We start from the raw sequence: 230,686 nt of genomic DNA, 5'->3' as shown, positions 1-230,686 counted from the left end.
GTCGGATCACCACCGCACCCGGCGTTCCGGTTGAAATGATGTCGCCTGGCAACAAGGTCATGACTTGGGAATGGAATGAAATCAGGAACTGCGGCTGAAACGTCATATTCGAAACCGTATTTTCACGGTGCACGCTGCCGTTGATGATGGTCGCCACCTTCAGTTCAAGGACATCGTCCACTTCATCCGGCGTAACCAGCTGAGGACCGAAGCTGAAAAATGTATCGAAGCTTTTGGCGCGCGTTAAATAACGCGGATTTTTCTGCAGGATGTCTTGCGCCGTCATGTCGATGATTGTCGTGTAGCCTGCTACCACATCCAGCGCGTCTTCTTCCGATACATTTTTGCATGTTTTGCCAATGATGATGCCCAATTCGGATTCGGCAGTGGTTCGTTCCGACTGCATAGGCACTTGAATGGTGTCGCCCGAACCGATGATCGCCGTATCAGGTTTCATAAAGCTTGCCGGTTCGGTGTCGGGTGACACTTCGTGCAAGTCAGCGGCATGTTCCAGATAATTCAAACCAATACCCCAAATTTTCCGCGGCTGCCGATACAGCGGCGCATAAGTGACCCGATCGAACGGAACAATCAGTTCCTTAAAGGCTTCCTCTTTTATCTTCTGCTGAAATTCATCCTGATACCAATGATTCAAGGCGTCCAATTGGGTTGATTTGATCAATTCTTACAGATCGGTTGCCCATCGCTGGTTGAAGATTTCATTCAATCGTTTAAGCGGGACCACTCCAGATTCAAGCACCAACGCTGCGTTTTCCTGATTTCCCTGTCTGATGGTCGCTAAACGCATCTGTCCATTCCCCCTTAGTTTTCACTGTTCCAAAATAATGATAACAGAAAATTCACTTATTTATCTATTGTATGAAAATTTGCTGCGCCTTCCTGTTTCTAACCGTAAAATAGACAGCTTCTTCCTTTTCTGGATGGTGTACAATGAACGTCCTTAATCGTATAATAGGGGCATGAAAGCGGTGAATATACTGAATTACGCAGCCGCTAATCGGACTCGGATGAGAAGGTGCAACGATGATGAATTGGGATGAACGCAGACAAATCGTAAAGGTCGCCAACCTCTATTATTTTGATGGCCAAACCCAAGCGCAAATCGCCAGCAAGATGGGCGTTTCCCGCCCGGTGATTTCAAAATTGCTGAACAAGGCACGGGAAATGGGCATTGTGGAAATTTACATTAAAGACGAAAACGCCCATACAGTGGAACTTGAACAGCAGCTGGAGAAAGCATATGGCCTGAAGGAAGTGCTGGTTGTGCCGGCAGCTCATTTGAGCACCGACATGATCAAGCATGCACTCGGAAAAGCAGCTTCTTCTTATGTATCCAAGAACGTCGATGGCCTCCATTCTTTGGGCATTTCATGGGGCAGCACCTTGTCCAAATTTGTTCAGGAATATCCGTATGAACAGCATCGGGATTTGCAGATTGTTCCGTTAGTTGGGGGAATGGGCCGGAAATTCGTGGACATCCATTCAAATTTGCTGGCGTATCAATTGGCTCAGAAAATGAACTCTTATTGCTCCTACCTGTATGCACCCGCCATGGTGGAATCCAGTGAACTGAAAGAGCGCCTCATCCAATCGGAAGACATCGCGATGGTGCTGGAAGAAGGACGCAATGTGGACATGGCGGTTGTCGGACTTGGCAACCCTTTTGAAGGTTCGACGATGGCCGATATGAACTATCTGACTCCACAGGATTTGGAGTCATTGAAACTGGCTGGAGCTGCAGGCGATATCGGTTCGCGCTTTTATGATGCGGAAGGCAACCAGATTCAGCATCCTTTGAACGACTTGGTCATCGGCCTGGATTTGGAGGAGTTCAAAAAAATCCCGCAAGTTGTCGGCATTGTGGAAGGCGCCCATAAAGTGGAAAGCATCAGAGCCGCATTGAAAGGCGGCTATCTGGACGTGCTCGTTATCGATGACGTAACGGCAGACTTGTTGCTCCGTCCTTCAGAATAACACGATAGCTTCTATCCAAAAAAAACCAGTTGTTGAGATGGCTCAACAACTGGTTTTTTTAGTAGTGCACACCTTTTCCAAGCCAGGAAGCGGCAGCTTCATAAAGAGCTTCCGTCACAGTCGGATGAGCATGGATCATGGTGGCCAGTTCGTCAACCGTTCCTTCAAGGCGCATAAAGGCGGAAGGTTCCGCAATCATTTCGGTCACATGGAATCCGACCATCGAGACTCCCAGGATCTCCCCGTAGGTGGTATCCGCAATCAATTTGGTGAACCCTTCTTTTTCATCTAATGTCAACGCCTTGCCGTTGCCGGCATGATCAATCTTCACCACTTTAAACGAAATGCCTTTTTGTTCCGCTTCTTCTTCGGTCATGCCGACGCTGGCGATTTCCGGACTGGTATAGACGCAGCGCGGCACCACATGATAATCGATTGTTTCTTCCTCACCTGCCGCATTGGCTGCCGCCACCAACCCTTCCGCACTCGCTACATGTGCCAGCTGCCAGTTGCCGACTAAATCACCAGCGGCATAGACATTCGGCAAGCTGGTGGCCATGTGCTCATCCACTTTCACGAACGGCCCGTTCATCTCCAACTTCAGGGAATCGAACGCCGACAGATTCGGAGACCTGCCGACCGACAGCAGAACCATACCGGTGTCCAGTACTCCCGACTGTCCTTTTTCACTTTCAACGTGAACTGTCTGGCCGTTCTCTCCCTGCTCCACTGCTGTCACTTTGGTCGCTGTCAGGATCGAAATCCCTTTCTTCTTCAATGATTTGGCCAATACTTTTGCAGCTTGCGGATCTTCGCTCGGAACAATGCGGCTGCCCATTTCAACGATGGTCACCGGTACGCCAAGAGCAGCAAAGATACAGGCAAATTCCACACCGATGATGCCGCCGCCCACGATGACCAGCGATTCCGGCAGCTCCGTAATGCCAAAAATCGTATCACTGGTTTGAAACCGCCCTTCTTCCAGACCCGGAATGGGCGGAACAATCGGCTTCGAACCGGTCGCTAAAATAAGTTTGTCGCCTTTGATCGTTTCCTCGCTGCCGTTTTGGTCCACCCGAACGATTCCATCCGGCTCCACTTCCCCATAACCGTTCAGCACATCGATTTTTCCCTGTTTCATCAAATGACCAATGCCGTTCCGTAATGTTTGGATAACCTGGTCCTTGCGCTCCATCATTTTGGACAACGTCACCTTTACAGGTCCCGTCTCAATGCCCCAGCTTTTGGCTTTCTCGATGCTGTCGATGACTTCGGCATGCCGCAGCAGAGTCTTGGAAGGAATACAGCCGCGGTTCAGGCAGGTCCCGCCAAGGTCCCGCGCTTCCACCAACGCCACAGTTTTGCCGAGCTTCGCGGCTCTGATGGCAGCCACATATCCGGACGGCCCGCCTCCGATGACCACCACTTCATAAGTCTTCAATAGGATCTACCCCTTATATGAGTAATTCAAATGGATGTTCGAGCAGTGACTTCAACTCCGTCAAAAAAGCCGCAGCCGGGGCACCATCGATGACGCGATGATCAAAGGACAACCCGACTCCCATCATCGGCCTCAACACAATCTGTCCTTCCACACCGACCGGTTTTTCATTGATTCGTCCAATTCCAAGAATCGCCGATTCCGGCTGGTTGATGACCGGGTTGAACGTATCAACCGCGTACATGCCGAGGTTGCTGATGGTGAAAGTGCCTCCTGACAGTTGATCCGGTTTCAGTTTGTTGCCTTTCGCTGCCTGTCCTGCTGTTTTGCACGCTATCGTTAATTCAGCCAGGCCTTTTTGGTCGGCATCTCTGATCACTGGAACCATCAAGCCATCTTCAAGCGCTACAGCCAGTCCAATATTGATGGATGCGTGATGGACGATTTCGTTGCCTTCCAATGAAATATTGATGTTCGGATGGCGCTTCAAGGCATGGGCAACCGCCTTCAAAATGATTTCTGTGTAACTGATGCGGTAACCGGTCTGCTTTTCAATCGGATCCAGCAATTGTTTGCGCAGCGCGACCGCTTCAGCCATGTCAATTTCACTGTTGAGTGTGACATGCGGTGCGGTCGTCTTGCTGTGGAGCATCCGGTCCGCTACGGCTTTCCGGATTCCGGACATTTTCACCCGCTTAGCCGGTGCAGCTTGAGAGGCAGTTGCCGGTTGTTTGGCTTTTTCTACATCTGCCCGATAAACCTTGCCTCGCGGACCGCTGCCTGTAACGTCCTGCAGGTCTACGCCTTGAGCGCTCGCTACTTTTTCAGCAAGCGGCGTAACACTGCGGGAAGCGGTGGCGGTGGCGGTGGCGGCAAATTTTTCAACATCTGCCTGGTGAATTCGCCCTTTCGGACCTGATCCTTCGATTTCTGTGAGTCGGACATCGTTGTCCCGGGCAATTCGTCTGGCAGCCGGCGTTGCCCGGACTTTTTCCGGCTGTTCAGAGGGTTGCCCCGGTGATTCTGCTTCTGCTTGCTGTTGTTCAGGCGGTTCTGTCGGTTCTACAGCGGCTGGTTTGCTGCTGACACCGGATTCTCCCGGCGGCGAATCGGGAACTTCCTCTCCCTCGTCCCCAATATAGCCGACGACATGGTTGATCGGTACTTCATCGTCTTCCTCAAAATAGCGTTTCAGCAGAATCCCTTCTTCGTAGGACTCGACTTCGATGTTGATCTTATCGGTCATGATCTCAAACAGCGGTTCCCCCACTTCGACCGGGTCCCCTTCTTCTTTGAACCATTGAAGCAATGTGCCGACCTGCATGGTACTGCTCAGCTTCGGCATGAAAATTTCTTTAGCCATCATTTCTCCTCCCTACAGGCGGTTTAGCGTTTCTTTGGCTGCTGCAACGATATCGTCCATTCCCGGAACCGCCGCTTTTTCCAGCTCTGGATTATAAGGGATCGGAACCGCTTTGCCGCCAAGCCGTTTGATGGGCGCATCCAAATAGTCGAAGGCTTCACTTTCCGCAATCAAGCTGGCGATTTCTCCTCCAAAACCGCCGCGCTTCACCGCTTCATGGACCACGACCAGGCGCCCGGTCTTTTTGACGGACTCGACGATGGTGTCGATATCAAGCGGCACCAATGTTCTTGGGTCGACCACTTCGGCAGAAATCCCTTCTTTTTCAAGCTCTTCCGCTGCTTCGAGCGCCCGATGGACCATGATGGCTGTAGCGACGATCGTTACATCCGTCCCTTCCCTTTTGATGTCGGCCTGCCCTAAAGGAATCGAATAGGCTTCTTCGGGAACTTCTGATTTCGTCCGGTAGCATAATTTATGTTCATAGAAGATGACCGGGTTGTCGTCATCAATCGCCGCCTTCAGCAATCCCTTGGCATCATAGGCCGTAGAAGGCTGGACCACTTTAAGCCCAGGAATATGCGCCATCCACGCTTCCAGGCTTTGTGAATGCTGAGCTGCGGCACCCGTTCCGGAACCGGCAGGCGTGCGGAGCACCATAGGCACTTTTCCTTTTCCGCCATACATATACCGGATCTTCGCTGCCTGGTTGACCATATTGTCCATGGCGATGGTGATGAAATCAGAAAACTGCAATTCCAGAATCGGCCGCATCCCCGTCAAAGCCGCTCCGACTGCAGTACCTGAGATGGCCGCTTCTGAAATGGGGGTGTTGCGGATCCGCTCCGGACCGAACTCTTCAATCATTCCGCGCGTCACACCGAAGGCCCCCCCGTAAACACCAATATCTTCCCCGAGCACAAAGACATCTTCGTTGTCACGCATTTCCTGGCTCATGGCTTCTCTTACCGCTTCTAAATATGTCAGCTCTCTCATGCCTCGATTCTCCTTTGCTCCGCCTTATGCGTAAATGTCTTCCAATAATGCATCCAACTCGGGTTCCGGACTGTTTTTCGCAAATTCAACGGATTCCTCAATTTCTTTTTTCGCTTCCGCTTTGATTCCATCCGCTTCCTGCTGCGTGAAAATCCCTTCTTCAATCAGCACTTCCGCCATCAGCTTGATCGGATCCCGCAACAGCCATTCCTTTTCTTCCTCACGCGTCCGGTACTTTTTGGCGTCGCTCTTCGAATGTCCCTTGGAACGGTAAGTCTTGGCTTCGATAATGGAAGGGCCTTCCCCGTTGCGCGCACGTTCCACTGCTTCACCGACTCCGTTCATGACATCGAATACATCGTTGCCATCGACCACTTTCCCCGGGATGCCGTAGCTTGCCGCCCGTGCGGCGATGTCTTCGATGTTGATCATCTCCCGTACCGGCCCCGACATGCCGTATTGATTGTTTTCACAAATAAAGACGACCGGCAATTTCCAGATGGACGCCAGATTGATTGCTTCATGGAAGCTGCCTTCATTCGATGCTCCGTCTCCAAAGAAGCACAACACGACATAACCTGCTTTCTTCATCTGTGAAGTCAGCGCCGCTCCAGCTGCAATCGCAAAGCCGCCGCCGACAATTCCGTTGGCCCCCAAATTGCCTTTGTCGACATCCGCGATATGCATCGATCCGCCTTTTCCTTTGCAGTAGCCGGTGGTCCGTCCGAACAGTTCGGCCATCATGCCATTGACCGTCGCTCCTTTGGCAATGCAATGGCCGTGTCCCCGGTGCGTGCTGGTGATTTTGTCCTGATCTTCGAGAACCGCTATGGAACCGACTGCTGAGGCTTCCTGTCCAACACTCAAATGAGTGGTTCCATGAATCATCCCTTTGGCAAAAAATTCGTCCACTTTTTCTTCAAAAAAACGGATCAACCACATCTGCTTGTACAAACCCGTCAGTTCCTCTGTCTTCACTTGAGGCGGCAATTTCAGTTTCTGCGTCATCTGTCTTCCTCCTTTTGCATGGCTGAACGGATGAGATCCGCTTTCTGCTCCCGTTAGCTGAAAGAACCAGCCCTCTCAACTGGCTATGGAGAAGTCTGGCCCTTGGACAGTTCCGGTATTCAACTCGGTTTCTTTTTCGGTTTGTATTGTTTGAGGATTTTCCGGGAAGCATTGACGTCTTTCAGCAGGCGGTAAGGTTTGCTGATCGTCCGCACCGGCAGCGACAAAAGCAGATGCCCCAGATCCTCCCGGTACTCACTTGTGATGCGTGTCGGTTTGGACGAAATCCGATCGTAGATTTCTTTGTAGAATTTCCGGTTGACGTCCACTTTGAGCTGTTTGGTTTTATTGCATTGCTCGCAGCGGATGCTTTTGATGTCATCGTTGATATAGGTGATTTCATGGTTCACTTCTTCCCTGCAATGGTTGCAGAATAAAGCCGCTTCCATGGTTTTGATTTCCATGCTGGACACCTTCCCATTCACTATGATTGGGTTGTTTGCTCGTGGCGCTTTTGTCCGTCTATGCTTGCAGCGGAACCTGTTTTTCCGTTTCCGCTTTAAATGTGTCGTCCTGCATGCGGCGCAGGCGCCAAATTGTTGAATCCACCGTTTGCTCGACATCATCATAGGTGATCACTTCACCTTTTTTGATGTCACGCTTCAAGCGGACATGCTTATCGACCAGCCCGAGCGGCAATGCTTTTTGCTGACGCGCTTCCCGGGCAGTAAGGATGTGGCCGTAGACGGTGAATCCACCGATGCTGTCCAGGAAATCACCGGCCGCAAGATCGGTTTTGGCTACGGTTACCGTCTCAGCTTGAAGTCCGTGCCACGGAGCGATGGTCGCTTCGTTATAAATATAGGCACGCGCGATGGAAATCGGCGTTTCCAAGCTGGTTAAGTGATACGGACGGTACAGTACATAATTTGGCCCTTCCCCCATACTCAGATACTTCAATTCATGGTTGACCTCTTCTTTTTCAGAAGCGATGATGGCGAATACACCAGGGGCGATGCCGTTGATGTATTCAACGATCCGCTTGTTGCCGACTTGTCCGCCTTCCGCTTTCAATTTGAAGATTTCCGGAAGGCCTTTTACATCGCTGACAAAGCCATGCATGCCCGGTTTGTCAGGCAGGAAACCGGTCGCATTGGCCACTGCTGTCATTTCCACCATGGTTTTGGTGCCATCCTGAAAAGAAGCGAGCATTTTTGGGCTGGCTCCTTTTCTGGCCGCTTCTTCCGCGGCAGTTTCGGGATTGGCAGCCAGATTCAGCGGATTGTTCTTGCCTTTCCCGAGCGCGATGACTTCGAACCCCAGCGCATCGGCAAAGTCGTACAGTTCCATAATCGCTCCCGGTTCGTCACCGGCAGATCCTGTATAAACCACACCGCTGGCATCCGCCATTTTTTTGAGGATAACCCCTACCGTAACGTCAGCTTCCACGTTCAGCATGACAATGTGTTTGCGGTTCAAGATGGCATCCCAGGCAATCTTCGCTCCGATATCCGGTATTCCGGTGGCGTCCACCACTACATCCACTTCCCGCAATGATGTCACCAGCTGTGCGTCCGTAGTCGCCACGACCTTGCCTTCCTTGACGGCCGCTTCCGCCTGCTGCGGATTATTGGTTTCCACCACTTGCTCACCCGGCACACCCGACTTCACGTAAGCGGATGTGACATTAGTGAGTTGAATATCTGCGGTGATGACGACACGCATGCCCGCCATCCCCTCTATTTGGGAAATCATTCCACGCCCCATTTGGCCAGCTCCCACCAGCCCTACCTTGATCATAATGCCGCTGCGCTCCAGTTCTTCGAGTTTCCTGTTTATTCCCAGCATGAATTAACCCCCTCTTATTCAGGCTTGATGATCCGGATGGCCGAACCGACTTTCAAGTTCGGCAACGCCTTCTTTTCCACGCACATCGTTCCGGGCAGGCTGGCTTCCGTTTCGCCATTGAAAGCGATCGTGCAATGGCCGATTTCATCCAACGTGTCATTGACTTTGCTTCCGACGAATAAAATTTCATAGCGCTGCCCATTGATTTCCAGCACATCACCTGCCATCACCTTGTCGAGCAGATCTGCCCGTTCATGGATCACGCCGATTGACCGCAAGGAATCCGGAACGGTGTCATTAAAAATGACCAACATGTTTTCTTCAATAAAAACATCCACTTCTTCACCGATTTCCGTTATTTTCGCTTCGTATTTTTTTGTCATCATATCCTCCACCTGACTGCCCCCTTATTTTTAGCTGTACAGACCGAAACTGAACAAGTAGGCAATGACAACCGCCAATGGCCCTGTTATGACACGTGACAATAAGACCGCCGGCACGCCGACTTCAATGGTTTCCGGTTCTGCTTCTCCAAGCGTTAGCCCCACTGGTACGAAATCCGCCCCCACTTGCGGGTTGATTGCAAACAATGCAGGCAGCGCCAATGCCGGCGGAATATTCCCGCGGCCGATTTCAACGCCGACCAGCACACCGACTACTTGTGCAATAACCGCTCCCGGACCCAATAAAGGCGATAGGATCGGCAAGGCACAAATCACCGAAAGGATCAGCAAGCCGCCAATATTTCCGGCTAATGGGGAGACGAAGTTGGCGATCAAGTCACCGATGCCCGTGTAGACGATGATCCCGATCAGCATACTGACGAAAGCCATGAACGGCAAAATGTTCTTCAGCACCTGATCGATGGTTTCACGCCCGGCCTGATAGAAAATCCCGACCACTTTACCAGCTCCACGGCCGATTTTTTCAATGATGTTCATTTTTGGGGGCTTCTGCTGATAGCCGGCGGCTTTTTGTTTCGCCTCTTCTTTGATTTCCTGTGCTGTTTTCGGGCTGGCCGCCGGACTTTCCACTTTTTCGACCGCATCCTCTACAGCATCCTGGTCTTCATATGGAGCCACGGCACTGATATTTTCCAGCTTCACTCCGGAAACGAAATTTTCTTCATTGATGAACTTCATCAGCGGACCGGACGGCGAAGTGGCATTGACATTGACCGTCAAAATATTCATCTTTGGATAAACTCCGCAACGGGCTGTACCGCCGCAATCGATGACAACACAGGCCATAGTTTCTTTATCATATGAACCTTTAAAACCATCCACGGCTTCGGCACCTGTCAGCTTGGCAATTTCCTCAGCAATCGGATGGATGCCGCCCCCTGTCACCGACACAATGTAGCGCTGCTGCTCATTTGGCCGAATGGTCAGCGGACCGCCCCAACCGCCTCTTCCTTTAGTTATTGTTACTGGCTTAAAATTCAACGGCGTTTGAATGCTGCTCATTTTCTTTGCCTCCCTTTTTTAAACCGCTCGGATGATCAGACTTCCATGCCTCTTGCTTTCATCATGCGGACCGTGATGATTTCCGTAACGATGCCCCGTATCAGGATGACGATGACCCCAACGAGAAAGAAGCGGATCGCTAATGGCCCCAACGAAAAGCCCAATTGTGTGATGCCTGCGGAAATGCCCAGGTACACGAATAACTCTGCCGGATTGGCATGCGGGAACAAGCCCGTGATCGGATGCACAAACGAAACGGCCGAATCATAAAATGCCGGTTTCTGTTTTTCCGGCAAGAATTTCCCGAACGTATAGGCCATCGGGTTGGTCAGGAAGAAAACCGCCAGGACAGGAAACAGTGTATAGCGCAATAGCATGTACTTCGTACTTTTGCGCGCCAGCCTGTTGATCCGCTCTTCCCCCACCAATCGGATAAATGCGTTGACGGCCGTAATCAGCACGATAAGCAATGGAATAATGCCCGTTACCAGGCCTACAAAGGTATTGCCGCCTTCTTGGAACATGCCGATAAATCCTTCTGCCAGCCTCACTAAAAAGTCCATTTGTTCTTCCTCCCTATACTGCTAGATTTGTGTTTTCGGTCATTTGGAATTCAATTTTATCAATGGCCATCCGAAAAGCTCGATCCTCAGGCTCCTCTCCCAGACTTGCCTTCAGCGCATCCAGCGGCAGGCCGATGTATTCCGGAAAAGGTTCAAATCGGCTGAAGACCGTCACCCCCCTCATCAACCGGCTTTCAACAACCGTTCCGGTGTCATCGATCACGACAATTGCGACTGCACCTATTCCCAGCTTCTGCTTTTGAATCCCTACCCCCAGATAGCCCGATGGCCTTCTGCTCAGCTCTCTGATCGTGCCGTGGTAGTTTTTCAGCTGCGCTTTAGCCATCCAAATTTGGAGCAGCCAGACTGCAGCAAACAAAACAATGAACCATCCCCACATATTCATCGCCCCTTTACATATGTTCAGTTCCGTGACATTTGCTATTACCACCTATTATAAGAGCAGATATCTGATAAATCAACATAAATAATAGAAAATTCAAATTATTTAACGCGTTTTTTATTATTGTCGAAATAATGATTTAAACTTATAAAAAATGGAATTAAATGATGACTTAAGCAGTGAAACGATTGATCTTATTAGGTTTCTCAGTATTTCTGGAAATAAAAAAGCTTTCCGGGCAGGCCGGAAAGCTTTTCGTTTGTTATTATTTTTTTAAGCGGCCAATGAACTCATGCAGCTTGTCCAACTTTTTCACATGGTCGTTGCAGGCTGCAGTATCCTGGCAAATGTAATTGCCCCGCTTGATAAATTGATCCTGCCCCGAACTTTTCGTCTTGGCGATGAACATGCCGACTTCGCTGTGGCGGTTGCAGATGGTGCAGATGCCCTGCTTGCCGCTGCGTGTAAAACTGCCTTGAATGCCGATCAACTGGTCGTCTTCTTCAGCGACCAAATACATCAGATTGGAACTTTCCGTCCAAGCCAGGTAAGAAGTTCTGTTGAAATTGATCGTTTCAAGCTTCGGCCCCTTGAACTTTTTCGCTTTTGGGAACAACTTCTTCAGTCCTGGAGCGCTGACTGTTTTAAAAGGAATGATGTAGGGCTGGAGTTTTTCCAGAAATGCTTCTGCCTCGCCAAGCTCCTTCACTTGCACCAATGGATTGAGGATTTTCTTCTGTTCCTCGGTCAATGACGGGAATAATTTATAGACCTTCTCATGCGCCAAGTGCCGCAGGACGTTGAGCACCTCTGCATCATTGACGCTGGCTTGCCCTGCCACCAGGATTTTTGCCTGGTCTTTGATGAAATTGTATTGGTCGTTCCGGATAAACGCTTTTGGATTTTCCGCCGTGCTGCCAGTGTTGTCGTTCGTTTCTTTTGTATGGATCATTTGAGCCCACTCCTTATGTTTTATTTACCGGATGTATAAGGAAGAAAGCCCGGCATAAAGAACGGCTGGGGATTGCGGGAGCGATTAAAATTTGCTTATCTCCCCATGCAAAGTATCGCCATTCCAAATACCAGGCTTTGCATGAGTGTTTCCTGACGCTGACAATTGAACCGCGATTGTCATCTGATACCACCTCCTTTGAAGATAGGGGTTTTGATTGTGTTTTTATCCCGCTTTAACGGTCAGTAAGACTTCCGATTTTACGGGAGATCTGCTGACCCTATAAGTCCGATTGGATCAACCAACAATCAGTGGGGGAATGGAAATCCCCACTGATTGAGTTTCTTTTTATCATACTTTATCCAGCGGCCATTTTCCATCCAAGGGATTGCATCCAGATACAGTGAAAATCATCACAAAAAACAACCGCTCCCTTGATGGGAACGGCTATGCTTCACTTCAATTGGATCTTCCGTAATCACAAACCACGTAAGCGACTGCTTTAGCGGCAACCAGCAAAGCGTCTTCGTCGATATCGAATTTCGGGTGATGGTTAAAAAAGACTTCTTCCCGGCCTTTCGGTTTGCAGCCGATATTGAAGAATAGGCCCGGCGTTTTCTCCAAGTAATAAGCGAAGTCTTCCGAACCCGAAAACACCGGATATTCGACGACTTCCTTGATATCAGGATCTGTCGCTTTTTTCAGTATGGCGACGACTTCTTCCGTTACGGCTTCATCATTGCGAAGCGGCGGATAATCGGCAGTGTAGACCAAATCGCACGCCACATCAAACTGCAGTTCAATGCCGCTGACGATGCGATGGATTTCCCGGTCGATCAGCTGCTGCGTCTTGTCGTTCATGTATCGGACGTCACCTTCGATTTCGATGCTGTCCTTGATGATGTTAAAGGACCCTTTGCCGTCAAAAGAACCGATGGTCACGACGCCCATTTCAAACGGGTTCAGGCGGCGGCTGACGACGGTCTGCACGGCAGTGATAAAATGGGCACCGGCGACAATCGGGTCATTGGCGTTTTGCGGAGACGATCCATGGCCGCCGCGTCCCTGGATCTTCAGTTTAAAATACGTTCTTCCCGCCATGGCATAGCCGCTTCGGTAGCCGATGGTGCCTGCGGGATGAGTCGGGAACAAATGGGTGCCAAAGACGGCATCCAGATCATCAAGCACTCCGGATTCCACGATGCTTTTCGCTCCGCCCGGCGGCGTTTCTTCCGCATGCTGGTGGATGATTTTGATGGTGCCGGCTAATTCTTCTTTCAATTGAATCAGGCAATCCGCCAGTACCAGCATATAGGCGGTATGGCCATCATGGCCGCAGGCGTGCATGACGCCTTCATTCTGTGATTTGAATGGAACATCCACTTCTTCCTGAATCGGCAGTGCATCAAAATCCGCACGCAAGCCAATGGTTTTGCCAGGCTTGCCGCCTTTGATAGTGACGATGATGCCATAGCCGTTTCCAACATGTGTCTGGACTTCAACGTCTTTTCCTTTATAGAAATCCGCAATAAACTGCGCGGTTTTTTCCTCTTTAAATGACAGCTCAGGATGCTGGTGAAGATGGCGGCGGATTTGGATCATTTCCTCCTTCCGGCTTTCCAGCTTCTTCAATAACTGCTCCTTGAGCTGGGATGAATGGGCTTGCTGTACCATTTTATCTTCCTCCTTGTTGATGTATTCAAGCGATTTCTTTGGTCTGTTTCAGTTTTTCCAGCAGCAGGCAGATAATCACCAGGCCGAAAATACAGCAGAAGGCTTTCAATGAAGTCGGTACCGGTCCCAGATTGACGGCCAACGCCAAAGCGATGCCGATCACTCCCCACAATGGCTTTTGCATAGCCAGTTGCGCAATAAGCCCTCCGAAAATCGCCGGCAAGACGAATACCAGCGAATCCACAACCGACTGCGGCAATAAAGTGACGACATATGAGCCGCCCAGTACGATGAACAGCAGCATGACGATGTTGACGATTGATGCAGCTGCCATGGCAAGTGTAGCGGTCAGTTCACCTTTTTTCGTACCTGGTTCTACGCCTACGGCTGATTGGGCGATAGAAGCTGCCGGCAAACACATATTGCCGATATTCCCTGTCAGAAAGGCTAAGTAGGTGCCGGAAATCCCTAAAATCGGGTAATAGCTGATCGGTTCAACAAACCATAAAACCCCTACGACTGCGGCATAGGCCAGAAAACCTGACAATATCGCCGACCAGCCCGGATGAAAACCCAGGCCATAGGATAAGTATAACGGCAATGCCAGGGAAAGGACGATAACTGCCCAAATGGTCAGCCTTCCCCAAAAATGGGAACGGTCATGGAATTTCTCGAAACTGATGGTCTTGACTCCTGCTGTCTCTCTAAGCCCTTCAAGTCCCTGTTCCAGTGTTTCATTTTGCACTTCCTTATTCAAGGTCATACGCCGTCTCCTCTTTTCTTTTTAGGATATGAAATAACCGACTGAAATTCCCACAAGGATAATCAAGCCGAGCGACCATTCCCTGAGCCAGTTCAGCTTGAATCTGGCAGCGCACCAAAGGATGAGCGGCATGACTGCAAATGCAGCAAGAAACACCATCGCTTCGTTCATCCCTTTGATTACTTGTGTCGTTCCCAGGTAACTGAAAGCGCCCAGTAAAGCAGCTGTTGAAATCACCTTTAACAGCGTCACGCTTTTCTGGCCATTGTCGGCAATTTTCGCTTGAGCTTTGCTGAGCGATTTAGTGAACAGCGCGGTTACCAAAAGCCAGCCGACTCCACCCAGGCACATGACCCATACTGCGTTGGTGAAGGCTTGATGGGTGAACTCTGCTGATCCGAGGTCAGATCCTGCTGCCTGTGCTCCCACTGTCGCCCCGATTGTTTCAACCGGCGCTGAACCGATGATGCCGATGCGCATCAAGGTGACCGGATTGCCGATCAGTGTCAGCAAGGAAATAGCGACGATCAAAATAGCGAAAGAAGGTCCAAGGGAACTGATGGCCCCTGTTCTGAGGGCTGTCTTAACTTCGAGCTTGTTCATCCCGACAGTTGAAGCTGTCCGTGAAGCCAACCTGATAAACGTGATGGCTTGAAAAATAACAATGCTGACCACCAATCCTGCAATAATCCAAAGCGGTAAACTGTTGGCTGTTTCCATAACTTTGCTCATCCGTACACCCTCTCTGCCGTTTAATTAGTCTGTAGACCACCGAAAAAACGAATTTGTCTAAATCTTCCGTATTCGGTTCATATGGTCCACTATATACATTCTATTTTGTATGGGCAATGGCAAAATTTGCGTGCTGTGCCAAGGGTTTCGGGAAAAATAGCTGGTGTTATCATAAAGAAAGGGGTTACAGAATTTCCGGTTTTTTTTATTGTCTCATTGGAAAAACGGGAAAAGGGACTTTCCCGGAGGAAAGTCCCTTTTCTTTTTAGGCTCTTCAATCTGCTGTAATCATGTCGACGATTTTAGCAACGTGAATCTCTACTGTATTCAATTGTGGAATATCCAGATCCTGCGGTTTAAAGATCATTGGAAGCTCAGTACAGCCAAGAATCAGCCCTTCAATGTCATGTTGTTCGATCATCCGCTCAGCAATAACCAGAAATTCCTTCTTCGTTTCCTCATTGACGATTCCCTGTTCCAGTTCCTTAACAATTTTTTCATGGATAAACTGTTGGTCTTCTTCATTCGGCACAAAAATCTCTTTTCCGTTCGCCATGAATGGTTCTTTGAAAAAATCATTTTCCATGGTGAATTTGGTTCCCAGCAAGCCAATCTTATGAATTTCCAGCTGATGGGCTGTCCGGTAGCTTTCTTCCACAATGCTGATCATCGGAATGTTCACTTTTTGCTGGACCTTATCGAAAACGATATGCGGTGTATTGGCTGAAATGACCGCGAAGTCCGCTCCAGCCCTTTCCAGGCTCAACACCGCGGCAGCCAAATATTCCGCCAGTTCTTCTTCCTGATTGTTTTGGAGCAGATCAAATATTTTGTACATGTTGATACTGTAAATCAATAATTCCGGCAGGCTTTCCTTGCTGCCTGTGTCTTCCTGGAATCTACTGATAATGGATTGGTAATAATCAACCGTCGACTCGGGTCCCGTACCACCAATCATGCCAAGTTTTTTCATGCCGCCCCTCCTGATTATTCTTTTTTTCTATCATGATGATGAATTTCATTTAAAGACATCCTTGCTTAAAATTTCCCTCTTCAGAAAAAGTAAAACGTCTATAAAAAAAGAGCTGCAGTCTGCAGCTCTCCTATCGTCCATTTTATTGAGCGGTGTATCCGCCATCGACCATTAATGTACTGCCTGTAACAAATTCATTTTCCACCAGGAAGACGATTGCATGGGCAATTTCATCCGGCTGACCCAGTCTGCCGACAGGATGTTTAGCAACCAACGCATCGTAAAAATCACCCAATGCTTCTTTGCTGACCATGCCTGACTCCACATAGCCCGGCGCCACGGCATTGACGCGGATGTTATGTTCAGCATATTGCAAAGCCAATGATTTGGTCATTAGGTTGACCGCGCCTTTCGTTGCGTTATAGGCAAAAGCACCGCCTTCTCCAACAGTTCCAAGAATCGAAGATGTGTTGATGATGACGCCGCCATCCCCATTTTCCAGCATGTTCTTGATGGCGTGCTTGGCACCGAAAAAGACCCCATCCTGGTTGATGGAAATTACTTTATGGTAATCCTCGTACGTCAGCTCATGCGTCACACCCAAGACGCCTACACCGGCATTGTTGACCATGATGTCAACTCTTCCGTAACGTTCGACTGTTGCAGCGACCAATTGTTCAACCGATTCCTCGCTGGCCACATCCACTTTGACGAAGACCACTTCAGCATCTCCTTGCTTCAGTTGCTGCTCAGCTTGCTTGCCGCCTTCCTCATTGAAATCCGCGATGACGACTTTTGCCCCTTTTTCAAGAAACGCTTTCGCTGTCGCCAACCCAATGCCGGATGCTCCACCTGTAACAATTGCCGTTTTCCCTGTCAATTCCATCTGTTTTGCCCCCTTGTGTTGAATAAAATGTTCACTCTTATTAAACCCCAGTGGTCTGAATATTACAACATCTATTAGGGTGCATCAGCAGAACCTCTGTCTTTACTTCATTGTCGCCGGGAAATAGCGGTCCTTCATTTTGGTCGAAAGGAATTCCAGAACAATGGCGAAAATCAATATCATATAAGTAATCATTCCCACTTCGCGTAAATCGAAATAGAAACCGGAAGCCATGAATAATTCAAATCCAATACCTCCTGCCCCTGCTGCCGCACCCATTGCCACTGCAACTGAAAAATTGATTTCGAACCGGAGAAAAGTCCAGGACAACAGATAGGTGAAGGTCGATGGCAAAACGGCGTGCACAACAATATGCCACCAATTTGCTCCTGTTGCACGCAACGCTTCAATGATGCCCTGATCCACTTCTTCAAATGCCTCTGAAAATGCTTTAACCAGGTAAGCGATGGAATGGAACAGCATGCCCAGCACCGCCGCTTCACTGCCTAACCCCGCTGCAATGGCGAAAATCAGCACCCAAAGAACAGTAGGAACTGCTCGGATGAAAGCCACGACGATTCGCACTGTCTTCGAAATCCAGGCTTTCGATAAATTTGATGCTGCCATCAGTGCCAGGAAAAAAGCGATTCCCGCTCCAAGGATTGTCGATAAAAATGCCAAGCCCAATGTAACCCCTACCTGGTAAAAGGCCTGTCCCCAGGTGAAATGGGAAAGGGCGGGTTCCAAGAACATCGTCTTCAGGTTATAGAAAGTTTCGGGAATCGCTTTAGCCAAATCAAGCCCGGTATAATCAAAGAACAGGAAAGCCAGAACTGTCAAAGCGACGAGCATGGTGACTGTCCATGTCATGACACGTTCCTGCCGGTTACCCATTTTGATAGCTATACGGCCATTGGCTTCGCGTTTTATGTAGCTGCTTGCTTCCATTAAATGATCACCTTCCTGATATGGTTCGACATCAGCTCGATGACAATAACCGCCAGTATGATGCTGAAGGTAACGAGAGCAACAGCATTGTAATTCATGGTTTTGTAATACAGATCAAAGGCATAACCGATGCCGGTGCCCGTTAAGATTCCGACTAACGTGGCACTCCGGATATTGGTTTCGATCATAAACAAAATCCAGCTGATCATCTGCGGCAGGCATTGCGGAACTACAGCCTTGAAGATGATCTGGAAGTATGTAGCCCCTGTTGCACGCAGCGCTTCAACAGAGCTTTGGCTTGCTTCGTCTATCGATTCGATAAACGCTCTTGTTAAAAATCCGACAGATCCCACGAATAAAGCCAGGTAACCCGTCATCGAATTCTGGCCGAATGACAACAAGAGAATCAATGCCCAAGCCACAACAGGGATATTTCTTGACGCCGAGGCGACAAATCTGGCCAATACACCGAAAACTTTACTGGTTCCCGTGGTTTTCGACCCCATCAGGCTTAAGAGAAAAGCAACGGCTGTCCCCGTTGTGGTTGCTGCAATTGACATGAGGATCGTTTCAAGCAATTTTTCCAAAATCGTCGGCAGGCGTTCCAATGACTCTTGGTTGATCAATAAATTCGAGAACATCCACGTGCCGGCTTTTGGCAAGGTGGCAAGGCCGTGGAAAATGTTGAATCCGGTGATGGCAGAAGAACTAAGCGTCATTCCGATAATCAACAGCACAAAAAAGAGGGTCTGCCATTTCCGGCTGGCTTTCATTTTTTTCTCATTCACTGTAATTGCTCCTTAAACCATGATCAATTCTCTGATTTCCGGGGTTGCTTGCGCCTCTGTGCCGTAAATCTGGTCGGTCTGGTTCCGATGCAGCCGGTAACTCGGTCCGTCGAAAACGATGCCGCCTTTGTTCAAACCGATAATTCGATCCGAGTAGTCTTTGGCAATGTCCACTTGGTGCAAGTTAACGATGCAGGTGATGCCAAGCTCTTGGGTGATGGATTTCAGGTGGTCCATAATCACTTTTGAAGCGTTGGGGTCAAGCGACGCAATCGGCTCATCACATAAAACGATTTTCGGCTCCTGAATCAACGAACGTGCAATGCCGACACGTTGCTGCTGCCCGCCGCTCAGCTGATCGCAGCGTTTATAGGCATGTTCTTCGATGCCCAGCTTTTTCAAAAGGAAAAAGGCATGCTCTTTTCCCTGTTCCGTATAGCGCCCCATGATCCCTTGAAATGTAGTTTTGTAGCCGAAGCGGCCATGCAGGACGTTTTCAATTACTGACAAACGAGGCACCAGATTGTAATGCTGAAAAATCATTCCGATGTTTGTACGCAACTTCCGTAATTCTTTTTTATTTAATCCACCAACATCCTGGCCATTGAAGATAATGTGACCTTCATCAATTTCCACCATCCGATTGATGCAGCGGAGAAGCGTTGATTTCCCGGCGCCGGAAGGTCCGATGATTGACAGAAATTCACCCGATTTCACTTCGAAATTCAATCCATCCAACACTTTCGAATTCGAATTATAAGACTTTCCGAGATCTTTGATTTGCAGTAAAGACACATTCGCCATCTCCTTTTCGCCAGACGGCACATTCCCTTTGGAAAGGAACGCGCCATCATCTGCGGGGATTATTTCGATAGTTCACGAATAGGCTCGAACCAAGCATCTTCGACTGGAGCAAAACGCTCATCTCCCGATTTGAAGAACAGTCCTGGCTCACCCGAATCTTCAGGAACAAAAATTTCTTTGTTATTCGCAATTTCATCCGAAGTGAATAATTCTACCAAAGCATCATAATCTTCCTGGCCAAGCACTTCCATATTGGCTACAAAGGGTGCATTCAGGACAGGCGTAACAGCCATCAATGCAAACTCGCTGCCTGCCACAGAATTAAACGGTTCAGCTGCATCGTCTTTGACTTTATAGACTGAACCTACTTTATTGGCTTCGCCTTCGGTGACTTCCACATAGTTATCAACGCAGGTATCACAGAATGCTGCTACTTCTGCGCTGTCATTCAGCAGATTGACAGCCGCACCTTGATGCGAGTTTCCGAATAATACTTGAGAGAATAATGGACCGCCTTCCATTAAGTCTTCTGCGACCAGATCCTCATAGCCGGATTGTTCAGCAAAGTGGCTGATAATGGTCGAAGAAGGAACGACAAACCCGGATGTGGAGCTATTGGAGACAAACGACATTTTTTTCTGTTCCAATGTATCAAGTGAGAATTCGCCGTCTTTTTTGAATTTTTCCTGATCGTCGACATTGACGGCCAACCAGCTGTGGTAAATGGCGTCATCGAGTGTTCCCGATTCGCCTGTCGGTACCACCAATGGCTCAATCGCATCGTTGCCGTTTTTTGCCTCAATATAGCCCTGCGCTCCCATAAATGCCATATCTGCATTGTTATTGACCAAAGTTTCAATCGCAATGGCGTAATCCGTCGTCAATTGGTGCTCGACTTCTTTGCCGGTGGCTTTTTCGATGGCTGCTCCAATCTCATCACGGGAAGATGTCATGTCCGATCCTGATTCATTTGGGTACCAAACCACTTTAATCACATCATCGACTTCTGTTTTTCCCGCTTCCGCGCTTCCATCCGAACAAGCACCCAATAATAAAGTTGCCCCCATTAACACTGCCAATGCTGAACTTTTCTTTGTCATGGTCGATTCTCCTTTTTGTCTAACTGGAATGAGCAGGAGACCCTGCTTTGTCAGTACCATTACAACACAATTCCGAGGCGAAATACTGAAATTTACAGGAACTTCACAGTCTCTTAACGCTGTTTACATCCTCCGGACTGACGATATCTCCCGGCTCTATCGTGATGCCGAAAGCTCCGTGATAGTCGCTGCCGCCGGTCATCACCAGCCCATATTGATGGGCCAGCTTTTCCACTTTCAGATAATCTTTTGCCGAATGGTCGAAATGGTTGCGTTCAATCCCGCCCAATCCCGCTCCAATCAATTCCGGTACCAGCTCATAGGAATCAAGTTGTCCAGGATGCGCCACAACAGCCAGGCCGCCGTCAGCGACAATGGCCCGTACCGCATCTTCAGCAGCCACGTACTCAATATCGCCTGCTGCGACACCATTCCCTTTGAATAAACTTCTATAAAGGAATTGATATTCTTCAGACGTATAAGGCGCATCCGTCAATTGGGCCATAATGTGCTGCTTATAGACAGTGGCTGACGGTTTAGCCGACTCGATCACCAATTTGGCATCAAGGTGGAATCCTGTTTTTTTAATTTGGGCCATCTGCCAAAGTGAATGGCGGTGGCGAAGTTCCAGCAGGTCTTTGCACAAGCGGGTAATCGCAGGTGCTTCCGTATTGAAATCATAGCCAAGGATGTGCACTTTCCGCTGTCGCTTGAAATCATAAGCTGAAATTTCAATTCCCGGTATCGCCTGGATGCCATAGGTTTCAGCAATTTCTTGCTGTTCCTGCCACCCCGCTACAGTGTCATGATCGACAAAGCTGATGGCCTTTAATCCCGCTTTTTTCGCTTTTTTGATGACACTCTCCACCGAGTCCGCTCCATCTGAATATCGGCTATGGACATGTAGGTCAGCTTTCAGCGCCAACACCCACTGTTTCGGCAACGGTCAACGTTCTCGTCTGCATGTCGTACACTTTATCGCAAAGCCCTTCCATAAACTCGATGTCATGAAAAATTCCGACAAGCGTTGTGCCTTCTGCCTTCAGTTTTTCAATAATTTCACGGACTTTCAGTTTGGACTGATGATCCAGACTCGCCGTCGGTTCATCAAGAAGCAACAGCCTCGGTTTTTTAACAGTCGCCATCGCAATATTCAGACGCAGTTTTTCGCCGCCTGAAAATGTATTCGGGTAACTGTCCCACAATTGCGGATCGATTTCAAAATGGGCCAGTGCTTTTTCTGCTTCTTTGGCAGCCACAATTTCCGTCGAACCCATCTCCAATAAAGCGTTGGTCACCAATTGGCGGCAGGTCGTCCGCGGCATCACATTTAAAAATTGGGACACATAACCGATTTCGTATTTCCGCAAATGCAGCATTTGGCGTTCTGTTATATGTGACAGATCCACGACTCCGAACGCCGCAGAATCGTAAAGAATCTTCCCATGATCGGGCAGATAGGTACGATAGATGCTTTTCAGGATCGTCGATTTTCCGCTGCCGCTTTTTCCGACGACACCAATAAATTCACCTGCCTCTAAAGAAAAACTGATGTCTTTTATGGCTGGCATGGTTTTGTTTAGATGGTGAATGGTAAACCGCTTCTCGAAGCCCGCTATTTCCAGCATCGTCATTGTATTAACCCCTTCCAATCATCTTACACCCAGTAAAACTACGCGGGCGCTTCCGCTTTTCTTTGTCCAGACTCCAGCACCCAGCTTTTTGGGTCATAAGCCACTCTGCCTGTGCGGCTGAATACACGCCGCTTCGCCAGATCGTCTTATGCCCGGCAAAGCTACACGGGTGCTTCCGCTTTTCTTATTTAACTCGATAGTTGGTTGTGGTGATCAGTGCTCCATTGACCATTGTCGCTGTCAGCATCGGATAGCCGTCATCCATGCGTTCAATTACCAGGAGATCGGCTCTTTTCCCGGGCTTGATGGAACCCAGTTCGTTATCCATTTTCACTGCTTTTGCCGGATTCAACGTGACCATCATGAACATCGCATGCAGGTCATTGCCGTATTTTTCATGCAGATCGAAGACGGCATGAAGCAAAGCAGGCGGGTAGTAATCGCTGCACAGAATGTCCATACAGCCGTGGCTGACGGCTTCTGCAGCTGATAGATTGCCGGAATGTGAGCCACCCAACATCACATTGGGAGCTCCCGCGATTGTAAAGATTCCCAGTTCTTTCGCTTTGATGGCGACTTCGAGCGTGATGGGAAATTCACTGATGGTGGTGCCGAAGCTTTTCACCACATCCAGTTTCTTTATATCGTCGTCATCATGTGAAGCGACAGCAATTCCGCGAGCCAAAGCAATATCCGCTACTTCTTTGATCTTTTCCGCAGCGAGGCATTCGGTGCTTTGCCGCTCTGCAATGAGGACATTGACGTCGTCATCCGAAATTTCCCGGTAGCCTTTCAACGTCTCGCGATAGACTTCCAAGTTACGGTATTGCCCTTGTCCGGGTGTATGGTCCATGAATGACAGCAAATGCACTTTGCCGTCTTCAATATTTTGGACCAATTGATCGACTTCATCGATGTTGTCAATTTCAAAACGAGCATGCAGCCGGTGGCGAATCAAGTGCAACCGGTTATGCGTCGCTTCGATGGCATCCACCATGCGCTGGATATTGTTCGGATTGCGCATCGGTTTATGGGAAAAAACATCTTCTTTGTAGAATGATAGCGAATGGAACATCGTCGTGATGCCATGGCTGATGAGGATTTTTTCCGCTTCACGCAAACTGATATCAAAATTCATCATGCTGGTCGGACGCGGAGAAGCGATGGTTTCAATATAATCGGAATGGATGTCGATAAATCCCGGAGAGATATAGCCACCGTTGGCATCGATCAGGACAGCGTCCGGATAATCCGCTACCTGTTCTTCCGGAATGAGCGACTGGATGATTTCCCCTTCCACTACGACTGCGAATCCCTCGGCTATTGACTGCTCGGTTATGATTTTGCCATTATGGATAATATACAAAGTATCGCTCCTCCTAGAGTAATGAGTACACAAGCTGTTGCGTGTACGCATGTTGTGGGTCTTCTAATACCTGGTCGGTCAAGCCCTGTTCGATGATTTCGCCATTCAGCATGACCACAGTCCGGTCAGCCAGCATACGGATCACCGCCAAATCGTGCGATACCACAATCATGCTGATGCCAAGCTCGCGCTGGATTTTTTTGATCAGGTCCAGGACATTTGCCTGCACCGACAAATCAAGGCCAGTCGTCACTTCGTCCAAAAACAGGATGGGCGGATTATTCGATAACGCCTTAGCTATTTGGACCCGCTGCTGCATGCCGCCTGAAAAATTGCGCGGCTCTTCTTTCATCCGATGCAATGGAATATGGACGTTTTCCAACAGCCTTTTGCTTGTTGTTTCCATGTCTCCAACATTCCGGTTGCCTGCTGCAATTAGCTTTTCTGCGATATTCCCCACCGAGGAAAAATTCATTTTCAAGCCGTGCACTGGATTTTGATACACCATTCCATACTCGTGGTTGCGGATTGAACGCTTTTGCTGGGAAGACAATTCAAAGACATTGTGTCCCGCCAAAGCCGGTGTCTGGATATACGCTTCACCTGACGCAACGTCAGTGTCGAAGTATAGGCATTGCATCAATGTGGATTTGCCGCTGCCGCTTTCTCCGACGATTCCCAGTATTTCACCGGGATATAAATCAAGCGACACATCACGGACTGCATTAACCGTTCCGCATACTGTACAGAAATTTTTCACCAATTGGTCAGAGCCCAATATCTCACACTGCGTGCAGCCGGGTCCGAATTGCTTGCGCAAGTTGCGTACTTTCAAAATCGGTTCTTCATGCATAGCTGCTCTCCACCTCGGCTTTCTCCTTGCTGTTCAATTGCTCCATGCAATAACTGGTATCGTTGCATTGATAGACGGTCTCCCCTGTTTCAGAGTCAACCAATTCATCCAAAAAGACATGGGCCGAACCGCACAATCGGCATTCCTTGCCTTCAAACGATTCGACAGCAAACGGATAGTCTTCAAAAGCCAACGATTCGACCTTTGTATAAGGTGGAACGGCATAGATTTTTTTCTCGCGTCCCGCCCCCAGCAGAATCAGCGCTTCTGAATGATGCATTCTTGGATTATCAAACCGCGGTATCGGGCTTGGTGCCATCACATAGCGCCCATTGACGTAGACCGGATGATCCGCAGCAGTCGCTGTTTTACCGTATTTGACGATCTGCTCGAACAGCATCAGCCAGGCACCGCTGTAATCGTCTTCTGCATGCATACGTTTGGTCATGTATTCACGCGCTTCAACAGGACGCAAAGGTTCGGGCATGGGAACTTGAAGGACCAGAATCTGATCTTTGGTCATAGGTGTTTCCGGAATGCGGTGGCGTGATTGGATCAAATCCGCCTCTTCGGTTTGATCCGTGAGCTGGACACCCGTTGTTTCCTGGACCAATTTTTTGATGCTGACCGCATTGACCGATTCATCGGCACCTTGGTCGATGACTTTCAGCACATCTGTTTTGCCGATCAATGAAAGGGTCAGCTGCAAGCCGCCTGTTCCCCAGCCGCGTGCAATCGGCATTTCCCGTGAAGCGAAGGGCACTTGGTAGCCTGGAATAGCGACGGCTTTTAGTGTAGCCCGCCGAATCTCTTTCTTGGATCCTTCATCAAAAAATGCAAAATGCTTTTTAGCTTTCAATTTCTGCCACTCCTTTCTTTACTTGGCGGATACTGTCCAGCTTCGACTGGAACGTAACGTAATGTGGGAGTTTCAAGTGGGAAATAAAACCGCTGGATTCCACTGAATCGATGTGCAATAAGACAAATTCTTCATCGTGGGTCGGAAATGTCGAATTCGGATGTTCCAAACATTGGTCCAGGATGCTCATGGCGATTGCTTTTGTTTCGTTTTGCCCGTAACAGACGCCATAACCGATTTCAAAATCCAGTGCATCTTCATTTTCATCATTCTTTTTGCTTACCGGTACAAAGGACTCCACTTCCGTCAGCCGGATTTCGCCGACATAAAACTGATCTTCAGGATCCTGATTCACCTCGTTCGGATGTCTGGTGTAAATCGGAACTTTGCCTACGCGGACTTCACCGACAGTGGGATGTACTTGTCCGTATCCTCTTAGCGATGCATAACCGAATGAAGTGACCGCACCTGTCTGTCCCCGTGTCAGCACCTGCAGCCGGGCGCTTCTTGTCGTTGGAAACTCAAGGCTTTGCTTGGTGACATCAGTCGGAGGTGCATCGTCCGGTTCATAGGCCTCAAACAAACCTTCCTTGCGCAGGTAATCGACAACTTTCGGAAAATAAACCACTTCTTTTGAGCTTTGAACAGCCGAAAGGCTCTTTTTGTATTCCTGAAGCCATGCATCGTTTGTTTCTGGGCTTTCTTCCAATAACCCAAAATCCAATAGCCGGTGTGTGTAATCATACGTGGCCCCCAATAATTGGCCCCCTGGAATGTCCTTGAAGCTTGCCGATATCCGCCGTTCAACCAGCATCGTTTCCGCTTCGACGGTCTCACTGTAATAATGCCGCGGCAACGTTGAACGGTGCGCGCGCATCAGAAAAACCGCCTCTTCCATGCTGCCTTCTCCCTGCTTGATGGCCAACGCCGCAAGTTCCGGAGAATACAGACTGCTTTCAGACATCACCTGATCCACCAGGCTGCCCATCGTCGCCAGAATCGTATCAAGCTCTAAAATTTCTTCGCCCTTCAACCGGTTGTAAGTCAGGCGCTTAATCGAAGCTTCAATTGCCTGAGTTCCGCCTTTAACAGGAACATACCCCATTTATTCCACCTCCATCGGAATTGCCATAACCGTTCTCGGCAGACAAGCGATCTGGGACGAGCAATCCGCAAAGATCAGATCGATGCCCATCGGATATTCCTTGATGCGGTTGTCTCTGGCTTGCCAGAATCGAGGCGATTGCCCCGCCGACAAACGAGCTTCTGTTTCGATTCCTGGCCCTGTCAGCAGCAATGAGCCTGTATTCGATAAAATCGGTGTTTCGATGATCCACGTTGAGGATTGCTGGGGATCGATCAAGCTGCCTATTTTGCATTGTGCCATGGCCTCTAAAACTTTCGACTCTTCATCTTCCTGCAGCACAATGATGAAATCCGCTTGCTGCAATGGAGCGTGACGGGCTGAAGTGTATTCTGAAATCTTCTCAATCAAATCCTGCCGGGTTTCCGATAAAACATGGAAAGTGACTTCCGCATCCAGCAGCGTCATTGCGCTTAACATCAACGCATTGGCGCATTCAAAATCCACATCCACATTTCCGCTCTCTTGGCCCATCGACGAGATGGTTCCTGGCCGTGACATACTATGTAGTAATTTCCGGTAAACTTGTTGCAAGTCATGAATTTGATCAATCGCCATATCATCTCTCCTGCTCAGTTAATTTTTTCTCAAACTTCCATCGTTTCAAAGCTGACTTTCGTTTCGAAAAGCTCTGCTTGCTGCTGTGCTTTGCCTCTAATGATTTGCTGTTCTTCTGCCAAAAGCAGAGATTCCCATTCAGATGCTTCCGGCAACTGGGCTTTATAAGCAGCGTCAATGACCGCCAAATCCCTGGCGCGCTGTCCATCCATACCTGCGAGCAGGCCGGTTCCGATTTTTCCTGAAACCTCCACTTTCGCTTCCGTTATCAGGACTTCTCCCATATAAAACAAGGAGTTTTTTGCTGACTCCCTCATTTTGACCATAATCATTCCTTGCTCGGGCGCAGTAACTTCACGGCATTCGTACTTCTCTGCAATGCTGTCTGCCAATTTGGTTGCCAAACGCCCATCTCCTTGAATGAGTATTTCTGTTCTTCTGCGTCTTTTCATAATCTCTGCCTCCTTGTCTGTGATTTCATCGTAACTTGTCGCCAAGTGGCTGTGTTTTAAGCTCTCGTAAAGCTTATGTAAATACCCTTCACAATGAGGGAAGAAAAGCGGAAGCACCTATGCAGATTTGCCGGAGTCTGGAAAATAAATGAAGAACTCGAAGTTACATTTTTTCCTAAACAAAAAACAGGCAAAGGATGCGTGCTCCTTTGCCTGTTTTAATCCATGGTGATGTCGTATTTAAATTTATCGCTGCGATACAGAATTTTGCTATGCTCCAGCACTTTTCCAGTTGCTTCATCGATGCAGTCGTTTTCCACCATCAAGAGCGGAACCATGCTTTTGCATTGCAAAAGCTGTTGTTCTGCCGAAGTTGGAAATGCAACGCTCAAGAAGGTTTTGCTGCCAGCAAATTCGGTATGCCCATGCCGCCTGTAATAAGCGAACATCGAACGGATACCGGGTCCTTCAGTTGCTATATCAGGAAACATTTTCTCACTCACATAGGAATTGTGTATAGCAATCGGCTGCCTATCGATAAAGCGGATTCTTGAAACTCTATAGACATCGTCAGCCGGGTCGCATTCCAGTAGACGGTAGATTCTTTCGTCATATCCGATTTTTTCACAGCCGGCAAGACGTGTTTCCAAATCATAGCCGGCCTGCTCCATTTTTTCCGTAAAGCTCACTTTTCCGGTTAGATGCAGTTGGATCTGAATAGACTCTTCCTTTAAGAAACGTCCCTTTCCTTGCTTTGAGAAAATATGGCCTCGTTCCTCCAGCTTTGTCAGCGCTGCACGTACCGTCATTCGCGGGACTCTGTACTGGTTTGCCAATTCGTTCTCCGATGGCAATTTTTCACCCGCCTTAAATTGCTTTGACGAAATTTTAACCATCAGTTCGTCCAGAATTTGTGTTTCTTTATCAACTGAAATATAAAGCCCCCCCTTTTTTCAGACCTTTATCTATTTCCACCGCCATTATACGCTATTTTCAATTTTTTTCGCTCCAGATTTTATCGTATTCTTTACAAGGCGGGCATCTCTAAAGCGCTTTCGCACACCAACGCGTTAATGCGATAAAATTTTTGTTGATTTATTTCAGAATATTCATTATAGCAGTAACATATTTCAAACAACTTAGACGGGAGCTGCAGCTATGAAAGAATTCATCAGTAAGTTATTGAACGGAATGAGCATCGGCATTGTCGTGGCTTTGATTCCAAACGCATTATTAGGAGAAATACTGAAATTACTGATTCCCCATTTCCCTCCCCTGCAGCATCTTTTTGACATTACGGTTTTCACCATGAGTTTATTGCCTGTCCTGATCGGCGTTATGGTGGGCATCACGTTTAAATTGACTCCAATCCAGACAGCCAGTGTCGGAATCGCTTCCATGGTCGGCAGCGGCGTCATTCAGAAGACCGCTGAAGGCGTCATGACGTTGAACGGCATCGGCATTGTCATCAATATCGGAATCACGGCGGCATTGACTGTTTTGTTTGTCCAATTTCTCGGAGATAAACTAAAGGCCTACGCCATTCTCCTGATGCCTACTTTGAGCATCCTCATTCCCGGAATGGTCGGTTACCTGCTGCTGCCGTTCATGAAACAATCAACGGGCATAATCGGAACAGCAGTTGCGCATATCACCTCACTGCAACCGGTAGTGATGGGGGCCTTGATCGCGATGATTTTCTGTATCATTATCCTGCTGCCGATTTCAACGGTCGGTGTCGCCACGGTCATTATGCTTTCGGGCATCGGGGCAGGCGCTGCGAATCTTGGAATCGTTGCAGCGGGTGTCGGACTGGCCATTTCCAGCTACAAAGCCAATTCCATGGGAACAGCGCTCGCGCATGTATTGGGATCTCCAAAGATTCAGATGAAAAACTTTCTGATGAAACCGCAGATTGCCATTCCCATGCTGATCACAGCAGCTGTCCTCGGTGCACTCGCAGGAATTCTGAACATACAAGGCACACCTTACAGTGCCGGTTTCGGATTGTCCGGCCTTGTTGGACCATTGAATTACATGAATCTTGCGGAAGGCGGCTGGAACGGCCGCAATATCACCGTCATGGTCAGCACCTTCCTGGTCTTGCCAATCCTTTTGAACATCGGTTTGCTGTTCGTCTTCTCACGCAAGCTGAAAATGATCAAAGCCTCCGATTACAAACTCGATTTCGAATAAAAATAAAGCCCAGCTGGAAACTATCCGGTTGGGCTTTTTGCAGATTCAATTAAATGATCTCGGAAGGCTGGTTTATCAACTCTACTTTCAGCCAGCCGCGCACACTGTTGATCAGCCAGATGGCATCACAAGTTTCCAAGTCTTTTTTACCGAGAATTTTCTCTTCGATCCGCTGCTGATCCAAGAGCTGCTGCCTGAACGTACCAGCCAGCAACCCGCAGGAAACCGGCGGTGTGAAAAAACGGCCATTCTTTTCCAGCACTAAGTTGCCGATCGTAAATTCCGTCAGCTGTTGCTTTTCATTCCATAACAGAACCGAAAATACGTCTTTGGGCAAACCTTCGCTTGCTTTGTTGTATACCTCGCGATGGGTGGTCTTATGGAACAGGAAAGGATTTTTGCTGTCCACTGCATAAAAGGCAAGTGCGCCTTTAACCGGCTGCCCAATGGCCGCAGTTTCCTGCGCTTCCAGCTCTAGTTTGCCTGCTTTATTTTGCAACAGCCGGACTTTGTAAATGCCTTGCGGGTTTTTTTCTGCGAGTTTCATCAATTCACTTTCAGCTTGTTGAATATTTCCCGGGAAATGAAAATAATTTGCAGAATCCTGCAGACGGGCCAAGTGGTAGTCGAGCAACGGGTACTTCCCATTCTCCAGTTTCAGCGATTCAAGCAGGCTGAAGACTGGCCGTTTAGCGGTCAGCACTTCCGCTTTTGTCTGCAATTCCTTGTATTCCCCTTCAGAAGTCGAGTCCCACGTGACTCCTCCGCCCACCCCATAACGGGCCATGCCTTTTTCCCGATCGATGACGACCGTCCGGATCGGCACGTTAAAAACAGCATCTTTACCAGGCGTAATGAAACCGATTGCGCCGCAATAGACTTCCCGCGGAGTTTGTTCCAATCCGGCGATGTACTTCATCGTACTGATTTTAGGTGCACCGGTAATTGAACCGCATGGAAATAAAGCCTGAAACCATTCCAAAACTGTCGTTTCTTTGTCCAACTGCGCTTCAATGGTCGAAGTCAGCTGATGGACTGTCGGATAGGTTTCCACCGTAAACAGCGGATCGGCTTTAACTGATCCCCGTTTGGCCAACCGGCTCATATCGTTGCGGAGCAAATCGACGATCATCAGGTTTTCGGCCTGCTCTTTCTTCGAAGCCAGCAAAGCCGCAACCTGTTCCTGGTCTTCCTTGGTCGTACGCCCTCTAGGCGCTGTGCCTTTCATCGGTTTGGCGGTCAGCTGGCCATTGCGGACTTTAAAGAACAGTTCCGGAGATGCAGAAAGCACCCGGAACCTGCCAAGATTCAGATAGGCACCGTAATCCGCTTGCTGATTTCTGGCTAACTGGCGGTAGAATGCCAAATCGTTTCCGTCAAATTCCGCTGACAGGCGTTCCGTGTAATTGACCTGATAGGTGTCTCCTTCTTCAATCGCCTGCTTGATCTGCTGAATGCCTTTTTGATAATGTTCCACAGAACTGGCCATTTTCCATTCCGAAACCTTATAAGGCTCCTGTTCTTCTGATAAAACAGGCGCTTTTTGGGGGGCATTGAAAATCCCGAACCATACGAGCGGCATTTCGCCTGCCGGCTGTGTCTGCATCTCTACATGAAAGGCAGGTGCTGCTTCATAGGACACATAACCGGCCGCATAAAATCCCTTGCTAACCGCTTGCTCCAGTTTTTCCAGGATTGCCGGCACTTCGGCAAGTACATGAGTTTCGAGAACTTCCAGAGGGTCGGTGAAAAAAAGTGGTTCCACCTCTCCATCTTCATTCCGGAACTCATACAATAGGTAAGGGTTTGGCATGTCCGTCACCTCCCTTATTGTCTTTTTTCCACTGCTTCGCCAATTCATAACTGTTTTCCAACATATGGAAGCCCTCCACCGTCAGGATCGATTCCGGGTGAAACTGTATGCCTTCTACCGGCAGCTTTCGATGACGGACAGCCATAATGGCTCCATCTTCAGAACGGCCTGTCACTTCCAGGCAGGCAGGCAACGCAGCTTCTTCCGCAACCAGTGAATGGTAGCGGGTCACGGTCGTTGGATTGGGAATGCCTGCGAAGATGCCTTTGCCCGAATGCACCAGCACAGAGACTTTTCCGTGCATAGGCTGGCGCCCTTTGACGATCCGCCCCCCGAAATGTTCAATGATGGTTTGATGCCCTAAGCAAACGCCCAGTACCGGAATCTTTCCACTCAATTCTGTCAGCACTTCCCGGCTTGCCCCTTGTTCAACTGGCCGGCCCGGACCCGGGGACAGCACAACCAGTTCCGGCATCAACTTTTCTATTTGCTTTGCAGTCAATTCGTCGTTTTGAAAAACAAGCACACTTTGATCCAGCTGCTCAAAATAATGGACCAGGTTATACGTGAATGAATCCTGGTTATCGATGATGATGATCATGGATGGCACCTCTTTACTCTACTCGTTACTTGCATGGGTCAGCTATTTTGATTATACGCTGTGCACGTGCATGAATGGAAATTTATCCATAGGGATGTCAACTTTCATCCCTTACGATTCCAAAAAAAAACCGCCTCAAGAGCGGTTTTTTTCACATTGGTTAAAGTAAATTTGCAGTATTTGTAGCTGCAATTGCCTGATTGATTTTTTCAGCGCTTTCTTTAAGGATCGGTAAAAATTCTTCGCGAAGCATTTCCTTTGAGGTTCTGCCAGCATGTGCGGAACAATTGATTGCTGCAATGACTTTTCCTGTCTCATTGCGCAAAGGAACTGCTATGGAACGAAGACCTTCTTCAAACTGCTGATCTACGCCTCCCCAGCCCCGCTCGCGCACTTCAGCCAGAACTTGACGCAATTGCTCTTTATCCGTAATCGTCTTGCTTGTATACTGTTCAAAATTAATGGCATCCATGTATTTCTCCAATTCATCTTCCTCCAAATAAGCCAAAAGCACATGCCCCATTGAAGTGGCATAGGCTGGAAGACGTGAACCGACATCCAGATTGATGGACATAATGCGTTTCGTCGAAACCCGAGCGACATACAGAACGTCGGTGCCGTCCAAAATGGAAATCGAACACGATTCCTCTGTCTTTGCAACGAATTCTCTCATGAAGGGATGAGCCAAACTCCATGTGTTATTCGATGATAGATAAGCATAGCCGAGTGACAAAGTCCGTGCTGTCAGTGAATATGCATTGTTTTCTGATTCCGCAAATCCCAAATGTTCCAAGGTCAACAGAATCCTGCGGGCCGTCGGGCGGCTTAAGCCAGTTTTCTTTGCAACACCACTCACAGTAAGCGATCGGTCTTGCTGTGAAAAAGCTTGAATTACCTGCAATCCCCGGTCCAATGACTGAATATAATCCCCACTATTTTTAAAATTGTCTGATTCTTTTATTGACAAAACCACTACCCCCTATGCTAAGATGACATTGTACGCATAACGACACATTGTACGTATATCGTACAATGTATTTCATTTAGTTGCAAGCATTTTATTTTTTACCGGTTGTGAAGGCGTTTACATTCTCGGCTTCACACTTAAAATACTATCCCATTATGAGGAGGAATTTAAGATGACAGAAAAAACAGTAGTAAACGAACGCGTGTTAGGAGCTTATGAAGGGTTCGTTAAGCATTTAAAAAACTTCCTGGATGAGCAGCAATTCAATCATGAAGAATACACGAAATTCGTTGAATGGGCCGATCGCTTAGGACGCAGCGGAGAGATTCCTTTGTTCCTTGATGTTTTTGTGGAAACCCATGTACTGGAATCTAAATACAAAGATTCTCCAGGAACTGAACCTTCTCTGCTTGGACCTTATTACGAAGAAGGAGCGCCTGTTCTTGAGGAATCACCGTTTGTGATGCCGCAGAGAGAAGACGAACCTGGCGACAAATTGACGTTCCGCGGAAATGTAAGCTCCATCAACGGACCTTTGGCAAAAACGAAAGTCGAATGGTGGCAGGATGATGCAGATGGCTTGTATTCAAACTATGATTCAACTGCGCCGGACTTCAATTTGCGCGGCCAGTTCCATACAGACGAGAACGGTGATTTTGAAGTGCATTCAATCGTACCAATCCCTTACCAGATCCCGACAAGCGGCCCAACTGGTGAATTCACTTTTGCAGCGGGCTACCACGCTTACCGTCCAGCCCATATCCACATCAAGTTCGAGCATGAAGGACACGAGACCTTGATCACGCAAGTATTTTTCGAAGGCGATGAATGGCTCGAGACAGATGTTGCCGGCGGCGTCCGTTCTTCTCTTTTAACGAAGCTTGAAGACCATGGCGATCATAAAGAGGCCTCATTGAACTTTGTTATGAGAACTGAATAAGCCAATTAAAAGCTGCCGGAATCTTTCTGGCAGCTGCTTCTTTTTAATACAGAAGCTTACAAATATAAACTGGAGTGGATTTAAGTGGAACTTTATAAAGTAGAGGTCAATGGAAACGAAATTCAAGTAGCCGATTATCCAGGGGAAAAAGGAACGATCATCGCGATACACGGATTAACGGGGACGCACAAGAATATGCATTATTATGCCGAACAGTTTAAAGGCGAATATCGTTTTATTTCGTTAGATCTCCGCGGACGCGGCAACAGCGCGGCAGCGGATTCCGACACCTCCATCTTCAAGCACGCTGATGATATTTTGGGCTTGATTGAAGAATTGAAGATCGTCAATCCGATCTTGCTCGGCTATTCGATGGGTGCTTTCATTTCAGCGATTGTCGCCAGCCGGCTCCAATCAGTCAAAGCGCTGATTTTGCTCGACGGGGCTGCAAAGGCATCCGAACACCAAAGAGGAATTGTCCAGCCTTCCCTTGGTAGAATCAGCCGCGAATTCACTTCTCAACAGCATTACACGGAAGAAATCCAAAAGATTTACGCGAATCTTGGAATTCAGTGGAATGACATATTGCAGGAGACAGCGGAATACGAAGTCGGCCCCGTGGATGGCCATTGGGAAAATAAAGCCACTGAGTCGCGCATCGTGATGGATTTCGACAGTTTTTATTCTTTTGATCCAGCAGAAATATGTCCGCAGATCGAGTGTCCTGTCCTGCTGGTATACGCAGAAGGAAAGATTGGCTCCATGCCGCCTCTATTTTACCTGGCAGATTACGAAGAAACGCAAAAACACACGAAGCGGATCGAGACCATCGTTTCAGGCGCCAACCATTACACTATGGTTTTTGAAAAACGCGAAGAGATTCTGCAGGCAGCCGACAGCTTCCTGAAAAAATTGTAGAACAGCATCCTGCAAAGGGGTGTGTATGGGGGGAAATCATCTATGAAATATTCATTGAAGACATTAAACAAAAGTATGTGGAAATCACACAAGCAAACGAAAGATCTGCTGACAATGGCAGAGCTGCGAAATTCAGGCGGTGCTGGGGTGGCAGCCGCCGAGTTTCCGGGGAATGAATCCATCGATAAGGGAAGCGAAAAAGTTCGCCGAAAGAAATCCTATAACCTGTCTCAAAAAATCGGTCTTTTCTTAGGACCCGCTTTATTTTTGCTGATTTTGTTCTTACTGCCTCTTCCCGGACTCAGCACAGAAGGCCGAGCAGTATTGGCCGTAACTGCCTGGATGGCAGTCTGGTGGATTCTTGAAGCGATGCCGCTTGGAATTACGTCTTTGATGCCGCTGGTGCTTCTTCCCTTGCTTCAGACAGTAGAAGCCGGCGTTGTCGCTTCCAGCTATGGCGATAACCTGATTTTCCTGTTCATCGGCGGATTCGCTCTCGCTTTGGCGCTGGAACGCTGGAACCTTCATGAACGAATCGCATTGTCCATCATCAGCGCAGTGGGCGCCAGCACGTCAGGCTTGGTACTCGGCTTTATGCTGGCAACCGGCTTCCTGTCGATGTGGGTTTCCAATATGGCTACGGTCATGCTGATGATTCCAATCGGCTTGGCCATTATCGCGAAAGTCGTCACGTTAATGAAAGAAGATGACGTCTACACGAAAGAAGAAGAAACAAAATTCACCAAGTCCATTATTTTTGCCATCGGTTTTGGCGGAACGATCGGCGGCAGTGCTACTTTGATTGGAACTCCTACAAACCTGGTTCTTGCCGGATTAGCGAGTGAACTGCTCGGTATTGAAATTTCTTTCGCACAGTTCTTTATTTTCGCCTTTCCACTCGTAACATTGTTGATGATCGTTTCGATTTTCTATATTACAAAAATCGCCTATCCGATGAAAGTTAAAAACATCAGAAACGGCAAACAATTTGTCGTTGAACGCAAGAAAGAGCTTGGCAAAATGGGCTACGAAGAAAAAATTGTCTTAGCCATTTTCAGCTTTACTGCTTTTATGTGGATGACAAGAACCTTTATCTGGAGCGACATTATTCCAGGTTTGAGCGACACCATGATTGCAATGGTTGCGGCCATTCTTCTTCACTTGATTCCCGCCTCAGGCGATTCGGGTGAACGGATTCTAAATGGAGATTCACTGAAAAATATGCCTTGGGGCGTTCTGCTGTTGGTCGGTGGCGGTCTTGCACTGGCATCCGGCTTTAATGGCACGGACCTGGCTTCTTGGATCGGCAGCCAATTGCTGTTGCTTGAAGGCACTTCCTACCTGCTGATTCTCGCTGTAACGACTTTGCTTGGCATCGCTATGACGCAAGTGACGCCCAATACGGCGACAGTAACGATTCTTGTACCGATTACTGCTGCACTTGCCCTGGCGATCGATGTCCATCCATTGCCATTGATGACCGCTGTTGCAATGGGTGCCGGTTTTGCGTTCATGCTTCCGATTGGTACTCCATCCAACGCCATCATCTTTGCGACCGGAAAAATTACGATGATTGACATGTTGAGAAAAGGCTCAGGACTGACGGTACTGGCTTTCATTCTGATTGTTGTATTTGTCTACTTCATCCTTCCTGTCGTATTCGGCATTAACCAGCACGAATATCCGGACAGTTTAAAATAAAAAACAGGAGTGAGAATATGAGTAAAGCGTTAGATTATTTCAAAGAAGTGTACGATGAGGTGCCTGGATGGGTCCAGAAGATGCACGATTACAGTCCAGCTGTCTTGGACACCTACACAGGAATACGCGGTGAAATTATGCAGAACGGTGCTTTGTCCCGTCAGGAAAAGGATGCACTGATCGCTAGTATGAACGCAGCCCGCTTGTATTCCCGAAGCATGCTGTTTCATACAAAAGGAGCCATCGACTTTGGATACACAACACCGGAGCTCGTTGAGTTTTTCCTGACTTCCTATTTATACAAAGGCGATGCCGCCTTGAAATTGGCACTTGAAGCGGTTTCCTATGCACTTGAATTGCAGGGGAAATCGGCTGTCCAGCCAGCACAAGCTCCGGAACTGGCGACTGATTCACTGAAGCTGATCATTGACTGGCTCGACGCCGAAGACACAACTTACCTGGAAGAAATTCTGGCACTCCTCCTCTCAGGGAATGCCGAGGATGTGCAAGCCCGAATTTTGCAAGATGGACTGCTGTCTTCCCGCTTAAAACATTTGAACATGGCAGGCAACTTCATCGTTGAACTGAACGGCAAAGGCGCTGGCCCTTGGATAGAGAAAGCGCGGATAGCCGGCGCATCGGAAGCGGACCTGGCGGATATCGGCTACATCTGTATTTTGACTGCCGGCATTCCCGCATGGTTCGAATTGAGTGACTCACTGAAAACAACCGAATAATCACCGAATGGAGGATTACAGATGTCAAAAATACAGCAAGATATTACGCAAGCTCTGGACTGCATCAAATCTGGAGACACGGTTTTAGTCGGAGGGTTCGGCTTAATCGGAGCTCCGCTTACCTTGATCGACGGCTTGACTGAACGTGATGTCAACGAATTGACCATCGTCAGCAATAACCTGGGGGAGTCAGGCAAAGGGTTGGGGATTCTGCTGAATCAAAATAAAATCAAAAAAGGGATCGGTTCTTATTTCACCAGCAACCGCGATGTCGGCGATAAATACCAGAACGGCGAAATTGAATTGGAGCTGCTTCCACAAGGCACACTTGCTGAATCACTCCGCGCAGGCGGCGCTGGCCTTGGTGGCTACTATACAACGACAGGTGTCGGCACAGATTTGGCGATTGGCAAAGAAGAACGCGAAATCGACGGCATCTCTTATATTCTCGAAAAAGCGATTCGTGCAGACGTTGCATTGATTCGCGCCCATAAAGCGGACACTCTGGGGAATTTGGTTTATTACAAAACGGCACGCAATTTCAACCCGTTAATGGCTACCGCAGCGAAAACCGTCATTGTGGAAGTCGATGAAATCGTTGAAGCGGGCGAATTGAACCCGGAAGAAGTGGTAACACCCTTTATCTATATCGATACAATCGTCAAAGCCCAACAAGTGCTGACGAAAGAAGGAGTGGTAACTGTATGACTGTCCAACTAAACAAATCAGAAATGCAGCATGCCATTGCCGAACGCGTGGCACAGGAATTGGAAGGGCCGTGCATCGTCAATCTGGGAATCGGAATTCCGACGTTGGTGGCGGAGTATATGACAGAGGACAATATTTACCTCCACACGGAAAACGGGTTGCTCGGAGTAACGGATGTAGACGATGAAGCAATCGATCCGAACCTGGTCAACGCCGGCAAAATGCCGGTCGGCGAAGCAGTTGGCGCATCCTTTTTTAACAGCTCGGATTCATTTGCCATGATTCGCGGCGGGCATGTGGATGTAGCCATTCTCGGTGCTCTTCAGACAGACGAAAACGGAGTGATCGCCAACTGGGCCGTACCTGGCAAGAACATCATGGGTGTCGGTGGTGCAATGGATTTACTGGTCGGTGCAAAAAAAGTATTTGTGACGATGAGCCATACATCCAAAGACGGCAGTTCCAAACTATTGAAAAAATGCACCTATCCAATTACGTCAACGCGCCAAGTTGACATGATTTTCACAGAACTCGCGGTATTCAAAGTAACAGACGGCCAATTAAAGTTAGTTGACCTGATGCCTGGCGTGACAATCGAAGAAGTCCGTGAAAAAACTGAAGCCGCTTTTACAGAGTAAAAAGAAAGAGGGTTTATACGCATGAAAATTCATTCGTTTGACGTTTATATAGTAGATCTTCCCACGATCCGTCCACATCAATTAGCTATGCATACCATTGTCTCGCAAACAATATTGCTTGGCTGTGTTACAGACAAAGATGGACGCGAAGGCTGGGCAGAAGTTGCGACAATCGGTGGAGCTTCCTATGGAGAATCTACTCCTGAAGCGATCAAAGCCAATATCGATGCTTACATCACACCACTGGTACTTGGGCAAAACCCCATCCATTTTAATAAAATCATGAACGACGTATCAAAACTGGTTCGCGGCAATTACTTTGCAAAAGCCTTGGTCGAAGGTGCCATTGTCGATTTGGCAGCCAAATCCAAAAACATTCCTGCTTTTGAATTGTTCGGCGGGCAAATTCATAAATCATTGCCCATTGCTTGGACGCTGGCAAGCGGAAATACGGAAACGGATATCGAAGAAGCCAAAGAGATGCTAGAGAAGAAACGGCACAACATCTTCAAGCTGAAAATCGGCAAAGGCGATCCATACCAAAACGTGGAGCATGTCCGGAAAATCAAGCAAGCACTTGGAGACCAGGTACGCTTGACTGTCGACGTCAATCAGGCGTGGGACGAGGATACATCGAATTACTGCATCGCTTCCCTGCAGGATGCCGGTGTTTCAATGGTAGAACAGCCACTGCAGGCATGGGACTTTGAAGGCATGTCCCGTTTGACTTCTAAATTCACAGTGCCGATCATGGCAGATGAAGCGGCAACCAGCATCCAGGACGTTTTCCGGATAGCCAAATACCGCGCCGGAAATTCCATCGCTTTGAAGCCTTGCAAGCATGGCGGATTGACGCAAACGAAAAAAGTAGCCGGCATTGCGGAAGCAGCTGGACTTGGCCTCTATGGCGGCACAATGATTGAATCAAGCCTCGGGACAGCCATGTGTGCCCAATTATATGCCACTCTTCCTGAAATGAAATTTGGAACCGAAATATTCGGCCCTTTGCTTTTTAAAGACAACCTTACGCTCAACGATATCCGCTTTGAAAACTTTGAAGTGATTGTTCCGGATGGTCCGGGTTTCGGAATGGAAATCGACAAAGAAAAAGTGAAGCATTACGCACGCAAGTTCCAATCAGAAACGGAGATGACGATTTGAAAAACGTAGTGATAGTAGATTCAGTCCGGACGGCAATCGGCAAGTTAGGCGGCGGCATCGGAAATGAGACAGTCGATTTTCTGGGTTCCCACGTCATTGAAGAATTGCTTCGCCGGACACAAGTCGAACCTTCCGCAGTTGAAGAAGTCATTTTGGGTCAGGCTAAGCAAAGTGCGGATGTTTCCAACTTGGCGAGAGTCTCCATGCTGCGCGCAGGCATCCCCATTGAAGTGCCTGGCTATACCATCCACCGCCAATGCGGATCGGGTGTACAGGCATTGAACTCAGCAACCCAGCAGATTCAAACCGGCCACAGCGACATCATCATCGCCGGAGGTGCCGAATCAATGAGCACTGCTCCTTATTATGTGAACAGTGTGCGATTCGGTACGAAATCCGGAGATGTCCTGTTGAAAGATCCTAATACGGCAAGCCAACCGGGTTCACAGCCCCGTGAAACTTACGGCGAACTGAACATGGGCATCACGGCAGAGAATGTTGCAGAAAAATACGGTATTTCCCGCCAGGAACAAGACGAATTCGCTTTGGAAAGTCAGCAAAAAGCAGCGAATGCCATTTCAAAAGGATATTTTGAAGCGCAAATTGCACCGTATCCGGTAAAAACGAGAAAAGGAACCATTGAGTTCAAAACGGATGAACATCCACGTGAAACTACGCTAGAGAAATTATCGCTCTTAAAGCCCGTCTTTAAAGAAGGCGGTACTGTTACCGCAGGAAATGCCAGCGGACGGAATGACGGAGCTGCAGCATTATTGGTCATGTCGGAAGATGAAGCTGCCAAGCGTGGCTATCAGCCAAAAGCTCGCGTTCTTGCCCAAGCCTCGGTCGGCTGTTCTCCTGAACTGATGGGAATGGGTCCCGTTCAAGCAAGTTTCAAGGCTTTGAAACAAGCGGGCTTAAAGGTGGAAGACATCGATATCGTCGAATTGAATGAAGCCTTTGCTTCCCAATCCGTTGCCTGTATCAATGAACTAGGACTGGACCGCAACAAGGTCAATCCAAATGGCGGTGCGATTGCGATGGGCCACCCTATCGGTGCAACAGGCGCGATTCTCTTAACGAAATTAACACATGAGCTGGAACGTACCGGAAAGAAATATGGTTTGGTCACGTTGTGTATCGCTGGAGGCATGGGCATTGCTACAATTATTGAGAACGTAAATGTATAAAATACGAAAAAAGGCAGAAATACCGAGAAGTCGGGTTTCTGCCTTTTTATAAACTGAATCGTTAGTTGATTTAATAGTTTAATCTGTATTTTAAACCCTGCACTTCATCAGGAATGGCATGGTTTCTTCACTTGGCTTGGGTCTCCTGCCATTCATCAGCCGTTCAACACGTTCGACCATTCTATGCCCGATCCCTTCTCCGCGATACGAAGGAATTACGGAAATGTGCTGAACCGTGAAACTTTCATCATCTTCTATATGAATGCCGATAGCGCCGATATAATCATCGCCGGCTTTCCAGAGAAAAAGTTGCCAGTCCGGACGTTCATTATATAGCTCCATGGTTTTTTTCAATTGTTTTACATCCCGCTCTCTAGGCATGAATGACAACAGGCCCATTGCGATTTTTTCGTGCGAGCGTTTATATCTGGTCAGCATTGGAATCTCCTTTCCTTCAGCAGCTGTTCAAACCAGCGTATTCTGTTCGATGGCATTAAAAGCGGCAGACAATCTTCCGGCGAAATCTTCTGGTGCTTCTTCTGACGCCAAATAAACACAAATGATATCCGGATTGACGTCCATCCGTTGTTGGTAATTGGTCGGCAAAGGAATCGGGTGCCAGTGAAGCGCATCCATAAAGGATGCCAGTTCACTCGGCAATAGAAATATTTCCGCTCGGTTCATGGCTTTTCCATTATCTTTTAAGTTTTTAAAAGAAATATCGTGATCCAACGTACAACTGAAATTTTTGCCGTGGGAGGATATGTCAATGGTTCTTTTTCTCTTGATTAAACATTCACCTGCTTGTAGTTCAACCTTCGAGTTCATGAGCATGCCCACTTGTTCAGCCAACTGCTCTAATTGTTCCATCCTTCTCATCCTTTCTTTTTTTTCCAGAACACTTCCGGAAAATGGATAAATAAGTTAGCTGGCATACAAAAACGCCGAAAAGAATCGTTGAATTCTTTTCGGCGTTGTTTACAGCCCTAATTGTCTGTTGCATCCAGCCAAATGGTTATTCGATTGTTTATCTATTTTTAAGCGATCAATTACGTACAAAATGGATTTTAACGAAAACTCAGTCGTTTTTCGTTCGTTTCCAACTTAACACCTTTTGGAGAAGTTGTAAAACCATTGAAGCGCATTCACCAAGCAGAAAACACAAAATCAAATTTTGTTCTTAGCCTTTATATACCTCTTTTTCAGAATTAAAAACTTAAAAAAAAAACCGCCTTTCGGCGATTTTTAAAAAAACTCATTTTCACTTTTGTAAGTACCTGACCCTCAATCTTCTTCGGAATCATCTTCCTCATCGTCGTCTTCATCGTTGGAGGAATCATTTTCAGAATCCGTATCATTTGAATTCGAATCCTCTTCATTCTGCATTTCCGAATCGCCATTATCTTCTTCGTTTGGTTCTTCATTTCCGCAGGCTGCAAGCATGCCTACAGATAAAAATAATGCAGCTCCAGTTTTCAGCCATTTTGCCTGTATCATCTCTATTCCTCCTCAGCACATCGTTTCGCCTTCCTTCTATACCCTTTGCTTTTCAGGAAAAACATCATTGAGAGTGCATCAGCTCGATCAGCTTTTCACAGCGTGCCTCATCACTTGGCTGCGGCATCAATTCCACTTTCAAAGTCGCCACCAATTTAGTTTGGGTATACAACATGTCCCGGAACCGGTCGACAGCGCCGCAGAATTCTGCGAAAAAGCTATCTCCGGTTCCGAAAACGGCTGTCCGAAGCTCTTTTCGACCCAACTTTTCGATGGCTTGATACAAGGAATGCATTTCTTCCGGAATTTCGCCGCTCCCCCACGTGTAGGTGCCGATCATTACTACGTCCAACCATTGTAATTGGGACAATGGAAATTCGTCAACTGGATACAGCTCAATAGTTATGCCTTGATTCTGTGCAGCTTCCTGCACCATTTCCGCCAATTGTTCTGTATTGCCGGTAACCGAGGAATAGACAATCGCCAGTCTGGGGTTAGAGTTCGTCAAAGCCATTGGACTGCGACACTTTTGTATAGGTCCGGGATTTCTGTTCGAAAAAGTCGGATTTCGTTTCGTTCATCATGTCGTCGCCAAAGACCTGGATCCATGGCATTGGATTGCTGCGTTCTTCGTATAGATTATCCAATCCAAGCTGGCGCAAGCGCTTGTTGGCCAAATATTCCACATAACCGGCAAACTCCTCAAGATCCAGCCCATCGATATCCGCCAGAATATAATGCGCCCATTCTTTTTCAAGCTGCACAGCCTGATCGATGGTCGTGTAGATGTATTGAATATTTTCATCCGTATTCAATTCCGGATTTTCCGTCAGCATGATCCGGATAAACTGGGCGATAAAATAGGCATGCTGCATTTCATCTCGCTGGATATAGCTGATCATGGTACTGGTCTTCAGCATCTTCTGCTGGCGCGCCAAATGATAGAAAAAAGCAAAGCCGGCATAGAAATAAATGCCTTCCAGGTTAATGGAATTGACGCTCAGCTTGAACAAGTTCTGCGGCGTCGGGTTTTGGCGGAACGCTTCATAGGCATCCAAAATCAGGTCATTCCGTTTTTGCACAACCGGATCGCTTTTCGCCTGATTGAAGCGCGCATTCTGTTCGCTCACCGAGACCAGCGAACTCAAAATATAGGAATACGACTCGGTATGGACCGCTTCCTGCTGGGAAATGACCGCAAAAATAGCTTTAAAGCTGGAGTCCGTGACGTAATCCATCGCCTGGCTCATTGTCGGGGTCTGCAGGCTGTCGAGCGATGCCAGTTGCGTATTGATGCGCAAAAAGACGTCCTTCTCCACTTCACTCAAGCTGTCCCATTGCTTGATGTCGTCCTGCATATTGATTTCCTGCGCTTTCCAGAAGTTGGCCAATAGCGCCTGATACAAGTCGTACATTTGGGGGTAAGCAATATCGTTCCAGTTCAACAAACCTGAAGACTGGCCGTTCAAGACGCCAGTCGATTTGTTCGGATGTTCCGGATTCAGTAATTTAATCTTTGTCAGCGGTTCATGTATGGTCATGAAAATCCTCCTTTAGCTTTGGCATGCTTCGCATTCTTCGATTTCCGCCTGTGATGTGCTGCGGACGTAATAAGTCGTTTTCAAGTGTTGCTTCCATGCTTCCAAATGAAGCTCCAGCAATTCTTTTGCTTTGATGGTATGCGGCACATAAAAATTGAAGCTGATGGACTGATCGATATGCCGCTGACGCGCCGCGTTTTGGCGGATGCTCCATTTCTGGTCCAGCACGTGGCGTGCACGGCGGTAATAATCGTACGTGTTGTGGTCCAGGTCAGGCGCTGTCACCTTAAATTTGAAGTTCTTCTTCTCTTCCGCATATTCAACGGCGTAAAGGGGATCGATGCCATCTGTCGAACCGCCGATTTTGGCGGTCGATGAGTTTGGTGCGACCGCCATCATCCAACCGTTGCGGACACCGGTCGATGCAACTTCCTGCTGCAGCTTGTTCCAGCGTTCACTGCTGTAGTTCCGGCGTTCAAAGTACTCGCCTGTATGCCATTCAGAGCCCTCAAATTTGCTGAACGCCCCTTTTTCTTCAGCCAGCTGCATTGAGGCGCGGATGGTCTGGTAGGCAATTTCCTCGTACAGCGTATCCCCAAACTCGACGGCTTTTTCCGTTTCCCAATGGATGCCTTCAAGTGCCAAGAGATGGTGCCAACCGAAAGTTCCTAATCCTCATTTCTATTCAATAAAGGTCGTAAGCCTTTATCCGTTCTCTTATGAACTGCTGCATGTCACCATGCAGATTAGACTATATCACGTTCCTTTTTTAAGGAACCCCTGCTTTTCCACTATCATAAACTTATAGTGTACTCTACTCCCTTATCTCCTATGAGGAGTGGTTTCGATAGTCGTTAGGCTTTTATACCTCAACTGTTTTATATAAATAATTTGGGAAATTATCGTTTTTTAGTCTAGCTCGGATAGTAGTACGCTTAATCTCGGTTAATTTTGCACATTCAGATATGCTTAGATAGCAAATTCCATCAACTAAGATTTCTTTTCTATGAGGCATATTTTTTTTCATACTTTCCACAGCCAACTTAGGCTTAGGAACTCCTTTATTACTTGAAACCCATCCGCTTATACTTTTTTCTTTATACAGCTGCCTTCTTATTTCTTTCCAGTTACTTACATGAGTTCTCCCGAAAAAAGAATTTTTTTCTCCTGTTTTTAAAGAAGCTTTTTCTGAGAGTAGCTTTTTAACTTCCTCAGAGTGGCTTCTCCCATAAAAATGGTTTCCACTTCCTGTCATTTTTTCTGATTTGAGTCTTCGCTCTGCTTCAGAAAATAGCCGACCTTTTGTTCCTGTACCACCTAAAGTTAAGTTATATCCGTGAGCAAAACTGTTATATTTCATGACATAATATGCCTCAAGAGTATAAAGTTCTTCTTGGGTGAACTTTTCATTTTCTTCTATTACAGTGAAAACAAAAGCTTCTTCTCCGTACTTATTAAAACTTTTTTGAAGGTGATCGTTTTTGTGTCTATTTTTTCTTAGTTCAGAAAAGTGACAAATTTTCCGCCTATTTAAATTTACAGTTTCTCCGATATAATACTTACCCGTTACGTTATTTAAAATCGAATAAATTCCCTTCATTATTTTGTCCTCCTTTCCTTTAGATTCAATTGAGATAATTTAGCACGGGATTGTCTCGTCTGAGAGTTTCCCCGTTTAACAGGGTTTTCTTAAAGGGTTACCCCCTTAAGCCACTGGATACTCAATGGCGCGATATTTTTTATTCGTGGCATCGGCCTGTCCGACGGAAATCGTATTTAGGTCGATGACGTTATCCAGCATGCGCACCTGAACCCGTATCACCCGCTCCAACACGTCCGCCTTGACCGCTCTCGGCAAGTTGATGGAAGACAAATTGCAGACAACGAAATCACCCGGTTTGCGGACCATGACAAGGTTGCCGTCTTCATCGGTATATTCTTTCATAATGGTAGTAGCTGACATATTTTGCATAATTTCTGTACACAAATTACTACAGTAAATCGACGTCAGCCCTCTGCCTCTTGTGTGCTTGTTCGGATTCTGGCGGTTCACTTCGTCCCGGTAGAACATATACGGTGTGCCGGTTTCCAACTGGGAAACCATGATGCGCGCCATGATCTCCATTGCACGGTAAGTTTTACGCGGCAATAGCGGATGGTCCACAGCTTCCTGGTATTTGTCGCTGAAGTATTTTTCATCGGCTTCGTCGTAAAAATCTTCAAGTCCAAGCGCATTGCCGTTTTCATCTGTCCAGCCCATCACTTGCTTAATCTGATGCGGACAGAACGTATGCCATTCGCCGATGCTGCGGCCGTTTTCGTCTTTTTCCTGCAGCCGCTCCATAAACAGGTCCGGAATCGACACGCCGGTGAAAATGTCGTGCGCTTTGCGGCGCTCGTCGCCGTTATTGGTTTTCAAGTCCAGGAATCCGTTCATGATGTCTTTGTGGAAGACATCCAAATAAATCGCCACTGCGCCTTGGCGCTGGCCGAGCTGATCGACACTGACCGCTGTATCGTTGACCAGACGGATCCACGGCACCACACCTGATGAATTGCCTTTGAATTTTTTGATGTCCGATCCTAAAGCACGAACTTTTCCGTAATAGATCCCGATGCCGCCGCCATCTTTGCTGAGGCGTGCGATATCCCAGTTGTTCAGATAGATGCCGTCCAGTGAATCATCGACAGTATCAATAAAACAGGAGGACAATTGTCCGAAACTTTTACCGGCATTCGATAAAGTCGGCGTGGCTACTGTCATATACAGCTGGCTCATTGCCCAGTAAGCTTCTTTCACCAACTCGAGGCGATGCTCTTTTGGTTCGTTTTGCATCAACGTCATCGCAATGACAAGAAAACGCTCCTGCGGAAGCTCAAATAATCTTCCTTCATAGTCTTTCGCTAAGTAGCGGTCAGCCAACAGGAACAAGCCGATGTAGTTGAACAAGAGATCCCGTTCAGGTTCGATTTCCTCACCCAATAAGATGATTTCCTCTTTCGAATAAGCCGCAAGAAGCTCTCCTGAATAAATGCCGATCCCTGTCAGCTTTTCAATAAGGCGATAGAAGTCGCCATATTTCTGGGAAGCGGAAAAGTTGCGGCTGTCTCCAGCTTTTTTGTATAAGTCGCCAGCATACAATTCTGCTGCGGTGTACGTCCAATCAGGCTCGTCCATCGTGATACGGTTCAGTGCATACAACAAGGACTGCTCTCCTTTTGCCTGCTCAGCTAAGTTCGCTGTCCGCTCCAATAGTTCTCGCGTATCTAGTCCATATACATCTGTTGCCCGCTGCAGCGCTCTTTCCACTGTCTTTATTTCTGTTTCTTCGATTTTCATGTTCATATCAACACAACTCCTTTGCGTATTCGTTCACTTTCATGCGGCGCTCTTTGCGATCTTGGGCGCTTTTAAATAGTTTTTCTTCGGCAGCCGTTTCCGGAACTACACCGCTCACCGGTGTCGGCTTGCCATCGCTGTCGACTGCCACCATTGTCAGAATGGCTGTAGTCGTCAAACTCCTTGTGCCTGTTTCGATTTGTTGGCATTCAGCTTTAACATACACTTCCATAGATGTTCTGCCTGTTGAGATCACCACTCCCTCCAAAATAAGGATATCCCCAACTTTTGCCGAAGATAGGAAATTCACCGTATCGATCGAAGCGGTCACAACTGCTTTTCCGCTATGCCTCATGGCTGTAATGGCGGCGATTTCATCTATGTACGCCAATACGGTGCCGCCGAATATGGTCCCCATGTGGTTGGTGTCCGGGGGTAGGACCAATCGTGTCTGAATGGTTCTGGCCACCCCTGCTGCTAATGGTTTTGTCATGAGTATCCATTCCTCCATCTCTGATATACAAGAAAAAACCCCATCCTCTCAGGGAGGATGGGGTTTAGATACGCAGAATATCGGATGGGAAGCAGAATACAGCTATCCCATGCATAATACCTTCGTTATCCCTCTCAGCTCCCGGAGAAGATCATAAACTCATAACGAAGGCAGGTCTCCTGGCTTGTGCGTCATCCTCTGCTATCTCCTTCCCGTCCGTTGGACAGTGGATTGCGATAGTTCGTCTGCACTTACAGTTGCGGGAACAGCTCCGGAATTTCACCGGATTCCCTATTAAGCCTTTTCAGGCACCTTCGTTATTGGTTCTACTATATATAGTGAATAATTTTAATCAATCACTAAATATTGTATTCATACACTATAAATCACTTTATTGCCTTTGACAAGAACTTCTTCATTCCTGCCGTTAAGTCAAAGTTTCAGTCAGTCGCCAAATAACGCTTCAAGGCTTGTTTCACCGTGCCCATCGTCGTCAATTGGCTAAAGTCCACACGCGCTTCAATCGCTTTTAATGCGAGTTCGGGACGGATTCCCGTGAAAATCAGTTTGATTCCGAGCAAGCGCATAATGTGGTCGATTCTATAAAGAAATTCTGCCACGACATTATCAATATTGTAGATGCCGGACACGTCAATAATAAGGCAATGCAGATTTTCTCCTTGAATTTTTTGCGGAATGATATCAAGAAGCAGATGGCTGCGATCCCCATCTACTGAACCTACGAGCGGCAAAACTGCCAAGCCACCAATAATCGGCACGATGGGAGTTGATATCTCATTTTTTAATTGCATTAGATCTCGTTCAGTTTTCTTCTGCGTCGTAATGTCGCGGATAGTGGACTGGATTGCGACCGTTTCTCCATATTGGACCGGGTAGCAATACAGTTCGACATCGGCTTGAGTTCCGTCAAAACGCTTAACAGTAGTCTCAACCAATTCTCCAATGGTGCGATCCTCCATGCCTGTACGGATGCGTTTCGCAATGAATTCTTTGTAATCATCCGTAAACACATCCACGATGTTTGCACCGATAAGCGTATCCTTATCGGCTTTGAAGAATTCCGATCCGGGCTGATTTATATATAAGACTTTCTGATTCGAATGAATAATGGTTGTTTCATCGGAATACTCCGTGATTTGTTGGTAAATTTCTTCTTTTTCTTTAATGCCCAAGGGTCTTTCAGGTACTGCATTTAGCATTTTCTTTCACTCCTTTTGACTAAGAAACTGCCAGTTCCTCTATTCTACACTTTTTCAGAAAAACTTTCAGTCGCGGCAAAAGCCTCAAGATTTCTGAATGATTCTTTTCTTTACAGTTCTATTTCAAATCTTGTAAAGGAAAAATATTATGTTATGATAATAAGCTGTGATTTCAACATATTTTTAGATGCCGTTTTTGGAAATACGCTACCTTAAGGTTAGAGTTATTGGAGATGCACGATGAAACAAGTAACAGGAAACGCTTTTCACTACGGCTGGGTCATTATCGCGATCGCGGCCTTGTCTCAATTTTTCTCTGGTCCCGGACAAACTTATTCGAATTCAATTTTTATCGATTATTATATAGAAGATTTTGGCTGGAGCCGTTCCACGGTTTCCGGTATCTACTCGGCTGCGACATTGACGGCAGGATTCCTGTTGTTTTTCGTCGGGCGCCTGATTGACCGAAACGGCTCACGTAAAATGGCCGTTGCCGTATCCGTCGCCCTTGCCGTCGCCTGCTTTTTCAACAGCTTCGTAACAAGTCTCGTCATGCTGTTTATCGGCTTCTTTTTTATTCGCTTGTTGGGCCAAGGCTCTATGGCACTTATATCAAGCTCACTCATTCCGCAATGGTTTGTCAAAAAACGGGGCCGCGCCATCAGCATTGCCGCAATCGGCGGCTTAGTCAGTTCTGCCGCTTTTCCCCTGCTGAACGTTTGGCTGATCGAGTCATTCGGCTGGCGCAGTTCATGGCTGATTTTAGGAATCATCATCATTGTTTGCTTTACGCCGCTTGCTCTTTTCCTCATTCAAAACTCTCCTGAAGAAATGGGCTTGCTGCCGGATAACGGCGCTGCGCTTAAGGCGGAGCCTGAAAAGAAACTCATAAAAGAAGTCAGTTGGTCAGTGAAAGAAGCTTCAAAAACCCGTGCTTTCTGGCTGTTGCTGCTATGTGCAGCCATCCCGGGCATCGTCAATACCGGTTTGACCTTCCACCTGGTCTCCATTTTCGCTGAAAAGTCCCTGTCTCTTGAAACTGCAGCCGGCATTTTAAGTTTAACGGCATTGATCGGCTTGCCAGTCACTTTCATCACTGGAATTCTGCTGGAAAAAGTAAAAGTCCAGTATATGCTGACACTGGTATTTGCAGGCGAGCTAGTGTCGTTATTTCTTCTGCAGAAAGCTGATTTTTTGGCGACTGCCATGGTCTTCGGATTGGTCTGGGGCGTCAGCATGGGAATCGAACGGATTGTCATGGCTGTTGTCTGGCCCAATTATTTCGGCCGTAAGCACATCGGCAGCATCAGCGGCATCTCGATGGCGATGGTCGTCACGGGATCTGCGCTCGGTCCGTTGCCGCTCGGCATCGCTTTCGATTTATTCGGCGGCTATACCGAAATCCTCTGGGCATTGATGATTTTCCCGATTTTCGGTATCGTGGCAGCTTTGCTGGCAGACCCGCCGAAAAAAGAAGCTTCCATCCAACAACCCGTTGCCAAAGAAATAGAAGGACCTGCAGAAAACCCATTACTCGCGGATTAAAGGGTTTTTTCAAAAAGGAATAAAGGGCAAAAAAAAGGTTGCCCATTTGGACAACCTTTACCTTGCTATTTATGCATCGACCCATTGAGAAGCTATTTCTTTCTCTGTTTTTGGTTCGTCGGCTTTTTTATTGGTTTTGCTGGTGTAAGGCTTAAAACTATTGGCTTTATTGGCTCCTGCTTTCCAGCGCGTCCATCCTTTTTTGCCGGTTCCCTGGCCTGTACCGCTTTTCGCTTTTGCTTTTGCTTTGCTCATTATAATCACTCCATTACTGCTACGATGATGTACAGCTTATCACATCAAGGCTCAGAGTGAAACAGAAATCTTCGTTTACGAACGGGCAAGCCCTTTTTTCAATAGCTCCAGTTCCAGTTCATAGTTTGCAATCGACTCTTCCACAGCCAAGTTTCTGGCGAAATGTTCGATCCAATTTCTGATAGTTACGGTCATAAGGATTTTCAGCAAATGGTACAATTCCTTATTCCCTGACACATTCAGCTTGTCCACATCAATAAGTCTGCTGATTGTGTTGAATTCCTCTTCAGACTCTTCTTCATTGACGATTTTGATGAATTTTGTTTCGACTTGTTCTGTCATATTCAATAGGACATTCCGTTTAAAGTCTAGAAGCTCATCTTCGTTCACAGTGGAAATATAAAACTCCCTGATCGTCTGGAATAAATCTCCGCTGTTTTTTTCCAGCGTCGCCTTAAAGAGCCGTTTGCGCCTGGCAGTATAGCGATTCAACAAGTAGAAGTACAAATCTTCTTTTCCTTCAAAATATTGATAGAAACTTCCACGGGAAATTCCGGCTGTTTTGACGATATTGGCTATGGAGGCTTCAGACAAAGAGGCATTCGAAAATTCCTGCTGTGCCGCTTCGATCAATAGCTGTTGTTTTTCTTTTGGCAAATTATAAAAGGTCAGTTTTGGCACTTTTCTCTTCCTCTCAATCGGTCTGTGCTATCAGGTCCACTTAGGATAAAGTTATTCGGCAAATGAAAACGTTCTTTATCAATCAAGATTTCAGAGAAATCTTCGTCAGCACTCACCTGATCCTTGAGCCTGTTCATCCGCAATTGGATCTTTTCCATTTTCCGGTCCAATTCGGTCGCAGAATCCGCTGCTTCCTTCAGTTCAAGGATAATGTCAGCGGGCACTTCTTTGTTGTATTTATAGTAGATTTTGTGTTCAAGGCTTGCCCAGAAATCCATGGCGATGGTACGAATCTGTACTTCCACGCAAATCTCTTCTACACGGTCCGACATAAAAATCGGCACCACCAGCAATAAATGCAAACTGCGGTAACCATTCGGCTTGGGATTCTGGATATAATCCTTCACTTCAAGAACCTTCAAATCATCCTGGTTCTGCAGCATGGCGCTTAATCGGTAGATATCAGCTTCAAATGAACAAGTGATTCGAACACCCGCAATGTCTCTAACATTTTCTTTAATATTCACTAAAGAAAGGCCGACTCCTTTTTTGCCGGCTTTTTTCATGATGCTTTCAGGAGATTTCAAACGGGAACTGACATTTTCGATCGGGTTATAGTCATGAATATAGTGGAATTCCTGTTGCAGTATACTGATTTTTGTATTGATTTCTTCCAGAGCGAATTTATAGCCCATCATAAATCGCATCATCTCTTTTTTTAAGCCCTTCATCTTCCGTAGATCATCGGTAAAACCGGCTTCCATCTCGTCGTCCCCTTTTTTCATAACGTTCACTTATTTATTGCTTATAATCTTCGAATGACACCGTGTCACATTTCGTAAAGCAAGCTTAACATGACACTGTGTCACATGTCCACTGGGAAGCGACGCGCTGTCACATCAAACCATAAAAAAAGAGCAAAACCTCTGTGTTTGAGGTTTCGCTCGCTCTCCTGCCCTTACTTGCCAAGTACTTTCTGAATGTCTTTTTCAAATGATTCGGGTTTATCTTTTGGAGAGAACCGTGAAACGATATTGCCATTTTGATCAATCAGGAATTTTGTGAAGTTCCACTTGATGGCGCTTGATAAAAATCCTTTTGTGTTAGTGGTCAAATAGTTGAACAGTGGATGTGCCTCTTTGCCGTTAACTTTGACCAGGTCGTGCATAGGGAAAGTAACGCCGTACGTCATGCGGCAAGCTTCCTGTGCTTCTGCTCCACTGCCTTTTTCCTGGCCGAATTGATCAGACGGGAAGCCCAGAACCACTAATCCCTGTTCCTTGTATTCTTCGTACATTTTTTCCAAACTGTCGAATTGATCTCTCAAACCGCATTTTGTCGCTGTGTTGACTATCAGCATGGCTTTGCCCTTGTATTCGCTTAAGTGGTATTCTTCCCCGTTCGGCTTTGGTACGGCAATATCGTAAATATTCATGCGGCATCTCTCCTTATTTATTCTTCTATTACAAATTCATGTTTTTAAAAGAAGCATTTAGCTCTTTCAAGTTTTTCATCAAGGTGATGGCGTTGACTCCCATAAAGTCACAGCTGATGAGTTTGTCGAGGACAGCCTGTTCGACTGCCGCCTGTTCGCTTTTGGCTTTTTCCGTCAATGAAATCGTAAAAGCACGTTTATCTGATTGGGATTGTTCTTTAACCAGTCGCCCCTGTTCGATCATACGATTGATGATCGGATTCAAAGTTCCGGTTCCAAGCCCCAGCCGTTCACCGATATTTTTAGTCAACAGTCCGTCTTCTTCCCACAAGACAAGAAGCACCAGATACTGTGGAAACGTCAGATTGAAAGGCTCCAGCGCTTTTGCATACATTTTTGAAAAATTGCTGGAGGCTTTATAGACTTCGAAGCACAATTGTTGTTCGAGTTTCGTTGGTTTTTCCATTTGCATCTCACCTATGCTAATTATTATAGAACGCTGATTTCCACATCCACAGATCCTTTGATTGCTTTGGAATATGGGCAATACTGATGCGCTTTCTCTACGTATTCGTGTTTCAATTCTTCATCGATGCCTGTGATATCGACGACAAGTTTCACCGCCAATTTAACGCCGCCGTTGTCTTTATCTCCAATCAAGGCAACAGTTGCTGTTACTTCACTCTTTTCAATTTCCACTTTACCAGCTTCCAGCACCAATTCCAATGCACTGTTGAAGCATGCGCTGTAACCTGCAGCAAATAGCTGTTCCGGATTTGTTGCCGTTGTTGCTGAACCTCCAAGAGCCTGTGGTTTTGCTACATCCAAATAAAAAATATTGTCCGGTGAATAAACCGCACCGTCTCTTCCGCCTGTATTGATCATTGTTGTTTCGAATAGTGTTTTCATTATGTGTTTTCCTCCGTCCATATATATCTTACACGATCTACTTTAAACTGAATCGTACGCGATGTAAATACATATGCTCACACGAAAAAAGACTTTATTCACCGTCCTGGCGAATAAAGTCTTTTGGGAAAGATCGATTCTAATAAATAAAAGGAATCAAGCGTGCACGCTTTTTCATCCATTGCTGATAATCCGGTCCGAACTTCTCAATCAGCAGCTGCTCTTCATAGTTTATTCGCTTCAGCAAAGCCCATACCATTGCCAGGCCACCAAGAACGGCAGCAATTGCACTGGTGAAAAACAAGGCCATTCCGAGAGTAATGAACAACAACCCGGTGTAAAGCGGGTGGCGAAGTTTTCGGTAAGGTCCGGTGCTGACGATTTCATCACCTTCACGAACGGTCACGTAACGTGTGAATTGTGATTTCAAATGGACGATTCCCCAAAACCGCAGGAAAACCCCTGAAGCCAGCAAAATAACTCCCACTGCTTGACTGATCCTAGCTATCGTCTCGAACGCCATCAATTCCTGCAAAACCGCCGCGATAAGAATGGTCGCGATCAAAACTGCAAAGATGGTGAAGAATGTCCGTTTTTCCAATGGGTCACCTTGGCCGATGCCGCGATTTCGGAAAATCAGAAATTCACTGAGCCAAAACAAGCTTATTGCTGTAAAAATCCATTCAATCATCGTCATAAAAGAGGCCTCAACTTCCTGTTCTTTTCCTTCCAATATATAGAACATTTCGAAACAATACAATTTCTACCCCTTGCCAAATAAACTTGGACGACTAGCGTGAAACCAGAAAAGAGCGCTTTGCCCACCTGGCAAAGCACTCCTTCACTACATTTTATCTATATCTTTTCTTTAAAAAGGTGAAAACTGTAGCTGCAGGGCGTCTTTACATCAAATTCCCCCGCTTAGCTTCCCATTTAATCTTCAATGGAAGAGATTTCGACCAGCATCGCAGTGAATGCGATAAAAACAACCATTAACGAGAGCACCATTGTGAACATTATCCTTCAACTCCTACCACGTTTTGAATCCTTCTGAACCTGGTGGTGCATGGTGGATCATCTGGCTAATTGGAATCGCATAGGCGATGACAATGAGTGCCAGTGCAAGCCCGATCCAAATCCACCAGTTTTCAAGCCATTTCGGGGTACGGGACATGTCGCTTTCCGCCAGCGGGAAATCTACGATGTCTTTCGGTTCCACCGCTTTAGGCGAAAGGAACATCGTCATGACGACGATATAAATCAGAATCATTGCCGAAACGAACAAGATGCTGCCGCCGATGGCCATCGTCACATGGTTGGTCAGAATTCCGTCAAACCATTCCAATGCAGCGGGGTGATCGTTGTAGCCGGAATAAGCGGTTCTTCTTGGCGCTCCGAGAAGGCCCAGCAGATGCTGCGCTGTTGACATCAGCAGCATGCCGAACGACCAAGTAATGATTTGGACAAGCCCAAGCACTTTCATGGATTTGGTGAATTTTCTGCCTGTTAAATATGGAATCAGCCAGAACGTCAAGCCCATGAACGTCATCGCTACCGGAGTGCCGACCGTGATGTGAAAATGCCCGACAATCCATAAGGTATTGTGGACCACTTCATTCAATTGGAAACTTGCGTTAATGATTCCCCCAGCTCCACCGGGGATAAAGAACGCCATGGCAATGAAAATAGAAGTGAAGCGGATATCTTTCCAAGGCAATTTTGTAAACCAGCCAAACAGGCCTTTCCCGCCATTTTTGCGTCCGGCAATTTCAAATGTCGCGAACATCGAGAATGCCGTCATCAAGGAAGGTACGATGACCATAAACGTCAAGACCACCTGCAGGAATTTCCAGAAGTTCGAAATCCCCGGTTCTGTCAGCTGGTGATGGAAACCGACAGGAATGGAAAACAGGATGAAAAGAACAAAAGACAGACGTGCCAATGAATCACTGAATACTTTTACACCCAGGATTTTCGGTACGATAACGTACCAGGCCATGTATGCCGGCAGCAGCCAGAAATACACCAATGGGTGGCCAAAAAACCAGAACAAGGTGCGGCTGAGTTCTACATCAATGGTATCGGTCCAGCCGAATGCCCAAGGGATGTATTGGAAAAGGACCGTTGCCACGACGCCCAGACATGCAATGATCCACATGATGATGGTCGTGATGGTCATGAAAGCGAAAAGTGGGCTCAACTGCCCTTTATTATTTTTCCGCCATACTCTGTAATGTCCGACCAACGCAAAACTGCTGATCCACGTACCGATAATCACCAAAGCAAGACCTACATAATAAAAGCCACTTGCCTTCAGCGGTGCATAAAAGGTGTACAGCACTGAAGCTTCTCCGGCCACGATCATCGCTGTTGCCATAACTGTTCCAAGCAAGGTCACCCAAAAGCCGATCCACGAAAACAAACGGACTTTCGGACCAAAACTTCCAAGGCTCTTGCTCATACCGGTAATAAAGAAGCCGAAAATAAAAAATGTCGTAAATACAAGTGCGAGTAAAACGCCGTGTGCGGTAAGAATTTGGTAATAGTCCAGCCAAGCCGGTAATTGAAGCGCGTCATTGCGGATAAAAACTTGCAGCAGCCCACATAAGGTGCCGATTAAAAAGGCGGTATACGCCACGCCGATATTCCATAAAGCAATTTTTCGATCTTGCACAGCAATCATTGTTCATACACCTCTATCTCTGTATACATCATATGGTGGCCCGTTCCACAGTATTCATTGCAAAGAATCAAATATGTGCCCGGTTCTTCAAACGTGTAGGATTTTGTCGTGATCCGGCCTGGAACGACCATCATATTGACTTTTGTATTATCGATCGTCAGACTGTGGACTACATCGGTACTGGTTACTTTAAAAATAATTTCTTTTCCAACCGGAACTTTCAATTCCGGTGCCTGATATCCGAATGCCATAGCCACAATCGTCGCCTGGTATGTATCGTCGTCCAATTGCGTGACTCCCGGATTATCAAAAGGTGCCGTTTCACTTACTTTTTTGGGATCGATTGTTTCCATTCCTCCTGCAGGGGTATGGTCCTGTGAAAATGCGCTTACCCCAACAACGCTTAAAAATACAATCAGCGATGCAATACCGAACACCAGCCAAATTTTTTCATATTTATGAAGATGCATTTTAGTCTTCTCCTCTCATTCCGCCTTAACGGGCTACATACAATAAATAAACGGCGACCCACATGACAATAATGATCAGCCCCACTACAAAAACACTGACTAATGTACCTTTCAGATTGGTCTCCGGCTCCCGGTTCTCTTGACCCATTTCCTCTCACCTCTTACGCGTTTTGTTCTTACTTTCAGCCTATTCTATCGGCTTCTCCAGCACTGTGATATTTCTCACACTCAAGGCCTTTTTTTAATGAAATGACAAATTTTAGACAAAAAAAGAACCTGCCCAATGGGCAAGTTCTCCTGTTAATCGATTTTGCATAAATAAATTGGACAGTCTTCACAATTGGTTTCTTCCTTTAAATGCTGAATGTCATGAAGCAGTATTTTTCCTTCACTCAATGTCAGAACGCCGCGTTTTTTCAACTCAGCCAGCATCCGGTTCACCACTTCCCGTGTCATTCCACAGAAATTAGCAAGATCCTGATTGGTCAATACGAGATCAATCAACACACCATTCTCTTTTTTCACTCCATAGCTATTGGAAAGCCTGATCAAGGTTGAATACAGTGCCCCTTTTTTGCCATGAAGCATTAAATCACGGAATTTCGTCTGGGTTTTCTGCTGATCGATTCCCATCCATTTCATAAAAGCGACAGACAATCGGGCGTTCGATAACAAGGCCTCTTCCAGATCATCAATTGAAATATGCAGGCATACTGCATCTTCGACCGCACGTGCGTCCAGCATGTATTTGGGCCTATCAGAAAAAAGGGTCACTTCTCCAACAAGCTGCCCTGGACCACAAATTTTCAACGTAAGTTCACGGCCGTTCGGCGTCACTTTTTCAATTTGGATTTTACCGGACCGGATGATGTAAACACCGCCGATGGCATCACCTTCACGAAACAAATAATTGTCTTTCTTTAATTCCTTAACTTGATGGCGTACAGACAATAACTCTTTCATATCCATCAATGCCTCTGCGTTCCCGGTACCCGTTTTCAAAGTGCAACCGCCTTCCCGTTATACAATCATTCCTATTAAAATGATTTTACCATGAATTTCTTTTTAAAAAGGTACAAATTCATCATTCCGACACTTGTTGCCAAAAGAATATATAAAATAAGAAGGAACTTTATTCTCCGGTAGAGAAGTTCCTAGTATAGAGATTGAGGAGGAATGCTAAATGACTTTAAAATATTCCAACATACTGGTAGCGGTAGACGGTTCCAAAGAATCAGAATTAGCTTTTAAAAAAGGGGCGGCCGCAGCGGTCCGCAACAATGCAACTTTGCACTTGGCACATATTATCGACAACCGGTCGTTCGGTTCAATTGAAGCCTATGACCGCACAATTGCTGATCGCACGATGAAAAATTCTGAGGAATTGCTCGCCAAGTACAAGCAAGAAGCAGAAGCAGCAGGTGTTGAAAATGTAAACGTCATTATTGAATACGGCGTCCCTAAAGTTGCCATCCCTAAAGAGTTGGCTCCTAAATTGAATGTCGATGTCATCATTTGTGGCGCTACTGGTCTGAACGCAGCTGAACGCTTTATCATGGGCAGTGTCTCCGAACGAATTGTCCGCACAGCAAAATGCGACGTATTGGTTGTCCGCAGAGACCAAGAAGACTTATTTACCGAAAACTAAACAGCAACCTTTCCCTAAAAAACAATAAGGGAAAGGTTTTTTTATGATCTTTTTTCCTACTTTACCTTCCGCTACTTTCTTCCTCCAGTAAATCTACTACCAAAAAAAGCAAATAATCACCAAAGTTTTATCGCCTTCAATTAATATTTCACCAAAATGTCATATTTATATTAAAAATCATTGTTTTAGCGCCCTTTATCAGACACTTTGTCATTTTAGCAGTCAAAATGATAAGAAACTGTAATAATAAAGACGTTTATGTGGTGTTACAATGGGTCTGCTGGATTTTTCATTTGGCAACCGCCAAGAAAAATCAATCGACTCATAATAATTTTTCACGATAATTATAAATAGCCACGGAAATCGAAAGGAGCACAAGAGTTTGAAACCATTAGCTAAATGTCTGATGATCGCATTATCGGCTTTACTGGCGCTAACCATGTTCTTACCAACTGCAAGCGCTGATAAACTAAGTGATTTAGAGAAAAAGCAACAAGAAATTCAACAGAAACAAAGTGAATTGAACTCCGGGATTCAACAGAAAACCAACGAAATCTCCCAAAACCAATCCACACTCGAAAAAATCATCGCAAAAATCCGCGAGTTAGATAACCAAATCATCGAAACACAAACCAAAATCGACGTTGCTCAAGCAGAAATCGATCAAACAAAAATCGAAATCGATGAATTGAGAAAGTCTATTGAAGAATTGGAAAGAAAAATTGCAGAACGTGAAGAGCTTTTGAAAGAACGCGCACGTGCTATTCAGTTGAGCGGAGGTTCAGTTGATTACATAGATGTACTTCTTGGAGCAAACAGCTTTGTAGATTTCATTGACCGTTTTTCAGCAGTCAACATCTTAATCGAAGCGGATCGCGAAATCATGCGTGAGCAAGCAGCCGATAAAAAACTTTTAGCTGAACAAAAAGCGGAAGTGGAAACGAAACTAGCTGAACAGGAAGCCAAAAAGGCCGAATTGGTCAACTTGAAAAATTCACTTGATGCACAGAAAAACGAACAGGCTCAGCTTGAGAAAGATTTGAAAGCAGAGCAGGCACGCTTAGCTAACGAAAAATCATCGCTGCAAGCAGAACATGCGAAAACGATGAACATCAATGCAGACCTCGAGAAGAAAATTGGCGCAGAACAAGCACGTCTTGCGGAAATTGCCAGAAAAGCAGAGCAGGAACGATTGGCTAAAGAAGCCGCAGCACGCAAAGCGGAAGCTCAACGCCAGGCAGCAGCGTCTGCATCAGCACCTGCTTCAACTGTTACACAAGCTTCGGTATCTTCAAAAGCCGGCAGCTCAACATTTATCCTTCCTTCAACAGGACGCTTCACTTCTGGATTCGGTGGCCGTGACATCGGTGCCGGAGCAGAATCACACCTTGGAATGGATATCGCGAACTCACCTGGAACACCAATTGTTGCCGCAGCGAGCGGTATGGTGTCCTACGCCGGCAATATGGGCGGATACGGAAACGTGGTCATCCTGACACATTCCATCAACGGCCAGACACACGCTACCGTTTATGGCCACATGAGCTCGATCAATGTATCTGTTGGACAATCAGTTGGACAAGGCCAGCAAGTGGGCGGCATGGGTAACACAGGCCGTTCTACAGGCACACACCTTCACTTTGAAATTCACGTAGGACCTTGGAATGGCGCACGTTCAAATGCGGTCAATCCTGCTCCTTACGTTCGATAACATGTTAAAAAACCGGCTTCTCTCAGGAGATGCCGGTTTTTTCTTTCTATTTTTCTCTATGTAGCAGTTTAATCGTTTTGGATGCTTCGATTGAATATTTTTCTTAATGATCGATTTGTATACTGCCGTTCTCCATAATTTGGATCGGTTGATAGCTATTTTTAAACTCAATTCCTATATATCCAGTAGAGTTCAAGTCCGATATCCCTTTTATATAGGCCTCTTCGTCTGTAATTAACCGATAGAAGAAACACAATCCATCACTGGTATCTGAAGACTCTTCAAATACAAATTTCTCTCCATACTTCTCTTCAAAGAATTTTATCGCTTCTTCGTGAGTAGTAAATAGCGGAAATTCGTTTTCTTCCTGCTTGCTGATTCTATGCATTTTTCTCCTCCTAAGATTCAAGTTTACTTTAACTGCATCTTTTTATTACGATAATTAAGATATAGATACAAAGAATTTATCATTCAATCAAGCATATGTATAGATGTAATCATACCGATTGGCAGTCGCCGCTCGCCGAACGCATCTTCATAGGTAATGGTCCACCGCTCTTGGTCCAGCTTTTGAATTATGCAACGGTGATAGTGGAAATGACGGTCCTGCCAGGATTGAATAAATACCATGCACTGCCGTTCGCAGGCTACTATCAGCATACCAATGATAGCCCTTTGTTCATCGGCGCTGAGCATCGGCTGCGGATCATTAATGGAATTCCATGCATGTTCCGATACGAAAAGGCCATCCCACCTTGTTTGTCTTCTTTCATTTTTTTTGCCGGTAATGCTTCTTTGCTCCATATCTTACACTCCCTTTAATAAGAACATTTGTTCTTATTATACCCATTTAAAAGAGGAATTGCTCTATTTTAGAGAAGTTTTTTTATTTTGAAGAAGAACTGCAAAAAAAGAGAAGAAGGTTTTCAGTTTCCTCTCTTTCAATACTTTTCAATATGTTAGTTTTGTTCTTCATTGATTTCTACCAACTCTTCCAGCGAATGGATTTCAGCCTCTGGAATCTCTGCGAATTCTTGCATTAAGCTTTGCTGATACTTGTTTTTTCGATAATATTTTTTCAGTAAGTTATTCGCAATCGAGAAGATCCACGTGGACAGTGTGGAATGGTTATTAAAAGACGCTATACTTTTACACGCTTCATAAAAGGTATCGTGGCAAAGGTCTTAAGCCGCCGCCTGTTTGCCTGTCTTCGCATAGAAAAACGCATAGATTTTTGGGTGAAGTTTTTCGTATTCTTCATTAAGCTTATTCATCACTGCCCTCGCTTTCTTGCTGTTCTTAGTATTAATACCTCAAGCATTTATTTCGTTACAAAATCCTTTAAAAAATTTTCTTTCCCTTATCATTCCATAGATTTTTCCCATCTTTAGTTCTATGAATATTTTTTTAATTAAAATCAAAACTAGTAAAGGATGGCCTTTAAGAAACAAAAAAAAGAACTTCAGTGCAGCACTGAAGTCCTCTGCATAAACAAAAAGAAGAGAGAATGTAGTCGATCCACATCTTCTCCCCTCTATCCATGTCTAATAGTTTTTATGCAAAATCCCTTTTATACTGGACAGTCAGACAGATACCGCCAGCTAAAAATGCCAACGAATATTTAAACAGGAAAAAGATTGTCCACATATACTCTTTCGGAAAGATGATGTCACATAAAATGATGGCCAACAGCATCCAGTAGCAGCTCTTTAAAGACAATTGATTTGTCCGTTCATCGCTTTCCCCCATCTTCTTATAAGACACATAAAGAAGAATCAGACTGCCCATGAGCAGTAAAAACCCAATCCCGATGAGAATATTCCAATTCCCAGTAGATTGTTCAGCCCAAGCCCTAAAAGGATCGAAAATAGCGTGATGGATATTCGCGAAAAAATCATTCGTTTTGACCATCTCCTTTTACATAAGTAAATACATCGTTTACATCAACCTTAAAAAAGTCGGCAATTCGGAAAGCTAACAGCAAGGTTGGAACATAATTCCCTTTTTCCATAACAAAGATGGTTTGTTTGGAAACTCCCACTTTTTCCGCTAATTCTTGCTGGGACATTCTGGCGAGCACCCGATATTCATAAACCTTATTGGATATCGAGTCCCCAAAATCTTTCTTCATGATCATCACCTCTTAGAAAATATAATAAATAAATTCTTTATAAAAGTAAAGTAAACTTATACTTAATAAAATAATATTTTTATTTCTTGCTATTATTACATAAGAATCCGTATATGGTTCTTCAATAAAAACACATGAAAACCCGGCATCTTTTTCAAGATGCCGGGTATTCTTCTTTCTATTCTTTTCCTCCGTACAATTGTTGAAGTTCTTCTTCTTTCATTGTAAAGCGGTGTTCTTCTGCAGGAAAAGCGCCGGTTTTTACTTCGTCGACGTACTGGGTCAGGCCGTCTTTCATCAAGTCCCCGGTTTCCGCGTAAGAATGCACGAATTTCGGCAAATGATGGGTTCCGTACTTCAGGACGTCGTGATAAACCAAGACTTGTCCGTCTGTTTCACTGCCGGCTCCAATGCCGATTACCGGTATCGTCAATGCTGCGGTGACTTTTTGCGCCAATTGGTAAGGAATGCATTCGAGAACGAGCATGCAGGCTCCTGCCGCTTCACATGCCCGTGCATCATCGATCAGCTTTTGCGCGGCGTCTGCTGTTTTCCCCTGTACTTTATAGCCGCCCAGCACACCCGCTGTCTGTGGAAGCAGACCAAGGTGCGCGACAACCGGAATGCCGGTGCGTGTCAGTAATTTCACTACCTCCACGACCTCATCTGCCCCTTCAAGCTTTACTGCTTCCGCTCCGGTTTCCTGGAAAATACGGACTGCGTTATCCAGTGTGCGTTCCAGGCTGCCATGAAATGAAGCGAAAGGCATATCCACCACCAAGAACGTATCGGGAGCACCGCGACGGGCTGCTTTGCCGTGATGGATCATGTCATCGACCGTCACTTTCACAGTGGAATCGTATCCCAGGACGACCATTCCAAGAGAATCGCCGACCAGAATCACATCCACGCCGGCCTGTTCAGCAAGTTTGGCTGACGGGTAATCATAAGCGGTGAGCATGGCGATTTTTTCGTTTTGTGCTTTCATTTTGATGAGTGAGGCTGTATTTTTCATTTTTTTCTCTCCTTTTGGGAGGAAAACCGAAATAAAGCCCATCCATTCCAAAACTGGACAGACGGGCAGAATAAGTATCAGTGGTTTTCTCCGTCCCTGTCGATGTAAGATCAAGGCAGAACTATGCAATTGTTGAGTGTCTTTATACGGGTGCAGTTCAACAATGATACCGCCCTTATTGCCACTATAGCAGAAGCTTGGATGTTGGGATATGGTTTATGTACGAAGTTGCGGCCAATTCCATACAAACGGATCTATTCCATAGCTGCCCTTACTTTTTCTTGAATCATGACAACCTGGGGCTCCATGTCCACTGAACCATAGGCAGAATCAATGCATTCATTCCAGAACGCCATGTGTTTTTTATCCACTTCGTGGCTGGAGTTCTCCAATTCGGTTCCGCCTTCTCCCTGCACCGAATACCAGTATAAATAAGTTTCACCGTCCCGTTCTTCTTTGAAGATGGTTTCGACGAACATCTTTTCATCATCAAGTGTCAGCAGCACATGGCCCATATGCTCATTCAAAAAAGCCATCCATTGTTCGACGGATTCCATTTTCCCTTGTTTGACTTTGAATCGCGAAAGCTCTGCGGTCAGTTTCATTTAGACGACGTCCTTTGCTGTTTTTTTGAAATAACCCAGAGTGGCGTTATCGTTTAGCTGATTAGTGACACCAGTTGGCCGGTAACCCAATTTTTCATAGAACCGGCAATTCCCTTCCTCCTCTAAAATTGTGGCCAGTTCCCAAGTTTCCGCTTCCGCATGCAGAAGTTCTGCCTGTTCCATCGCTTTCTGTGCAATGCCAAGCCCTTGATAAAGAGGGTCCACAAACAACGGGCTGACCCAAAACCGGCATTCTTCCTCCCATTTGATCCGGATTGCTCCGACCATGTATTCCTTCGCGACAATCTTGTAGTAAATTGAAACAGGATCATTGATTCTGCCGAGTACCTGTTCCAGTGTTTCGTTTACTGGATTGGTGTCATGATCCTGGTACTGCTCCAACAACGGCAGAAAAGCCGCTTTTTGCATGGCCAGAATAGCGGGAGCATCCAAGGCAGTCGCTTTTTCCAATCTTATTTTCATAGGGGCACCTCATTGGTTAAAAAAGAAAAAAGCTGCGGCGCTCTTTTTTGGAAAGAACGATAATGGTGTCCTTGACCCGCTAATACCTTGAATTCTGCTGCAGGCATACTTCTTTTGATGGCTTCATAAATGGCTTGATTTGAAGCAAGGAATTCATTGCTCAAGAAGGTTCCCATGCCGCCTTCATTTGTTCCGCAGTCCATGTACAGACTGCGGATCTCGGATAGATCTGCCGTCTTCAGCAATTCTTCCATTTTTTCCTGATTGGCATAAAATGCGCCAGACAATACAATCAGGTCTTGAAAAATCGCAGGGTAGCGGCAAGCAGCATATAAGCTAATCAGGCCACCCATTGATATTCCCGCTATTGCTGTGTGATTCTTATTCGTTCTGTATGTTCTATCGATATAAGTCTTCAGCTCTTCGACAATAAAGTCAATATAGGTTGCTCCATTTCCTCCAAAAGAAGGAGCTTCCACTTCTAAAAACCGTTTGCTGTATGCCCCGTTCTCCCACGGACAATACTCATTTTTTCGTTCATCACTGTTTTGGTCAATGGCTACCACAATGACATCCAACTCTTGTTCATCTAAATACTTTTCAAGCTCCAGCGATACTCCTCCAATGGCTCTATCGTCCTGAAAGACATTCTGGCCATCATGCATGTAAAGCACAGGGTACTTTTTATTGCTGGATGGATAGTTTTGTGGCAGATAGACCCGAATCACGCGGTCTTGTTTAAAAGCTTTCATCGTCATCGGAAAGATATCCAGCATTTCTATTCTCCTTTATGTTTCGTAGATCCCAAATACTCCACTGCCAACGCTTCTTCCCCGTCCGTATTCACCCGATAAGCTTTAGCAGCCGGTCTCGAACTAACAATCCGCTTGATGTCTTGTCCAATATAGTGGATGGCCGCTCCATCATCCGCCGCAATCCCTGCTTGCAGGATTCCTTGAGTGATGAACCGCCGGTATGCCGGCCTTCTATCGGCTTCTCCGTCATAATGCGGGCAATGGCTGCCTTTCAGAAAACCCAATGCCTGGAGCGGTTCGAGTGTATCTCCATAGGAGTCCGTAACACCTTCTTCGTACCAGCAGATCGAGCCGGCACTGAGGCCAGCTAAGACGATTCCCTGCTCCCAGGCTTTTCTTAACATTTTGTCCAATCCCCATTCTTTCCAGAGCACCAACAGGTTTTTGGTATTGCCGCCGCCTACATAAATGATGTCCTGGTCCAGTACATACTGTTCCAAATCCCGTGTCGGCGGTTTAAACAAAGACAGGTGGCTTGGCACGCAGTTCTGCTGGTTGAAAAAATCATAGAACTTTCCGATATAGCTGTCTGCATCTCCGCTCGCTGTCGGAATAAAGCAGATTTTTGGGCAGGGTTTATTGGCTTGCTTCAATATGTATCGGTCAAGTAATGGATTATCAGGTTCCATCGAGAACCCTCCACCGCCCATAGCAATAATTTGACGCATATTTCTCACCTTTCTTTGTTTCTTTTTCTCTTTATTCTTCGAATTGGAAGGTTTATCCTTCTATGCTATAGTAATAAGAAAAAAAATCAGCCATCGGGGGATTCTTATGCTTGTACAGGAAGTCGCGGTAGAAACCATCACAGCCAGTTTGATAGAAAGTCCTCATGTTCGAGCTGTTTTCCTAAAAGGCTCCATGGGCAGAAATGAACACGACGAACATTCAGATATTGATTTGTATTGCCTTGTCGAAAAAGAGCAGGAAGAAGCTTTCCTGGCTGAGCGCCTCGCGCATCTTCAAGCATACCGGCCGGTGCTTTTTCAGGATGACATTTTCATCATTGCTCCGCAGCTTATAGCGGTCTTTGATAATTTGCTGCACATCGACCTGTTTACGGTGACAGCGGAATCATTTACGGCAAAAGATTTCTTTAGAGTCGTTTATGACCCTGAAAACCTGCTGGAACAATTCACAGAATCGCAGAGTCTGGAAATCACTCCAGCCGAGTATAAAGATCATGTCATTGATGTCGCGTGGTTTTTATTTCAGTACCGAAAAGCGGGTGCCAGAGGAAACGGGGTGTGGGCAGTGAAGATGCTGTCGCATGTGCTGGAACATTTGGCGCGGGTCTTATTGTACCGATACGCCCCAGAACGGACGCAATTAGGCTTGAAAGCAGTGAGCCGTTCATTGCCGGCAGCTGTCTTTTCAGAAATCGAACAGATTTCCAGTAAGATGACCCCGGCAGATCATGCACAAGCCGCTTCGCAGATCCGACAGCTGTTGAGACAAGAATACCTTTGGATGGAAGAACAAGTAAAAGATAAAGAACAGATTATGCCACTGATGAAAAAAATGATCGAAATCGAGTGAACCTACGCGAAAAGCGCCTAATGCGGCGCTTCTCTTTTTATTATTCAGGATTTCTTGTTCACTTTTTCGCTTCAATCAGCAGCACCATGTAACCGATATCGTCTTTAAAATCCCAATCGGTAAAGGCCTCGGTTATTTTCCTGTTTAGCAGCTGCTCCAACGAGGAATTATAGATGAGTTTTGCTTCCAGTGGGCGCTTGGCCAATTTCAATTGTTCCGTGAAGTTATTCCTGATCAATTCCTTTTCAATCTCAATCAAAATTCCTTCTCTTCGGATCAATACCGTCCGCTCATTCAGCCAAACGACTTCTGTCTTATCCGGTTCTTTTTGAGCTTTCTTGCTGGCATCCGCCACTTCTTGATAAAAAGCTTTTTTGTCGATATCTTTCGGCCATTCCTGCGCTTTTTCTTCAGCTTCTCCATTCAACACCAGAATCAATAACCCGGTTTTATTTTCCAAATTCCAATCCGCATGAATTTCTTTGATTTCCAGTTCCGCTGACTTCAGCAAATCCAACTTAATTTGTTCTTTCAAATCCCTCATAAGCAAATCCCTGATTTCTTGTACTCTGACCGATTCTTTTTGGCTCATCAGTACTTTTTCAGTCGGAGCCAGGAATTCACGCAAATGAATGACAACGAACGGTTTACGGATCGCAACGAATACGGAGGCTGGGCCTTTCCCGAAATGCGTCCGGAATAACCCTGAAATATAACCACTTACTTCTGATTCAGTAGTCTTTTCTTTCTTCATAATGGCCTCTCTCCTTTCGGTGGGATGGAGCATATTGCAGATGCTTTTCCCCTATCCTCGACCATTAAACCCTCTACAGCCGTTCAAGAAAGCCTCCTTCAGGGCAGTACAAAAAAACTGAGCAGCAGGATCGCCACAATCCCCGCTTCCGACAATTGGCTGATCCACATATTATCATTTTTAGCGTATTTCCACTCCATGAATGCGCGGCTGATTAAACTGATGAAGAAAAAGAGAAAGAGGTAATACACCCAATTGATGGTTCCCATTAACTGATTTCCCAAAGTGAATGCCCCTACAAGGAAAGCAATCATCAAGCATGCTTCAATCAATGCATGAACCCGGTTCAAGGGCCAGTACAGCCATTTCTTGCGCTCTGCAATGTCCCAGCGTTTTCTTACATAACGCCTTACAAAAAAGTTGACGACAATATAACTCAGGCATAATAGGAGCGCTTCAACGATCAAGCTCTTTCCTCCTTCCTTGAAATTCTCTGTTCATCCTTCAGCTTTTTCTTCGCCCATCCATTCTGTCCTGAGAATGGAGAAAATAAAAGCATCATGGGATTGGTTGCGCTGATGCAAATAACCGCGCAATCGCCCTTCCCACGTAAAGCCTAGCTTTTCCAACAGCCGGTTTGATGACTTGTTTTCCGGAAAGGTCACAGCTCCGATCCGGTACAGGCCAAGTTCTGCAAAAGCGTAGCTTAATACGCCGCGAATCGCTTCTTGCGTGAACCCCTGGCGCCAATAATCCGGATGCAGTTCATAGCCGATTTCCGCTTTTTTGGAGCCCAGATACAAATTGTTCAAACCGATAGTTCCGATAAAATCGCCAGTCTCCTTCAGACGGATTGCCCAACGCATTCCTCTTTTTAAATTGAAACTGGTTTGGAAGGAACGGATCATTTCAACAGCCTCTTCGGAGTGGACCAGACTATCCATGCCGCAATAAATTGTTACTTCATCGCGCGACATGATATCAAAGAACCTTTCAGCGTCACGTTCCTCAATCCTGTTTAACAACAGCCTTTCCGTTTCCAATTGCGGGAAGTCCATTTTGTCCCTCCTTTTCAATTGCGTAGACACAGACGTTTTGTCCGGACAGGATAACTTCTTTCTCTATTGTCATGCCGATATGCTGTGCCACTTTGTGTGAAGCGGTGTTCCTTGGCTGAATCAAAGAAATGAGGCGTTTTTCTCCTAACTGATGCAGCCCATAGTCGCGCAAAGCCTCTGCCGCTTCTTTGGCGTAACCCTGGCCCCAAAATTCCTTAGCTACCCAATAGCCAACCTCCAATTCATCAATTCCTTCGATGGTCTGAGCCACCAGTCCGGCATGGCCGATTCGCTTGCCGTCTTCTTTCCGTACCAGCAGCATTAAGCCACTCTTCGGATTTTCTTTATAGGAACGATAAATCCAGTAGAGGAATTCGAGAGCTTCGCTTTTATTTCGCGTCTGCCCTTTGCCGATATAGCGGATCATTTCCGGATCGGCTAACAGCGACCATAAAAACTGGAAATCTTCATCTGTATAATTTCGGAACTGGAGCCTATCTGATTGAATGTGCATAGAACCACCCTTCTCTCACTTCTGTCTTTCAGAGATCCCGCGGATTGATGATGGCCAGCACTTGATGATCCTGCCATTCACCGTTTATCTGGACGTTCTGCAACGCAATTCCTTCCTTATGAAAACCAGCTTTTTCCAGAACCCGAATAGATGCATCATTTCCCGGCATGACACCCGCTTCAATGCGGTGCAGCGCCAGCTTCCGAAAAGCATAGCCTACAACCAGCTCTACCGCTTCCGTGGTATAGCCTTTATTATTATGTTTCTGATCGAGGGCATATCCGAGAACTGCACTTTGAAGCGGCCCCCGCATCACCTGCACGAGACTGATGGTTCCAACCAATCGATCTGTTTCATTTTCGAAGATTCCAAAGCTGTAAGCCTGGTCATCTTCTTTCTGCTCCGCATAAATTTCAATCAATTCCCGCTGAAGCGGAAGCGTATAAAAGTCAGGGTAACGGGTCATCGCGTACGCCTCGAAAAACCCCCTGTTTTCTATCTCAAGTTTTAGCTTTTCCGCTGCATCGGAGGAACGCAAAAACCTGACGTACACCTTTTTGCCTTTCACTGGATCACTCCTTTGCGTGACAAAGTTCCACGTGAAACAAGTTTGCGGCTTTAACGGTTGCCTTCCCGTGCGTCCGCTTTCAGCAAGCTAATGATTTCTTCATTCTGCTCCACCTGTTTTTCTGAATTGATGCGCATGATTCTGATCCATCTCAATGCGAATGCAGCAATAAAAGCGGGTACTAAAATAAAGATTGCGGCGATTATATCTCCCATTCTTCTCTCCTCCAATCCGTTTAGATATTGTAGACGTATTCCAAAAACTCAGGGAATAAACTTAACCCAAAAGTAACGAAAATAACGGCACCCGTAAGCGATTCCAATAAGGTGTACATATACTCATGCGGGTTTTCTGCATGCTTTTTCTGAAATGCTGCGCGGATTATCAGCTGGACTGCGCCGATGACAATCGAAATCGACAAAACATAAAGGCTGGCAGCGCCGTATTCGTAGACCAGCAACGGCACGGAAAACGCCGCAACCGCGGATAGCCCGTTAAATATCCTGTCCCACTTTTTCTGGCCCTCATACTCTTCATCTTTGGAAAAGAACGGTTTTCTCTCCACCCCGAAAATTCTTCGCAAGACTGAATTCACTAAGAAAGTACTGGCTCCGACTCCCATTATAAAAAGAATCACGCGCCATCCTATGCCTTCAAACAACACTTCAAGAACCTCCCCTTTGAGCCACAGCTCTGCCTGCTACTCTGCCCGAAAACAGGCATCCGCCAAGAAAAGTTCCTTCCAATGACCGGTAGCCGTGGACACCGCCACCGCCGAATCCCGCCACTTCTCCAGCGGCATACAGACCAGACACCGGCTCTCCGGCTTCATTCAACACACGAGCGGATAAGTCCGTCTGCAAGCCGCCCAAGGTTTTGCGGCTGACAATATTCAGGCGAACCGCAATAAGCGGCCCTTTTTTACGGTCCAGCAATTTATGAGGTGCCGCTACGCGGATCAGCCGGTCTCCCCGGTAGTTCCGTGCGCCGCGCATCGCTGTGATCTGCAAATCTTTGGAGAAGGGATTGTCGAGCTGGCGGTCACGCGCTTCGATCTGTTCTTTGATTCGTTCAAAATCCAATAGCTCTTCCCCAGTCAGGCTGTTCATTCCTTTGACCAGTTCCTCGAGTGTATCCGCTACAATAAAATCTTCCCCTTTGTCCATAAAGGCCTGCACCGGTGCCGTCGCTCCGGCACGGACACGCGATAATACCTGTGGAATGCTTTTGCCCGTCAAATCCGGATTTTGTTCCGAACCTGATAGCGCAAATTCCTTTTCGATGATTTTTTGCGTCAAAATGAACCAGGAATAGCCATAGCCGGTCTTCTGGATGGTCTCGAGTGTTCCAAGCGTATCGAACCCTGGAAAATTCGGTGAGGGAAAACGTTCCCCTGTGGCATCGAACCACATGGAAGATGGCCCCGGCAGAATCCGGATGCCGTGTTTGCTCCAGACCGGATTCCAATTCTTGATGCCTTCGGTATAATGCCACATCCGGTCCCGGTTGACGATGCGCCCGCCGGCTTTTTCCGTAATGGCGAGCATCCTGCCATCGACATGCTCGGGTACTCCAGACAACATGGCTTCCGGCGCCTTACCCATGCGGCTCGGCCAGTTTTTCCGGATCAAGTCATGGTTGCCTCCGATGCCGCCGCTTGTAACGACGACGGCCTTTGCTTCGCATCGGAAATTGGCGACTACTTGCCGCGAACTGACTTCTCCCCGCTGGGCATCGCTAGGCTCCAGCAGCGACCCCACTATACCGGTCACCACTCCATCTTTGGTGAGCAATTCATCCACTTGATGTCTCGGCCGATAATCAATCAGTCCGTTCTTCATATGTTCGCGTACCCGCCGTTCAAACGGCTCAACGATTCCCGGTCCTGTTCCCCAGACGATATGGAAGCGCGGCACCGAATTGCCGTGCCCTTCCGCCAAATAACCGCCGCGTTCAGCCCAGCCAACGACTGGAAAGAATCTGACGCCCATTCCGGCGAGCCAGCTCCGCTTTTCATTTGCTGCAAAATCCACATAAGCCTCCGCCCATTTCTTGCCCCAGTAATCTTCATCCTGCTCCCGGTCGAAACCGGCTGCCCCCAGCCAATCCTGCCAAGCCAATTCTTTTGAATCGTTGATGCCCATGCGCCGCTGTTCAGGCGAATCGATTAAAAACAGGCCGCCAAACGACCACCACGCCTGTCCGCCAAAAGACGCTTCCGGCTCCTGATCCAACAGCAATACTGTTTTGCCTGCGTCAGCGATTTCCGCTGCCGCCACAAGCCCCGCAAGGCCTGCCCCCACAATAATCGCATCAAATTCCATCCGTACATCCCCCTTGATGTTGAATGATTAAGCACTGTTGTTCCATCTTGAGGAGTAACTCCCCATAGTTTGAAGTTTGTCTTTATCGTATCATGCGGGTTTGGAAAATTATAGATATTTTTAGTTGTTTTCTGATTGTTTAATTTATTGCAGGAATATATTCTGCTGAGCGTGCGTATTTTATTTTAAACGTGCGTAAAGATTGCCAAGCATTCGCATTTTATGTTGAACGTGCATATAATTTGCTGAGCGTGCATAAGATTAGGCAAAAGCAATTTTCCGATTCTATTAGAATAAATAAAGAAAATATTTCCAACCAATCAACCTAAAAAACACCCGAAACCAGCTTTCTGGTCCCGGGTGTTGCGTCTCATTCCAAATGCTTCCGCTGGAAGTCTGAAATGCTTTCGTATTCTTCTGTCAGCAGGCGCGATAAACGGATATAAATCGGCAACAGTTCCCGATAGACACTCGCCGCCGCTTCATCCGGCTCATGCGTATGCGTCTGACCGATCATTTCGGAAACGATGCTGAAATCCTCGATTTCCCCTGTGGCGTACATGCCGAGAACAACAGCGCCGAGGCAGGAGCTCTCGAAGCTCTCCGGAATGACCACCGGCTTGCCGAACACGTCGGCAAGCAATTGGCGCCACATTTCCGAACGGGCAAAGCCGCCTGATGCCTGGATGCGCACCGGTTCCCCGGTAAGTTCTTCGACAGCCAGCAGCACTGTATACAAGTTAAAGACAATGCCTTCCAGCACAGAACGGATCATATGCTGTTTTTTGTGATGGATGCTGAGCCCGAAAAACGATCCGCGGGCATTCGAGTCCCATAATGGCGCCCGTTCCCCAGTCAAATACGGATGGAACAACAAGCCGTCTGCTCCAGGATTGACGCCCTCGGCAATTTTCGTCAGCACGTCATAGGAATCGATGCCGAGGCGTTTCGCCGTTTCCACTTCGGATGAAGCGAACTCATCCCGCAGCCAGCGCAGGACGATGCCGCCATTGTTGACAGGCCCGCCGACCACCCAGTGGTTTTCAGTCAATGCATAGCAGAAAGTCCGCCCTTTCGGATCCGTTTTCGGTTCCGAAGTCACGGTGCGGATAGCGCCGCTCGTGCCGATTGTGACGGCCAGTACACCTGGTTCAATGGCATCAACGCCAAGGTTCGCCAAGACGCCATCGCTTGCGCCGATGATAAACGGAATCTCTTCCGGAATTCCCATAAACAAGGCATGTTCCGGAGCGAGTCCTCTCAATTGGTGTGTTGTCGGAACCGGCCGCGATAATTGTGCAGGCGCAACACCAGCGACCGCCAACGCTTCTTCGTCCCAATCCAGTTCTTGGAGGTTGAAGAGCCCGGTTGCAGAAGCAATGGAATGGTCGATGACGTATTCGCCGAATAAGTGGTGGAATACAAATTCCTTGATGCCAATGAATTTCGCTGCCTGCGCATATACTTCCGGCTTGTCCTCTTTCAGCCAGACCAACTTTGAGAGCGGCGACATCGCATGGATCGGTGTCCCTGTACGCAAGTAGATTTCATGGCCGTTCAGCTGTTCTTTTATGTGCTTGGCATGCTTCGAGCTTCTTGTGTCAGCCCAGGTGATGCTTTGTGTCAGCAGATTTCCTGCTGCGTCCACCGCAATCAGGCTGTGCATCGCTGAACTGAATGACACCAGTTTCAGCTGTTGCGCATCAATGCCGCTTTGGCGGATGGTTTTGCGCACAGCGGTCAATACTGCACGAAAAATTTCTTCCGGATCTTGTTCCGCAATCAGTGGACTTGGCGTTTCCAGTGCATAAAAAACGGTGTCGGCTTCTAATACTGCGCCCGCTTTATTGAACAAAACGGCTTTTGTGGAAGTGGTACCGATGTCTACTCCCAAATAATATGACTGTTCAGGCATAAGAGCCCTCCTCATAGCAGAAAAAGAAAAAGGAATCTTTCCTTTTTCTCTTCAGGTTTAATTTAGATAAAAAAGCTTATGATTAACACTACCACGAACCCGGTGAGACCGATAATGGTTTCCATGACGGTCCAGGATTTCAAGGTATCCTTGACGTCCATGCCGAAGTAACGGTTAACGAGCCAGAAGCCTGAGTCATTGACGTGGGATAAGACCGTTGCGCCTGAAGCAATGGCAATAACGATCAAGCCCAACGCTGGTCCGGTCATTCCGACCATTTCAAGAAGCGGTGTGATCAAACCGGCCGCAGTCACCATGGCAACCGTTGCGGAACCTTGCGCTACACGTACAGCAGTCGCAATCAAAAATGCCAGAACGATTGGCGGCAAAGCCGAATCCCCCATCATTTCACCCAATACATCGCCGACTCCAGAGTCGATCAGCACTTGCTTGAAAACACCGCCTGCGCCTGTTACCAGAATGATGATCCCGGCAGGTTCAAGCGCTTTGGTCGCGATATCCTGCACTTCCTGACGCGAATAGCCGCGCTTTGTTCCGAGCAAATAGAACGTCAACATCGTCGCAATCGTCAATGCCACGAAAGGATGCCCGAGGAATGTCAGGATTTCACGCACCATATTCCCTTCATCCAGCAAAACACCGGATAAAGTATTCAATAGGATGAGAACCAGAGGAATCAAGATCAACGACGTGATCATACCAAAGCTCGGCAACTCTTTATCGTATTCTTTTTCTTCCAACTCCATGTAATCCGGAATCACAATATGAATCTTTTTGCCGATGAAACGCCCGAATACCGGTCCAGCTAAAATCATCGCCGGAATCCCCGCAAGCACCCCAAACAGAATGACCCATCCAAGTTCTGCCCCGACCAGTTCCGCAACCGCAATCGGTCCCGGAGTCGGCGGAATAAAACTGTGTGTAACGGCCAATCCTGCCAACAGCGGAATCCCGTAATGCAACAGCGACTTGCCCGTTTTTCTTGCCAAACCATAAACGATCGGCACCAAAATAATGAAACCGACATCGAAAAATACTGGAATCGCCACGATAAAGCCGGTGACGCCCAACGCCCATTGCGCTTTGTCTTCACCGAATTTGCTGATCATCGTAGCAGCTAAACGCTCCGCACCACCCGACACTTCCAGCATTTTACCGAACATGGCACCCAGGCCGACCACTACCGCAACAAAGCCGAGTGTGCCGCCCATGCCGTTTTGGATGGAATTAATCACTTCGCCAAGCGGCATGCCAGCGGCTATCCCCACCAGCAAACTGACGAGCAGCAAAGCCACAAAGGCATGCAATTTAGTTCGGATGACCAAAAATAATAATAAGAATATACCTGCAAGTGCGACCATGATCAACATTGAACCTGACAAATCTTCTCCCCCTTATTATGTAGCTCCAGCCTATTCAGCTGAATCAGAAATTTTTTCCTTCGCTTTTAGCCTGGCTGGCGTTCATCCCCCGGATGCGCCAGCGTATGTCTGCGCAAACTATTTTTGGCAATGACTAATTGCTGATTAAACCGGTATTATTTTTTCTCTACTGCATGGCCGCCGAATTCATTGCGCTGTGCTGCCACGACTTTCCCTGCAAAGGTATCCTCTTCCAATGAGCGGTAGCGCATCATGAGCGACAAAGTGATGACCGGTGCCGGAACATTCAAGTCAAGCGCCGTCTCTACAGTCCATTTGCCTTCACCTGAAGAATTCATGACGCCTTTGATGCTTTCCAGTTTGGCGTCTTTTGAAAATGCGTTTTTCGTCATTTCCATCAAATACGAACTGATGATGGATCCGTGGTTCCAAACGTCAGCCACTTTTTCGTAATCAAAGTCGAACGGGCTTTTGTTGAGGATGTCAAACCCTTCTGCAATCGACTGCATCATGCCGTATTCAATGCCGTTGTGGATCATTTTCAGGAAATGTCCGCTGCCCGCTTCGCCTGTATACAAATAGCCATCCGGTACAGAAATATCCTTCAATAGCGGTTCGATGGTTTTGAATTTTTCTGCATCGCCGCCGATCATTGCACAAATCCCGTGGCGAGCTCCTTCAGTTCCTCCGCTCGTTCCGCAGTCAAAAAAGAAGAGGCCGTGCTCTTTCAAAGTCGCCGCCCGTCGCACTGTGTCTTTGTAGTTCGAATTTCCGCCATCAATGATGGTATCTCCTTCTTCAAGCAAAGGCATTAATTGTCCGATAACCGATTCGGTGATTTCGCCAGCCGGCACCATCAGCCAAAGCGTACGGGGAGCTTTCAGCTCTTTCACCATTTTTTCAATAGAAGAAGCTTGTGTGAAACCGCTTTCTTCGATTGCTGCGTAGCTGTCGTAACCGATAACTTTATGGCCATGATCCGTTAAATTCAGTGCCAAGTTCAATCCCATTTTGCCCAACCCAATAATTCCAATTTCCATTGTGGAATCCTCCTTCAGAATAAAAGAATTTTTTTCCTTATTTCGTCCATTGTATCAAATATTTTTCCGTGCGCAACATGTTAAAGTATAATAGATGAAAATACTTCCCGAGAAACGAGGCGCGGATCATGAAAGAACAGCAATTTGCGCTGGCTGCCATACGCGGTAGTTACCGCCATTTCAGTGAAAAAGAAAAAAAAATCGCCGATTATGTTTTGAACGATCCAAAAAATATCATTCATTTGACCATTAACCAGATTGCCGATGAGCTGGGGCTGGCTGAATCAACCGTCTTCCGCTTCTGCCAACGAATTGGTTTTAAGGGCTTCCAGGCTTTTAAGATTTCGCTCGCCGCAGAGGTTGTGGCTCCTTTAAAAGACATTCATGAAAAAATTGAAGAAGGCGACAGCATCAGTACTGTCACTGAAAAAGTATTCCGCTCCAATATCAAAACGCTTGAGGACACTCTTCAGATTGTTGATGCAGAAGCGATGAATTCGGCAATTGAAAAATTGATGAACGCCCGGAAAATTGATTTTTACGGAAATGGCGGTTCAGCCATGGTGGCCATGGACGGATACCATAAATTCATCCGCTTGGGTCTTCATGTTTCCATGAATCTTGATTCTCATGTGCAGCTGATGGCCGCTTCCCAGCTCCAGTCGGACGATGTAGCCATTGTCATCTCCCATTCCGGCTCCACCACTGATGTTCTGGATGTTTTAAAGGTCCTGAAGGAAAAAGGCGTCACCATCATTTGCGTCACCAATTTCGCCAAATCTCCTTTGTCCAAAGAAGCGGATATCGCCCTTTACACCCTGTCGGAAGAAACCGATTTCCGTTCTGAAGCCTTGTCTTCCCGCATCGCGCAGTTAAGTTTGATTGATGCGCTCTATACCAATCTGATGATCGCCCGCGGCAATGAAGGCAAGAAATCCCTTCAGGATATGCGTGAAGCAATGTCGCGCAAGCGGTTATAGCCGTGAAAAAGCTCGTTCCTACTATAAAGGAACGAGCTTTCAGACTGTAGACAAAGTCTATTCAAAATGAATAACAGTGTATAACTCCAACCGGACTGGCCACTTCGCTTTCCGTGGACTCAGCTTCAGCCTCCTCGTCACTGGAAAAACCATTGCTCCTGCATCGCTGCGCTAGCTTCGTCGCAAAGGAGTCTTCGTGGCCAGCCCGGTTGGAAGTGCCCCGCTTCAAAAAAGAGAGCAAGCTGGCCAGTCATATAAAAAACAGCTTAGATGAAACGAATCATCACGTGACTGAAGGATCCGAAGCGCAAGGCGGCGACTCCTGCGGAAGAACGGAGTGATGAGACCCCACAGGAGCTTGCGACGAGGAGGCTCAGCGCTTCGTCCGCGGAAAGCGTCCGCCTGGAGCGCAGGATCCGGTATAACGATGACCGATTAACTATTTACTCTTGAAATAATAGAATCATTCTTTTGTCTACAAGCCCAAAGCAGCGGACAGTCCGCTCACCTCTCTGAAATCTACTACCTATTAATTTCAGTCGGATAGTCGAGCTTTGCTCTTCCTTTGTCCACTAATGCATAAACCACCAGCGCACTGATGCACAGCATGCCCATGGATCCGCAAATGATCACCAACCGTATGGAAAAAAGCTCTGCCGCTACTCCCGCAAGCACCGTCAGGACGATCAGAAAGACAGCCTCCAGCAAACCGTACACACTGATAACTCTGCCCATTACCGCAACAGGAATATTGTCCTGAATATACGTCTGAAATCCGGTATTGGCGAAAGCCAAGAAAAAGGCCAGAACCAGGAATCCGGACGCTGCTCCTTCAAAGCCAGTGGAAACAGCATAAATCAGATAGCCCACTGCAGTAAGTACAGCCCCGCTTGCCATCAGAAAAGCGGCAGAGAATTGGTCTGCTCCTATCCAAACGACGATTGAACCGGCAATGATGCCAAGCCCGGCCAAACTGACCAATAGACCATACTGCTGCTCGGATAATCCTAAAACGGTAATGGAAAAAGCCGCTTCCAGCGAATCCAGTGCTGCTGTCATCACCAGAAAACTGCTGAAAACAAAGTACACGGCCATAACATTCAAGTTCTGATGACTAAACTCCTTGACGATTTGCCAGTCCACAAGCAATAAACGAAAGGCAAAAAGTTCGCTGGCAGGGTGCCCTTTCTCCAGATTCGGCAACAGCAAAGTAAGCAGCGCTGAAATCAGCAAGGCGGCCGCATTGATGTAGAGGGCAAAGCTGGGTGTTCCAATCAGGAACAGCAGTCCTGCTACAGCGGGGCCAATCAGAAAAGCGCCTGAATCCATCAGGCTTCTGAAAGAATTGAACCTTTTTCGTTGTGAAGGATTTAGAAGCATGGTGATATAGGTCGTTGAAGCCGGCTGAAAAATTGAGCTTCCCATTCCGATCAGAAAAACCATCAAGTAAATTGCAGGCAGTGAAGTGAAAAAAGGCAATGCACCGATTAACACGGCCCGAAAAACATCAAGAGCCACGAGAATCCTTCTTTTGTTCATTCGATCGATCAACGTGCCACCCCATAAATTTGTCAGCAATGCCGCTGCCGGATGCATCAAGTAAAGGCCCGCTACGGCCAAGGCCGATCCTCCTGTCATCTTCAGCACCAGCAGGTTCATGGCGATTAGGTAGATCCATGCTCCAATATTCGCTATTCCAATGACCATCAGCATAATCACTGGCGCTCTCCAGTTTTTCATCCTTCATTCCCCGCTCCCCTTTTTATTTGGAAAATAAAAAATCCCACCTCCAAGACCATTGTCTTGGAGGCGAGAATCGGTTTCGCGGTGCCATTCCAGTTGTTTCGATATGTCACCATATCGAACTCATCAAGTACGGCAGGCTCGCCTGCTTATACTTCAGCTCTGTAACAGGAGCTCCTGTCACACCATCCCCTTAAAAGCGGTTCCGATGTGCTGCTCAGAGTTTTGCTTCGGCCATTTCTTCTTGTTCCTTTTCAGCTTCCGGAACTCTCTGGAAAGAAGGCGATGGCCTACTCTTCTCTTCAACGCATTTTGTTTTTTATATCCTAGCATTTTGCCCAAAGTCTGTAAATGTTTTTTGAACTGGCCATATCCGGTTTCAGCTTCTGTTCATGGGGTATTCATGGCTATTAAGAAGATTATTTTTGGTTTCACGGAAGTCCGAATACCATATGTTTCACAAGAACCGACCACTTATCTTTATGGAGGATGAGAATAATGAAAGCCTTACAAGACACCACCACTTTGCACAACGGAGTCAACATGCCCTGGTTCGGTCTGGGTGTATTCAAAGTCAGTGAAGGGTCGGAAGTCATCGATGCAGTCCGAATGGCGATCATCAATGGCTACCGCAGCATCGATACAGCTGCCGCTTATGGCAATGAAGAAGGCGTTGGCCAAGGCATCCGTGAAGGATTGGCGGATGCCGGCATCACCAGAGAAGAACTTTTTGTCACTTCAAAAGTGTGGAATTCAGACCTTGATTACTACTCGACACTAGCTGCCTATGAAACCAGCCTGAAAAAACTGGGCTTGGATTACCTGGATCTGTATTTAATCCATTGGCCTGTTGAAGGGAAATACAAAGAAGCGTGGCGCGCCCTCGAAACCTTGTATAAGGAAGACCGTGTTAAAGCGATCGGCGTCAGTAATTTTCATACCCATCATTTAGAGGAATTACTGAAAGATGCGGAAATCACCCCGATGGTTGATCAGGTGGAGTACCATCCTTTCCTGACGCAAGCGGAATTGCACGATTTCTGCAAAGCTCATGATATTCAACTGGAAGCCTGGTCCCCATTGATGCAGGGCAAACTGCTGGATCATCCTGTGCTCGTGGAGATTGCTGCGAAAACTGAAAAAACAGTCGCACAGGTGATTCTGCGCTGGGATCTGCAGAACGGTGTCGTGACCATTCCCAAATCCATCAAAGAAGCCCGAATCATTCAAAACTCACAGGTCTTTGATTTTGAACTGACAGACGAAGACATGGAACGGATTTCGGCATTGAATGAAAACAAGCGTGTCGGACCGGATCCGGACAACTTCAATTTTTAACCTCAAGCAGGCAGCCCTCCATCAAGGCTGCCTGCTTTTACTGCTGCTTCAATAAATCATAAAACAGATTGAAAAAGCCGCCTTGAACCTGCAACGATTTTATCGAAAGGCTAAGCAGGTGTTTTGACACTCCTCCTTTCTCTGTTATAAGTTAATGAAGTAAATTCCGATAGATTTTATAAGAATTATTATTTCTTGAAAAAGGAGAGAGAAAATGAAAACTTTCTGGAAACGGTATCTCGATGCCTCATTAATTTTAAAAATCACGATTGCACTCATTCTCGGCATCGCTGTCGGCCTTATTTTTGGAGAGCAGGCTGCTGTTTTGGCGCCTTTCGGTGACTTATTGCTGAATCTGTTGACCTTCCTGATTATTCCTTTGATTCTTTTTACCATGATGGTCGGAATCAACCAATCCTCGATTGGGGATCTCGGACGTATGGGCGGTAAAGTATTCATTTACTACACCCTCAGTTCCGCCTTCGCCATTATTGTCGGTTTGGCCGTCGCCAGCTTCTTTCAGCCCGGAACCGGCATGCAGCTGCAGGGCAATGAAACTTTCGATGTCCCGGAAAACCCAGGGATTGTCAGTGTTCTGTTGAACATCGTCCCTTCCAACATCTTCACCGCTTTTACGGAACTTAATCTGCTCGGCATCATTTTCACTGCTTTCGCTTTTGGCATCGCGTTGTCCTATATGCGCCAATCCAGTGAATTTGAAAGCCTCGGCGACCATTTGTATAAAACCGTCACTGCATTGAATGAACTGACCTTGCTGGTTTTAAAGGCAGTTCTCCAGTATGTGCCGATCGGAATTTTCGCCATTATGGCAGAGACTGTCGGAAATCAGGGCTTCGATACACTATTGTCCCTTGGCGAAATGGTGCTCGTCCTCTACGTTGCCTTGATCGTCCAGATTTTGTTGTATACCTTGGTTCTGGTACTGTTCAAAGTCAAACCGGGACAGTTTTTCAAGCAGGCGCGCACACCGATGCTGACTGCCTTTGTTACTCAAAGCAGTTCCGGAACGCTGCCGCTGACGTTGACTGCCGCTAAAAACCTAGGGCTGTCCAAGAGCTTGTACGGCTTCAGCCTGCCGCTCGGCGCAACCATCAATATGGACGGAGCCGCCATCCGCATTGCCGTTTCAGCCGTCTTCGCTGCAAACCTCGTCGGAGATCCATTAAGCCTGTCCGAAATGCTGATGGTGGTATTGGTCGGAACGTTAGCTTCCATCGGTACGGCTGGCGTTCCGGGTGCCGGAATTGTCATGATCGCGACGGTATTCGTCCAACTGGGATTGCCGATGGAAGCTGTGGCATTGCTGACCGCCATCGATGCATTGGTTGGAATGGGCTGTACAGCATTGAACGTAACCGGTGATTTGGTGGGAACCACTGTGATCGACCAAAACGAAAAGAAACGAAAAACTGCATGACTCTGAAAAAGGCTGCCCTTCCGGCAGCCTTTTTTGAGGTTCATGTATTCTTTCAACTTGTTCTGACAAACGCATTTCGCTATCCTGTTAAGTAACACACCAAAGGAGATGGCTTTATTGACGACAATTGGGTTGGTACGGCATGGCATCACGGATTGGAACATACAAGGCATCGCGCAAGGGTCAGCGGATATTCCGTTGAATGAAACCGGCAGACAGCAAGCCGAGGCGCTTGCAGAACGGCTGTCGAGAGAAGAGGATTGGGATCTGATCATCTCGAGTGATTTGTCCCGTGCCAAAGAGACAGCGGAAATCATCGGCAAAAAGCTTCATTTTCCGGTCAGCCATTTTGACACGCGGCTTCGTGAACGAAGCGGCGGCAAAATTGAAGGCACAACGGAAAAAGAACGTCTGGAAAAATGGGGAGCCGATTGGCGCGAACTTGATTTGGCAATGGAAAGCCGAGAAGAGGCAGCCGATCGCGGACTGGCATGCATTGAAGATATACTGGAAAATTTCAGCGGACAGCGTGTACTGATTGTCAGCCACGGAGCGTTGATCGGCTTGACGTTAAAAAAACTTATGCCGGAGAAGTTCCAGGAAACTTCCATGGACAATACGTCCATCACGATTTTAAAAAATGCCGAAAGCCAGTGGAATTGCTCATTATATAATTGCACCGTCCATTTGCAGAAAAGCGAAAGTTATTGATTACTGGCATAAGCTGCCGCTTCGTCTATATTCACTTTCCAGGAAACCACTGTCGTGCTGTCGCGGACGTGGTTTTTTTGAATTTTGGCTAGTAAGCCAGCGACGCCCGCTGCGGTATCGGTATCTTTGCACTCCTGCCAGATACTTTCGGGTTCAGCAAATATCCCCCCTGGGCACTCTACCAACCCGTCTGTCGTCAGCAAGATCTGGTTTTCGCCTTGCCGCAACTCCCTGGTTCCGCTGCTGTAGCATGGAGCTTCTTGCGCAAAGGTATTCACTTGGCCGACCCATTCATAGAAGTGGCGTTGATTTAGTTGGTATTGCCCAAAAGCGGCCAGTTCGGGATGAAAAAGGTATAACAGGCAATCGCCGACAGAAAACCAGTAGAGGTACTTCCCTTTCCTGACTACTATCAAACAAGCTGTTTCGCCTTGCACCTGCCGGCAATCTTCTTTAAAGCTATCCTCCTGAAACAACTGCAACAGAACGTTTTCAATACCTTTGAACAAGCTAACACTGACCTTACCCGACAGTAGAGAAGCGATTTGTTTTTTATGATTTTCAACTTGACTGATGACTAATTCGGCACTTTGGGCAGAATTATGCGCATCCAGAACCATCACGAACTCCCAGTCTTCTTTATCTTCCAACCAAATCAGACAGCCGTCTTCATTTTTAGACTGGCCGGCAGCCGAGTTTCCACCGAATCGGCCAAGTACCATATGTCCCAAAGGCAGTATGTCCATTTGGTCGATATATGTATGCTCACTGCCGATCCAACTGAACTGCTTTCTTTGTTTCACCATGTCATAACCCCATTCCTCAATATTCTTTCAATTATAATCAACATTAATCAAATTGAGTAGAGAAAGAAGATGGACACTGCCAGTACACACATCCATCTGGAGAATGTGATAAAATTTATATCAGTGAAAAACAAAATACAATCTGAAAAGGAGAGGTTCTTAATGTATGTAGTAACCAACCGCATTAAAATGAAAAAAGGATTTGCAGAAAAGATGGCTCCTAACTTCACTCGTCCAGGTGCTTTGCAGGAAATGGAAGGCTTCGTTAAAGTTGAAGCGACCATCACTCAGAACTTGGAAGAACACGATGAATTGAACGTCAATATGTATTGGGAGAACCTTGAGAGCTTTGAAGCTTGGAAATCAAGTGACGCTTTCAAACAATCCCATAAGCGTCCGGAAGAAAACTCCAATGAACCACCAAAAGAATCTCCAATGCTTGGCAGTGAATTGGTCATCGCTAAAGTGGCTTCTACTATCGAAGCTACACCGAAAAAGCAAGCATAAGAAATGAATTGCTTTAAACTTTAATGTAAAAACAGGCACTTTTCCCGTTATCGGGAAAGTGCCTGTTTTGATGTTCACTTTTAAAATGAGACAGTGTTCAATTGATCTTTTTTTATTCGACCGAGACGCCTTCGGCTTTTTCCCAGCCGTTCTTTTGTTGTCTGCCAACCAGCAGATGGTATAAAACCACGCTGGCAGCAAGCATGGCCGCTATCAATAAATACATTCCCCTAAATCCGACAAGCGGCGTGATGAACCCGAGTGCAAACGGTCCAAAACCGATGCCGATGTCCACAAAAATATAGAAAGTGGAGGTTGCCAGCCCCATTCGATGTGCGGGCGATAGCTTAATCGCCAAGGCTTGAGAACTGGACTGCAATGTACCGTATCCAAGACCAATAAATACGCCTGCAAGGAGCAGAATGATCCCGCTATGTGCTTGGCTCAATAGTACCATGCCAATGGCATAAGCGATGATTGCCGGATACATCACAATATTGACGCCTTTAACGTCAAATAAGCGGCCCGTAAACGGTCTGGACAGGATTACCACCACAGCGTAGACAATAAAAAATAGGCTTGCGGCTTCGACAAGATCTATTTCCTTGGCATAAAAAGTCAGATAGGAGAGTACACTTGAATAGCCCAAGGCCATGACAAAACTGATGATTGAAATCGGGACAGCTTTTGGTTCCAGAAAATTGGACAATTTAAGTCCTTTCATTTCTTTCATTTGTTCAGCGGTTAATACAAGCCGCGGAATATTCATGAACAATGCAGCAAGCAAAGTGACAAGCGCCAGCACACTACAAATAATGAAATTGGCTTCTGCCGAAATACGGTCCGTGATCAATAGACCGATAAACGGTCCGATTGCAGAGGCGATGATGATGCTGACGCCGTAATACCCTGTCCCTTCCCCACGTCTGGAATTGGGAATCAGGCTAGCGGCTATCGTGCCTGTAGCTGTAGAAGCCAGTGCAAAGGCGATGCCGTGGAAGAGGCGGATAAACAAGAGCAAGGCCAAACTGTTGATGAGGAAATACAGCAGCGTCAGTACTAGAAACGCAGCCAAGCCGATAAACAACAGTTTTTTTCTTCCTATCCGTTCAATAGCTGATCCTCCGAACAGCCGGCCCATCAATGCACCGACCACAAAAATACTGGAAGCCAAACCGGCCATACTGGTGGAGGCATTAAACTCCCCTTTTGCATAAACCGGAATGATGACTACCAATAAATAAAAACTTAAAAACAATAAGAAGTTCACGCCAAAAACAAGCAGAAAATCTTTTGTCCATAATGGCTCTTTTTTCTGTTCCATTTTTCTTACTCACCCATCTCCATATGATTTCTAGACAATTGTTGTCTATTATCGAAGTAAATTAGTTACCCAAGATAACTAATTATTATACAGGGTTATTAACAAAAGTACAGAAGCTTTCACTTTCTTTATGATTTAAAACGTTGTTTCAGCCCCTATCTTTTGATATGGTTACCCTTGATAACAAACGTCATCAACATTATAAAGAGGTGTTTTTCATTAAAGCTTTTCAAGAGTTTTTTCATCAATTTCTTTTGCTGTCCCGGCCCTTTGAACATCATTTGAATAACGAACTTGGCAAGCATGGGCTCTACCGGGCTCAATGGTCAATTTTGTATTATATAGCCAATAATGACTCTGCAACGTTAGTGGAGCTTGCGCATTACCAACGGATTGAAAAACCGACCGTGACGCGTACCGTAACCCGTTTGGAAGAGCAAGGTTACTTAGAGCATATCCCTGGCAAAGACAGACGTGAAAAACGGATGCAGCTCACCGCCCACGGCAAAAAAGTATATGCGGAAGTCCGTGTCACAATCGATCAATTTGAAAAAGAAATTCTGTCTCATATTCCCGAAGAAGATCAACTTGCCGGGATTGAGATGATGAAAACCATACGCATGAATTTAATCAGCAGGGAGAATTCCAAATGAATAAAAACAATCCTCCTTTATGGACAAAAGACTTTATCGTCACTGCTTTAGTGAATTTTTTCTTAGTTCTCATCTTCTATCTATTGATGGTCACAATCGCCGTCTATGCCGTTGAGGAATATGGGGCTTCGACAAGTGAAGCCGGCCTCGTCACCGGAATTTTCATTCTGGGTGCTTTAGCAGGAAGGCTGATTATCGGCCGTACGATCGACAAGATCGGCCGCAAGCAGACCTTGGTCATGGGCCTTGCGTTATTCACTTTGACTACGTTCTTCTATTTCCTGAATTTTGGACTTCCTTTCCTGATGCTCAACCGCTTCCTTCACGGAATGACGTTGGGGATGGCCAGCACGGCCGCCGGAACCATCGTTGCTCAGATCATTCCAATGAGACGCAAAGGCGAAGGCATCGGTTATTTCAGCCTCAGTTCGACTTTAGCCACAGCTTTTGGACCCTTCATCGGGTTAATGATGAGCCAGCACAGCAGCTACCAAATGATTTTCTCTTTATGTTTGGTGCTGGGTGTCGTCAGCCTGGCCGTATCTTTGTTTGTCTATGTACCGCCGGTTATTGCACCGCCTGTGACTGACGAAACGAAAGGGTTTAAGATTTCTGATTACATCGAACCGAAAGCTGTACCGATTGCACTCGTTTGTCTGGCCATCGCCCTTTGCTATTCCAGCGTTCTCTCCTTTATCAACTTCTTTGCGATGGAAGAAGATTTAGTGCAGGCAGCCAGTTACTTTTTCCTTGTTTATGCCATTGCGATCTTGGTTTCCCGACCATTTACCGGCCGGCTGATGGATCTGAAAGGCGCAAACTTCGTGATGTATCCCGCTTTCGCCATTTTTGCAGCTGGACTTTTCCTGTTGAGCATCACCAGCAGCAGTGCTGGCTTATTGGTTGCCGGTGCTTTGATTGGTTTGGGCTTCGGCAATATGCAATCGACGACGCAAGCAGTCGCGGTCAAGCTGACGCCGCCTCACCGCATGGGGCTTGCCACTTCGACTTTCTTTATCTCAATGGACGCCGGGCTCGGCTTCGGCCCGTACCTGCTGGGCTTTGTGATTCCGTTGATCGGTTACAGTTCGCTTTATGGCATTCTGGGCTTTGCGGTACTTGCAACTGCTGTCTTGTATTATTTGATGCACGGCAAAAAAGAACGCGCAGAAGCAGCGGCATTGGTTTAGAAATAAAAAATGGCCATCAATTCACCTAAGAATTGATGGCAATTTCTATATCTTATTTTACTGTTGCATACTGTTAATAATCCGGCTTATTTATCGGATCAGTTACTCCTCTTCTTCTTCAGCTTTCTCAGCAATCGCCTTGGTCTCATGCACAGTGCCATGAGGATGTTCCGGCGGTGCGTAAATGGAGTATATTTTTAATGGTTGATCGCCTTTGTTTGTGACGTTATGCCACTTTCCGGCTGGAATCATGATGGCGTAATCGTCTTCAGCATTTTCTTCAAAGGTCAGGTTGTCTTCGCTGTCCCCCATTTGGACAAAGCCTTTTCCAGCTTCAATCCGCAGAAATTGGTCGCCTTCATGGACTTCCAGGCCGATGTCATCCCCCACTTCAATGCTCATGACGGTAACCTGCAGGTTCTTGCCTGTCCATAGAGCAGTACGGAATGTGTCATTCTGCTTGGTCGCCTCTTCGATATTCACCACAAACGATTCTGCTCCATAATCTTTTAATTCCATAGCCTATTCCTCCTCCGAATTATCTTCACAGCCTTCTATACCTCAGTCTCAGCCGTCTCAAACTATCCGGAAAAGTTCTTTGCTATACCAATAACTGCTTGACCAATTCCTTATTGCGCTTTTTGAACACTTCATTATGGGAAGACACCATGGCGATTCTATTCGCATCCGGCTGGATGTAGTGCTTGGCTTTATTGACTGCGTTCGCTGCATCCTGGAATGTTCCGGCAATCAGGTTCAATTTGCCTTCGTGCTGCAGAATGTCACCCGCTGCAAACAAGCCTTCGACTGATGATTCGCTGCTCGGTGTACCAGCGATGTAATAATCATCAGCAATTTCAATATTCAACGGACTGTTGCCGAGCAGACTGATGTCGCGTTCGTAGCCGTGGTTAATGATCATCTCGTCAATCGGCAGCACTTGCTTTTCGTTCGTTTCCTGATGCGTCAATTCGACGAATTCAATGGCATCCCGGTCATCCGAAGCGATCAACCGCGTAATATTGGTGTGGAGGCAGCAGATGGCAGAGCCGTTCATCAGCTGCGTCACTTGCGCTTCATGTCCTGCAAGCTCAGGCTTGCGGTAGGTGACGTATACTTGCTTGGCGATCGGTTCCAATTCATTTGCCCAGTCGATAGCAGAGTTTCCGCCGCCTGAAATCAAGACCGTTTTGCCTTTGAATCGTTCCAGTGATTTGACGGTGTAATTCAGATTCGATACTTCAAAACGCTCCGCTCCTTCAATCTGCAATTTTTGCGGATTCAGGATGCCTCCACCGACAGCGACGATCACCGTTTTTGATAAATGCACTTCACCGGAAGAACCGATCAGTTCAAAGATGCCTTCTTCATTTTTTGCAATGGACTCAACTTTTTCATTCAATACGACTTCCGGGTGGAATGTCAGCCCTTGTGCAACCAATTGGTCAATGAGCTTAGCTCCTTGAATCGGCGGCTGTCCCCCAACGTCCCAAATCATTTTTTCCGGGTAGACATGGATTTTGCCGCCCAATTCCGGCTGAAACTCGATAATTTTCGTTTTCATTTCACGTAAACCACTATAAAAAGCCGAATACAATCCTGCTGGGCCCCCACCTATAATTGTTACATCAAAAAGCTCTTTTTCCCCCATCTATCTTCACTCCTGTCCATCCATATTTTTATTGACAATAAAAATAATTAGTCTTATAGTATTGATTGTACTGAAATTGAGAATCATTATCAATGAAAAAGAGTATAAATTTAGAAAAGGAGGTTTTTGGATGGTGCGTTTATTCACCGAGGAGCTGAATATCAGTTATGGGGACCGGCTGATTGTCAAAGATTTGACGGTCCAAATTCCGGACAAGAAAATTACGACAATCATCGGTTCCAACGGCTGCGGCAAATCGACGCTGTTAAAAGCGATTACTCGGGTGATCTCGCATCAATCCGGATCCGTGGTATTGGATGGCAGCAATATTGCTCAGGAAAATACGAAATCCCTGGCGAAGAAAATGGCCATCCTCCCACAAACGCCTGACAGTGCCGCCGGATTGACGGTTGGCGAACTGGTTTCTTATGGCCGCTTCCCTTACCAGAAAGGTTTTGGCCGTTTGTCCAAGAAGGATTACGAAATCATCAATTGGGCACTCGATGTCACCGGGACGCAATTCTTTAAATACCACCCCGTTGACGCATTATCCGGCGGACAGCGCCAGCGGGTCTGGATTGCGATGGCATTGGCACAGGAAACAGAAATGATTTTCCTGGATGAACCGACGACCTACCTGGATATGGCCCACCAGCTGGAAATTCTGGAACTGCTGCAGCAACTCAACCGTGAACAGGAACGGACCATCATTATGGTGCTCCATGACCTGAACCAGGCAGCGCGTTTTGCCGACCACATCATCGCGATGAAAGACGGCCAGATCGTCAAAGCGGGCAATTGCCACGAAGTCATTACACAACCTGTATTGAAAGAAGTTTTCCGGATCGATGCAGAAATCGGCTTGGATCCGCGTACACAAAAACCGATGTGCACAACCTATAACTTAATCAGAGGAGTCTAACCGACATGAAAAAATTATTCTTGCCTTTCTTCCTATTAACATTGCTGCTGATCCTGGGTGCCTGCAATTCTGAGTCAACCACTGAAGACGCAGACGCTGCAGAAGCTGACAAAGCACCTGAAACCATTACATACGAATCTGAAAACGGCCCTGTTGAAGTGCCTGCAGATCCACAGCGCGTCATCGTGCTGTCCACTTATGGCGGTGACGTCATGTCCTTGGATGTTCCTTTAGTGGGCGTCGATTCATGGTCTAAAAACAACCCGCGTTTCGAAGAACAACTGAAAAACGTGGAAGAAGTAGCTGACACAGACCTTGAAAAAATCATCGAATTGGAACCTGACTTGATTCTTGGCGGTTCGACCATCAACAATATCGACAAATTGAAAGAAATCGCACCAACTGTCACGTTCACTTACGGCAAATTGGGCTACTTGGACCAACACTTGGAAATCGGTAAAGTGTTGAACAAAGAAAAAGAAGCACAGGCATGGATTACAGATTTCCAGGAACGCTCACAGCAAGCGGGTGAAGACATCCGTGCGAAAATCGGTGAAGACGCAACCGTCTCTGTTATTGAGAACTTCGACAAGCAATTGTATGTATTCGGAGATAACTGGGGACGCGGAACTGAAATCCTTTACCAGGAAATGAAATTGAAAATGCCTGCAAAAGTGGAAGAAATGGCTTTAGCGGACGGTTATTATATGCTTTCCCAGGAAGTCTTGCCGGAATATATGGGTGACTATGTCATCTTCAGCAAAGACAGCACACAGGACAACTCATTCCAAGAAACCGACCTGTACAAAAACACACCCGCAGCTAAAAACGGCCAAATTTTTGAAGCCAATGCTAAAGAGTTCTACTTCAATGACCCGATTACATTGGAATACCAATTGGAATTCTTCATTGAAAACTTTTTAGGCGAGTAACCAGCTGCTTTACGTTAAATCTGGTTTGCAACTCCTTTAGAATTGGATTTAAAAGGAATAAACCTAACAAAAACTAAACTTCTATACCAAAGAAGAGGAATTCTGATTTTAGAATTCCTCTTTTATTCTCAGGAAAAGATGATGATGAATGAGCCCTAAAGTTTCCTTTCCCATTAAATTTATTTTAAGCCTGCTCCTGCTAGTGCTGACACTGGTCATTTCCTTGATTTTTGGAGCGGCGGATATCAGTCTGAAAGAAGTAGGGCTGGCGTTATTTTCAACCAGCTCCAGTGACGGCATTGGGGTCATTCGGGAGATCCGGCTACCGCGCGAAATTGCCGCCATCTTTGTCGGCGCTGCTCTTGCTGTATCTGGTGCGATGATGCAGGGCATGACCCGCAATCCGCTGGCTGACCCGGGTCTTCTCGGTTTGACTGCAGGTGCTAACGCGGCGTTAGCCTTCACGTTGGCATTCATTCCGGCTGCCAATTATTTCGGCATCATGGTTGCCTGCTTTATCGGAGCAGCAGCCGGTGCCGCTTTGGTGTTCGGTATCGGTGCCGCAAAAAAAGGCGGATTCTCGCCTTTCCGGATTGTTCTTGCCGGTGCGGCCATCTCAGCCTTCCTGACAGCGATTGCTGAAGGAATCGGCCTGTATTTCAATATTTCAAAAAACGTTTCCCAATGGACAGCCGGCGGATTGATCGGCACTTCTTGGGGCCAGCTGCAGGTAGTGGTTCCGTTTATCGCCGCCTCTTTGGTGATTGCGTTGCTGCTGTCTCGCCAGCTGACCATCCTCAGCTTAAGTGAAGAAGCCGCCATCGGCCTCGGCCAAAAAACAGCCCAAATCAAAGCAGTTCTTTTTGTCATCATTACGCTGTTGGCGGGGGCTGCCGTTGCACTTGCCGGCAATATGGCGTTTATCGGCTTAATGATTCCACATGTGGTCCGGGCAATCGTCGGAACTGACTACCGTTTTATCATCCCCATGTCAGCAGTGGCAGGAGCGATTTTCATGCTGCTGGCTGACCTGATTGGCCGGACGATCAATGCACCGTTTGAAACACCGGTAGCAGCGATTATTGCAATCATCGGTTTGCCGTTCTTCCTGATCATTGTCCGTAAAGGAGGCAAAGCATTCGCATGATGCACCCAAGCTTACGTAAAAAACAACGAATTTCGTATTATTCATTGCTGGCATTGATTTTAGTGACAGCAATTGCCAGCATGGGGCTTGGCTACTCCCCTATCTCCTATGATCGATTGGTGCCGGCTATTCTTGGCCAAGGCACATTTAAAGAAGAATTTATTCTGTTTTCCATCCGGCTTCCGCGCATTTTGATCACGCTTCTGGCCGGGATGGCACTGGCTTTGTCGGGTGCGATTTTGCAGAGCGTAACGCGAAATGACCTGGCAGACCCGGGAATCATCGGCATCAATTCCGGTGCCGGTGTCGCCATTGCGGTTTTCTTCTTGTTCATTCCGGTAGAGGCTGGATCTTTTGTCTATTTGATGCCAATCGTGGCATTTTGCGGAGCCCTTGCGACCGCTGCATTGATTTATGCCTTTTCTTACTCCCGCACCACCGGCTTGCAGCCGATCCGCCTTGTGCTTGTGGGAATCGGGTTTTCCATGGCCTTGTCGGGAATCATGATTGTCTTGATTTCTTCAGCGGAACCAGAAAAAGTCGATTTTATCGCCAATTGGCTGGCCGGCAATATTTGGGGAGCCGATTGGCCGTTTATTGTGGCCATCCTACCTTGGCTGCTGGTGCTCATTCCGTTCACTTTGTACAAAGCCAATCGGATGAACGTCCTCGGCCTCAGTGATCCTGTTGCTGTCGGCATCGGCGTATCCATTGAGAAAGAGCGGGTCGTCCTTTTGCTGGCGGCTGTCGCGCTGGCGGCGTCCGCTGTGTCAGTCACGGGCGGAATCGCCTTCATTGGCCTGATGGCTCCGCATATCGCCAAATCGATTGTCGGTCCACGCCATCAGCTGTTCTTGCCGCTTGCCATCCTGATCGGCGGCTGGCTGCTGCTGCTGGCGGATACCGTCGGCCGGAACCTGCTCGAGCCTTCCGGAATCCCAGCAGGCATCATGGCTGCATTGATCGGAGCTCCATATTTCATTTACTTGCTGTTGAAAAAATAACAGACAAAAACACAGTCAGCCTCTTCACGGAGCTGACTGTGTTTTTATTTGCCCAGAAGCAGAAATTACGCGCTTTCCACTGAGCGAATCCATTCTATTTTAATAGCGTTTGTCCAGTTGTTGAAATTATGTGTAAAGCTGGCTTCTTTTTCATTTAACACTTGTGCATTGCAGACCACGGTTTCGTTGTTTATATGCAACTTCACTTCGTACCGGCCGGGCGCCGGCAAAGAGTAGAATGGCAGAAGCCCGTTTTTGGGACACCAATTGACTGCATAGAATTTCCCCAGTAATTTCTGGAGGACCGAAATATTTCCTTTCGCCAACGCCTGGCGAATACGGGTGGAACTGATTTTCTCTCCATTGTATTCCATCAGTTCGATGACAGATACGCCGAAATGCCCTTCGCCCTGCTTCTGCAATGTATTCGTGCAGCCGCTTCCTTTGGAGCCATAATGGAAATCCACACCGCAAACCACGTGGATAGCATTCAAACCAATCAAAAAACGTTGGACAAAATCAGCAGACGCCAAACCTGCAATGTCACGGTCAAAATGAACCAGGAATAAAGTATCGACACCAAGCTCTTCAAGCACCGCCTGCTTTTCTTCAAGCGGCATCAAATATTGAAACGGCTTATCCGGATCTCCAATAACCGTTTTCGGATGAGGGAAAAAACTCATGACCGCTGTCGGCACTCCGTTTTTGCCAGCCAGCTGTTTCGCTCTTTCAATCACGGATAAATGGCCTTTATGCAAACCATCAAAAAAGCCAATTGCAAACACTTGCTGCTGAAATTGATTTTGCCATTGTGCCATGTTTTGACTTGTTAAATGAATTGTTTGCATAAAAAACCCTCCCGCTTAATTTTTTACTGCCAGCCCTTGCGCTACATCATAGATTAAGTCTTCCTGTCCGCCCACTGCCTTCATGCGGCCCAGCTCCACCAGAATGTCGCGTTCATCGACGCCAAAGCGCTTGGCGGCAACGTTGGTATGCAGCAGAAAACTGGAGTAGACGCCGGAATAACCCATCACCAGGCTCGACCCGGTGATTTCCTGCGGCCGTGGCATGAACGGCGCCACTGTATCGTTTGCCACATCCATGATTTTATAGAGATCAATGCCCGTTTGGTAACCGAGTCGCTCCAGAACCGCAACCATTACTTCCGTCTGCGTATTTCCGCTGCCGGCCCCCAAAGCCCGCAGGCTGCCATCGATATAAGTGGCACCCGCCTTGACTGCCGCAACGGTATTCGCCATGGCCATCGACAGGTTGTTGTGTCCATGGAAACCGATTTCGCAGCCGACGGATTGCTTTAATGCCGAAATGCGATCGGTGACATCTTGAGGAAGCATGTAACCGGCGGAATCGGTTACGTAAATGACTTCGGCGCCGTAGCTTTCAAATAGTTTTGCCTGTTCCACAATTTTTTCGACACTCGCCATATGCGCCATCATCAGGAACCCGACTGTTTTCAAACCCAGCTCACGCCCTAAAGCAATATGCTGAGCCGCAACGTCCGCCTCTGTGACGTGAGTCGCCACCCGGACCATTTTCGCACCAGCTTTGACCGCATTCTGCAGGTCGCCTTTAACGCCGATGCCTGGAATCAGCAGGACCGATACCTCAGCCTGTGTGCATTCATCTGCCGCTGCTTCGATCAACTTCAATTCATCATGTGCAGACAAGCCGTACTGCAAAGACGAGCCGCCGAGCCCGTCGCCATGGGATACTTCAAAATAGCGGATGCCCGCTGCATCCAGCCCACGGGCCGTTTCACGCACTTGTGTTGGAGTAAAGGCATGAGACATCGCATGGCTTCCATCACGGAGTGTTACGTCTAATAGTTCAAATGATTTCTTGTCCATTTGTTCCTCTCCTTACGCGTTTGCCGCTATTAACTCTCTTGCCATTTCATTGGCTACTTTGGCAGCTGCAGCCGTCATGATATCCAAGTTGCCCGAATAGGCCGGGAAGAAATCCCCTGCTCCTTCCACTTCCAAGAAGACCGATACCCGCTGTCCATCAAATTGCGGTGTGCCGCGCAAGCGATAGCCGGGAACATATTCCTGAACCTCTTTCACCATCTTCTCGATCGAAGCTACAACTTCCGCCTCTTCAAAACCTTTATCTTTAATCAAAGCATTGACTGTATCCCGCATGATTACTGGGGGTTCTGCCGGATTTAAGATAATGATGGCTTTTCCTTTCGCTGCTCCGCCAACCGCTTCAATGGCACGGGCTGTCGTATGCGTAAACTCATCAATATTGGCCCGTGTTCCGGGACCTGCACTCTTGCTGGCAACTGTCGCCACGATTTCAGCGTATTCTACAGGCGCTACACGGCTGATGGCGTAAACCATCGGAATCGTTGCCTGCCCGCCGCATGTCACCATGTTGACGTTTTCTGATGCAAAGTTCGCTTTTAGATTCACAGGAGGAACGGTAAATGGTCCGATTGCCGCCGGCGTCAAATCAATGACTTTCTTGCCGGCTGCGGTCAGCCGATCGCTATGTGCCTGATGCGCATATGCACTTGTCGCATCAAAAACGATATCCACCAAATCGATCTGCTCCATCAGTCCGTCAATGCCTGTGGAAATTGTCGTATAGCCTGCATCCTTGGCACGTTTCAGCCCTTCAGAATCCGGGTCGATACCAACCATGACGCTCATTTCCAAAGAGTCGCACCGTTCGATTTTATACATCAAATCCGTCCCGATATTTCCGGAACCGATGATGCCCACTTTTAATTTACTCATTTTTTCACCTCTGCCGGTTGAAATGAAATGCTGACTTCGCCCAGTTCACCAAAATCCGCCTTGAAGCTGTCGCCGTTTGTGAATGGCAGCGCTTTTGACAAGGCTCCCGATAAGACGAACATGCCAGGCTGAATGCTGATGTCATAGCGGCTCACTTCATTGGCCAACCAGACGACAGCGTTCAACGGATTTCCCAATACCGCATCGCTGTTTGCCGTGTCGATGCAGTCATCGTTTTTGTATACCGACATCCCGACGTTGGCGATATCAATCTCTGACAGGGATGTTCGTTGCGAACCCAATACTGCGCCTGCCGACGAGCCGTTGTCTGCTACGGTGTCTTCGAATTTAATGCGCCAATCTGCTATCCGGCTGTCGATGATTTCAATGGACGGAACCACGTAATCCGTCGCCTCAATGACATCCTCTACTGTCACATTCGGACCTTTCAAGGTTTTTTTGAAGACAAATGCGATTTCAAATTCCACTTTAGGTTGGATAAATCGCTCGGGATCCACTCTATCCGCTTCCGGAAAAACCATGCTGTCCAGAATAAATCCGTAATCCGGCGTGTGGACGTTCAGCATTTCCTGCATCACTTTACTCGTTAAGCCGATTTTCAGCCCTTTGACAATGGCTCCTTCACTTACTTTTTGCTGTATTTGATGCAGCTGGATGCGATAAGCATCATCAGCTGTTATCTGTGCTTCGCTTTCAGTTAATGGAGCAATGGGCTGTTTGAACAGCTCTGCATCCAGCAACTTTCGTGCGATTGTCTGAATTTCCATTAGCTCACCTGCTTATAATTTATTTGCTTCTAGTGTTTTTACTTCACAATACTGCCCGCTGAAGAAGAGCAATGGATTTTTATCCTGTAATTTGATGTCTGTCACTCTTCCAATGAATAAAGTATGGTCGCCTTCTTCATAAACTGAAGCCACATCACATGTTACTTGCGCCACCGCACCTTCAATCACCGGCAGTCCATCCAAAGAAGCAAACTGGACTTCACCTTGCGGCTTCCCAGCAAAATGTTTGGACATCAGTTCCTGATCCTCGGCTAAGATATTGACTGCAAAACGCTGAGATTGTGTTACTTTCTCCAAAAAGCGTGCACGATGTCCGACTGAAATGACTACTAATTTAGGATCCAGAGATACCGACATAAAAGCATTTGCCGTCATTCCATGAACGTCCCCTTCGTGAGCTGTGGTCAGCACTGTCACCCCAGTTGCGAATTTGCCCATTGCTTGTCTGAATAACAAATCGTCCATTTTACATTCTCCTTTATACTGTGATATGGTAACGTGGCTACATTCTTGTAACCGCTTACTTCTTATTTCTGGGTGTTGACACTCCATAGAATTTAGTATTTACTGAATTGAAAATCTTACACCTTGAGAATAGCATTTAAAAAAATCTGAAAATACAATCAACTAATAGCAATTTTTGCTGAATTTTAGTTTAAAATGTTTAAAAGGTTTTTTAGTATAGTTATTTATCTGAAAATCGGAAGTTGATGTCCAGCCACAAACTCCGATTCTTATTTCTATGTCCCGGTAAATGAATTTGCATCTGATGAGGGGGAAATTACTATGAATCCTAAAGAACTGCACTTGAAAGATGTCTTTGATTCAACTAAAGAAACCATTATCACGGAATTATATGATCGGGTCATCACCATTCCGATCGAAGCCAGAACCGCCTTGAAAAAAGAACTCTTTGCCGTCATCGGGAAAGATCGGACGAAAGGCGTTTTTACCCGCTACGGGTGGCATTGCGGGGTAGGTGATGGAGAAAAATCCAAGCTATTCAAATGGGAAAACGTCTGGGAAGCCGTATATGCCGGCCCAAAATTCCATAAGCTGCACGGTTATCTGGATAAAGTGGAAATTCTGGAGATGCGCATCGACAAGGAACAACTGGAGTTTATTGAAGTACTGTGGGTCAATACATTCGAAGCAGAACAACATTTGAAAGCGCATCCAACAAGTGAGGTGCCGGTCTGCCATACGTTATGTGGCTATGCGAGTGGCTATCTGTCGACAGTTCTTGGCCAGCCAGTATTAGTAAAAGAGATTGAATGCCGCGCTATGGGGCATGAACAATGCAAATGCATTTGCATGCCAATTGAAAAATGGGGAGACGAAATCTCCAGTGAACAGGATTATTATCAGGCTACCAGCATGATCAATGAACTCGATGAAATGACGGAAAAACTTAAAACTGAACGCGACCACTTGAACAAAGCCAACGATATCCATCAACAATTGATCGAGGAATTGCTATCCAAGCAAGGCATCCAAAAGATTGTTGATATTCTATTTGAAACTACGGGTTTGACGGCATTTATTGAAAATGAAAATCACCATGTCCTTGTCCATGCCGGCCATCTGGAGGAACCGCTTGATTTGCAGAAGTTTGCTTCAAAGCAGACCACCTTCTCTCCTTATTCAAAAGATTTTTCCTTATTGCGGACACCTATTTTCTACGAGCAGCAGATAAAAGGCTATTGTTCATTTGTATATCCAAATGAAGAGAAGCCGAACGACCTCGATTATCTGATTATCGAGAAAGCAGGATTGACCTCTTCGATTATTCTGCTGAATGAAAATATCAAGATCAATACGGAACAAAACATCAAACGAAGCTTTTTGAATGATCTTTTGGAAAGCCGGTTAACGGAAGAAGAAATGTACAAAGTTTCCTATTACCTGAATTTCGATTCCTCTTCCTCCTATTGGATGTTGGCGATTGATCGAAACAAAAAAGATCAGGAAAATGAAATTGAGTTTAACGAAGAACTGATCCGTTATATCAATTTGTTTTTGAATGAGCGGAATATCAATACGATTGTTTCGCAGAAGCTCGATAAGATCATTGTGCTGATTGAGTATCCATCCTTTGAGAATTTGAATATGAGCCAGGAGAAATTCATCGACCAATTATTGAAACACTGTCTGCACCGATTTGCCAGCTACCGTTTCTGCATTGGCGTCAGCACAGTGATTCAGGATTTCATGGACATCACTATGCTCTATAAAGAAACCTTGGCTGCTCTGCGCTCCACCAATGAACAATCCACTATTTCATACTTTAAGCAATTAGGCATCGAAAGTGTCCTGTTCCAAATACAGGACGAAGTATTGATTGACCGGTTTGTAGATCAGCATATCGGAAAACTGTTATCGATAGACGTTGAGTTCGATTTGATCCGGACGCTTTACGCATACATCGACAATGGCAACAGCATCAACAACACTGCCAAAAAATTATCGATGTCCATCAGCGGATTGCGTTACCGGCTAGCCAAAATCAGTGAAATCCTTCAACAGGACCTGACTGACACCCAGGCTGTGTTTTCGATTTACTTAGCCATCAATATTCTAAAATCTAAAGGGAATATCCGTATTTAAACCCCTAAGCCTTGCCCCAGATAACACTCGGGGCAAGGTTTTTTTTATGTTACCATCATCTTTATTCTAAATTATCTGATAATATAATTATATCAATAAAGTATAATTTTTCATCAAAATCTTTAAAAACCTATTTAATTAATTTTTTTTCGGCTTTAATAATTTTAATTTATATATTAAAAAACCATTTAGATGAATACGTTTCAAAACCTCTATATTTTCCATAGCTTTCATACCTACTTTCAGATTTTTCTGTTTGTTATGATTCATTTAATTCCAAACCGCTGACAAACGGGTTTTGAAAACGCTTACCAAAAGGAGGAATGGAAATGTCAATCAATCAATTGGAAGTTCAACAAACTACGCTCAATCGGGAGGAACTACTCGAAAAGGCGAAAGCGATTGGACTGATTGCTGAAAAGTATGCTTCTGAAGCAGAAAAAAATGCCAAGCTTTCCGATGAGGTTATCGAAAAAATCAAAGAGGCTCAATTCCATAAATTGCTGCGCCCGAAAGAATATGGTGGCCAGGATCTGGATTATTTCACATTCGGAGAAATGATTCGCACGATCGCTTACCATAGTGTGCCAGCAGCCTGGTTAAGCTATTTCTTCGTTATACATGAAACATGGCCCGCTTTCCTGCCAAAAGAAAGCCGGGATCTACTCTTCAATCAAGGCGGCTTGATGGCCGATGTCTTTGCTCCTGTCGGAAAAGTTACAGATGACGGTGAAGGTTACCGCCTATCCGGACAATGGAACTTCTGCAGCGGCGTTTTATGGAGCGACTGGATTGCACTCGGCGCTGTCGCGAAATTAAAAGACCGTTCAGAACCGGAATACAGCATGTTCATCGTCCACAAAGACGAAGTTGAGATCGTCAACAATTGGGATACGTTAGGGCTGCGAGGCACAGGCAGCAACGGCGTTCTCGTGGATAATGTCTACATCGAACCGAACCGCGTGTTCAAAATGGCCCGCGTTATGGCCGGAGAAGGGCTTGGGGAAGACAATTACGATCCGGACTATCAAATCGCGAATGTCCCTTATATGCAATTCTTCTTGATGGGCTTCCAGTTTATCCAAATCGGCGGAATCGAACGCTTGATGCAGATTTTCCAGGACAAAACAGAAAATCGCATCCGTATTTTCAACAAGGGACAAAATGAAAAACAGGCAGCCAGCAGCCAGCGCGTTTTGGCAGAATTGAAGATCCAGTTGAGTGCATTAAAAGGGTTATCGAATGAATATGTTGAGAAGCTAACGTATTACCAAAAAAACAGCATGGTTACTTTGGAAGAAGAAGAGCGCGAGAAGCTATTCGCCATTCGGGGATACGTTGCGAAAAGCGCCGCAGAAATGGCGTTGCGCGTCATGCTGACACTCGGCGGAAACTCCGTTTATAAAACAGATCCAACAGAGATGTTTGTTCGTGACCTGATTACAGCTGCTGTCCACCCGACACATCTTTACGAAGATTCTCTAGCAGCTTACGGAAAATCCATTTTCGGCTTTGAAGGAAACCCAACGTGGTAAAAAAATCTGAGGAGGCAAATAAAATGACAAAAGAACCGATTTTAGACGTTGCACAATTAGCCCATGTAGAAATTTACAGCACAGACTTGGAAGGTTCGGTAAAATTTTTCCGGGAAATCCTGGGGATGGAAGAATCACAACGCGAAGGCAATTCCGTCTACATGCGTGCATATGAAGATTTTTATCACAATACCTTGATCATTACGGCAAGCGATGAAGCAGGTCTCGGCCATATCGGCTGGCGGGCTACCTCTCCGCAAGCGTTAGAGCGCCGTGTCCAGGCACTGGAAGAACTCGGCTACGGGATTGGCTGGATCGACGGCGATGTCGGGCATGGCCGCGCGTATCAGTTCAAGACACCTGACGGCCACAAGATGGAAATCCTATGGGATGTCGAGTACTACGAAGCGCCGGAAGACCAGAAAACGCCGCTATTGAACCGTCCGCAAAAGCGTCCGAACCGCGGAGTTCCAGTACGCCGCATTGACCACGTCAACTTGATGGCCAGCGAAACCAACAAAAACGTGGAATTTCTGGAAGAAGCGTTGGGCTTTAAAGTGCGCGAGCGCATTCTGGATGAAGACAACAAGGACATTGCGGCTTGGATGAGCGTCTCCAACCTGGTGCACGACGTGGCTATTATGGGCGATGCGTTAGGCGAAAAAGGCCGCTTGCACCATATCTGCTATTGGTATGGCTATCCGCAGCACTTGATGGATGTGGCCGACCTGTTGGTTGAAGGCGGATTCCAAATTGAAGCGGGCCCCGGCAAGCACGGCGTGACCCAAGGCAACTTCCTGTATGTTTTAGAACCAGGCGGCAACCGCGTGGAATTGTTCGGTGATTCCGGCTATCAAATCTTTGATCCGGCATGGAAAACTGTCGAGTGGAAAGGCGCCGACCTGGAGCATGCCATCATCTGGCACGGCTCGAACCTGCCAGCAGAATTCTTTGAATACGCTACGCCGGTGCGTGCTAAATCACCCGTGGAAAATGTCTAATAACGAAACGAAGCTAAATTTTCGAGGATAGGCTGATAGGGGCTGGAGGAAACCCGTAATGGGTTCTTCTGGCTTCTTTCCCAGAATGAAAGGAGAATAATGATGACAACAACTGCAAACATCTCTTCAAAATTTATGGAAGTTAACGGCATCAACACGCACTACCACGAGGAAGGAACCGGGGAAGAAACGATTATCCTGATTCATGGATCCGGTCCCGGCGTTTCCGCCTATGCCAATTGGCGGTTGATCATCCCGCCACTCAGCGAGAACTACCATGTCTTCGCCCCCGACATCATCGGCTTCGGCGAAACGGACAAACGGGAAAACGGCGACTATCCGGTGGAATTGTGGGTGGAGCATTTGATTGGCTTTATCGAAGCAGTAGCGGACGGCCCTGTTTACCTGGTGGGCAATTCGATGGGCGGCGCGTTATCGATGCATGTCGCGTCCCGACGGCCGGACCTCGTGAAAAAACTGGTCCTGATGGGGGCTGTCGGCAACCACCACGAGATTTCGGAAGCACTGGACCGGATTTGGGGCTACGAAGCGAGCTTGGAAGAAATGCGCGAACTGATCAAACTGTTCTCGTACAACCAGGAAGCTGCCAATAACGAAGAACTGGTCCGCCTGCGCTATGAAGCGAGCATGCGTCCGGATGTCAAACAGTCCTTCGAAGCGATGTTCCCCGAACCGCGCCAGCAAAAACTGGATGAACTTGCGCTGTCGGACGACGCCATTCGCAACATCCAAATCCCGGCGCTGCTGTTCCACGGCCTGAATGATCAGGTCATTCCGATCGAGCGAACGAGTTACCGCCTGATCGAACTGTTGCCGCACGCCGAACTGCACGTCTTCAACGAATGCGGTCATTGGACGCAGATCGAGAAGACCGAACCGTTCGTGGAGCATATTTTAAGTTTCATTAAATAAATGCGGCAAACCAATCAATCATTAAAAAAACGTTGAGGATTCGTATCCTCAACGTTTTTTCCAGTTACTTTTCCTTCTTCTTCACACTTCAACTTTCTTCTCATACAGAGGCAGTGCCGCCGGCTTCCCGAAATAATAACCCTGGAATAATTGGTACCCCCGCTGCTTAAGCCATTTAAAGTCTTCGCTTGTTTCAACGCCTTCGGCCAAAGGAATGGAGCCGATTTCCAGCGCTTTCTTCAAAAACTTTTCCGCCACTTTCTGCTTTGCCGGATCCATTGCCACCCCTTGGACATATTGCATATCCAACTTCATGTATTTCGGCTTCAGGTCTGCCAGCATTTCAATCGTACTGTAACCTTCACCCACGTCATCCAACGCGTAATCGAATCCTTTTTCCTTGTAGTAAGCCAAGATTTTCTTCAAATGATCCAAATCATCCACTTTTTCCGTTTCCACCACTTCAAATACTAAGGATTTCGGATCCACCCCCAGCTGTTCTGATAAAGAAATTGTCGAACGCAAGCAAAATTCAGGGGAATAAATTGAAGTCGGAATGAAATTGATGAACGCTTTCTCTCCTTTAAGTTTGGCTGCATACCTTACAGCTGTCATTCTGCATACCCGATCCAATGCATACAGGCGCCCGCGGATTTTGGCAGCTGGAAAAATTTCATTCGGGTAGATCATCGATCCGTCTTCATTTTGGAAACGCGCCAGCATTTCATATGCAAAAATCTCTTCATTTCCATTCACAATCGGCTGATAATGGCAGGAAATCAGCTCTTTTTGAATCACTTTATCAATCCATTGCATATCCAACACGGTTTCAATTTCAGAAAACGGCTTCCACGCTTCATGGTTTATTCGGAAAACGACTTGTTCCAAATCCATAAAATGACGGCAAAAATCCATCAGCTCTTTGGCTCCTGCTTCATCTACAATAAGTCCATTTTCCGTCGTCACTATATCAATGTCTCTTCTATTCAAATGGCTATAAATTTGCGGCAATGCCAACAAATTGGAGTCGCCTTCTATTTTAATCTCAAACTTCAACTCCGTTACGGAGCAATTATTGCATTGCAAGTCCATTTCCTCCTTAATTTTGGTAGTTCCATTTTACTTTATTTCACTAGTTAATAGTTAACAATTTTATACAAAAATAAAAAATCGCTAATGGGAAAAGAGTTGTTCTTGTTTTATTAGCACAACTGAAGCATCTGTTACACGATGATTTAACCGTCGGAAAAAGAGGTTTTTTTTCGACGGTGAAGAATGTATACATTAACTTGCCGTTCATCGTTTAACAGGCAAAAGAAACTGCTCTAGGTTACCCGAATTGTTGTCCATCTCAAAAGAACGGCCCGCTGTTATTTCATTCACAAAGGAGAATGATCATGGGAAAAATCGTTGTTGCGACGTATTTGACGCTTGATGGGGTTATGGAAGAACCGTCATGGACTGCCCCTTACTGGGATAACGAAATCGCGAAGTTCCAGCTGGATCTGCTGTTCGGCAGTGACGCATTGCTGCTTGGAAGGGTGACATATGAAGGGTTTGCAGCCGCTTGGCCCGCTGCTGAAGATGAAGAAGGGTTTGCCGACCGGATGAATAAAATACCCAAGTATGTGGCTTCCACCACTCTGAAGCGCACGGAATGGAATGCCCGCCTGATTACCAGCAATGTAGCGCAGGAAGTCGCCAAACTGAAAAAAACCGGACAACGTCTGTTGGTTTATGGCAGCGCTGAACTCATTGAAACTTTGCTGAAACATGATTTGGTCGACGAACTTCATTTGATGACATTTCCGCTCGTTTTAGGAGAAGGCAAACGGCTTTTCAAGGAAAATGCTGATCAGAAAATGTTCAACTTACAGGACATCCGTTCAACAGATTCAGGTGTGCTCATTGCCAGTTATACACCAGACAAATAAAACAGAAAAAGAAAGCCCCCTGCAACGGGAGGCTTTCTTTTTTGTGCTTAGTTTTTGCTGAATTTCTTTTTGGCGTAAACATAAGTGACTGCCAGTGCAGCAACCAGTACGCCTCCTTTGATAATATCAAAAGCATAATAAGGGAGATTCTGAATCGTTAAGCCGTTCAACAAAATGCCGATAACTGCAGCTCCAAAAAATGTGCCCAGCGCATTCGGTTTGCCCGCTCCTAACACCGAGTAACCGACAAATACTGCCGCAACCGCCTCCATCATCAACGGAGCCCCTGCATCAATTTGTCCGGAACCTACGCGTGCAGTAAACAAAATGCCAGCCATTGAAGCAAAAATTCCCGATACCACATAAGCGGCAAATTTCACTTTTTTGACGCTGACGCCGGACAGCGTCGCGGCTTCAGCGTTCCCGCCGGTCATGTAAAGCACTCGGCCCCAGCGTGTATGGTTCAAAATTACATAGGAAGCCAGGACCATCACCAGCATGATCCAAACCGGAACCGGCAAGCCCAGCATCTGCCCTTGCCCAATCCACAGAAACGCTTCCGACAATTGACCCGGTGCGGTTCCTCCTGAAGTCAATGGCATATTGTTGTAGATCGAGTAGCCTTCTGTATACGTACGGTGCAAGCCCGCAATAATGTACATCATGCTCAGCGTCGCCAGCAAATCCGGAATGCCGATAACCACAATTAGAAAGCTATTGACTGCTCCGACCAACACCCCGATCAACAGCGGCAGGAGAAGGACGAGCCATAACGGCATATCGTACCAAACCATCAGAGATGCGGAAACGACTGTCGATAAAGACATCGTCGAACCTACCGACAAATCGAAACCATCCACTACCAGCGTGAACGTTACACCTAAAGCGAGTAACGTGACAATGGAAATGGAGCGCAGGATGTCTGTGAAGTTACCATATGTGAAAAAAGCGTCGCTGATTGTGCTGAAGTAAAAAATGATGAAAATAAGTAATGCGATGGCGCCATATTTAAACAGAAACTGAATCGCGTTGTCTTTCACCGAGCTTTTGTGTTTCCCCAAGTTCTTCTTTTCCACCACTTGCATACAATAAAATCCTTTCTTGGGTCGCTTCTTGTCGTGATAATTCCTTCACGATTTGACCGTTGTACATAACGAGAATCCGATCGGAAATTCCGATGGCTTCATGAATTTCACTTGAAAAATACAGACAGCCTTTGCCGCTTTCAGCCAATTGGCGGATCAATTTGAAAATATCCACTTTGGCTCCGATGTCGACGCCTTTTGTCGGTTCATCGAAGAGGTACAAGGCCGAATCGAGGGAGATCCATTTGCCGATCGCCACTTTCTGCTGGTTTCCTCCGCTCAAGTGAACGAGAGGCGTTTCTGTACTATCGGTTTTGATGCGCAAACGCTCGATGATTTCATCAGCAAAGCGCTTTTCGGCTTTCCGGTCCAACAACAAATTCTTAGAAAACTTTTTCAGGTTAGGGAATGATGCATTGGTTTCCAGTGATTCCTGGACAAATAACCCTTCTTTTCGGCGTTCTTCCGGAATCAACGCCATTCCTGCTTTGATGGCGTCTGCCGGATGTTTGATTTTGGCTGTTTTCCCCGAAAGCTTCATCATACCTGAGGTTAAAGGCGTTCCTCCAAACAAGGCTTTGGCAAGCTCCGTTTTACCGGCGCCGACCAATCCGACGACACCCACTACTTCACCTGCTGCAACCGTCAGCGACAGATCTTTGAGCTTCTGGCCATCCGATAAATTCTCAACCTCCAGCAAAGGGTTCCCAATCTCATGCGCCCTCGGCTCTAATTCATGACTCAGTGCTGCACCGAGCATCGCTTCAATCACCCCATCCTGATCGGCTTCTGACGTATCGTAGGTTTTGACAAGCGTCCCTTCCCTCATCACTGTAATCCGGTCGCTGATTTCAAATACTTCCGGCAAACGGTGGGAAATGAAGACGCAGCCGACGCCCTGTGCTTTTAACTTTGCAATGACTGCATATAGTTTCTCTGATTCATGGATAGACAGAGGAGCTGTCGGTTCGTCAAATATAATGATTTTCGCCGAATGGACCAAGGCTCTGGCAATCAGCACCATCTGCTTTTCCGCCAAAGTCAGTCTCGCCGCTTTCTGCTGGACATTGATGTGGTCCACCTGCAGCTCGCGCAAAGCAAGACGTGCGCGTTCATTGATTTTTTGTCTGGAAACGAATAAATTGCCTTTCCCTGCGAATGTGTCGAGAAGGATGTTTTCTGCAACAGTCAGCTCAGCAACAATGGCTGTATCCACTTCTTGATAAACACAGTAAATCCCCTGTTCTTTGGCTGCCTTCGGCGATTCCAGCCGAATATCGACGCCATCCAATTTAATCGTTCCTTCATCCTGCTGGTAAACGCCTGACAGGATTTTAATCAGCGTGCTTTTTCCTGCACCATTGACGCCAAGAATGGCATGGACTTCTCCTTTTTCCAAATGGAACTCGGCTTTTTGCAACGCCGTCACTGCACCGAAAGTTTTTCCGATGGCGGTCATCGAAAGTAAAGCTTGTGCCATAGAAACGCCTCCTTTCTGATAAAAGAGCTGTCCCATCTTTCAGGACAGCTCGAAATGATGAAGATTATTGGCCTTCCAATTCGCGCAATTCATCCGTGTAGCCCTGTTCGCTTACGCCCCAGCCATCTACGTATTCGCTTAACTTATCGGTTGTCACCGTTTCTTCCGGCAAACTTTCCGCTTCAACAAAAACCGGCTCTAAAATCACTTTTTCTTCCGGCTGTTCGCCATTCAACAACTGATATAAGTAACGAACTTGAATGCGTCCGATATCCGTCGGATCCACTGCTGCCGAAGCGAGCCATGGGCTGTTTTCTTTTTGCATCAATTGCAGATCCTCATCGCTCATATCGATGCCGTATACTTTAATGTCTGTACGTCCTGCTTGTTCAATGGCACGGACAGCACCTTTCGCAAACTCATCCCACGCGGCCCATACTGCAGTGATTTCCCCTTCGTTCGGGTATTGTTTCAAAACTGCTTCCATCTGTGATTGCGTATCCAGTGCCGTATTGTTCGTAGCGGCACCGAATGCTGTCACTTCCTTGATGCCGGGGTTGTCGGATAGGAATTTTTCATAAGCTATCTGGCGTCTTTCCATCGGTGCAAAGCCCGCTGTCCATATTTTAACGATATTGGCTTCGCCGTTATTGTCTTCCGCCAGTTTTTCCAAGCTCATCTCGGCCATCTGCTGATCGCCTTGCTCCAAAGAAACCACACCTTCAACATCGATGCCTGCATCAAACGCCACAACCGGAATTCCGGCTTCAAGCGCTTTTTCAACACCTTGGTTCAATGCTTCTTTTGTTCCATGGTCAATCAAAATGCCATCGACACCTTGATTGATGGCTGCATCCAGGTTAGAGGCCATTTTCGCCAAATCCCCTTCAGAAGTGAAAACAGTTGCCTTGCCTCCGAATTTCTCAACCTGTTCTTCCACACCCGCTATGTATTGGGCGCTGAATGTCCCTAAATTGATTTGCATAATCAAGGCAATTTCTTTGCCGGCAAGTGGATGGTCTGAAGCCTCAGCCTTCGTATCTGAAGAAGTTTCTTCTTCGCTGACGTTCCCTTTTGGTTGGCAAGCGGTTAATAAAATACTGATAAATAAAAGTGCGGCAAGCAGCCAAATAGATTGTTTTTTCATCGTGTTTCTCCTTTTCCTGTAAATGCACCAAGCAAGTCAGGGATGTTTTTTTTGTATTCTGCAGTGATGATACCTTTTTCGGTGATGATGGCGGTGATGAGATGTGCCGGCGTCACGTCGAATGCCGGATTAAACACTTTCGTGCCAAGAGGTGCGACCGGCTGTCCGTTCGTATGGGTAATCTCCTCCGGGTTTCGTTCTTCGATCGGAATCACGGTTCCGTCCTCAATCGACAAATCGAATGTTGATGCCGGCGCCGCTACATAAAATGGGATGCTGAAAGCATTGGCCAACAAAGCTAAGTTATACGTCCCGATTTTATTGGCCGTATCGCCGTTGGCTGCAATGCGGTCCGCGCCTACAATGATGGCTTCAATTCCTTTGGCTCCAATGGTGTGCGCCGCCATGCTGTCGGTGATCAATGTGACATCAACCCCTGACTGCTGAAGCTCCCAAGCTGTCAGACGTGCGCCTTGATAAACCGGACGGGTTTCACAGGCAAACACTTCAAACTCACGGCCGCGTTCGCTGCCAAGATGGAATGGCGCTAAAGCCGTACCGTATTTAGCCGTAGCGATTGAACCGGCGTTGCAGATGGTCATGACTTTCGTCTTTCCTTGCAGCAATACCAAAGCGTGTTCACCAATGCTGCGGCAGGACTCTTCGTCTTCTTTATGGATCTTCACAGCTTCCGCAAGCAGCAGCAATTTCGCCTGCTGCACGTTCTCTGCTTCTTGCACCTTGTCTTTCAAGCGGCTGAGTGCCCAGCCGAGGTTAACGGCAGTCGGCCGTGAAGAATTCAGGTACGCCGCATCTTTTTCGACATATTGCTGAAAAGCTTCCAAGGAAACGGCATCGTGCCGCTGTGCTCCTATCGCTAAGCCATATGCAGCCGTGATGCCGATGGCCGGAGCTCCGCGCACCTTCAAGAAGAAAATCGCGTTATATACATCTTCTACCGTTTCAAGCGTTAAATAGTCAATCTCATGCGGCAGTTTCTGCTGATCCAGGATGGTCAGCTGCTCTCCGTCCCATTTGATGGATAACGGAATGCTCATATGCGTGCCTCCTTCAGAATTTCCACCAAGTCTTTGATCGAAGCAGTTTGTTCACGCTTCAGGATTAATTCCCGCCCACTCTGCAATGCCTGCTTCTTGAAGGAAATTCTCTTATCGTTGTCTTCGATGCTGTCCAGGTCTTTGACATGCGCCAGGCCAATCGTCCGGCGGATCAATTCGCAGCCGGCGAAACCGACGGCATCGGCCAGTACTTTGCCGAGGACATATTCAAGATATCCTTCGGTCTCCTTGAACGATTCAACGCTCTGCGTTTGCCACAGTTCCGTGAATGAAGAAGCGAATACTTCCCATGTTTTTTCAATGTGAGCTACGATTTCCTGGCGCTCCTCGCCTTCCCGTGTAATCGTTTGGAAAATCAGGTTGGCCAGAAACAATCCGACATCAAAGCCGATCGGGCCGTAAAAGCCGAACTCCGGGTCAATGACTTTCGTTTCGGCCGGCCCCGCAAAAATACTGCCGGTATGAAGGTCTCCGTGAAGCAGCGCTTCCGCTTCAGTCAAGAAACTCTTCTTCAATTTCGCCACTTCCAGCTGCAGTTTGCGGTCGTTCCAAATCGCTTCTGCTGCTGCCTGCAGCTGTGGTTCGTAATCATTGGTGTCAACATCAAAAAATGGATCGGTAAAAATCAGGTCTTCTGTGATTTTGCATAGTTCCGGATTGGAAAACTCAGCAGCCAAGCGTTTTTTCTCAAAAGGATGCAGCCCATAATCAGAAGTGTGGAACAAAGTCTGTGCCAGGTATTCGCCGATATCCTGTGACAGCCTTGGAAATTGCCGGCCGTTGATCAAGCCTTCCCGCGCAATTTCGAGATGCGATAAATCTTCCATCACCGTTATAGCCAATGCTTCGTCCGTTGCATGGACGGCCGGCACCAAAGACGGCACAAACTCGCCGTGCTTCTTCAGAACATTGGCTTCGATCGTCGCACGCTTCAATGTCAGCGGCCAACTTTCGCCGATGACTTTGGCATATGGCAAAGCCTGCTTGATGATCAGCCTCTTGCCTGTGGCTGCCTCTTCAATTTGAAAAACATAATTTAAATTGCCGTCGCCGATTTCCCGGCACGTCAATTGAGCTTTATGATCAAATGCTTGAATAGTTTTCGCCAATTCGATGGCAGCTTCTTCGGTTAATGATTTATAGGTGGTTGGAGCCGTAAGTGTCATGGTCAATCTCCCTTTCTCTGCAATATAAAAAGCCTCTTTCCAAAAGAAAGAGGCCAGAATAAGAGATCCCATGCCTCTTATCTTTCAGAAAATAAATTTCTGATGGAATTAGCACCGTGCCTTACAGGATATTCATCCTGGCGCCAAAGCGCCCCGTCTCACAACGGTATTACGGTCGGTTGCTGGGCGTCATCGGGCCAAAATCCCTCTGCCAGCTCTTGATAAGAGTACTGCTTGTCGTGCTATTAAGTTCTGAAATGAATCCTATCACGATTCAGAATTGACTGTCAATCACATTTTTTAAATAAAAACAATTTTGCAACAATGCTGTTGACAGATTTCGGTGCGCATGAAATAATCAGAATTACTTTACTCTATTAAAGCAGTTCTACCATTTCGAACGATCATTTCTTTTTACGCTGAGATTCTATAAGTAGGACCAGCCCAAAAAACTTACCCAATTTCATATCTTTCTTATTCAGAGCAGGTGGAGGGACAAGCCCTACGATACCCGGCAACCGGTCCAATGGTGGACACGGTGCTAATTCTTGCAGCCAGAACCGATGGCTGAGAAATAAGAAGTTGTTAAAGCCCTTAACCTCTTCTTATTTGAAGAGGTTTTTTATTTTTTAAAATTGCATGGGAGTGTTGAATACATGAGCATCTTGACTGCTACTTATCAATTATACGGAAAGCCTGGTTCTTTTGAGAAAAAGGCGGAAGGCATCGCTTTGGGTCTGACGATCGGCTCCTGGACCGATTTGCCGCTCCTCGAACAGGAGCAGCTGAAACACCATAAAGGAAACGTCGTTTCCGTTAAGGAATTTGAAGAAATCAACCATCCATTGAAACCCGAACTGGTCAAAGCGGAAGTTGCTGTCGCTTATCCGTCCGCCAATTTCTCTGCTGACCTTCCGGCCATCTTGACCACGGTTTTCGGAAAATTGTCATTGGACGGAGAAGTGAAGTTAGTGGATTTGGATTTCAGCCACGACTTGCTCAGCCATTTTCCCGGCCCACGCTTCGGCATTGAAGAAATCCGCAACACACTTGGCGTAGCCGGACGACCGCTTCTGATGAGCATATTCAAAGGCGTCATCGGCCGCGATCTGGATTTTCTGTCTGCTCAATTGCGTGAACAGGCATTGGGTGGTGTGGACTTGGTCAAAGACGATGAAATTTTATTCGACAATCCACTGACTCCATTTGAAAAACGAATCACCACTGGCAAAGACGTACTGACAAGCGTTTATGAAGAAACAGGCCATCGTACACTTTATGCGGTGAACTTGTCAGGGCGAACTTCCGAACTGAGAGGAAAAGCACGAAAAGCACGTGAACTTGGAGCGGATGCTTTACTGTTCAATGTTCATGCATATGGGCTCGATGTACTGCAGGAACTGGCTGAAGATGATGAAATTGCTTTGCCGCTCATGGCACATCCGGCTTTCAGCGGCGCTTTCACTTCTTCCGCTTTCTATGGTCTCGCTACACCGCTCGCACTCGGGAAATTGATCCGCTATGCAGGAGCTGACTTCTCCCTGTTTCCTTCTCCTTACGGCAGTGTTGCGTTGGAGAAAACAGCGGCCCTTGCGCTCGGCAAAGAACTGACGATAGACAGCCCTCTGAAGCGCAGCTTCCCCGTTCCATCTGCAGGCATCCACCCTGGCCTTGTGCCATTGCTGATGGCTGATTATGGAATCGACAGTGTCATCAATGCCGGCGGCGGTGTCCATGGACATCCCGCTGGTGCAGCTGGCGGCGGACAGGCTTTCAGGCAGGCCATCGATGCGGTCCTGCAGGGGGAAACTCTGCAGGCGGCAGGCAAACAACATCAAGAACTACAAACAGCACTTGAGCTATGGGGGTGAACAAATTGAGTAAACCGATTATTTTTTGCGATTTTGACGGCACCGTTACAGCCAATGACAACATCATCGCCATTATGAAGAAATTTAATCCGCCGGGCTGGGAAACCGTCAAAAACCAGATTCTTGACCAATCCATTTCGATACGTGAGGGTGTTGCGAAGATGTTCTCCCTCCTTCCGGTCGAGGCAAAAGATGACATCATTTCATATGTGCTGGAGCAGGCGGAAATACGCGAAGGCTTCAGCGATTTTGTCGCTTATACAAAGCAACAGCAACTTCCTTTGTACATCGTCAGCGGCGGCATCGATTTCTTTGTTTACCCGCTGCTTGAACCATTTGAACCTTTTGACGGCATCTATTGCAACAGCGCCGATTTTTCAGGAGACACCATCAAACTGGTATTTCCACATGGCTGTGACGAAACCTGTACCAGCCAAGGCTGTGGCTGCTGCAAACCATCCGTCATTCGGGATCTTCTAGGCAGCAGCGCCAAAAGTATCGTCATCGGCGATTCCATAAGTGACTGGGAAGCCGCCAAACAAGCTGATTTTGTCATTGCCCGGGATCTGCTGGCTGAAAAATGCCAGGAAGCGGACATCGATTATAAACCGTTTGAAACTTTCCATGAAGTCATCGCCATTGTGGATGACTATACAGGGGTGAAGTCATGACGGCATTGCACGATAAATGGCTGGAACTGGCCGATGTCAAAGATGAACTGGCTATTCGTGACTGGTTTATGGGAACCAGCGGAAATCTCGCCATCAAAGTGGCGGACGAGCCACTTGAATTTCTGGTTACCGCCAGCGGAAAAGACAAGAAAAAACGCACTGACGAAGACTTCCTTCTTGTGGATGCCGATGGACAGCCGGCTGCCGGGACTCTATTGAAGCCTTCTGCAGAAACTTTGTTGCACTGTGCGATATATGGAAAGACAGGGGCCGGCTGCAGCCTCCACGTCCACACGGTAGCCAATAACGTCATTTCCGAATTATACGGAGATGCCGGAAAAATCGATTTCCAGGGACAGGAATTGATCAAGGCCTTTGGATTATGGGAAGAAGATGCTGTATTGACCATTCCGATCATTCCAAATCACGCCGATATCCCGACGCTTGCCGCAGCCTTTGAACCTTATATCACTGCCGATAAAGGAGCGGTGCTGATCCGCAACCACGGCATCACCGTTTGGGGAAAAGACGGCTTTGAAGCAAAGAAGCTGCTTGAAGCCAGCGAATTTTTATTTCAATACCAATTAGCGTTACAACTACAGTTAAAATAAGAGAGGAAGATTTAAATGGCGATCATTAAAATTCAAGGAACAAACGAAACAATCGAGGCACAAAACGAAGTAGCGGCATTTCTGGAGCAGCAGGAAGTCGTTTATGAACATTGGGACAACACTAAATTGCCGGAGAACCTGCGCGAAAAATTTGATTTGAGCGATGCTGACAAAGACGAAATCCTTCAGGCATTCAAAACAGAAATCGATGACATCTCCGAGCGCCGCGGCTACCAGGCAGCGGATATCATTTCCCTGTCTGACTCTAATCCGAAATTGGATGAGCTCTTGAAAAACTTCCAGCGCAAGCATATTCACACAGATGACGAAGTCCGTTACATCGTCAGCGGACACGGCGTCTTCATCATCCAAGGAAAAGACGAACGTTTTTTTGAAGTTCACTTGACGCCAGGCGACTTAATCTCGGTTCCTGAAAACATCACCCATTACTTTACACTTGCTGACGACCGCAAAGTCGTAGCTATCCGTATTTTTGTAACGACTGAAGGATGGGTACCGGTTTACCAGGAAGAAGGCAGTGTACAAAGCTAATAATTTTTCAAAAAGACTCGAGTAATCGAGTCTTTTTTATTTTGAAAAACAGGTAATTTTTTTCTATTTTTAATGTTTTTTAAGCTATAATGTCTTTTGAGTTATATTTTGTAAATAGAAATGAGTGATATGAATGAAGAAAACCCTTCTATCTATAACAGCAATTATTATTCTGCTTTTGCTGCCCGTTCTTGTCTGGTTCTTTAAAGAAGAAAAAATAGTAAACATAGCCATACTCGATAAAACAGTTCCGACTGAAAGCTACCGGGAACATAAAGGACTGACCTGGCTGTTGAATCACCATCGCTATGTAACAGAATCCCAGGAGCCCTATCAGGCAGAGTCCGATTATTACGGCTTTGTTCCGGATGAACAAGCGGAAAGATATACAACCCGTGAGTTGCCTCAAGATCTATCTGGAACGGACTTGATTTATTTAGCGGATTCTTATGGAGTCTATGAAGAAGATCTTCCTTGGCAGTCTGCAGAGAAAAAGCCGGGCACTTCATCCATGCTTTCCGGTGGGCTTGAAATGGCTGAATGGCAAACCATCAAAAAGCAGGTGCAGTCCCAAGGCACGGACTTGGTTGTAGAATTCAATACCTTCGCCTCCCCAACTACGGAAGAAGTCACCCAGGACATGAACGAATTCCTGGGATTGGAATGGAGCGGCTGGAGTGGGCGCCACTTCGCGGATCTCCATTCTACTGACGGCGAAGTACCTCAATGGATTATTGAGAACTATGAAAGAAATAATGGAGAATGGAATTTTGAAGGGGCCGGATTTGTCTTGGTCAATGATGCTGAAGGTGAAATCGTGGTCCTTTCTGAAGATGCCGGAGAAGTCGGTACTGACGGGCTTCGCCTTGCCTTCACTGAACAAGGTACAGCTCAATTCGAGTTGAAGAAAAGCCCTTCTTTTGATTATTGGTTTGATATCAACCAAGCGCAGTCAGGCACCGAGGTCTTAGCAGACTACCAATGGAACCTGGAAACTAAAGGCAGCGACAAATTGAAAGCAGCAGATATTCCGTTGGATTTTCCAGCTGTCTTTCATCAATCGAAACACGGAGCGGATCTTTATTACTTTGCAGGGGATTTTGTCGATATGGATGACACGCCAAACTTCTACCGCTATTCAGGATTCTCGAAGCTGCGTTCATTCCTTTCCATGGAATCGCTTGATGGCGAAAAGAGTTTTTATTGGCAGACTTACGTACCTATGATGGAAACGATTTTGGCGAATGCAGAACAGAAGAAAAAACAAGTTGAAACAATTAAAGCTACTGCCGCCACGAAAGAGGGGATCGCATATCCTTCCCGCATTAATGGGCAAGCGTTTGAAGTTTATGAGGATGGCAAGTGGCAGCCCTTCACTATTAAAGGCGTCAATATGGGAATGGCCAAACCCGGAACGTTTCCAGGAGAAGCGGCCATCACCCGCGAAGAATACGACCGGTGGTTCAAGGCAATCGGCGAGATGAATGCCAATGCAATCCGTGTCTATACGCTCCATCCGCCGGCTTTCTACGAAGCATTCGCTGCTTACAATGCCAGCGCTGACGAGCCGCTTTACTTGTATCACGGGGTTTGGATTGACGAAGAGCCGCTGGTGGAGACATTGGACGCTTTTACTCCTGAAATCACAGAACGGTTTCAAACTGAAGTCGAGAAAATTGTCGATGTGATCCACGGCGATGCTGTAGTTGAACAGGAACCGGGCCACGCTTACGGAACTTATAAGTCTGATATTTCTCCCTATGTCATCGGTTGGATGATTGGCATTGAATGGTTTCCTTTAACAGTCGATCAAATGGAGCAGGATTATCCGGACTTGGGTGATTTTGAAGGCACCTATGTCTATACAGAAGAGGCAAATCCAATGGAGCATTGGTTGGCACAGCAATTGGACTTTTTGGCCGCCTACGAGTTGGACGAATACCAAAGCATGCGCCCTCTCAGCTTCACCAACTGGGTAACGACAGACAACATCGATCAGCCTGCAGAACCGAGTGAACAGGAAGACATGGCCACCGTCGATCCGAATCACATCAAGACCAAAGGCATCACAGATACGGTCGGCATGTTCGCCTCCTACCATGTCTATCCGTACTATCCCGATTTTCTGAATCTGGAGGAACGCTATACTGAATTTGTTGATCACCGCGGCGAATTCAATAACTATGCCGGTTACTTGAAGGACTTGAATGATTCGCACGACATGCCGATCGTCATCGCCGAATTCGGGGTTCCGGCCTCCCGCGGCATGACTCACGAAAATCCATTCGGCTGGAATCAAGGATTCATTTCTGAACGGCAGCAAGGGGAAATCGTCACCCATATGTATGAAGACATTCTTGAAGAAGGCATGCTGGGCGGTATGGTCTTCACCTGGCAGGATGAGTGGTTTAAACGTACTTGGAATACGATGGATTATGACAATCCGGACGAGCGTCCATTTTGGTCCAACGCCCAAACCAACGAGCAGCAATTTGGCTTGCTGAGTTTTGATCGCCACAAAGTCAAAGTGGATGGTGAAGATGATTGGACAGAGGACGAAACCCTTTATGAAAAAGAGGATGGAGCACTCAGAACCTTAACCATGGATTCGGACGAACGTTATGTCTACATCAAAGCCCAATTCGACCCAGCCAATAAAAACTGGTGGGACAACCAGGATTTCAACCTTTACTTCAGCATCCGTGAAGGCCAAGGCATCGCGGTCGATGCCTTGGAGAAAACAGAGTTTCTGGCAGACTTCCACTTGAAGGTGGAAGGATTGGAGAAAGCACAGCTCCAGGTAGCGGGCGATTACGACAGCTTCTATTATGATTACCATGAACGCCTAGAGATGATTCCGGCAGAAGAGGATATCGAGTCGACATTCCACCCGATCCGCCTTGCGTTGAACAAAGAATTCGTACGCCCGGATACAGGCGAAACTTATCCGTTCGATGCCTATGAAACTGGCGTCTTCCGTTTTGGCATTGCCAATCCTGAGCACGAGGATTACGATTCCTTGAACGATTATTATTACGACAAGAAGACGGGAATCATGGAAATCCGTATTCCGTGGATGTTGTTGAACGCTAAAGATCCGGCTAAGCGCGAATTCATCGGTGATCTCTGGAAAGATGGCATCGAATCCTCCGAAACGATCAAAGGGCTGGACATCGCCGCCAGCCTGACCGATAGCGACGGAAAGGCTGTTGAAACTTTTGAAGCCTCTCAAGCGGCCCGGTACTCATGGGAAACTTGGGGGCTGCCGCAATCCGAAGAGCGGCTGAAGCAATCTTATTATATTCTTCAAAAGACCTTCGGCGAGAAAAATTAAATAGAAACCAAAAGAAGGAAGCCTTTTACAGGCTTCCTTCTTCTGCTTCTTCATCAGAGAACACACCTTTTCGCTCCATGTCTCCCCATACTGATTTTTTCTTGAAAGCGTAGAACAGACCCTGTACACGCCAAAAGTTCATTAGGATGCGGTACCAGAATGTCTCAGTCAATGCATAAATATAAAGCACAAGAATGCTTTTGACGGTCGGATACTTGTGATAGGTCCATTCCTCCAGCAGCACAGCAAGCGCGGACAGCAAGGAACCATACAGGACCATCACCAGCAGCATCACTACCGCAATGTCGGTTTCAATGAAGGAGAACGCAAAGCCGCCGATAATGATAAAATACCCCATCACTTCAAAAACTGCACTCAACAATTCAATAAACACATAATAAGGCATCGAAAACAAACCAATCCCTCTGTACTTCGGATTGAACATCATTCCCCGGTGAGTCCACAGCGTTTCCGCCAGACCTCGTTGCCAGCGGATCCGTTGCGCCCGCAGGGAAGCCACAGTACTGGGTGCTTCTGTCCAGCAAACAGGGTCCTGGATGTATTCGATCCGTTGTTTCGACTTTTCATCTTTGATGGAACGGTGCAATCGGACAATGAGTTCCATGTCTTCCCCGACCGTATCTGTTTTGTAGCCACCCACTTTGATGACACGGCTTTTTTCAAAGACGCCAAACGCGCCTGAAATGATCAGCAGGATATTGACCCGGCTAAAACCGAGGCGCCCAATAAGAAACGCGCGGAAGTATTCGATAATCTGCATGATTTCCAGCGGTTTTTTAGGCAACGCCACCTGTTCGATGACACCCCGGTTTATTTTGCAGCCATTGGCAATTCTCACAGTCCCGCCTGTAGCTGTGACCAGGCCACTCGAATCCACAATCGGTTTCATGGTTTTCAGCAAGGCGTCCTGTTCCAAAATGGAATCTCCGTCAATCGCCGCAAAGTACGGATATCTCGAGAAATTGACGCCTGCATTCAAAGCATCTGCCTTCCCGCCATTTTCTTTTTCGATTAGAAAAAGATTGGGGTGAAGTGTCGATCGATAAGCCCGCTTGATCTCCCCTGTTTTAAAATATGTCCGGATCGCCAGTTCAATCGGCTCCATTCCAAATTGGGCAAGCACTTTTTCACTGGTTCTGTCTGTGGAACCATCATTCACTACGATGATTTCATACTGAGGATAGTTCAGGTTCAATAATGATCGGACAGTGCTGACCACACCTGCTTCTTCATTGTAAGCAGGGACCAGAATAGAAATAGGGTACGTATCTTTATTGATCGACAGTTCTTCTATCTGCTCCTGGCGGTTCAATTTCTTCTCTTTGCTTATCTTTGGGCTAGCGACAAAGAAAAGAATCAAGTAAATCGCGCCGGCAGCCAACATATAAGCTATTATTGCCCAGGAAATGATTTCAATGACTACTGTAATTCCAGTTCCACTCATGCGAGCTCCCCGCCTTCTCTTGTCAGCATATGTTTGGCAATATCTCGTGCATAGGCATCCGTGTGTTCGATTGAGACCTGCTCAAGGATGGCATTGCCGCCTTGAAAGACTTTTATATTCTCAGCACCTGCAAAGCGGACCCACCAGACATTATCCGACAGCAGATCAACCAGGTTTTGTTTGTACTGCTCAAAACGGCAGGCACCCGTCAGTTTTGCCGCATACATCCGTTCCTGCCAATGCTCTGAATCATAAAATTCCAAAAGAATTGACGGATCCGCCATTTCTCCGTAATGGCATAGGCTGCTCATGGCTTTCAGACGCACTTCCTTTCGTTCATCGCGCAACTTCTGTTCGACAAAAGGAAATAACAGGGCCATCCGGCGTTCCCCACTGAATGTAATAAAGGCATTAAGCATGTTCTCGGAAATATCCTCTTTAGCCTGCATCCGTTCCGCTGTCACCTTCAATAAATCATCTTCCAGCCGGTGCAGCAATTCTTTGATCATTCCGAATGACAAGCTCTTGTTTTCAATAGCGACATCCATCAGCCGAGCTTCCTGCAGTGTAGCGCAGACGCGGATGCACTGGCGATACTCTTCGTCACGCTTATTGATTCTCAGGAAATGCTGATAGACATCTTCTTTCAACGAAAAAAGCCGGAAGTCTTCAATAAAATACAGCGCATTGACACGCTCTGCCCATTGGCCTTTTTTCAAAATAAGGCGGTAAGGCTCTGCCAAATACTTTTCCGCTAGCCTGTGAATTTTCAAAAACTGCATTTCCGAAAAATCTTCAGCTGAAAACTCATCCAGCATCGTTTCCATCAATTTAAAACGATGTTTTTTTCCGGGCGGCAACGCAGGTTCCATTTCCCTAGTGCCTTCTATATATTCTCGGAATTGTGGCCGTAACGTAGCTAATGTTTCTTCTATCACTCTTTCATCGGCTAAATTCCTTCTTTTCCAACCGATCAGCAAAGCTAGAATCAGCAATTGAATTCCCAATAAACCCAAAACCACCCACATAAATAGCTCAATCATTTACCAGTCTCCTTTTTCGAAGCCACCATTTCTAAGTAAAATATTTCTATTAAAAACCTTATTATTTCATAATTTATGGATAGTGTAACATATTTCACTTGATTTAACTCTACGAAAAAAACAGCAGATTCAGCTATTTAAACTGAGTCTGCTGTTTCCTTGTTAGAAGAATAAAGAAATCGTTGTGGACTAATTTTTACGGAGCCATCGTCTTCCAGCTGTCCACGTCATGAACTGCGATTCCTCCAAAGCCTTTGGAAAAGGCATAATGAGAAGAAACAGCAGCTAACTCATTGTTCATGAAAGCCTCGCCTTCTTCATAGAAGGAGATAGCTTCACCTTCATCGGTTTGGCCTGTTTCAACTCCCACCACAACCGTTTTTCCGTATTTCACTCCATAGGCCACTTCATTTCTTACCAGTTCTGTTATCATGGTTGCTGAGTCCCGGTAAGCCATAAGCGTGACACTGTGCGTATTGGCGATGACCCATTCGGCAAGTATGCCACTACCGTAAGTGTTTTTATATGGAATTTCGTCGAACCAGAAAGGAAGATCGGCTTCCAGAGGCAAGTTCAACGCGGTTGTGCTGGATACGGCTTTCATCAGCAAGGCTTGATAAGCTTTGACTGTTGCTGCACGATTGGTGTTCCAACCGCTGTATAAATAAGGTTCCACATCCAAATGGACACCGGCGAACTTCTGCGTCAAGGCAGCCTTTTGTTGATAGGCTGACAACCAAGACATCAACCGGTCCTGTTTAGTAAATCCTTTTGCTGCCACCCAGTCAGGCGCTCCATCCAACGCGTAAATGGCCATGCCCGCAGCTCCAGCTTTTTCGATGAAGCTCTGGTATACACCAGCCGGAATATCCGCATCAATCTGGACATATACTTTGTTTACATTTTTGCTTTCGAGAAAAGCGATCGTACCCGCTTCATCTTCGTAGATCATCCACGGATTCCACAACCAAGTGGCTTTGACATCCACTTCAGCCGCTTGAGCCTGAAAACCGGTTTGTGTCAGCATAAACAATAACCACACACCTGCCATCATTAATTTTTTCATATCTCTATTCCTCCCATTCTGCTGGCCGTGGCTCACAGAACGAGACCCAGGCAACCTGACAACCTTGCGTTTTTCAACGGTTAGGCTCATGGCTTTGCGTCCTTCCCTTTCGGTGAAGTTTGCCTTTTCAGATTTTCATTATTATATGTCAATTAATTCAATTCTGCTATCTTTTTTTCTCCCCTTTTCAAATCATGCATTTAAGGCAATAATCAACAATAGAGTTTCTGGATTTTCCGCATAGAAGGAGTGAGCCCCATGACTGTAGCATTGCTTGAAGACGAAATTACATTGGCGTTGATCAAGGCCATGAAAGAAGGAAAAATAATTGAATTCCAGGACATCCTGGATGAGCTCCAGCCGTATGATATGGCGATCCAGTACCGGCATCTGCCGGACAAACACCGCAATAAGTTTCTCCTCTATTTGACGATCCGCCAACTGACGGAACTGATGCAGGAACTTCCGAAAAATGAACAAATTGATATTCTTCATAAGTTGGGTATAGAAAAATCGGCAAAGGTCCTCGATCGTATGGACAACGACGACTTGGCTTTGTTGCTGGCCGACTTGGAACCGGAACGCATTGAAGAGCTGTTGTCGCAGATCAATCAGGACGACTCCCGGTTTGTCCACAATACGATGACGTATCCACCTGAAACAGCGGGACGCTTAATGAATAACCGCTATGTATGGATTCCACGGCATTACACGATTCGGCAAGCTATCGATAAGATCAAGCAATTTGCCGAATTAGCGGAATACCTCAACTACCTTTATGTAGTGGACGAAGACAAAAAGCTGCTTGGCGTTCTTTCTTATAAGGATTTGATTCTTGGAAACCTTGAGGACAAAATCGAAGAAGTCATGTACAACCGCGTCATCAAAGCCGACGTCCTGACCGACCAGGAAGAGGCCGCCCAATTGATCAGCCGCTATGATTTCGTCACGTTGCCGATTGTTGAAAAAGACAATACGCTTGCCGGGGTCATCACGGTGGACGATGTCATCGATGTCGTCATGCAGGAAGCGAATGAAGACATTGAAAAATTGTCGGCTTCCGGTAAGTCAATCGACTTTAATACGCCTGCTTTGATTGCGGCTTATCGCCGTCTGCCTTGGCTGATTCTCCTGTTGTTTATCGGCTTGTTTTCCGGCGGCATCATCAGCCGATTCGAAGAAACGCTTCAGACTGTTGTAGCGCTGACGTTCTTTATGCCGATGATTGCCGGCATGACCGGAAATACGGGTACGCAGTCGCTGTCCGTTGTGGTCCGTGGATTGGCTTCCCAGAAGCTGAATTTTAAACAGACCGTCCAGCTGGTCATCAGGGAATTATGGGTCGGCATCATCATCGGAGCCATCTGCTCTGTTCTCATTTTATTGATTGCTTATGTATGGCAAGGCAATTTTGTGCTGGGCATTGTGGTCGGCGGTTCGCTACTGATGACTTTGATTATCGGGACCTTAGCCGGAACAATCATTCCCTTGATTCTTTATCGATTCAATATTGACCCGGCTGTGGCTTCCGGTCCGCTAATTACGACAATCAATGACATCTTGTCCTTATTGATCTATTTTGGCATGGCTACATTGTTCATTACCCAGCTGATGTAGAAAACGAATCGAATGACTCTCTTTCTGAGCAATTAGGTTTGTTCCTAGTAATTTACTAGGTATAATAAGTTTTAATTGAAGGAGGAGAGTTCATGACCATTCCCAAACCCCTTGTCCAAATAAACCAAGCTTTCATCGTCGTCACCGTATTGGCAGCATTGTTGTTCCATCCAGCCATTTTGCTGTTGCCGTTTGCGGTTGGAGCCTATACATTGATCACCAAGAAAAATCCTGTCATCCACTTTAGCCGCCGCTTTCTGAAAAAGCCGTCAGCGAGCTACCAGCAGGAAGACAAAGACCAGCAATTGTTCAATCAATGGATTGCAACGATTTGCCTGGGGCTGTCACTCCTTTTCTTCTCTTTAGGCATCCAACTGGTTGCTTATGCCTTCAGCATTATGGTCATACTTGCAGCAGGAGTTGCATTGATGGGCTATTGCATCGGCTGCACTGTCCGCTACCGTTACCTGATGTGGAAGCATAACCGAACAAAAGCACAGGCCTGACACAAAAAAGACCGGAAGCAAATGCCTCCGGTCTTTTTTCTATGGTTTACTTTATCTGGCCGCTGCCGCGGATGATGTATTTTGTCGAAGTTAATGCAGGCAAGCCCATAGGTCCCCGCGCATGAAGCTTTTGTGTACTGATGCCAATCTCGGCACCAAACCCAAATTCGAAGCCGTCTGTGAAGCGCGTAGAAGCATTATGGTAGACTGCTGCTGCATCAATTTCCATGAAGAATTGATCGACGTTCGCAGAATTGGAAGAAATGATCGCTTCAGAATGCTTGGTTCCGTAAGTATTGATGTGCTGAATCGCTTCTTCCACACCAGTGACCGTTTTCATTGCCACTTCCAGTCCCAAGTATTCCGTTCCCCAATCTGCATTTTCTGCAGGTATGACCGTAGGAGAGAGTTGTTGGATAGACTCATCCCCATGGATTTCAACCTGCTTGTCCTGCAAAGCGGACAACAACTCCGCTAAATGCTTGTCTGCCCAAGTTTTGTGGACCAAAATGCTTTCGCAGGAGTTGCACACTGAAGGGCGCTGCGTTTTGGCGTTCAACGCAATCTCAATCGCCATTTTTACATCCGCTGTCTCATCAATATATATATGGCAGTTTCCTGCACCTGTTTCCAAGACGGGAACCGTGGAGTTTTGGACGACCGTCTGAATGAGTTTTGCACCGCCTCGCGGGATGAGGACATCCAGATATTGATTCAATTTAAACATATGGGAAGCTGCTTCTCTGCTCGTATCTTCCAATAATTGCACGGATTCGACTGGAACTTCACTTTTCTGGAGTGCCCGATGAATAACGGCAACAATGGCTTTATTGGAGTGGATTGCTGTGGAGCTGCCGCGCAGCACGACGGAATTCCCGGTTTTCAGGCATAAGCTGGACGCATCGACTGTGACATTCGGACGCGCTTCATAAATCATTCCGACAACGCCTAAAGGCACACGGATTTTAGACATCGTCAAACCGTTTGGCCGTTCCCATTTTTCCAGCACTTCTCCTACGGGATCTGCCAGCTTTGTCAATTGAACCAGCGCATCCGCCATGTCTTTCAAGCGGGATTGATCCAGTTGAAGACGGTCGACCAAGGAATCACTCATTCCGTTTTGGCGTCCTTGTTCAACATCCTTGCTGTTTTCTTCCAAGATATAGGCCTGTTCTTCCAGCAATTGAGCTGAAATCAAACGCAAGGCGTTATTTTTTTGCTTGGTCGTCAATTTCGCCAATGTGGCTGCAGCTTGTTTCGCTTGCTTAGCCTTTTGGAGAAGTTCGCTTTCAGTTTGCTGTTCCTGTAGAAGTTCGGTCATTCCTGATGCCCCTTTCGATTTCCCCTTGCTTAAACACTCAGTTCTGTTTTCACACCGATATAGGTTCCGTCGCCTCTGCCCTGGAAAATATCGACTAATTTTTCGCTGCCTGTCCCGGAACCGATGAACACTTGGACACCTAAAGCCAAAGCCGTTCTTGCGGCTTCAACTTTTGACTTCATGCCCCCTGTTCCGACTTCAGAGCCTTCCGAGGATGTCGCTTCCACTAATTCATCGGGGATTTCCTGAAGATGGAGGTATTTTTGGGCCTGTGGGTTGGTTCTTGGGTTGTCTTGATAAATGCCGTTAATATCTGTCAGAATCACCAGGAAGTCCGCATGGACAAGCCCGCTGACCAATGCCGACAGCATATCATTGTCTCCAAATGTCAGCTCTTTTACAGAAACAGAGTCATTTTCATTGATAATCGGCATGACGTTTCTTTCCAGTAATTTTGAAATGGTCGCATTGGCGTTTTTATACAAATCTTTCGTCAATAACAGCTGAGCTGCCACGATCTCATGTTTTTTGCATTCATCAGCATAAGCCTGCAACAACAGGCTTTGTCCGACCGCGGCGGCCGATTGCTTATCGACCACCGTATCAGGGCGCGATAAATAACCCATGCTTGTGCACCCTGCCGCAACTGCTCCCGACGATATCAGAATGACTTCGTGCCCATATTCTTTTAAGCGAGCCAGCGCATCCACGTGCTCACGCAATTTTTCAATCGACAGCTTGCCACGTTCATCTGTCAATGAACTGCTGCCAATCTTCACAACAATTCTTTTCTTCTCCACGTGCAGTCACCACCCGATTTTGATAAATAAAAAAAATTCTTCCATTTCATCTAAAAACGGAAGAACCTTGCCTCCGTGACATTGTTTCCAACATTTCTTTCCCGAATCTATTTAATAGAGTTATTATGCACTGTTTTGCATTTTAAGTCAATGTTATAAAATGTTTTTTCCTCTATAAATACATTTCCTCAATCTAAATATGCAACAAAGTTGAATATTTATTCACTTTAATGAAAGTTTAAATCTCTTATTTCCTTATGCAACAAGCTTTAAGAACTCAAAAGGATTATTTATTCAAACTAAATTGAAAATTTTAATTTTAAGTTGAAATGCCAGTCTATCACAAATCCCACCATCCGCAAACGGCACTTTTGACGGAACGGGCCGACTGAAAGACAAGCAGAGAGTTTAAACAAGGTTTCACTGATCTTTTTACAGCAGGATTCAACAAGCAATTATTTAAATTAACCCGCGATCAGTCCGACAAATCAGAACGATTTCGGCCAAAACAAAAGAGCATGGAATGGTTCCATGCTCTTTTCCCCTTTTTATTTAGATCCTGCGCTCCAGGTCATGCCCCAATTAAAAGCTTTGTCCACTTCCCTGTGGCCGGCAAAGTACTCGACCACTTTCTTGAAGCTCAAGGTTTGGTTTTTCTCATTTTCGATCAAAGCGATGGCGCACATCCGCTTGCCTTTGCGGTGTTCATCCAAGCGGACTTCGACGTCCGGGCCATTTTTTTGCTTCAAAGTCACTACCCCGTCCACTTCTGCCCAATTCGCCGCTCCTTCATAGATAAAAGCATAAACCAGTATACGTTTGAATTTCTTGAGCTGATCTCCATTAATGCGAAGGTTTTCTCCACTTTTGCACGTACCTGTCCGATCGTCATGGTCAAGCGCGATATAGGGCTGTTGCTTCAAGTTTCCAAAAGCATTGCCTAACGCCTGGACAGCACCCTTGGAACCATCCTCCAACTCAAACAGACAGCCCAAATCCAAATCCACTGATTTGCCGGCGTTGAGAACCGATGACAAAAATCCTCCGCCCGTTTTTTGCGTCCAATTTAAATTAACCACTATTTCACCTAAAGGCGATTCGGTTTTGTTCAAATTGATTTTGTCGCCGGTCTTTTTAAGCTCCACTTTTTTTAAGTTCACCGGAGCAGATTTAGCGCTCGGTGTCTCTGTTTTCACAGCCTGAGCCTTTTTCAGGAATGCTTCCGCTGGCAGCTCCAGATTGAATTGCCTGCACAGTTCCCCAAGATCACTGGAAACGCTTTGGCCGATCGCGGAAAACTTCCATTCTCCATTATGCAAATACACTTCTCCTGTCAATAACGTCAGGTCCTGGTTGAAGTCCCTGCCCAAATCGTAACGGCACAATTCTTTTTGGCTGTCGGCGTCTTCAATCCGGACATAAGCATTTGCCACCTGGCCAAAATCCTGTTTTTTTGCCTTTCCTTCATAAATACTGATCGCTACGGCAATTTTCTTGATTCCGCCTGGAATTTTATCCAATTGAACAGTGATTTGTTCGTCGTCTCCATCCCCAGCTCCTGTCTGATTATCGTTTGTAAGCTTGACCGCAGAGGCTGTGTCCGACAGGTTATTGTAGTAGACCAGATGTTCTTTTCCAGCGACTTTGCCTTCCGCATCCACAAGCAACGCCACTGCATCCAAATCAATCGATGAAGCCGTCTGGCTGACATCCCATCCTAATCCAATCTTTAAATTCTTCAAGCGTGGATGTGTTTTCGTTAAATCCACTTTTTGTCCTTTTATCAATGCAACCATCCATTTCTCCTCCTTGAATATCAAAAATGCTTCTTATTTTACTATACTGTAAATAAATTCTATGTTCACATGATTCCCTCATAGACAGAAAAACTCCCACAGAGCCAGGCCCTGTGGGAGTTTTGGTTATAGTGGGCGATAATCCGCCTCTAGCTGTTTCAAGCTTCTGTATTTGATAATTTGTGCCACATACCATAGCAACACAATCAAAGTGATGCAGGCGCCAATAATGGCGGAAATTTGATAATCCATGTTCAAGCCTTCCGGTGCATAGAAGATGTACATGGAGACTACGGCGGTCATGAACATGGCAGGCACTCCAGCCACCCAGTGGAACTTATAGTTTTTCATCAGGTAAACTGCAGCTGTCCACAACATGAATGTCGCCACCAGCTGGTTCGTCCAGCCGACATATCTCCACAAGAAAGTATAATCGATTGTTGCCATATAGAAGGTTGGAATCGCCAGTGGAATCGTCACCAGCAGGACCTTCACTTTGCCTTCCATGTTTACAAATTTCGAAAGGATGTCCGTCAAGATCATTCGTGAAGACCGTAGCGCCGTATCACCAGTCGTTACAGGCAGGATGATGACACCGAAAATCGCCAGCAGTCCACCCATCGTACCCAATAGGGAAATGGAGATTTCGTTGACAACGCCTGATGGCCCTCCAGCAGCAAGCGCTGCTCCCAAGCCTTCCGTACCATTGAAGAATGTCATGCCCGCTGCTGCCCATATTAAGGCGATAACTCCCTCAATGATCATAGCACCATAAAAAATCTTTCGGCCATCGGTTTCTTTTTTCATCGTGCGTGCAATGATCGGGCTTTGTGTAGAGTGGAATCCTGAAATGGCGCCACATGAAATGGTCACCATCAACAATGGCCAAATCGGCAGATCACCCGGATGCAGGTTGGCAAATGTCAAGTTTGGCATCGGTTTTCCCGAGAAGACCAATGCTACCGCTACAGCTACCGCCATAAACAATAAAATGGCGCCCAACAGGGGGTAAATACGGCCAATTATTTTATTTATCGGCAAAATCGTCGCCAGGATAAAGTAGAAGAAAATGATGATTAAAGCAGTCATAAAGTTAATTGGCGTAATTTGGGCAATTAACTGGGCAGGTCCTGCAGTAAACGCTGCAGTCACCAGCAGCATCAAAACTAAAGACAGGCCATTGATAAATACTTTGGCGTTCTTACCCAGGTATTTCCCTACCAATGTCGGAAATTGGGCACCGCCATGGCGCATGGACATGACGCCCGAAAAGTAATCATGCACGCCTCCTGCGAAAATAGAGCCAAGCACAATCCAGACAAAAGCGACTGGACCATATAACGCTCCGGCAACTGCTCCATAAATCGGTCCAAGGCCAGCAATATTCAACAGTTGGATCAGATTGCCTTTCCACCAGCTCATTGGCATATAATCCAGCTTGTCTGTTTTGGCATAGGCCGGAGTTGGTGTATTGTCATCGACGCCAAAAACACGCTCAATAAATTTCGAATAAAAAACATATCCTAAAATAAGTAATGCCAAAGCAGCAAAAAATGTAATCATATGAACGTTCCTCCTGATGTCGTGGTTAAAAGCATAAATTATGATACCATGTTTTTTAAATATATAAACATAATATTTAGAAAAAAACAAATTTACTGTAAAATAACTATTTTTCATTAAAATAATTTAAATTCCCTTATTTATCAGCGGTTACTAGGAATATTTTCATAAGGATTGAATAGTATATTAAAGAATGCGCTTATAAAATCATTATGTCTTTATTAAAATCCTTGATTGTTCCATCAAAAAAACGCAGGGAAAAGTTCCCTGCGCCATCGTTGATTTCCTTGTGGTTGAATTCAGTGCAGTCCACTGCTATCGGGAACGGATCCTGGCTTTTCGGATGCCTTGAATGGCATCTATAGCAGAAGAAATGATGACCACCACTAAAATACTGCCAATAAGCCAATTAAGGAAGGCCGTCCCGCCAAAGAGGTCAGTAAGCCATTGGCGGAATGCTTCATTGACTAAATTGGAATTGGTGAATACCAGAACAAATACCAATACGGAAGTCGTTTGGACAAACGCGTTGAACAGTGCCAGTTTATTGGTCCATTGTACAGCCCGCCATTGATAGACTGCCAAAGTGATTTCCAGTACGACGACCAGGATGATCAGGGGCCAATAGGAAACAAGAACAGCCTGATTGAAGATGGGTGTGGTAAATTCCAGTCCGCCTTGCCGCCCTTGCTGATAAATTCCAAGCAGCTTATCTGCATTAAAATAAACGGTCGTCCAAATAGCCGTCCAAATCAAGCTGCCGAATATTTGGCTTCGGGGAATTTGTTTTTCTTTGGAAATGTGCGGACGCTCTGGGAATTCCCTTAAGTCATCCGGTGTCCATTCTTCAAAATTCAATCCCAACGGCCTTTGCGATTTCGAATGCTCTGTGCGTTCCACAAATGCCAAAACCAGTGTCAGCCAAAAGACCGCTTGAACCACTGCATTGATGATTCCCGAAATGATTCGTCCAATCAATTCTCCGATGATGGTGAAGACCGGTTCCTCTCCTGCCCCTGAAACAATCGTGACAATCAAAATGACAATGGTCGTTACAGTGATAGCAATCGGCAAGACAAGCTTCAACAGCTGAAGATAAAGATCATAATACCTTGGACCGATCAAATACATGGGCCGATCCGCATAGCGGCTCGCCAAAACTGCTGGATGGCCCAATTCGGCAAGCACATTTTTCACATCCTGTTCCATGTAGTCAACCGGCAGCTTCTCCGCAATAGTCGTCCGCAGCTCTTCTTCAACTTCAGCACGCTTTTTTTCCGGCAGCCTTCTTGTTACTTCCCTGATATACAGTTCCACCAGCTTCATGGCGAACCTCTCCTTTTAGTAAAGAAATTTCCTATTCCGTCCGTTTTAATTGCTTCTATCATACACTGTTCCAATCTGTTTAAAAACATATTTTCTTTATTTTCCGTCAATTTTAAAAATAGAAAAACAGGCTCTGGAATAGAGCCTGCCAAACTTTAATAATTGCTTTTTTTCTGCTAAAGAAACTTTACAAAAACCCGCCATTATTCGAACTGCGTATTGAATTCTACTGCTTTGGCGATTTGTTTGTCCTTACTGTCGAAGACATCACTGGTGGTGATATTTATCGATTCAATTCCACCTTTTTCGATAATAAATCCGACATTGCCTGTCTTGGTTTCACCTGGAGCCAATTCACCATTCAATTCTTCCAGATAAATATCATCTTCCCACAGCTTCAATTCTTCTTCAGCAGTTTCGAGTAACGCTACCGGTGCAAAATGAATAGGTTCATCGGAGGTATTGGTGATTTCCACAAACATCTTCATGACTTCAAATTCCTGTTCATGTGTATAGGAATGAAAAAAATCGATCAGGCTATAATCCGGTTCGAGCTGAAGGATTTTCGATTCTGCCACAATCAGCTCCACCGGACCCACCTTATAGGTTTCACTGTCCATGTTCACCGCCTTCACTGTTGCCTCTCCTTTGGCATCCCGCTTGTTTTGGCCGGTTTCCTGCAGCAGACGGTCATCTGTCACCTGCGGGCTCAGGACATAACCATCATAATAACCCGGAATATCGTTTGTCTGATCGGCTGCCGAAGCGATCATTGTCGAATCATCCGATTCTGAACATCCTCCCAGCAATAGCGCGGAGAGCGCCAATAAATAAACGGTTTTTTTCATGTCAGGTCCCCATTCCATCTTTTATTTCCAGAACATTATTTATCGTTGATTTCCACTTTGGCTTTCAGCAAATCAAAGATGATTTTTGCGTGATCGGTATTGTCGAGCTGTCCAGCAAATTTATCGCTTGCGGGGCCGTATGCATAAACCGGAACATCTTCCCCAGTGTGGCCGCCAGTTGTCCAGCCGGTATGTGAGCGCTTATCGAAAATCTTTTCAATTGCATTGTCGACTTCCGTATACTTGCCGCCAGCCGCTGCTTTTTTCACAGCAGCAATTTCATCAGTTGTCAGTTCAAGGTCGATAAACTTCTCCAAAGTTGCTTCTGCATCCGCTCCGCCGACGATTTGTTCAGCCATGAAATCCGGAGTGCGCTTTGCTGCTTTGATCGGCTCAGCGAACCAGTTGTAGATGCCGTCTGCGCCAATGGAGAAGCCGCCAGTCGAATGGTCGGCAGTCGCAACGACCAATGTATTGCCGTCTTCTTCAGCAAATTTGATCGCTTCCTGGAATGCTCGATCATAGTCTTCCATCTCACTCATAGCAGCCACAATGTCATTGTCATGCCCTGCCCAATCCACTTGGCTTCCCTCGACCATCAGGAAGAAGCCGTCTTCATCTTCAGACAATCGGTCGATTGCAGACGTTGTCATTTCCGCCAAGGATGGCGTGCTGTCATCACGGTCAATCAGTTTTGGAAGGCCAGCCGGCGCAAACAACCCAAGTACCTGCTCTGCATCGTTGCTCAGCAATTCGTCGCGGTCTGTCACGTAGCTATAGCCATCTTTCCGGAACTCTTCCGTAAGGTTACGGTCCGGACGATCGAATAAATCGACGCCTCCACCCAGCAATACATCGACTTTATGCTCGCCATTGATCAATTCATCGTAATAATCGTCGGCAATGGCGTTCATGTTTTTCCGGGCAATATCATGTGCACCGAATGATGCCGGTGTGGCGTGCGTGATTTCAGAAGTTGCAACCAATCCTGTCGCTTTGCCTTTTTCTTTGGCTGCCTCGAGGACTGTTTTCACTTCACTTTCATCGTTATCGACAGCAATGGCGTTGTTATATGTTTTGATGCCGGCAGACATGGCGGTTGCAGCTGAAGCCGAATCGGTGATGTTTTGCGCCGGGTCTTCCGGATAAGTCGATTGCTGTCCCACCAGATACGAATCAAAAGACATAGCTTCAACCATCTTTGTGGAAGCATCGTCATTCAAATATCGGTGAGCGGATGTGTACGATGTGCCAACACCATCACCGATCAGGAAAATGACGTTTTTCACTTTATCTTTTTTATGGCCGCCTTTCCCTTTTCCTTGGCTGTGCTCGGGAGCTTTCCCTTGATTGTTGCCGGGAGCATGTGCTTCTGCTGACAATGAGAAAGAAGTTGTTCCCGTCAAGGCTACTGCTGAAGCTAAAGCAATCGGAAGTACTTTCATTTTCAAGTTTCTATGTATCATTTCTTTCCCTCCAGTCATTTGATGAACAAGTTCAGTGTAGGGTCCGAATATTAAGCCTTCATGAAGTCTATGTGTAGCTTTTGTAAATTGCCAAAAACAGGTATTTAAACACATTACAAAAAGCCCAGAAAGGTTTCTGGGCTTTTGCAGGTTTAGATCGTTGAAGTTGAATTTTTCGCCAATAGGAGATAGGCCAATAAGGCGATGGCACACATGGAGAAAATGACCAGTCCCATGGGTACTGCAGTATTTTCTCCAGCAATCCCTACAAGCGGAGCTGTCGCAGCCCCTAAGATGAAAGGCAGCAGCCCTAAGAGCGCAGAAGCACTTCCGGCTACATGGCCCTGGCTTTCCATCGCAAGCGTGAATGCGGCTGTTCCGACTACGCCGATTGACATGACGAAAAAGAAAATCGGGATGACGACGGCCCACAAAGGCCCTTCCAGTAAAACAACGGTTAGCAGAACCGCACCAGCGGCAGTCGCACCGTATAGAGCTGTTTCCAGAAAGCGTTTCTCAGACCAGACGTGCGAGAACCGGCCGACAGCATAACTCCCGATGATCAAACCGATGCCATTCATACCGAACAACAGGCTAAATGCCTGGGGTGAAGCACCGTAAATATTTTGATAGATGAAAGGCGTTCCAGATACATAGGCGAAAACACCACCGATCAGAAAGCCTTGCGCCAATGCATAGCCGGTAAACTGGCGGTTCTTTAGAATCCCCGCAAAATTGCTGAACGTTGATTTCAGGTTACTCGGGACGCGTTTTTCGGGGGGCAGACTTTCTTTTAGTCGGAAAGCCGAAATCAGCAGCAAGATAATTCCCAATACTGTCAGCACTAAGAAAATTCCACGCCAGTCGGCAAACAGCAGTACTCCGCTTCCGACAGAAGGCGCAAGCAATGGCACCAAGTTGTTTACGACCATCAATAAAGCGAACAATCTAGTCAATTCAGCTCCACTGCTGACATCCCGTACGATTGCCCGGGAAATAACCAGCCCACCCGAAGCCGCAAATCCCTGTACAAAGCGCAAGAGAATAAATATGTAAATGTTCGGAGCAAAAATGCAGGCTACCGACGCTATTGCATAAGCAACCAGGGAAATCAGCAACGGCTTGCGTCTTCCCTGCATATCACTGAGTGCGCCGGCGATCAATTGGCCTAATGCCAGCCCAAGCAGACAAGCGGTCAAGCTCAATTGAACAGAAGTGGCATTTGTCTCATAGACGTCGGCCAAGATTGGAAATGCCGGCAAATACATATCAATCGTGAATGGAATCAAGGATGTTAACGCGCCCATCAGCAAAATGAAATGGACGCGTTTTAAACCGGTTATGCTTTTCACTGCTTTACACACTCCTTTTCCCATCAAAATAAGCAGGTCGATCCAAGTTTGGATTTCCGGCTCAAGGGTAAATTGCTGTTTTCTACCATATCATAATAATTCCAGTCTTTCTTCAATGATGTGCTGATTTTTGATTGATTTATGAATCACCGTTAACTTAACACCATGAAAAACCCGTCATTGCCGAGTTATCACGAAGGATAACCGGGCAGTGACGGGCTTCAGATCTACTGCTTCTCTTTTATTTTACTTCTACGGTCCAGCCGAGTGTATCTTCAACCTTCCCAGTCTGGATGCCTGTGATCGTGTCGTACAATTTTTGTGACAGTTCACCGATCTCATGGTTATTGATGATCATTTTTTGGCCTTTCCAGTTTAATTCGCCAACCGGAGAAATAACAGCGGCCGTTCCGGTGCCGAAGACTTCTTCTACTTGGCCTGCGTCATAGGCTTCATACAGTTCATCAATGGAAATACGTTTTTCTGTTACGTTAATTCCCCATGTGCCAAGCAACTCGATGATGGACATGCGCGTGATGCCTTTCAAGATGCTGCCATTCAATTCAGGCGTCACCACTTCGCCGTTGATCTTGAAGAAGATGTTCATGCTGCCGACTTCTTCAATGTATTTTTTCTCGACGCCGTCCAGCCACAGGACATCCGCGTTGCCTTCTTTTTTGGCATTCGCCTGAGCCTGATAACCCGACGAATAGTTTCCAGCGGTTTTGGCCATACCGGTCCCGCCTTTTACAGCACGGGTGAATTTATCTTCCACATGGATGACCACCGGCTGAAGGCCGCCTGGGAAGTAAGATCCGACCGGTGACAAGATCACCATGTATTTATAGGTTTGAGACGGTCCAACTGCAAGGTTGGCATCTGTTGAAATGATATAAGGGCGGATATACAGGGAAGTTCCAGGAGTTTTCGGAACCCATTCCTTTTCAAGCTTGATCAATTGCGTCAAATGCTCCAAAGCTTGTTGTTCATCAATTGGCGGAATGCTCAAGCGCTCGCTTGAAAGATTCAGACGCTCAAAGTTCTTTTCCGGACGGAACAATAAAATACGGCCGTCTTCTGTGCGGTAAGCTTTCATTCCTTCAAAGACGGTTTGGCCATAATGGAAAATCATCGCTGCCGGATCCAAGTTGATTGGACCATATGGAACGATTTTCGGATCATACCAGCCTTTTTCAGTTTCGTATTCCAAGATGTACATATGATCTGTAAACGTAGTCCCAAATGGCACTTGATCCTTCACTGGTTTTTCTTTTTTGCTGGTATTTTCAATAACCTCAAGCTGATATGTAGTCATCGTCAGGACTCCTTTTGTGAAAATAATTATAATTATCAGTAATATGAATAATTATACACGTTCTTGCCGCCCTTTAAAAGCTTCGGCAGCCATAATTCAAAAATTGCGATAAAAGACCCGTTTTCTTCCAAAACAAAAAGACCATTCAGCGAATGATCTCAATAAAGTGGGCAAGGATTTTGGCGGTCAGCCCCCAAATGACTTTATCTCCATAAATATAAAAAAACTCATCAACCTGGCGCGTCCGCCAATTGTAATTTTCCCCTCCGGCAATCAAATCATAGGGAAAGCTTTCTTCCGGCTGAATATCAAAGTTGATGCTGTACACTTTCGGTTCTTTTTCCAGGAAAAAAGACAGCGGCACCGTAAAGATGCTATCCACTTCCGGCGGATTCGGACGAAATTCCGCTTCAGGGTCGATAATGCCGGCAAATGTGTAGACAATCATGCCAAAAGGCGAAACGATGTAGTCCAAAGGAAAAATATTCGAAATTTCCTCTCTTTTGATTCCCAGTTCTTCAATCGTTTCCCGGACGGCCGTGTCTTCTTCGGTCTGATCCTGGAAATCGATTTTGCCGCCTGGAAAACAAATCTCGCCTGGCTGGTTTCTTAAATCGTATGAGCGGACTTCAAAGAGGACATGAATTTCTCCCTCTTTTTCGATAAGGGGCAAAAGAATGGCGTATTTAGAAAAATCCTTATTCCCTAATACATCAGGAACCCGGTTTTTCACTTTTTCCAGCATGCTTTTCGGATCCATATCAACACCTCGGCTCTCTTTCAACCATTTTACCAAAACCCACACAATAATTCCTTTTCGAAGAAGCTCTTTAGTTGAATCCATAAAAAATTCGGTCAGCGGGGATTTTTCATAACACTGACCGTTGAAACGGCATAAATAAGCAACACTCATAGGATTACATCGTCAAAATTTCCCGGATATCATCAGCTGACATGGCTTTCAGCGGTTCTTCTCCTGACTGGATGACATCATCGATCAGGTTTTTCTTTTTCATCTGCAACTCATTGATCTTTTCTTCGATGGTGCCTTTCGCGACAAGCCGAACCACTTGCACTTCCTTTTTCTGTCCCATGCGATGTGCCCGGTCAGCAGCTTGCTGTTCGACAGCCGGATTCCACCACAAGTCGTAAAGAATGACTGTGTCAGCGCCCGTCAGATTCAGGCCTGTCCCTCCGGCTTTCAGGGAAATCAAAAACAAATCGCCTTCCCCTTCATTGAAGCGGCTGCATAAGTCCACCCGCTCCATAGGCGGCGTTTGGCCATCCAAGTAAAAATAAGGCACCCCTTCTTTTGCCAATTGACGGCCAATGAGGCCCAGCATTTGAGTAAATTGCGAAAATACCAGCACACGCCTTCCGGAAAGACGGCATTCCTCTACAATCTCCATCAACTGATCAAATTTGGCGGAACCTCCTTCATAACCTTCCACAAATAATGCGGGATGGCAACAAAGTTGGCGCAGCCTGGTCAATCCGGCCAAAATTCGGATGCGGTTCTTTTGGAAGCTGTCTTTGTTCAAATGTTTCAGTGCATCCTGTTTCAACTCAGCTAAATAAGCCGCGTATAATTTCTTCTGCTCTTTCTGAAGATCCGAAAATTGGATTGTCTCTACTTTATCCGGAAGTTCCGTTAAAACCTCCGTCTTGATGCGGCGCAGAATGAATGGCCGCACCCGCTTTTTGATGCTGTCACGTCTCATCTCGCTGAACAGCCTGCGGTTTGGCAACAACTCCGGAAACACCACATTGAAAATGGACCATAACTCGTCGAGCGAATTTTCAATCGGCGTACCGGTAAGCGCAAAGCGATAATCCGCCTGAATCCCTCTGACGGCCTTCGCCGTTTGTGTCACAGGATTCTTAAACGCCTGTGCTTCATCAAAAAATACCGTATGAAAATGTTGATCCCGATACAGTACTTGATCCATGCGCAAGGAAGGATAGGAAGTGATGATGACATCCATCTCTTGTGAGTTTTTAACCAAAGATGCCCGCTGTGTTTTATTGCCATCGATGATCTTGGCTTTTACAGCTGGTGCAAACTTCGTCAGTTCGTTCAACCAGTTATAGACGAGCGATGAAGGCGCAACCACAAGCACAGGCTGCTGACGCTTACGGATATCCGACAGCATCGATACGATGAAAGCGATGCTCTGCAAGGTTTTGCCGAGTCCCATGTCATCAGCCAAGATTCCGCCGAATTTATACTTGGCCAACAGCTTGAGCCAACGGAAACCCGCTTCCTGGTAATCGCGGAGTACACCGTTCAAACTTTCCGGTATGTCTGAATCGAGCTCTTCCGGACGATTCAAATTTTGCAGAAGGTGCGCAAAGCCGGCTCCGGGATCAAGAAGCTGTCCCTCATCCAATGATGCCGCCAAATGCAGCCCATGAACCAATGGAATCCGGATCTCTTCTCTGCCAAAATTGGCTGCGGTGATATCCAATTCACGCAGAAATTCACTTAAATCAAGGAATTCTGCCGTCTCCAAAGACATTAACGTTCCGTTAGGGATGCGGTAATAAGGCCGCTTTTCCTCCAATGCCTTTAGAATCTTTTTGATTTCTGCTTCCGGTATATCCTGAAGGTCGAAACGGAACTCCAGCCAATCAGTGCGTTCACTGATTTCAACTTTCACTTTAGGGCCGCCATAATTTTTTTGGACTCGCAGCTTCACAGCTGTCGTTGCGTAAATTTGCATCAATTCTTCCAGTACTGGAATGACATGATAAAGAAACTGGTATTCCGCTTCTTCATCCTGCATGTAGAAGCCGCCTTCAGTTTGTGTAAATGCACTGTCTTTCATGATTCGCAGGATTTCCTGTTCCTGCTCTCGCTGTCTGCGGACTCCCGGGTAATGGCGGAATTCGTCTTCCGGCTCTTCACATGGATTGATGACCAAATGTCCGTAATGGAATTCCACTCCGGCCAGCAGCCGATGCTTAATGCGGTCGAGAAATAGCTTGGCACGAAGAGGGGTTTCCACCAGCCGCTCCGCTACGGCATCAGAAATATGCACTTTCCCTAAACGTTCCAGTCCTGGTGCAACCGTCGCCATAAACCGCTCCATCTCTTCTGACGGAATAATCAGCTGGTCGATTGAGCCAGGCAGCATTTCCTTCAGTTCCGCAAGGCGCCTGGCATCTTCTTCAGCCAAATGGTATAGAGCGCCATCCGCAATTGCCATGTCGTAAGCCTTCAGAATCAGCACTTCTTCCAGCCCTTCTACATCCAGCCGAAATCCACCTGATCGGTTTTTATCGAAATGGAAAGATAGCGGCATTTCCTTTTCGATACGGATGCCTTCGATAATTCGTCCTGCCCCTATAAGTTTGACGTTAGGTGCGGCTTGCATTAAAGGCAATAGCCGCTCCCAATCCGATGCAGCCATCACCAATAAATCAGTTTGCTCAAGATTTCCAACTCCGGCCATTCGGGTTTTCGCCAAATAATCGAGGACTTTTTCAGTGTCATCTTCAAGGCGGTGGTCCGGTGGTGCGTAAGAAAAGCCCGGTGATTCACTATACGCTTCTTCCGTCCTTACCGCAGCCAAGAACCCTCCTATATCACGAATCGGTTCCAGGTTCGTTATTCCCCCAGCAATCCGCAGACCCAGCATATAACCCGATTTTCCCATTAAAACCGGCAGGATGCTGAATTCAATTTGAAGCGTTTGCCGTTTGTCGAAATACTGCCGTCTTCCTTTTGTGCCGGCTGTTTGCCGCGTGAATAGATTGAGCATTTTCATAGCCGGATTCTCACGCTGCTGCATGTCCTCAATCGCCAACAAGACGCCGGCAATATGGTGGCAATAAGTCGACACAAACCCGACTGGCGGACAGCTGCAGGAAGCCAGGATTTCCCCGTCTGCTTCCTGTTTAACGCTGACGTAAAATTCATTGCGTCCGCTGACGACCCCTTTCATCAGCCGATCTTCATTCGGATCCGGCGATAACTGGATTTTGCCTGCCTGAATAAAAGCCCGGCCCTTTTTGAAAGCAGCCTGACCGCATAATTTTTTTATTTTTGTTTCATTAAGTGAGAAGTTCATAAGGCCAGTTCCTTCCTGTATATGTCCGAATACCGGAAACAGTTGTAGAATTTTGCTGTTCTCTTCATTATCACTGACTGCCTGGAGTGAATCAACTCAGCTTACTTTTAGTTTGCACTTGTGATTCACCTAAAAAATACTTATATGCTTTAGCGCATGATTATAAATTTCATTATTTTTAACCAGATTCTGCGCGCTAGGCGGATGCTTTCTGGCGGATGGAAATGGAGACGGCGACTCCTGCGGGAACAGCGCGTGGTGAAGACGGTGCAACCGGCTGAGGCCGTGCCCGCGGAAAGCGTCCGTCGAAATGGACAATCGCCTTTTTTGTATGCAAAAAAGGGCTGCCCACTAAAAGCCATTTTTCATGACCTTATGGGACAGCCCGCTTACAATTTTGATAGGACTCAGCTTACCGAAGACTTTTCAGGTTCGGGAATCTGCTCTTTTATCGCTTCGATCGCTTCTTCCAGGTTACGGACCTGAAGTACTTTCTTTTGCTGGTCCGGATATTGAAGGCCGGTGTGCTTGTAGCGGGAATCGTAATAAAACTCCAGCAACAGACGCACAGCAGAAGCAAATTCACCTGTTTCCAGATCCTCTTCAATCTGTTTCGAGACATCCTGTGGCATCCGGGTTTTGATGCGTTGGAAAGCGGCGATGCACTCATCCTGATATTCTTCAGGACGATAATCTTCGATGATTTCTTTGATTCTTTCTTCCATCGGCATGTCTATGATGAGCTGGATGCTGTTGGCTTTCAGTTCCATCACCCAATTGGGGATGACTACCTTGCCGATCCGTGAACTTTCAGCTTCAAATAGAACAAACGGTGCTTTTTCCAGTTCCCGAAATTGCTGGACAAATAAGGAATCGAATACTTTCTGGTTATGGGGTTCAACGCCAATGTGCCCAAAAATCGAGCCTTTGTGATTGGCGAGCCCTTCCAGATCGATAACCGGATACCCTTGCTCTTCCAGTGCTTTCAGAATTCGGGTTTTGCCCGTTCCGGTCAGGCCGTTCAACACATATGCCTTAAAAGGCGCTTCGGACTGCTCAAGCTGATTGAGAACCCATCTCCGGTATTCACGGATGCCGCCTTCCAGCCGGCTGACATGGACATCCATCAACGACAGGAGCGTGGCTGTTGTCCGGCTGCGCATACCGCCGCGCCAGCAAAATACCGTTTTATTGCCTTCAACTTGTTTAAATTGCTTCACAAACTCTGGAAGTTTGGCAGATATAATCGCGAGGCCGCGCTCTTTCGCTGCCGCTACACTCACTTGTTTATAAAGAGTTCCAATTTCCGCCCGCTCTGCATCATCAAAAAAAGGAATATTGATGCTGCCGGGAATCGAGAAATTCTTATATTCAGATGGCGACCGTACATCGATCAGGACCATTTTGTTCTTTTCACTTAACGGAATCAAGTCTTCTACTGCAATATCACTGAACATCTATTTTCCTCCAAACACGCACTCTTTTTCATCATTCTATTAGTATACACCCATCTGGAGCAGTTTTCGTTTTTGGCTGCTTGTTTTGATTTGGTACGCACTCTATTATTTAACTTACAAATCCAGTATCTACCCTATTCAAATGAGCGATTTTCGTTGACACCGCAAGGTTGAGGCATTATGATAACGGAGTATTCCCGACTAACTCACTAAGAAAAGGATGATTTCATGGCTTCTATAACGAAAGTTCAACCGGTCAATGAAGCACTAGACCCGGTTGCACGAAAAGATACAGCTTTAAACAGCCCTCAAGTTTCGTTGATCGTCGGCGGATTGGTCGTTGCCGCTTTGTTGACGATTTATTTGTTGGCTACTCAACATATCTCACAACCTATCTTGTTGATCATCGGCCTGTTGCTTGGCTATACCTTGTTCCATGCACGCTTCGGCTTCACTTCTGCATTCCGTCGCTTGGCATCGGTCGGCAACGGACAAGCCATGCGGGCCCATATGCTGATGCTGGCTGTGGCAGTCACTTTGTTTGCGCCAATTTTAGCGTACGGCTACTCGTTCTTCGGAACGGGCGTGGCAGGCTATGTTTCCCCTGTAGGCGTCAGCCTGGTTGTCGGTGCATTTGTCTTCGGTATCGGCATGCAGCTTGGCGGCGGCTGTGCTTCCGGCACTTTGTATGCCATTGGCGGCGGACGTACTGTCATGTTCGTGACATTGCTGTTCTTCATTATCGGAACAACCGTCGGTGCTTACCATTTACCGTTCTGGACAGAAGAAATGCCGGCGTTTGAACCGATTTCTTTGGCAACATCAACCGGACTCGGTTATGGCGGTGCTTGGCTTGTATCGATTGTCATTTTCGGCTTGGTCGCTTTGATCAGTTTGGTTATTGAGAAAAAGAGACGTTCTCCGAAAATGGCACCTCTTCCATCCGCTTCTGGATGGAAACGGATTTTCCGCGGTTCATGGCCTTTATTTGCAGCGGCGATCGTTCTGGCTGTATTAAATGCAGTAACATTGATGGTCCGCGGTACACCTTGGGGCATCACATCGGCATTTGCTCTTTGGGGCTCAAAAATCGCTGAATTGTTCGGCGTGGATGTAGCAAGCTGGGGTTATTGGCAAGGTGCCAATGCTGCTATGCTCGAGTCTTCGATCTTTGCAGACTCTACGACAATTTTGAACTTCGGTGTAATCATTGGGGCTTTCCTTGCTTCAGCGGCCGGCGGTTTGTTCAAATTCACGAAAGTGAAAGTAGGCAACTTCTTCGCTTCTGTAATTGGTGGTCTAATGATGGGTTACGGTGCCCGTTTGGCATTCGGCTGCAACATCGGTGCTTATTTCGGCGGCATTGCGTCATTCAGCCTTCATGGTTATATTTGGGGCATCCTGGCCTTAGCCGGAACCTTTGTAGCATTGTACCTCCGCCCTCTGTTCGGGTTGTCGGTACCTAAATCCAATGATTCCGTGTGTTAAATTTCTTTTAAAAACAGGCGGTCGGGACATCCCGACCGCCTGTTTTTTTGTGGGATTTTTTTGATAAGATGCCTTTCGATCCCTTTGGTTTTCAATGTTCATCTTAAGGGAAATAAACTAAATAGCGCTAAATCCAATCGACGCCATAATGGAGAGGAGAAAACTTTATGAAAGAATTTTTTGGCTTAATGAAGTTCGGATCCAAATCGGCTTTATTGGCAGCCATCGTCAATACTGTAGTTGCTCTTATTAAAACCGCTGCCTATTTGATTACCGGAAATGTAGCGATGTTTGCTGAAATGATGCACAGTTTCGGAGATGCCGCCAACCAGTTTTTCGTTTTCATCGGTTCTGCGTTCAGCAAAAAAGAACCGACAGAACGTTTCCCTGGAGGATTCGGACGCTTGGTCAACCTCGTGCTGCTGGGGGCTGTATTGATTGTCGGTGTACTGGCTTATGAAACCATTGTGGAAGGAATCCATCACATTTCCGATGCCACCCATTCAGAAGATTGGTTCTGGCTGAATATCGGTGTGCTTGGCGCAGCAGCGCTATTGGAGTCTGCTGTTCTTTACAAAGCCATGAAAGAAATTACAGAACATTTGCCAAAAGAACAAACAAAAGGATTAAAAATAATTCCGGAAAGTTATAAGCATGTAAAAGGTGCCAACCCTGCTTCGAAACTGGTCTTTTTAGAAGACAACGTTGCCGTCGGCGGAGCACTTCTTGCGATGCTGGCCATTGTCATCTCTACTTATACGCCTTTCCACAGTGCTACCGGCTATGCCTCCATCATTATCGGTGTCGCTCTTATTTTCGTCGTCGGCCGCATCTTCTTGGATAACGCGGCAGGAGCTCTTGGCGTTGCCGATGTGAAAATGCAGGCCAGAATGGGTGCCCGGATCCTGCAGCATCCCCAAATCAACGACATTCAGGATTTGGATGTTATTAAAGAAGGCGACAGCCTCCATGTTGAACTGAAGATTGAAGTCGATCCCAAAATGACCATCGCAGAAGCCGATGATCTTCGGGATTACATCGAAGAAAAAATCAAAGAAAACGTAAAAAACGTCACTGATATCATCATTGAGTTTGACGAAGACGATGGTCTGCCTACATGGAACAAAGCCTTGGACGAGTAACAACACTAATATTATGGCAAAAAAACAACCCGTTCCGAAAAGGATTTTCCTTTTCTGGAACGGGTTGTTTTCATGAGAAAATGCAAAATGGCAATCCACCTATGCAAGGGGGCATCTGTCAAATTTCCTTTCCTTCACTTCCACTCTTACAATCTTGGTGCTTTTGCCTTGATGCCAGCCAGTACTTTTGTGTTCAGGTAATGATAGACGCCGTTTTCATCACAAGTAAATTCTGTCACTTCATCCACCAGAACCTTGATATGTGCTGCTGCATTCTGCATTGCTACGGCATGCGTGACATACTCGAACATTTTGACATCGTTATCGCTGTCTCCAATGGCCAATGTCTCACAACCGGTTAAACCGAAACGCTCCAGCATCTGTTCGATTCCAGATGCTTTATTGATACCGGCCACCATGACTTCGGCATTATGCGGAGAAGATGGAGTCATCGTGAATTTCATGTCTTTTTGCAGCTGTTTCAATTCGATTTTCCAATCGTTTATTTCCTCACGGGTTCTTGCGAAAAAGTAAAATTTCGAAAAATGAGATTCGGTTATTTCGTCTGTCCATTCAATTTCTTCTTCAATCGCTTTTTGGCGGGAAATCCATTCGTTGATCTGAACGGAATCTGGTTTTGGATCTCGAACAGCGGCTTCGACAAATGCTCTGTCCTGTTCCAGCACCAAGCGATTGCTGCCGTGCGGGAACAGCTCGTAATAGATTTTGCGTTCACGCGCTTTTGCCAGGATGGTTTCCACCAACTCCATTGGCAGTGAATGTTCAAATACGGCTTCGTCTCCAATGTATCCCGCCATGCCGTTTGCAGTGATGATGCCATCCACCGCAAATCCTTCCGGAAGCATCTCTGCCACTTCATCTGCGGATCTGCCTGTCGCCACAAAAACATATATGCCTTCGTTTCGCAGTTTATCTATAACTTCTTTCGTATCCAGGCTCACTTCGTTAAAATGATTTAAAATGGTGCCATCCATATCCAAAAAGATGGCTTTAGGGTTGATTGCCACTGTATGACCTCCTGATCGTTAAGTACAAATGATTCAGCCTCAGTATACGCTTTGCTTTTTCTAAACTCAATGAATGCCTATTTCTGCCCGGATTAAACCCTATTGCAGAAAGGATAGAAATGGTAGAATAAAGGATACAAAATTTTTCAGATTTTTATTTTCGGTGCCAGTCATCGTTTATCCGATAAGAAAAAAACATTGGTGCAAGCTAGTCAGACCGGCATTAAGCCAGGCGGCAGATGGAGGTTGAAATGAAACAGATCTTGACCATTCAAAAAATATTGAATAATAATGTTGTCATTGCCCACCACGATGCTTATAAAGAAGTCGTCCTGATCGGCAACGGACTAGGTTTTAATCGAAAAAAAGGCGATACAATCCCTTTTGATGAAGCTGATAAAACATTTTTGCTGAAAGACGAAAAGGAAATGGAACAATACGTCAATTTGCTTCCTTATATCGAAGAAAAGCTGATTGCTTTCATCCATGAGCTGCTGCTTTTCATTGAAGAAAAAATGGGTAAGGAATTGAACGAGCATATCCACGTAGCATTGACTGACCATATCGCCTTTGCCATTAACCGGGCAAAAAAAGACATTCAATTTTCCAATCCTTTTCTGTTTGAAATTGAATCACTGTATCCAAAGGAATACCTGGTAGCCAAAGATGTGGTGAAAAAAGTCGAGGAACGGACCGGCGTTTCATTTCCTGAAGGGGAAATCGGTTTTATCGCCTTGCATATCCACAGCGCCGTTACAGACAAGTCCCTGCGCGATATCAACCGGTATCATGCGCTTCTTTCAAAAATGGTGAAGATCATTGAAGACAGCCTGGACATCCAACTGGAAAAAGACAATATCGACTACCATCGCCTTATCCAGCATCTTCACCGAGCCATCGACAGGGCCGATAAAGGGGCGCCTTTGGGAGAAGAAAATAAATTAGCCGCCATGTTGAAAAGCGAATATCCGGTGTGCTATAATCTTGCTTGGAAGCTCATTAAAGTTATGCAAAACCAATTGAATAAGCCCGTAGATGAAGCTGAAGTCATGTATTTGACGATTCATCTGCAGCGCTTGACACATAAATTCTGACCATACGTGTTACTGATTCGATCAGGCATGAGTATGAAAAGATGAAAAGTTGACCAACAGGACATTTCTGCCCTTTTATCGACTTTTTCCTTTTCTGCTCATGCCTTTTATTATGTGTTCAGTTGGCCATTTTTTATATTCGCACCATCGAGGAGGAAACTATATGTCATTCAATTTTTTCGGCACGCTGCAAAAAGTCGGGAAAGCACTCATGCTGCCAGTTGCACTCTTGCCGGCTGCCGGTATCCTGTTGGCTTTCGGTACAAGTTTTGCAGAAGATTCGTTTTTGGAAGCGGTTCCGTTTATGGGAGCTGGCTGGATTCAGCAATTATTATTCATTATGGCGGAAGCCGGCGGTGTTATTTTCGATAACCTGCCCTTGCTGTTCGCAGTAGGTGTCGCGATCGGCCTGGCCGGTGGTGATGGAGTAGCAGGACTTGCTGCCATCATCGGTTACCTGATTATGAACGTCACCATGAAAGCCTTTGGCGGAATCACTATGGAAATGACCACTGATCCCGCATATGCCAATGTCTTGGGCATTCCTACATTGCAAACCGGAGTCTTCGGCGGGATTATCGTCGGTGTTCTGGCAGCGTTTATGTACAATAAGTTCTTCAATATCCAATTGCCACAGTTTTTAGGATTCTTTGCAGGCAAACGCTTTGTTCCGATTATTACTGCGTTCTCTGCTGTTTTTCTTGGAATCGTTATGTTCCTGGTTTGGCCATTCGCTCAAACCGGTTTGAACGCATTGTCCCACTTTATGCTGGAAACAAACCGTACGCTTGCAGCATTCGTTTTCGGAACCATTGAACGTTCATTGATTCCTTTTGGTTTGCACCATATTTTCTACTCACCATTCTGGTTTGAATTTGGCCAATATACAAATGCTGCAGGTGAAATCATCCGCGGCGATCAGCGCATCTTCTTTGCCCAATTGCAAGACGGCGTTGACTTTACAGCTGGTACCTTCATGACCGGTAAATTCCCGTTCATGATGTTCGGCCTTCCGGCTGCGGCACTTGCTATCTATCATTGTGCACGCCCTGAGAAAAAGAAAATTGTCGGCGGCATCATGCTTTCAGGTGCTTTGACATCATTCCTTACAGGGATCACAGAGCCACTTGAGTTCTCATTCTTGTTTGTTGCACCTGTTCTGTTCGGTATTCACGCAGTTTTCGCGGGTCTGTCGTTCATGACGATGCACTTGTTAAACGTTAAAATCGGTATGACATTCTCCGGTGGACTGATCGACTTCCTGCTCTTCGGGGTCATGCCTGGCAGAACTGAATGGTTCTGGGTCATCGTCGTCGGTCTTGTGTTCTCGGTCATCTACTACTTCGGTTTCCGTTTTGCCATCAAGAAATTCAATTTGATGACGCCTGGACGTGAAGAAGATGAAGAAGGCGATGAAGAAACAGGAGAAGTTGGCGAATTGCCATACGAAATCCTTGCCGCTATGGGCGGACAAGAAAACATCACCCATTTGGATGCATGTATCACGCGTCTCCGTGTCAGCGTAGCAGACAAAGGCAATGTTGATAAAAACAGATTGAAAAAACTTGGTGCATCCGGTGTTATGGAAGTCGGCAATAACATCCAGGCTATTTTCGGACCTGTCTCCGACAGCTTGCGTGGCCAAATGCAAGACATCATCAGCGGCAAAAAGCCTCGTGCAGCAACAAAAACAGCCGCTCCTGCTGAAACAGCAGCGGCTACAGAAACACCTTTAGAATTCAACAGCCCGATTACCGGTGAACTCCTGCCGATTTCAGAAGTACCTGATCAGGTATTCTCAGGCAAGATGGTTGGAGATGGGTTTGCCATCAAACCGGCAGAAGGAAAAGTCTTTTCTCCGGTAAACGGCACAGTCGTTACGGTCTTCCCTACCAAACATGCCATTGGCATCGCGGCAGACAACGGCACAGAAATTCTGATCCACATCGGTATCGATACAGTCAATTTGAAAGGTGAAGGTTTCACTTCACATATTGAACAAGGCGATATTGTTGAACAGGGACAGCTTCTGATGGAAATGGACTTGGATTACATCGCTAAAAACGCGTCGTCCATCATTACGCCAGTTGTCTTCACGAACCTTGAAGAAGGCCAATCGATCAAGCTTAAAAAGTCCGGCTCAATAGCAGCTAAAGATATGGACATCATGGAAATTGTACATGGGGAGCCTGTCGTTTAATTTAGAAAGACCCTTTAAAAGCCCGGCTGTATTCGAAAAAATTCCGTATGCAGCCGGGCTTTACTTTATAAATGATTAAATGGAGGAGCTGTAACAGATGAAACTCTTGACCTTGAACTGCCATGCCTGGCACGAAGAAAATCAACTTGAAAAAATACGGTATTTGGCAGATACCATCAAAGAAAAAGCCTATGACGTCATCGCGCTTCAGGAAGTCAATCAATCGATTGATGCCGAACTGCTTTACGGAGATATCAAAAAGGATAATTACGGCATCAAACTGCTGGAGGAACTTGAAAAAATTGGTGTCCACGATTATTCATTTGTTTGGAGTTTTTCGCATCTGGTTTATGGCATCTATGAAGAAGGCGTCGCGATATTGACGAAATACCCAATCAGTAAAGAGGAATCCTTTTTCGTCAGCTTAAGCACAGACAGCACTTATTGGAAAACGCGCAAAATCATCGGTGCCCAAATCGACTTTTGCGGGCTTCCAATGTCCTTCTATTCCTGCCATATGGGCTGGTGGACAGACGAAGAAGAACCTTTCAAACAGCAGGCAGACAGGCTTTTGCAGCAGATGGAAACTGATTCACCTGTTTTTCTGATGGGTGACTTCAACAACAGCGCTGCGCTGCGGGGAGAGGGCTATGATTACTTGATCAGCCACGGCCTTTACGATACGTATGAGTTGGCCGTTCAGAAAGATCAGGGAACTACTGTTGAAGGGAAAATTACTGGATGGAATGACAATAAGCAAGACCTGCGCATCGACTTGATTTTAATGAGTAAACCCTTCCCGGTGCTGTCGTCCAAAGTCATTTTCAACAACCGGAATAAGTCCATCCTCTCCGACCATTTCGGCGTAGAAGTTGAAGTGCGTATTCCTGAAGAATCAGAATCATCCCAGTCAATTTAAAACTGACCCCTAAGTTTTGTTCAGAATTGGCACTTTCAACTGGTTCAGTCCTCTGCTAATCTTATCTGAAAAAGAAAAGATAGGAAGGTAACCAATAATGCAGAAAACAACCAGCTATTCACCCGCAGCCAATTCCCGTACTTTTGATTTGATTTTAAGCTCTATGGCCATTGCACTTGTCTTTGTCGCTACTTTGTTATTGAACATCCGCCTGCCGATTGCAGCAAATGGCGGGCTTGTCCATCTCGGGACCGCCATGCTTTTCGTCATTGCCATCTTGTTTGGCCCTAAAAAAGGAATGATTGCCGGTGCGATCGGCATGGGGCTGTTCGATTTGGTTTCCGGCTGGACTTTATGGGCACCGATCACCTTCTTAGCGCGCGGCCTGCAGGGTTACCTGGTCGGAAAGATTGCGTGGTCCGGGGGCAGAAAAGGCGGCAGCACAGGTTTCAATATTTTAGCCGCTGTCGTTTCAATCCCTTTAATGGTAGCTATTTACTACCTCGGTGAAGCCATCATTTTCAGCAGCTGGATTATTCCGGCCGCTTCGATCCCCGGAAATCTTGTCCAAAATACAGTTGGACTGATCATCGCGATCCCAGTAGCCGTCGCTTTAAAGAAAACTCCGTTTTTTAAATAAGCTTTTATGCGAAGCTATTCAAAAAAGAGCGTGTCTGAAATTCAGACACGCTCTTTTTTTCAGTTCTTTACTTTCGATACGGTCAGGCCGTCCCCTATTGGAATCAATAAGGATTCGAGCTGAGGATGGTTTGCCACGACCTGGTTGAATGCCCTCATCACTTCGGTATGACGGCTCGTTTCAGCTGCGTCATCTGCGACCGTCCCTCTTGCCAATACGTTGTCCGCTACGATTAATGCACCAGGCTCTGCCAGCTTCAGGCAGCCATTCAAGTAATTTTCGTAGTTCACTTTGTCTGCATCGATAAAGAAGAAATCAAACTTCCGGTTTTCTGCGGCCAGTTTGCCGAGGTTCTCTAAAGCCGCACCAGTCATGTACGAAACCTGTTCACCAAACCCGGCTTTCGTTAGATTGCTTTGGGCCAGTTCAGCATACTGTTCTTCAAGCTCCAAGGAAGTCAGCTGCCCTTCAGGACTGTTGAATCCGCGCGCCAGGCAAATGCCGCTATACCCGCCAAGCGCCCCGATCTCCAATACGTTTTTGGCGCCCGCGACCGAAACCAGCATCGTCAGCAGTTTTCCGGATGACGGTGATACGGAAATCGATGGCATGCCTTTTTCTTCAATAGAAGAGATGACCCCTTCCAATACTGAATCTTGTTCAGTGAAAACAGTCTCAATGTATTGATTGATTTTTTTCATGCTCAGAAACTCCTTTTTTGTTAATTTACTTTTTTAACCATGTATAAATTGAATTGTAGCTCTTTGCATTCGCAACTGTCCAAAAAAAGCCCCTTGCATCAGATTTGATGCAAGGGGCTTTGGGTATTATCATATTTCGATTGGGCTTTTTTCGTCCAATTGAAGTGCTTTCGCAGTTGAAGTATGGATTTCCTGAAGAAGATCCGGGTTTTCAGACAAGGACATTCCATACGACGGAACCATTTCTTTAATCTTCGGTTCCCATTCGCCAACATGATCCGGGAAACATCTTTGGAAGATTTCCAGCATCGCATGTACAGCTGTGGATGCACCTGGAGAAGCTCCCAGCAATGCAGCAATCGAGCCATCGGCAGCCGTTACAATTTCTGTACCGAACTGCAAAGTGCCTTTGCCTTTATCCGTGTCCTTGATTACTTGAACACGTTGGCCTGCTACGACTACATCCCAGTCTTCAAGTTTGGCAGTCGGAATGAATTCACGCAATTCTTCTACGCGTTTCTCATTTGACAGCATGACTTGCTGAACAAGGTATTTCGTCAATGACAATTCTTTTGCTCCTGCAGCCAGCATCGTGAAGACGTTGTTCGGTTTTACAGATCCGATCAAGTCCATATTCGATCCTGTTTTCAGGAATTTTGGAGAGAATCCTGCAAATGGCCCGAACAGCAAAGATTTCTTGTTGTCGATAAAACGTGTATCCAAATGTGGTACGGACATTGGTGGAGCTCCGACTTTCGCTTTTCCGTATACTTTTGCATGATGCTGCTCAACGATTTCAGGGTCGTTGCAGACCAGGAACAGTCCGCTTACCGGGAATCCGCCGATATGCTTGGATTCTGGAATGCCTGTTTTCTGAAGCAATGGCAAGCTTCCGCCACCGCCGCCGATAAAGACGAAGTCAGCGTTATGGTATTCAATTTTATCGTTTTCAAGGTCCTGCACTTTCACTTCCCAAGTGCTGTCACTGCTGCGTTTAATGTCTTTTACGGCATGTTTGTAATTGATTTCGACTTGCTCTTCTTTCAAGTGGTCAAACAGCATTTCCGTCAAAGCGCCAAAGTTGACGTCAGTCCCGGAGTCGATTTTTGTAGCAGCAATCGCTTCACCAGAAGGACGGCCTTCCATGATAAGCGGAATCCATTCTTTCAATATTGCAGGATCAGCTGAATATTCCATGCCTTTGAACAAAGGGCTGGCTGATAATGCTTCAAATCGGTTATTCAGGAAACGAACGTTATCTTCTCCCTGAACCATACTCATATGAGGAATCGACATGATGAAGTCCTGCGGATTGCTGATGCGTTTGTTGTTTACAAGGAAAGACCAAAATTGTCTTGAAAGTTGGAACTGCTCGTTGATGTTGATGGCTTTTTTGATGTCGATCGAGCCGTCAGCCTGTTCCGGTGTATAGTTAAGCTCACAAAGTGCAGCATGTCCTGTTCCTGCGTTATTCCATTCATTGGAACTTTCAGACCCTGCTTTTTCAAGCTTTTCAAATACTTTGATGTTCCAGTCTGGTGCCAATTCCTTGAGCATAGACCCTAAAGTCGCACTCATGACGCCAGCACCGATTAAGATGACGTTTCTTTTTTTCTGTAGGTTGTCCATTATAACCTTCCTTATCCCGTATATTTGCAAATAGGTGCAGCTTGCTCCTGATCAAATAATACAAAAAGCCAGGTACAACCAAAAAACACACCTTTTCTGCTTCAATTATATAATTATATCATATTTCCGGATTATACCCATTTGATTTTGCCTGTTTATTATACCTCAAGTGCTAAAGCTAAAAAAGAAAGATGCCCGTTTTAAGAGGAATTAAGCCTGAAAAGCCCAAATGCAGTCATTCTCCAGAATGTCAGCATTTGGGCTTTCTTTTATAAAGCGGCTATTGTATCTTTTCAGCACACTATAGAATCTATTTTGTTATGGAAATCCAGCTTTTATTGACACCTATTGTCAGCCTTGGAATGTCTTATACTGACGCACCACTTCTTTGGTTATATCGCTGTCTTCCGACAGGCCACTGATTGTTTTCAGGACACCTTCTGGACCCGTTTCACGGATCATCTCTTGTATCTTCATTGCCTCTTCATCTTCTGGATGGTCGAACAATAGCGCAGCTGCAATTGCCTTGGCTAAATGCGTGTAAGGCAAGCCTGCTTTTTGCGCCTGCGTTGCCGGACGGATCAGGCGGTCTTCAGGACCCAGCTTCCGGATAGGCGCACGTCCCACTCGGGTGACGCCGTCGTTGAGGTAGGCATTTTTAAAACGCTCAATGTTTTTATTGATGTAAGCGAGATGCTCTTCTTCATCAAGGCCGTATTCCTTCATCAAGTACGCCCCGGTTTCTTTCAGCGTTTCTCTTACCTGCGTGACGATTTCCTCATCAGCCAAGGTTTCGTCGATCGTCGATTTTCCTGCCAGATAACCAAGATATGCAATGACGGCATGTCCTGTATTCACGGTAAACAACTTCCGTTCGATGAACGGTGCAAGGTCTGCCACCATTTTCATGCCCGTTACCTGTGGAATGTCTTCTGCCGTTTCCACGACCCATTCGTAATACGGTTCAACCAAAACGTCCAATGAACTTTGATCCTGTATCGGCACAATGCGGTCAACGGCTGAGTTGAAGAAATAGACCTTTCCTTCCAACTGGTTCTTCGTCTCTTCATCAAGATTATCCAGTATATGCTGTTTCAGGATATCCGTTGCGCCAATTTGATTTTCACAAGCGATAACGTAGAGTTTGTCATCTGTTGCTGCCACACGTTTAGCCAACCCGCGGGCGATCAGCGGTGCGATTCTCGGCAGGATATTCGGGCCGATCGCTGTGGTCAAATACGTAGCCTGTTGGATTGCTTCAATGACGTCATCTTCATGTGTCATGTTGTTGATGCCTGAAACATTTCCGATGCTGATCGTTTCTTCCTGTGATTGAGCAAGCTTCACCTGGTAGCCTTTTTCTTCATTGAGCTTATTGATGACTTGTTCGGCCACATCCACGAAGGTCACGTGATAGCCTGATTCGGAAAATAAAGCCCCAATAAATCCTCTGCCAATGTTTCCTGCTCCAAAATGAACGGTTTGTCTCATCTAATCATCCCTTTATCAAATTATTTTGTAGGTATTCCAAGAAAATATGCTCTAGTTTTTGCCGAATTGCCTTTTCATTGGAAGATGAAAAAATCATCCTCGATCCATCACTTTCAATGAGGCTGGTGCTGATCAAACTGAGCACTTCCTGCTCTTTGGCCGTCAGCTTTTCAGGAGCCAGCATGAGCAGCAGGTTCTTCATCTGCATGTCTTCTCCATCCATCCCTTTAACGGTAAGGGGCACCTCCAAATGGATCACTTGAAAGAGCAGCTCTTGAACCGAATCTTCCCGGCAATGGAAAAGCGCCATATGGGTATCCGGAATGCCTAATCCGCCTTTCTTCTCCCGCTCTTTCAGTTCCAGCATGGCCGCGGCTATATCCGTTAGCAATCCAGCCGCTTCGGCCATTTCAACCACTTCCTGCAACACTTCCCAATGATCTTTTGCCAACGGTGTGTGGATGACTTTAAAATTGGCCAGGATCGCTTCCATGCTGCTTTGTACTTCTTTTATTTCCCGCAGCATAGTTTGTATAGTAGGCTGGTTGCTAGCGGCTTGTGCTTCGGGCAAATCTTTAGGATTCAAATAATGCTTGTTGCTGGTTAGCTTTTCCACGTTATTCTGCAAATAGCTTTCAATATAGCCGATATCCCTGTCACTCAGCAAAGGGCTGACCATAATATAATCGACTTCGGCAACAGGCAGCCGGATTGTCGAGATTACCAGGTCGTAATTTTGAAAATGCGTTTTTTGGAAATCATTGAGCGATAGCACTTCCACTGAATTGATTTCAGGGAGCTCTTTTTGGATCCGGCTTGCGAGCATCTTGGAGGTCCCGATGCCTGTCGGACAAATAACGACTGCATTAATCCGAACCTGCTCCTCGTTCATCAGTAAAGCCGAACCGAAATGCAGGACAATAAAGGCTGTCTCATCTGCGGAAAACGCCAAGTCCTTGAATTCATTTTCCAACCCTTGCTTGACCGCCATAAACAATACCGGATATTTCCGTCTGATTTCGTCCGTCAAAGGATTGAACGATTCAAGGTGCTGCTTTAAACGAAAAATGGAAGGACCCATATGCGCAAGAAGCCCTTGATACAACGAGAAATCATTCACCAAGTCGACATGCAGCTGCTCCGAAACATCGAGGATCAGGTTTTTGATCAGACGCCCAAGCAGTACATTGTCATAATAGGCCAAGTCAGCCTCCTGTACTTTCGAGCCTTTTAAAATCACCGATAAAAAATGGACATCGGCCTTACTTAGCTGGATGCGCAGACGCTCTTTCAATTCATTGCAAATCTCTTCCATCAATTGGTACTCATTGCCGGAATCATTTTCGATTCCGTCTGCCTGATCCAGCAGGAATCCGGCCTGTGTCCGCTGAAGAGCCAGGCAACTGTAAACGACCAGTCCCATATAATCGCTATCCGCCAACCGGTTTTGTTCTTTATTGATTTTTCGATTCACCAGTTCATCGACAGCAGCCAGGTAGTCCGGCGAAAAATAACTAAGGATTTTCTCTTCCTGCTTTTTCCCTTGTTGAAGAAAATACAGGCATTCGACCATTTCTTCATAAAAATAAGCGAGAACATAATTGCTTATGGCATGGCGTTTGTTGGCTTCCGTGCCCTCTACTTCCACTCCGACGCCTCTCGTTATCGACACTTCAATAAAGAACTTCTGCAACCATGTGGTTAAATCCTCCAAATGAGCCGTTAAAGTGGCCGTACTGATTCCCAATTGGCCGGCCAGCACCTGTTTTTTAAAAAAGGGGCCTTCCTCCATTAAAATGATCAGCAATTTCAGCTTTCTCTCTTCGGGAGTTTCATCTGCCGGGCTGACGCTGATCAAATTTTGTATCAGCCGGTAGACCTGTTCGTTTTTCCCTGCAATAAAAAGACCTTCTTCTGCCGTACGCTGGACGGTTAAATCAAAATCCTTCAGCATTTTTCCGATTGATTTCAAATCCCGTTGGATGGTCCGGGCACTGACGGCCAAATAGGAAGACAGCGATTGTACGGTATGCTGGCCCGAGGTCCTGACAATCAATTCGATAATGGACTTTTCCCTAAATGTGATAAACATTCATCTCACTCATTTCACTTTAGAATGCCTTCTGCCGGACCCGGAAATGTAAATAGAACAAAAAGGCAGGAATCCCCGCCTTTCCATTGTCGCTATTTAATTGCTGTTGATGATGGCGATTAACTCTTTGGCTGATTTAGCATTCACCAATTGGTCCACGTTTTCCTGTTCAGCGCAAATGACGGCGATTCCTGAAAGGATTTCCAAATGCGTGCCGTCTTTTCCGGCGATGCCGAAAATCATTTTTGCACTTTCTCCATTAAAGTCTACTCCATTTGGCACCTGAACAACAGTAAAGCCTGATTTAAGAACAGATTTCTTGGCTTCTTCCGTGCCATGCGGAATGGCGACGTTATTGCCCATGTATGTTGTCGTGATTTCTTCTCGTTTCATCATTTCATCTACATAGGACTCTTCGACATATCCGCCTCTGACCAATGCTTGGCCTGCAAATCGGATCGCCTCTTCTTTCGTCCGGAACTTCTGCCCCAAATAGACGTTTTCCTCCAACAACAGCTGGTCGTCTTCCTCTGTGTGCGGAACTGCCGCTTCGCTTTCTGCAACCAGCTCGTTTTGCTCTTCCGTCACACCGTTTTGCAGACGATCAATCAATGCATCGTACTCAGGACTCGACAGGAAATTATCAACAGAAATATGGTAAGCATCCGGCACCTTGCTTTCGGCACGCGGTGTTAATTTTTCCTGCGTAATGACGATTTGGGAATCTGTTGGAATCGTACTGATTGCCGTATTGGTCACTGTTACACCGAATCCCGCTTCTTTTACCTTTTTTCGAAGAAGTGATGCGCCCATGGCACTCGATCCCATTCCAGCATCGCAGGCAAAGACGATTTTTTGCACATTTTCCGGAAAAACATCGTTGCCAGCAGTTGCGGGCGACGTTATTTCCCGGGAAATAGAACTCTTTTTGCCTTTCATTTGTTCCATTTTCTTCGTTGCTTCTTCCATGTCTTCATCTGTCTGTTTGCTTGATTTCAAGACGACTGCTGAAATGAGGAATGAGACGGTTGTTGCCACAATGACGGCAGCAAAGTTCGCTACATACGCCATTCCTTCAGGCGGTGTCACCGCTGCAATAGCCAAAATGCTTCCTGGGGAAGCTGGTGCGACCAGTCCGCCGCCCATTAAGACAAGCGTAAACACTCCGCTCATTCCGCCGAAGATGACAGCCAGCAATAACATTGGCTTCATCAATACATACGGGAAATAGATTTCATGAATTCCTCCGAAGAAATGAATGATAGCCGCTCCGGGAGCGGATTGTTTCGCGATGCCTTTGCCGAATAACATAAATCCAAGCAGTACTCCAAGACCTGGCCCCGGATTTGCTTCAAGCAAGAACAGGATTGATTTCCCTGTTTGTTGAACCTGTTCGAGTCCGATAGGCGTTAACACCCCATGGTTGATGGCGTTATTCAAGAACAAAATTTTCGCCGGTTCGATCAATATGCTGGTCAGCGGCAAGAGTCCAGCCGCCAACAACCAGTCCACCCCTGAAACAAGAACTGAGGTAAACGCACTTACAGCTGGCCCTACACCAGAAAATGCAAGAAGGGCAAGTGCCCCACCCAAAATACCGGCAGAAAAGTTATTGACCAGCATTTCAAAACCGGTCCGGACTTTTCCTTCGATCAATTGGTCAAACTTTTTGATGACATAAGCTCCTAGAGGCCCCATAATCATGGCACCCAGGAACATCGGTGTATCAGGAGCTCCGACAATGACGCCCATTGTCGCAATCGTCCCGACTACTCCACCCCGCTGGCCATGAATGAGTCTACCCCCTGTATACCCGATCAACAGCGGCAACATGTAGTTGACCATTGGCCCTACTAATGAGCCGAATTTTTCATTCGGGAAAAATCCGGTTGGAATAAACAACGCCGTGATCAATCCCCAAGCAATAAACGCACCAATATTCGGTAAAACCATGGAGCTCAAGAAGTTGCCGAACTTTTGTACCCGAACTTTCATTTGTGAATCGTTCATGTGATCCTCTCCTTTTAAGTTTTTAGGTAATTACTCTAAACGGATAAGCGCGACTGCCGTTGCAACTCATTTAATTAAGACGGTCGCTTTCTAATTTTTCACTTCTTATGATGTTCCTTTATCATAGCGCTTAAATGGAAGCGTATTCAATAATAAGGAAAGTCAACTTTGTCGGGCTTGTCGTGACAAGCTTGTTGTTTTACAGAAAAAGACCGCCCTTTCGCCTGAAGCATGACGATAGGACAGTCTTTTTTCGTGGTTTTTTGCACCGATGCAAAGGTTTACTCACTCTTTTTAGGAAGCGTGACGACAAAAGCAGTTTTATCGAATGCACTTGTTGCGTGGATCTGGCCATCGTGCAGATCCAAGATGCTTTTTACGATAGCTAAGCCTAATCCTGAACCGCCTGTAGACTGGGAACGTGATTTTTCAACCCGATAGAATCGTTCAAACAAATAGGGCAAATCGCTGCTTGGAATGGGTTGGCCGTAATTCGCAATTTCAATTTGAATGAGATTTTCTGATTCGGTTGCTGACAGATCGATATACTTTCCTTGTTTGCCGTAGCGGATGGCGTTTTGAATCAAATTTTCAAACACCCTGGCCAATTTTATTCCTTCTCCCATAACAAAGGGGTTTTCTGTGAATGCACCGTGCTGCCGAAGTTCCATACCCGCTTCTTTCAGTTGGAATTGAAACTGGACGGCTAATTGGTTCAGCATTTCTTCCAAATTAATCGGTACTCGATTGATCAGTGCCTCTTTATTCTGCACCAAGGTGTACTCGAATAAATCATTGAGCAACTGGTTGAGCTCGTGGGATTTCTGATGGATGATCTGAATGTAATACCTAAGCTCCACTTCACTTTTATACCGATCTTCGTTGATCAAGTCCAAGTAGCCGACAATGGATGTTAATGGTGAGCGGAGATCATGGGCCACATTGGTGATTAAATCATTTTTTACTTCAGCTGCCTTTTTTTGCTCGTTTTTCGCTTGGTCCAATTGCAGAAGGAGCTGATTTACTTTTGCGGCTAATTCTCCTATCAGTCCATCGTCTTCCATTGTCATTTCCTGAGCAAAGCGTCCGTCTGCGATGCTTTCCATTTCACCCATCAACTTCTTCATCATGCTTTCTGTATAGTTCTGCCGTTCGTAAAGATAAAAAAGAGATAAAAACAAAGTAAAGGGCAGAATACACAAGATGATGAAAGGCACTAAACCAAACGTGCCGCTTAATTCGATGAACTGTGCGATACGGGAAGATTGAGTTTCCAGAAAAAATAAGGCATAGAGAAGCATTTGGGCTGTTCCCGCTGTCAATAAGAGTGCCAGGACAACATACAACAGCAATTTCCAAACGGGAATAAATTTAATGACTTTTTTCAATTTTATAGCCTACTCCCCAAACAGTTTGAATCAGCGCATCCCCGGGACTGGCTGCCTGCATCTTGTCCCGAAGATTCTTAATGTGCACCATGACTGTTTTATTTGAACCCATACTGTCCTCCTGCCACAATTGCTTAAAGATTTCCTCCGAACTGAAGACAGTGCCTTGATTTTTAGCCAGCAAATAAAGGATATCGAATTCACTGGAAGTCAATTTGATTTCTTTGCCATGGATACTGGCCTGATGGCCTTTTTTGTCGATGATCCAGGAACCGATCTGGAGGCTTGCATGCTCTTTGCCGGACGGAATGTAGTTTGCGCGCCGAAGCAAGCCTTTTACCCGGGCATTCAATTCCAACGGATTAAACGGTTTCGTCATATAGTCATCGGCGCCTGTCATGAGGCCCGTGATTTTGTCCATGTCCTGCACTTTGGCGCTCAGCATGAGAATCGGCACCTGGCTATCGCTCCGCACTTGCCGGCAGAATTCCATGCCATCCATGCGGGGCATCATAATATCCAAAACAATCAAGTCGACAGGGACACGATCGATGACTGCCAACGCCTCTATCCCATCCTGCGCCTGAAGGACAGAATATCCTTCGTTTTTCAGATAGATCTCTGCCAGCCTCGCAATATCACGGTCATCGTCCACAATTAAAACAGTTTGGCTCACTTTCGTTCCTCTCCTCTGCAAAATCCGTCCTAGCGATTTATTCCAGCTCTTTTTTCCAAGCTGAATTTATGGAAAACGGATTGAGCCAATGAAATTTTCGAAACTTTTCTTATTAGTAAAAACCCTATCACAGCGCCTAATGTATTCGCAATCAAATCATTGATATCTGTACTTCTTCCGCTTCCGAGCAAGATCCTAATCACTAATTGAGTGAGTTCGAATGATAAGCTGACATAAAACCCAAGGCGAGCCGCCTGTTTAATAGATTGGATTTTCCGGTTCAAAAATGGCAGGTACATGCCGAATGGCACCAGCATGATGACGTTCAACACAAAAGTCTTTACATCAATCGTTAGAATCGGAATAAAGTTAGCCGCTTTATACCATGGGGTCAGGTTGCGGTATTCACCCAGATTCACTTCAATCGGAAAAATCACCAAATGCAGCATACTCAATAAATAAATGGCGAAAGACAGCACCAGCGTAAATTGGCCCATTCCATAATAATTCCTTTTGAAAAAGGTGGAAACCAGCAAATAGATCAGAAAAATAAAAAATAACGGCAACAAAATGGAACTCGAATTGATGGTGAAGATGATGGAATCATTCATATTTCTTCCTCCTAGCAGTGATTATGTTATTCGCCTTGTAGCTGGCATGCCTTCTTTCAAAGGATAACTAAAGTATAATCAGCATTTTTAAAGTTTTTCTTAAGAAAAGAGAAAGGATTAGTTAATGTTGAAAATAAAAAAAAAGCAATTCTTTAGCCATTTGACGGCCAAAGAATTGCTTCTTTATGATTGATGTGTTTTTGGATCGGCCAATTTATGGAGATCACTGGAATGTAAAACCTCAAAGCATTCTCATTCATGTTTTCTTTTAAAAATCTTGCCTTACGGCTCTGCCTACCACCAAAGTCGCTGCAAAGAATCCAACAATTCCAAGCAAAAGAGGGACAGCTGTATAGGAGAGCAGATTGGTGCCTGCCGGATCGACAGATGAAGACAAAAGCGCCACGATTAAAACCGAGGAGACGATCGTCACCGGAACAGAGTACTTCATCATGCCAAAAAACAAGGGGATTAATGACAAACTGGCACAAGCAATAGCTATAACGATCAGGTGGATGGCGTATTCTCCCAGCAGAGCGGACGGTAATACAACCGGAGTGAACGAATACATCCCATTAAAAATGGAAAAGCTGTAAAACACAATGATCACCGAAGCGATGACGAAAAAAAAAGTCAGCAAACTGATGATGATCAGCTTAGCCAGCAGCACTTTCTTTCGGCTGACCGGGTACATAAATAGGACGGTAATTGTTTTATTTTTAAATTCTTCAATGATCATAGTAGATAGCAGGACCGAGGCATAAATGACAAAAGCAGCGACTACGAGCAGTTCAATCAGCATCATGATGTCTTCAGCACTTGAAAAAAACTCTTCTACAGCGTCCGGCTCCGTCCCCAACAACAAGAGCATGCCGACAATCGCTGCATTGATCAAGACGAACGCCAAAGCGACGCCCGGCAAATTCATTCTTTTCATTTCCAATTTAATCAGATTAAGTATGCGAATCGCCTCCCTCTATGAGCTGCAGGAAATAATCTTCTAGAGGCTGCTTTTTATCATTGAGCGCACCGATTTTGACTTGGCTTCGGACCATCGCCTGGATAACGTCATTCTGTGTGAGCTGGTCATCATAAATATGAATGGCACCTCTGTCTTCCTTCACCCGAAAGTTCAACGCTTTCAATTCATTTTCCAGCACAAAAGCCGCTTTTGGATAATCCGCTACGACCAATTCCATGTGGTTGGCATGCGTGCTGCGGATTTCGTCCATCGAAGCTTCCTTGATCAGTTTTCCTTTTCGGATCACCCCGATCGTATCGGCAATATGCTCAATTTCCGCCAGGTTGTGGCTGGAAATCAATAAAGTGATGCCGTATTGCCTGCTGTGAAAAAATGGGCAGCGCTTCATCACCATCAAATGCAGATCTGACCTTATACCCCTCTTTTTGCAGATGGTTCGACACCATCTCATGAATTTGCTGATCATCTTCAACGAGCAGTATCAATTCGTTCATCGTCATCCTTCTCTCTGAGCAGTTCCATAATATGTTTACCGATAGTTTCTTCTCCTTCATTCCATATGGGGCTCCAGTGTTCCTTTTTTATTGCTTATTTAGGTTCGAGTTTCTGAAAAACAAAGAAAAAGCTGCCGTTGTTTCAGCAGCTTTCAAAAAGACTTCATCATCTTTACAACAAGGCTATGCGCCTCCGGAAGCTGCTGCAGCCTGGTCAGCCTTGACGCAGTCAATCGCTACGACAATGGCGATGACCACTTCCTCCATCTCATCATTCAAGATTTGGACTTTATAACTGTCTCCCCAGCTGAACCATTCTTTGTTCACCTGGCCGATCACTTCCCCGTTCTGCAGGATTTGAAAATCCATATCCCACCAGTTCCCACGAATTTCAATTCCAGTTCCATCAATCGTATAGCGGGCTTTGAGCAAGGAAAACTCTTTTTGGATCGTCAACCGCTCCTGTCCGTTTACTTCAACAAAGAATTTCGGCAGAAAACTGAATGTCTTTTTGGTGATGAGCGCAACTTCAGCTCTGGCCATATTCATAATAGAGAAGGTTTTAGGAATCTGCATAAAGCTGCCTTCCACATAATAGACATCCTGCTGTTGCTTATCCTTCACGGTAAATTTGCCGCTTAAACTGAATACCTTTTGTTTGATGTAGAGTTCATTCATCCTAATCGTCTCCTTTTTATCAGACTGAGGATCATATAAAGAAGTGTAGATAACAAACCTTTTCTGCTTCTATTTCGCGTTTTCTTTATTATGTAGGAAAGCCTTTGAAGAAGCACGTGATTTAGGAATGGGGCTGATATTGCCGGTGGCATCCCACATTATGAGTTAACCCATGAAGAGGGCAGGAAGCAGACAAAGAGGAGCCGATTTTCCGGCTCCTCTTTGCTTTTTCATCATGCGGTAATTTCTTAAATGTATTTATCTTTCAAAGAATCTCCGCCAATTCCACCGACCACCATCAAGAACAACGGCAGGAAGTTGGAAATAAACCGTGGTGCTCCTTCCGGTATGACAACGTTTGTCCCAAAGAAATAATTTGAAGCGAGCAGTATAATTTTTACTGCCAATAAAACTACCCCTACCATAAATACCGTATCAAAAAACGTTTTCCACTTCGGGTGAGCCAATTGTTTACTGTCTTGAATCACTTTATCCTTCAACTCCTTATCACTCCTTAATAATTCATCTATCGTGATATCGAACAGATCACTGAGGTCAATGATCACTTCGATAGTCGGATAGTTTTTCCCTGTCTCCCATTTCGAAACGGACTGTCGACTGACATGAATCTTTTCAGCAAGTTCTGCCTGGGACCACCCCTTTTTTTCTCTTTCACTTTTTAATCGTTCACTAAAAATCATGGCATTCATCGCCTTTCCTTATAATTTCAGTATTATGAAGAGACAGAGCAAAGTAAAGCGAGTTCTGGGCGCACTAAGGCGCAACCTCTACTTGCTACCTTGGTGAACGATGTATAGCGGAGTTTCAGCAACTCGCAGTTTCTCCCTTTCTTTTACTATACAACCCCAAAAAATAAAGGAAACCAGGTCTCCCCGATTTCCTTAGGTGTGCTATAAAGTATTCCGTTTCGTCATAGCTGAATTTACTATCTCTCGAAATTCCAACAATAAGGATTCTTGTCCAGATTACTCCTTTATTAAGCCGATCATCTATTTCATACCAGCTTATTTACCCGTTATACTAAAGGCAATTATCTCTGATAAAAAGGAGGGGCCAAAATGGAAATTGAAAATCTGATCGATGTGAAGACCCGGCAGGAACTGAGGGAATGGCTTGCAGAAAATTCAGCAACGGAGAAATTCTGCTGGGTGGTTGTCAGTGTGAAAGAACAGCCTGGAGTCGTTCAATACTTGGACGCAGTTGAAGAAGCCTTATGTTTTGGTTGGATCGACAGCACAAAAAAAAACTCTCCGAGACAGAGACAGCCCAACGTCTTTCGCCGCGGAAGAAAAACAGCAATTTTACCGAGTTGAATAAAGAGCGGATAAGAAGATTAGAAAAATTGGGGTTGATGACGGAAAGAGGACGGCGGGTTTTGCCTGATATGCGTCCGGAGTCCTTTGTCATCGATGAGGAGATTGAAGCACGTCTGAAAAAAGAGGAGCAAGTTTATCAAAACTTCCTGAACTTCCCTGAACCCTATAAAAGAATCCGAATCGATACCATCCAAAGTTATAAACATGACCCTGAACTTTTCAATAAAAGGTTGGACAAATTTATTGAACAAACAAAAGAAAACAAAATGTATGGCCAATGGCATGACCATGGGCGGCTGCTTGATTATTGAAAACCACCAAAAATCCAATGCAAATGGTCTGGTTAAGTACGAACTATAAAAGGCTTAAGCAAAAGCCTTTTATAGTTCGTCTTTTTGGTCACTCTCTTATTGTCTTCTTTTTATGGGTTAATTAAATTATTTTCTAGTATTTTACTAATTTCTATTCGAATTCTCATGTTCATCTCATCTTCCTCTCATATTTCACGGGTAGCTTAGAGAGTATCAATGTTTTAGGAGGAGTTTAGAGATGAAAATTGTAATCGTACCTTCTGGTTTTAAAGAATGCTTGGATGCAGAAGATGTTGCAGCAGCAATGGATCGGGGCGTCAGACGTTTTGATCCATCGATTAATACAGTTGTGATTCCAATGATTGACGGCGGTGAAGGATTTGTCAAAACCATTATCAATATAAAAGACGGGATTATCGTTAATAAAAAAGTGACCGGGCCTGTCGGAAAGAAAATTGATAGTTACTTCGGCTTTTACCAAGAGAACGGCAAACGAATAGCAGTTATTGAGATGGCAGCAGTGGCAGGGTTGAAACTTGTTCCCCATGACGAACGGAATCCTTTAAAAACGACAACTTATGGAGTAGGCGAATTAATTGTTGCTGCTCTCGATTTTGGTATAGACCATATTTTGATCGGCTGTGGAGATTCCGGCACTTCAGACGGCGGCGCTGGGATGGCTCAGGCATTAGGCGTCCAATTTTTTGATAAGAAACAACAACCGGTCCAGATCAAAGGAGGAGAAGATTTACTGGAAGTGGACTCTCTTCTTGCAGCAAATGTAGATAGCCGGTTGAAGAATATATCCATCGATGTCGCATGTAATTGGAAGAATATTTTATGCGGAAGAAAAGGTGTAGCGCGCGTTTTCGGACCACAAAAAGGAGCAACTCCCAAACAGGTGGATGTCTTATCCTCAGCATTGGAGCAATATGCGGGAGCTATACAGAACGAAACAGGATTAGATGTCCGTTCATTGCCAGGGAGCGGTGCTTCTGGAGGATTAGGGGCAGGACTTCTGGCATTTACCAATGCAATCCTGCATCCCCGCTTCGATATCATTATGGATTTTATCAATATAGAAAAAGAAATTTCAACAGCAGATATCGTATTTACAGCAGAAGGCAGCTTGGACTTCCAGACGCCGAACGGAAAAATTCCATCGGAAGTGGCGCGAATCGCCAAAACAAGCCATATTCCGGTAATTGCAATTACGGGAACCATCGGAGAAGGAGCAGAATTAAACTACCAGGCAGGGATAGATGCCTACAGCAGTATTATTCAAAAACCTGTTTCAATGGAATCGGCTATGATAAATGCACCGAAATGGATCGAGGAAAGCACTTACTCCGCATTGCGGAAAGTAGCCATCGGCTGGAGGATGACTGATCAGGGCATATTAAAGAAGGTGTCCCTCTAAAATGATGAAAGGATTCGAAAATCATCTTAAAAAAGAGCGGCTGTTAACTGTAAGAAATTCTTTATACTCGAAGCCGGCAGTTCTTGCTGGCCTCCACGTCTTCTTTTTCTTAGCTATATTGTCAATCGATACTCTGGACTATCCGCCAAAGGTTGCTTTATTCGCTTTCCTGTCAGCGATGACTCTGTGGGTTACTACGAAAATGCCAGCTGGATTTGTTGCCATTTCACTTATTGGATTCGTTATTATTATGAAGGCTGCCGAACCGGATTTGCTGTACACATCCCTTTCAGAACAAGTTATCTGGTTGATGATCGGCTCTTTCATTATCGGAAATGCCGTCAAAGAGTCTGGACTAGCAGAAAGGTTAGTAGTCATTATTTTGAGCAAATCAAAGAAAAAAGGAAATGTGCTGGCGGGAATAAATGCTGTTATAGTTGCGACTGTGTTTTTTATCCCCTCCACTTCCGGTCGGGCAGCATTAGCTATGCCGATCATCAATCAACTAAGCAAAAAATATACGGAAGAAGAACAACGTGTCTTGGTTCTGTTAGCGCCGCTGCTCATCTTAATGAGCACTTCCGCTACTTTTATCGGAGCCGGTTCACATTTAATTGGCATTGGGCTGCTTGAAAGTACAGCCCAGCAGTCCATTTCTTTTATCCAGTGGTTCATCTGGGGACTTCCTTTTGCCGTCGTGATGACGATTGTTTCCTTTTTCGTTGTGAAATGGACGCTTTGGCCAAAAAATGGAGGGGAACTGCTGGAAAACAGCCAAATTGCTGAACTTTCCGAAGTGAAAAAACGAATGAATCCAATAGAAAAAAAGACATTACTCGTGTTGGTTTCTTTGATTGCATTTTGGATGACAGAAAGCATTCATGGTTATGACATTGCTTTCGTGGCAATGGTCGGTGCAATTTTTGTCATGGCACCAACCTATGGCATTATTAGCTGGAAACAGGGAATGAAATCTGTTTCATGGAATTTGATTATTTTTGTGGCCGCAGCGGCAGCATTGGGAAAAGTGTTAGTGGATACAGGGGTGGTCAAATGGGTGGAAAAAGAAATGCTGTTCTTTCTCCAGCTATTTGCAGATGCTCCAGATTGGCAGATTGTGTTGGCCGTTCTGCTCGTATCCGTGACGAGTCATTTATATATTACCTCCCATACCACCCGTGCCATCGTCTTTATCCCAGGTTTCTTGCTGTTCAGTGAAGCGATCGGGGCAAATCCGTCTACCGTGGTGTTTTTAAGTTTAATCGGCATGAACTATTGCGTAACGTTCCCTGTCAGTTCAAAAGCATTGCTGCTCTTTTATGAGGATGAAGAAAACTCATACGATGCAAAAACTCTACTGAAAATCAGTTTGCTGTTAATGCCGATTTACATCGGCGTAATGATGCTGTTTTATTTTTCTTATTGGCAATGGACCGGGCTGCAATTGTAAAAGGAGACATCAAACAAACACTTCCGGAATCAGGTAAAATATTAACCGATTAACGACCTCCAATCCATATGGCAGAACTGCATCCTTAAGCTCACTCAACCATCCCAGCCGAAAATGATGATTTTTGCTAATGAAAACTCAAGAAAAAGTTAAGACTGTTGAAAAGAACCAACTTCTTTTCAACAGTCTTTTCAATTTTATCTCTTCATTTCTAGTTAATTAGAAATTATGTCATTTCTGAAGTTTTTCTCCGGCTTCCACTGAAAGCGTCTCTTCAACAAACTGAATGGCCTTGTCGACGACAAAATCCAGTTCATGGTCCATAGAGGCAATATGATACGAGTTTTGCAGTTCATATTTATAGGTGTTTTCTGATTGAACTTTAGTAAGAATATAGTCTGTGTTGCTCGGCGGGACAACATGATCTTCAAGCGATTGGAAACAAACGACCGGACAACGCACGTCCGAGAGTTTAGCATCAACCGCATTCATATAATGCAATAATTGGTGATACGCTTTCACTGGCGCCTGCTCATAAGTGATTTCCACTGCATCCTCTTTCTTGATGTCCGGCTGGCCTTCTGTAACATAAGTGGAAGATGGTTGAGTGCGGTATGTTTCAAACGCAGGGATATTGATCGCCGGATTGATCAGGACAATTCCTTCAATGTCGAAGTGGCGGCTGGCCAAATCCAAACTCAAGGTCCCGCCCATCGATTGCCCGATGACGATAACGCTGGAACATGTCTGTCGCAGTTCATTATAGGCCTCTTCTATCCGCGCGAACCAATCATCGCAGCCAAAATGCTCAAGGTCTTTGAAGTGCGTGCCATGGCCTGGAAGTCTAGGACAAGAAACTGTATAGCCACGTGCAGCTATGGCCTCGCCCAAATCCCTCACACTTTGCGGCGTGCCTAAAAAGCCGTGGCACAATAATATTCCCGTGCTAGTGCCTTTTAGAAAAAATGATTCAGCTTGTGGGATGACCGGATGTCGTTCAGCAGCCATTTGAATCCTCCTTTGCCTGTTCTAAAGCTATATTTTGTTGTTTGGTCTTACTAGTACTGAAAAAAGCTTATTCACATTAGACTACAGTTAAAACCTACTTGTCAACTAGGTTTTAAAACCAATTATTTTTAATTCTCTACATTCACTGAACAGATGACTCTTCATCCAAACGATTATTGCGTCCAGAAGCATTCAAAAAGAGTCTCTCCTTATCGATGAAGGAGAGACTCTTTTTCGATGGTGACCACTTGTTTTGTATCAGCCGCTTCCATGATGCCTAACATCACTTTCAGCGATTTGAGTGCATCTTCACCCGTAACAATCGGTTCCTGGTCGAGGCGGATGGCGTCGATAAAAGCATCGATGACGCCGCTGGGTGTCTGGTTATCGTTAGTTTGGATGGCTTCCAGCTCGTAATTTACTTTTTCACCGGATTGCATGATGATTTCAAGCTGGTACTGTTCGTTATGATAAATTTTCATGATGCCTTTCTCGCAGTAGACAACGGTGCTGTTGTCTTCTTCTCCATAATAGGTCCAGGAAAAGGCTGCGTTTCCGAGACGCCCTTTTCGGGTTGCCAGGCTGCATACCAGATTGTCGCATACTTCTATCGGCTCCTCGTTTTCATCCACTTTATGCAACGCTCCTTGAAATGCGCTCACTTGAACAATTTCATCATCGAGCAAATAATGCAGCAAGTCGATTTTGTGGATGCCAAGGTCTCCGCCTACGCCAAATCCGGACCGCTCCTTTTTGAAAAACCAGGTGGACTTGGTCTTATTGATGCCCCAGGCTTCCGGCCCTGCATGTCCGAATGCTGTACGGAACGTCAGCACCTTTCCAAGTTCCCCGCCGGCAAGGATTTCCCTCGCTTTCTGGTGGGCGCGTGTAAAGCGCTGGTTATGGTCAACCATCAGCTTTTTCCCGGATTTTTTTTGGGCCGCCAAAATTTCTTTCGCGTATTCCACCGTCAACGAAATCGGTTTTTCACACAGGACATGCTTGCCGCTCAGAAGCGCCCGTGTAGAAAATAGATGATGATGCTCATTTGAGGAACAATCGCTGATTGCCACGATGTCAGGATCAGCAAACAGCTCATCCACGCTCTTTACGAGCGTTCCCCCAAACAGTTCCACCATCGCTTCTGACCGGTCGAGGTTCCGGTCATAAAAAACGATTTCATCGACATAGGGATTTGCTGTATATTCCGGTGCATGGCGCATTTTCGTTATGGACCCGCATCCGATAATGCCTACCTTGATGCCCATCCCATCTCCTCCTATTCTCTTTTTTGAAATACCACTGCAATAATGATGATCAATCCTTTAACGAATCCCTGAAGGTGAGGAGAAACATTCATCAGATTCATCATGTTGTTCAAGATTCCCAATATCAAGATGCCAAAAATCGTTCCGATTATTTTTCCGCGTCCACCGGTCATGCGCGTGCCCCCGATGATAACGGCTGCAATGGCGTCAAGTTCGTATTGCGCACCTGAACTTGAGGAAGATATCGAATTCAGCCGTGACGTTTCAATGACAGCCGCAATTCCGACCAAGGTTCCAATCAGCGTATAGACCCCAATTTTAATGCGGTCTACTCGGATCGCCGACAGCATGGCCGCTTTTTCGTTTGATCCCAGGGCATAGACGTACCTGCCGAATCGGGTTTTGTGCATCAATACATAAATCAGCACAGCCATTACGAAGAAAATGATGACAGGAAAATCAAAAATCCAAAAATCACTGTTGGCGATAGCGGTAAATCCACTGACTTCACCCGACACACTGCCGCCTTCCGCGATATAAAGCGCGATGGAACGTGCCCCTGCCATCATTCCGAGCGTAGCGATAAATGAGGCGATTCTTCCTTTCGCGACCATCAGGCCATTCAGGAACCCGGCAAACGAACCGACCAAAAGCGCTGTCAAAACGCCGATCCAAATACTGCCGGAGGCATTCAATGCCAGCACTGACACCACACCGGCGAGCGCCAGAACGGAACCGACCGACAAATCGATGCCACCTGACAGCATGACGACGGTCATGCCAAGTGCGATAATCCCGATAATCGAAACTTGCATCAGGATATTAAGTTGATTGTTCATATCAAGAAATCGCGGGTTCATCGCAGAAGCGCCGATATAAATGATGACAAATGCGATAATGACGCTGTATTCCGACCAAAGCCAGGACATCCGGCTTTTCATGCTTGGAGATTCCCTGCTGTATTGTTTTGCGTCTATATTAGCCAATTTTCTCTCCCTCCCTTTTTGCTCCTGTGGCATAATGCATGATTTCCTCTTCGCTTGCCTCTTCGCCTGTGAAGCGCGCAGTGATTTCGCCGTGGTACATGACGTTGATGTCGTGGCAAATCCGCATCACTTCCGGGGCTTCGGATGACAGGATAATGATGGCTTTGCCAAACTCCGCAAGCATCAGAATCTGCTGGTAAATCTCCTGTTTGGCCCCCACATCGATTCCTTGTGTCGGGTTATCGAAAATCAGGATATCCGTCTCCGCTTCCAGCCATTTGGCGATGATGACTTTCTGCTGATTTCCGCCGCTTAACTTATCGATGGTGATTCGCGGATTGTGCACTTTGATATTCAAGGCTTCTTTGTAGGTCTGGAACTTCTGCTGTTCCTTTTTGCCCTGTATAAAACCCAACCGCTCAAAATTCCCCATCGATGACAAGCTCATATTATGGATGACGCTTAAATCTTTGATGATCGCATTTTCTTTCCGGTCTTTCGGCACATAGCCCATTCCCGCTTGCAGCGCTTTTCGGGGATGATTAATCTTCACGGGTTTGCCTTTCACTTTCACGATGCCTGAGTATTTCTTCCGGTAACCAAACAAACTTTCAAAAAGTTCCGTTCTGCCATCGCCCGCAAGACCCGTAAAGCCCACTATCTGTCCTTGGCGGACGGAGAAATTAATATCTTTAAATAAGCCGGCGCTCGTCAATCCTTCTACTTCCAGCGCCACTTCACCAAACTCATGCCCATGCACATACCGTTCCTGGGAAATGGATTTGCCCACCATCAGCTTGGTGATCACTTCCAGATTCTCATTTTCCATGACATCGGTCTTCACCAACTGGCCGTCCCGCAAAACCGTATAGCGATCACATACTTCCTGGATTTCCTTCAACTTATGGGAAATATAGATGATGGAAACGCCGGACTTTTTCAAGTTCTTCATGAGAACAAAAAGTCGGCTTACTTCGTGCTCTGCAAGCGACGTCGTCGGTTCATCCATGATGATCAATTGCGACTTGTGCAGCAGCGCTTTTGAAATCTCGATCAATTGCTTATAGGAAGTCGCAAGGTTGCGGACATACTCTTTCGGGTTGATGGTAACGCCAAGTTCCGCTAAAATTTCGCGGGTTTGGCGGCACATTTCTTCCACGTTCAAAAATCCGATTTTATTGCGAATTTCTGAACCTAGAAACATGTTTTCATAAACCCTCAAATCACCCACCATGTTCAGCTCCTGATGAATAAAGCTGATGCCCTGTGCCTGTGAAACATGCGGATCCGCCATTTTAACTTCCTCGCCATTGATGAAGATCTGTCCGTTGTCTGGTTGATGGACACCGCCTAAAATATTCATCAACGTCGATTTTCCCGCTCCGTTTTCACCAAGCAATGCATGAATTTCACCTTTTTCCACTTCCAGTGTTACTTTCTTCAAGACCGGTACGCCATTAAATGATTTTTCGATGGTGTTCATTGCCACAAAAGGATGTGAAGCCATGCCTTTACCCCCTTATAGGAAAACAGGAAATGCAATGGCTCCATTGCATTTCCCGGCAATTCGTCTAGAATTTCGATTCAGGATCGTAATACTCATCGACATTTTCTTTTGTTACCTGCGTTGCTTCTTTTACAACCATCGCTTCAGCCGGTTCTTCGCCTTTGGCAATGTCTCCCGCAATTTTCACTGCATCTTCCACCATAGTCGGCGAGTAAAGGAACGTAGCTTTCATAAGCCCATCGTTTTGGATATCTTCAAAAACGCCTTTTGCTCCGCCGGCACCTGTAACAAATTGGATATCCGTACGGCCGGCTTCTTTAATGGCCTGCAGTACGCCTAATGCCATCCCATCATCTTGCGTGAAGACGGCATCAATTTCAGGGTTTGCCTGCAAAATATTCTGCATGACTTCCAATGATTTTTCAGTCGAGAAGTCTCCGCTTTGTGATGCAATAATTTCCATTCCTGATTCACTCGCAACTGCTTCTTTAAACCCAGATCCCCGCTGTTCCGTCACAGAACTTGGAGGGCCAGTGATTTCAACGATTTTCCCTTCGCCATTCAATTGTTCAACGAAGTATTTTCCTGCATTGACACCAATTCCTTCATTGTCTCCTTTAACCACCACCGTTGCCGCATCATTTTCAAGTTCCCGGTCAACAATGACCAACGGGATGCCCGCATCTTTGATTTTTTGTCCGACCGGACTCAAAGCCGCGGATTCAATCGGCAGCATGACAATAACGTCTACTTCTTGTGCAATCAGATCATCCACATCGTTTGCCTGCGTATTTGGATCTTCCGCATTGGTCATGACATAATCAATGCCTTCACTTTCTTTTAACGCCTTCGCCTGCTTTTCAGCACTGTCAATTAAAGCGCCCATCCAGCCATGCGTTGCCGAAGGAAGAGAGATCCCAATCGTCAATTGCTCGTCGCCGCTTGCTTCTTCATCCGTAGAACCGGAGCCGCCGCTTTCTGAACTGCCGCATGCCGCCAAACCGAAAATTGTGATAAAAGACAATAAAATGATCCATAATTTCTTCACTTTATTCACCCCTTTATATTTTTGAAAACCCGTTTCTCAATGTGTGTGCTTACATATCAGCTAAGGCCAGCGCTCCATTATCAAGCTTTTTAATAACAGAGCGCTGGTCTCAGCCTCCTTATCCGGTTGTTGATTCCCTTATGACCAGTTCGTGGCCCAAAACGACGCTGTCCACTGTTTTCCCTTGTATCTTTTCAATCAGCATTCTTGCCGCTACCGTTCCCATCTTGTACATCGGTTGGGCAACCGTTGTCAGTGCCGGGTTCGTCATATTGGAAAAATCAATCTTATCAAAACCGACTACGGCCATATCCCCAGGAACATGGAGTCCTGCTGCATTAATCTCTTTTAATGCTCCGATTGCCAATAAATCCGATACCGCAAAAACAGCTGTCGGCCGGTCCTGCAACTGAAGAATTTTTTTCATCGTTTGTTGGCCTTGTTCGAAGCCCAATTCCTGTGTATAGAAGATATACTCTCCGTCCAACGGAATGCCACGTTCCTGAAGTGCCCGCTCGTATCCCATCCGCCGTTCGCGTGCATAGAGGAATTTCTCGTCGGAATTCATCAAGGCGATTTTTCTGTGTCCAATCTGGATCAGGTGCTTTACCGCATGGTAAGAAGCTTCTTCGCTGTCGATGGTGACATAAGGAATTCCGATGCCTCCCCCGTATTCGCTGCATTGGATAATGGCATAGTTTTCAGCCAGTTCTTTCAATGTCTCCACATTTACCGCCGGATCCATCGAAATGATGCCATCTGCCATCTTTTTCCGAACCAAATCAAAATAAATCTCTTCTTTTTCCGGCTTCGAATCCGTTTCGCACAGCAAAATGCTGTAATTTTGGCTGAGTGCCATATTTTCAATTCCTTTGATGACTTCAAAATAGAACGGATTGGAAATCGAGGGAATCAGAATCAACACAATGCGGCTTTCGGAATTCCGCAGGTTCCGGCCGAGCATGCTCGGTTCATAATTTAAGTATTGGATCGCCTCCTCTACCTTTAGTTTTGTTTTTGTGCTTACTTTGTCTTTACCGTTGAGCACCCGAGAGACTGTTGCAACTGAAACGCCTGCCTGCTTAGCCACTTGCTGGATGTTTGCCATATACGTTCCTTCTTTCTGACCCCACGCTCTTATTCCGAAATGTAATCGATTACATTTTTATCTTAATTTATTCAGAATTATCTGTCAATAAGTATTTTTTTACTTTGAAATAGATTGATTTAAGCGTATTAATTCTATATGTTAGTAATGTAACGGTTTACATGACAGTATATTCAGAAATATTAAGAGGAGGGATTCTATTGAAGTTAGGAGTCTTTACCGTATTATTTTCCGATAGAAACTTTGAAGATATGTTGGCTTACGTCTCTACAAAAGGCATCGAGGCAATTGAACTGGCTACTGGCGGCTTCCCGGGAGATGCCCATTGCAAATTGGACGAACTGCTTGAAGATGAAGCAAAACAGAAAGCTTTCAAGCAAAAGATTGAAGATGCCGGTCTGATGATCAGCGCGCTCAGTTGCCACAACAACCCGCTCCATCCGCAACAGCAAATTGCCGGTCCTGCAGACGAATTGCTCATCAAGACCTTGCAGCTGGCTTCGAAACTCGAAGTTCCAGTCGTCAACACGTTTTCCGGCTGTCCCGGCGACCACGAAAACGCACTTTATCCCAATTGGCCAGTTGCCGCCTGGCCAAACGATTTCCAGGAAATCCTGAAATGGCAATGGCAAGAAAAACTGATTCCTTATTGGAAAGAAAAAAACCAGCTCGCCGAATCACTCAATGTGAAAATCGGCCTTGAACTGCACGGCGGATTTTCCGTTCATACTCCGGCAACCATGCTGCGGCTGCGGGAAGCATGCGGTCCGGCTATCGGCGCCAACCTGGACCCGAGCCATATGTGGTGGCAAGGCATCGATCCGGTGGAAGCCATTAAAATTCTCGGACGCGAAAACGCCATCCATCATTTCCATGCCAAAGACACCGCCATCGACCAACAAAACACAAACCGAAACGGCCTGACGGACATGACCGACTATTCTCAGATGAAAGACCGCGCCTGGTATTTCCGTACCGTGGGATTCGGCCACGACCAAAAAACCTGGGCCGACATCATCAGTACTTTACGCCTTTACGGCTACGATTATGTCGTCAGCATCGAACACGAAGACGGGCTGATGTCGATCGATGAAGGATTTACGAAAGCTGTGGAAAATTTAAAACCTGTACTGGTGAAAGAGTCTGTTGGCGAGATGTGGTGGACATGAAGGCGGATCATTAGTTAACAAAAAAACCTCATTCAGCTCTCTGTGACAGGGCTGAATGAGGTTTATTGATTGTTTTCTTTAACTGGATGGACACAGATTTTCTCTCCTACTCCAGCTCTTCTTCCGCAAGCAGCTTGAATCCTTCGATCATCGTGTCTTCTTCCACTTCAATCAGGATACAGCGTTTGCCGTTGTAATTGACTTCTTTGACGTATCGTAAGTCTTGAGGGCTGATTGCGATATTCGCGACTTTTGTGTTGATTTTGATGGACTTGGACGCATAACTTGGAACGATATGGCTTGCTTTCATTTCGTAGGTTTTGTCTTGAACCACTTGCTGAAAAGCCCGTTCCACTTTTTCGGGACTGACTTCTTTGACGCCGCTCGCTTTCAGTACACGTGTAATTTCTGTTGTATCCAGAACCGGCGCGCTTTCTTCATCATCTTCACTTTCTTCTGCTACGACGAGCATCTGATTGATTTCATCGTAAACACCGGCAAGTGTTCTTGAATTCACTTCTTCTCCAATGACAGCTTTCACAATTTCTTCAAAGACCGCTTTCTCTTCCTCAGCTGTAACAATTTCGTCGCCATTCAAGACGTTCTCGATAAACTGGAAATCCGGTTTATTCGCTTTGCCTGCTGCGTACAAGATGTGATGGATATCAGCGGCATTGTCCGTGAAGCTTGGGAACAGGAATCCGCCGATCGGCGAGCTCAGCTTGATGACCGGATCGACCAGTACATTCGCTTTATACTCTTTCTCGACAAAATCAAAGACCAATGAGCTTTTCGGCAGTTCCGTCTGGTTCATGCTGCAAAGGATAAACGATGTCGTATACACCTCGTCCCGCATATCGATTTCCGTCTCATCGGGCTGGCGTCTTGTCGTCTTATGATAATTCCCGCGGATGAACGTGACCACCATGTCTTTTTCGTATGGCCGTTCTTCCACCATCTTCAAGGCGATGCGCTGCATATTCGCTTTCCATTCAGCAACCTCACTTGCCTCCAGCCCTTCATACAAAAGCTTTTGCGTATGATCCGCTTGCCCTTCTTCCTGAGGCTGGAATTTCACTTCAAACATCTTCGCATCCAGTTTGCCGCCCAAGACTTTTTTAAAGTTCTCAAGGAACAATTCCTGCTGATCGCGGTCCAACATGGCAAAAGAACGGCTTTCCTCGTGGAAGATTTCCGTGCTTTCCTGCTGGATGTAGATATTATAAATTTCCGCGATCTTCAGTAGATCGGTATCCAGTTTAAATCGCTTGCGAATATCTGCTATATCTTTTTTATTCATTTTCAAGTCCAACTCCCTGGCTAATAAAATCCGTGTGATGCATAAAAAGACATCCAAGGTTTTTGTGCAGCTTTTACCACCTCTTCATTATAACAATATTTAAGATGAAGAAAGGATGACAGTCAATTCAGGTTTGACTGTCATCCTGCAATAAGCGAAACAAACTATTTCTCCATACTCGAATGCAAATTTAAAAAATAGAATCAATAGTATTCTGAAATATATATATTTTCTAAATTCACCAGATTTTAAAGTTGAATTTGGTTTTCTGGAAGTGTTGGATTTTTACTTTAAGTTCCTTTTTTACCGTATTTAAAGGAAAAACTCAAAATAAAGGGTTACCTTTGACAAAGAATTTATTTCATATACCATTAATAGCAGGATTAGAATAATTATAGTTAAATAATCATATTAATCGAGTAAATAACTTCGGTTTGTATTTTCTATGAAGTCATTAACTATGATCATTCTAAAGATAATACTTAGGAGGAATTTTATATGTCTTTGATCGGAAAAGAAATCCAACCATTTGCCACTTCAGCTTACAATGCCGGAAGCGGAGAATTTATCGACATTACTGAAGAAAACATGAAAGGGAAATGGAGTGTGGTTTGCTTCTACCCAGCAGACTTTACTTTCGTTTGCCCTACGGAACTTGAGGATCTTCAAAAACAATACGCTACGCTAAAAAGTTTAGGTGTTGAAGTATATTCAGTTTCAACGGATACTCACTTCACCCATAAAGCATGGCATGATCATTCAGATGCGATCAGCACAATCGAATACATCATGATTGGTGACCCTTCTCAACGAATTTCCCGCAGCTTTGATGTACTGGACGAAGAAGCAGGTCTGGCACAACGCGGTACATTCATCCTTGATCCTGAAGGCGTTGTACAAGCAGCAGAAATCAATGCGGACGGCATTGGCCGTGATGCAAGCACGCTTGTCGGCAAAATCAAAGCCGCACAATATGTACGCAACAACCCAGGAGAAGTTTGTCCTGCAAAATGGGAAGAAGGCAGCGCAACACTTAAGCCAAGCCTTGATCTTGTAGGTAAAATTTAAGGAGTTCTGATAATGATACTAGATGCAGAAATAAAAGCTCAATTAGAACAATATCTTCAATTATTGGAAGGCGATGTGCTGTTGAAAGCCAGCGCAGGCTCTGACAACGTCTCCCGTGATATGTTGGCTTTGGTGGATGAATTGTCTTCGATGTCTGCCAAGATTAAAGTCGAACACACGCAGTTGGAAAGAACACCGAGTTTTAGCGTAAACCGTATCGGAGAAGAAACCGGCATCACGTTTGCGGGCATTCCCCTTGGCCATGAATTTACTTCATTGGTCCTTGCTTTATTGCAAGTAAGCGGCCGTGCGCCAAAAGTCGATCAGAAACTGATTGACCAAATCAAAAAAATTGAAGGCACTTACCATTTCGACTCCTACATCAGTTTAAGTTGCCAGAACTGTCCTGAAGTTGTCCAGAGCTTGAACTTAATGAGTGTGCTTAACCCCAACATCTCACATACGATGATTGACGGAGGCGCATTCAAAGAAGAAGTTGAGAGCAAAGACATCATGGCAGTCCCAACTGTCTTCTTAAATGGAGAATCGTTCTCCAGCGGGCGGATGTCATTGGAAGAGTTGCTAGCTAAATTAGGCAGTGCCCCGGACGCGTCCGAATTTGCGGATAAAGAGCCTTATGAAGTTCTTGTTGTCGGCGGCGGACCAGCGGGTGCAAGTGCAGCCATCTATGCTGCACGCAAAGGCATTCGTACGGGCATTGTTGCCGAACGTTTTGGCGGACAAGTGCTGGATACACTCAGCATCGAAAACTTCATTAGCGTCAAGCATACTGAAGGGCCGAAGTTTGCCGCGAGCCTTGAAGAGCACGTGAAGGAGTACAACATTGATGTGATGAACCTGCAGCGTGCCAAGCGTTTGGAAAAGAAAGAGTTCATCGAAATTGAACTTGAAAACGGTGCTGTGCTAAAAGGCAAAACCGTCATTCTTTCAACAGGTGCACGTTGGCGCAACGTCGGGGTGCCCGGCGAAGCTGAATTCAAGAACAAAGGGGTCGCTTACTGCCCACATTGTGATGGTCCATTGTTCGCAGGCAAAGACGTAGCCGTAATTGGCGGCGGCAACTCCGGCGTCGAAGCAGCGATCGACCTTGCGGGCATTGTAAACCATGTAACTGTTCTTGAATACAATGCAGAGCTGAAAGCAGATTCAGTCCTTCAGGACCGCCTGCGCAGCCTGCCGAATGCGACAGTCATCACGCATGCACGAACTCAGGAAATCACTGGGACCGATAAAGTGAACGGCATTTCTTATATAGACCTTCAAACAGGGGCTGAAAAGCACTTTGAATTGTCGGGCGTATTTGTCCAAATCGGTCTGGTTCCAAATACAGACTGGTTAGGCGACGTAGTGGAACGCACGAAGTACGGTGAGATCATCATCGACCAACGTGGGGCTACGAACGTACCGGGTGTGTTTGCGGCGGGAGACTGCACAAACATTCCATACAAACAAATCATCATTTCAATGGGATCGGGTGCGACAGCATCGTTGAGTGCTTTCGACCACCTCATCAGAAGTGAAGTACCCGTTTTAGTATAAGAAAAGCTCAAAAAAAACAGGACTGTGGAAGAGATTCAATCTCTTGCCACAGTCCTGTTTTTTTATCGGTATGTGCTTATTTTCCAATGTAGGCTTACTGTTTCGCTCTATGCAGCCGGCGGTGGAGCTCGTGCATGTGCTCCGCCAGTTCAGGAACAGGCCCGTCTACCACTGTGTCTTTGATTACTTCTTGAATGGACAGATTCCGCACACGCGACGGAGCAGCGCCCAGTTCGCTTAACCACCCCGCCAATTGCTCGGAAGAACTCGCATAAACGATTCTGCCCAAACCCGTCCAGCCATGAGCCGCTGCACACATCGGACAATGTTCCCCTGACGTATAGACCGTCGCTTCGCTTCTTTCTTCCGGTGCCATATGATTAGCTGCCCAGCGCGCAATCGCAAACTCGGGATGTTGTGTATGATCGCCGCCAGCTACGTGGTTATGGTCTTCGAATAGCACCTCTCCAGCAGCCGAAACAAGGACAGAACCAAACGGCTCATCGCCCTTTTCTAATGCGGTTTCCGCCAATTCCACACATCGGCGCAAATGTTTTAAATCGGTTTCGCTGATCATTTCCGACTCCTCCTCCGTATGCTTTCCATTCCAGCTATCCTTCAGGACTTGCTGAACGTCTTGGCCCGCTTGAGTTGTTCTACGATTTAATTGGCAATTCCGATCGATGCATTTTCATATTTATTGTCCTTTAATGCTTTTAAGATGAAGTGGGCAACGTCTGCCCGTGAGATGGACTTTGATTTTTCAGGTACACCCTCTGCCGCTTCTCTGTAGTTTCCCGAAAACGGTCCATTGGTTAACCCCATCGGCCGGACAATTGTATAGGTTAGTCCATGTGCTTTAATAGAATCAGTTGCAGCCCGGTGATCTGTCAGCGCATTCTTGAGCATGCCCATCATCAATTTCCCGCTTATGCCCGGCAATTCATTATAAATCCCTGCAGAGGCCGTATAAACAATCCGTTTCACGCCATGCTCCTGCATGCCTGTTACGATATTTTTCACCATCTCTTGGAGTTCTGTTGATTTTTTCATGCCCTGGCTCGAACCTAAGCATGATACGACCGCATCATGGCCGGCAATTGCTGCGGAAACTTCCGTTTGGTTGAAGGCATCGCCTTTAACCACGGTTAACTGATCGTGTGCAACTTCCAGCTTTGCCGGTGTCCGAACAAATGCTGTAACCTCAAAGCCATTTTCCACGGCCTGCTTCACGACTTCTTTTCCTACACCGCCAGTAGCACCGAAAACAAGTATTTTCATAACAGTTCACCTTTCTTTCTCAATCATTAGTTAGTATGGTTGTTTCTTCTCCACCTAAAAGTATAGCAATAAATTTCATTTGCTTACGATATATGCTCCGGCGCTGAGAAATCCCTAAAGATATGGAGCAAAACAGCGAAGATGCCTTAGGAAAAACGAAAAAGGATTCCCCACGAAGGAATCCTCACACATTTTTCGCAACAGGAAAGTGTTTGATATTTTTTTTGCCCCATTCGTCCATCATTAAAACGATTGGAATGAGGCTTTCTCCCAAAGCCGTTAACGAATATTCTACTTTCGACGGAACCTCAGCAAAGACTTTCCGATGGACAATCCCATCTTCCTCTAATTCTCTAATTTGAGTAGTCAGTACCTTGTGTGAAATTTTGGGAAGCAATCGTGTAATTTCACTAAAGCGCAACACACCCTCTGTTCCCAAATAGTAAATAATGATGATTTTCCATTTACCGCTGATAATCGATAAGGTCAGTTCTTTTTCGCAATTAAATTCACCGCTCTCAATTTCCCTTTTTATTTCTGACCGCAAATCTTCCATCAGACTGCCCCTTTCTTCCATTTCTTCCTGAAAGTATCCTTTAGGTAACCTTCTCACAAAAAAGTGCGTTCTTCCATTAAAAAGAATTATAATTTAGAATAAATCGAAGATAGAGAATATTTAATATTAATTCTTAAAGTTTTCCCCTTCTATGATGCTGCCCCGGTGTAAAGAGTGAATCTCTATATGTAAAAAATTAGATAGGAGATGACAGAAATGGCAGGAAACAGAGCGGTTGTATACAGAGGTGCTGGAACTGTAGCGGTTGAAGATATTAGCTACCCTGAATTAATCATCAGAGACGGTCCCGGGGTAAATCCGTTGAATGTAGGGCGCAAATGCGAACATGGAGTGGTAGTAAAAGTTGTGACTACGAATATTTGCGGTAGTGACCAACACATGGTGCGTGGCCGGACGACCGCTCCTGAAGGGCTTGTCCTTGGCCATGAAATTACAGGTGAAGTCATTGAAGTCGGCCGTGATGTTGAATTCATTAAAAAAGGCGACCTGGTATCTGTCCCGTTTAATATCGCTTGTGGCCGCTGCCGCAGCTGTAAAGAGCAAGACACACATATTTGCGAGAACGTAAACCCGGATCGTCCTGGGTCTGCTTATGGTTATGTCGACATGGGTGGATGGGTCGGCGGCCAATCGGAATACGTCATGGTCCCTTATGCAGATTTCCAGTTGCTGAAATTTCCGGATAAAGATCAAGCCATGGAAAAAATCCTTGATTTAACGATGCTCTCCGATATCTTCCCGACAGGCTATCACGGCGCTGTGAGTGCAGGTGTAAAACCAGGATCTACGGTTTATGTCGCCGGGGCTGGCCCTGTCGGTTTAGCTGCTGCCCATTCAGCCCAACTGCTGGGTGCCTCTGTCGTTATCGTAGGTGATTTAAACAAGGAGCGCCTTGCACAGGCCCATAGTTTCGGCTGTGAGACTGTAAATCTTCGGGAACATTCAGATCTCGGCGAACAAATCGCTCAAATCCTGGGTGTCCCAGAGGTTGATTGCGCCATTGACTGTGTTGGTTTTGAAGCTAGTGGACATGGAGAAGGTGCCGGTGAAGCTCCAGCCATCGTATTAAATTCCATTATGGAAGTTACTCGCGCAGGCGGACGTCTTGGGATACCGGGGCTCTATGTAACCGGCGATCCAGGCGCGGTCGATGAAGATGCAAAAATCGGAACACTGAAGGTACGCTTAGGGCTTGGTTGGGCAAAAGCACATACTTTTGTAACAGGCCAAACTCCGGTCATGAGGTATCATCGTGACTTGATGATGTCGATTTTAAGCGGAAAAGCACAAATTGCCAAAGCGGTAAACGCAACGATCATTACATTAGATCAATCACCAGAGGCATATGCTGAATTTGACCAAGGAGCTTCCAAGAAGTTTGTCATTGATCCCCATGGACATTTCAATAAGTAAATTGCTTTCCTATCTGCTTATGGAAAAACAAGGAGGTTAATTCCTTTGGAAAAAATCACTTTAGAACTGGTAAAAGAAATTATTGCTGGAGCTGAAGAAGAAGCAACTAAAATTGGCGTTGCCATGGTTATTTCCGTTGTGGATGATGGCGGCAACCTAATGGCCATTCACCGGATGGATGATGCGTGGTTGGCGAGTATCGATATTTCCCAAAACAAAGCCTGGACATCCGTAGCCTTGAAAATGCCTACATCGAACTTAGCCGATGCAACGGTTCCTGCGGCTGAACTTTACGGATTAAATACAACCAACAATGGGCGCCTTGTCGTTTTTGGCGGTGGAATCCCTCTTATCTTGAATGGCAAAGTAATGGGAGCCATAGGCGTCAGCGGGAGCAGCGTGCCGCATGATGTGCAAGTTGCAGAAGCCGGCGCTAATGTATTCAATAAGCATTAAAATCTCTATATAAAGAAGCACCAGGAGTACAACCCTGGCGCTTCTTTTATCGTGCAGGGCTGAGCAGGACAAGGGAACCCCCATCCAAATCAGCCCCTTACTTTTTACTGGTATCAGCTAAAAACTCTATCAGCTGATTAAAGGTGTTTTCAGCTTGTGGTGCATCCATGATGAATTGATACTCATGTCCCAATTCAGCTTCTTCCTGAGAATAAAAGACGTCGACAATCTCAACATCATTTTTATTCAATTTATCTGCCAGCTCTAAACCTTGTTCCTCAAATGACCCTGTATTTCCGTCTGTGATGAACGTAGGTGGAAAATGGGCTGAAACATGATCAATGACCGAAGCTTGCTTCACTTGATCTGAACTCCCCCAATCTCTCTCACCGATATAAGCCCAACCGACCCGGTCAAATAAGAAATTGATTAAAAAACTGTCGCTGAGATCTCCAAACTTTGAAACGTCGTATGGTCCACAAAATAAAAGAACACCCGCAATCTGATCCGGTGATACGCTGCCTTCTATTCCAATCAGGTTTGAATATTCTTCTTCTACTTGAATATTAACAAACTGGCTGATGATTTGAGCACCGGCAGAATCCCCCGCAAAGTACAACCGATCCATATCAATGCCATATGCTTGTGCATTTTTTTCGATAAATTGATAAGCTTCCTCCACTTGGTATAAAGGAGTTGGATAGATGGCACTCGGGGCTAATTCGTAATTCATGTTAACGACGATAAAACCTTTGCTGGCAGCTTTCCTGAAAATTCCTTAGGCGCGACAATGTCCAGATTTCCTTCTTGATGCGCAGAATCATAGGACAAGTCGTTCTCCACATGAACCAGTTTCTCAATCTCGTCATAATTATGGGGCTTTACTGCAACGCCGCCTTCAAATAACTGCTGAACCAGTATGGCAGTGGGCTTTGGAGAGGCTATAAATACTACTACAAGGAGCAGACATAACGCTAAAATCGCTCCCAATACAATGACCACTATCTTTTTTATCACGTTCACTCTCCGTATCAACTACATTTATAATATCAATTTTACCTCAGTAGATCAGGAGGTTCAATTTAGTATTGAAGAGAGCAAAACTTCTAGATTGATTTTTGATTTTCCTCATCACTATCGATAATGATCAGCCTTCTAATATCTCTCATAAATCCCACTAAAAATTATTCTTATTTATGATACGGTTCCCCTTCAGTCAGTTGATAATGTCACCGGTCTTCTTCGCTGAACTCTCCCTCATTTTTTTCAGCTCAGCGGGGGTCAGAGCCTTCCATTCCGTTTCTTCTCCAACAATTCGCAAAGGTTCTTTCGAGCGGTAGGAACGTGTTAAATTTCCAGGGAATTTTTTGTCTGTCACATTGGGATCGTTTTCAAATTCGCCTGTCGGTTCCACTTGGTAAACGCGTTCTCTTCCTTCTCCTGCTGCCAAAGCGGCCGCCAGCCCCGCGCCATTGGCGTTGGCTGCGAAATAGATGTGGTTCATCTTGAGCCCGTCTCTGTAATTTGAATTACCGCCAGCAGTCAATAAATCACCGACTGCCAAATCTGCTTTTGTTCCATGATAAAATGGACCCTTATCAGTTGGCGGGCCTTCAAATGATTTGGCCAATTCAGCGTTTCTTTTTGCATTTTCAAGATCGCCCATTTCTTTATGGCAGTCGGCAATGTTTTTATATAACGTCGGATACGCACTTTTGACATTCTCATCGTTTATTTTCAGTGCACACTGAAGGGACATTTCCATCCATTTCAATTTTTCTGCGAGGCTCTTTTGTAAACGACCTAAATGATAAGCGGCAATAAATCTTTCATAGTCATCAGCGGCTTCATTCCAGGCTTGCTGAAAAATTCCGGCTGCCTCTTCTGCGTTTCCGCTCTCCTCCAAGGCCATTCCCTTCATACAAAGTTTAACAACGGCATTAGCCGGGCTGAATTTTGTTTTCATAGAAATTCCCTCCAAATGAATGATTTGGTGCTCCGTGTCGAAAGAAGGCATCATCATGGCAGATTCCGTACAGACTCTTTTTACTGATTGGTTATATTATATAATAAAGAAATCGCAGTAACCACGCACCGAATAGAAGAAATCAGACAAATTGATTGCCCTCATTTAAACCCCGGTTTCCAAAAAGCGAGAGCTCAATGCCCCATTGATTGCACACAGCTCGCTTTTCACCTCAATCTGGATATTTTAAAAAATAATTCCTCAGTGAAACCTTTTTTCGTTTTTATTGCCCTAACTATATAGGAGGTATTTGAATGGAACAATTAGCAAGAGCAGCTATTGACGGCCAGCCAGAAGCATTTGAACAGTTAATAGAAACCGAGAAGCCTAAGCTTCTCTCAAAAGCTTACTCCTATGTCGGCAACAGAGAAGACGCATCAGACATTGTACAAGAGACATTGCTGCAAGCTTATAAATCAATTCATCAATTAAAGGAAGCAAAATATTTTTCTACATGGCTCTTCAAAATTTTAATGCGGCAATGCTTTGCTTTCCTTCGGCAAAAGAAGCGGACACTTGTGGTGGAAACTGAACTTATACAACAATCGCTGACAGAGCATGGGCAGACTGCTGCCTATGAATTTGTCCATGAGGCACTCTCTTTGCTTCGAAAAGATTATCAAACCGTACTTGTCCTATTTTATTTTTATGATTTTCCGGTACAAGAAATCTCTTCTCTATTAGATAAGCCGCTCAATACGATTAAAATACATTTGCATCGCGGTCGTAACCAATTAAAAAAGCAGCTTGAACAGCATTTGAACACACCAGTCACGGAGAAAGAAGTGATCCATATGTTAAAAGAACAACTGGCCAAATCCGCATTGAATTTTGTATCAATTCCTCATGACTATCAACTGTTTGTCGAAGACTATTCGAATGAGCAGGCAAAATTTATATGGGCGACAGATGAATTAGTCGATGAAATTGAAGTGACTCTTGATCGAAACGGAAAATTAATCGAGTTAACCAGACTTCCCTCGACAAATGGAACACTTTTGCCAATAGAACAGCAGCAAGCTAGTGCAGAACAATTCCTAATTTCGCAATACGCTGAAGCACTCAATTATTTAACGTTATCAAATGTTATTCAAAAAGAGGACGAAACAATATTTTATTTTGATCAATATGTAGGAGGCTATCCTCTTGCGAGCTATACCACAAAAATAACCGTTTCCAAATCCGGTGAAATTATTGGCTTTAAGTATAATGAGTATACGAAAGCACCACCGGCATTTCCATCGCAGCTTGCTGGTGAAGGGGCTATTTTACGACAACTATATAAAGCTCCATGGAAATTATCGATGAAATATTTATCAAGCGACATTTATTCTGTTCCAAAGCCGGGCCTGTATCCAGTTTATGAAAGTCCGATTGTCTATCATTCCTTTAATGCCATAGACGGACAGTCTGCATTTGAGCATGAACCGGAAGCACCTGAGACGTTCATCCCCTTTCCAAACACAGAGGCAGTTGAAAAACGGGCGACGATTGAAGAAGTAATCGGCGTGTCGGCGGAGATGGTCAAGCTGCGGGAAGTGGAACTAGATGAAAATACACTCGTCTTCGTATGGCGGGAAAAAGATTGGCAAGCGCCGAAAGATAAAACAATGGAAAGCTTCCTTCTCGAACGTATGGAAGATACAGTAAAAGCAAAAATTGATAAGTATTCCGGGAAGCTAAAAGAATTCATGTGGTTTAAAGAGCGTACAGGAGAGCTTGACCTTTCATTTGAAGCTTGCCGGGATATTGCCTGTACATTTATTGCAACGTATTTTGAAGAGTACATTCCTTATCTGCAAGTACAAATCGAGAAACCATCTTTCAATGGAGTAAATTGTGCATTTTTCACTTTCCCACTATACCTAGCTCAAGATTTACAAATAGAAGGTGAGCGTTTTTACGTCGGTGTAAACAAAACAACTGGATTTATCGATATATTATGGTCTCCGAAGATTGACGTAGACGAACTTCAATCCTATGAAACTTCAACTATTCAACCATTCGAGGACGTTAAGACCGTCTTACAAAAAGTCGAAGCCTTTTTACAATGGTCTAGAAAGTACAATGAAAATGAACACTGTGAAGTATTAGAATATAAATTGGGGCAACTTGAAACAAGACAACAGATAGTTGGAATAGATGCAGCGACAGGAAATCTTATTATCAGTAATATTTAAAAGTTATCGGTAAGTAAACGAGACCAGTCAGCCTTTATAAAAGCAAAAAGATGCAGTCTTCTCATAAAAAAAAGAATGAACTTTTTTAATAAACTCTATAAATGAAAAACACCTGTCTCAGACTTCTAGGTAAGAAGAAAAAGGCAGGTGTTTACTAAAATCTAATTGTAATACAGGTTCTCAGTTGGATACACCGGATCATTGGTGATGTCGATTCCAAGCTTCTTAAAGGTTTGTTCGTTTTCTCTATTCAATATAACCGTGGAATGAGCTTGGCTGTCTTTTAAATTTGGCAATTGCTTATAAGCCAGCTCAGAAGTAGGATTGGTGACCGCACTGATTGCCAGTGCAATGAGCACTTCATTGGCGCTTAATGTCGGGACGCGGCTATTCAAGTCATCGGTTTTCAACCGTTGAATCGTTTGTAAAATCATCGGCGACAACAAATTAATTTCATCGGAAATATTGGTCAATTTCTTCAACCCATTCAGAATCGCGGCTGCCGAAGCATCCATTAAAGTGGTCGTTCGACCGGTGATTATCTCGCCGTTCGGCAGTTCTATCGCAATTACGGCTTGTAAATTCGTGCTGTCAATTTGCGCTTGGATTGCTTTCGCATAATTACGGGCCGGCAATACAGGTACCCGGTCCTCTTTCTTTAAACCGGTCTCTTCCAGAATCACTTGCATGTGGCGTACACTGTCTTCATCAGCAAGCCCTTTTTTATAGTCGTTCTCTACGATGAAACTGCGGCGAATGATTTCCTGCCTGGCAGCTTCCTGGACAACCATATCGTCGGTAATGCCCGATTTCAGACGATTAACACCCATATCAGTCGGTGAGCTGTAAACAGACTCTTTGCCGGTAATCCTTTCAATAATCCGTTTGATGACAGGAAACGTCTCAATATCACGATTGTAATTGATCGCAACTTTGCCGTATGCTTCATAATGATAATTGTCAATCATATTTACGTCTTTCAAATCGACGGTAGCCGCTTCATAAGCGATGTTTACCGGGTGCTTTAACGGCAAGTTCCAAACCGGAAAAGTCTCAAACTTGGCATAGCCGACTTCATTCCCCAGTTTATTCTCATGGTACATTTGGTTAAGGCAGGTGGCCAGCTTTCCGCTGCCCGGGCCAGGAGCCGTTACTACCACGATCGGCTTTGTCGTTTTAATGTAAGGATTTGTCGCAAATCCTTCTTCCCCAAGGACCGCATCCACGTTTGTCGGATAACCATCGATTTCGCGGTGAATGCAGACGCTAATTCCGCTTCTCTCAAGCTTTGTCATAAATACTTTGACTGTTGGTTGCCCTTGATAACGAGTGATCAAGACACTGTTGACAGAAATGCCATATGCCCGATATTCATCAATTAAGCGCAAGACATCCTGGTCATAAGTGATGCCGTAATCTTCACGGACTTTGTTTCGTTCGATGTCTCCAGCGTAGACACAGATGATGATTTCCGCCTTTTCTTTCAATGTATGCAATAGTTTGATTTTGGCATCTTCATCAAATCCAGGCAAAACACGCTTGGCATGTTTGTCGCCTATCAATTTTCCGCCAAATTCCAAGTAAAGTTTATCGTACTGCTGCACCCGTTCTAGGATGTAGGCTGATTGTTCTTGCAAATATTTCTCCGAATCAAATCCAATTTTTTTCATTAATTTCAGTCCCGCCTTCTATGCTTCAAGCTTTCTCTTAACCCAGTATATAAAAACGCTTTAAGAGAAAATCCCAATAAAAATCCATCCTTTATCATTATAAATTTTATTTAGAAAAAGTAAATCGGTCCAATTGCTTCATTGAGTCGGTTATCCTAATAAGCGCAGTGGCTTTACCAAAGATAGTTTCAATAACTGAATTGTCTTTAGCATTTGGACAAATCATGTATAAGTTAGACTTTATTTAATAGGATAAACCTCATTTACTTATGATAAGGTTCACCCTTCATAATCCGGAAAGCCCGATAAACCTGCTCCACTAAAATCAATTTCATCAACTGATGTGGAAAGGTCATTTTCGAAAACGACAGTTTTTCATCCGCACGTTTTAATACTTCATCATGCAGCCCCAACGATCCTCCGATGACAAAGACGATTTTGCTGCGCCCGTAGGTCATGAGTGATTCGATATCTTTTGCCAGCTGCTCGGAAGTCTTCATTTTGCCGTCGATTGCCAATGCAATAACATATGCATCCGGTGCAATCTTCGCCAAAATCCGCTCTGCTTCCTTCTTTTTAACGATTTCCATGTCCGCGTCGCTCAATTGCTCAGGCGCTTTTTCGTCTGCTACTTCTATTTCATTTATCTTTGTATAGCTTCCCAGCCGTTTTGTGTACTCTTCGATGCCCGACTTCAAATACTTTTCTTTCAGCTTTCCGACACTGATAATTGAGATATTCACAAGTTATCCCCCTTCACATTAAATTTACAAACAAGTTACGCACAGATGTTATACACATATCCACAGGATTTTCTACATCTTGTGCCGAATTATGCGTTTGCCACAAGATACGTTGCAGTCTCTTCACAGTAGTCGCATTTTGTGGATAACTTTTCTTTTTCAGATAGTTCAGTAAGAATCGGGTATGTTTCAGCCTGCGCCACGAACATGTCTAATGCATGCTCTACATGGTTTTTACAGCAGTTAATCTCCATTTTTTCCACCTCTTTCGATTTCCGAATATTCCACACAGTTATGCACATTTCATTCTCTTTTATCCACAACCCATTCTAACAGAAGAAAAGAGCTACGGATAGCGAAGCTTTTCTCCCTCTGTGGATTGTTAATAAAAAATTAACACCGAAAAAGTTATCCACATGTCTTTTTCTTATTTCTCGGAAATTGTATCTTGTCATTCATCTAAAAATAAGCGAATTTAAATAGTATTACACGAAAGTTTATTATATAAGTTGAACTAGAGAACTAGCCTATAAAATCTTTGGCACTATGAACAAAGCTCCCGCTCAGTCCGGCGCTGAGAGAAATCTCTAAAGATATGAAGCAAAACAGCGAAGACAATCCCTCTATTCATAGCGTAGCTTTTAAAACCGTGCTCCTTCGTGCTGCGCACTAGGTCGCAAAGACATTCTCCTCGCAAGCTTCGGCTAATGTCTTCGCAGCTTTTTTGCGGAATATCGACTATATTGCATTATCACTTCAACTTATATAGCAAAGTATCGGTTTAATTTTTTGCAAAGCTTGAAAGACAAATGGAAAACGCCGACTATTCCACTCAAGCTAATTTCAATAATACTGCTTTAGAATTGCTCAAACGATTTATCCAACAAAAAAACCTGTATAGAAGTATCTACACAGGTTCTCTATCCTATAAAGCTGAGTTATCGACAAGCTCCAATTCAAATTCCATCAGTTCGCCGTCGCGATAGGCGCTTACTATCATGGTATCTCCGATTTTTTTCTCATTATATAGATGTTGGCGCAATTCGATGATGTCTGTGATAGCTACACCGTCCATCTCTACAATGACGTCAAACTGCTCCATTCCGGCTTTCTCCGCTGCTGATCCTTCCACTACTGAATTGACCACGACACCTTGTGTGACATCTTCAGGAAGGTTTAACGTATCTTGACGCTGCGCTTGAGGCACTTGAATCAAATCCATCAGCGTAATGCCCATCGCCGGACGGATCATTTCTCCATTTTCTTCAATCGAATTGATGACTGGCATTGCAGAATTGATGGGAATCGAAAAACCGATGCCTTCCACCGCAGACGTTGCAATTTTCATCGAATTGATGCCGATCAGCTGACCCGCTAGATTGATTAAAGCACCGCCGCTGTTTCCTGGATTGATGGCGGCATCTGTCTGAAGAACTTCAGCCTGCCAATCCTCTTGTCCGTCACCGTTCAAATCGACTGGAACTGCACGATCCGTTCCCGAAACCACACCTGTTGTCACTGAACCTGAAAAATCCAGCCCTAGGGGATTACCGATCGCAATGACGGTCTCTCCTTGTTTTAAAACATCTGAATTACCGAATTGGGCAACCGCCTGTACTTTGGCTCCATCCATTTCAAGAACAGCCAAATCCGTCCAGATGTCGCTGCCGACCAACGTAGCTTCCACTTTGGAACCATCTGATAATGTCACTTCGATGCCATTCGCACCGTCAATGACGTGATGATTGGTCACTACATGTGCGATTCCGCCTTCATTTTTATAGATGACGCCTGACCCCGTGCCCACTGCCTGCTCCTGTCCAGGTGATTGCGACCAAAAATCTCCGGCTGCCTGCAGATTCGTCACGCCTACAACCGTATCCGCCGCAATCTCTACTGCCTCTGTGACATCTGTCGTGATGTCCACTGAAACTGCTTCAGAACGTCCTTCGGTTTCCTGTTGGACAATCTGTGTTTCATTGCCACTATCCGGTATCAACCCCGGCATCGAATAAAACAATAACCATACCAATAATGCACCCGCCGCCACTCCTGCAAGCCCGGCAGCAAATGCGCCCAAACGGCTCGGCTTTTGCCTGCCATTCGGTGTTTGATTGTAATAGCCCATTGCCTTCATCCTTTCTTTATCTAGTACCTGTTTACCCTGCTTAGCCGCTCATTAAGACTCCTGAAAGCTGTAATTTATACTTACTTTTACAGTTTAGAAAGTTGAAGCTGACAAAGCAAGTTGAAGCGCCTGTTTTTACATCGCTGAGCTCGCTTAATGGTAAAGAGTTAATTCTTACATCTTGGTTTAACTCTTAAAAATCCTGTTTTCTATACTTAGATGTTTGGAATGCAGTTGCGCGAACTCTTGGCAGATGGTACCGCGACGTCCTGTCGCACCACCTCCTGTAAGCCCGAAAGTGAGCACCGGAACGGAGAGCAGCCAGTTTAAGTTCTGAAAATAAAAAAGCTGTTGAATAGCCAACAAAATGGCGTTTCAACAGCAATAAACTTACACAATGACTAATTTAGTTGGGATGTTGGCATCGGTGTCGAGAAGATTGACGTATTCTCCGACGATGATGCCTTTTGACTGCAGGGTCTGTTCGACGCTCATGCGCGCCAAATCCTTCATGTTGTTGTCTTTGCTCAAATGCGACAAATAGATGCGTGTCGGTTTTTCAGCGAGCACTTCGCTCATTGCCACTGCGGCATCTTCATTGGAAACGTGTCCGACATCACTGAGTATGCGGCGTTTGACAGACCATGGATAACGGCCCATCTGCAGCATGCCGACATCGTGGTTGCTTTCAAACACATAGGCATCCGATGCCTGGATAACGCCTTTCATCCGGTCGCTGACATAACCTGTGTCGGTGATCAATGACAGCTTCCGTCCGCCTGCATGGAAAACATAAAACATCGGATCCGCCGCGTCATGCGACACTGCAAATGATTCGATGTCCAGTGAACCAAAAGTCTTTACGGTATCCATATCGAAATGAAATCGCTGTTCGACTGGAATCGCTCCGACCAATCCATCCATCGCCGTCCAGGTTTTGGCATTGGCATAAATCGGCACCTTGTGCTTGCGTGCCACGATGCCGAGCCCTTTAATATGGTCGCTGTGTTCATGAGTAACCAGGATGCCGTCCAAATCACTCATTTTCTTGCCGATTGCCGCAAACAATTCTTCCATCTTGCGGCCGCTCAATCCGGCATCGACCAAAAAGGAATGTCCTTCGTTTTCTATATAAGTGGCATTGCCGCTTGAGCCGCTGGCTAATACACTGAATTGCATAGCAAAATCTCCTTACTCTACTGCCTCTTGTGGTTGATTCAATTCGATGACTCCATCTTTTACCGCATTAACAAAATAATCCTGGCGGCTGCCATCTGAAAGTTCCGCTTCAATATGCCAAGTCGGCACAAACATTTGCCGGCTTTCTGAAACCTGAACATGCATGGAATAACCCAATTCGGTCTTTGTGATGGTCAAGTTGGGTTCCAGCGCATTTTTTTGGTACAGCGTATGGATCGCCGTGATGGCTGACAATAATTTTTTGGATTCCTGATTTTCAATGATATCCGTAAACATCGTTTGTTCGTAGCGGACAACATCGCCATCTTCATTCCAGTAAACCGTGACTTTTCCATATTCACTGAAATAAAGCATGTCATCGTTAAAAATTTGGAAAAAGACCGCTTTGTTTTGTTCTTTATCAATTTCCCATAAGCCATAGGAAGTCCCTTTATAGACTTCTTTTTTAAGGAAAGCAATCAACGCTTCAGCGCTTTCCGGTTCTCCTGCCAGAGCAGCTGGCTTTTCAAAAGCTACTTGGAGCTGCTTGCCGTCCTGAATATTGACACGTACATTATCTTTTGGTGCTTCTTTAGCCGTGAAGGTTTTAATGTCGCCTCGAATATAAGGCATATCCTGAACATTTTCCGGAAGGTTTGAATATGTGATTTTGTCGTCTTTTAATTTTTCATCCACCGATGATTCGGGAAGTTCTTCTAAATTCTCGGCTTCTGTATAGCGATCCAAATACAAGGAATACAAAAAGACGTTTAAAATGGAAAAGACAATAATAAAGATGGTCTTGGTTTTATTCCAATCCAAGCTTACGACCTCCTGTCAATTCACTCGTCAGTTCTGCCCAGGCACCATTCGTTTCGAAATACCAAGCCGGTTCAAACGTGATCAACTTATTTTCTTCGCTTTCCGTCAATTTATAGCCCGGTTTAATATCCGTTATAGCAGACAAATCGGTATCCAGCTGTTTAACGGCATTCAGGGCATCTTTTCCGGAAGCCAGTACCATCATTCTTTTTTCTGCTTCAGATTCCAATTGATAGGTTGGCCGAAGATAGCTGTACACTTGTTCCTCGCCTGCATCCACTCCCCAGGTAATCTCTAAACCTGTGGCTATGCTTGTGCTGAAAACCGGCAAATCTTCGATATATAGCTGGTACTTAATTTGCTGCTTCAATGAATTCATGCCTTCGTAGAAATACTGATCGGTCCAGCCGCCATGTTCATTGACATATCCAAGTGAATCGAACAGCAGATCTGAAGGGATTGCCGGATCTGAAGTTTCCGCTTTTGGCTGGACATAGCTGATGCTTTTGTTATTTGAGTTTTCCCTCATCAAAGCACCTGAATCATCCGTGTATTCTTGTGTCATGAAATCCGCCGATAATGCCAGCCCCGGACTGTCCAACAGTGATTCGGCAAACCTTGCTGTCGATATTTCATCCAGCAAATAATTCACTCTCGATTTTTCGACTTCGCCTTCCTGCACATAAATCGGCAATGAGCCGATTGCTTCATCCGTGATGTATGTTTCGTATTCAGCCGCCTTAGTAACAAATTCCTCTTCAAATTGCTTGAACGCTGCCGGCGGAACAGTCGCTTTATAAATTCTGCCGGATACCGTATTGATAAAATACAGTGCTGGCTGATCATTAGCAGGCGCTTCCCATTCGATGACAATGCGGTTAAAGGAAGATTCGGGAATCGCTACATCTGCAATATTGGTTATCGAATCGAATACCGGAAAAGGAATCGGACCTGGATAATAAATGACCGCTCGCTCGGAACTGTGCATATAGGATTCAACAGCATCAGGAGTCGCTTCTTCCTGAACGAGCCTTATATCCCGGATCTCCCAAAGCTGCACCGCGTCCAATATTGCCTCGATACTGCTTTGTTCATCAGTTCCTGTAACAGTCTCTTCGCTATGGAACAGCACTTTTACCGGGCGGACAACTTCTTCCGTGTTCTTGATTTCTGCTATCGGCTCTTCAACGATGGCTGAAGGCGCGATGGTTTCGTGGGTAGGAGTGAACGTCCAGATTGTAAAGGTCAATGCCAGACTGAGCAGGATCAGCAAAAACAATGCTATCGACTTAATTTGCTCTACGTATTTCAATCCCACTCACCTCCATCGTCGTCCATTTCGAAAGGCAATGTAAAGAAAATAGTCGTTCCTTTTCCATACTTGCTTTCTGCCCAAATGACGCCGCCATGAGCGTTAATCATCTCTTTTGAAATGGCCAATCCTAAACCTGTTCCCCCCATTTCGCGGGAACGCGCGCGGTCTACGCGATAAAAGCGGTCGAAAATACGATCGACATTTTCTTTTGGAATGCCCATTCCTTCATCACTGATCTGAATCAGCAGGAATCCTTCTTCCACGGTCATGCCAAAACGGACTTTTCCGCCTTCCGGCGAATATTTCAAGGCATTGGAAATGATATTATCAATCACCTGCGTCAATTTATCAGGATCGATTTCCACAAAGTACTGTTCTTTCGGCAACTGCCGTTCAAAGCGGACTTTATGGGATTTCGACATTTCGAAACGGTCAATGATGCGATTGAAGAAGACATTGAACTCAACCATTTCTTTGCTCAATTCCGTGTCACTGGAATCCATTTTCGATAATTTCAGCAGATCATTAACGAGCCGGATCATCCGTTCCGTCTCTGTTTGCGTGACATTCAGGAAGTTTGGTGCCAAGTTCGGATCTTGCCAAGCCCCATCCGCCAATGCCTCTAAATAACTGCGCATGGTCGTCAATGGGGTCCGCAATTCATGCGAGACATTGGCCACGAATTCACGGCGTTCCATATCGATTTTTTCCTGCTCTGTATTGTCATGCAGGACTGCAATCAGCCCATTGACAAAACCTGTTTCTTTTTGGATGACTGAAAACGTCGTCCGCAGTAAAGTACTTTGCTCATATGAACTGAAATCGAGCGTCAGTGCCTCTTTCATATCAATCAAATCTTCAAAAGTATATTCCTCTTCCAGTCCCAATATGCTGGTTACCGGACGGTTAATCACCGTTTCACGTGAAACATTCAGCAGTTGCAGAGCCGGATCGTTGATCAGGATAATGCGGCCTCTCCGGTCCGTCGACAAAACGCCATCGGTCATATTGGAAAGGACAGATGCCAGCTTGCGGCGTTCACTTTCAGTCGACTGCTGGGATTCCTGCAGCCGGTTCGTCAAGTGGTTGAAGGCACGGGCAAGCTGCCCGATTTCATCATCGCTGTAAACGCGCACTTTGCGTGAGAAATTCCCTTTAGCCATTGCCTGCGCTTGTCTCCGCATATCAGCAATCGGACGTGAAATAGTTTGGGCAACCAGAATCCCCAAAATCGCCGTGATCACAAGAGAAATCGCGGTGCCGACAGCCAAAATAGAGTTGATGTCGTCCATTTGGTCATAGACATTCTCAATTTCCGCCACGACGTATAACGTTCCCAATACTTCCCCGCCAGCTGCAATGATCGGCTGCGTCCGCACCCATATGCGTTCTTCACTTTCTTCATCCACATACGTTTGCTCCAGCTCTGTTTCTCCGATGATGGAACGCCGGACGAGATCATTCGTGGAACGTTGGCCAACGGATGACTGGTTTTCGATAACTGACGACGCCAGAATGCTGTAGCGTGTATTGACGACGCGTATTTCAATGATGTCGTCCGACTGGAAACCATATAATACGGTCCGCAATGTCTGCTCGAGAGTCAGGTCTTCCTCTGTGCGCTCTTTGATCATTTCTTCCCGGACACTGAATTCAATAATTTCCATACGGTCTCTAATGGAGCTTTCAAAGTTCCCTTTCAGGGTTTCTTCAAGCTGCTGGGCAAAATAAAGTCCGATGATCTGCATCGCCAGCAAAATCAACAGAATATAGATTAATACAAACTTCACATGTATCGATTTTAAAAAATTCACTTTAGACATTAACTCGACCTACTCCTGTTCAGGGTTTCGCAAATAATAGCCCACGCCGCGGCGTGTCACGATCCACGCCGGATGGCTTGGGTTGTCTTCGATTTTTTCACGCAAGCGACGGATTGTGACATCCACTGTCCGAACGTCCCCGAAATAATCATAGCCCCATACAGTCTGCAGTAAATGCTCCCGCGTCATGACCTGGCCGATATGTTTTCCGAGGTAATGGAGCAGCTCGAATTCACGGTGGGTCAATTCAATGGTTTCATCACGCTTCAGGACCAAATAGGCATCCGGCTGAATCGTCAATGAACCGACCTGAATATCGTTTGAATTCTGCCCTTCTTCTTCAGCAGGCGCAATGTTTTGGCGGCGCAAGTTTGCTTTTACACGCGCAATCAATTCACGGGTTGAAAAAGGCTTTGTGACATAATCGTCTGCCCCCAATTCCAAGCCGAGAACTTTATCGATTTCCGAGTCTTTCGCCGTCAGCATGATAATCGGGAAATCGAATTTCTTACGGATTTCTCGGCACACTTCCATGCCATCACGGTTCGGCAGCATGATATCCAACAACATCAGATCCGGCTGAATTTCACCGGCAATCTTAATCGCTTCATCTCCATCGTAAGCACATACCACATTGAAGCCTTCTTTTTTTAAGTTAAACTGCAGAATATCTGCAATCGGTTTCTCATCGTCTACAACCAAAATGGTTTTACTCATCATTTTTCTCCCCTTTTTCTTCCCGCTTACACCCTATTTTGACAGCCGTTGCACATTCTTTACTACCCTATACTTTATCATTGTTTAGGGCATTTCGCACCTATCAGCGGCTAAGCCCCTGATCGGATCAGGCAGGCATGGCGTAAGCACCAAAGAAAAAACCGGCCATTTTCATGGCGCGGCCTGGAACTTTATGAAGAGATGTAGTTTAACGGATTCTGCGTAACTCCATTCAATGATATTTCCAGATGCAGATGAAGCCCCGTTGAACGCCCTGTACTGCCCATATTCCCAAGCTTGGTGCCTTTCGGGACCTTATCTCCCACCCTTACATCAATGGAAGACAGATGAGCGTAAATGGTTTCATAGCCGTTTTGATGATCGACTACTACACGGTTTCCAAAAGTGCCTGCAGCTCCTGCTGCTTTGACAATGCCATGGTCGGCAGATTTAATCGTCAATTCATCCGGTTGGGCGATGTCGATGCCGTTATGCATTCTTCCCCAGCGCTGCCCGCGCCCACTTGAAATATAACCGCCTTCAGCAGGCCATGCAAACTCTCCCGTTCCGACAGTTGGAAGTTCTTTGGTGCCTTTCAGCACAATTTCCTCTACCGGCTCCTTGAGGACTTCTTCTTCCCCTGCCACGCGCTCCAGCTGTTTGCCGTTTTCTTCACGTATTGTATAACTGACCATTTTTTCGCCTTGTTGCCCTTTTTGTTCCACTTTCGTTTCGCCAATCAATAACGTCGAATCCTCTTTTTCAACGACTTTGTAATCGACGGCTTGTTTTTCGTTCTGTTGTTTTGTCACCATAACTTTTACCTTAGCTTTGTCCAACAGGAAAGCAGCCGCCTGTTCGGCAGTCAAGACTTTTGCCGGGTCAACCTGCCGGGTCACTCCTGAGATTTTATGGCTGATGGCCAGATCAGCTATCTGTGTTTCTCCTGCCTCCACTTCCCGCAAGTTTTCTGCAGCAGCCTGTTGATCTTCCCAGATTTTCAATTCTTCTTCAGAAACGGCTGCCAGCTTCAAAAGCTGAACCGTTTCTTCATAAGCTGCCCGATCCTTCAGATAAACCGTCAGTTCATCATTAAGAGCCAGTGCAAACGACGATGCTTTGATCTCCAATTGTCCATCTAGCCGGTCCAGCACTTCTTCCTCGTCAGCTTCATTGGGTGAAAAACTCTGTTCGGTCACCACTTTGAAGTCCTCGCTCGGCTGCAGTTTCAAATTCTTGAATTGCTGGTCCACTTCCACCAGCTTTTCTTCGATCAGCTCTTCAACCGGATCCTCTTGTGAAACCGCTCCAATGTAGTTTCCGTTGCTGTATAAATGATGGATTGTTTCCAGCTCTTTTGGTGCATCTTTCGCAAATATCGTATTCGCGCCAATCACGGACACCAACAGCACCGCTGCAGTTCCTACTTTCAATTGGCTCGCCTTGTTGTTTTTTAGTCTGTATTTCATTTCCTATGTAACTCCTTCATTTCTTCAAATGCCGTTTTACTGCAGCCATTCTGCAATCTCGTTTTTTCCTTCCCAACTTTAGCACATCCAAACGCCTGAAAAGCAGATTCTTAGCGCTCGTAATGGAAACGTATCATTTCATCCACTTATAGTTATTAATTGGATTTATTTTGCTTTACAGCAAAATACCTGAGAGAAATCACTGGGAAATAAACGCACATTCCTCCCTCTTTCAACTGCCGTCCTCTTTTTTCTCGTCATACTTGTCACATTTCTCTGTCTCCCCCTTTTTCATTTGTGGCGAAAATGTTAAAAGCCCAGTAAACGCAAAAAGCAGCCGCCCTGAGGCGACTGCTTTCATCAGCAATGTTTAAATTATCTCCAAACACTTGTAACAATATTCGTTTGGTTGCGGTCAGGACCGACAGAGAAAATCGAAATTTGTACGCCTGTCAACTGAGCGATGCGCTCCAGGTAATGGCGTGCGTTTGCAGGAAGTTCATCCAATGATTTGCAGTTTGTTACATCTTCCGGCCAGCCTGGAAGTTCTTCATAGACGGGTTCGCATTCAGCAAGCATGCGCAAGTTCGCTGGGTATTCCGTAATCAACTCGCCTTGGTAACGGTAAGCTGTACAAATCTTCACCGTATCCAGGCCTGCCAATACGTCAATCGAATTGACAGTCAAGTCCGTCAAACCGCTGACGCGTCGTGCATGGCGGACAACAACGCTGTCGAACCAGCCAATGCGGCGTGGGCGTCCAGTAGTTGTTCCGTATTCTTTACCGACTTCGCGGATCTGCTGGCCCACTTCATCGAATAATTCCGTTGGGAATGGTCCGTCGCCAACACGCGATGTATAGGCTTTGCAGACACCGATGACGTGCTGGATTGTTGTCGGGCCAACACCTGCACCAATTGTTACGCCTCCCGCTACCGGGTTCGAAGATGTAACAAATGGGTAAGTTCCTTGGTCGATATCGAGCATAACGCCTTGAGCGCCTTCAAACAATACGCGGCGGCCAGCGTCAACTGCATCGTTCAATACTTTTGACGTATCCGTTACGTATTTGGCGATTTCCTGGCCATATGCATAATACTCTTCCATAATTTCTTCTACAGTAAATCCTTCTGTTTCGTAGAACTTCTCGAACAGACGGTTCTTTTCTTTCAAGTTCATGCGCAGCTTTTCTTCAAACACAACATGGTCCAGTAAATCCGCCATGCGAATTCCGACACGTGCTGCTTTGTCCATATAAGCAGGTCCGATGCCTTTGCCTGTTGTTCCGATTTTATTTGCTCCGCGACGTGCTTCTTCTACTTCATCCTGCTTGATGTGGTATGGCAATAAAACGTGTGCGCGGTTGGAAATGCGCAGGTTCTCGGTTGTCACTCCACGGTCGTGAAGCCCTTTTAGTTCTTTCACAAGCGCTTTTGGATCTACAACCATACCGTTTCCGATTACCGATACTTTATCCTTATAAAAAATTCCTGAAGGAATCAAATGCAATTTGTACGTTTCTCCACCAAAAATGATAGTGTGTCCAGCGTTGTTCCCGCCTTGGTAACGTGCAATTACTTCTGCATGTTCAGATAGAAAATCAGTGATTTTCCCTTTTCCTTCGTCTCCCCATTGCGTTCCTACTACTACGACTGATGTCATCGTCCGCACCTCCGTTAGGCATATGCCCTGTCTCAAACAGTGTTTATTGTATCAATGAAATGGACTGTCGTCAATACAAAACAGAAGAAAACACGAACATATAAATGTGTTACCACATTTAATGTTCGTGTTTAAAAGTCTCCGCCGGATTCATGCTGGCTCCAGTCGATGGTGACGAATTTATTGTATTCTTTCACAAAAGCCAGTTTTACGGTACCGGTCGGGCCGTTACGCTGTTTGGCAATAATGATTTCAATCATGTTCTGGTCTTCTGTTTCTTTGTCGTAATAATCTTCACGGTACAGGAAGGATACGATATCGGCATCCTGCTCAATACTTCCGGATTCACGTAAATCCGACATCATCGGCCGCTTGTCCTGCCGCTGCTCCACTCCACGGGATAACTGCGACAAGGCGATGACCGGAACTTCGAGTTCACGCGCCAAGCCTTTTAGGGAACGGGAAATATCCGATACTTCCTGCTGACGGTTTTCACCGGATTTACCCGGGCCTTGAATCAACTGAAGATAATCGATCATGATCATGCCAAGCCCATACTCCTGTTTCAGGCGGCGGCATTTGGCACGGATGTCATTGACGCGGATACCCGGTGTATCGTCAATGAAAATCCCGGCATTGGACAGACTTCCCATAGCCATTGTCAGCTTGCGCCAGTCTTCGTTCTGAAGCGCACCTGTACGCAATACTTGGGCATCGATATTGCCTTCCGCACAAAGCATACGCATGACCAGCTGTTCAGCACCCATCTCCAGACTGAAGATGGCGACGTTTTCGTCTGTTTTAGTCGCAACATTCTGTGCGACATTCAACGCGAAAGCCGTCTTACCGACAGAAGGCCGTGCAGCCACGATAATCAAGTCGTTTCGCTGAAACCCTGCAGTTACCTTATCAAGGTCGCGGAAGCCTGTAGGAATGCCTGTAACGTCTCCTTTGCGTGTATGCAGCAATTCGATGTTGTCGTAGGTCTTGACTAGGACATCTTTGATGTGGGTAAAGTCACCGGCTTTTTTCCGGCTCGATACTTCCATCATTTTCTTTTCCGCTTCGGAAAGCAGTGCTTCCACTTCATCTTCGCGCGTAAAGCCGTCTTCGACAATCGTCGTCGCTACTCGGATGAGGCGGCGCAGCAATGCTTTCTCTTCAACGATATGGGCGTAATGCGCCACGTTGGCGGCTGTTGGCACAGCATTGGCGATTTCCGTCAAATACGATAAGCCGCCAATGTCTTCCAACTCTTTTTTGACTGAAAGTTCTTCTGTTACAGTCACCACATCGATCGCTTTCCCCTGATCCGCTAAGTTCAGCATCGTCTGGAAAATCTTCTGATGGGCAATCCGGTAAAAATCTTCTGCCATTACGATTTCAGCAACCGTGATGAGAGATGGCGGCTCTAAAAAGATGGCACCAATGACCGATTGTTCGGCTTCATGGTTGTGTGGGGGGACACGATCTATCATTTCGTTCATCGGTCTTCCACCTTACGCTTCTTCAGTAACATGAACTCGAAGCGTAGCGGACACATCATGATGCAATTTCACAGGAATATTGGTATAGCCAAGCGCACGGATTGCATCGTCCAACTCCATTTTGCGCTTATCTAATTTGATGCCGTGTTTTTTTTCAAGCGCTGTTGCCACTTGTTTCGTTGTAATCGATCCGAAAAGACGTCCGCCTTCTCCTGATTTAGCTGTCAGTTCAATTGTCAGGCTTTCCAGCTTTTCTTTCAGCTGTTCAGCTTCCTGGCGCTCCTGGTCAGCTTCTTTCTGTTCTTTCTTCTTCTGTCCGTCCAATTTGCTGATTGTCGCCTGGTTCGCTTCAATCGCCAAATTGTTTTTCAACAGGAAGTTATGTGCGTAGCCATCCGCCACGTTTTTAATCTCGCCTTTTTTGCCTTTGCCTTTTACGTCTTTCAAAAAGATCACTTTCATTCGTTTGTTCCTCCTTCATTGTTTTCCATAATGGCCGCTTTTAGTTGGCCAATGGCTTCTTCTATCGTTGCGTTCGGCATCTGGGTGGCCGCATTGGTTAAATGGCCGCCTCCGCCAAGATTTTCCATAACAATCTGGACATTCACTTCTCCAAGCGACCTGGCACTGATGCCGATGCCGCCTTCTGAGCGCTCAGCCACTACGAAAGACGCGTTGACGTCTTTCATCGTCAGCAGGATGTCTGCGGTCTGGGCAATCAACACCGGACTGTATACGCGTCCAGGTTCGCCTCTGGCGATAGCGATGCCGTCTCCGACAAATTCCACAGTCTGAACGATTTTCGCACGTTCAACATAAGTTTCCAAGTCTTCTTTCAGGATCCGCTGTACCAGCACGGTGTCCGCTCCATTCGACCGCAGATAAGAAGCTGCTTCAAATGTCCGCGCCCCCGTCCTTAACGTAAAGCTCTTGGTATCGACAATGATTCCGGCCAGCATAGCTGTCGCTTCCAGCATAGACAGTTTTTCATGCTTCGGCTGGTATTCAATCAATTCGGTCACCAATTCAGCCGTCGATGAAGCATAAGGCTCCATGTAAACCAGCATGGTGTTGGTAATGAATTCTTCGCCTCGGCGGTGGTGGTCAATCAAAACGACCCGTTCCATCCGCTGCAGCAGCCGTTCATCTATGACCATCGACGGCTTATGCGTATCCACGATGACCAGCAGGGAATGTTCGGTCATGTCCGCCAGCGCTTCTTCAGGCGTGATGAACTGTTCAAACAGCTCTGGAGCACCTTCAATTTCTTCCATGAGCCTCATGACACTGCGGTCATACTCATCAAAGTCGATGACGATGCGGCCTTTGACTTTATTCATCGCGGCCATTTTAGCGACACCGACAGCAGCGCCAATCGAATCCATGTCGGGCATTTTATGGCCCATGACAAAGACCTGATCACTTTCCTGAATCAAATCACGCAACGCGTGGGAAATGACACGCGCCCTTACCCGTGTCCGTTTTTCGACCGGGTTGGTCTTGCCTCCGTAAAACTTCACTTTTCCGCTTGGATGTTTGATGGCAACCTGATCTCCTCCGCGGCCGAGCACCAGATCCAGCCCGGATTGAGCCAGGCCTCCAAGCTCGACTAATGATGCAGATCCGGCTCCTACTCCGATGCTCAAAGTCAATGCCAAATTATCTTTGGAGGTAACTTCACGGATGTCATCCAAAATGGCGAACTTGGACAGTTCCAATTCCTTCAGAATCGACTCGTTGAAGACTGCCATAAAACGGTCGGATGAAATGCGTTTGACGAAAATCCCATGATCGGCGCCCCATTGGTTGACGAGCGAAGTCACCAGGCTGTTGAGATTGCTGCGCGTCTGATCATCCATGCCTTGTGCCAATTCATCGTAGTTATCAATGAACAAAATACCGATAACCGTGCGGTCCGCGTAATAAAGCGTCTCGATTTCCACTTGCTCGGTAATATCGAAAAGGTAGAACAACCGGTCATCCGCTTTGTAGAATACGCGGTATTTGCGCTCTCCCAAAGTAATGGTTAGCTCTCTCGGTTCCTCTGATTTCACCAATGTATGGAACTCGTCCGACAGGGTATAAAGAGATTCGCCGATTAATGTATCGTACTCAAGTGTCGATGTCATATAGGGGTTAGCCCATTCAATGTCGTATTTTTCATTGACCAGCAAAATCCCGATCGGCATTTCGAGCAATGCTTCCTCTCCGACTTTCTTCATTCGGTAGGACAAAGTTTCAATGTGTTTTTCAGTGGCTTCATAAACTCTTTTTTCCGTCACCCACGCTACAGCGAAGGCAATAATAAAAAGCAGCGTAAATATTCCCGCTGCCCATTCCGACCAGAGTGAAATCAGAATCGCTGCCACAATACCAAGAAACAGCAGCGCAATAAGCGGATATCGAAGTTTTCTCTTTCTAAAAAAAGCCGACATTATTCTTCAGCTCCTTATTTTCCTTTAAACTCGTGTGCCCGCTTGACCCAGCCCCGAATATCAAATCCAAGGTCTACGATTCCGACGATACTCGTAAATGATTGCAGCGGCAATGCCAAGAACGTCACCAGCACTGTCACCCATTTCGGCCAGCCTTCCTGGTGGATGTAGAAATGATAAAAAGAAACACCTTGCAGGAATAACAGGAATTGAAGCAGCACGGATGCATTAATGAAAATCATGTATGCCATCGTCCCGGGTTCAAATTCCGATAACAGCGAGACAAGCAACACGATTAAATAATACCATAAAACGGATTTCGGCAATTTCATGTTCCGGAAAGGCGGAAACTTAGGAACTGCAATCCCCAAGCGTTTCAAGATCGGCAGCAGGATCAGCAGCAAGACCCAGACCGTGATGAACACACCCAATACCAGCAGCACCGGCAAAAGCGTTTCAAATGAAAACTGCATTTGCGCCACGAGCTCATTGTATTCTTTTATGGAAGCCTCGGAAGCTCCCATCGTCTTCATCATAGAACCTGCCTGCTCATAAGATTGATCGAACATGTTCTTAAACTCTTCCAGGACATTGATGCCGAACAAAGCAATGGAAGCCACATATTGGATCATCAATGACGCCAAGAGCACGATGCTCGCACCCATGAACATAAATAGTTTGCTTTTCTTATAATAAATTGAAATGCCGATTGCCAATCCCAATGGTACATGAATCAACGCCAGCGGCACTGACAAAAGCCCGCCGATGATAAAGGACAGCACCAGGCAGACCGATGCGAAAAGCGCTGAAGCTTTCCAGGGATATTTTGCGCTGTACCAAGCGACCGGCAATGCGAGAAACAAAGTACTTACTATACTTAAAACAGGCACATATACCGAGATCGCCAGCAGTACGGTAAAGACCGCCGCCATCATCGCCCCATTTGTAAGTTGTCGCGTTTGTTGATTTTGCATATGACTGTTTTTCCCCTTCTTTCGGGTAGATTTCATCCTTGTAATTGTACCATGATTCATTAACCTGAACAAAACCAGCAGTGTCTGGGGAAATGCGCAAAAGCCCGACTTTTAAAGAGAAGCGGACACAAAGGGGACAACTCTTGGGTTTCTTTAAACTCGGTCATCGGGCGCTTCGATATTCTACAAGCCACCTCTTAAAAACTACATTCTTGCATTGCACCTTTGCCTGGCTACCAACCGGTTTCAAGGCATAAAAAAAAGACCGGTTTCCCGGTCTTTTTGAAATCATTGTCCAGACTCCAGCACCCAGATTCTAGGGCGCTTTCGCTTTTCTTTAATTATCTTTCTTCCGCAACAAACGGTAGAAGTGCCATGATACGTGAGCGTTTAATAGCGATTGTCAACTTACGTTGCCATTTAGCGCTAGTGCCTGTAACACGGCGTGGCAAGATTTTTCCTCTTTCAGAAATGAATTTCTTCAAAAGGTCAGTATCTTTATAGTCAATGTGCGTGATGTTGTTGGAAGTGAAGTAACAAACCTTTTTCCGTTTTTTTCCTCCGCGACGTGGTGCCATATCGAATTACCTCCTTTGCTTAGTAGTTGTTCGTCAGCTTCAGTCCATCTTAGAACGGTAAATCGTCATCCGATACTTCTATCGGACCGCTGCCGCTTGAGAATGGATCTTCATCTACACGAGTATGGTTTTGCTGACTTGGACTCGGTGATTGGTTCTGTTGATAGGAAGGCTGCTGCCCTTGTGAACGGTCTGTATTGGCATTCTTCGGTTCAAGGAATTGAACACTGTCCGCCACTACTTCAGTCGTATAGACGCGTTTCCCGTCTTGTCCCTCGTAGCTACCAGTCTGGATGCGGCCTTCAACGCCAGCCAAGCTTCCTTTTTTCAGGAAATTCGCTGTGTTTTCAGCTTGTTTGCGCCAAACGGTACAATTAATGAAATCAGTTTCGCGTTCACCTTGAGCGTTGGAGAATGTCCGGTTTACAGCAAGTGTAAAACGGGCAACTGCCGCGCCGCTTGGTGTGTAACGAAGATCTGGATCTTTTGTCAGTCTTCCGACTAAAACAACTCGGTTAATCATCAGAATTCAACCTCCTTCAAGTCAAAAAATTTGCAGTGCCATTATCCTGTTTACGCGTCTTTGCGTACAGCGATATGACGAATAATGTCTTCGTTAATGTTCGCAAGACGTGTGTATTCGTTGATAGCTTCAGAACCAGCGTTTACTTTTACGATCTGGTAGAAACCTTCACGCAAATCGTTGATTTCATAAGCTAAACGACGTTTACCCCACTCTTTCGACTCGATGATTTCAGCACCGTTAGAAGTAAGGATGTCGTTAAAACGCTCAACTAGAGCTTTTTTAGCTTCCTCTTCAATTGCAGGCTGAATGATATACATTAATTCATATTCTCTCATCGTGTTGTCACCTCCTCATGGACTTGGGCCCTGCTGTATCCAGCGGGCAAGGAGCAAGCAATTCATAAATATTACTCACATCACAGTATTGTATCACAATTCACAAGGTCCCGCAAGCGCGATTTTCCATTTAGATTCAACTATACTTTTGATTATAGATGCAAAGGATGTGAAGGCATGACACCCACCCATATCATTGAATTGAAAATGGAAGAAATAGCACCCAAAGCACTTTGGTTCAATGTCTTTTTATTGGCGGCATTCGCAGCTGCCTATCATTTTTTGAACGAACCATTATCTTTTTATTTTTCATTGTCGGGAATTTTGTTGTTTCTGATCGGCTACCTGCTGTTGATTGTCGCCCATGAAATCTTCCATTTGATCGGCTTTGTGGTATTTGGAAAAGTCCCGGTGTCTTCCCTGAATTATGGCCTTAATTTGAAACTCGGCATTGCGTATGCCACCACCAACAAACCTCTGCCGAATCACGCCATGCGCAAAGCACTGCTGCTGCCTTTTTGGATGACAGCTGCTCTTCCTACTGTAATAGGCTTTTGGCTCGACAGCCAGGTGCTTGTCCTGCTCGGTGCCATGCTGACCGCTGGAGCGTTCGGCGACTTCATCATGTATAAGGAATTACGCAAAGAAAAAAATGCCGCATGGATCATTGATGACCCTTCATTGCCGCGCCTGCACGTCTATGATCAATACCCTGAACATAACAAAAGCGCCGACTGATATCGGCGCTTTTTCTATACTACCGAATGAACTACATCCCATGTTCCTGTAGAGATCTGCTGCTTCAGTATTTTTTCATCTTTTGCCAGATAAACGAGCGTTTCAAGCGTTTCGCTTCCCGCCTGCACGGTAATCGTCACCTTTTCATACAAATCGGTTTCAGGATTCCCTGAATAGTCCTCCAAATAATCCAAAGCCGGCCAAAGGACGTCAGGAATTTCATAAATTTCTCCTTCAACCTGCCCATTATCCGACAAAACCATTGCCGGGTAGCCCATTCCGGTATCGTACAATGTTCCTTTTGCTGTTGCCTGTTCTTCCACCAATTCCGCTTCTTCCAAATAACAATGATACTTCCCGCCTTGTTTCAGCGTTCCGTATGCAAATAACAACATCTTCTATTCCTCCATGCAAAAACCGGATGCGGTAAGGCATCCGGTTGCTTTTTAGTTTTGTGGTACTGCACATTCGAACTTTAAATACTTTTAAGGCAGAACGGTCGTTTCCGCTTTTAGACTTATCCAGCTGCGGCGCCTAGCCCCTCGAGGTCGCTTCGCCCCTGCCAGCAATGGCAAAAGTACGCCATTACCAGCAAGGTCTCCAGCGCTTGTCGGGGCTGGACAGGCGCCTCCGCTTTTAGACGTTAAATCTAAACAACATTACGTCGCCATCTTTGACGATGTATTCTTTACCTTCTTGACGCACTTTTCCTGCTTCTTTAGCTGCTGCCATTGAACCCATTTCAACCAGGTCTTCATAAGCCACAGTTTCGGCACGGATAAATCCGCGTTCGAAGTCAGAGTGGATGACGCCGGCACATTGTGGTGCTTTCATGCCTTTTTTAAATGTCCATGCACGAACTTCCTGAACACCCGCTGTAAAGTAAGTGGCTAATCCAAGTAAGCTGTACGAAGCCTTAACCAATTGATCGAGTCCGGACTCTTTAATGCCCAATTCTTCAAGGAACATTTCTTTTTCTTCGTCTTCCAATTCAGCCATTTCTTCTTCGATCTTCGCGCAAATTACGATTACGTCTGCATTGTCTTTAGCAGCGAAATCACGTACTTGTTGAACGTATTCATTGTTGTCCGCATCTGCGATTTCATCTTCTGATACGTTTGCTACGTACAGCATCGGTTTGATCGTCAATAGGTTCAGACCTTTTGCAATGCGCAGTTCGTCTTCTGTGAATTCGATTGAACGCGCCAATTGGCCATTTTCAAAGGCTTCACGCAATTTCATCAGAACCGGTTCTTCAGCAACAGCGTCTTTGTCTTTTTGTTTCACCAATTTTGCTGCGCGCGCAATGCGTTTTTCGATGCTTTCCATATCTGCTAAGATCAATTCCAGGTTAATGACTTCAATGTCAGCGATCGGATCCACTTTTCCAGTTACGTGCGTGATGTTGTCGTCAGCAAAACAACGGACAACTTGGCAAATCGCATCAACTTCGCGAATGTGGGAAAGGAATTTATTTCCTAATCCCTCACCTTTGCTGGCGCCTTCTACGATTCCGGCAATATCGGTAAATTCAAAAGCCGTCGGTACGGTTTTTTTCGGATCTACTAGTTCAGTCAATTTATCAAGTCGCTCATCCGGTACTTCAACGATTCCGACGTTTGGATCTATTGTACAGAACGGATAGTTTGCTGCTTCAGCGCCCGCCTTTGTTATTGCATTAAATAATGTGGATTTCCCAACGTTTGGTAATCCTACAATCCCTGCAGTTAATGCCATAGGATGCACAACCTTTCCTCTATATAAAACGAATTATTTTTTACACAACCATTCCATTATAGGAATAGAACCTGAAAATGTCCATTTTTCATTCCGCTTCGGCTTTTACTAAAACTTTTTTCATTTTCTTATTGAATTCCATACGCGGCAGCATGACACTATGCTGGCAGCCCTCACATTTAATCCGGACATCAGCCCCCATACGGATAATCTTCCACGCATTAGCTCCACACGGATGGCCTTTCTTCATTTCAACTATATCGTTCAGTCCAAACTCCTTCATTTCCATGAGCCTGCCTCCTTCTATATTAACTGTTTGCGTTTTTTCCAAGCGCTTCTTCTGGAGAACGTTGCATCATTACCATACGTGGATACGGGATTTCGACTCCACGATGATCAAGGAAGTCCTTCAAGTCGCGCCGCATTCCTCTGGCTACAGCGAAATGCTGCATCGGCAATGTCTCTGCAGTGATCCGCATGACAATTTCAGTGGTCGTCAAATTTTGGACACCCAGCAATTCAGCCGGTTTGATGATTTGTTCGTAGCGATCCTGGAGACCGTCCAAAAATTCCATAATCAAACTTTCCACGCGGGTAATATCTGATTCATACGAAATATTGACATCGACGACCGCAATGGAATTGTGAATCGAAAAGTTTACGACATCTGTTATGGTGCCGTTAGGGAATATAAACAGCTCCCCTGTCCATGCTTTCACTTTTGTTGTCCGCAAACCGATTTCTTCGACAGTGCCTTCTGCAGCACCAATGCGGACGTAATCCCCCACTGAAAACTGATCTTCAAAAATAATGAAAAACCCTGTAATCACATCGCGCACCAGGTTTTGCGCCCCAAAACCAACGGCTAAGCCGAGCACCCCAGCTCCGGCGATCAAGCCGGTAATATCAATTGTAAACGTCGATAAAATCGAAACAGCTGCTATGAAATACACGACATAGGCTATAACGTTGGACAATAGCTTCGACAAGGTTTGTTGCCGGCGTTCGTTGTATAGCAATGGCCCTTTAATGCGTACAGAAAATGTTTTACGGATGACAACACGCAAAACTTTCACCAGTACAACCGCAGCGATGGTGATCAAAACCACTTTCAACAAAATGACAACCAAGTCAATCCACATCTCCTGGTCCGACAATACAGTTGTTATTTCATGCGTTATTTTCTCTAAATTCACTCTTTCACCTTCCTACCTCTTACATCAAGTTAAATTTATAGATGACCGTAACCACTATTCCGACCACCAATATTCCAGGCAATAGGTTGGCCACTCTAATTTTCGTAAGACCCATCATATTCAAACCGATGGCAGCGATCATAACGCCGCCTGTCGCAGTCATTTCCATAATGAACATATCCAATGCAGCATCTGGAATAGCCCGACTGATTTGAGTAGCAAACAAAGCAATCAAACCCTGATAAACAAATACAGGAACGGCAGCAAGCAAAACACCAAAACCAAGTGTAGAAGCCAAGACAATAGATGTGAATCCATCAATGATCCCTTTGGAGATCAGCACTCCGTGTTCATTGCTCAAGCCGCTCTCCATTGCCCCGATAATTCCCATCGCTCCGATGACAAAAATCAAGGTGGCAGTTACAAACCCTTGTGCGATGCTGCCTTTGCTTTCTTTTGCTCCCAACATGCGCTCAATCCAATGGCCAAAGGCATTCAGTTTGCCATCCAGATCTGCCCATTCTCCAAGAACCGCTCCAAGTACCAGACTGATGATGACAATGACGAAATTTCGGCTTTCAAATCCCATCTGCAAACCAAGCACAATGACCGCCAGTCCAATCACATACATGACCGTCTCTTTCATCTTGTCAGGAATATTGCGAAGAGCCCGTCCAATAATGGTTCCTACTACAATTAACATCGCATTTATAAACGTCCCTAAGAGAACCACTTCATTTCTCCTCTCCCACAATATGCGTTAATTCTTCTCCGACTCTCTTCTCCCTCTTTTGAAGGTCGAGCTTACGTCTTCGTCCAATTCCCACCGTATTTCACCTATCAAAAACAGAACCTATTTCCCATTTTGGGAAATAGGCACAGCTTGTAGACAAAAGAATAGTGATATCTTTTAAAGAATAATTGTTCATTTTATCTTGTTTACACCAGATCCTGCGCTCCAGGCGGACGCTTTCCGCGGGCTCGCGCCGAACTAACTCGGACTCGGGTCCGAGTGGATTTCGACACTTCGCTATCCCGCAGGAGTCGCCGCCTTGCGCTTCGGATCTTTCAGTCACGTGATGATTCGTTTCATCTAAGCTGTTTTTTATGTGACTGACTAGCTTACTCTCTTTTTTGAAGCAGGACGCTTCCAACCGGGTTGGCCACGAAGACTCCTGTGGGAACAGCGAAAGCTGAAGACCCCGCAGGAACGCCAGTGACGAGGAGGCTGAAGCTGAGCCCACGGAAAGCGAAGTGGCCAGCCTGGTTGGAGGTATACACTGTTATGCATTTTGAATAGACTTTGTCTACAGTCTGAAACTATTTCCCATTTTGGGAAATAGGCACTCGTCAGCTTAACAACTCTAAAATCCGCTCCAGATCATCTTCTGAGAAAAACTCGATTTCAATTTTCCCCTTGTTCTTGCTCTTCTTGATTTGTACATTCGTACCGAAACGATCTCTTAACTCAGATTGCTTTTCTTCTATAAAAATATCTTTCTTTTTTTCAATTGTTTCACGTGGAACATCTTCGTTCAATCGCTGTACGAGATTTTCAAGCTGACGCACATTGAGGTTTTCCTTGACCACTTTTTCCGCAGTTTCCGGAATAAGTTTTTTGCTTCTTAAACCTAGCAGCGTACGTCCATGGCCCATCGATAATTCCTTGTCAGAAATGAGTTTGCGAACATTTGCAGGCAAAGCCAACAGACGGACATGGTTGGCGATATGAGGACGGCTTTTCCCTAAGCGGAAAGCAAGTTGCTCTTGCGTTAAACTTAGAGCTTCCATCAATTTCTGGTAAGCTTCTGCTTCTTCAATCGGCGTTAAGTCTTCACGTTGAAGATTTTCTAATATAGCAAGTTCCATCATTTGCTGATCTGTCAGCTCTTTAACGATTGCGGGAACTTCTTTTAATTTTATCAATTTGGCTGCTCGGAAACGGCGTTCCCCTACCACCAATTCAAATTTTTCGCCTGTTTTTCTGACGACAATCGGCTGCAGGATACCGTGTTCCTTAATGGACTCCGCCAGTTCCTCTAAAGCTGCCTGGTCAAAAATTTTGCGTGGTTGGTATGGGTTTGCACCTATTTTACTGATGTTGATTTGAGTTACTTTATCCGCTTCATTGATTGTTTCACCAGGAAACAATGCATTGATGCCTTTTCCTAATCCTTTAGCCATTATGAATCACTTCCTTCGCCAATTCTAAATACACTTCTGCGCCTCTGGATTTTGGATCATAGATGATAATTGGCTCTCCATGGCTTGGTGCTTCGCTGAGTCTCACATTCCGGGGAATAATGGTCTTGTAAACTTTATCCTGGAAGTATTTCTTCACTTCTTCAATTACTTGCATGCCCAAATTTGTGCGGGCATCCAACATGGTCAACAATACACCATCAATCATTAAATCATGATTTAAATGCTTTTGCACTAAGCGAATAGTACTTAATAATTGGCTTAGTCCTTCTAACGCATAGTATTCGCATTGCACCGGAATAATGATCGCATCAGACGCCGTCAATGAATTCAAGGTCAACAACCCTAATGACGGTGGACAATCAATGATTATGTAATCGTACATATCTTTGACTTCTGCCAAGGCGTTTTTCAAGCGCGCTTCTCTTGAAATGGTTGAAACCAATTCGATTTCAGCACCCGCAAGCGAAATGGTTGCAGGAACCACATGGAGATTCTCTACCTTGGTTTCCATAATCGTGCTCTTTACATCTACATCATCAATCAAAACTTCATAGATGCATTGATCGACATCCCCTTTGTTTACGCCCACTCCACTCGTGGCATTCCCTTGAGGATCGATATCTATTAACAGAACTTTTTTGCCCAAATAAGCAAGGCAGGCACTTAAGTTCACTGAAGACGTTGTTTTCCCTACGCCGCCCTTTTGATTGGCGATCGCAATAGTTCTACCCACACTTGCACCAACTTTCTTTAATACTCTCTTCATTTTACTGCGGAACCTCTATTTTTGCTATTTTGGCAGGCTCCATTTTCCTATTGTATCAAAATTTTTCAACAATATGATGGCAAAGCTAGTAAAAAAAGCTCTTTCCTAGAAGGAAAGAGCCTTTACGATTTCTTTTTCGGAATTTTCACTGTGATTTGGTAATAATCTTCGTGTTCTTCTTCTTCTGCCGTCAAATCGATTCCACTTTTGGAAACCATGTTCAAGGACTCTTTAATGGTGTTCATCGCAATGCGCATATCTCGGCTAAATGCTTTTCTGCGGGCTTTCGGTTTTTTCGGTTGAGGCGTGAGCAGCTTGCTCACTTTTTCCTCCAACTGTTTTACATTCAAGCTCTCTTCAATCGTTTCCTCGAACAATTTGTGCTGAAGCTCTGCGTCTTTCACTTTCAGAAGAGCTCTTGCATGCCGTTCCGTCAACAAACGGTTCAACAACGCTGTTTGGATTTCTTCCGGCAACTTCAATAGCCGCAGCTTGTTAGCCACTGTCGATTGGCCTTTTCCAAGACGCTGGGCCAATGCTTCCTGTGTGATCTCCTGGATTTCCAGCAGATTTTGGTAAGCATGGGCTTCTTCAATTGAAGTAAGTTCTTCGCGCTGAAGATTTTCAATCAATGCAATGGAGGCTGTCTCTTTGTCACTCAAGTTCCGGACGATGGCCGGTACTTCTGTCCATTCGAGTGACTTCATAGCACGGAAGCGCCGTTCCCCTGCTATGATCTCATACTGCCCTTCACTCTCGGACTTCCGTACTACAATCGGTTGGATAACCCCATGAACGTGGATAGTTCTTGCCAATTCTTCAATCTTTTCCTGATCGAAGACCGTTCTCGGCTGATATTTATTGGCATGTATTTTGTCGAGCGGCAGCTTAATGACTTCTTCTGAAGTTTTATGGTCTGCCGCTTCCTTCTTCGCTGTATCATTCGCTTTATCGCCGCCTCCGAAGAAACGGGAAAAAGGACTTTTCATCCTCAAGCACCACCTTTTGCAAGCTCACTTAGCTGCTGAATCTTCATCGCTATTATTCCGTCGACAAAAATGTTCCACGTGAAACATTACGAGATTGGCGATTTATTGGGAACTCCAGCTTTTCTTGGGTATTTCTTTGGTGTTTCCTTAAACTTTTTAAAGACCTGAATATAGCGTTCGCTCTCTTCCACTGGCAGCAGGAACGAATGAACAGCTTCCAATTTCACTCCAAGCTTCTGCAACGCTTTTTCGGCAGTTTCCAATTCGTCTGATGCTGACGCAGCTTTCATAGCAGCAAATATGCCGCCTTTTTTAACAAGAGGCACACACAACTCGGCCAATACCGACAGTCTGGCTACTGCACGTGCTGTCACCAAATCGTAGCTTTCACGATCGTTCGACTGGCCAAAATCTTCTGCCCGCGAATGAACAAATTTCACTTTCGTTAGGCCAAGTTCGCTACTCAAATGCTCCAGGAATTGAATGCGTTTGTTCAATGAATCCACAATCGTAACCTCGATATGGGGAAAACAAATTTTTAGTGGGATACTGGGGAATCCTGCACCGGCACCGACATCGCAAATCTTCATCGGTTTTGTAAAGTCTATATAAAAAGCTGCAGTAATGGAGTCATAGAAGTGTTTTAAGTAAACAGCAGATTGTTCCGTAATTGCAGTGAGGTTCATTTTCTCATTCCACTCAACCAGTTCCTTATGGTAAACCCGGAATTGTTCAAGTTGCTCCTCTGTTAAAAGGATCCCTTTTTCGCTGAGGGCATCTTTAAACTGTTGTTCATTCAAGTTGGCTTCCTCCCTCTTGTTATGGGGTTTCTATGTAAAAGCAAATGGGCTGGTGTGAGCCAGCCCATTCTGTTGTCTAGCTTATGCCTTTTGTTCATGGGAATCCCATGATATCGAACAGGTGCTCCCACCTGAATGTTTACACTGAAATCTTAGCGATCTTTCCTTGTTCAATATACACCAATAAGATGGATATGTCAGCCGGATTCACGCCAGAGATGCGGGAAGCCTGTGCGATGGAAAGCGGACGGACTTCCGCAAGTTTTCCACGCGCTTCTGTCGCGATTCCTGAAATGGCATGATAATCAATATTTTCCGGAATTTTTTTATTCTCCATTTTTTTGAGTTTATCAACCTGCTGCAATGATTTTTCGATATAGCCTTCATATTTGATATGAATTTCGACTTGCTCTTTTACTTCGTCTTCCAGATCCACTACTGAGGTTGTCAGCTGTGAAATCATGTCATAGGTCATTTCCGGACGCTTCAATAAATCCGCTCCGCGAATGCCATCCTTCAATTCACTGCCGCCTGCGTCGCGAATCACTTGCTGGGTCATTTCGTTCGGCTTGATCATGATGCTTCTCAAACGCTTGATTTCTTCTTCAATGCGCTCTTTTTTCGCCAAGTATTTCACGTAACGCTCTTCTGTAATCATGCCGATTGAGTAGGCAAGATCCGTCAACCGCATATCTGCATTGTCATGACGGAGCAATAAGCGGTATTCCGCACGGGAAGTCAACAAGCGATAAGGTTCGTTGGTTCCTTTTGTCACCAGGTCATCGATCAATACACCGATATAAGCATCAGAGCGGCTCAGAATGACTTCATCTTTGCCTAACACTTTAGCTGCTGCGTTGATGCCGGCCATTAATCCTTGGCCAGCCGCTTCTTCATAACCGGAAGTTCCGTTGATCTGGCCGGCAGTATAAAGATTCTCAATCTGTTTCGACTCCAATGTCGGCCACAATTGCGTCGGCACGATAGAATCGTATTCGATGGCATAACCGGCACGCATCATTTCCGCCTTCTCAAGCCCTGGAATCGATTCCAGGAGCTGCCGTTGGACATGTTCCGGCAAACTGGTTGAAAGGCCCTGTACGTAAACCTCGCGCGTATTACGGCCTTCCGGCTCCAGGAAGATCTGATGGCGTGGTTTGTCATTGAAACGGACAACCTTGTCTTCGATTGACGGACAATAGCGTGGCCCGGTTCCTTTGATCATCCCGGAATACATCGGCGACAGATGCAGGTTGTCATCAATGATTTGATGAGTCTTTTCATTTGTATACGTCAACCAGCATGGCAGTTGATCTGTAATGTATTCGGTGGTCTCATGGCCGAAAGCGCGCGGCACTTCATCGCCGGGCTGAATTTCGGTTTTGCTGTAGTCAATGCTGTTGCTGTTGACGCGTGGAGGCGTACCCGTTTTGAAACGGACCGTTTCAAAGCCGAGTTTTTCCAGGTTTTCTGCCAATTTAATAGATGGCTGCTGGTTGTTCGGTCCGCTTGAATAACGCAGATCCCCAATGATGATTTCGCCGCGCAGGAATGTCCCTGTTGTAATAACGACGGATTTGGCACGGTAAATGCCTCCTACCTGCGTAATCAACCCTTGTACTTTACCATCTTCCACAACCAATTCCTCAGCAATGCCTTGATGCAAAGTTAAATTCGGTTCTTCTTCCATCAAGCGCTTCATTTCCTGTTGGTAAAGCACTTTGTCCGCCTGTGCACGCAAAGCGCGTACAGCCGGTCCTTTAGCTGTATTCAACATTCTCATTTGAATGTGTGTTTTATCGATAACGCGCCCCATGGCTCCGCCAAGTGCGTCAATTTCCCGTACGACAATGCCTTTCGCCGGCCCACCGATTGATGGGTTGCATGGCATGAATGCGATCATATCCAGATTCATCGTCAAAACAAGCGTTTTAGCGCCCATCCGTGCAGATGCAAGAGCGGCTTCCGCTCCTGCATGTCCTGCGCCTACGACGATGACATCGAACGTGCCTGCTTCGTATTGTGGCATGTTCGTTCATTCCCTTCGAGTTTTATTTCCCTAGACAGAACTGAGAGAATAATTGGTTCAGGAGGCCGTCATCTGCGGTATCTCCAATAATTTCGCCAAGGATTTCCCAAGTTCGAGTGACATCAATTTGAATCATATCCACGGGAACTTCCATTTCGGCTGCTCCGATCGCATCTGAAATAGTTTGGTGTGCCTGATGCAGCAATGCGATGTGCCGCACATTGGATACATAGGTCATGTCCCCTGCTTCGATCTCTCCCTGGAAGAACAGGTCAGCAATCGCTTCTTCAAGCTGATCGATCCCTTCTTCTTCAATCAGAGAAGTGGTCACCAACAATTTATCGCCCGCCAGTCTCTGCACTTGTTCCAAGTCGATTTTCTGCGGCAAATCGGTTTTATTGATAACGACAATATAGTCCATATCCTTGACTGTTTCAAACAGCAGCTCATCTTCCGGAGTCAGTGCTTCTGCATAATTCAGAACGTAAAGAATTAAATCCGCTTCCTTCAACACTTTTCGTGAACGTTCAACACCGATCCGTTCGACAATGTCTTCCGTTTCCCGGATGCCTGCCGTATCGACTAAACGCAATGGAACACCACGGACATTTACGTATTCCTCTATTATATCACGGGTTGTTCCCGCTATTTCTGTGACAATGGCTTTATTTTCCTGAACAAGGCTGTTCAATAAAGAAGATTTTCCGACATTGGGACGCCCCAAAATGACGGTTGAAAGCCCTTCTCGCAAAATTTTGCCTTGTGAGGAAGTCTGCAGCAATTTCTCGATTTCCGATTGCACCCATTTTGATTTTTCCAGCATAACCGGACGTGTCATTTCTTCCACATCGTCGTATTCCGGATAATCGATGTTCACTTCCATTTGGGCAATTGATTCCAGTAATGCCTGGCGCAATGTACCGATCAGCTTGGATAGCCGGCCTTCCATCTGGTTGAGTGCAACATCCATGGCACGATCCGTCTTCGCGCGAATCAAATCCATCACTGCTTCTGCCTGCGACAAATCGATGCGGCCGTTCAAAAATGCCCGTTTGGTGAACTCTCCAGGCTCTGCAAGTCTTGCTCCTGCGCGCAACGCCAATTCCAGTACTCGATTGACTGAAACAATTCCACCGTGGCAATTGATTTCAATGACATCTTCACGTGTGAAGGTTTTAGGGGCTTTCATGAGGGAGACCATAACCTCCTCCACTACTTCCTCTGTCGCCGGATCTTCGAGATGTCCGTAATGGATGGTATGCGTTGGTTGCTCAGCCAACATTTTTTTGCTGGGAGCCCGGAATAATTTATCCGCAATAGCTACTGCTTCCGGACCACTCAAACGGACGATGGCAATTGCCCCTTCTCCGCTCGGTGTCGATATCGCAGCGATTGTGTCGAATTCCATGATGTTTCCTCCTCTTAAAGAAAAGCGTTCGCGCTGTCTGTGGATAACAAATAAAACAACGCGGCAGCCCGATTACTCAAATCTATGTTCATAACTTTATTTTGAGCTTTAAAAAAGTTGTCCACATGTGGACAACCAATAAATTTACATGGCTTTCTAACATATTACAATAGCATAAAACGGCTGAAATCAAAAGACACAGCGCTTCGCCTTAATAAAATTCCGCTTCAAAAGTTCACAAAGCTTTTTGTATTGGCTTGGTTTAACGCGAAATCTCCGTATTTCCGGCTTTCCAACAATTCAAATTTCATTTTTCATGCAGAAACTGAAACTTCCCTATCTTTTTAATCACTGCAGCCGCTTAGCTATATAAGAAATACAGAGATTTCGGGAAAACCATAGAAATTCTTGTTTGAAGCAGCATATTCGGCATAAAAAAAACCGCCAGATCGGCGGATTCAAGCTTATTTATGAGGTTCAATGACCAAATAACGGTTCGGATCTTTTCCTTCAGAATGCGTATCAATGTCTAGACGTCTTGATAACGCCTGATGAATGACTTTTCTTTCATAAGAAGGCATCGGTTCGAACTGTACACGCCCACCAGTCCGGATCGCTTTGTCCGCCATCCGGTCTGCCAACTGCTCCAGCGTCTCCTGGCGGCGCTCCCGGTAATTCTCAGCGTCCAATTCGACCATCATAAACTGATTTGAGTATTTATTGGCAACAAGCTGTGCCAATTGCTGAAGGGAGTTCAAGGTTTGTCCCCGTTTTCCGATCAGCATCGCCACTTTTTCGCTTTCCAAGTAAAAATTCACTTTTTTCCCACGCTGCTCATGCGTAATCGATAAGTCCTCAATTTTCATGCCTTCCGCAATGGATTGGATGTAATTTTTTGTCTCTTGGATTGCTTGTTCATTGGAAAGAACCGGAATCGCTTCCTCTTCTTCCTCTTTTTCAGGCAATAATTCAGGTTTCCCCTGAATTTCTTCAAGTTTTTCTGATGTTTCATCCAGCGATTTTTCCGAAATCGGCATTTTTTCGATTACTGTGACTTCAACTTCTGCTTTTTTGGCCCCAAATCCGAAAAAACCCTTTTTCTGCTCCTGGATAATCTTGATGCTCACTTCTTCACGTGTAACTTGGAGTTTTTCTAATGCTTCAGATATCGCGTTTTCAACAGTTAAACCCGTCTGCGTAATCTGTTTCACTTTTTAACCCCTCCTGCTTTCGTTTTAACAGGTTGCTGCACTTCTTTTTTCTCCCATGGACGGTAGATGAACAGGTTTTGAATAAGTGAAATGATATTTCCAATAACCCAGTAAAGTGTCAATGCGGACGGCAAGATAATACCAAATCCAATGATCATTACCGGCATGAAATACATCATGATCTTCATTTGTGGATTGTCCATAGCTGGTCCAGTCCGCAAAACGATAAACTGCATCAACCCTGCGATTACCGCTAAAATAATGCTTGGTTCTGCCAATGGGAAGATGAGAAACGCTCCCAAATCGATTTCAGGTGTGTTGTTCATTCGGCTGATTGCGTGATAGAACCCAATCAAGACAGGCATTTGGATCAAGACAGGCAAACAACCTGCCATCGGATTAACGCCTTTTTCCTGGAACAACGCCATCATTTCTGTTTGGTATTTCTGTTGCGTTACAGCATCTTTCGACTTGTACTTTTCTTTTAACTTAACAAGTTCAGGCTGTACTTCCTGCATCCGCTTCGAACTTTTCGTTTGTTTGATCATCAATGGAAGCATTACCAATCTGATGATGATCGTAACGGCAATAATCCCGAAACCATAAGTTCCCAGTAAATTCTTGAAGTACGTGATGGCTGATACTAACGGCCAAACGATAAATTCGTTCCAAAACCCTTCACTCTGGTCACTGATTGGCTGATCAAACTCCGTACAGCCGGAAAGCAGCAACGTAACTGCAATCAGTGAAATAAGTAAAACTAATTTCTTATTCACCCTTCTTCCCCCAAACTAATTTCAATTACTTCTATAATAACATCTATTCGGCACGGTCTTCTACTTCTTGGGTAATGCACGTGCTATTTTCAATACGTGTTCAAGACTTTTCTTGCTTTCATGAAAATCCAATGTGGCCGCCTGTGGTCGGGCGATGATAATGTAGTCTGCATTCGGCAGCAAATCGTCCTTCAATTCCAGGAACGTTTGCCGGATATACCGTTTAACACGGTTGCGGGCTACTGCATTTCCTACTTTTTTGCTGACGGACAATCCCAGGCGAAATTCGGGCTGCTCACCTTTTAATACGTAAACAATAAACTGCCGATTCGCAAAAGATTTTCCTTTTTTGAAAACATGCTGGAACTCTTTGTTCTTCTTGATCCGTTGGTGCTTGTTCATTCTTTCACCTGCTTATTTTAATGCCTCTCCGCTAAAATGCAGCAGAAAAGAAAAAAAGACCACTGATGCGGTCAGTGGACTTAAGCTGATAATACTTTTCTTCCTTTGCGACGGCGTGCAGCGATGATTCTGCGTCCGTTTTTTGTGCTCATACGTGCTCTGAAGCCGTGTACTTTGCTGTGCTTACGTGTATTTGGTTGATATGTGCGCAATGTCATTATAAGACACCTCCTATATAAAGAGTTAACTATTTTTCTAAAGACAGTCTCGACTATTATAAAGGCGCACGGGTATAAATGTCAATATCTTATTGTAAAACCTCTTCAGATCCTCTTCTTCTCCATCTCTTAAGTTATACACAGTTTCTTTTTTTATCCCTTGATCCCCTGTGCATTAATTTTTTCTAAAAAATAATTATCCACATGCCTTATCTACAGTTTTTTAACATAAGAACTCCTTGTGGATAGATCCAATGTGAACAAAAAAAGAAATGTGGATAACTTAAAGAACTTCTTGTGTTGTCTCATCTTTTTTGGTAACATTAACTTGTTTTCACTTGTTAACAGTTTTCACCCTAAATAAGTTATCCACAAATTGTGGGTAAGGTGTGGATAGTTATTCACCACCTTGTTTGCAAATGTTATCCACAAGCTGTGGTTTTGTGTATGGTATACTCTAAAATATAATTGCATATAAAGGAGACGAGCTATTGGAACACTTAGACGAACTATGGTCGAGTGTCTTAGCCCAAGTTGAAACCAAAATCTCCAAACCAAGTTTTGAAACATGGTTAAAATCGACAAAGCTTTTATCCTACCAGGATGATACAGTCACTATTTCAGCGCCTAATTCTTTTGCACGTGATTGGTTGGAAAACCATTACGTCCATTTGATTACAGGGATCTTATCGGATTCCACCGGCGATGATATGATGATTAAATTTGTTGTGCCAAAAGATCAGGATATGGATGATTTTCAACTCCCTGCACCTCGCATTAAACCGGGGCAAGACCAGCAGCAAGAGTTTTTGCCTGGTATGCTGAACCCTAAATATACTTTTGACACATTTGTCATTGGTTCAGGTAACCGCTTTGCCCATGCCGCCTCTTTGGCCGTGGCCGAAGCTCCAGCAAAAGCTTATAACCCGCTGTTTATCTATGGGGGAGTAGGACTTGGGAAGACACATTTAATGCACGCAATCGGACATTATGTCCTCGAACACAACCCGAATGCTAAAGTGGTTTACTTATCTTCGGAAAAATTTACGAACGAATTCATCAATTCGATCCGTGACAATAAAACTGGAGAATTCCGCGATAAATACAGAGGTGTCGATATTCTTTTGATTGATGACATCCAGTTTTTAGCGGGCAAAGAGCAGACCCAGGAAGAATTCTTCCATACATTCAACACGCTGCATGAAGAATCCAAACAGATCATCATTTCGAGTGATCGGCCGCCAAAAGAAATTCCAACACTGGAAGATCGGCTCCGCTCCCGCTTTGAATGGGGCTTAATCACTGATATTACCCCGCCTGATCTGGAAACACGCATCGCCATTTTGCGCAAAAAAGCAAAAGCTGATGGTTTGGATATTCCAAACGACGTTATGACCTATATTGCCAACTCCATCGACTCCAATATCCGTGAATTGGAAGGGGCTTTGATCCGTGTTGTGGCTTACTCCTCTCTCATCAACCGTGATATGAGTGCAGAATTGGCAGCTGAAGCCTTAAAAGACATCATGCCGAATTCCAAGCCGAAAGTGATTACGATTTTGGACATCCAAAACGCGGTCGGTGAGCAATTCAACGTCAAACTAGAAGATTTCAAAACAAAACGCCGCACCAAGGACATTGCTTATCCGCGCCAAGTGGCGATGTATTTGTCCCGTGAAATGACCGATTTCTCTTTGCCGAAAATTGGTGAAGAATTCGGAGGCCGTGATCATACGACGGTTATTCATGCGCACGACAAAATTTCTAAGATGCTGAAAGACAATCAACAGCTTCAGCAAGATGTAAAAGACATCAAAAGTTCACTCGGCAAGTAAAATCCCTTGTGGATAACCCAATAAATAAGCAAGCAGTTTATGCACAGACTGTCTACATGTGGATAAGCTGCTTTTATTGACTTTAAAGGGCTTATCCACATATTCACAGGCCCTACTACTACTATTACTTTAAAAGCCTTTAAATAAAATATATATATAAGCGAGGTTCGAGAATGAAATTCGAGATAAAACGTGAGCGACTAGTTGAAGGATTAAACGATGTAATGAAAGCAGTAAGTTCAAAAACGACCATTCCGATTTTGACGGGAATTAAAATGGACGTTTCTTCTGAAGGAATGAGATTGACAGGAAGTGATTCTGACATCACGATCCAAACGTTTATTCCAGCTGAAGAAGATGGAGAGCAGATCATCCAAGTAACCGATGGAGGAAGCATTGTTCTTCAAGCCAAAGTTTTTGGTGAAATCATCCGTAAATTGCCAACAAATGAAGTGGAAATCGAAATCACAGGAAATTTCCAGACTCATATTCGTTCAGGGAAGTCTGAATTCCATTTAATCGGGTTGGATGCAATGGATTATCCACAATTGCCTGATATTCAAGATGATCGCCTGTTTACCATTCCAGCAGATCTATTGAAGACCATTAACCGAGAAACTGTATTTGCCGTATCAAGTTCTGAAACACGTCCTGTACTGACAGGCGTCCATTGGGAAGTCAAAGACGGGGAGCTGGTTTGTGTAGCAACTGACAGCCACCGTTTGGCACGCCGCAAAACAAAACTCGAAACTTTGCCAGAAGGGGAATACAGTGTGGTCATTCCCGGCAAGAGTTTGACTGAATTGAATAAAATTCTGGATGACACTTCTGAAGCAGTGGAAATCGTCATGACCAACCAGCAGGTTCTCTTCAAATCCAAACACATTTTATTCTTTTCCCGTCTATTGGAAGGGAACTATCCGGACACCAGCCGCCTGATTCCGGCAGAATACAAAACAACTGTCACTGTAAACGGCCGTTCATTGCTTCAGGCAATTGACCGTGCATCCTTGCTGGCAAGAGAAGAACGCAATAACGTTGTACGCTTCTCCACAAATTCCGGCAGTGAAGTTGAAGTTTCATCTAATTCTCCGGAAGTCGGGAAAGTAGAAGAGCAGCTTCAAGCACAAAGCATCGAAGGAGAAGAATTGAAAATCTCTTTCAGTGCCAAATTTATGATGGATGCATTGAAAGCGATCGATGGACAAGATGTCGTCATCCAGTTCACTGGAGCGATGCGCCCGTTCATTTTAAAATCGGCATTGGATGATTCAATTTTGCAGCTTATTCTTCCCGTCCGAACCTATTAAATTTAAAACAGACCCTCAGGATAGCCATATAGGCTATCCTTTTTACTTTTTAGCTAAAATAGGGTAAAATAAAGGGATAGACTATGAATCGAAGGATGAGTGCATTTTGAGAGAAATCGGGATTGAGACTGAATATATTACGCTTGGCCAATTATTGAAAATGACAGACACGATAAGTTCTGGCGGAATGGCCAAATGGTTCTTAGGCGAACACGAAGTTTTTGTAAACGGGGAAGCTGAAAACCGCAGAGGCCGCAAATTGCGCCCTGATGATCTGGTCAACATTCCAGGGTTTGGAGATTTTCGTATCGTGACGGCTGAAGGCATGAGCTTCGATGCGGATTGACCGCCTCGAGCTTGTCAATTATCGAAACTACGAAACGCTGGAACTGGAGTTTTCTCCAGACATCAACGTCTTTATAGGAGAGAATGCACAAGGAAAAACCAATATCATGGAATCCTTGTATGTTTTATCCATGGCTAAATCCCATCGCACTTCCAATGACAAGGAATTGATACGCTGGGACGCCGAATATGGTAAAATAAAAGCTGATGTTTACCGTAAATACGGCAAACTGCCCCTTGAAATTACATTGTCAAAAAAAGGGAAGAAAGCGAAAGTCAATCATTTGGAACAACGCAGGCTGAGTGATTATGTCGGCCAATTGAATGTCGTGATGTTTGCTCCTGAAGATCTGCATCTTGTAAAAGGCAGTCCACAGGTCCGCAGACGGTTCATTGATATGGAAATTGGACAAATTTCTCCAGTTTATCTGCATGATTTAGTAACTTATCAAAAACTCCTCAAACAAAGAAATCATATATTAAAGCAACATTATGGGAAACAAACAATCAATGACGTCATGTTTGACGTTTATACCGAACAATTTATCGAGTCGGCTGTCAAAATCATCCGCAAGCGGTATCAGTTTATGGAGCTTTTGCAGAAGTGGGCTGAACCGATCCATCACGGCATTTCCCGGGGGCTGGAACAACTTGAAATCCGTTATCAGCCGATCAACGGTTTAAAGCCCGACTGGACGCCTGAGGAAATGGCGTCTTTTTTAGAGCAGAAATTGGCAGAGGTCCGAAAACGGGAAATCGAACGCGGAGTGACGCTGGTGGGTCCACACCGTGATGAACTTCAATTTTTCGTGAATGGTTATGATGTCCAGACTTACGGCTCACAGGGACAGCAACGCACCACTGCATTGTCTCTAAAATTGGCGGAAATCGAATTGATCAAGCAAGAAGTCGGAGAAGCGCCGATCCTGTTGCTGGATGACGTCCTTTCCGAATTGGATGATTACAGGCAATCGCATTTATTGAATACGATCAAGGGGTCTGTCCAAACGTTTGTCACAACAACCAGTGTGGAAGGCATCCAGCACGAAACGATTCAAAGTGCCCGCTTGTTTGAGGTTTCTGCCGGGACAGTCAAGAAGTGAAAACAAATGCCTTATGCACCCGCACATATCCTTTGAATAGCTGAGCCGTCATTTAATAAGAAAATCAGATGCCGGCTGTTTTTGTGCGGCTGCTTGTCTGTTTGGAAATCAAGAGTTTGTTTATACAAGAGAAAGAAATGCGTAAGAAAGAGCAGGTGAATGGAATGTCTATGGAAGAAAAAGGTCTACAGGAATCATATGAAGCCAATCAGATTCAAGTATTGGAAGGATTGGAAGCCGTTCGTAAAAGACCGGGTATGTATATCGGTTCTACGGGTTCAAGAGGACTTCACCATTTGGTTTGGGAAATCGTTGATAACAGTATAGATGAGGCATTGGCAGGTCATTGTACAGAAATCCAAGTCTCAATCGAACCGGACAACTGGATTCGCGTAGAAGACAACGGACGCGGAATCCCTGTCGGCATGCAGGAAAAAATGGGGCGCCCGGCAGTTGAAGTTATTATGACGGTATTGCACGCTGGCGGTAAATTCGGGGGCGGCGGTTACAAAGTATCCGGCGGCCTCCACGGTGTTGGGGCTTCGGTCGTCAACGCTTTGTCTGAAGTTACGGAAGTATACGTCAACCGTGACGAAAAACGCCATTACATCAAGTTCGAACGTGGTGCCGTAACAGAAGATCTTCACGTGATCGGTGATTCAGAACATACCGGCACAACGATTCGTTTTAAAGCAGATTCTGAAATTTTCAAAGAAACGACCGTTTACGAGTTTGATATTCTTGATCACCGCCTTCGTGAGCTTGCCTATTTGAATCGCGGCTTGAAAATCGTGGTAAGAGATGAGCGTGAAGGTGAAGAGAAAGAGAAGAACTATCATTTTGAGGGCGGCATCAAGTCCTATGTCGAACACTTGAATAAAACAAAAGATCCACTTCATGAAGAAGCGATTTTCGTTGAAGCCGAAAGAGAAGGAATCACTGTTGAAGTAGCTATGCAATACAATGCCGGCTATGCAGCGAACATCTTTTCATTCGCCAACAACATCAATACCCATGAAGGCGGAACGCACGAATCGGGCTTTAAAACTGCTTTGACTCGTGTGGTCAATGATTATGGCCGCAAAAATGGCATGTTAAAAGAGCAGGATCTTAACTTGACGGGTGACGATGTGCGTGAAGGCTTGACTGCCATCATTTCCATTAAGCATCCGGATCCCCAGTTTGAAGGCCAGACAAAAACCAAACTGGGCAATACGGAAGTCAGCACAATCGTCAATAATTTATTCTCTGGCGGATTTGAGCGGTTCTTATTGGAGAATCCTTCCGTTTCGCGAAAAATTGTTGAAAAAGGCATCATGGCTTCCCATGCACGGATGGCCGCTAAAAAAGCACGTGAATTCACGCGCCGCAAATCCGTGCTTGAAGTATCCAGTCTTCCAGGTAAATTGGCAGATTGTTCATCACGGGATCCGAAAGTCAGTGAAATCTATATCGTTGAGGGCGACTCAGCCGGCGGTTCTGCAAAATCAGGGCGTGATCGCCATTTCCAAGCGATCCTGCCGCTTCGTGGGAAAATCCTCAACGTAGAAAAAGCCCGTCTTGACCGGATTCTTACCAACGCTGAAATCCGCAACATCATTACAGCGCTTGGAACAGGGATTGGCGAGGAATTCAATTTGGAAAAAGCACGCTACCATAAAGTCGTCATCATGACCGATGCGGACGTCGATGGTGCCCATATCCGCACCTTGCTGCTGACGTTCTTTTTCCGCTACATGCGTCCATTGCTTGAAGCAGGCTATATTTATATTGCCCAGCCGCCTTTGTTCCAAATCAAACAAGGCAAGCACGTGGATTATGTTTACACAGACCAACAGTTAAAAGAGGCGCTTGAAAAATTGTCTCCGACACCGAAACCGAATATTCAACGATATAAAGGGCTTGGAGAAATGAACGCTACACAGCTATGGGATACGACAATGGATCCGGATGTTCGGACATTGCTCCAGGTGACATTAAACGATGCGATGGTGGCGGACGAAACTTTCCATATCCTAATGGGAGACGACGTCGAACCACGCCGTAACTTTATCGAAGAAAATGCGAAATACGTTAAAAATTTGGACGTTTAAGTGATAGAGAGTTGAGAGGAGGCTGCAGGTATGGCTGAACGGCCTAGCAGTGGTGTTGAAGAAATAAATATAAGTACGGAAATGCGGACTTCATTTTTGGATTACGCAATGAGCGTTATCGTTTCCCGTGCTTTACCGGATGTGCGTGATGGACTGAAACCTGTCCATCGCCGCATTCTTTATGCAATGTACGATTTAGGGATCACTTCAGACAAAGGCTATAAAAAATCAGCGCGTATTGTCGGAGATGTTATTGGTAAATACCATCCCCACGGTGACACAGCTGTTTATGAAACAATGGTCCGCATGGCACAGGATTTCAGCTACCGTTATATGCTGGTAGATGGACACGGTAACTTCGGGTCGGTTGATGGCGATTCAGCAGCTGCGATGCGTTACACGGAATCCAAAATGTCGAAAATTTCTATGGAATTGCTCCGTGATTTGAACAAAAACACAATTGATTACAGAGACAACTACGATGGACAAGAAAAAGAGCCGGTTGTTTTGCCGAGCCGTTTCCCGAATTTATTGGTCAACGGAACTTCAGGCATTGCAGTTGGTATGGCTACCAATATTCCCCCTCATCATTTGGGTGAAACCATTGATGCTGTTTTAGCATTGGCTGAAAACCCGGCAATTACTACGGAAGAGCTGATGGAATTCATTCCAGGACCTGATTTCCCGACCGGCGGCATCATCCTTGGGCGCAGCGGCATTCGCCGTGCCTATGAAACGGGCAAAGGTTCCATCCTGATCCGTTCAGTAGTCGATATTGAAACAAAAGCCAACGGCAAGGAAGTCATCATCGTCAACGAAATTCCTTTCCAGGTGAATAAAGCCCGGTTGATCGAAAAAATTGCCGAGCTTGTACGCGACAAGCGGATTGATGGCATCACCGACCTTCGGGATGAGTCTGACCGCAACGGCATGCGCATCGTTATTGAAGTGCGCAGAGATGCGAGTGCGAGTGTGTTATTGAATAACTTGTACAAACAAACCGCTATGCAGACAAGCTTCGGTATTAATATGCTGGCGCTTGTAGACGGCCATCCAAAAGTTCTTGGCCTAAAAGAAATTCTGTTCCACTACCTGGAGCACCAAAAAGTAGTGATTCGCCGCCGTACGCAATTTGAATTGACGAAAGCGGAAGACCGCGCACATATCCTTGAAGGACTGCGTATTGCATTGGACCACATTGATGCAATCATCGCCTTGATCCGTGGATCACAGACTGCTGAGCAGGCACGCAATGGGCTGATGTCCGACTTCAACTTGACTGAACGCCAATCTCAGGCCATTTTAGATATGCGCCTACAGCGTTTGACTGGATTGGAAAGAGACAAAATTGAAGAAGAATATCAAGCTCTTGTCAAATTGATTGATGACCTTAAAGAGATTTTAGCGAATGAATACCGCATTCTTGAAATCATCCAGGAAGAAATGCTTGAAATAAAAGAACGTTTCAGCGACAAACGGAGAACTGAAATCACAACCGGCGGAGCGGAAATGTTTGAAGACGAAGATTTGATTCCAGTGGAAGCATCTGTATTGACGCTGACGCATAATGGCTATATCAAACGTCTTCCAGCCAATACTTACCGCAGCCAGAAACGTGGAGGGCGCGGCGTGCAGGGAATGGGTACAAACGAAGATGATTTCGTCGAACATTTGCTGTACACGTCTACTCACGATACGATCCTGTTCTTCACCAACAAAGGGAAAGTATACCGTAAAAAAGGCTATCAGATTCCTGAATACGGCCGTACTGCCAAAGGCTTGCCATTGGTCAACTTGTTGGAAATCGGCAAGGAAGAGAAAGTCACAGCTGTTATTCGTGTCAATGAATTCAAAGAAGATGCATTCTTCTTCTTTACGACGCGTGAAGGAGTCAGCAAACGGACCCCTGTGACGAATTATGCCAACATTCGCCAAAACGGTTTGATTGCCATCAGCCTTCGTGAAGAAGACGAACTGATTTCAGTGAAGCTGACAGACGGCAATAAGGAAATGGTCATCGGTACTAGAGACGGTGCCTTGATCCGATTCCCTGAAACCGATATCCGCAGCATGGGCCGAACTGCCAGTGGCGTTCGGGGCATCCGTCTTCGTGAAGGAGATGCAGTGGTCGGCATGGAGATTTTGGATCCAAACGACAATGTATTGGTCATCACGGAAAAAGGATACGGCAAACAGACGAAAGAATCCGAGTACCGCGTTCAATCCCGAGGCGGTATGGGAATCAAGACTTGCCAGATCACCGACAAAAACGGACCTCTTGTTGCGGTACGGACGGTGAATGGAACAGAAGATATTATGCTGATTACCGTCAATGGCATTTTGATCCGTATGGATGTCAACGATATTTCAACGACGGGCAGAAGCACACAAGGCGTTCGGTTGATCCGATTGGGTGAAGATGAAATTGTGGCAACTGTAGCTAAAGTGAAGAAAGATATTGAAATGCCTGACGATCTGGAAGACATCGATGAAGATGTTGAGAAAACTTTGATCGAAGAAAGTGCTGAAGCAGATGTTTTCCAAGACGAAGACGTTGTAGCTGATGAGAAGATTGATGATATAGAAGAAACTCCAGAAGAAGACGAAGAATAATTGAATTTTTGCAGCCGGCTGATCATATTCAGCCGGCTTTTTTTTATGGAAACAGCGAGCAGTGAAAGAATGCGGACATTCTCGCCTGCAGGAGCGGGAACTGCAGTTCAGCCATGGCTTTTGATGCGTGGCAGGAAGACGATGGGAATTTCTTGAGGCGATAAGAATTTTCTTAGCTGAAACACTGGCAGTTTAGAGAGTTATGCGGTGAGAATGAATCTTCCGGATTGAACAAACGGATTAGAGTCGTACGAATGCAGTAGCGTCTGTTTCTTCTATCATTAAGAGAAAAAGAAAAGTAATTGAGAGCTTTCGTTTTTATAAAAGCCGGAATTCTATAGAACATGATGGTCCAGTCTTTGAAAGTTGGACTGTTCGGCGCCGCCTTGTAGTTGATCAGTTTTTGGTAGCCAGCGAGCTTTTCGGTAAAGTCTTTCTTTTGCAGTAAGACAGCAACAGCACATGCTGCAAAGATTATAGAGTGGATCCTGCGGTATCTGCAGACTGGATCAAGGCTTTACTGCAAGCCTTATTCTTTGGCAAAACTTCAGTTTTTTCATTTTCATCACAGGCTTTTTATTAGTTTTAAAGTTTTTTGCAGAAAGTGTTGACTTCTATTACGTGAGCATGGTATATTAGTTG

At 45.8% G+C, this 230,686-nt stretch carries 220 protein-coding genes, 6 pseudogenes, 4 riboswitches and 1 other annotated feature (1 of these 231 cut by a window edge); of the genes and pseudogenes, 59 read left to right on the top strand and 167 right to left on the bottom strand.

From position 1 onward, the window contains the following. Positions 1–682 carry the 5' portion of a fumarylacetoacetate hydrolase family protein gene (locus QMA01_RS08580; protein ID WP_301611000.1) on the bottom strand. It extends 83 nt beyond the left edge of the window, so 682 of the gene's 765 nt are visible here — the first part of the coding sequence; it begins with the start codon at positions 680–682; the stop codon falls past the left edge of the window. A 3-nt stretch (positions 683–685) separates the two neighbouring features. Then, entirely contained in the window at positions 686–808 is a 123-nt protein-coding gene (locus QMA01_RS18190) for a hypothetical protein (protein ID WP_301610998.1), read from the bottom strand. A gap of 236 nt (positions 809–1,044) precedes the next feature. Between QMA01_RS18190 and QMA01_RS08575 the strand changes: the two genes are divergently transcribed. Continuing rightward, the gene (locus QMA01_RS08575; RefSeq protein ID WP_290214755.1) at positions 1,045–1,995 is read left to right on the top strand and encodes a sugar-binding transcriptional regulator; all 951 of its coding nucleotides are present in this window, start codon (positions 1,045–1,047) and stop codon (positions 1,993–1,995) included. A gap of 58 nt (positions 1,996–2,053) precedes the next feature. On the opposite strand, the gene lpdA is transcribed toward QMA01_RS08575, so the two are convergent. From lpdA to QMA01_RS08430, 29 genes are all read right to left on the bottom strand, one after another. Then, entirely contained in the window at positions 2,054–3,436 is a 1,383-nt protein-coding gene (gene lpdA, locus QMA01_RS08570; RefSeq protein ID WP_290214754.1) for a dihydrolipoyl dehydrogenase, read from the bottom strand. Between the two features lie 13 nt (positions 3,437–3,449). Then, positions 3,450–4,799: a dihydrolipoamide acetyltransferase family protein gene (locus QMA01_RS08565; RefSeq protein WP_290214753.1), complete on the bottom strand. Its 1,350-nt coding sequence runs from the start codon at positions 4,797–4,799 to the stop codon at positions 3,450–3,452. Positions 4,800–4,811: 12 nt separating this feature from the next. Further along, complete coding sequence (locus QMA01_RS08560) at positions 4,812–5,795, bottom strand: alpha-ketoacid dehydrogenase subunit beta (RefSeq protein ID WP_290183687.1); 984 nt, start codon at positions 5,793–5,795, stop codon at positions 4,812–4,814. A gap of 24 nt (positions 5,796–5,819) precedes the next feature. Then, positions 5,820–6,803, bottom strand: coding sequence for a thiamine pyrophosphate-dependent dehydrogenase E1 component subunit alpha (locus QMA01_RS08555; protein WP_203340261.1), 984 nt, complete (start codon positions 6,801–6,803; stop codon positions 5,820–5,822). 119 nt (positions 6,804–6,922) lie between these two features. Then, positions 6,923–7,267, bottom strand: coding sequence for a bh protein (locus QMA01_RS08550; protein WP_290183686.1), 345 nt, complete (start codon positions 7,265–7,267; stop codon positions 6,923–6,925). 58 nt (positions 7,268–7,325) lie between these two features. Beyond that, positions 7,326–8,651: an NAD(P)H-dependent oxidoreductase gene (locus QMA01_RS08545; protein WP_290214752.1), complete on the bottom strand. Its 1,326-nt coding sequence runs from the start codon at positions 8,649–8,651 to the stop codon at positions 7,326–7,328. A 14-nt stretch (positions 8,652–8,665) separates the two neighbouring features. After that, positions 8,666–9,037 (bottom strand): PTS glucitol/sorbitol transporter subunit IIA, encoded by a 372-nt coding sequence (locus tag QMA01_RS08540; protein ID WP_290184021.1) that lies wholly within the window; start codon positions 9,035–9,037, stop codon positions 8,666–8,668. Positions 9,038–9,064: 27 nt separating this feature from the next. After that, positions 9,065–10,117 carry a PTS glucitol/sorbitol transporter subunit IIB gene (srlE, locus tag QMA01_RS08535; protein ID WP_290214751.1) on the bottom strand — a complete coding sequence of 351 codons (1,053 nt, stop codon included), beginning with the start codon at positions 10,115–10,117 and terminating at the stop codon, positions 9,065–9,067. A gap of 35 nt (positions 10,118–10,152) precedes the next feature. Beyond that, positions 10,153–10,680, bottom strand: coding sequence for a PTS glucitol/sorbitol transporter subunit IIC (gene srlA / locus QMA01_RS08530; protein WP_203340266.1), 528 nt, complete (start codon positions 10,678–10,680; stop codon positions 10,153–10,155). A 13-nt stretch (positions 10,681–10,693) separates the two neighbouring features. Further along, positions 10,694–11,080 carry a transcriptional regulator GutM gene (locus QMA01_RS08525; RefSeq protein ID WP_290214750.1) on the bottom strand — a complete coding sequence of 129 codons (387 nt, stop codon included), beginning with the start codon at positions 11,078–11,080 and terminating at the stop codon, positions 10,694–10,696. Positions 11,081–11,348: 268 nt separating this feature from the next. Next, positions 11,349–12,035, bottom strand: coding sequence for a FusB/FusC family EF-G-binding protein (locus tag QMA01_RS08520; protein ID WP_290183682.1), 687 nt, complete (start codon positions 12,033–12,035; stop codon positions 11,349–11,351). 459 nt (positions 12,036–12,494) lie between these two features. Next, positions 12,495–13,709, bottom strand: coding sequence for an amidohydrolase (locus QMA01_RS08515; protein WP_290214749.1), 1,215 nt, complete (start codon positions 13,707–13,709; stop codon positions 12,495–12,497). Between the two features lie 25 nt (positions 13,710–13,734). Continuing rightward, positions 13,735–14,472, bottom strand: a complete 738-nt coding sequence (locus tag QMA01_RS08510) for a small-conductance mechanosensitive channel (RefSeq protein WP_290183680.1) — start codon at positions 14,470–14,472, stop codon at positions 13,735–13,737. A 21-nt stretch (positions 14,473–14,493) separates the two neighbouring features. After that, a complete protein-coding gene (locus QMA01_RS08505) occupies positions 14,494–15,204 on the bottom strand; it encodes a DUF5058 family protein (protein ID WP_191714688.1) in 711 nt (236 codons plus the stop codon). A gap of 274 nt (positions 15,205–15,478) precedes the next feature. Next, positions 15,479–16,177 carry an aspartate/glutamate racemase family protein gene (locus tag QMA01_RS08500; protein ID WP_290183679.1) on the bottom strand — a complete coding sequence of 233 codons (699 nt, stop codon included), beginning with the start codon at positions 16,175–16,177 and terminating at the stop codon, positions 15,479–15,481. 142 nt (positions 16,178–16,319) lie between these two features. Further along, positions 16,320–17,063, bottom strand: a complete 744-nt coding sequence (locus QMA01_RS08495) for an SDR family NAD(P)-dependent oxidoreductase (protein WP_191714686.1) — start codon at positions 17,061–17,063, stop codon at positions 16,320–16,322. Positions 17,064–17,165: 102 nt separating this feature from the next. After that, on the bottom strand, positions 17,166–18,011 hold the full coding sequence (gene phnE, locus QMA01_RS08490; RefSeq protein WP_290183677.1) for a phosphonate ABC transporter, permease protein PhnE: 846 nt from the start codon (positions 18,009–18,011) through the stop codon (positions 17,166–17,168). Then, a complete protein-coding gene (phnE, locus tag QMA01_RS08485; RefSeq protein ID WP_290183676.1) occupies positions 18,011–18,799 on the bottom strand; it encodes a phosphonate ABC transporter, permease protein PhnE in 789 nt (262 codons plus the stop codon). Before phnE (QMA01_RS08485) ends, phnE (QMA01_RS08490) begins: the two co-directional genes overlap by 1 nt. 12 nt (positions 18,800–18,811) lie before the next feature. Then, a complete protein-coding gene (gene phnC / locus QMA01_RS08480) occupies positions 18,812–19,594 on the bottom strand; it encodes a phosphonate ABC transporter ATP-binding protein (protein ID WP_290214748.1) in 783 nt (260 codons plus the stop codon). 68 nt (positions 19,595–19,662) lie between these two features. After that, a complete protein-coding gene (locus tag QMA01_RS08475; protein ID WP_290183674.1) occupies positions 19,663–20,703 on the bottom strand; it encodes a PhnD/SsuA/transferrin family substrate-binding protein in 1,041 nt (346 codons plus the stop codon). A gap of 103 nt (positions 20,704–20,806) precedes the next feature. Continuing rightward, positions 20,807–21,622 (bottom strand): PHP domain-containing protein, encoded by an 816-nt coding sequence (locus tag QMA01_RS08470; protein ID WP_290214985.1) that lies wholly within the window; start codon positions 21,620–21,622, stop codon positions 20,807–20,809. Beyond that, positions 21,612–22,337: a phosphonate C-P lyase system protein PhnL gene (gene phnL, locus QMA01_RS08465; RefSeq protein ID WP_290214747.1), complete on the bottom strand. Its 726-nt coding sequence runs from the start codon at positions 22,335–22,337 to the stop codon at positions 21,612–21,614. Before phnL ends, QMA01_RS08470 begins: the two co-directional genes overlap by 11 nt. 184 nt (positions 22,338–22,521) lie before the next feature. Continuing rightward, positions 22,522–23,754: a phosphonate metabolism protein PhnM gene (phnM, locus tag QMA01_RS08460; RefSeq protein ID WP_290214746.1), complete on the bottom strand. Its 1,233-nt coding sequence runs from the start codon at positions 23,752–23,754 to the stop codon at positions 22,522–22,524. Next, positions 23,717–24,556 carry an ATP-binding cassette domain-containing protein gene (locus QMA01_RS08455; protein ID WP_290214745.1) on the bottom strand — a complete coding sequence of 280 codons (840 nt, stop codon included), beginning with the start codon at positions 24,554–24,556 and terminating at the stop codon, positions 23,717–23,719. The genes phnM and QMA01_RS08455 overlap by 38 nt, the downstream gene beginning before the upstream one ends. Beyond that, complete coding sequence (locus QMA01_RS08450) at positions 24,549–25,415, bottom strand: alpha-D-ribose 1-methylphosphonate 5-phosphate C-P-lyase PhnJ (protein WP_290183670.1); 867 nt, start codon at positions 25,413–25,415, stop codon at positions 24,549–24,551. Before QMA01_RS08450 ends, QMA01_RS08455 begins: the two co-directional genes overlap by 8 nt. Next, on the bottom strand, positions 25,405–26,520 hold the full coding sequence (locus tag QMA01_RS08445) for a carbon-phosphorus lyase complex subunit PhnI (protein ID WP_290214744.1): 1,116 nt from the start codon (positions 26,518–26,520) through the stop codon (positions 25,405–25,407). Before QMA01_RS08445 ends, QMA01_RS08450 begins: the two co-directional genes overlap by 11 nt. After that, complete coding sequence (gene phnH, locus QMA01_RS08440; protein WP_290214743.1) at positions 26,521–27,117, bottom strand: phosphonate C-P lyase system protein PhnH; 597 nt, start codon at positions 27,115–27,117, stop codon at positions 26,521–26,523. A gap of 29 nt (positions 27,118–27,146) precedes the next feature. Beyond that, positions 27,147–27,569 (bottom strand): phosphonate C-P lyase system protein PhnG, encoded by a 423-nt coding sequence (phnG, locus tag QMA01_RS08435; protein WP_290214742.1) that lies wholly within the window; start codon positions 27,567–27,569, stop codon positions 27,147–27,149. Between the two features lie 218 nt (positions 27,570–27,787). Beyond that, positions 27,788–28,477: a GntR family transcriptional regulator gene (locus QMA01_RS08430; RefSeq protein ID WP_290214984.1), complete on the bottom strand. Its 690-nt coding sequence runs from the start codon at positions 28,475–28,477 to the stop codon at positions 27,788–27,790. 250 nt (positions 28,478–28,727) lie between these two features. Between QMA01_RS08430 and QMA01_RS08425 the strand changes: the two genes are divergently transcribed. Further along, complete coding sequence (locus QMA01_RS08425; RefSeq protein ID WP_290214741.1) at positions 28,728–29,765, top strand: PTS sugar transporter subunit IIC; 1,038 nt, start codon at positions 28,728–28,730, stop codon at positions 29,763–29,765. Positions 29,766–29,814: 49 nt separating this feature from the next. Here QMA01_RS08425 and pabB read toward each other — a convergent pair whose 3' ends face one another. From pabB to QMA01_RS08410, 3 genes are all read right to left on the bottom strand, one after another. After that, positions 29,815–31,578, bottom strand: a complete 1,764-nt coding sequence (pabB, locus tag QMA01_RS08420; protein WP_290214740.1) for an aminodeoxychorismate synthase component I — start codon at positions 31,576–31,578, stop codon at positions 29,815–29,817. Further along, a complete protein-coding gene (locus QMA01_RS08415) occupies positions 31,553–32,179 on the bottom strand; it encodes an anthranilate synthase component II (RefSeq protein ID WP_290214739.1) in 627 nt (208 codons plus the stop codon). Before QMA01_RS08415 ends, pabB begins: the two co-directional genes overlap by 26 nt. Positions 32,180–32,339: 160 nt before the next feature. Beyond that, positions 32,340–33,146, bottom strand: a complete 807-nt coding sequence (locus QMA01_RS08410) for an IclR family transcriptional regulator domain-containing protein (protein ID WP_225218416.1) — start codon at positions 33,144–33,146, stop codon at positions 32,340–32,342. Between the two features lie 172 nt (positions 33,147–33,318). Between QMA01_RS08410 and QMA01_RS08405 the strand changes: the two genes are divergently transcribed. From QMA01_RS08405 to QMA01_RS08370, 8 genes are all read left to right on the top strand, one after another. Then, complete coding sequence (locus QMA01_RS08405) at positions 33,319–34,086, top strand: dioxygenase family protein (protein ID WP_191714682.1); 768 nt, start codon at positions 33,319–33,321, stop codon at positions 34,084–34,086. Positions 34,087–34,170: 84 nt separating this feature from the next. Next, a complete protein-coding gene (locus QMA01_RS08400; protein ID WP_191714681.1) occupies positions 34,171–35,004 on the top strand; it encodes an alpha/beta fold hydrolase in 834 nt (277 codons plus the stop codon). Positions 35,005–35,046: 42 nt separating this feature from the next. After that, positions 35,047–36,705: an SLC13 family permease gene (locus QMA01_RS08395; RefSeq protein ID WP_191714680.1), complete on the top strand. Its 1,659-nt coding sequence runs from the start codon at positions 35,047–35,049 to the stop codon at positions 36,703–36,705. A 17-nt stretch (positions 36,706–36,722) separates the two neighbouring features. Further along, complete coding sequence (locus tag QMA01_RS08390) at positions 36,723–37,442, top strand: carboxymuconolactone decarboxylase family protein (RefSeq protein ID WP_290183659.1); 720 nt, start codon at positions 36,723–36,725, stop codon at positions 37,440–37,442. A 21-nt stretch (positions 37,443–37,463) separates the two neighbouring features. Continuing rightward, positions 37,464–38,150 (top strand): CoA transferase subunit A, encoded by a 687-nt coding sequence (locus QMA01_RS08385; RefSeq protein ID WP_191714678.1) that lies wholly within the window; start codon positions 37,464–37,466, stop codon positions 38,148–38,150. Next, positions 38,147–38,788: a 3-oxoacid CoA-transferase subunit B gene (locus QMA01_RS08380; RefSeq protein ID WP_191714677.1), complete on the top strand. Its 642-nt coding sequence runs from the start codon at positions 38,147–38,149 to the stop codon at positions 38,786–38,788. The genes QMA01_RS08385 and QMA01_RS08380 overlap by 4 nt, the downstream gene beginning before the upstream one ends. Before the next feature lie 21 nt (positions 38,789–38,809). After that, entirely contained in the window at positions 38,810–39,949 is a 1,140-nt protein-coding gene (locus QMA01_RS08375; protein ID WP_191714676.1) for a muconate cycloisomerase family protein, read from the top strand. After that, the gene (locus tag QMA01_RS08370; RefSeq protein ID WP_191714675.1) at positions 39,946–41,139 is read left to right on the top strand and encodes a thiolase family protein; all 1,194 of its coding nucleotides are present in this window, start codon (positions 39,946–39,948) and stop codon (positions 41,137–41,139) included. The genes QMA01_RS08375 and QMA01_RS08370 overlap by 4 nt, the downstream gene beginning before the upstream one ends. Before the next feature lie 90 nt (positions 41,140–41,229). On the opposite strand, the gene QMA01_RS08365 is transcribed toward QMA01_RS08370, so the two are convergent. The 10 genes and pseudogenes from QMA01_RS08365 to QMA01_RS08320 form a co-directional block, all read right to left on the bottom strand. Beyond that, positions 41,230–41,577 (bottom strand): GNAT family N-acetyltransferase, encoded by a 348-nt coding sequence (locus tag QMA01_RS08365; RefSeq protein ID WP_191714674.1) that lies wholly within the window; start codon positions 41,575–41,577, stop codon positions 41,230–41,232. A 27-nt stretch (positions 41,578–41,604) separates the two neighbouring features. Continuing rightward, positions 41,605–42,009, bottom strand: coding sequence for a DUF1259 domain-containing protein (locus QMA01_RS08360; RefSeq protein ID WP_191714673.1), 405 nt, complete (start codon positions 42,007–42,009; stop codon positions 41,605–41,607). A 414-nt stretch (positions 42,010–42,423) separates the two neighbouring features. Beyond that, positions 42,424–42,636, bottom strand: a complete 213-nt coding sequence (locus QMA01_RS08355) for a hypothetical protein (protein ID WP_290183657.1) — start codon at positions 42,634–42,636, stop codon at positions 42,424–42,426. A gap of 64 nt (positions 42,637–42,700) precedes the next feature. After that, positions 42,701–43,150: a flavodoxin domain-containing protein gene (locus QMA01_RS08350; protein ID WP_290183656.1), complete on the bottom strand. Its 450-nt coding sequence runs from the start codon at positions 43,148–43,150 to the stop codon at positions 42,701–42,703. After that, entirely contained in the window at positions 43,131–44,177 is a 1,047-nt protein-coding gene (locus QMA01_RS08345) for a ribonucleotide-diphosphate reductase subunit beta (RefSeq protein ID WP_203340280.1), read from the bottom strand. Before QMA01_RS08345 ends, QMA01_RS08350 begins: the two co-directional genes overlap by 20 nt. Positions 44,178–44,189: 12 nt before the next feature. After that, positions 44,190–44,852 (bottom strand): annotated as a pseudogene (locus QMA01_RS08340) (ribonucleoside-diphosphate reductase subunit alpha); the annotation flags it as partial. Positions 44,853–45,039: 187 nt separating this feature from the next. Beyond that, on the bottom strand, positions 45,040–45,777 hold the full coding sequence (locus tag QMA01_RS08335) for a GIY-YIG nuclease family protein (protein ID WP_290214737.1): 738 nt from the start codon (positions 45,775–45,777) through the stop codon (positions 45,040–45,042). A gap of 123 nt (positions 45,778–45,900) precedes the next feature. Further along, positions 45,901–47,523 (bottom strand): annotated as a pseudogene (locus QMA01_RS08330) (ribonucleotide reductase N-terminal alpha domain-containing protein); the annotation flags it as partial. A gap of 1 nt (position 47,524) precedes the next feature. Continuing rightward, positions 47,525–48,010, bottom strand: coding sequence for an acyl-CoA thioesterase (locus QMA01_RS08325; RefSeq protein ID WP_290183653.1), 486 nt, complete (start codon positions 48,008–48,010; stop codon positions 47,525–47,527). Between the two features lie 152 nt (positions 48,011–48,162). Further along, positions 48,163–48,341: riboswitch (cobalamin riboswitch) on the bottom strand. 109 nt (positions 48,342–48,450) lie between these two features. Next, positions 48,451–49,230 (bottom strand): PAS domain S-box protein, encoded by a 780-nt coding sequence (locus tag QMA01_RS08320; RefSeq protein ID WP_290214736.1) that lies wholly within the window; start codon positions 49,228–49,230, stop codon positions 48,451–48,453. Between the two features lie 240 nt (positions 49,231–49,470). Here QMA01_RS08320 and QMA01_RS08315 point away from each other — a divergent pair, with 240 nt between their 5' ends. Continuing rightward, positions 49,471–50,775: an MFS transporter gene (locus QMA01_RS08315; protein ID WP_290214735.1), complete on the top strand. Its 1,305-nt coding sequence runs from the start codon at positions 49,471–49,473 to the stop codon at positions 50,773–50,775. Positions 50,776–50,898: 123 nt separating this feature from the next. Here QMA01_RS08315 and QMA01_RS08310 read toward each other — a convergent pair. From QMA01_RS08310 to QMA01_RS08260, 11 genes and pseudogenes are all read right to left on the bottom strand, one after another. Then, positions 50,899–51,030: pseudogene (locus QMA01_RS08310) on the bottom strand (DUF3934 family protein); the annotation flags it as partial. A 75-nt stretch (positions 51,031–51,105) separates the two neighbouring features. Next, positions 51,106–51,711: a TetR/AcrR family transcriptional regulator gene (locus tag QMA01_RS08305; RefSeq protein ID WP_290183651.1), complete on the bottom strand. Its 606-nt coding sequence runs from the start codon at positions 51,709–51,711 to the stop codon at positions 51,106–51,108. Next, positions 51,699–52,475 (bottom strand): GTP pyrophosphokinase, encoded by a 777-nt coding sequence (locus QMA01_RS08300; protein ID WP_191714663.1) that lies wholly within the window; start codon positions 52,473–52,475, stop codon positions 51,699–51,701. Before QMA01_RS08300 ends, QMA01_RS08305 begins: the two co-directional genes overlap by 13 nt. Before the next feature lie 194 nt (positions 52,476–52,669). Continuing rightward, positions 52,670–53,146: a glutathione peroxidase gene (locus QMA01_RS08295; protein WP_290183650.1), complete on the bottom strand. Its 477-nt coding sequence runs from the start codon at positions 53,144–53,146 to the stop codon at positions 52,670–52,672. A 28-nt stretch (positions 53,147–53,174) separates the two neighbouring features. Continuing rightward, positions 53,175–53,612 (bottom strand): MarR family winged helix-turn-helix transcriptional regulator, encoded by a 438-nt coding sequence (locus tag QMA01_RS08290; protein WP_290183649.1) that lies wholly within the window; start codon positions 53,610–53,612, stop codon positions 53,175–53,177. Positions 53,613–53,635: 23 nt separating this feature from the next. After that, the gene (locus tag QMA01_RS08285; protein ID WP_191714660.1) at positions 53,636–54,055 is read right to left on the bottom strand and encodes an organic hydroperoxide resistance protein; all 420 of its coding nucleotides are present in this window, start codon (positions 54,053–54,055) and stop codon (positions 53,636–53,638) included. A gap of 139 nt (positions 54,056–54,194) precedes the next feature. Beyond that, on the bottom strand, positions 54,195–54,815 hold the full coding sequence (locus tag QMA01_RS08280) for a methyltransferase family protein (protein WP_225218415.1): 621 nt from the start codon (positions 54,813–54,815) through the stop codon (positions 54,195–54,197). A 270-nt stretch (positions 54,816–55,085) separates the two neighbouring features. Continuing rightward, a complete protein-coding gene (locus tag QMA01_RS08275; RefSeq protein WP_191714659.1) occupies positions 55,086–56,738 on the bottom strand; it encodes a b(o/a)3-type cytochrome-c oxidase subunit 1 in 1,653 nt (550 codons plus the stop codon). After that, positions 56,735–57,208, bottom strand: a complete 474-nt coding sequence (locus QMA01_RS08270; RefSeq protein WP_191714658.1) for a cytochrome c oxidase subunit II — start codon at positions 57,206–57,208, stop codon at positions 56,735–56,737. Before QMA01_RS08270 ends, QMA01_RS08275 begins: the two co-directional genes overlap by 4 nt. A gap of 25 nt (positions 57,209–57,233) precedes the next feature. Further along, the gene (locus QMA01_RS08265) at positions 57,234–57,356 is read right to left on the bottom strand and encodes a cytochrome C oxidase subunit II (protein ID WP_191714657.1); all 123 of its coding nucleotides are present in this window, start codon (positions 57,354–57,356) and stop codon (positions 57,234–57,236) included. A gap of 152 nt (positions 57,357–57,508) precedes the next feature. Then, positions 57,509–58,177, bottom strand: a complete 669-nt coding sequence (locus tag QMA01_RS08260) for a Crp/Fnr family transcriptional regulator (RefSeq protein WP_191715070.1) — start codon at positions 58,175–58,177, stop codon at positions 57,509–57,511. 214 nt (positions 58,178–58,391) lie between these two features. On the opposite strand from QMA01_RS08260, the gene QMA01_RS08255 reads away from it, so the two are divergent. Next, positions 58,392–58,856 (top strand): universal stress protein, encoded by a 465-nt coding sequence (locus QMA01_RS08255; protein ID WP_203340286.1) that lies wholly within the window; start codon positions 58,392–58,394, stop codon positions 58,854–58,856. Positions 58,857–59,262: 406 nt separating this feature from the next. Further along, the gene (locus QMA01_RS08250; RefSeq protein WP_404825529.1) at positions 59,263–60,567 is read left to right on the top strand and encodes a murein hydrolase activator EnvC family protein; all 1,305 of its coding nucleotides are present in this window, start codon (positions 59,263–59,265) and stop codon (positions 60,565–60,567) included. Positions 60,568–60,670: 103 nt separating this feature from the next. Here the strand turns inward: QMA01_RS08250 and QMA01_RS08245 are convergent, their stop codons facing one another. The 10 genes and pseudogenes from QMA01_RS08245 to QMA01_RS08205 all read right to left on the bottom strand — a co-directional run bounded on the left by QMA01_RS08245 (position 60,671) and on the right by QMA01_RS08205 (position 66,284). After that, positions 60,671–60,955 (bottom strand): hypothetical protein, encoded by a 285-nt coding sequence (locus QMA01_RS08245; protein WP_290214734.1) that lies wholly within the window; start codon positions 60,953–60,955, stop codon positions 60,671–60,673. Positions 60,956–61,038: 83 nt separating this feature from the next. Beyond that, complete coding sequence (locus QMA01_RS08240; protein WP_290214733.1) at positions 61,039–61,371, bottom strand: YolD-like family protein; 333 nt, start codon at positions 61,369–61,371, stop codon at positions 61,039–61,041. A 155-nt stretch (positions 61,372–61,526) separates the two neighbouring features. After that, positions 61,527–61,739 (bottom strand): annotated as a pseudogene (locus tag QMA01_RS18210) (RNA polymerase sigma factor); the annotation flags it as partial. Positions 61,740–62,121: 382 nt separating this feature from the next. Next, positions 62,122–62,478, bottom strand: coding sequence for a DUF2178 domain-containing protein (locus QMA01_RS08235; RefSeq protein WP_290214732.1), 357 nt, complete (start codon positions 62,476–62,478; stop codon positions 62,122–62,124). After that, entirely contained in the window at positions 62,462–62,698 is a 237-nt protein-coding gene (locus QMA01_RS08230; RefSeq protein WP_203340292.1) for a helix-turn-helix transcriptional regulator, read from the bottom strand. The genes QMA01_RS08235 and QMA01_RS08230 overlap by 17 nt, the downstream gene beginning before the upstream one ends. 178 nt (positions 62,699–62,876) lie before the next feature. Further along, positions 62,877–63,713, bottom strand: a complete 837-nt coding sequence (gene panB, locus QMA01_RS08225) for a 3-methyl-2-oxobutanoate hydroxymethyltransferase (protein WP_290183639.1) — start codon at positions 63,711–63,713, stop codon at positions 62,877–62,879. Between the two features lie 254 nt (positions 63,714–63,967). Then, entirely contained in the window at positions 63,968–64,312 is a 345-nt protein-coding gene (locus QMA01_RS08220) for a DUF6176 family protein (protein WP_290184018.1), read from the bottom strand. Positions 64,313–64,318: 6 nt separating this feature from the next. Next, entirely contained in the window at positions 64,319–64,801 is a 483-nt protein-coding gene (locus tag QMA01_RS08215; protein WP_290214731.1) for a GNAT family N-acetyltransferase, read from the bottom strand. Beyond that, entirely contained in the window at positions 64,798–65,577 is a 780-nt protein-coding gene (locus tag QMA01_RS08210) for an alpha/beta hydrolase (protein ID WP_290214730.1), read from the bottom strand. The genes QMA01_RS08215 and QMA01_RS08210 overlap by 4 nt, the downstream gene beginning before the upstream one ends. A 2-nt stretch (positions 65,578–65,579) precedes the next feature. Beyond that, positions 65,580–66,284 carry a Type 1 glutamine amidotransferase-like domain-containing protein gene (locus tag QMA01_RS08205; protein ID WP_203340296.1) on the bottom strand — a complete coding sequence of 235 codons (705 nt, stop codon included), beginning with the start codon at positions 66,282–66,284 and terminating at the stop codon, positions 65,580–65,582. 106 nt (positions 66,285–66,390) lie between these two features. On the opposite strand from QMA01_RS08205, the gene QMA01_RS08200 reads away from it, so the two are divergent. Continuing rightward, the gene (locus tag QMA01_RS08200; RefSeq protein WP_290214729.1) at positions 66,391–67,155 is read left to right on the top strand and encodes a nucleotidyltransferase domain-containing protein; all 765 of its coding nucleotides are present in this window, start codon (positions 66,391–66,393) and stop codon (positions 67,153–67,155) included. Between the two features lie 58 nt (positions 67,156–67,213). Here QMA01_RS08200 and QMA01_RS08195 read toward each other — a convergent pair whose 3' ends face one another. The 11 genes from QMA01_RS08195 to gnd all read right to left on the bottom strand — a co-directional run bounded on the left by QMA01_RS08195 (position 67,214) and on the right by gnd (position 76,731). After that, positions 67,214–67,909: a Na-translocating system protein MpsC family protein gene (locus QMA01_RS08195; RefSeq protein WP_290214728.1), complete on the bottom strand. Its 696-nt coding sequence runs from the start codon at positions 67,907–67,909 to the stop codon at positions 67,214–67,216. A gap of 98 nt (positions 67,910–68,007) precedes the next feature. After that, a complete protein-coding gene (locus QMA01_RS08190) occupies positions 68,008–68,376 on the bottom strand; it encodes a DUF4181 domain-containing protein (protein WP_290214727.1) in 369 nt (122 codons plus the stop codon). A gap of 30 nt (positions 68,377–68,406) precedes the next feature. After that, positions 68,407–68,967, bottom strand: a complete 561-nt coding sequence (locus QMA01_RS08185; RefSeq protein WP_290214726.1) for a GNAT family N-acetyltransferase — start codon at positions 68,965–68,967, stop codon at positions 68,407–68,409. Beyond that, entirely contained in the window at positions 68,918–69,481 is a 564-nt protein-coding gene (locus QMA01_RS08180) for a GNAT family N-acetyltransferase (protein WP_290214725.1), read from the bottom strand. The genes QMA01_RS08185 and QMA01_RS08180 overlap by 50 nt, the downstream gene beginning before the upstream one ends. A gap of 28 nt (positions 69,482–69,509) precedes the next feature. Continuing rightward, positions 69,510–70,049 carry a GNAT family N-acetyltransferase gene (locus tag QMA01_RS08175; RefSeq protein ID WP_290214724.1) on the bottom strand — a complete coding sequence of 180 codons (540 nt, stop codon included), beginning with the start codon at positions 70,047–70,049 and terminating at the stop codon, positions 69,510–69,512. A 50-nt stretch (positions 70,050–70,099) separates the two neighbouring features. Further along, the gene (locus QMA01_RS08170) at positions 70,100–70,264 is read right to left on the bottom strand and encodes a hypothetical protein (protein WP_290214723.1); all 165 of its coding nucleotides are present in this window, start codon (positions 70,262–70,264) and stop codon (positions 70,100–70,102) included. 20 nt (positions 70,265–70,284) lie between these two features. Beyond that, on the bottom strand, positions 70,285–70,713 hold the full coding sequence (locus tag QMA01_RS08165; protein ID WP_191714638.1) for a DUF4181 domain-containing protein: 429 nt from the start codon (positions 70,711–70,713) through the stop codon (positions 70,285–70,287). A 1-nt stretch (position 70,714) separates the two neighbouring features. After that, entirely contained in the window at positions 70,715–72,373 is a 1,659-nt protein-coding gene (locus QMA01_RS08160) for an FAD-binding dehydrogenase (protein ID WP_290214722.1), read from the bottom strand. A 370-nt stretch (positions 72,374–72,743) separates the two neighbouring features. Beyond that, positions 72,744–74,288 (bottom strand): gluconokinase, encoded by a 1,545-nt coding sequence (gntK, locus tag QMA01_RS08155; RefSeq protein ID WP_290214721.1) that lies wholly within the window; start codon positions 74,286–74,288, stop codon positions 72,744–72,746. 62 nt (positions 74,289–74,350) lie between these two features. Continuing rightward, a complete protein-coding gene (locus QMA01_RS08150) occupies positions 74,351–75,691 on the bottom strand; it encodes a GntT/GntP/DsdX family permease (protein WP_290214720.1) in 1,341 nt (446 codons plus the stop codon). A 155-nt stretch (positions 75,692–75,846) separates the two neighbouring features. Further along, complete coding sequence (gene gnd, locus QMA01_RS08145; protein ID WP_191714634.1) at positions 75,847–76,731, bottom strand: phosphogluconate dehydrogenase (NAD(+)-dependent, decarboxylating); 885 nt, start codon at positions 76,729–76,731, stop codon at positions 75,847–75,849. A gap of 128 nt (positions 76,732–76,859) precedes the next feature. Here gnd and QMA01_RS08140 point away from each other — a divergent pair, with 128 nt between their 5' ends. Next, entirely contained in the window at positions 76,860–77,711 is an 852-nt protein-coding gene (locus tag QMA01_RS08140) for a MurR/RpiR family transcriptional regulator (RefSeq protein ID WP_290214719.1), read from the top strand. 522 nt (positions 77,712–78,233) lie between these two features. On the opposite strand, the gene QMA01_RS08135 is transcribed toward QMA01_RS08140, so the two are convergent. Next, positions 78,234–79,451 (bottom strand): MFS transporter, encoded by a 1,218-nt coding sequence (locus QMA01_RS08135; protein ID WP_290214718.1) that lies wholly within the window; start codon positions 79,449–79,451, stop codon positions 78,234–78,236. A gap of 62 nt (positions 79,452–79,513) precedes the next feature. Then, positions 79,514–79,769 (bottom strand) — a binding site (T-box leader). 180 nt (positions 79,770–79,949) lie between these two features. Here QMA01_RS08135 and QMA01_RS08130 point away from each other — a divergent pair. The 3 genes from QMA01_RS08130 (at position 79,950) to QMA01_RS08120 (ending at position 82,941) form a co-directional block, all read left to right on the top strand. Beyond that, positions 79,950–80,792, top strand: a complete 843-nt coding sequence (locus tag QMA01_RS08130) for an aldo/keto reductase (protein ID WP_290214983.1) — start codon at positions 79,950–79,952, stop codon at positions 80,790–80,792. 214 nt (positions 80,793–81,006) lie between these two features. Further along, a complete protein-coding gene (locus tag QMA01_RS08125; protein ID WP_290214717.1) occupies positions 81,007–82,230 on the top strand; it encodes a dicarboxylate/amino acid:cation symporter in 1,224 nt (407 codons plus the stop codon). 117 nt (positions 82,231–82,347) lie between these two features. After that, positions 82,348–82,941 carry a histidine phosphatase family protein gene (locus QMA01_RS08120; protein WP_290214716.1) on the top strand — a complete coding sequence of 198 codons (594 nt, stop codon included), beginning with the start codon at positions 82,348–82,350 and terminating at the stop codon, positions 82,939–82,941. On the opposite strand, the gene QMA01_RS08115 is transcribed toward QMA01_RS08120, so the two are convergent. Then, positions 82,935–83,747 carry a protein phosphatase 2C domain-containing protein gene (locus QMA01_RS08115; protein WP_203340314.1) on the bottom strand — a complete coding sequence of 271 codons (813 nt, stop codon included), beginning with the start codon at positions 83,745–83,747 and terminating at the stop codon, positions 82,935–82,937. The two genes, QMA01_RS08120 and QMA01_RS08115, sit on opposite strands and share 7 nt — an antisense overlap. Positions 83,748–83,909: 162 nt before the next feature. On the opposite strand from QMA01_RS08115, the gene QMA01_RS08110 reads away from it, so the two are divergent. Then, the gene (locus QMA01_RS08110) at positions 83,910–84,254 is read left to right on the top strand and encodes a heme oxygenase (protein WP_191714627.1); all 345 of its coding nucleotides are present in this window, start codon (positions 83,910–83,912) and stop codon (positions 84,252–84,254) included. 112 nt (positions 84,255–84,366) lie between these two features. Here the strand turns inward: QMA01_RS08110 and QMA01_RS08105 are convergent, their stop codons facing one another. Beyond that, positions 84,367–85,578, bottom strand: coding sequence for an MFS transporter (locus tag QMA01_RS08105; protein ID WP_290214715.1), 1,212 nt, complete (start codon positions 85,576–85,578; stop codon positions 84,367–84,369). Positions 85,579–85,859: 281 nt separating this feature from the next. Here QMA01_RS08105 and QMA01_RS08100 point away from each other — a divergent pair, with 281 nt between their 5' ends. Beyond that, the gene (locus QMA01_RS08100; protein ID WP_301610963.1) at positions 85,860–86,231 is read left to right on the top strand and encodes a MarR family winged helix-turn-helix transcriptional regulator; all 372 of its coding nucleotides are present in this window, start codon (positions 85,860–85,862) and stop codon (positions 86,229–86,231) included. Beyond that, a complete protein-coding gene (locus tag QMA01_RS08095; RefSeq protein ID WP_290214714.1) occupies positions 86,228–87,421 on the top strand; it encodes an MFS transporter in 1,194 nt (397 codons plus the stop codon). The genes QMA01_RS08100 and QMA01_RS08095 overlap by 4 nt, the downstream gene beginning before the upstream one ends. A 102-nt stretch (positions 87,422–87,523) precedes the next feature. On the opposite strand, the pseudogene QMA01_RS08090 reads toward QMA01_RS08095, so the two are convergent. Together QMA01_RS08090 and QMA01_RS08085 are read right to left on the bottom strand one after the other, a co-directional pair. Then, positions 87,524–87,940, bottom strand: a pseudogene (locus QMA01_RS08090) (cupin domain-containing protein); the annotation flags it as partial. Positions 87,941–88,022: 82 nt separating this feature from the next. Then, positions 88,023–89,072, bottom strand: a complete 1,050-nt coding sequence (locus QMA01_RS08085) for an NAD(P)/FAD-dependent oxidoreductase (RefSeq protein ID WP_290214713.1) — start codon at positions 89,070–89,072, stop codon at positions 88,023–88,025. A 130-nt stretch (positions 89,073–89,202) separates the two neighbouring features. Here QMA01_RS08085 and QMA01_RS08080 point away from each other — a divergent pair, with 130 nt between their 5' ends. The 4 genes from QMA01_RS08080 to QMA01_RS08065 all read left to right on the top strand — a co-directional run bounded on the left by QMA01_RS08080 (position 89,203) and on the right by QMA01_RS08065 (position 93,077). After that, positions 89,203–89,994, top strand: a complete 792-nt coding sequence (locus QMA01_RS08080; RefSeq protein ID WP_191714622.1) for an ABC transporter ATP-binding protein — start codon at positions 89,203–89,205, stop codon at positions 89,992–89,994. A 5-nt stretch (positions 89,995–89,999) separates the two neighbouring features. Then, positions 90,000–90,926, top strand: a complete 927-nt coding sequence (locus QMA01_RS08075; RefSeq protein ID WP_203340318.1) for an iron-hydroxamate ABC transporter substrate-binding protein — start codon at positions 90,000–90,002, stop codon at positions 90,924–90,926. A 148-nt stretch (positions 90,927–91,074) separates the two neighbouring features. Beyond that, complete coding sequence (locus QMA01_RS08070) at positions 91,075–92,073, top strand: FecCD family ABC transporter permease (RefSeq protein WP_203340319.1); 999 nt, start codon at positions 91,075–91,077, stop codon at positions 92,071–92,073. After that, positions 92,070–93,077 (top strand): FecCD family ABC transporter permease, encoded by a 1,008-nt coding sequence (locus QMA01_RS08065; protein ID WP_290214712.1) that lies wholly within the window; start codon positions 92,070–92,072, stop codon positions 93,075–93,077. The genes QMA01_RS08070 and QMA01_RS08065 overlap by 4 nt, the downstream gene beginning before the upstream one ends. 65 nt (positions 93,078–93,142) lie before the next feature. Here the strand turns inward: QMA01_RS08065 and QMA01_RS08060 are convergent, their stop codons facing one another. The 5 genes from QMA01_RS08060 to QMA01_RS08040 are packed head-to-tail and all read right to left on the bottom strand — an operon-like array spanning position 93,143 to position 97,116. Continuing rightward, complete coding sequence (locus QMA01_RS08060; protein ID WP_290183616.1) at positions 93,143–93,925, bottom strand: FAD synthetase family protein; 783 nt, start codon at positions 93,923–93,925, stop codon at positions 93,143–93,145. 15 nt (positions 93,926–93,940) lie between these two features. Further along, positions 93,941–94,948 carry a 4-hydroxy-2-oxovalerate aldolase gene (gene dmpG, locus QMA01_RS08055; RefSeq protein WP_290214711.1) on the bottom strand — a complete coding sequence of 336 codons (1,008 nt, stop codon included), beginning with the start codon at positions 94,946–94,948 and terminating at the stop codon, positions 93,941–93,943. A gap of 12 nt (positions 94,949–94,960) precedes the next feature. Beyond that, the gene (locus QMA01_RS08050; protein WP_290183614.1) at positions 94,961–95,842 is read right to left on the bottom strand and encodes an acetaldehyde dehydrogenase (acetylating); all 882 of its coding nucleotides are present in this window, start codon (positions 95,840–95,842) and stop codon (positions 94,961–94,963) included. After that, positions 95,839–96,630, bottom strand: coding sequence for a 2-keto-4-pentenoate hydratase (locus QMA01_RS08045; RefSeq protein ID WP_290183613.1), 792 nt, complete (start codon positions 96,628–96,630; stop codon positions 95,839–95,841). Before QMA01_RS08045 ends, QMA01_RS08050 begins: the two co-directional genes overlap by 4 nt. 12 nt (positions 96,631–96,642) lie before the next feature. Next, positions 96,643–97,116: a flavin reductase family protein gene (locus tag QMA01_RS08040; RefSeq protein ID WP_290183612.1), complete on the bottom strand. Its 474-nt coding sequence runs from the start codon at positions 97,114–97,116 to the stop codon at positions 96,643–96,645. Positions 97,117–97,437: 321 nt separating this feature from the next. On the opposite strand from QMA01_RS08040, the gene QMA01_RS08035 reads away from it, so the two are divergent. From QMA01_RS08035 to QMA01_RS08020, 4 genes are all read left to right on the top strand, one after another. After that, the gene (locus QMA01_RS08035; protein WP_290214710.1) at positions 97,438–99,258 is read left to right on the top strand and encodes a helix-turn-helix domain-containing protein; all 1,821 of its coding nucleotides are present in this window, start codon (positions 97,438–97,440) and stop codon (positions 99,256–99,258) included. A 329-nt stretch (positions 99,259–99,587) separates the two neighbouring features. Beyond that, a complete protein-coding gene (locus QMA01_RS08030; RefSeq protein WP_290183610.1) occupies positions 99,588–100,793 on the top strand; it encodes an acyl-CoA dehydrogenase family protein in 1,206 nt (401 codons plus the stop codon). 23 nt (positions 100,794–100,816) lie between these two features. Beyond that, a complete protein-coding gene (locus QMA01_RS08025; protein WP_290183609.1) occupies positions 100,817–101,794 on the top strand; it encodes a catechol 2,3-dioxygenase in 978 nt (325 codons plus the stop codon). 102 nt (positions 101,795–101,896) lie between these two features. Then, complete coding sequence (locus QMA01_RS08020) at positions 101,897–102,727, top strand: alpha/beta fold hydrolase (protein ID WP_290214709.1); 831 nt, start codon at positions 101,897–101,899, stop codon at positions 102,725–102,727. Positions 102,728–102,808: 81 nt separating this feature from the next. On the opposite strand, the gene QMA01_RS08015 is transcribed toward QMA01_RS08020, so the two are convergent. Further along, positions 102,809–103,819: an EAL domain-containing protein gene (locus QMA01_RS08015; RefSeq protein ID WP_479692276.1), complete on the bottom strand. Its 1,011-nt coding sequence runs from the start codon at positions 103,817–103,819 to the stop codon at positions 102,809–102,811. A gap of 305 nt (positions 103,820–104,124) precedes the next feature. On the opposite strand from QMA01_RS08015, the gene QMA01_RS08010 reads away from it, so the two are divergent. Further along, entirely contained in the window at positions 104,125–104,661 is a 537-nt protein-coding gene (locus tag QMA01_RS08010) for a dihydrofolate reductase family protein (protein WP_290214707.1), read from the top strand. Positions 104,662–104,708: 47 nt separating this feature from the next. Here QMA01_RS08010 and QMA01_RS08005 read toward each other — a convergent pair whose 3' ends face one another. From QMA01_RS08005 to mtnK, 5 genes are all read right to left on the bottom strand, one after another. Further along, a complete protein-coding gene (locus QMA01_RS08005) occupies positions 104,709–105,746 on the bottom strand; it encodes an ABC transporter permease (protein WP_191714616.1) in 1,038 nt (345 codons plus the stop codon). Then, entirely contained in the window at positions 105,670–107,226 is a 1,557-nt protein-coding gene (locus QMA01_RS08000; RefSeq protein WP_290214706.1) for a sugar ABC transporter ATP-binding protein, read from the bottom strand. Before QMA01_RS08000 ends, QMA01_RS08005 begins: the two co-directional genes overlap by 77 nt. 64 nt (positions 107,227–107,290) lie before the next feature. Then, entirely contained in the window at positions 107,291–108,373 is a 1,083-nt protein-coding gene (locus QMA01_RS07995) for a sugar ABC transporter substrate-binding protein (RefSeq protein WP_290214705.1), read from the bottom strand. After that, positions 108,370–109,431 carry an S-methyl-5-thioribose-1-phosphate isomerase gene (gene mtnA, locus QMA01_RS07990; RefSeq protein ID WP_290183603.1) on the bottom strand — a complete coding sequence of 354 codons (1,062 nt, stop codon included), beginning with the start codon at positions 109,429–109,431 and terminating at the stop codon, positions 108,370–108,372. Before mtnA ends, QMA01_RS07995 begins: the two co-directional genes overlap by 4 nt. Continuing rightward, the gene (mtnK, locus tag QMA01_RS07985; RefSeq protein ID WP_290183602.1) at positions 109,428–110,618 is read right to left on the bottom strand and encodes an S-methyl-5-thioribose kinase; all 1,191 of its coding nucleotides are present in this window, start codon (positions 110,616–110,618) and stop codon (positions 109,428–109,430) included. Before mtnK ends, mtnA begins: the two co-directional genes overlap by 4 nt. Positions 110,619–110,692: 74 nt before the next feature. Beyond that, a riboswitch (SAM riboswitch) is annotated at positions 110,693–110,846 on the bottom strand. Positions 110,847–111,089: 243 nt separating this feature from the next. Then, a riboswitch (SAM riboswitch) is annotated at positions 111,090–111,199 on the top strand. A gap of 75 nt (positions 111,200–111,274) precedes the next feature. Here mtnK and mtnW point away from each other — a divergent pair. The 5 genes from mtnW (at position 111,275) to QMA01_RS07960 (ending at position 117,657) form a co-directional block, all read left to right on the top strand. Continuing rightward, a complete protein-coding gene (mtnW, locus tag QMA01_RS07980; RefSeq protein WP_290183601.1) occupies positions 111,275–112,489 on the top strand; it encodes a 2,3-diketo-5-methylthiopentyl-1-phosphate enolase in 1,215 nt (404 codons plus the stop codon). Between the two features lie 5 nt (positions 112,490–112,494). After that, positions 112,495–113,160: a 2-hydroxy-3-keto-5-methylthiopentenyl-1-phosphate phosphatase gene (locus tag QMA01_RS07975; RefSeq protein ID WP_290214704.1), complete on the top strand. Its 666-nt coding sequence runs from the start codon at positions 112,495–112,497 to the stop codon at positions 113,158–113,160. Further along, on the top strand, positions 113,157–113,771 hold the full coding sequence (locus QMA01_RS07970; RefSeq protein WP_191714609.1) for a methylthioribulose 1-phosphate dehydratase: 615 nt from the start codon (positions 113,157–113,159) through the stop codon (positions 113,769–113,771). Before QMA01_RS07975 ends, QMA01_RS07970 begins: the two co-directional genes overlap by 4 nt. A 15-nt stretch (positions 113,772–113,786) precedes the next feature. Further along, a complete protein-coding gene (locus tag QMA01_RS07965; protein ID WP_290183599.1) occupies positions 113,787–114,323 on the top strand; it encodes a 1,2-dihydroxy-3-keto-5-methylthiopentene dioxygenase in 537 nt (178 codons plus the stop codon). A 133-nt stretch (positions 114,324–114,456) separates the two neighbouring features. Next, entirely contained in the window at positions 114,457–117,657 is a 3,201-nt protein-coding gene (locus tag QMA01_RS07960; RefSeq protein ID WP_290214703.1) for a hypothetical protein, read from the top strand. Positions 117,658–117,682: 25 nt separating this feature from the next. On the opposite strand, the gene QMA01_RS07955 is transcribed toward QMA01_RS07960, so the two are convergent. The 3 genes from QMA01_RS07955 to QMA01_RS07945 form a co-directional block, all read right to left on the bottom strand. Beyond that, a complete protein-coding gene (locus QMA01_RS07955; RefSeq protein WP_290214702.1) occupies positions 117,683–119,122 on the bottom strand; it encodes a glycosyltransferase family 2 protein in 1,440 nt (479 codons plus the stop codon). Further along, positions 119,119–120,165, bottom strand: coding sequence for a HEAT repeat domain-containing protein (locus tag QMA01_RS07950; RefSeq protein ID WP_290214701.1), 1,047 nt, complete (start codon positions 120,163–120,165; stop codon positions 119,119–119,121). Before QMA01_RS07950 ends, QMA01_RS07955 begins: the two co-directional genes overlap by 4 nt. A gap of 196 nt (positions 120,166–120,361) precedes the next feature. Next, complete coding sequence (locus QMA01_RS07945; RefSeq protein ID WP_290214700.1) at positions 120,362–121,231, bottom strand: amidase; 870 nt, start codon at positions 121,229–121,231, stop codon at positions 120,362–120,364. Between the two features lie 46 nt (positions 121,232–121,277). Further along, positions 121,278–121,365, bottom strand: a riboswitch (cyclic di-GMP riboswitch). Between the two features lie 124 nt (positions 121,366–121,489). Here QMA01_RS07945 and mgtE point away from each other — a divergent pair. Both mgtE and QMA01_RS07935 read left to right on the top strand, forming a co-directional pair. Then, a complete protein-coding gene (gene mgtE / locus QMA01_RS07940) occupies positions 121,490–122,848 on the top strand; it encodes a magnesium transporter (protein ID WP_191714603.1) in 1,359 nt (452 codons plus the stop codon). Positions 122,849–122,940: 92 nt separating this feature from the next. Then, complete coding sequence (locus QMA01_RS07935) at positions 122,941–123,354, top strand: DUF4395 domain-containing protein (RefSeq protein ID WP_290214699.1); 414 nt, start codon at positions 122,941–122,943, stop codon at positions 123,352–123,354. 46 nt (positions 123,355–123,400) lie between these two features. Here the strand turns inward: QMA01_RS07935 and QMA01_RS07930 are convergent, their stop codons facing one another. The 13 genes from QMA01_RS07930 to mnmH form a co-directional block, all read right to left on the bottom strand. Next, positions 123,401–124,675 (bottom strand): glutamate-5-semialdehyde dehydrogenase, encoded by a 1,275-nt coding sequence (locus QMA01_RS07930; protein ID WP_203340336.1) that lies wholly within the window; start codon positions 124,673–124,675, stop codon positions 123,401–123,403. A gap of 29 nt (positions 124,676–124,704) precedes the next feature. Beyond that, on the bottom strand, positions 124,705–125,475 hold the full coding sequence (gene proB, locus QMA01_RS07925; protein WP_203340337.1) for a glutamate 5-kinase: 771 nt from the start codon (positions 125,473–125,475) through the stop codon (positions 124,705–124,707). A gap of 548 nt (positions 125,476–126,023) precedes the next feature. Further along, entirely contained in the window at positions 126,024–127,271 is a 1,248-nt protein-coding gene (locus QMA01_RS07920; protein WP_290214698.1) for a TerD family protein, read from the bottom strand. Between the two features lie 126 nt (positions 127,272–127,397). Then, positions 127,398–128,834: a carbon starvation CstA family protein gene (locus QMA01_RS07915; protein ID WP_290214697.1), complete on the bottom strand. Its 1,437-nt coding sequence runs from the start codon at positions 128,832–128,834 to the stop codon at positions 127,398–127,400. Positions 128,835–129,149: 315 nt separating this feature from the next. Then, on the bottom strand, positions 129,150–130,160 hold the full coding sequence (locus QMA01_RS07910) for a hypothetical protein (RefSeq protein ID WP_290214696.1): 1,011 nt from the start codon (positions 130,158–130,160) through the stop codon (positions 129,150–129,152). Positions 130,161–130,363: 203 nt separating this feature from the next. Continuing rightward, complete coding sequence (locus QMA01_RS07905; RefSeq protein ID WP_290214695.1) at positions 130,364–131,008, bottom strand: hypothetical protein; 645 nt, start codon at positions 131,006–131,008, stop codon at positions 130,364–130,366. A 35-nt stretch (positions 131,009–131,043) separates the two neighbouring features. Then, positions 131,044–132,474 (bottom strand): alkaline phosphatase, encoded by a 1,431-nt coding sequence (locus QMA01_RS07900; protein WP_290214694.1) that lies wholly within the window; start codon positions 132,472–132,474, stop codon positions 131,044–131,046. Positions 132,475–132,626: 152 nt separating this feature from the next. Further along, on the bottom strand, positions 132,627–133,826 hold the full coding sequence (locus QMA01_RS07895; RefSeq protein WP_290214693.1) for a multidrug effflux MFS transporter: 1,200 nt from the start codon (positions 133,824–133,826) through the stop codon (positions 132,627–132,629). Positions 133,827–134,067: 241 nt separating this feature from the next. After that, entirely contained in the window at positions 134,068–135,141 is a 1,074-nt protein-coding gene (locus QMA01_RS07890) for a branched-chain amino acid aminotransferase (protein ID WP_290214692.1), read from the bottom strand. Between the two features lie 145 nt (positions 135,142–135,286). Then, a complete protein-coding gene (locus QMA01_RS07885; protein WP_290214981.1) occupies positions 135,287–135,901 on the bottom strand; it encodes an NUDIX hydrolase in 615 nt (204 codons plus the stop codon). Positions 135,902–136,058: 157 nt separating this feature from the next. Further along, positions 136,059–139,214: a DEAD/DEAH box helicase gene (locus QMA01_RS07880; protein WP_290214691.1), complete on the bottom strand. Its 3,156-nt coding sequence runs from the start codon at positions 139,212–139,214 to the stop codon at positions 136,059–136,061. Positions 139,215–139,410: 196 nt separating this feature from the next. Next, positions 139,411–139,551, bottom strand: coding sequence for a hypothetical protein (locus tag QMA01_RS07875; RefSeq protein ID WP_290214690.1), 141 nt, complete (start codon positions 139,549–139,551; stop codon positions 139,411–139,413). Between the two features lie 70 nt (positions 139,552–139,621). Continuing rightward, complete coding sequence (gene mnmH / locus QMA01_RS07870; protein ID WP_203340345.1) at positions 139,622–140,671, bottom strand: tRNA 2-selenouridine(34) synthase MnmH; 1,050 nt, start codon at positions 140,669–140,671, stop codon at positions 139,622–139,624. A gap of 228 nt (positions 140,672–140,899) precedes the next feature. Between mnmH and QMA01_RS07865 the strand changes: the two genes are divergently transcribed. Next, entirely contained in the window at positions 140,900–142,159 is a 1,260-nt protein-coding gene (locus QMA01_RS07865; protein ID WP_290214689.1) for a YeeE/YedE family protein, read from the top strand. A 167-nt stretch (positions 142,160–142,326) separates the two neighbouring features. After that, positions 142,327–143,301 (top strand): cation diffusion facilitator family transporter, encoded by a 975-nt coding sequence (locus tag QMA01_RS07860; protein WP_290214688.1) that lies wholly within the window; start codon positions 142,327–142,329, stop codon positions 143,299–143,301. 146 nt (positions 143,302–143,447) lie between these two features. Here the strand turns inward: QMA01_RS07860 and QMA01_RS07855 are convergent, their stop codons facing one another. Next, on the bottom strand, positions 143,448–144,329 hold the full coding sequence (locus QMA01_RS07855) for a Cof-type HAD-IIB family hydrolase (RefSeq protein ID WP_191714588.1): 882 nt from the start codon (positions 144,327–144,329) through the stop codon (positions 143,448–143,450). 251 nt (positions 144,330–144,580) lie between these two features. On the opposite strand from QMA01_RS07855, the gene glcT reads away from it, so the two are divergent. The 4 genes from glcT to QMA01_RS07835 all read left to right on the top strand — a co-directional run bounded on the left by glcT (position 144,581) and on the right by QMA01_RS07835 (position 149,182). Further along, a complete protein-coding gene (gene glcT, locus QMA01_RS07850) occupies positions 144,581–145,423 on the top strand; it encodes a glucose PTS transporter transcription antiterminator GlcT (RefSeq protein WP_191714587.1) in 843 nt (280 codons plus the stop codon). 163 nt (positions 145,424–145,586) lie between these two features. Next, positions 145,587–147,623, top strand: a complete 2,037-nt coding sequence (ptsG, locus tag QMA01_RS07845) for a glucose-specific PTS transporter subunit IIBC (RefSeq protein WP_290214687.1) — start codon at positions 145,587–145,589, stop codon at positions 147,621–147,623. Positions 147,624–147,720: 97 nt separating this feature from the next. Then, the gene (locus tag QMA01_RS07840; RefSeq protein WP_290214686.1) at positions 147,721–148,542 is read left to right on the top strand and encodes an endonuclease/exonuclease/phosphatase family protein; all 822 of its coding nucleotides are present in this window, start codon (positions 147,721–147,723) and stop codon (positions 148,540–148,542) included. Between the two features lie 97 nt (positions 148,543–148,639). Next, positions 148,640–149,182: an ECF transporter S component gene (locus QMA01_RS07835; protein ID WP_203340352.1), complete on the top strand. Its 543-nt coding sequence runs from the start codon at positions 148,640–148,642 to the stop codon at positions 149,180–149,182. Between the two features lie 59 nt (positions 149,183–149,241). Here QMA01_RS07835 and QMA01_RS07830 read toward each other — a convergent pair whose 3' ends face one another. The 12 genes from QMA01_RS07830 to QMA01_RS07775 all read right to left on the bottom strand — a co-directional run bounded on the left by QMA01_RS07830 (position 149,242) and on the right by QMA01_RS07775 (position 162,635). After that, positions 149,242–149,883 carry an O-methyltransferase gene (locus tag QMA01_RS07830; RefSeq protein ID WP_290214684.1) on the bottom strand — a complete coding sequence of 214 codons (642 nt, stop codon included), beginning with the start codon at positions 149,881–149,883 and terminating at the stop codon, positions 149,242–149,244. 129 nt (positions 149,884–150,012) lie between these two features. Further along, positions 150,013–151,512, bottom strand: a complete 1,500-nt coding sequence (locus QMA01_RS07825) for a malate:quinone oxidoreductase (protein WP_191714582.1) — start codon at positions 151,510–151,512, stop codon at positions 150,013–150,015. A gap of 351 nt (positions 151,513–151,863) precedes the next feature. Further along, positions 151,864–153,003, bottom strand: coding sequence for a mannitol-1-phosphate 5-dehydrogenase (locus QMA01_RS07820; RefSeq protein WP_290214683.1), 1,140 nt, complete (start codon positions 153,001–153,003; stop codon positions 151,864–151,866). Positions 153,004–153,007: 4 nt separating this feature from the next. Then, on the bottom strand, positions 153,008–155,095 hold the full coding sequence (locus QMA01_RS07815) for a BglG family transcription antiterminator (RefSeq protein WP_290214682.1): 2,088 nt from the start codon (positions 155,093–155,095) through the stop codon (positions 153,008–153,010). A 96-nt stretch (positions 155,096–155,191) separates the two neighbouring features. Then, positions 155,192–157,105, bottom strand: a complete 1,914-nt coding sequence (locus tag QMA01_RS07810; RefSeq protein WP_290214681.1) for a PTS mannitol transporter subunit IICBA — start codon at positions 157,103–157,105, stop codon at positions 155,192–155,194. 281 nt (positions 157,106–157,386) lie between these two features. Then, positions 157,387–158,493, bottom strand: a complete 1,107-nt coding sequence (locus QMA01_RS07805; RefSeq protein WP_225218413.1) for a sensor histidine kinase — start codon at positions 158,491–158,493, stop codon at positions 157,387–157,389. Continuing rightward, positions 158,477–159,169: a response regulator transcription factor gene (locus tag QMA01_RS07800; RefSeq protein ID WP_191714578.1), complete on the bottom strand. Its 693-nt coding sequence runs from the start codon at positions 159,167–159,169 to the stop codon at positions 158,477–158,479. Before QMA01_RS07800 ends, QMA01_RS07805 begins: the two co-directional genes overlap by 17 nt. 29 nt (positions 159,170–159,198) lie before the next feature. Continuing rightward, a complete protein-coding gene (locus QMA01_RS07795; protein ID WP_290214680.1) occupies positions 159,199–159,780 on the bottom strand; it encodes a VanZ family protein in 582 nt (193 codons plus the stop codon). Positions 159,781–160,048: 268 nt separating this feature from the next. Continuing rightward, positions 160,049–160,717, bottom strand: a complete 669-nt coding sequence (locus QMA01_RS07790) for an ABC transporter permease (protein ID WP_290214679.1) — start codon at positions 160,715–160,717, stop codon at positions 160,049–160,051. A gap of 16 nt (positions 160,718–160,733) precedes the next feature. Beyond that, the gene (locus QMA01_RS07785) at positions 160,734–161,159 is read right to left on the bottom strand and encodes an ATP-binding cassette domain-containing protein (RefSeq protein ID WP_290214678.1); all 426 of its coding nucleotides are present in this window, start codon (positions 161,157–161,159) and stop codon (positions 160,734–160,736) included. A 280-nt stretch (positions 161,160–161,439) separates the two neighbouring features. Beyond that, positions 161,440–161,934, bottom strand: a complete 495-nt coding sequence (locus QMA01_RS07780) for an LURP-one-related/scramblase family protein (RefSeq protein WP_191714573.1) — start codon at positions 161,932–161,934, stop codon at positions 161,440–161,442. Positions 161,935–162,182: 248 nt separating this feature from the next. Then, positions 162,183–162,635, bottom strand: a complete 453-nt coding sequence (locus QMA01_RS07775) for a helix-turn-helix domain-containing protein (protein ID WP_290214980.1) — start codon at positions 162,633–162,635, stop codon at positions 162,183–162,185. Positions 162,636–163,013: 378 nt separating this feature from the next. On the opposite strand from QMA01_RS07775, the pseudogene QMA01_RS07770 reads away from it, so the two are divergent. From QMA01_RS07770 to QMA01_RS07760, 3 genes and pseudogenes are all read left to right on the top strand, one after another. Beyond that, positions 163,014–163,582, top strand: a pseudogene (locus tag QMA01_RS07770) (YdeI/OmpD-associated family protein). Positions 163,583–163,820: 238 nt separating this feature from the next. Further along, positions 163,821–165,002: a glycerate kinase family protein gene (locus QMA01_RS07765; RefSeq protein WP_191714571.1), complete on the top strand. Its 1,182-nt coding sequence runs from the start codon at positions 163,821–163,823 to the stop codon at positions 165,000–165,002. A gap of 1 nt (position 165,003) precedes the next feature. Beyond that, complete coding sequence (locus tag QMA01_RS07760; RefSeq protein ID WP_290214677.1) at positions 165,004–166,452, top strand: SLC13 family permease; 1,449 nt, start codon at positions 165,004–165,006, stop codon at positions 166,450–166,452. A gap of 231 nt (positions 166,453–166,683) precedes the next feature. Here QMA01_RS07760 and QMA01_RS07755 read toward each other — a convergent pair whose 3' ends face one another. From QMA01_RS07755 to QMA01_RS07730, 6 genes are all read right to left on the bottom strand, one after another. After that, positions 166,684–167,460 carry an alpha/beta hydrolase gene (locus QMA01_RS07755; RefSeq protein ID WP_191714570.1) on the bottom strand — a complete coding sequence of 259 codons (777 nt, stop codon included), beginning with the start codon at positions 167,458–167,460 and terminating at the stop codon, positions 166,684–166,686. 209 nt (positions 167,461–167,669) lie between these two features. Further along, positions 167,670–168,728, bottom strand: a complete 1,059-nt coding sequence (locus tag QMA01_RS07750; protein ID WP_191714569.1) for a Gfo/Idh/MocA family protein — start codon at positions 168,726–168,728, stop codon at positions 167,670–167,672. An 11-nt stretch (positions 168,729–168,739) separates the two neighbouring features. Next, positions 168,740–169,714 carry an ABC transporter permease gene (locus QMA01_RS07745; RefSeq protein WP_225218411.1) on the bottom strand — a complete coding sequence of 325 codons (975 nt, stop codon included), beginning with the start codon at positions 169,712–169,714 and terminating at the stop codon, positions 168,740–168,742. Then, positions 169,707–171,221, bottom strand: coding sequence for a sugar ABC transporter ATP-binding protein (locus tag QMA01_RS07740; protein ID WP_191714568.1), 1,515 nt, complete (start codon positions 171,219–171,221; stop codon positions 169,707–169,709). Before QMA01_RS07740 ends, QMA01_RS07745 begins: the two co-directional genes overlap by 8 nt. Positions 171,222–171,285: 64 nt before the next feature. Continuing rightward, complete coding sequence (locus QMA01_RS07735; protein WP_191714567.1) at positions 171,286–172,269, bottom strand: substrate-binding domain-containing protein; 984 nt, start codon at positions 172,267–172,269, stop codon at positions 171,286–171,288. 118 nt (positions 172,270–172,387) lie between these two features. Next, positions 172,388–173,377: a LacI family DNA-binding transcriptional regulator gene (locus QMA01_RS07730; protein WP_290214676.1), complete on the bottom strand. Its 990-nt coding sequence runs from the start codon at positions 173,375–173,377 to the stop codon at positions 172,388–172,390. 200 nt (positions 173,378–173,577) lie between these two features. On the opposite strand from QMA01_RS07730, the gene QMA01_RS07725 reads away from it, so the two are divergent. Beyond that, positions 173,578–174,546, top strand: a complete 969-nt coding sequence (locus tag QMA01_RS07725; protein ID WP_290214675.1) for a sugar phosphate isomerase/epimerase family protein — start codon at positions 173,578–173,580, stop codon at positions 174,544–174,546. 106 nt (positions 174,547–174,652) lie between these two features. Here the strand turns inward: QMA01_RS07725 and QMA01_RS07720 are convergent, their stop codons facing one another. After that, positions 174,653–175,846 (bottom strand): DUF4317 domain-containing protein, encoded by a 1,194-nt coding sequence (locus QMA01_RS07720; RefSeq protein ID WP_191714564.1) that lies wholly within the window; start codon positions 175,844–175,846, stop codon positions 174,653–174,655. 498 nt (positions 175,847–176,344) lie between these two features. Here QMA01_RS07720 and ahpC point away from each other — a divergent pair, with 498 nt between their 5' ends. Further along, on the top strand, positions 176,345–176,914 hold the full coding sequence (gene ahpC / locus QMA01_RS07715; protein WP_191714563.1) for an alkyl hydroperoxide reductase subunit C: 570 nt from the start codon (positions 176,345–176,347) through the stop codon (positions 176,912–176,914). A gap of 12 nt (positions 176,915–176,926) precedes the next feature. Then, entirely contained in the window at positions 176,927–178,474 is a 1,548-nt protein-coding gene (gene ahpF, locus QMA01_RS07710; RefSeq protein WP_290214674.1) for an alkyl hydroperoxide reductase subunit F, read from the top strand. A gap of 94 nt (positions 178,475–178,568) precedes the next feature. On the opposite strand, the gene QMA01_RS07705 is transcribed toward ahpF, so the two are convergent. From QMA01_RS07705 to QMA01_RS07695, 3 genes are all read right to left on the bottom strand, one after another. Beyond that, on the bottom strand, positions 178,569–179,051 hold the full coding sequence (locus tag QMA01_RS07705; RefSeq protein ID WP_290183572.1) for a nucleoside deaminase: 483 nt from the start codon (positions 179,049–179,051) through the stop codon (positions 178,569–178,571). A gap of 86 nt (positions 179,052–179,137) precedes the next feature. Further along, positions 179,138–179,755: an NAD(P)-dependent oxidoreductase gene (locus QMA01_RS07700; RefSeq protein ID WP_203340374.1), complete on the bottom strand. Its 618-nt coding sequence runs from the start codon at positions 179,753–179,755 to the stop codon at positions 179,138–179,140. A 184-nt stretch (positions 179,756–179,939) separates the two neighbouring features. Continuing rightward, the gene (locus QMA01_RS07695) at positions 179,940–180,311 is read right to left on the bottom strand and encodes a winged helix-turn-helix transcriptional regulator (protein ID WP_191714559.1); all 372 of its coding nucleotides are present in this window, start codon (positions 180,309–180,311) and stop codon (positions 179,940–179,942) included. 216 nt (positions 180,312–180,527) lie between these two features. Here QMA01_RS07695 and fdhA point away from each other — a divergent pair, with 216 nt between their 5' ends. Both fdhA and QMA01_RS07685 read left to right on the top strand, forming a co-directional pair. Then, positions 180,528–181,745, top strand: coding sequence for a formaldehyde dehydrogenase, glutathione-independent (gene fdhA, locus QMA01_RS07690; RefSeq protein WP_191714558.1), 1,218 nt, complete (start codon positions 180,528–180,530; stop codon positions 181,743–181,745). A 45-nt stretch (positions 181,746–181,790) separates the two neighbouring features. After that, on the top strand, positions 181,791–182,201 hold the full coding sequence (locus tag QMA01_RS07685) for a GlcG/HbpS family heme-binding protein (RefSeq protein WP_191714557.1): 411 nt from the start codon (positions 181,791–181,793) through the stop codon (positions 182,199–182,201). A 97-nt stretch (positions 182,202–182,298) separates the two neighbouring features. Here the strand turns inward: QMA01_RS07685 and QMA01_RS07680 are convergent, their stop codons facing one another. From QMA01_RS07680 to arr, 3 genes are all read right to left on the bottom strand, one after another. After that, complete coding sequence (locus QMA01_RS07680) at positions 182,299–182,934, bottom strand: alpha/beta hydrolase (protein WP_290214673.1); 636 nt, start codon at positions 182,932–182,934, stop codon at positions 182,299–182,301. Then, the gene (locus QMA01_RS07675; RefSeq protein WP_290214672.1) at positions 182,931–183,218 is read right to left on the bottom strand and encodes a hypothetical protein; all 288 of its coding nucleotides are present in this window, start codon (positions 183,216–183,218) and stop codon (positions 182,931–182,933) included. The genes QMA01_RS07680 and QMA01_RS07675 overlap by 4 nt, the downstream gene beginning before the upstream one ends. A gap of 199 nt (positions 183,219–183,417) precedes the next feature. Further along, positions 183,418–183,831, bottom strand: coding sequence for an NAD(+)--rifampin ADP-ribosyltransferase (gene arr, locus QMA01_RS07670; RefSeq protein WP_290214979.1), 414 nt, complete (start codon positions 183,829–183,831; stop codon positions 183,418–183,420). A gap of 650 nt (positions 183,832–184,481) precedes the next feature. On the opposite strand from arr, the gene QMA01_RS07665 reads away from it, so the two are divergent. Beyond that, positions 184,482–186,407 (top strand): sigma-70 family RNA polymerase sigma factor, encoded by a 1,926-nt coding sequence (locus QMA01_RS07665; RefSeq protein ID WP_290214671.1) that lies wholly within the window; start codon positions 184,482–184,484, stop codon positions 186,405–186,407. 161 nt (positions 186,408–186,568) lie between these two features. Here the strand turns inward: QMA01_RS07665 and QMA01_RS07660 are convergent, their stop codons facing one another. The 18 genes from QMA01_RS07660 to rpsF all read right to left on the bottom strand — a co-directional run bounded on the left by QMA01_RS07660 (position 186,569) and on the right by rpsF (position 206,270). After that, the gene (locus QMA01_RS07660) at positions 186,569–188,077 is read right to left on the bottom strand and encodes a DUF1846 domain-containing protein (protein ID WP_290214670.1); all 1,509 of its coding nucleotides are present in this window, start codon (positions 188,075–188,077) and stop codon (positions 186,569–186,571) included. A 263-nt stretch (positions 188,078–188,340) separates the two neighbouring features. Further along, on the bottom strand, positions 188,341–188,820 hold the full coding sequence (gene rlmH / locus QMA01_RS07655; RefSeq protein WP_191714555.1) for a 23S rRNA (pseudouridine(1915)-N(3))-methyltransferase RlmH: 480 nt from the start codon (positions 188,818–188,820) through the stop codon (positions 188,341–188,343). 89 nt (positions 188,821–188,909) lie between these two features. Continuing rightward, a complete protein-coding gene (locus QMA01_RS07650; protein WP_203340380.1) occupies positions 188,910–189,074 on the bottom strand; it encodes a CxxH/CxxC protein in 165 nt (54 codons plus the stop codon). Between the two features lie 671 nt (positions 189,075–189,745). Beyond that, complete coding sequence (locus QMA01_RS07645; RefSeq protein WP_290214669.1) at positions 189,746–190,948, bottom strand: S1C family serine protease; 1,203 nt, start codon at positions 190,946–190,948, stop codon at positions 189,746–189,748. 390 nt (positions 190,949–191,338) lie between these two features. Then, on the bottom strand, positions 191,339–192,127 hold the full coding sequence (locus QMA01_RS07640; RefSeq protein ID WP_191714552.1) for an MBL fold metallo-hydrolase: 789 nt from the start codon (positions 192,125–192,127) through the stop codon (positions 191,339–191,341). A 12-nt stretch (positions 192,128–192,139) separates the two neighbouring features. Continuing rightward, on the bottom strand, positions 192,140–192,949 hold the full coding sequence (locus QMA01_RS07635; RefSeq protein WP_290214668.1) for a two-component system regulatory protein YycI: 810 nt from the start codon (positions 192,947–192,949) through the stop codon (positions 192,140–192,142). Further along, positions 192,936–194,267: a YycH family regulatory protein gene (locus QMA01_RS07630; RefSeq protein ID WP_290214667.1), complete on the bottom strand. Its 1,332-nt coding sequence runs from the start codon at positions 194,265–194,267 to the stop codon at positions 192,936–192,938. The genes QMA01_RS07635 and QMA01_RS07630 overlap by 14 nt, the downstream gene beginning before the upstream one ends. Continuing rightward, on the bottom strand, positions 194,258–196,087 hold the full coding sequence (gene walK / locus QMA01_RS07625) for a cell wall metabolism sensor histidine kinase WalK (RefSeq protein ID WP_191714549.1): 1,830 nt from the start codon (positions 196,085–196,087) through the stop codon (positions 194,258–194,260). Before walK ends, QMA01_RS07630 begins: the two co-directional genes overlap by 10 nt. Positions 196,088–196,096: 9 nt before the next feature. Then, entirely contained in the window at positions 196,097–196,804 is a 708-nt protein-coding gene (yycF, locus tag QMA01_RS07620; RefSeq protein ID WP_191714548.1) for a response regulator YycF, read from the bottom strand. Positions 196,805–196,995: 191 nt separating this feature from the next. Next, entirely contained in the window at positions 196,996–198,273 is a 1,278-nt protein-coding gene (locus QMA01_RS07615) for a peptidoglycan DD-metalloendopeptidase family protein (protein WP_290214666.1), read from the bottom strand. A 375-nt stretch (positions 198,274–198,648) separates the two neighbouring features. Continuing rightward, complete coding sequence (locus QMA01_RS07610; protein WP_191714546.1) at positions 198,649–199,935, bottom strand: adenylosuccinate synthase; 1,287 nt, start codon at positions 199,933–199,935, stop codon at positions 198,649–198,651. A gap of 131 nt (positions 199,936–200,066) precedes the next feature. Next, a complete protein-coding gene (gene dnaB / locus QMA01_RS07605) occupies positions 200,067–201,422 on the bottom strand; it encodes a replicative DNA helicase (protein ID WP_191714545.1) in 1,356 nt (451 codons plus the stop codon). A gap of 12 nt (positions 201,423–201,434) precedes the next feature. Continuing rightward, positions 201,435–201,884 carry a 50S ribosomal protein L9 gene (gene rplI / locus QMA01_RS07600; protein ID WP_290214665.1) on the bottom strand — a complete coding sequence of 150 codons (450 nt, stop codon included), beginning with the start codon at positions 201,882–201,884 and terminating at the stop codon, positions 201,435–201,437. Beyond that, entirely contained in the window at positions 201,881–203,857 is a 1,977-nt protein-coding gene (locus QMA01_RS07595) for a DHH family phosphoesterase (RefSeq protein ID WP_191714543.1), read from the bottom strand. Before QMA01_RS07595 ends, rplI begins: the two co-directional genes overlap by 4 nt. A gap of 14 nt (positions 203,858–203,871) precedes the next feature. Next, positions 203,872–204,831: a YybS family protein gene (locus tag QMA01_RS07590; RefSeq protein ID WP_203340386.1), complete on the bottom strand. Its 960-nt coding sequence runs from the start codon at positions 204,829–204,831 to the stop codon at positions 203,872–203,874. 341 nt (positions 204,832–205,172) lie between these two features. After that, positions 205,173–205,409 (bottom strand): 30S ribosomal protein S18, encoded by a 237-nt coding sequence (gene rpsR / locus QMA01_RS07585; protein ID WP_006830564.1) that lies wholly within the window; start codon positions 205,407–205,409, stop codon positions 205,173–205,175. Between the two features lie 49 nt (positions 205,410–205,458). Next, positions 205,459–205,932: a single-stranded DNA-binding protein gene (ssb, locus tag QMA01_RS07580; RefSeq protein ID WP_008427713.1), complete on the bottom strand. Its 474-nt coding sequence runs from the start codon at positions 205,930–205,932 to the stop codon at positions 205,459–205,461. 50 nt (positions 205,933–205,982) lie between these two features. Then, positions 205,983–206,270 carry a 30S ribosomal protein S6 gene (rpsF, locus tag QMA01_RS07575; RefSeq protein ID WP_106533339.1) on the bottom strand — a complete coding sequence of 96 codons (288 nt, stop codon included), beginning with the start codon at positions 206,268–206,270 and terminating at the stop codon, positions 205,983–205,985. 177 nt (positions 206,271–206,447) lie between these two features. Here rpsF and QMA01_RS07570 point away from each other — a divergent pair, with 177 nt between their 5' ends. Continuing rightward, on the top strand, positions 206,448–207,008 hold the full coding sequence (locus QMA01_RS07570; protein WP_290214664.1) for a DUF3267 domain-containing protein: 561 nt from the start codon (positions 206,448–206,450) through the stop codon (positions 207,006–207,008). Between the two features lie 14 nt (positions 207,009–207,022). On the opposite strand, the gene QMA01_RS07565 is transcribed toward QMA01_RS07570, so the two are convergent. From QMA01_RS07565 to rpmH, 15 genes are all read right to left on the bottom strand, one after another. Continuing rightward, the gene (locus QMA01_RS07565) at positions 207,023–207,403 is read right to left on the bottom strand and encodes a gamma-glutamylcyclotransferase family protein (RefSeq protein WP_290214663.1); all 381 of its coding nucleotides are present in this window, start codon (positions 207,401–207,403) and stop codon (positions 207,023–207,025) included. Positions 207,404–207,644: 241 nt separating this feature from the next. Then, entirely contained in the window at positions 207,645–208,745 is a 1,101-nt protein-coding gene (gene ychF, locus QMA01_RS07560) for a redox-regulated ATPase YchF (RefSeq protein ID WP_203340389.1), read from the bottom strand. A gap of 88 nt (positions 208,746–208,833) precedes the next feature. Next, entirely contained in the window at positions 208,834–209,034 is a 201-nt protein-coding gene (locus QMA01_RS07555) for a DUF951 domain-containing protein (protein ID WP_146555360.1), read from the bottom strand. A gap of 19 nt (positions 209,035–209,053) precedes the next feature. Beyond that, positions 209,054–209,941, bottom strand: a complete 888-nt coding sequence (locus QMA01_RS07550; protein WP_290214662.1) for a mechanosensitive ion channel family protein — start codon at positions 209,939–209,941, stop codon at positions 209,054–209,056. A gap of 19 nt (positions 209,942–209,960) precedes the next feature. Continuing rightward, complete coding sequence (locus tag QMA01_RS07545) at positions 209,961–210,674, bottom strand: DUF554 domain-containing protein (RefSeq protein WP_290214661.1); 714 nt, start codon at positions 210,672–210,674, stop codon at positions 209,961–209,963. Between the two features lie 617 nt (positions 210,675–211,291). Next, positions 211,292–212,125, bottom strand: coding sequence for a ParB/RepB/Spo0J family partition protein (locus QMA01_RS07540; protein WP_290183528.1), 834 nt, complete (start codon positions 212,123–212,125; stop codon positions 211,292–211,294). Beyond that, positions 212,118–212,879 (bottom strand): ParA family protein, encoded by a 762-nt coding sequence (locus QMA01_RS07535; RefSeq protein ID WP_191714535.1) that lies wholly within the window; start codon positions 212,877–212,879, stop codon positions 212,118–212,120. Before QMA01_RS07535 ends, QMA01_RS07540 begins: the two co-directional genes overlap by 8 nt. Before the next feature lie 155 nt (positions 212,880–213,034). After that, positions 213,035–213,901, bottom strand: a complete 867-nt coding sequence (gene noc / locus QMA01_RS07530) for a nucleoid occlusion protein (protein WP_290183527.1) — start codon at positions 213,899–213,901, stop codon at positions 213,035–213,037. Between the two features lie 86 nt (positions 213,902–213,987). Next, positions 213,988–214,701, bottom strand: a complete 714-nt coding sequence (gene rsmG / locus QMA01_RS07525) for a 16S rRNA (guanine(527)-N(7))-methyltransferase RsmG (protein WP_290214660.1) — start codon at positions 214,699–214,701, stop codon at positions 213,988–213,990. A 139-nt stretch (positions 214,702–214,840) separates the two neighbouring features. After that, entirely contained in the window at positions 214,841–216,730 is a 1,890-nt protein-coding gene (mnmG, locus tag QMA01_RS07520; RefSeq protein ID WP_290183526.1) for a tRNA uridine-5-carboxymethylaminomethyl(34) synthesis enzyme MnmG, read from the bottom strand. Between the two features lie 22 nt (positions 216,731–216,752). Beyond that, the gene (gene mnmE, locus QMA01_RS07515; protein WP_290183525.1) at positions 216,753–218,138 is read right to left on the bottom strand and encodes a tRNA uridine-5-carboxymethylaminomethyl(34) synthesis GTPase MnmE; all 1,386 of its coding nucleotides are present in this window, start codon (positions 218,136–218,138) and stop codon (positions 216,753–216,755) included. 464 nt (positions 218,139–218,602) lie between these two features. Beyond that, the gene (gene jag, locus QMA01_RS07510) at positions 218,603–219,349 is read right to left on the bottom strand and encodes an RNA-binding cell elongation regulator Jag/EloR (protein ID WP_290183524.1); all 747 of its coding nucleotides are present in this window, start codon (positions 219,347–219,349) and stop codon (positions 218,603–218,605) included. Next, positions 219,346–220,125 carry a membrane protein insertase YidC gene (gene yidC, locus QMA01_RS07505; RefSeq protein WP_191714529.1) on the bottom strand — a complete coding sequence of 260 codons (780 nt, stop codon included), beginning with the start codon at positions 220,123–220,125 and terminating at the stop codon, positions 219,346–219,348. The genes jag and yidC overlap by 4 nt, the downstream gene beginning before the upstream one ends. A 60-nt stretch (positions 220,126–220,185) precedes the next feature. Next, complete coding sequence (gene rnpA / locus QMA01_RS07500; protein WP_191714528.1) at positions 220,186–220,527, bottom strand: ribonuclease P protein component; 342 nt, start codon at positions 220,525–220,527, stop codon at positions 220,186–220,188. An 80-nt stretch (positions 220,528–220,607) separates the two neighbouring features. Beyond that, the gene (gene rpmH / locus QMA01_RS07495; RefSeq protein ID WP_038705267.1) at positions 220,608–220,745 is read right to left on the bottom strand and encodes a 50S ribosomal protein L34; all 138 of its coding nucleotides are present in this window, start codon (positions 220,743–220,745) and stop codon (positions 220,608–220,610) included. Positions 220,746–221,236: 491 nt separating this feature from the next. Here rpmH and dnaA point away from each other — a divergent pair, with 491 nt between their 5' ends. The 6 genes from dnaA (at position 221,237) to gyrA (ending at position 230,044) form a co-directional block, all read left to right on the top strand. Next, positions 221,237–222,580 (top strand): chromosomal replication initiator protein DnaA, encoded by a 1,344-nt coding sequence (dnaA, locus tag QMA01_RS07490; RefSeq protein WP_191714527.1) that lies wholly within the window; start codon positions 221,237–221,239, stop codon positions 222,578–222,580. A 173-nt stretch (positions 222,581–222,753) separates the two neighbouring features. Further along, complete coding sequence (dnaN, locus tag QMA01_RS07485) at positions 222,754–223,890, top strand: DNA polymerase III subunit beta (protein ID WP_203340396.1); 1,137 nt, start codon at positions 222,754–222,756, stop codon at positions 223,888–223,890. Positions 223,891–223,996: 106 nt separating this feature from the next. Beyond that, entirely contained in the window at positions 223,997–224,236 is a 240-nt protein-coding gene (gene yaaA / locus QMA01_RS07480; RefSeq protein WP_146555346.1) for a S4 domain-containing protein YaaA, read from the top strand. Then, complete coding sequence (gene recF / locus QMA01_RS07475; RefSeq protein WP_191714525.1) at positions 224,226–225,338, top strand: DNA replication/repair protein RecF; 1,113 nt, start codon at positions 224,226–224,228, stop codon at positions 225,336–225,338. Before yaaA ends, recF begins: the two co-directional genes overlap by 11 nt. 164 nt (positions 225,339–225,502) lie before the next feature. Continuing rightward, positions 225,503–227,431, top strand: coding sequence for a DNA topoisomerase (ATP-hydrolyzing) subunit B (gene gyrB / locus QMA01_RS07470; protein WP_191714524.1), 1,929 nt, complete (start codon positions 225,503–225,505; stop codon positions 227,429–227,431). 30 nt (positions 227,432–227,461) lie between these two features. Continuing rightward, complete coding sequence (gene gyrA / locus QMA01_RS07465; protein ID WP_191714523.1) at positions 227,462–230,044, top strand: DNA gyrase subunit A; 2,583 nt, start codon at positions 227,462–227,464, stop codon at positions 230,042–230,044. Positions 230,045–230,686: the final 642 nt, after the last annotated feature.

Origin of the sequence: Planococcus notacanthi (assembly GCF_030407825.1) — a bacterium.
Taxonomy (GTDB): Bacteria; Bacillota; Bacilli; order Bacillales_A; family Planococcaceae; genus Planococcus; species Planococcus notacanthi.
Note: the sequence above shows the minus strand (reverse complement) of the source record. Positions and strands in the feature narration are given on the sequence as shown.

Coding starts and splice junctions, on each gene's coding strand:
- QMA01_RS18190 (WP_301610998.1), bottom strand. CDS start 808: ATGCGTTTAGCGACCATCAGACAGGGAAATCAGGAAAACGCAGCGTTG.
- QMA01_RS08575 (WP_290214755.1), top strand. CDS start 1,045: ATGATGAATTGGGATGAACGCAGACAAATCGTAAAGGTCGCCAACCTC.
- QMA01_RS08565 (WP_290214753.1), bottom strand. CDS start 4,799: ATGGCTAAAGAAATTTTCATGCCGAAGCTGAGCAGTACCATGCAGGTC.
- QMA01_RS08560 (WP_290183687.1), bottom strand. CDS start 5,795: ATGAGAGAGCTGACATATTTAGAAGCGGTAAGAGAAGCCATGAGCCAG.
- QMA01_RS08555 (WP_203340261.1), bottom strand. CDS start 6,803: ATGACGCAGAAACTGAAATTGCCGCCTCAAGTGAAGACAGAGGAACTG.
- QMA01_RS08550 (WP_290183686.1), bottom strand. CDS start 7,267: ATGGAAATCAAAACCATGGAAGCGGCTTTATTCTGCAACCATTGCAGG.
- QMA01_RS08545 (WP_290214752.1), bottom strand. CDS start 8,651: ATGCTGGGAATAAACAGGAAACTCGAAGAACTGGAGCGCAGCGGCATT.
- QMA01_RS08540 (WP_290184021.1), bottom strand. CDS start 9,037: ATGATGACAAAAAAATACGAAGCGAAAATAACGGAAATCGGTGAAGAA.
- srlE (WP_290214751.1), bottom strand. CDS start 10,117: ATGAGCAGCATTCAAACGCCGTTGAATTTTAAGCCAGTAACAATAACT.
- srlA (WP_203340266.1), bottom strand. CDS start 10,680: ATGGACTTTTTAGTGAGGCTGGCAGAAGGATTTATCGGCATGTTCCAA.
- QMA01_RS08525 (WP_290214750.1), bottom strand. CDS start 11,080: ATGTGGGGATGGTTCATTGTTTTGTTTGCTGCAGTCTGGCTGCTCCAA.
- QMA01_RS08520 (WP_290183682.1), bottom strand. CDS start 12,035: ATGATCCATACAAAAGAAACGAACGACAACACTGGCAGCACGGCGGAA.
- QMA01_RS08515 (WP_290214749.1), bottom strand. CDS start 13,709: ATGGTACAGCAAGCCCATTCATCCCAGCTCAAGGAGCAGTTATTGAAG.
- QMA01_RS08510 (WP_290183680.1), bottom strand. CDS start 14,472: ATGACCTTGAATAAGGAAGTGCAAAATGAAACACTGGAACAGGGACTT.
- QMA01_RS08505 (WP_191714688.1), bottom strand. CDS start 15,204: ATGAGCAAAGTTATGGAAACAGCCAACAGTTTACCGCTTTGGATTATT.
- QMA01_RS08500 (WP_290183679.1), bottom strand. CDS start 16,177: ATGAAAAAACTTGGCATGATTGGTGGTACGGGACCCGAGTCGACGGTT.
- QMA01_RS08495 (WP_191714686.1), bottom strand. CDS start 17,063: ATGGAATTGACAGGGAAAACGGCAATTGTTACAGGTGGAGCATCCGGC.
- phnE (WP_290183677.1), bottom strand. CDS start 18,011: ATGGAAGCAAGCAGCTACATAAAACGCGAAGCCAATGGCCGTATAGCT.
- QMA01_RS08475 (WP_290183674.1), bottom strand. CDS start 20,703: ATGACAAAGAAAAGTTCAGCATTGGCAGTGTTAATGGGGGCAACTTTA.
- phnL (WP_290214747.1), bottom strand. CDS start 22,337: ATGACGATGCTGGAAATAGCGGGCTTCGAGAAGCGGTTTACCATTCAC.
- phnM (WP_290214746.1), bottom strand. CDS start 23,754: ATGCGTACACGCAACAGCTTGTGTACTCATTACTCTAGGAGGAGCGAT.
- QMA01_RS08455 (WP_290214745.1), bottom strand. CDS start 24,556: ATGCATGAAGAACCGATTTTGAAAGTACGCAACTTGCGCAAGCAATTC.
- QMA01_RS08445 (WP_290214744.1), bottom strand. CDS start 26,520: ATGGGGTATGTTCCTGTTAAAGGCGGAACTCAGGCAATTGAAGCTTCG.
- phnH (WP_290214743.1), bottom strand. CDS start 27,117: ATGGCGATTGATCAAATTCATGACTTGCAACAAGTTTACCGGAAATTA.
- phnG (WP_290214742.1), bottom strand. CDS start 27,569: ATGAAAAGACGCAGAAGAACAGAAATACTCATTCAAGGAGATGGGCGT.
- QMA01_RS08425 (WP_290214741.1), top strand. CDS start 28,728: ATGAAAGAATTCATCAGTAAGTTATTGAACGGAATGAGCATCGGCATT.
- pabB (WP_290214740.1), bottom strand. CDS start 31,578: ATGCCAAACCCTTACCTATTGTATGAGTTCCGGAATGAAGATGGAGAG.
- QMA01_RS08415 (WP_290214739.1), bottom strand. CDS start 32,179: ATGATCATCATCATCGATAACCAGGATTCATTCACGTATAACCTGGTC.
- QMA01_RS08405 (WP_191714682.1), top strand. CDS start 33,319: ATGACAGAAAAAACAGTAGTAAACGAACGCGTGTTAGGAGCTTATGAA.
- QMA01_RS08395 (WP_191714680.1), top strand. CDS start 35,047: ATGAAATATTCATTGAAGACATTAAACAAAAGTATGTGGAAATCACAC.
- QMA01_RS08390 (WP_290183659.1), top strand. CDS start 36,723: ATGAGTAAAGCGTTAGATTATTTCAAAGAAGTGTACGATGAGGTGCCT.
- QMA01_RS08385 (WP_191714678.1), top strand. CDS start 37,464: ATGTCAAAAATACAGCAAGATATTACGCAAGCTCTGGACTGCATCAAA.
- QMA01_RS08380 (WP_191714677.1), top strand. CDS start 38,147: ATGACTGTCCAACTAAACAAATCAGAAATGCAGCATGCCATTGCCGAA.
- QMA01_RS08375 (WP_191714676.1), top strand. CDS start 38,810: ATGAAAATTCATTCGTTTGACGTTTATATAGTAGATCTTCCCACGATC.
- QMA01_RS08365 (WP_191714674.1), bottom strand. CDS start 41,577: ATGCTGACCAGATATAAACGCTCGCACGAAAAAATCGCAATGGGCCTG.
- QMA01_RS08360 (WP_191714673.1), bottom strand. CDS start 42,009: ATGGAACAATTAGAGCAGTTGGCTGAACAAGTGGGCATGCTCATGAAC.
- QMA01_RS08355 (WP_290183657.1), bottom strand. CDS start 42,636: ATGATACAGGCAAAATGGCTGAAAACTGGAGCTGCATTATTTTTATCT.
- QMA01_RS08350 (WP_290183656.1), bottom strand. CDS start 43,150: ATGGCTTTGACGAACTCTAACCCCAGACTGGCGATTGTCTATTCCTCG.
- QMA01_RS08345 (WP_203340280.1), bottom strand. CDS start 44,177: ATGACCATACATGAACCGCTGACAAAGATTAAATTACTGAATCCGGAA.
- QMA01_RS08335 (WP_290214737.1), bottom strand. CDS start 45,777: ATGAAGGGAATTTATTCGATTTTAAATAACGTAACGGGTAAGTATTAT.
- QMA01_RS08325 (WP_290183653.1), bottom strand. CDS start 48,010: ATGACAAAACCATTAGCAGCAGGGGTGGCCAGAACCATTCAGACACGA.
- QMA01_RS08320 (WP_290214736.1), bottom strand. CDS start 49,230: ATGCTAAATGCAGTACCTGAAAGACCCTTGGGCATTAAAGAAAAAGAA.
- QMA01_RS08315 (WP_290214735.1), top strand. CDS start 49,471: ATGAAACAAGTAACAGGAAACGCTTTTCACTACGGCTGGGTCATTATC.
- QMA01_RS08300 (WP_191714663.1), bottom strand. CDS start 52,475: ATGGAAGCCGGTTTTACCGATGATCTACGGAAGATGAAGGGCTTAAAA.
- QMA01_RS08295 (WP_290183650.1), bottom strand. CDS start 53,146: ATGAATATTTACGATATTGCCGTACCAAAGCCGAACGGGGAAGAATAC.
- QMA01_RS08290 (WP_290183649.1), bottom strand. CDS start 53,612: ATGGAAAAACCAACGAAACTCGAACAACAATTGTGCTTCGAAGTCTAT.
- QMA01_RS08285 (WP_191714660.1), bottom strand. CDS start 54,055: ATGAAAACACTATTCGAAACAACAATGATCAATACAGGCGGAAGAGAC.
- QMA01_RS08275 (WP_191714659.1), bottom strand. CDS start 56,738: ATGATTGCTGTGCAAGATCGAAAAATTGCTTTATGGAATATCGGCGTG.
- QMA01_RS08270 (WP_191714658.1), bottom strand. CDS start 57,208: ATGCATCTTCATAAATATGAAAAAATTTGGCTGGTGTTCGGTATTGCA.
- QMA01_RS08265 (WP_191714657.1), bottom strand. CDS start 57,356: ATGGGTCAAGAGAACCGGGAGCCGGAGACCAATCTGAAAGGTACATTA.
- QMA01_RS08260 (WP_191715070.1), bottom strand. CDS start 58,177: ATGGATATGAAAGAGTTATTGTCTGTACGCCATCAAGTTAAGGAATTA.
- QMA01_RS08255 (WP_203340286.1), top strand. CDS start 58,392: ATGACTTTAAAATATTCCAACATACTGGTAGCGGTAGACGGTTCCAAA.
- QMA01_RS08250 (WP_404825529.1), top strand. CDS start 59,263: ATGATCGCATTATCGGCTTTACTGGCGCTAACCATGTTCTTACCAACT.
- QMA01_RS08245 (WP_290214734.1), bottom strand. CDS start 60,955: ATGCATAGAATCAGCAAGCAGGAAGAAAACGAATTTCCGCTATTTACT.
- QMA01_RS08240 (WP_290214733.1), bottom strand. CDS start 61,371: ATGGAGCAAAGAAGCATTACCGGCAAAAAAAATGAAAGAAGACAAACA.
- QMA01_RS08235 (WP_290214732.1), bottom strand. CDS start 62,478: ATGGTCAAAACGAATGATTTTTTCGCGAATATCCATCACGCTATTTTC.
- QMA01_RS08230 (WP_203340292.1), bottom strand. CDS start 62,698: ATGAAGAAAGATTTTGGGGACTCGATATCCAATAAGGTTTATGAATAT.
- panB (WP_290183639.1), bottom strand. CDS start 63,713: ATGAAAAATACAGCCTCACTCATCAAAATGAAAGCACAAAACGAAAAA.
- QMA01_RS08215 (WP_290214731.1), bottom strand. CDS start 64,801: ATGAAAATAAGATTGGAAAAAGCGACTGCCTTGGATGCTCCCGCTATT.
- QMA01_RS08210 (WP_290214730.1), bottom strand. CDS start 65,577: ATGCTGGATATCTTTCCGATGACGATGAAAGCTTTTAAACAAGACCGC.
- QMA01_RS08205 (WP_203340296.1), bottom strand. CDS start 66,284: ATGCGTCAAATTATTGCTATGGGCGGTGGAGGGTTCTCGATGGAACCT.
- QMA01_RS08200 (WP_290214729.1), top strand. CDS start 66,391: ATGCTTGTACAGGAAGTCGCGGTAGAAACCATCACAGCCAGTTTGATA.
- QMA01_RS08195 (WP_290214728.1), bottom strand. CDS start 67,909: ATGAAGAAAGAAAAGACTACTGAATCAGAAGTAAGTGGTTATATTTCA.
- QMA01_RS08185 (WP_290214726.1), bottom strand. CDS start 68,967: ATGGACTTCCCGCAATTGGAAACGGAAAGGCTGTTGTTAAACAGGATT.
- QMA01_RS08180 (WP_290214725.1), bottom strand. CDS start 69,481: ATGCACATTCAATCAGATAGGCTCCAGTTCCGAAATTATACAGATGAA.
- QMA01_RS08170 (WP_290214723.1), bottom strand. CDS start 70,264: ATGGGAGATATAATCGCCGCAATCTTTATTTTAGTACCCGCTTTTATT.
- QMA01_RS08160 (WP_290214722.1), bottom strand. CDS start 72,373: ATGGAATTTGATGCGATTATTGTGGGGGCAGGCCTTGCGGGGCTTGTG.
- gntK (WP_290214721.1), bottom strand. CDS start 74,288: ATGCCTGAACAGTCATATTATTTGGGAGTAGACATCGGTACCACTTCC.
- gnd (WP_191714634.1), bottom strand. CDS start 76,731: ATGGAAATTGGAATTATTGGGTTGGGCAAAATGGGATTGAACTTGGCA.
- QMA01_RS08140 (WP_290214719.1), top strand. CDS start 76,860: ATGAAAGAACAGCAATTTGCGCTGGCTGCCATACGCGGTAGTTACCGC.
- QMA01_RS08135 (WP_290214718.1), bottom strand. CDS start 79,451: ATGAAAAACTGGAGAGCGCCAGTGATTATGCTGATGGTCATTGGAATA.
- QMA01_RS08125 (WP_290214717.1), top strand. CDS start 81,007: ATGAAAACTTTCTGGAAACGGTATCTCGATGCCTCATTAATTTTAAAA.
- QMA01_RS08115 (WP_203340314.1), bottom strand. CDS start 83,747: ATGGTGAAACAAAGAAAGCAGTTCAGTTGGATCGGCAGTGAGCATACA.
- QMA01_RS08110 (WP_191714627.1), top strand. CDS start 83,910: ATGTATGTAGTAACCAACCGCATTAAAATGAAAAAAGGATTTGCAGAA.
- QMA01_RS08105 (WP_290214715.1), bottom strand. CDS start 85,578: ATGGAACAGAAAAAAGAGCCATTATGGACAAAAGATTTTCTGCTTGTT.
- QMA01_RS08095 (WP_290214714.1), top strand. CDS start 86,228: ATGAATAAAAACAATCCTCCTTTATGGACAAAAGACTTTATCGTCACT.
- QMA01_RS08085 (WP_290214713.1), bottom strand. CDS start 89,072: ATGGGGGAAAAAGAGCTTTTTGATGTAACAATTATAGGTGGGGGCCCA.
- QMA01_RS08080 (WP_191714622.1), top strand. CDS start 89,203: ATGGTGCGTTTATTCACCGAGGAGCTGAATATCAGTTATGGGGACCGG.
- QMA01_RS08075 (WP_203340318.1), top strand. CDS start 90,000: ATGAAAAAATTATTCTTGCCTTTCTTCCTATTAACATTGCTGCTGATC.
- QMA01_RS08070 (WP_203340319.1), top strand. CDS start 91,075: ATGAGCCCTAAAGTTTCCTTTCCCATTAAATTTATTTTAAGCCTGCTC.
- QMA01_RS08065 (WP_290214712.1), top strand. CDS start 92,070: ATGATGCACCCAAGCTTACGTAAAAAACAACGAATTTCGTATTATTCA.
- QMA01_RS08060 (WP_290183616.1), bottom strand. CDS start 93,925: ATGCAAACAATTCATTTAACAAGTCAAAACATGGCACAATGGCAAAAT.
- dmpG (WP_290214711.1), bottom strand. CDS start 94,948: ATGGACAAGAAATCATTTGAACTATTAGACGTAACACTCCGTGATGGA.
- QMA01_RS08050 (WP_290183614.1), bottom strand. CDS start 95,842: ATGAGTAAATTAAAAGTGGGCATCATCGGTTCCGGAAATATCGGGACG.
- QMA01_RS08045 (WP_290183613.1), bottom strand. CDS start 96,630: ATGGAAATTCAGACAATCGCACGAAAGTTGCTGGATGCAGAGCTGTTC.
- QMA01_RS08040 (WP_290183612.1), bottom strand. CDS start 97,116: ATGGACGATTTGTTATTCAGACAAGCAATGGGCAAATTCGCAACTGGG.
- QMA01_RS08035 (WP_290214710.1), top strand. CDS start 97,438: ATGAATCCTAAAGAACTGCACTTGAAAGATGTCTTTGATTCAACTAAA.
- QMA01_RS08030 (WP_290183610.1), top strand. CDS start 99,588: ATGTCAATCAATCAATTGGAAGTTCAACAAACTACGCTCAATCGGGAG.
- QMA01_RS08025 (WP_290183609.1), top strand. CDS start 100,817: ATGACAAAAGAACCGATTTTAGACGTTGCACAATTAGCCCATGTAGAA.
- QMA01_RS08020 (WP_290214709.1), top strand. CDS start 101,897: ATGACAACAACTGCAAACATCTCTTCAAAATTTATGGAAGTTAACGGC.
- QMA01_RS08015 (WP_479692276.1), bottom strand. CDS start 103,819: ATGGACTTGCAATGCAATAATTGCTCCGTAACGGAGTTGAAGTTTGAG.
- QMA01_RS08010 (WP_290214707.1), top strand. CDS start 104,125: ATGGGAAAAATCGTTGTTGCGACGTATTTGACGCTTGATGGGGTTATG.
- QMA01_RS08005 (WP_191714616.1), bottom strand. CDS start 105,746: ATGCAAGTGGTGGAAAAGAAGAACTTGGGGAAACACAAAAGCTCGGTG.
- QMA01_RS08000 (WP_290214706.1), bottom strand. CDS start 107,226: ATGGCACAAGCTTTACTTTCGATGACCGCCATCGGAAAAACTTTCGGT.
- QMA01_RS07995 (WP_290214705.1), bottom strand. CDS start 108,373: ATGAAAAAACAATCTATTTGGCTGCTTGCCGCACTTTTATTTATCAGT.
- mtnA (WP_290183603.1), bottom strand. CDS start 109,431: ATGAGCATTCCGTTATCCATCAAATGGGACGGAGAGCAGCTGACCATC.
- mtnK (WP_290183602.1), bottom strand. CDS start 110,618: ATGACACTTACGGCTCCAACCACCTATAAATCATTAACCGAAGAAGCT.
- mtnW (WP_290183601.1), top strand. CDS start 111,275: ATGAGCATCTTGACTGCTACTTATCAATTATACGGAAAGCCTGGTTCT.
- QMA01_RS07970 (WP_191714609.1), top strand. CDS start 113,157: ATGACGGCATTGCACGATAAATGGCTGGAACTGGCCGATGTCAAAGAT.
- QMA01_RS07965 (WP_290183599.1), top strand. CDS start 113,787: ATGGCGATCATTAAAATTCAAGGAACAAACGAAACAATCGAGGCACAA.
- QMA01_RS07960 (WP_290214703.1), top strand. CDS start 114,457: ATGAAGAAAACCCTTCTATCTATAACAGCAATTATTATTCTGCTTTTG.
- QMA01_RS07955 (WP_290214702.1), bottom strand. CDS start 119,122: ATGAGTGGAACTGGAATTACAGTAGTCATTGAAATCATTTCCTGGGCA.
- QMA01_RS07950 (WP_290214701.1), bottom strand. CDS start 120,165: ATGATTGAGCTATTTATGTGGGTGGTTTTGGGTTTATTGGGAATTCAA.
- QMA01_RS07945 (WP_290214700.1), bottom strand. CDS start 121,231: ATGAAAAAATTAATGATGGCAGGTGTGTGGTTATTGTTTATGCTGACA.
- mgtE (WP_191714603.1), top strand. CDS start 121,490: ATGACTGTAGCATTGCTTGAAGACGAAATTACATTGGCGTTGATCAAG.
- QMA01_RS07935 (WP_290214699.1), top strand. CDS start 122,941: ATGACCATTCCCAAACCCCTTGTCCAAATAAACCAAGCTTTCATCGTC.
- QMA01_RS07930 (WP_203340336.1), bottom strand. CDS start 124,675: ATGACCGAACTTCTACAGGAACAGCAAACTGAAAGCGAACTTCTCCAA.
- QMA01_RS07920 (WP_290214698.1), bottom strand. CDS start 127,271: ATGGTTGCATTGATAAAAGGACAAAAAGTGGATTTAACGAAAACACAT.
- QMA01_RS07915 (WP_290214697.1), bottom strand. CDS start 128,834: ATGATTACATTTTTTGCTGCTTTGGCATTACTTATTTTAGGATATGTT.
- QMA01_RS07910 (WP_290214696.1), bottom strand. CDS start 130,160: ATGAAGCTGGTGGAACTGTATATCAGGGAAGTAACAAGAAGGCTGCCG.
- QMA01_RS07905 (WP_290214695.1), bottom strand. CDS start 131,008: ATGAAAAAAACCGTTTATTTATTGGCGCTCTCCGCGCTATTGCTGGGA.
- QMA01_RS07900 (WP_290214694.1), bottom strand. CDS start 132,474: ATGATACATAGAAACTTGAAAATGAAAGTACTTCCGATTGCTTTAGCT.
- QMA01_RS07890 (WP_290214692.1), bottom strand. CDS start 135,141: ATGACTACATATCAGCTTGAGGTTATTGAAAATACCAGCAAAAAAGAA.
- QMA01_RS07885 (WP_290214981.1), bottom strand. CDS start 135,901: ATGGATCCGAAAAGCATGCTGGAAAAAGTGAAAAACCGGGTTCCTGAT.
- QMA01_RS07880 (WP_290214691.1), bottom strand. CDS start 139,214: ATGAACTTCTCACTTAATGAAACAAAAATAAAAAAATTATGCGGTCAG.
- mnmH (WP_203340345.1), bottom strand. CDS start 140,671: ATGTTCAGTGATATTGCAGTAGAAGACTTGATTCCGTTAAGTGAAAAG.
- QMA01_RS07865 (WP_290214689.1), top strand. CDS start 140,900: ATGGCTTCTATAACGAAAGTTCAACCGGTCAATGAAGCACTAGACCCG.
- QMA01_RS07860 (WP_290214688.1), top strand. CDS start 142,327: ATGAAAGAATTTTTTGGCTTAATGAAGTTCGGATCCAAATCGGCTTTA.
- glcT (WP_191714587.1), top strand. CDS start 144,581: ATGAAACAGATCTTGACCATTCAAAAAATATTGAATAATAATGTTGTC.
- ptsG (WP_290214687.1), top strand. CDS start 145,587: ATGTCATTCAATTTTTTCGGCACGCTGCAAAAAGTCGGGAAAGCACTC.
- QMA01_RS07840 (WP_290214686.1), top strand. CDS start 147,721: ATGAAACTCTTGACCTTGAACTGCCATGCCTGGCACGAAGAAAATCAA.
- QMA01_RS07835 (WP_203340352.1), top strand. CDS start 148,640: ATGCAGAAAACAACCAGCTATTCACCCGCAGCCAATTCCCGTACTTTT.
- QMA01_RS07830 (WP_290214684.1), bottom strand. CDS start 149,883: ATGAAAAAAATCAATCAATACATTGAGACTGTTTTCACTGAACAAGAT.
- QMA01_RS07825 (WP_191714582.1), bottom strand. CDS start 151,512: ATGGACAACCTACAGAAAAAAAGAAACGTCATCTTAATCGGTGCTGGC.
- QMA01_RS07820 (WP_290214683.1), bottom strand. CDS start 153,003: ATGAGACAAACCGTTCATTTTGGAGCAGGAAACATTGGCAGAGGATTT.
- QMA01_RS07815 (WP_290214682.1), bottom strand. CDS start 155,095: ATGTTTATCACATTTAGGGAAAAGTCCATTATCGAATTGATTGTCAGG.
- QMA01_RS07810 (WP_290214681.1), bottom strand. CDS start 157,105: ATGAACGATTCACAAATGAAAGTTCGGGTACAAAAGTTCGGCAACTTC.
- QMA01_RS07795 (WP_290214680.1), bottom strand. CDS start 159,780: ATGAATGATTCCATCATCTTCACCATCAATTCGAGTTCCATTTTGTTG.
- QMA01_RS07790 (WP_290214679.1), bottom strand. CDS start 160,717: ATGAAAAGAATGAATTTGCCGGGCGTCGCTTTGGCGTTCGTCTTGATC.
- QMA01_RS07780 (WP_191714573.1), bottom strand. CDS start 161,934: ATGAATGAACTCTACATCAAACAAAAGGTATTCAGTTTAAGCGGCAAA.
- QMA01_RS07775 (WP_290214980.1), bottom strand. CDS start 162,635: ATGATTTTTAGTGAACGATTAAAAAGTGAAAGAGAAAAAAAGGGGTGG.
- QMA01_RS07765 (WP_191714571.1), top strand. CDS start 163,821: ATGAAAATTGTAATCGTACCTTCTGGTTTTAAAGAATGCTTGGATGCA.
- QMA01_RS07760 (WP_290214677.1), top strand. CDS start 165,004: ATGATGAAAGGATTCGAAAATCATCTTAAAAAAGAGCGGCTGTTAACT.
- QMA01_RS07755 (WP_191714570.1), bottom strand. CDS start 167,460: ATGGCTGCTGAACGACATCCGGTCATCCCACAAGCTGAATCATTTTTT.
- QMA01_RS07750 (WP_191714569.1), bottom strand. CDS start 168,728: ATGGGCATCAAGGTAGGCATTATCGGATGCGGGTCCATAACGAAAATG.
- QMA01_RS07740 (WP_191714568.1), bottom strand. CDS start 171,221: ATGGCTTCACATCCTTTTGTGGCAATGAACACCATCGAAAAATCATTT.
- QMA01_RS07730 (WP_290214676.1), bottom strand. CDS start 173,377: ATGGCAAACATCCAGCAAGTGGCTAAGCAGGCAGGCGTTTCAGTTGCA.
- QMA01_RS07720 (WP_191714564.1), bottom strand. CDS start 175,846: ATGAATAAAAAAGATATAGCAGATATTCGCAAGCGATTTAAACTGGAT.
- ahpC (WP_191714563.1), top strand. CDS start 176,345: ATGTCTTTGATCGGAAAAGAAATCCAACCATTTGCCACTTCAGCTTAC.
- ahpF (WP_290214674.1), top strand. CDS start 176,927: ATGATACTAGATGCAGAAATAAAAGCTCAATTAGAACAATATCTTCAA.
- QMA01_RS07705 (WP_290183572.1), bottom strand. CDS start 179,051: ATGATCAGCGAAACCGATTTAAAACATTTGCGCCGATGTGTGGAATTG.
- QMA01_RS07700 (WP_203340374.1), bottom strand. CDS start 179,755: ATGAAAATACTTGTTTTCGGTGCTACTGGCGGTGTAGGAAAAGAAGTC.
- QMA01_RS07695 (WP_191714559.1), bottom strand. CDS start 180,311: ATGGAAGATTTGCGGTCAGAAATAAAAAGGGAAATTGAGAGCGGTGAA.
- fdhA (WP_191714558.1), top strand. CDS start 180,528: ATGGCAGGAAACAGAGCGGTTGTATACAGAGGTGCTGGAACTGTAGCG.
- QMA01_RS07680 (WP_290214673.1), bottom strand. CDS start 182,934: ATGAATTACGAATTAGCCCCGAGTGCCATCTATCCAACTCCTTTATAC.
- QMA01_RS07665 (WP_290214671.1), top strand. CDS start 184,482: ATGGAACAATTAGCAAGAGCAGCTATTGACGGCCAGCCAGAAGCATTT.
- QMA01_RS07660 (WP_290214670.1), bottom strand. CDS start 188,077: ATGAAAAAAATTGGATTTGATTCGGAGAAATATTTGCAAGAACAATCA.
- QMA01_RS07650 (WP_203340380.1), bottom strand. CDS start 189,074: ATGGAGATTAACTGCTGTAAAAACCATGTAGAGCATGCATTAGACATG.
- QMA01_RS07645 (WP_290214669.1), bottom strand. CDS start 190,948: ATGGGCTATTACAATCAAACACCGAATGGCAGGCAAAAGCCGAGCCGT.
- QMA01_RS07640 (WP_191714552.1), bottom strand. CDS start 192,127: ATGCAATTCAGTGTATTAGCCAGCGGCTCAAGCGGCAATGCCACTTAT.
- walK (WP_191714549.1), bottom strand. CDS start 196,087: ATGTCTAAAGTGAATTTTTTAAAATCGATACATGTGAAGTTTGTATTA.
- yycF (WP_191714548.1), bottom strand. CDS start 196,804: ATGAGTAAAACCATTTTGGTTGTAGACGATGAGAAACCGATTGCAGAT.
- QMA01_RS07615 (WP_290214666.1), bottom strand. CDS start 198,273: ATGAAATACAGACTAAAAAACAACAAGGCGAGCCAATTGAAAGTAGGA.
- QMA01_RS07610 (WP_191714546.1), bottom strand. CDS start 199,935: ATGACATCAGTCGTAGTAGTAGGAACGCAATGGGGAGACGAAGGAAAA.
- dnaB (WP_191714545.1), bottom strand. CDS start 201,422: ATGAACGAAATGATAGATCGTGTCCCCCCACACAACCATGAAGCCGAA.
- rplI (WP_290214665.1), bottom strand. CDS start 201,884: ATGAAAGTGATCTTTTTGAAAGACGTAAAAGGCAAAGGCAAAAAAGGC.
- QMA01_RS07595 (WP_191714543.1), bottom strand. CDS start 203,857: ATGTCGGCTTTTTTTAGAAAGAGAAAACTTCGATATCCGCTTATTGCG.
- QMA01_RS07590 (WP_203340386.1), bottom strand. CDS start 204,831: ATGCAAAATCAACAAACGCGACAACTTACAAATGGGGCGATGATGGCG.
- rpsR (WP_006830564.1), bottom strand. CDS start 205,409: ATGGCACCACGTCGCGGAGGAAAAAAACGGAAAAAGGTTTGTTACTTC.
- ssb (WP_008427713.1), bottom strand. CDS start 205,932: ATGATTAACCGAGTTGTTTTAGTCGGAAGACTGACAAAAGATCCAGAT.
- rpsF (WP_106533339.1), bottom strand. CDS start 206,270: ATGAGAGAATATGAATTAATGTATATCATTCAGCCTGCAATTGAAGAG.
- QMA01_RS07570 (WP_290214664.1), top strand. CDS start 206,448: ATGACACCCACCCATATCATTGAATTGAAAATGGAAGAAATAGCACCC.
- QMA01_RS07565 (WP_290214663.1), bottom strand. CDS start 207,403: ATGTTGTTATTTGCATACGGAACGCTGAAACAAGGCGGGAAGTATCAT.
- ychF (WP_203340389.1), bottom strand. CDS start 208,745: ATGGCATTAACTGCAGGGATTGTAGGATTACCAAACGTTGGGAAATCC.
- QMA01_RS07555 (WP_146555360.1), bottom strand. CDS start 209,034: ATGGAAATGAAGGAGTTTGGACTGAACGATATAGTTGAAATGAAGAAA.
- QMA01_RS07540 (WP_290183528.1), bottom strand. CDS start 212,125: ATGGCTAAAGGATTAGGAAAAGGCATCAATGCATTGTTTCCTGGTGAA.
- noc (WP_290183527.1), bottom strand. CDS start 213,901: ATGAAAAGTCCTTTTTCCCGTTTCTTCGGAGGCGGCGATAAAGCGAAT.
- mnmG (WP_290183526.1), bottom strand. CDS start 216,730: ATGCCACAATACGAAGCAGGCACGTTCGATGTCATCGTCGTAGGCGCA.
- mnmE (WP_290183525.1), bottom strand. CDS start 218,138: ATGGAATTCGACACAATCGCTGCGATATCGACACCGAGCGGAGAAGGG.
- rnpA (WP_191714528.1), bottom strand. CDS start 220,527: ATGAACAAGCACCAACGGATCAAGAAGAACAAAGAGTTCCAGCATGTT.
- rpmH (WP_038705267.1), bottom strand. CDS start 220,745: ATGACATTGCGCACATATCAACCAAATACACGTAAGCACAGCAAAGTA.
- dnaN (WP_203340396.1), top strand. CDS start 222,754: ATGAAATTCGAGATAAAACGTGAGCGACTAGTTGAAGGATTAAACGAT.
- recF (WP_191714525.1), top strand. CDS start 224,226: ATGCGGATTGACCGCCTCGAGCTTGTCAATTATCGAAACTACGAAACG.
- gyrB (WP_191714524.1), top strand. CDS start 225,503: ATGTCTATGGAAGAAAAAGGTCTACAGGAATCATATGAAGCCAATCAG.
- gyrA (WP_191714523.1), top strand. CDS start 227,462: ATGGCTGAACGGCCTAGCAGTGGTGTTGAAGAAATAAATATAAGTACG.